This window comes from Rhizobium sp. RU33A (assembly GCF_900156055.1).
Lineage (GTDB): Bacteria > Pseudomonadota > Alphaproteobacteria > Rhizobiales > Rhizobiaceae > Allorhizobium.
In genome coordinates this window covers 228,754-451,233 of the sequence record NZ_FTMQ01000001.1, presented here as the reverse complement: position 1 = coordinate 451,233, position 222,480 = coordinate 228,754, and the positions used below count along the sequence as shown (strand labels likewise).

Below are 222,480 nucleotides of genomic sequence, written 5' to 3'. Positions count from 1 at the left end.
GCAGACACTTTATATAACGCCCTGCGGCATAGGCGGTGCCTACAACTTTCCCTATGCCGTCTTCGTGGAAGTCTATGGCACCGTATCGACACTGCCTTTCCCGACGATGCAGGAGGGCGCACCGAGCGCCGTCACCGGCGCCTTCAATCTGAGTTATGATTACGAGGCGAAGACCTTCTCCGCCTTCTTCAATGGACGCGGCGTGGGCGATTGCGGAACCTACAACGAATGGAAGTTCGCAAAAGGCGCAATGGGCCCGCAACTCGTGCTCGTCGAGGAGGCGTTCAGGGACTGCCCGGCCGAGATCGACGAAAACGAGGCCGTTGATCCTGCAATCTGGCCGAAGTCCTGGCCTCTCCGATAATCGGAAAGCAAACAGGGCGGCTGCGGAATTTTTCCGCCGCCGCCGAAATGCGTCTTGAAATCAGCGGGCAATCCCTGTATCAGCCCCTCACCAAACGCGACGGGGTTTTTCCCGCTCCAGCGCTGGCCGCTTTAGCTCAGGTGGTAGAGCACATCATTCGTAATGATGGGGTCGCAGGTTCGAGTCCTGCAAGCGGCACCATTTACCGAAATATTCTAAGGCCCTTCCCTTCCCCGCAGAGACATTCTGTGCCATGAGCGCCGTCGGGCGCGAGTGCCGTAAGCTTTAGTACGGGCTCGGGCGGGTTGATTGACGTCTCTCCTGCTGCAGCGCGATTACGCTGCCGTCCACTTTGCCCAATTCCATCGACCCGAAACGGCAAAAGGGCCCCGTCTTGCGAGGCCCTTCCGTCAATTCAATTGGTGATCGTCCGCTCAGATCCAGTAGGGCGGAACGCCATAGTAGTCATAGACCGAGCGACCGTTGTTGCGATACCACTCATCGCTATCGTCGCGAGCGCGCGGCGCTCCCTCGACTTGTTCCTTGGTCAGGTCGATGCGATAGCCATCAAGGCTTTCATCATAAGTCAGCTTTTCCCAGGGCAGCGGATAGTAGTCGTCGCCGATACCCCAGAAGCCGCCAAAGCCCAGAACGGCATAGGCGACACGCCCCCCCTTCTTTTCGAGAATGACGCGCTGGATGGAGCCGATGCGGTCGCCATCGCGGCCATAGACCGCTGTGCCTTCGACCTTGTCGCTGGCGATCAGGCTCGGGGTGTCCTTGACGTAAGGATCCTGGCCGGCGGCGGTGTTACGGTTTTCCTGCAACATGGGAAGTCCTCCTTCTTGGTTGTGCATGAAGACCTAACGGACGCCCCAGCGCATGGTTCCCCACAAACGACTTACAAAGCCGAGCAAGGCAATGTTGACGTTTACGTCAAGGTTATATAGCCTTCATACACTTGCACTGCCGGTGTGAAAGCATAAGCTTTCGGGACCTGAGGAGGAGCCAGTCCCGAAAGGGCGTGCCGGCAGACCAATGATTTTCGGGAGGATGACATGACGGAAACTCTGAGCCGCCTCAGCGGCCGCGCCGCGGAAAAAATCTGGGTCAACTCCTATCCGGCATCGGTTCCGGCCGAGATCGCACCGCATGCGCATCCCTCGCTCGGGGCGCTTTTCGAAGCGAGTTGTGCGAAATTTGCCGACCGCCTCGCCTTTTCCAGCATGGGCCGCGGCATGACCTTCCGCGAACTGGAACAGCAGTCCCGCAAGGTCGGCGCCTGGCTGCAGTCGAAGGGCCTCGTCAAGGGCGACCGTGTTGCCGTCATGACGCCGAACATCCTGCAGAATCCGGTCACCGTCTACGGCATCTTGCGCGCCGGTATGACGGTCGTGAACGTCAATCCGCTCTATACCCCGCGCGAACTCGAGCACCAGCTCAAGGATTCCGGCGCCAAGGCGATCGTCGTGCTGGAGAACTTCGCCCATACGGTCGAGCAGGTCGTGGCGCGTACCGACGTCAAGCATGTCGTGGTCTGCACCATGGGCGACATGCTCGGCCTCAAAGGCCACATCGTCAACCTCGTCGTTCGCAAGGTGAAGAAGCTTGTGCCGGCCTGGTCGATCCCGGGTCACAAAGGCTTCAAGGCCATGCTGGCCGAAGGCGAAAAGCTCACATTGAAGCCAGTTGACGTGGTGTCCAGCGATGTCGCCTTTCTGCAGTATACGGGGGGTACCACGGGGGTTTCCAAGGGCGCGACGCTTACCCATGCTAACCTGCTCGCCAACAAACAACAGATCGCGCTCTGGCTGGAAGCCGCTTTTGCCGGGCAGAACCGCCCTGATGTGCTGAACTTCGTCTGTGCGCTGCCGCTCTACCATATCTTCGCGCTAACCGTGAATTCGCTGATGGGCGTGGCGCTCGGTGCGCACAACCTGCTGATCGCCAATCCGCGCGACATCCCGGCCTTCATCAAAGAGCTGCAGAGCTTCAAGGCACATGTCTTCCCGGGCCTCAACACGCTGTTCAACGCAATGATGAACAACCCCGAATTCAAGAAGATCGACTTCTCGTCGCTGATGCTTGTGCTCGGCGGCGGCATGGCGATCCAGCGGCCCGTGGCCGAGCGCTGGCTGGAGATGACCGGTCGTCCGATCACCGAGGGTTACGGTCTGTCCGAGACGTCGCCGGTTGCGACCGTCAACCGTCTCGACGCGCGAGAATTCTCCGGCATGATCGGCCTGCCGCTGCCTTCTACCGACATCGAGATTCGTGACGAGGACGGCGCCACGATGGCGATCGGCGAAGTCGGCGAAATCTGCATCCGCGGCCCGCAGGTCATGGCAGGCTATTGGCAGCGCCCGGAAGAGACCGCCAAGGTGATGAGCGATGACGGCTTCTTCCGCTCCGGCGACATGGGCCTGATGGACGAACGCGGCTACGTGAAGATCGTCGACCGCAAGAAGGACATGATCCTCGTCTCGGGCTTCAACGTCTATCCGAACGAGATCGAGGAAGTGGCCGTCATGCATGCTGGTGTGCTCGAATGCGCCGCCGTCGGCGTGCCGGACGAGCATTCGGGTGAGGCGGTGAAGCTCTTCGTGGTCAAGAAGGACGAGAACCTGACCATCGATGAGCTGAAGGCGCATTGCGCCGCCAATCTCACCAACTACAAGCGGCCGCGCTACATCGAATTCCGCACCGAACTGCCGAAAACCAATGTTGGCAAGATCCTGCGGCGCGAGTTGCGCGACGGAAAATAAATCGATTTAAATTTGGGGAGGCTTCGGCCTCCCCTTCGTCTTGATCCCGTCTCAACTCACTAATAAGGTCCCCGGCATCATCGTCGAACCAGGGACATTCCGATGCAATCCATCATCGACACGCTGACGAGCACGGTCGCCGCCACCCATGCCGAAGACCTGCGCGCCGCCTTTGCCGCCGATCCTGAGCGCTTCAGCCGGTTTTCCGCTTCGTTCGACGACCTCATGATGGATTACTCCAAATGCGCCGTAAACGACGAGGTGCTCGATCAGCTCGAGCAGCTGCTGGCGACTGCCGGGGTCGCCGAAAAGCGCGATCAGATGTTTTCGGGCGCGCCGATCAACTTCACCGAAGGCCGCGCCGTGCTGCACACCGCGCTGCGCAACCGCTCAAACCGCCCGGTGCTCGTCGATGGGCGCGATGTCATGCCTGACGTCAACGGCGTGCTCGACGCCATGGGCAAATTCGCCGAGGGAATCCGCTCTGGCGAGATGAAGGGTGCCACCGGCAAGGCGATCACTGACGTCGTCAATATCGGCATTGGCGGCTCAGATCTCGGGCCAGTCATGGCGACGCTTGCGCTCTCGCCCTTCCATGACGGCCCGCGCCTGCATTTCGTCTCCAACATCGACGGCGCCCATATCGCCGATACGCTGAAGACGCTTGCACCCGAGACCACGCTTTTCATCGTCGCCTCGAAGACCTTCACCACCATCGAGACGATGACCAACGCCCAGACGGCGCGCGCCTTCATTGCCGGTGCGCTCGGGGAAGCGGCCGTCGGCCACCATTTCTGCGCCGTCTCCACCGCGCTCGACAAGGTCGCCGCCTTCGGCATCGATCAATCCCGCGTCTTCGGCTTCTGGGACTGGGTCGGCGGGCGCTACTCGATCTGGTCGGCCATCGGCCTGCCGCTGATGATCGCGATCGGGCCTGACAATTTCGGCGACTTCCTCGCCGGCGGCCATGCCATGGACGAGCATTTCCGCAATGCGCCCTTCCGCCAGAACCTGCCGATGCTGCTCGGCGCACTCGGCGTCTATCACCGCAATGTTCTCGGCTACCAGACGCGCGCGATCCTACCCTATGACCAGCGCCTCGCGCGCTTCCCGGCCTATCTGCAGCAGCTCGACATGGAATCGAACGGCAAGAGTGTCACGATCGACGGCAAACCGGTCCAGGGTGCCTCCGGTCCCGTCGTCTGGGGCGAGCCCGGCACGAATGGTCAGCACGCTTTCTACCAGCTCATCCACCAGGGCACGAGCGTGATCCCGGCCGAGTTCCTGATTGCCGCCAACGGTTTCGAGCCGGAACTCCGCCACCAGCACGAACTCTTGATCGCCAATTGCCTGGCGCAGTCGGAAGCGTTGATGAAGGGCCGCACGCTTGCCGAAGCCAAAAGCCAGCTGACCGCCAAGGGCGTTGCCGACGAAGAAGCCGACTTCCTCGCCCCGCACCGCGTCTTCTCCGGCAATCGCCCGTCGATCACCTTCGTCTACGAGCAGCTGACCCCCTTCACGCTGGGCCGTCTGATCGCGCTCTACGAACACCGCGTCTTCGTCGAAGGCGTCGTCTTCCGCATCAATTCCTTCGACCAGTGGGGCGTGGAGCTTGGCAAGGAACTGGCGACGGGATTGTTGCCGGTGGTGCAGGGGAAGGTTGCGGCCACAGGGCACGATAGCTCGACGGTCGGGCTTGTCTCGGCGCTTTCGGAGCGGAAGCGGGGGTAAGTTGCGCGTAGGTGGCCACACTCAGTGCGCTCCGGAGCCTCCGCTGAAATGGCTTAGCTAACTTCGGTGTGACGACGTCACCTATTTCGGAGAAACGCGCACGGTATCGACAAAGATGCCCACGGCTGACCCTGTCCCTTTGATGAAGAGGGTGTCCCCTGGCTCAAGTGAAATGCGAAACCACTCAGGCAAGCCGCAAAGCGGGTTTCGACCGAACGGCATGCCACGCAAATAGACAGCGTATCTGCAGGCTTCATCTTGCTCAACTCGATCAACCTCGTATGTCCGCTCGGTCTGCCTGCCCATGGCAAACGTAATGGACATCGGCAGCAGCTGAGAAATTGATACGTATCCCGCTGCGAAACCGGCGAGCGGAACGAGCGCGAGGCTAATCTTTTTCCGTTTGTCCAAAGACAGGAAGAAACCCGGCCCCGCCAGCAAATCAGCGATGATCCGATGACGATTGGTAGTCGGCGGCGCATTTAGGAACCGCCGCACACTCGAGTAAGCCGCGCCGGCGCCGAGTGCTCCTAAAGCAACTGCGTACGGTCTGCTGCCGGTAACCCAATCTGGCGATGGTAAAAACTCGTGTCCAAACACCACACGATCTCATTCAGACATTGCCGCCGGACACTACAGGGCAGCCGACATGAGCACCAATAAACGCTACAAACTGGGTTACTGAGATTCGAAGAGCAGTAGTGCCTACCTCAGAACCCGATCTCAGCCGCCGTCGGCGGGTTAGCCCCTGCCCGCGACACGGTCACGGCTGCGGCCTTCGCTCCTACGGTCAGCGCCTCTCGCACCGCCTCTTCCGACAACGTCGCAACCTTCTCCTTGGTCAGCAGTCCCTGACGCTTGAGCGAAGCCAGAATGCCCGCGTCGAACGTATCGCCCGCGCCGACGGTGTCGACGACTTCGACCTTGTTCGAGGGCACCGAGACCTTGAAATTGGCGGTGTAAGCTGTCGCCCCTTCCGCGCCCTTGGTCAGCACCACGAGCTTGGCGCCGCGCGTCAGCCAATAGGCAGCGCGTTCGTCCTGGGTGCCTGGCAGATCGAACCAGTCGAGGTCTTCGTCAGAGAATTTCAGAATGTCGGACATATCGGCCATGCGGGCGATGCGGGCCTGGTGGGCGGCCTTGTCCTTGATGAAGCCGGGGCGGATGTTCGGGTCGAGCGAGATGACGCGGGTCTTGTGCTCGCGGGTCATCAGCGCCTCGTAGGTCGAGCCGCAGGGTTCCGGAATCAGGCTGATCGCGCCGAAATGCAGGGCCTCACAGCTGTCGTCGAGCACGGGCAGATCGGCTTCGGTGATCATCCGGCCGGCCGTGTTTTCGTCGTAGAAGGCATAGGATGCCTGGCCGTTCGTCAGCTTGACGAGCGCGATCGTGCAGGGACGCGAGAGCGTGGCGCAATAGCTGAAATCGACGCCGGAGGATTTCAGCGTGTCGCGCAGGATGTCGCCCAGCATGTCGTCCGACAGGCCTGTGAAGAAGCCCGTCTCGATGCCGAGGCGGCCGAGCGCAATTGCCGTGTTGAAGATCGCACCGCCAGCATAGGGCGAAAAGGCCCGCTCGCCGAGCGTGGTTTCGCGGGGCAACATGTCGATCAGCGCTTCGCCGCAACACAGGATCATCTCGACCTCCCAAGGTATCAGTTTCAATCGATTTAAACCAATTCGCCTCTTATTTCCAGAGCGACTGCGAGCATTTGCTCAGGCGAGCGACGAAATCCCACCATTTCGCCCTGACCATTCGAGCGGGGCATCGAGGAAGGCCTCGACTTCCGACAGCGTCTTCTCGTCGAACAGTTTCTGGTCGCGGGCAACGGCCAGGACATTGCGCCAGGTGGCGATGTAGTGGAGCTTCACCTTGCCATCATGGAAGCGTTGCTGAGCTTCGGGGAAGATGCCGTAGAAGAAGAGCGCGATGCCGTGATCGACCACGCCGCCGGCTGCCCTGATGGCATCAATGAACTTGAACATGCTGCCGCCGGCCGTCGTCAGATCCTCGATGACGAGGACGCGCGATCCTTCCGGCATGTTGCCCTCAATCTGGGCGTTGCGGCCATGGCCCTTCGGGGCCTTGCGCACATAGATCATCGGCAGACCGAGGCGATCGGCGAGAAGTGCTGCGAAGGGAATACCCGCCGTCTCGCCACCCGCGATGCAGTCGAACTGCTCGAAGCCGGCATTGCGCATGAGCGTCGCTGCGGCAAAATCCATGACGGTGGAGCGCACGCGCGGATAGGAGAGGAGCTTGCGGCAATCGATATAGACAGGGCTCTTCATGCCGGACGAGAGCTTGTAGGGCTCGGCCGCATTGAAATGCACCGCCTTGATCTCCCAGAGCATCTTCGCCACGAGTTCGGCCATCACGGCGGGGTCGGTGAAGGGGGTCTGGATCATCGGGCGCTCCTGTCTTTCTGGTTTCTTCGGCAATAGCAGCAAGCCGGGCGACCCGCCAGATGGGCGTGGCATGGAACAATCAGCCTCGACAGATCTTTACGGCTCACCATCCACGAAGGACAAATCTCCATGGACAACATGCTCGTCATTCAGCCGCTCATCGCTCTCATCGCCGGCATTCTCATTCTCATCATGCCGCGCCTTTTGAACTATGTGGTCGCGATCTATCTCATCGTCATCGGCGTGCTTGGCCTCTGGCCGCAGCTCGGCTCGCTCGGAACCTGACGCAGGCTGTTTCAGCCCCTCCACGCCTTCAAAGAAATGCCTCGCGTTATCAGCGAGGCATTTTTCCGTTCAGGCGACATTCCAGTGCAGCGGGAATTTCGGATTGAAGACCGTCACCGGCCCGGCGCCTGTGAAGATCTTGCCCGGGAATTCGACCGGCTCCTCGCGCTTGACTAGCGTGATCGTCTCCTCGTTGACTGGCAGGCCGTACCAGGCCGGGCCGTTCAGCGAGGTGAAGGCCTCGAGCCTATCGAGCGCATTCTCCTGTTCGAAGACATGGGCGAGGCAGCTCATGGTGTTGATCGAGGTATAGATGCCGGCGCAGCCGCAGGCGCATTCCTTCAGCGGGTCGACATGCGGCGCGCTATCAGTACCGAGGAAGAACCTGGCATCGCCGGAGACGGCGGCCTTGCGCAGCGCTTGGCGATGGTTCTCGCGCTTGGCGACCGGCAGGCAGTAATAATGTGGCTGGATGCCGCCGACGAGAATGTCGTTGCGGTTGATGATCAGGTGATGCGTGGTGATCGAGCCGCCCAGATTGCGATCGGCCGATCGGATATACTCGATGCCGTCTTCAGTGGTCACGTGCTCCATCGTGACCTTCAGTTCCGGCAGGCGCTTGCGCAGCGGATCGAGAACCGTGTCGATAAAGACCTTTTCGCGGTCGAAGATGTCGACTTCGGGCGTCGTCACCTCGCCATGGACGCAGAGCGGCAGCCCGACCTTGGCCATGCGCTCCAGAACGGGCATGGCCTTTTCCATGTCGCGCACGCCACCATGGGAATTGGTCGTTGCACCGGCAGGATAGAGCTTCACCGCCGTGATCAGGCCGGAGCGTTTGCCCTCTTCCACGTCATCGGGATCGGTATGCTCTGTGAGATAGAGCGTCATCAACGGCTCGAAGCGGTCGCCTTGCGGCACCGCCTTCAGGATCCGCTCCCGATAGGCTCGCGCGTCATCGGTCGTCACCACCGGCGGCACGAGGTTCGGCATGATGATCGCACGGGCGAAGTGGCGGCTGGTGTCGCCGATCACGCCTTCCAGCATCGCACCATCGCGCAGATGCAGGTGCCAGTCGTCGGGGCGGCGGATGGTGAGGGATGACATGGGGCGAGCCTCCGGCTTGACGAGAACTCGCCGCCCTTAGCATGTCCATCCCGCCGGATCAAAGGATCAGGCGACCCGTTCGTTCGCTGACACGATCGTCTTTTCTGCTTCCTCCATCTGCTCGCGGCGATCCTGCTCCATGATCGCCTGGATCCGCGGAAGCGCCCGCTCGAAGGCGGCCACACAATCCGGATCGAACTGGGTGCCAGCGCGGCCGAGGATATGCTCGACCGTGCGCTCGAAGCTCCAGGCCGGCTTGTAGGGGCGTTCCGTCGTCAAAGCGTCGAAGTTGTCGGCAACGCAAACGATGCGCCCGGAGATCGGGATTGCGGTCCCCACGAGACGGTTCGGATAGCCCTGTCCGTCCCAGCGCTCATGGTGGCTGGCGGCAATCTCAGAGGCCAGTTGCAGAAGCGAGGAACGGGAGCGCCCGAGAATGTCGCTACCGATCTCCGCATGCGACTGCATCTGGCGATATTCGGCTTCCGTCAGGCGGCCCTGTTTCAAAAGAACCGTGTCGGGCATCGCGACCTTGCCGATGTCGTGCATGGGAGCCGCCAGCCGGATGTCGTGGCAGACATGGCTCGGCAGACCCAGCTCGATCGCGATCGCTTCCGAATAGGCAGCGACGCGCAGTGTGTGGCGGGCCGTCTCCGGGTCCTTGTACTCGGCAGCGAGCGTCAGGCGATGGATGATCTCCTGCTCGCGTTCGCGCAGTTCGCCCACGGCACGTTCGACCTCACGGCGAAGCCACTCGGCCTGGTCGGCCAGCTGGCGACGGGCACGGGAAAGGCTGACGATATTCTGCACACGCGCCTGAAACTCGACCGGGTTCACCGGCTTGGTCAGGAAATCGATCGCACCGGCATTGAGAGCCGCCATGCGGGTCGTCATGTCCTTGTCGGCGGTGACGAAGATCACCGGGACGTTGGCATATTTCTCGAAACGGACGATCTCCGTATAGAGCTCCACCCCGTTATACACCGGCATCTGGTAATCGATGATGGCAATGTCGAAATCGAGCTCCGGCAGGGCTGACAGCACGGAATCGGGGCTCGCAAAAGGCAAGGCTTCGCAGTGATCGAGCTTACCGACGAGCTTCGTCAGGAGCTTCAGATTGGTGCTGTTGTCGTCCACCAACAAAATACGCATGAACGCCTCCGTGCTTCTCAGGCAACCAGTTTGAATTTCAGAGCGAGAATTTCCTCGCCCAGCATTTCGATATCCGCGGCAGCCGGTCTCTGGCTGCGCAGCGCGTGGGCCTTTACGGCCAGATCATTCAAGCCGACATTCGAGGCTGCGCCCTTGATGGTGTGCAGGACACGGTCGATTTTCTCAGGGTCGTTGCGGCGAAGGGCCTCGTTCAGCTCATCGAGCAGACTGGACGCATCGTCGAAGAAGGATTCCACCAGTTCCTGGAACACCTCTTCGCCCAGGGCATCCACCAGTTCGGCGTGACGCGCTTCGTCCAGTCCCTCGATGCCGAGGGCGGGCATGGCCTGAAGCGGGATATCCGCAAGATCGAGCTCAGGCAATTCAAGCTTCTGGGGGGCCGTCGTCGTGGCCGCTGCCGCCGCGCTTTCGCGTGCGGAAGACGTGGCATGGGCAATCATTTTCTTCAATCTCTCAAGTGTCACTGGCTTGGATTCAAATCCCTGCATGCCCGCATCAAGGCAACGGCGTCGATCGTCGTCAGATGCGTTGGCAGTCATGGCAATGATCGGCACATCGGCAGAGGGACCACGCTCGGCAATGATGCGCTTCGTCGCCTCGATGCCGTCCATCACAGGCATCTGCATGTCCATGAGGATCAAATCGAAGCGCTTCTCGCGAGAAATGGACACGGCTTCCGCACCGTCATTGGCAATCTCGACATCCTGGCCCAGGCGCGCCAGGAAACGAGTGGCGACAATCTGGTTCACCTTGTTGTCTTCGACCAACAGGATGCGGCATCGCGGCAACGTCTCTTCGACGACAACCTGAGCGGCGAGACCGTTCGCTTCTTCGCGGGTGACCGGGACAACGCCCAATTCGAACCAGAAGATCGAGCCGACACCGACCGTGCTGCTCATGCCAAGCTCACCACCGAGCTTTTCGACGATCTGCTTGCAGATGGTGAGGCCGAGACCGGTGCCGCCATAGCGACGGCTGATCGAGGCATCGACCTGAGAAAAGGGCTTGAAGAGCTTGTCGAGCCCCGCCTCGTCGATGCCGATGCCCGTATCTTCCACCTCGAAGCGGATCATCAGCTTGCCTTCGCGGTAGAAGTCGCGCAGACGCAGCGTCACCGTACCGTGATGGGTAAACTTGACGGCATTCGACAGCAGATTGAGCAGAACCTGACGCAGGCGGGTCGGGTCGGTCTTGACGAAGAGTGCCTGGAGGGAATCCGGCAGGTCGAGGATCACAGTATTCTCGTGATCATCGGCGCGGCCGCGGATGATGCTGACCGTGCTTTCAGCAAGCGCGCAGACGTCGAAGGCACGCTCCTCCAGCTCCAGCTTGCCGTGCTCGATCTTGGAGAAGTCGAGGATCTCGTTGATGATCTCGAGCAATGCCTCGCCAGACGAGCGGATAGTTTTGACGCTCTGGATCGTGTCGTCGGGCAGTTCCGATAGCTCGAGCAGTTCCGACATGCCGAGGATCGCGTTCAGCGGCGTCCGGATCTCGTGGCCCATGGTGGCCATGAATTGCGACTTCGCGCGGTTGCCGGCATCAGCCGCTTCGTAGGCCTCGCTCAACTGGCTCGCCATGACCTGCAATTCGTGGCTCGACTGACGGACCGAGCGAAGCTGTCGATTGAGCGTGACGACGAGGAAGACGACCGACACCATCAGCAGGGTCAGCATGACGGTGGAGGTTCGCTCCAGGTTGAGGATCGTTGACCGGCTATCGGCCCGCTCATGGCTGACACGGGTGTTGGTATAGAGCAGGAAATCCTCTGCCACGCGCCCCATGGACACCAGCTCTGTGTCGAGCTCTTTCAACTGCTGGGAACTTGGCACTGTCCCGGCCGCGTAGTCATCGAAGATCGGCTGGACTTTGCGGACACCTTCCGTCACGGCGGCGATGTAGCCGCGAATAAGCTCGTCGCCGGAGAAATAGGTCCCGAACTTCGCCTGATCGAGGATCGAGACGCGGGAATAGAGGATGTCGTAGCGCAGGGACAGATCGTTGAGCAGTTGCGGATCCTGTGGATCGGCTTTCGCGCTGCTCAGGCTATGACTGAACTGTCGTACTTCGCGGTCCAGTTGATAGACCGACCAGAGCGAATTTTCGCGGACGCCATCCTCCATGATCCGGTACTGGCGCGCGATATCGACAAATAGAACTAGAAGCACAATCAAAAGCACCGCAGACACGGTCTGCAGGACGAAGGCAACGGTGCCTCCGCCTGCAAATTTCCGTGCTTTGGCGCCTGTCAATGTCACTGGCCGACCTCGATTTCCTTGATCTGCCAGACAGACCGCGAGAAGTACTTCTCGTTGAACAGGTCTGCATTCAGATCGAATGGATAGACCAGCATCAGCGGGCCCTTGTCGCGGATCGACATCGGCTTGCCATCAATCTTGGTGGCGAGGATCGTGTCGAGCTTGGCGTCTTCGGCCGGCACATCGGCGGCGTAGTCGTTCAAGGCGCGGACCTTCAGACTCGTGCCGGTCGCACCGACGGCCGCGAGAATCTCGCGCAGGAGCGGACCTTCGAAGGTGACCCTGCCTGTCGTCCAGGGCGTTTCCATCTCGCCCTTGCGGCCTTTCAGCTTTTCCAGCATCGCCATGTCGAACTGAGCGACGTCACCGGAATTGGTGTTAGAGATCTTGCCTGTCACCGTCAGTACGACCGGACCGCTCGGCGCTTCCAGCGCCAGGGCGGCCGTCGCAGAGAGACCAATCGCAAGGATCGCAGTGGTAATGCTCTTCATGGTGCAACTCCTTCCGATCAGGCCGAACGCAGTTCAGGATGCACGGCGCCCGCGCCGAGATGATCCGAAAGCAGCTTCCGGAAGGCGACCGCTTCAACCGGCTTGTGCAGGAAGTCCGTGATACCCGCGGCCCTTGCTTCCTCGCGCAGACGCGGCTCGTCGTCCGCCGTCACCATCACCACAGGAACATCACGGTAACGGTCCATCAGGCGTACGGCCTTGACGAACTGAAGCCCGGACATGCCCGGCAGCAGGTGGTCGACAATCAGCATTTCGAAATTCTCGGCATGACACAGCATCAGAGCCGTGTTGCCGTCGCCAGCAACCTTGATCTCCTCAACGGTGACCTTTCTTGCGAGATGCTTGATGATCATCGCATTGGTCGGATTGTCTTCGACGATTAGTATGGCCATTTCCAAACCCCCATGAACACGCCCAGCCCGGGCTCCGTCAGCCTTCCAGGCCGGACGGGAACTGCGTTAACCTTTCATGGAGGAGTTGTATCAGGGGGAGGCTGAAATTCGCTGAACCAAACCGGTACAATTTTACCGATGGCACATTTAATTAGAACTTAAGAATTTTCGTAGGCTCGACTATGCCCTGAGACGAGCGAGTTCAGAACGTATCGAAGGTGAAATCGGCCGCCGCGCTGCGCTCGATGACGAGCCTGCCATTGGGCAAATCATTACCTTCCACTTTCGCTTCGATCTGTGCCGCTGTGAGACCATAGTGGGTCCAGCGTGCCACGAGCCTACGCTCGAGTTCGTCGATCGACGGCGCGACCATGACGGTGAGGTCGAAGAGATCCGCCAGGCTCGCCCAACGTCCCTGCTCGAGCAACAGATAATTGCCCTCGGCAATAACGATGCGATCTTCCGCATCAATGCATCGGGCGGCGGCGATGGCGAGTTCGCGATCACGATCAAAGACGGGCGTGAAGACTTCGCCGCCTGCCTTGACGGCCCTCAGGAGATCGCCAAGCCCCCTGATGTCAAAGGTATGCGGAGCGCCCTTGCGGGCAAGATCGCCGCGCTTTTCAAGGATTGCATTGTCGAGGTGGAAGCCATCCATCGGCAGGACCGCGCTGCGGTGGCCCCTTTCAACGAGTATCTTGTGCAGGCGATCTGCCAGCGTCGACTTTCCCGCACCAGGCGGTCCAGCCACGCCGACGAGCAGGCGGACGCCATCCTGCGCCCGCCGCTCGATCTCGGCGATCAGATCATCCAGCACCGGCGTCATGCGGCGCGCTCAACCTCTGGGGCCGGACGGGCGCCGGTCATGAAGGCAACGGCATCCGACATGGTGTAGTCCTTCGGATTGATGACGCAGAGACGCTTTCCGAGCCGGTGAACGTGGATGCGATCGGCCACCTCGAAGACATGTGGCATGTTGTGGCTAATCAGCACGATCGGCAGGCCGCGCGAGCGGACGTCGAGGATCAGTTCGAGCACCTTGCGGCTTTCCTTGACCCCGAGTGCGGCCGTCGGCTCATCGAGGATGATAACCTTCGATCCAAAAGCTGCAGCACGTGCCACCGCGACGCCCTGGCGCTGGCCGCCCGAGAGCGTCTCCACCGCCTGGTTGATGTTCTGGATGGTCATCAGGCCGAGTTCGGAGAGCTTGTCGCGGGCGATCTTCTCCATCGCCGGACGATCCAGCTTGCGAAACAGGCTGCCCATGACGCCCGGCTTGCGCAGTTCGCGCCCGAGGAACATGTTGTCGGCGATCGACAGCGCCGGCGACAGAGCGAGGTTCTGGTAGACGGTCTCGATGCCGGCCTTGCGCGCCTCGATCGGCGTGCGGAATTGCACTGGCTTGCCATCCAAACGGATTTCGCCCTCGTCCGGCACTACAGCGCCGGAAATCGCCTTGATCAGCGAAGACTTGCCGGCCCCGTTGTCGCCGATGACGGCGAGGATTTCGCCTGGATAGAGATCGAAGTCTGCCTGATCGAGGGCGGTGACACGGCCGTAACGCTTGACCAGGCCACGGGCTGTGAGAATGGGTTCCTGGGTCATCAGCCTGCTACCTTTCTGATCCACTGGTCGATTGCCACGGCGGCGATGATGAGAACGCCGATCAAGAGATAGGTCCATTGCGGGTCCGTGCCGATCAGACGCAGGCCGAGCTGGAAGACACCGACGATCAGCGCGCCGAAGATCATACCAAGGATCGAGCCACGCCCGCCAAAGAGCGAGATGCCGCCGATCACCACCGCCGTGATGGACTCGATGTTGGCGAACTGTCCGGCGGTCGGGGAAACCGAGCCGATGCGGCCGATCAGGGCCCAGCCGGCGAGTGCACAGATAAGGCCAGACAGCGTGTAGACGGAGATCAGCATGCGCTTGACATTCACACCTGCGAGTTCCGCCGCATCCGGATCGTCGCCGACCGCATAGACATGGCGGCCCCAGGCGGTGTGGTTCAGCACATACCAGAGGAGCGCAACGAGGAGCACCATGGCGACAACGCCATAGGTCAGCACCGCGCCGCCCATGCGGATGTTCTCGCCAAAGAACTTGAGAATCGGCGCATTGGCGTCGATGTCCTGACTGCGGATCGTCTCGTTGGCGGAATAGAGGAAGTTGGTAGCAAGCACGATCTGCCACATGCCGAGCGTCACGATGAAGGGCGGCAGCTTCATGCGCGCCACGAGCACGCCATTGATGAAGCCACAGAATGCGCCGACGCCGAGACCGCAGATCACGGCAAGCTCGGGAGGAAGGCCGTAGCGGAAGGCGAACTGGCCCATAACCACCGAGGAGAGCACCATGATGGCGCCGACCGAGAGATCGATGCCCTTCGTCAGGATGACCAGCGTCTGGGCTGCTCCGACGATGCCGACGATGGCGACCTGCTGGAGAATGAGGGTCAGCGTGAAGGCGGAGAAGAACTTGCCGCCGAGAATGAGGCCAAAGACGGCGATCGACAGCACAAGCACGATCAGCGCTACGGCTGCCGGGCTCGAATGCAGAAAATGCTGGAAGCGCTCGAGGGCGCTCTTCTCATGACGGTCGAACGAGGCGACTTCGGTCGAACTTGACGACAGGACCTTCTCAAATTCTTGCGTGGTCCGCGTCTCGGGATTGGCCGGCTGCATGGGTCATCCTCCCTGCCGTTGGTCTCAGTATTATACATGAAGGATACGCCCGGCCTGCCGCCGCGCAAAGGCCGGGCGTTGCGCCTAGCGGCGGGAGACGAACTCCCGCCGACGTTTCAGTTCAGGCGCGGGAGTTTAGATCAGCCCCAGCACTTCTCGGTGCCGACCTTGGTGTCGATCGACTCGACACCAGCTGCCGGCTTGTCGGTGACGAGAGCGACGCCCGTGTCGAAGAAGTTCTTGCCTTCGGAGGCAGCCGGCTTTTCACCGGTGTCGGCGAACTTCTTGATCGCTTCGATGCCGAGCGATGCCATCAGCAGCGGATACTGCTGCGAGGTGGCACCGATGACGCCTTCGGCCACGTTCTTGACGCCCGGGCAACCGCCGTCGACCGACACGATCAGAACGTCACCTTCCTTGCCGACGGCCTTCAGCGCTTCATATGCGCCGGCAGCTGCCGGTTCGTTGATGGTGTGAACGACGTTGATGGACGGATCCTTCTGGAGAAGGTTTTCCATCGCGGTGCGACCGCCTTCTTCATTGCCGTTGGTGATGTCATGGCCAACGATGCGCGGATCGGTTTCGTCGCCGATCTTGTTGATGTCGACGGTGTCGATGCCGAAGCCCTTCATGAAGCCCTGGTTACGCAGGACGTCGACCGACGGCTGCGAGGGGGTGAGGTTCAGGAAAGCGATCTTGGCGTCCTTGGCAGCGTCGCCGAGGGTTGCTGCAGCCCACTTGCCGATGAGTTCGCCGGCGAGAAGGTTGTCGGTCGCGAAGGTCATGTCGGCGGAGTCGATCGGCTCCAGCGGCGTGTCGAGGGCGATGACGAGGAGACCCGCGTCACGAGCCTTCTGGACGGCCGGAACGATGCCCTGCGTGTCGGATGCGGTGAGCAGGATGCCCTTTGCGCCATCGGCAATGCAGGTTTCGATGGCGGCAACCTGGCTTTCCGAATCGCCGTCAATCTTGCCGGCATAGGACTTCAGGGTCACGCCGAGTTCAGCAGCCTTGGCGGTCGCGCCTTCCTTCATCTTGACGAAGAAGGGGTTGGTGTCGGTCTTGGTGATGAGGCAGGCGGAAACGTCGGCGGCCTGTACCGGGGCGGCGAAAACAACGCCGAGGGCCAGGGTCGACAGGGCAGCAGTGATCAGAGACTTTTTCATATTGGTATCCTCCCGAATGGTGGCGGCCAGCTCCTCCGGCCGCAATGCTTCGGCACGGATCGCCCTTGGCAATCCGATCGGGCGCCATCAGGCACCCACTCCTCCACAACCCCATTTAGAACATCAGAACATTTCGGCTGTCAATAAATAAATCCAGTTGAATTATTAAATCGGTGTGACATTCTGCGGGGGCTTTCGTAAATGGAAGCGGTCGGGAGGAGCGACCTCAAGTGTCACATGATGATCATGCACGACTGGCGGAACCGGCGCCCAGGGTGAGCGCCGGCGGCGGCTCTAACCAGGTTCGTGTGCGCGCCTACAACGAGCGGCTGGTGCTATCGCTGGTGCGGCAGAATCCAGGCTGCTCGAAGGCAGATATCGCACGCCTTACCGGTCTTTCCGCCCAGACTGTCTCGGTCATCATGCGCTCGCTCGAAAGCGACGAGTTGCTGATGCGCGGCGAACCGATCCGCGGCCGCGTTGGCCAGCCCTCCGTCCCGATGTTCATCAATCCGGAAGCGGTCTTTTCCTTCGGCGTGAAAATCGGCCGCCGCAGCGCAGATCTCGTGCTGATGGATTTCGCCGGCAAGATCAGCAAGCAGCGGCATCGGACCTACCGCTACCCGCACCCCGACCATCTCTTGCCCTTCATTTGCGACGGCATCGCCGCCATGGAAGCTGAAATGGACGAGAACACGCGGGCACGCATCGCCGGAATCGGCATTGCCGCCCCCTTCGAGCTCTGGAACTGGGCGGAGGAAGTCGGCGCGCCCGAGGGTGCCATGGATATCTGGCGGCATGTCGACCTTCAGGTCGAGGTGCAAACACGGATGTCGCATCCCGTTTACCTGCGCAACGACGCGACCAGCGCCTGCGGTGCGGAACTCGTCTTCGGCGCCGGCCAGCGCTATCCCGACTTCGTCTACTTCTACATCGGCTCCTTCATCGGCGGCGGTATCGTCGTCAATTCCGCGCTCTTTGTCGGCCGCACCGGGACTGCGGGCGCGATCGGGCCCCTCCCCGTGCGCGACAAGCACGGCGAGACACGCCAGCTTCTCGACATCGCCTCGATCTTCGTGCTCGAGAACCTATTGCGCGAGCGTGGGCTCGATCCGCAACCGCTCTGGTATGCAGCGGAAGAATGGATCGACTTCGGCGAACCGCTGGAGATCTGGATCCAGGATACGGCTGCGGCGCTGGCTCAGGCCGTGGTCGCCGCTGCATCGATCATCGACTTTGCCGCCGCCATCATCGACGGCGGCTTCCCCGCCTGGGTGCGCCATCGCCTGGTGAACGCCACCATTGAGGCGATGAACCGTCTCGACCTCCAGGGCGTGGTCATTCCCGACATCGTCGAGGGCGAGGTCGGCGACCAGGCCCGGGCCATCGGCGGTGCCAGCCTTCCGATCTTCGACCGTTACCTTATCGATCAAACCGTACTGTTCAAGGATACCACCCATGCTGAAGGGCATTGATCCCCTCCTGAGTCCCGAACTCCTCGCCACCCTGCGCGCCATGGGCCATGGCGACGAGATCGCCATCGTCGACGGCAACTACCCGGCGCTCGAACATGCAAGGCGCCTCGTGCGTCTGGATGGACATGCGCTGGTCCCGGTCTTGAACGCCATCCTCAGCGTGATGCCGGTCGACGATTTCGTGCCGGAGGCGATCTTTCGGTCTGTCGTCGGGGGCAAGCCGGATCAGGTCGATCCGGTGCATCAGGAAATCATCGATTGCTGCGTCCGCCACGAGCCGAAGGTACCGGTGACCAAGCTGATCGGCGCTGACTTCTACAACCGGGTCAAGGCCGCCCATACGGTCGTGCAGACCGGTGAGCCGCGCCTCTACGCCAATGTCATCCTGCGCAAGGGCGTCATCTACCCATAAGGCTTAGCCTTCGAGGGCGCGCGAGATCCGTCGGGACAGTTCCACTGGGTTCTTCAGAACGATGGCACGGCTGGTGCGCTCGACCAACTGCTCGCGCGCCAGTCTCGACATTTCACGCGACACCGTTTCGCGGCTCGCGCCGATATGTTCGGCCAATTCCGCATGCACCAGCGGCGGCGAAATGATGCGTTCGCGACCACCGTCGTTGCGCACGCGCGAAAGCCTGAGCAGCGTGTTGTAAAGGCGGTGCTTGGTGTCGAGGAAGGACAGCTCGGACAAACGGTCGTTCATCGCCCGGATACGCTTCGACAGAAGCTGCAGCAGCGCCAGCGCGACGTCCGATCTCTGCCGCAGAATGTCGAGAAAGACGATGCAGGGAATCACGGTCACCGTTGCGTCGCTGACGGCCATCAGGCTTGCGGAACGGGCCATGTCATCGATGGCGGACTGTTCGCCGAGGATGTCGCCGCGCTTGAAGCTGCCGAGAATAGCCTCCTTACCGACGGAGAAGCGCAGCACGGCGCGGATCTCGCCCGTCTGGACGATGAAGACGTCCTTGGACACATCTTCGAAGTCGACCAGACTTTCGCCGGCACTCAGCGTGCGCGAATGGCAGCGCAAAAGCCATTCGCGGTCCTCTTCCGGCGTGAGACCAGAAAAAATGGCACATCCGCGCAGTGTCGGAAGCGTGGTTGCCGGAAGCGGCAGGGCGGAGCCTGTCGTAGCGTTTGCTTTCATTTACGGATTACTTGTCGCGTTCATGACGTTGGAGCTTACTTATTCGCCGGCATTGATGCTTAGCAAGATGCCGGAAACCAAGACCCTTACAATTCGGCTACCGTATAGCATCGAATTTCATTCAATTTGAAACAATGCAGAGACCGGTGCCCAAGAGTCAACCGATGGAACCCGATGACGGCCCCCAGACGTCGGTGAGGGCAAAGCCCCGCTCGAAGGGATCGAAGGGATCGAGCGCCACCTGATGCAGCCCGAAAGTGAAGCCGCGACCGCTGATCGTCGGGATCACGGCGGGACGCCCTGCCACCTCCGACAGGGCCGAGAATCCGACCTCGAATTCGGAGCCGATGATCGACCGAGACAGCATCACGTCGCCAACCTTCGCCTTGCCACGCGCATGGAGCGTCGCGAGATTGGCCGAATTGCCGGTGCCACACGGCGAGCGATCGACGCGCCCCGGCCACATCGTGGTGCAGGTGCGGATTGCACCGTCAGGATCGACGTCACGGAACATGACATAGGCCACGCCCGAGATCGCCGGGATCTCGGGATGGACCACCGGGATCTTCCGGTTGATCTCTTCTTTCAGGATCATGCCAGCGTCCACCAGAGCGCGGGCATTGCCCTTCTCGATGGTGAGACCGACCTGACCGACATCGACGAGCGCGTAAAAGATGCCGCCATAGCTCAGATCGAAGGTGATACGGCCCCATCGTGCGGTGTCGAGCGCCACATCCAGCTCGTGCACGAAGGACGGCACCATGGTGAGCTTGACGCGCTCGCAGCGCCCGTCGCGGCAGGTAGCCGTCGCCTTGACGAGGCCGGCTGCCGTTTCCAGCATGACGATCGTCTCGGGCTCCTGCATTTCGACCATGCCGCTTTCGAGCAGAGCCGTCGTCACGCAGATCGAATTCGATCCCGAACTCGCATGGGCCTGGTCCGGCTGCAGGATGACGAAGGCGGCGTCGGCCGCGGGGTTCTTGGGCGGCAGCAGCAGGTTGACGGAACCGATCGGCGCGCCGCGCGGCTCAAGCACCAGCATGCGCCGCAGCGCCTCGCCCTTGGGATCGGTGTTGAGCCACAGCAATTGCTCGGCCACGGTATCACCCGGGATCTTCGGCACGCCGCCGACGGCGACCTTGCCGATTTCACCCTCGGCGTGAACGTCGAGCAATTGAAGAGTGCGCTTCCATCTCATGTCATTCCCCCATGACGGTCGACCAGCCCGTCGCGAAAACGGGCCCCTGCCCTTCAAGAGCACAAGCTTATGCGACATCTCAAGGGGATACATCACAGGTGGCGACCTGCAACGTTGCCGGCGCCCTGTTAAATCAGGGGAACGAGATATCCAAGTGCTTTTATTGCGTGTTTGTAAAAGCAGCTTTGGCGATCACCCGCGATTAAGCCGCACGGAGCTTCACGGGAATGATCTTGCCCTTGGTCAGCTTACGCCGACGACCATGCAATCATGAAAAGGAGAGGAAATGGCGCACCCGAAGAGATTCGAACTCCTGACCCCCAGATTCGTAGTCTGGTGCTCTATCCAGCTGAGCTACGGGTGCGTGCCAGCCGACTGTCCGTCGGCGTTGGCGATCCTCTAAAGCGGGATGATCCGGAATGCAAGCGCCCTTTTCGAAAAAAGAGTCATTTTCCTGTCACGTGGCTCGCCGGACGGCCTCAGGCGCGGGCGCGCCAATCGTCGAGAGCCACTGGCCTGTCTGGGATTTCGACGCGGAACATAGTGCCGGGACCCGGTTTTTCCACAAGCGCGATCGTTCCACCATGGGCGATCACAAGCTCGCGGGCAATCGCCAGGCCGAGGCCCGTGCCGCCGGACCGTGCCGAACCACGGAAGGCAGTAAACAGATTCTCCCGCGCCTTGCGCGGCATGCCGGGGCCAGTGTCGTCGATGACGATGGCTACGACAGAACCGGTTCGCTGGGCGGATACGGTGATGCGCCGGACATGCTCGGGATCGTCGGGCGTGAACGTGGCCAGCGCCTGGATGGCGTTGCGGCAGATGTTGTGAATGACGCGAAAGAGTTGCTCGCTATCAGCGTCCACCTCGATGTCAGGACCGATCGTGTCAACGAATTCGATACCCGCCTCGTGGCTCAGATGCAGGAGATCCCGAACCTCCTGACAGACTTCCGACAAGAGGAAGCGGCGACGGCGCGGTTCGGCTTCCGAGGTCTGGCCATAGGAGAGAACTTCGCTGGTATAGCCGACGGCGCGATCTATGGTCCGCAAGAGCTTGGGGGCGAAGCTCTTCACCAGGGGATCATCGACATCGACCAGACGGTCGGACATCAGCTGAGCCGAAGCCAGGATGTTGCGCATGTCGTGATTGATCTTGGAGACGGCGAGACCAAGGTCAGCGAGCGTCTTCTGTTGGCGCAGCGTCTTCTGCAACTGGTCCTGCATCCGTGAAAGGTGACGCCCCGCAACCGCGATCTCGTCATTTCCGACGGTCGGTGGCAACACGCGGGTGGGATCTTCAGGATTTTCCGCGAACACCTGCATGCTGCGGGCCAGACGCCTCACCGGCATGATCATCACGCGATTGATCGCCAGGAACATCAGCACTGCAGCAATAACGGAAATAATCAAGGAGATGAAGAGGATGTTGCGGGCATAGCCGAGCATGGCCTTGCGCAGCGGCGCTTCGTCCATGACGATCTCGACCATGACGTCACTGCCCTCCGCGATGGGGCCGTAGACGCGCAAAAGGCGGTCACCGCCGAAGAACAGTGTGTAGAAGGCGTCGCGGATCGATCCGAGCTCAGAGTAATCCGAGAGGTCGAAGGCAGCGTCCACTTCGCTTGGCATCTCGGTCACGGCAAGCAAGCGTGAGGTGCCGTCCTTGCGAAGCACGATGGCCTTCGTACCCGTGGTCGTCAGTGTATCTTCCTGAACACCACGGGGCAGTTCGAGCGGCTGGAGTCCATCGATCACCACTCCGGCGGCAGCCGCCGTGTTAAGCCGGTCCTGCAGCCAGCGCTGGCGCATCGTGGCAACGGACGGTGCAAAGATCAGGATTTCAGCCAGCATGACGAAGGCGATTGTCAGCCACAGGAGCTTGCCGGATAGTCCCCTGATGCGGGACGGCATGGCATACCCCCCGGAGAGGTCGGCCTGCAGATGATTGTCCTGCCGGTCGAGCATCGGCCCTCATTCCTTGACGTCCCGGCCTGCCCCAATTATGGCGCCTTCCGGCACGACTTCACGTCAGTGTGAAGCTGTCTTCTCATGCGTATCACGCGAAAGCCGCGAAGGAACATGAAAGTTTGGTCATGTTCTCGGCATACTCACCAGTATTAACGATGGAGCCGGCGTGGCGGATGTGTGGCGAGACGCGGTTTTTCGCCTTTATTCACCAGATAGAGGCCAAAAAGCCGCCTGATTGACTCCTGTGCGCCCTGACACTATAAGCCGCGCACGTTCGGATACATGCGCCCGGCGGCGCTCACCCGTGCGACGAACCAAAACGCTGTTGCAATTTGCACATCCAAGAAGGGCCGCACACCGCGGTATTAAATAAATGTCGAAGCGTACTTTCCAACCTTCCAAGCTTGTTCGCAAGCGCCGCCACGGTTTCCGTGCGCGTATGGCCACCAAGGGCGGCCGTCAGGTCCTCAACGCACGCCGCGGTCGCGGTCGCGCGAAGCTCTCGGCCTAAGGCCGGATGAGCCCGACGAGACTGACGGGCCCATGACGTCCACGGACTCCAAGACATCTGTTGGCCGGCTCAAGAGCCGGCCTCAGTTTCTCGCCGTCAGGCACGGCGAAGCGCGCAAGGGCCGCACCTTCCTTCTGGAGGTTCTCGACCGCAAGGATGACGCGCCGCCCCGCGTGGGCTTCACAGTCACCAAGAAACACGGCAATGCAGTGGAACGTAACCGCATGCGGCGCAGGCTGAAAGAAGCCGTGCGACTGAATGCGGCGTTTGCAATGCAGCCGGGACACGACTATGTCATTGTCGCCCGGCGCGAGGTACTCGATGTGCCTTTCGATCAATTGTCTCGGCAATTGGTCCTGCGCATCGAAAACCGCCAGACGAATAACTCCCGGTCGAACAAGACCGCTCCCAGGAAAGAGTGATGCAGAACAACCGCAACTATTTCATCGCGATTGCCTTATCGGTGGTGATCGTCCTCGCCTGGCAGTTCTTCTACATGAACCCGCGTATCGAGGCTCAGCGTCAGGCTCAGGAGGCGCAGATCGCCCAGCAGCAGGCGCAGCAGGCCGAGCAGCAGGCGACAAGCCCTGCAGCCACGGTTGACGGCAGCTTGCCAGCGGGTGCGGCCGCCAATCCGGAAGCAAGCCGCGATGCCGCCGTGGCCCGGACGGCCCGCGTCGAGATCGACACCCAGGATCTCGTCGGCTCCATCAATCTGACCGGTGCCCGCTTCGACGACCTGAAGCTGCGACAGTACCGCGAGACCGTCGATCCGACGAGCCCGATCGTTACCCTGTTCAATCCGGCCGAAACCCGGGACGGCTATTTTGCCGAACTCGGCTTTATCTCTGGCGAAAATGCCGGTTCCGTTCCGGGCCCCAACACCGTTTGGACGGCACCCGAAGGCGCAAAGCTGACCGAGGCGACACCTCTTACGCTGAGCTTCACCAATGAAGCCGGCCTGACCTTTACCCGCACGATCGCCGTCGACGAACATTACATGTTCACCATCGAAGATCAGATCGTCAACAATGGCGCGGCCTCCGCAAGCCTTGCACCCTATGGCCGCGTGACCCGCTACAACAAGCCGTCCACGCCTTCGATCTTCGTTCTGCATGAAGGTTTCCTCGGCGTTCTCGGCGCCGAAGGCAGCCTTGCCGAGCACGACTACTCGGATGTCGAGGAAGAGGCGATCACCAACGCGAAGGCCACCGGTGGCTGGCTCGGCATCACTGACAAGTACTGGGCCACGTCGCTCATTCCGCAGCAGACCCTGCCCTACGAATCGCGTTTCTCCTACTTCACCGACGGCCAGACCCGTTTCCAGGCCGATTACAAGAACGATGCCGTCAGCATTCCGGCTGGCCAGAGCACCTCGGTCAAGACCCTCTTGTTTGCCGGTGCCAAGCAGGTTCCGGTCATCGACAGCTACCAGGAAAGCCTTGGCATTCCGAAGTTCGATCTGATGATCGACTGGGGCTGGTTCTACTTCATCACCAAGCCAATGTTCCACCTGATGGACTACTTCTTCCATCTCGTCGGCAATTTCGGCGTGGCCATCCTGCTCACCACCATCGTCGTCAAGCTGTTGTTCTTCCCGCTCGCCAACAAGCAGTACGCCTCCATGGCCAACATGAAGCGTGTGCAGCCGAAGCTCGAAGAACTGAAGACAAAGTATGCCGACGACCGCATGGGCCTGCAGCAGGCGATGATGGCGCTCTACAAGGAAGAGAAGATCAATCCGGTGGCCGGCTGCTGGCCGGTACTCCTGCAGATCCCGGTCTTCTTCGCGCTCTACAAGGTCATCTACGTCACGATCGAAATGCGCCACGCGCCGTTCTTCGGCTGGATCCAGGATCTCTCCGCTCCCGATCCGACGAGCTTGTTCAACCTGTTCGGTCTGCTTCCCTTCTCGCCGCCGCTCTTCCTGATGATCGGCGTCTGGCCGCTCATCATGGGCGTGACCATGTGGGTCCAGATGCGCATGAACCCGACGCCGCCGGATCCGACCCAGGCGATGCTGTTCAACTGGATGCCCGTTGTCTTCACCTTCATGCTCGGCACGTTCCCCGCCGGCCTGGTGATCTACTGGGCGTGGAACAACACGCTGTCGATCCTGCAGCAGGCCTTGATCATGAAGCGCCACGGCGTGGAGATCGAGCTGTTCAAGAACATCGCCAACATGTTCCGGCGTAAACCGGCCCAGACCAAGTGATACGCAAAGCCCCGGCCATGCCGGGGCTTTTTCTATGGTGATCGAGATTCAGGCCCATGGCAGACATATCCTCCTCCACACAGCGCTCCTGGCTTGGTATTGCTCTCGTTGCCGGCTCGGCAGTCGCCTGGAGCTATGGCGGAGCGATCCAGCGCTTCATCGGCGTCGCCGATGGCTGGACGATCGTGTTCTGGCGCTGCCTGTTTGCCGGGCTCTTTCTCCTCGCCTTCATGCTGATCCGTGACCGGATCGATGGCACGATCCGCCTGTTCCGCGCCATGGGCTGGCCGGGCTTCTGCATAGCCGTGGGTTTTGCCCTTGTCTCGACCTTCTTCGTGCTCGCCGTCACCATGACACCGGTGGCCAATGTCGTGCTGTTCATGGCATCCATCCCGCTCTTTGCAGCCCTTCTCGCGCGCGTCGTGCTCGGCGAACCGATTACGCCGGTCACCTGGGGTGCTATCGCAGCGGTCATCCTCGGCGTCGGCATCATGGTCTCGGCATCGATCGGTGACGGGGGCTCGATCCTCGGGCTGACGCTGGCCGCGGCGATCCCGGCGATCTTCGCCTGCATGACGGTGGTAACCCGCCGCTATCCCGGCATCCGCATGACGCCGGCTGCCTGTGGCGGATCCTTCATCGCATCCGCGATTGCCGCCACCCAGGCCGGTGCCTTTGCCGTCGGCTTCCACGATCTCACTTTGCTCTTCTGCTTCGGCGCCCTCAATCTCGGGCTCGGCATGGCGCTCTACGTCACCGGTGCCCGAATGATCCCCTCGGCACTCGCGGCGTTGCTGGGTACCGCCGAGATGATCCTTGCGCCGGTCTGGATGGTCCTTCTGCACAACGAGGTCCCGTCGGGGCGCACGATCATCGGAGGCGCGCTCGTCATGGCCGCCCTGTTTACCTATCTGATCAGCCATGCGCGGCAGGCCTCGCGTCCGGTCCCGACCGCTGCGGCTTGACTTTCCGGGCCAAAACCCGGATCTGTCCCGCTGACGAAAGGCCAGCCCATGACCGAGATACACGACAAACCCGACCAGCCGCTTTTCGGCCGCCCCTGGATCTTCATCCGCGGCGTGCCGTCGATGGAATTCCTGCCGCCGGAAGGCCCACTCGAAGTGGCCTTTGCCGGGCGCTCGAATGTCGGCAAGTCGTCGCTGATCAATGCGCTCGTCGGCCAGAAGGGTCTGGCGCGCACGTCGAACACGCCCGGTCGCACGCAGGAGCTCAACTACTTCGTGCCCGACGGCTATTCCGGCGGCGCCGGAGACCTGCCGCCGATGGCACTCGTCGACATGCCCGGCTACGGCTATGCCCAGGCGCCGAAGGAACACGTGGATGCCTGGACGAAGCTGGTTTTCGATTATCTTCGGGGTCGCGCGACGCTGAAGCGCGTCTATGTGCTGATCGACAGCCGCCATGGCCTGAAGAAGAACGACGAGGAAGTGCTCGGCCTGCTCGACAAGGCCGCCGTCTCCTACCAGATCGTGCTCACCAAGACCGACAAGATCAAGGCTCCCGCCGTGCCGAAGCTGATCGCGGAGACACAGGAAAAGATCAAGAAGCGGCCTGCCGCTTTCCCGGGCGTGCTGTCGACATCCTCTGAAAAAGGTGATGGCCTCGACCAATTGCGCGGGGCAATCAGCGAGGCCATCGGTCGGAGCCTTTGACGCTCAGGCTCCGATTAGGTCGGCCCTGTCAGGCGGAGACCGGGCCGAACCGTATTTCTTACATCTTGGGCAGGATCACCGCGTCGACTACGTGAATGACGCCGTTAGACTGCTTCACGTCGGCAATGGTCACGGTCGAGACGCCACCGTTCTCGTCGGTCAGCGTCACCTTGCCATCAGCCGCCTTGCCCTTCAGCACGCAGCCGCCGACGGTCGCCACATCGGCTTCACCGCCATTGTCGGAGATCATCTTGACGAGGGCTTCCGCCATCACTTCCGACGCCACGACGTGGCAGGTCAGGACCTTGGTGAGCTGTTCCTTGTTTTCCGGCTTCAAGAGCGTGTCGACCGTGCCGGCCGGCAGCTTGGCAAAGGCATCGTTGGTCGGAGCGAAGACGGTGAACGGACCGGCGCCCGACAGGGTTTCAACGAGACCGGCTGCCTGGACGGCGGCAACAAGCGTCGTGTGATCCTTCGAGTTGACGGCGTTTTCGACGATGTTCTTGGTCTCGAGCATTTCACCACCGCCGACCATCGGATTGGCGGCATAGGCTGCGGCAGCGCCTGCCAGGATGGCTGCGGAGAATGCGAGCGGGCGAAGAGCGGTCTTGAACATTACGGTTTCCTCTTATCCTTGGTGTTCTCGATCGTGTCCCTGCGGGTTCGGGCGGGACATCGGGGCGTTCCTCAGCGGGAACACCACCAAGGACGGCGGCTCGTTCAGACAAGTTTCAGGCGGCTTGAAGAATTCGGCCGCCTGAAAACAAACCATTGAATTTGTGATGGAATTTCTTCGTCAGGGACGAACCTCGCCGAGCGCCACGACAGGCCCGGTGGCCTGTCCGGTCGGCGATCCGCCGAAAGGCTCGAGGCTGACGGCCAGCACGACACCTTCGGTCAGGCGTGCGCGCAGAGCCTCGGGAACATCGAGTTCGCCTTGCCCGGTCTGCGGCAATACTCCGAGCGAGATCGGCGCCTGTTCACCCTCGACGAGCCAGAGCTCGAGCGACTTCTCATCTGCGCCGCCACTGGCAACCGGTGTCACGGCGAGGCGGCCGGAGTTCCCGTCGTAGCGCGCATGCAGGGCAATCGCCTGGTTCTCGCCAGCAAGTTCGGCCGTCAGCGCGGCCTGCGGCTTTGGACGAATGCGTTCGGCATAGTCGAACCCGACGAAGAGGCCGAGCGCGGCTATCGATGCGAAGCTCAGTCCGCGCCACAGCACCAGCGAATTCCACAGGCTGCCTTTCACCGCCGCCACTGCGGCCGGCGATGCGAACAGACGATCCTCGATCTTCGAAAACAGCTGATCCGGCGGTGAGGCCTCGGCGTAATCGTCGTTGAACTGGGTGAGGTTCTCTTCCCAGCGCTTGACCATGGCGGCGAACTGCCGGTCGTGGCGCAGGCGTGCGTCCACCTTCTGGCGCTCAGTTCCGCTCAGGACACCGAGGACATATTCGCCCGCGAGAACTTCATCCCGCGACCGGTCTCTCTTGCTTTGGTCAGGCGTGCTCATCCATGCACTCTCTCAGTTTCAAAAGGCTGCGTCGCAGCCATGTGCGCATCGTGTTCAAGGGGACGGCGAAATGATCCGCCAGCTCCTGATAGGACAGTCCTTCCACATAGGCCTGGCGAACCGCCAGCGCCCGATCAGGATCCAATGCCTCCAGGCATGTGTCAATGCGGCCGCCTTCGGATCTGAGCACCGCATGCTGCTCCGGATCTGGTGCCAGATCCGCCAGATCGATCGCCGCCTCGATGTCTTCCCCCTGCGGTCGACGCGCCCGAAGACGATCAATGCAGTGGTAGCGGACGATGGCGCAGAGCCATGGATAGGCATTGTCGCCGTCGCCCGTATAGCTACCGGCCTTGTGCCAGATCTTGACGAACACATCCTGGAGCGCCTCTTCGGCCTCTCCCCTGTCTTTGAGCATACGGATGCAGATGGCGAAAAGTTTCGCCGAAATTCGACCATAGAGCAAGGAAAAGGCGCTCCGGTCCCGCAGGGCTACCCGGGCCAGCAATCCGCCGATGTCGTCGCGTTCCATGGAGCCCCCTCATCCAGTGGCCTTGATATAGCACGGCATCTTCGGTGGACAATGCGACGAGAAGAAGAAGCATGTCACGCGCCGCTTATATTGCGGGACGATTATTCCATCCCGGCTGCACATGCGCTAAAAGGCCGCCATCCAATGCGAGGTTTCCGATGACATCGACCGAAAGCGAAATGCAGGCCCGCCTTCTCGTCCAGGCGCTGCCCTTTATGCAGCGTTACGAGAACAAAACCATAGTGGTCAAATATGGCGGCCATGCCATGGGCAATCCCGAGCTCGGCAAGGCCTTCGCCGCCGATATCGCGCTTCTGAAGCAGTCCGGCGTCAACCCGATCGTCGTGCATGGCGGCGGTCCGCAGATCGGCGCGATGCTTGCCCGTATGGGGATCGAATCACGCTTCGAGAACGGTCTTCGCGTCACTGACCAGAAGACCGTCGAGATCGTCGAGATGGTGCTCGCCGGTTCGATCAATAAGGAAATCGTCGCGCTGATCAACCAGACTGGCGAATGGGCGATCGGTCTGTGCGGCAAAGACGGCAACATGGTCTTTGCTGAGAAGGCGCAGAAGAAGGTCCGTGATCCCGACAGCAATATCGAGCGCGTGCTCGATCTCGGCTTCGTCGGTGATGTCGTCGAAGTCGACCGGACACTGCTCGACCTGCTCGCCCGCTCCGAGATGATCCCGGTCATCGCACCTGTTGCTCCCGGCCGTGACGGCGCGACCTACAACATCAACGCCGATACCTTTGCCGGTGCCATTGCCGGCGCCCTCAATGCCTCGCGCCTGCTCTTCCTCACCGACGTGCCGGGCGTGCTCGACAAAGATGGCAAGTTGATCAAGGAATTGTCGGTCGCTGAAGCCCATGCGCTGATCAAGGACGGCACGATTTCCGGCGGCATGATCCCGAAGGTTGAGACCTGCATCGAAGCCATCCAGGCGGGCGTTCAGGGCGTCGTCATCCTCAACGGCAAGACCGCCCATTCTGTTCTGCTCGAACTCTTCACCGAGACGGGTGCCGGCACGCTTCTCGTTCCCTGAGACGCCGACATGTGAGCCTGCTGCCGGTCACTCGATCGGCAGCGGCCTTCCCAGCGTCTCGCTTGCCGGCGTCACCGTTCGCATCGACAGAACCGCGACCAGCACGATCGCATAGGCGACGAAGTTGTAGATCAGCCCGAGTGCCATGCCCTCGGTATAGACGTCTTTCCCGGTCATTCCTGCCGCGGCATTGCGCGCCAGATCGGAAAAGAAGATCTCGCTGACGATGGCGATGCCGAGCGCGCTTCCGACCTGCTGGATCGCTTGAAGCGCGCCCGATCCACCGCCCGCGTCCTGCGGCGGCACACCCGCCAGCACCAGCTGGAACATCGGCGCAATCGCGATCCCCATGCCAAGGCCACTTAGGAGGAACCAAGGCAGGAGCGCCATGCGGTCGATGCTGTCCCCTACAGTCTGGATCTCGCTCCGCAACAGTCCCATGCCGATCACCACCATGACGACACCGACAACCACACGGATGCGCGGCGCAATACTGCCGAGGCGGCCTGAAATCAACGAAGCGATGAAGATGCCGACGGAGAAGGGCACGGTGGTCATGCCCGACTGCAACGGAGTGAGGCCATAACCCTGCTGCAGGAACATCGCGAAGATCAGGAAGAATCCGGGAAGCGTCGAGAAGAAGGTCGCAGTCATCAGCGAGCCGATGACATAGTTGCGGTTTTTCATCAGCGCGACGGGCAGGAGTTCCGGTGCCTTCAAACGGTGCTGGCGACGTTCCCAGAGAGCGAAGGCGAGGCCGAAGGGTATGGCCAAGCCCAGCATGACGAAACACCAGACAGGCCAGCCGAAACCACGCCCCTCGATCAGCGGGAAGATCACGCAAAAGATTGTCGCGGCCGCAAGCAGGATACCGCCGAAATCGTTCTTCAGGCCAGGCTTCGGCGGAAGTGCCGGAATAAGCCGCCAGCCAAGCAGGATCGTCATGATGCCGACCGGGATATTGATGAGGAAGATCGGCCGCCAGCCGAGATCAAAGAGGTCGAGCGCAATCAGCCAGCCGCCCAGGATCGGACCGGATACGGCAGCCAGGCCAGCGCTCAGGCCGAAGAGCGAAAAGGCCGCCGCCCGCTCCTTCGGCGGAAACATCATCTGAGCGATGGCGAGCACTTGTGGCGTCATCACCGCAGCGCCCGCACCCTGCAGCAGGCGTGCGGCAACCAGCCAGCCGATGTCAGGCGCCAGGCCGCACAGCAGCGAGGCGATAGTGAAGGCCGCCACACCGACGAGAAAAACCTGCTTCTTACCCCGGACATCGCCGAGCCGGCCAAACGGCAAAAGCCCGAGCGCGAAGACGAGCACATAGCCGGCCACCACCCATTCGATCTGGCTCGAGGTCGCGCCAAGCTCCGACTGAAGGCTCGGCAGCGCGACATTGACGATGGTGACATCAAGCAGGTTCATGAAGTTCGCCAGCATCATGACCGCCAGAGCCGTCCAGCGCTTGGGGTATGGATGCGACGCGTCGGCGCTGATCGTTGGTGACGCGGGTGTCTTGGTGTGCACTTTTGTCTCCCCGCCCTCGGCGCGCTTGTGCCGTCCGGTGTATCGCGCAGCGGGATGGGTCGCAACTGGGCAAGGGTGTCCGTCATGGTGAGGTGGGCGTGCGGTCCCATCTCCCCCTAGGTGGGGTAGGCGAGCGTAAGCCGCCTAAACATCAGAAATCGTAAGTGAGTGGGTCCCTGATGTCGTGGCAACGGAACCGATCCCCTCACCAACAAAATCTGAGGTTTAGCCCTGATCGAGCTAAGCCCTCGATTTTGTAACCTCTCCCACAAGGGGAGAGGGGTGTCGCCGCCTCATACCAGCACCAACAACAGCACCCCGGCGACAATCAGCACGCATCCCGCAATCTCCAACCGGTTGATCCTCTCCTTGAAAAACAGTACCGACGACGCAAAGGTGAACAGCATCTCGACCTGGGCGAGCGCCTTGACAACCGCCACCTGCTGCAGCGTCATCGCCGTGAACCAGCCGAAGGAGGCCGTGGCGCCAACGAAGCCCACGAGGGCGCTAACTTTCCAGGCGGCCCGGACCCGTGAGAGTTCGGCGCGGTCGCGCCAGGCCATCCAGAGAAACATCGACAGCGTCTGGATGGTGATGACGACGCAGAGCGTGTAGCCCGCCTGCACCATAGCATCCGGTGCGGGCAGGCTCGGGGCAAGCGACAGTGAGGCGGTGCGATAGGCGGTCGCGGAGACGCCGAAGAAGAAACCGGAGGCGAGGCCGATCAGCGCGGTGCGACTGGTGACCGAGGTGACGATGCTCAAGGGTGTGAAGGTCGTGCGGGCCACCGAGATCAGCATGACGCCAAGGATGGAGACGAAGATGGCCGCTGCGGTGCCAAGGCCGATTGTCTCGCCGAAGAGGATCAGCGCCAGCAGTGCAGCCTGGGCCGGTTCAGTGCGCGAATAGGCGGTGCCGACGGCGAAGTTGCGGAAGGAGAAAAGGTGCACCAGCAGGAAAGTCGCCGTGATCTGCGCGAGCGCCCCGATGACCGCCCAGATCGCGAAGGTCGCACCTGGCACCGGCAGCGAACGGCCGAGGCCGAGATGCAGGATGGCGAGATAGAGGAAGGCGAAGGGCAGGCCGAAGCCGAAGCGGACGAAGGTTGCCCCCGTCGTGCCCATCCGGCCTTTCAGGTGTTTTTGCAGCGTAGAGCGCAGATTTTGCAGGAAGGCGCTGCCAACCGTGATGAGGGCCCAAAGTTCCATGGGAGAGCGTCCAGAAGAGCCGCAGCGCGGGGATGTCGGCTTGCGGCAGGAGATTGGAAAGAGTGGCGATTCGACCTGGGCTTATGCCTCAGGTCCTGCGGCTCACGCCTGACGCTGGCGAATCGTGCCTGAGCTCACCGGATGGAAGCGCGCAGGAAGGCGCTTGCGGTCCTGCAGGACCACGACCCGTTCCATCGCCGAAATCGACATCTTCTTTCCCATCTTTCCGAGATAACACTTCCCGAAGCGGCGACCAATGCTAATTAGAGGCAACGCGCCTGATGTCGTCAGGCCTTTCGCACTGCCCAAGAGGACATGATGAACACGCCAGCCAAGATCCCCTCGCCCGCCGATTTTTCCCATGTGCGCGACTGGGTCTTCGACCTCGACAACACGCTCTACCCGCATCACATCAACCTCTTCGCGCAGATCGACACGAACATGACGGGTTTCGTGGCCGAGCTCCTGCAGATGGAGCCGGCCGAGGCGAAACTGCTGCAGAAGCGCTACTACCATGAACACGGTACGACGCTTGCCGGGCTGATGCTGCATCACAAGGTCGATCCGAACGCCTTTCTCGAGAGGGCGCATGCGATCGATTACTCGGCGCTACTTCCCGACGAAGCTCTGGGAGAAGCGATCAAGCGGCTGCCGGGGCGAAAGTTCATTTTCACCAATGGCACAGTGGCGCATGCTGAGGATGCGGCCCGGGCGCTGGGCATCCTCGACCATTTTGACGACATCTTCGACATCGTCGCTGCAGACTATGTGCCGAAGCCGGCAGGTGCAACTTATGACAAGTTCGCCAGCCTCAACCGGATCGACACGAAACATGCCGCGATGTTCGAGGACCTGCCGCGCAATCTGATGGTGCCGAAGGCACTCGGCATGAAGACGGTGCTGCTCGTGCCCCGCAATCTCGACACCGCCATCCTTGAGACCTGGGAGCGGGTCGAGCATATCGATGCCGATATCGTCGACTACCTCACTGACGATCTCACGACCTTCCTGCAGCGGCTGCTCTCCGATGCAGCGTGAGCTCAAGCTTACGAAAGTTTCATGCAGCTTACCGAGAGTTAAGTAGGGCCTGAGCCTTGCCACCGCTACGGTTATCCCATCGAAGCAGACACTCGAAAGGATAACCGAATGAACGGCAAGACCCTGACGCTGGCCGCCGTGGCAGCCTCCCTCCTCATCGGCACCACCGCCGGCGGCGCCTTTGCGCAGGACCGCGGCGAGCGCCGTGGCGGCCCTGGTCGTGGCGGTCCGGAAGTGATGTTCGTGCAGATGCTGCAGCAGCACGACACCAACAAGGACGGCAAGATCAGCAAGGAAGAGGCAACGGCTGCGGGCACCGCAATGTTCACCGCCATCGATGCCGACAAGGACGGCGTGCTGACCCCTGGAGAGATGCGCCAGCACCGCGAAGCGATGCGCGAAGAGAACAAGGCAACCCGTGAGGCCATGCGCGCCGAGCGCCAGGCGGCACGCGAAGCAGCCAGAGCCGATGCGCCAACCCCGCCCCCAGGTGCCCCAGGTGATGCACCCCAGGAGCAGGCGATGAAGGGTGACGGTCCGCGTGGTGAGGGCAAGGGCCCGCACGGCAAGCGCCACGGCTGGCACAACGAACGTGCCGAGCGTGGCGAAGGGCGCGATCGCGGCATGGGCGGTCCCGGCCGGATGATGCGGGTGGCCGATACCGACGAGAACGGCCAGATCAGCCAGGCGGAAGCAACCGCCATGGCCGACCGGATGTTCACCCGGATGGACCGCAACAAGGACGGCTTCATCAGCGCCGACGACATGCCGAAGCGGCCGGTCATGATGCGCTGATCGGAAGATCAGCAGACTATTGGGAAAAGCGGGCGGCCCTTTACGGGGCCGCTTCGTCGTTCAGGTCGTAGAAATCAGCGATGATCTTCCAGGCATCTTCGGCCGTTTCGGCGAACTGGAAAAGCTTGAGATCGTCCGGTGCGATCGTGCCAAAGGCTGCGAGCGCCTCGAAATTGACGATGTCCTCCCAGAAGGCGCGGGAGAATAGGATCAGCGGGATCGGCGCCATGCGCTTGGTCTGGATCAGCGTGATCGTCTCGAAAAACTCGTCCAACGTGCCGAAGCCGCCTGGAAAGATGGTGATCGCCTTGGCGCGCATCAGGAAATGCATCTTGCGGATGGCGAAATAGTGGAAGTTGAAGCTGAGTTCGGGCGTGACATAGGGGTTCGGCGCCTGCTCGTGCGGCAGGACGATGTTGAGGCCGATCGAGGGCGCGCCGACCTCCTGAGCACCGCGATTGCCAGCTTCCATGACACCGGGTCCGCCGCCGGTCACGACCACATATTCCTGATAACCGCTGTGTTGCGCCTGCTGAGAGCAGAGCTGAGCAAACTTGCGGGCTTCCTCGTAGTAGATCGAGGCGTTCTCGAGGTTCTTCTTCTGGATATCGTTTTTTGCCGCCCAGGCAGCTTCGCCGGGCGCGGGGATGCGCGCGCCGCCGAACATGACGACCGTCGACTTGATGTTTCGTTCGGTGAGGATCATTTCCGTCTTCAGCAATTCGAGCTGCAGACGCACCGGTCGAAGCTCCTCGCGGCAGAGGAATTCGTCATCGACATAGGCCAGGGTGTAGGAAGAAGATGCCGACTGCGGCGTGCGCGGAATAACCTCAGCCGTCTGCTTGTCGGTCGAGCTATCCTTCAGCGGATCCCAGGATCCGTCCTTCCGCCTGTGCTTGCCGTTTTTCAACTGTGCCATGCCTCTTCCTTTCCAAAACGCAGAGCTCCTGCGGCTGTTTTCTTCCAGCCCTTTATGCGCTAGAGCTTTGCGCGAATTTTCGATCAGATCCTGATCGTTTCCATCCCCACCGTAGTCAACGAAGTTTAAGGAATTCAGATGAGCGCCTCCGATCTCACCCAGCTCGAACACGTCATCGAAGCGGCTTTCGACAACCGCGATACGGTTTCGACCACCACCACGGGCGAGATCCGCGATGCCGTCGAAACGGCGCTCAACCTCCTGGACAGCGGCAAGGTGCGCGTCGCAGCCCGCGGCGAAGACGGCAGCTGGACCGTGCATCAGTGGCTGAAGAAGGCCGTGCTCCTCTCCTTCCGCCTGAACGACATGGAAGTCGTCAAGGGCGGCCCAGGCGCCTCGACCTGGTGGGACAAGGTGCCGTCGAAGTTTGAGGGCTGGGGCGAAAACCAGTTCCGCGCCGCCGGCTTCCGCGCCGTACCCAATGCCGTCGTTCGCCGCTCGGCTTATGTTTCCAAGGGTGTCGTGCTGATGCCGTCCTTCGTCAATCTCGGCGCCTATGTCGGTGAAAACTCCATGGTCGACACCTGGGCGACCGTCGGCTCCTGCGCCCAGATCGGCGCCAATGTTCACCTTTCCGGCGGCGTCGGCATCGGCGGCGTGCTTGAGCCGCTGCAGGCGGGCCCGACGATTATCGAGGATAACTGCTTCATCGGCGCTCGCTCTGAGGTCGTCGAAGGCTGCATCATCCGCGAAGGCTCGGTGCTCGGCATGGGTGTTTACATTGGCAAGTCGACCAAGATCGTCGATCGTGCCACCGGCGAAGTGATGTATGGCGAAGTGCCGCCCTATTCCGTCGTCGTTGCCGGCTCGATGCCCTCGGGCAATGCCGTCATGGCCAACGGTCTACCGGCGCCGCATCTCTACTGCGCTGTCATAGTCAAGCGCGTCGACGAGAAGACTCGCTCGAAGACGGGCATCAACGAATTGCTGCGCGACTGAGCCCTGATGACTAAGCCGGGGCGTGAGACGACCGTCGGCTGGGCGCTCTTCCTTTGGGACGGGCGCATCGGCCGGCGTATCTTCATCCTCGGCACGCTGTTCTGGATGATGACAAACGCGGCTGTCATCGCGTTCGTGACGGGGTCGGACGATATTTCACCCGGCTCGTTTTCGCTCTTTCTGACGACTGCGAGCCTCTCGCTTCTGTCCCTTCTGATGCTCGGCACCAAGAGGCTGCACGACATCGGCATGCCGGGAATGGCATCCATCCTGCTGGTGTTGCCGGCGTTTTCGCTGATCCTTTTCTTGGTCCTCTGCGTCTGGCCACCAGCCGAAGACGACAACCGCTACTGCCCGGGAACCGACATGCGTTCGTCGTGAGCGGTGGGTGACAGGCCCCGGCGGATCGGCTAAGTCTGCCTCATCTTCTCAAGGCACCGACGGCCGGGCTGAACCGGACCGCGGTAAATCCCGTAAAAGTGTCCATGACCGCTAGCAATCCCGTCGACGTCCTCCAGGCCCTTATCCGCTGCCCCTCCGTCACGCCCGCCGAAGGCGGCGCGCTCGATGTGCTTGAAGGCCTGCTTTCGCCTCTCGGCTTCAAGGTCGATCGAATGGTCGCCAAGGACGAGGGCACGCCCGATATCGAGAACCTCTATGCCAGGGCCGGATCGGATGGCCCGAATCTGATGTTTGCCGGCCATAGCGATGTCGTGCCCGTCGGTGCGGAAAGCGACTGGAGCGCTGGCCCCTTCTCCGGCGATATCAGAGACGGAATGCTCTATGGTCGTGGCGCGGTCGACATGAAGGGCGGGATCGCCTGCTTCATCGCCGCCTATGCGCGGCTGGTCGAAGCCGGCAAGGCGCCTAAGGGTTCGGTCTCGCTGCTGATCACCGGCGACGAGGAAGGCCCTGCCGTCAACGGCACGGTGAAGTTGCTCGAATGGGCAGCGACACGCGGCGAGCGCTGGGATGCCTGCCTGGTCGGCGAGCCGACCAATCCCGATACACTCGGCGACATGATCAAGATCGGCCGGCGTGGTTCGGTCTCCGGGACCGTGACGGTCAAGGGTGTGCAGGGTCACGCTGCCTATCCGCATCTCGCCGACAATCCGGTGCGCGGCGCGTTGTCGCTGGCGAAAAGCCTGATGTTCCCGGCCTTCGATCAGGGCACGGAGAACTTTCAGCCGTCCAACCTCGAAGTGACCACGGTCGACGTCGGCAATGCGGCAACGAACGTCATTCCGGCTTCGGCGCGCTTCAAGTTCAACATCCGCTTCAACGATGTCTGGACCGCCGACAGCGTCAAGGCCGAGATCATCCGCCGTCTCGATGAGGCCGCTGTTGATCCAGAACTGCGGCCGGGTCGTGCAGCGATCGGCTATGATATCGTCTGGTCGGAGCGGCCAAGCCATGTGTTCCTGACGCGCAACAATGCGCTGATCGCCTCACTGTCGGGTGCGATCGAGACGGTGACGGGCAAGACGCCGAAGCTCTCGACGACCGGCGGCACATCGGATGCGCGGTTCATCAAGGATTATTGCCCGGTGGTCGAATTCGGCCTCGTCGGACAGACCATGCACATGGTCGACGAAAGGGTTGCTGTTTCGGATCTGGAAACGCTCACCGTTATCTACCAGACCTTCATCGAACAGTGGTTCGCCCATGCCGACGCTTAAAGAGGTCGAGTTCTATCTCAGGGGCCTCTGGCTGCTGTTCAAGCAGGATCCGTCAGGCTTTTCCTATCTCGACCTGACCGACCGGGGCGCGATGCGCTCTTTCTGGGCCGTGCTCTGGGCGCTGCCCGCGATCCTGATCTCGTTTGCCTGGTGGCGGCTGCTCTATCTCCAGGGCCTGCCGGAGGGGACGGAGACGGGCGCACTTTTCTTCTTCCGCCTCGCGCTGGTCGAAGCCTCGAACTGGCTCTTTCCGCTGATCCTGCTGGGGGTCCTCTCGTGGATTATCGGAATCGGTGAGAAGTTTGCGTCCATGGTGGTCGTGATCAACTGGCTTGCTCTGCCGGTCTCCTATTCCTACAGTTTGCTGGTCCTGGTGATGATGTTCCTGCCGGGCCTGGCAGGCCTCGTGGCGCTGTTGTGGTTTCTGCTGATGATCACCGTCATCGCGGCGCTCTTCCGCATCATACGCATGATCGTCGGCGACCAGTTGCTGATGGTCTCGACCATCGTTATGATCCTGCTCGTGCCCGCCATGATCATTGCCGAGGTGCTGGAACGCTATCTCGGTGTCTATCCGGGTTGAGCCTTGAGCCTCAGCCGCTGAACGGCTCGTCGCCGGGATAATCCACAGCCATGAAGAACAGTCCTTCCGGTGGCGCGACCGGCCCGCAGGCGGCGCGGTCACGGGCTTCGAGTGCAGCGCGCACATCGGCCGGTGTCATCTTGGCCTCGCCGGCAAGCTTCAGCGTGCCGGCGAAAGACCGGATCTGATTGTGCAGAAAGCTCTGGGCCGTGGCGCGGATCTCGATGAGATTGTCGGAGCGCGTGACATCCAGGCGGTCCAGCGTGCGGACTGGGCTCTTCGCCTGGCAATGGGCCGAGCGGAAGGTGGTGAAGTCGTGGTGACCGACAAGCTGCTGTGCCGCGGCATGCATGGCCTCGTGATCGAGCGGCTTCGGCACCCACCAGGCACGCTTGTCCTCCAGCGCTAAGCGCGCCGGGCGGGTGATGATGCGATAGAGGTAATGCCGGCGAAGTGCCGAGAAGCGGGCGTCGAACTCATCAGGCACGGCCTGCACGTCGATTACGGCGACCTGTTCCGACGCCATGGCCAGATGAGCGTTCAGCGCGTTGCGCAGTTTGTGCGGGACCCAGTCCCGCGTCAGATCGGCATGGATGACCTGGCCCATGGCGTGGACGCCGGAATCGGTGCGGCCCGCGCCACGGATGACAACCGTCTCGCTGGTCAGCGACAGGATCGCCTGTTCGAGAGCGGCCTGGATCGAATGGCCGTTGTCCTGGCGCTGCCAGCCGACATAGGCCGATCCATCATATTCGACAGTCATCCGGAAGCGCGGCATCAGGCGATCACCGTTCCCTTGGGAAGCGGCGTGCCGCGCAGGAAGTCCTCAGCGCCCAACGCCTTGCCGCCGGCCTTTTGCAGGCGGATCAGGCTGACGGCACCCGTACCGCAGGCGATTGTCAGGCGATCGTCGAGCGCTGTGCCGGGGGTCGCGATTGCGCCCTGCCCTTCCGCAAGGCTCGAGGCGAGGAGCTTGACGCGTTCGAGCTTGCCGTTGACCTCGATCTCGGTCCAGGCACCCGGGAAGGGCGAGAGGCCGCGAATATGGTTGTGGACCTCAGTTGCCGAACGGGAGAAGTCGACGCGGGTCTCGGCCTTGTCGATCTTTGCTGCGTAGAGCACACCGTCTTCGGCCTGAACGACCGTTTCCAGAGTGCCCGCTTCGAGCTTCGCCATTGCCTGGACCATGGCTTCGGCACCGGCCAAGCTGAGGGCATCGTGCAGTTCACCGGCGGTCATGTCGGGACCGATCGCGACCTTACGGGTGAGCGCCACAGGGCCTGTGTCGAGGCCCTTGTCCATTTTCATCACCATCATGCCGGTCTCGGCATCGCCGGCCATGATGGCCCGCTGGATGGGGGCAGCACCCCGCCAGCGGGGCAGAAGCGAGGCGTGGCCGTTATAGGCGCCGAGACGCGTGCCGTTCAGGATAGCTTCCGGCAGCAGCAAGCCATAGGCAACGACCACCGCGACGTCGGCCTCAAGAGCGACAAAGGCCTCGCGATCAGCGGGATCACGGAAATTCAGGGGATGACGGACCTCGATGCCGAGGTCTTCAGCGGCTTGATGAACGGGCGACTTCTGCAGATCGAGACCACGACGGCCACCGGGACGCGGCGGCTGCGAGTAGGCCATGACGATCTGGTGGCCCGCCGCATGCAGCGCTTTCAGGGTCGCGACGGAGAAATCCGGCGTGCCCATGAATATGATGCGAAGTGCCATCGTGTCTGCCTCGAGGCGGTTGGTGACGCCCGGGATCAGATCTTCTGACGGGCGGCCTTGGTGAACCTCTTGATGACCATCTCGCGCTTCAGGCGGGAGATATGGTCGATGAAAAGTACACCATTGAGATGGTCGATTTCATGCTGAAGGCAAGTGGCGAGCAGGCCGTCGGCTTCGGTCACTGTTTCCTTGCCGTCTCGACCGATCGACTTCACCGTGATCGAGGCCGGACGTTCAACCTCGGCGTAATAGTCCGGGATCGACAGGCAGCCTTCCTCGTAGACCGAGCGTTCGTCGGAGCTCGTGAGGATCTCCGGATTGATGTAGATGAGCGGCGCCGGCTCTTCGCCTTCCTTGGCGAGATCGATCACCAGCAAACGGCGCGGCACGCCGACCTGGATCGCGGCAAGGCCGATGCCCGGCGCTTCGTACATGGTTTCGAGCATGTCATCGATCAACTGCTCGAGCTCGGCATCGACGCGCTCGATGGGCGCGGATACCTGACGCAGCAGGGGATCGGGCAGGATGATGAGAGGCTTGATGGTCATGGCCTCCCTTAGCGCAACTTCCCCACGGAGGAAACGGAAAAAACGCTTCCGTTTCTCCGATTCTGAGCCGGATCAGGCGACCCGTCGTTCCATGATGCGACGCCCCTGCGGGGCTGCGTCGGCACGGGTGCGGATCTGAGACAACTGCTCGACGAGACCGGCGACCTCGGCCCGCAGGCGGCGCGTCTCGTCCGACGTGCGCTCGACCATGTCGCTGTTCTCGTGGGTGAGTAGGTCCATGTTGCGGGTCGCCTGGTTCACTTCATTGAGGCCGATCGCCTGGTCCTTGGCGGCGGTCGCAATGTCGGAGACGAAGGTGTCGATCGCATCGATGCGCGTGATGATGTCGGTCAGGGCTTCACCGGTGCCGGTGACAAGACCGACACCTTCCTTCACCTGGGCGGAGCTCTGGGAAATCAGCTGCTTGATTTCCTTCGCCGCATCGGCTGAGCGCTGGGCAAGCTGGCGGACTTCCTGGGCGACCACTGCAAAGCCCTTGCCGGCATCGCCCGCACGGGCTGCTTCGACGCCGGCGTTCAGCGCGAGTAGATTGGTCTGGAAGGCAATTTCATCGATCACGCCGATGATCTTGGAAATCTCGGTGGAGGACTTTTCGATCGCATCCATGGCGGAGACCGCTTTCGACACGACAGTGCCTGACGTCTTCGCCTGCTGCTGCGTATCGCGGACCTCCTGCGAGGCGCGCTCGGCATTGGCTGCCGTCTGACTGACGCTGACGGATAGCTGCTGCAAGGCGGTGGAGCTTTCCTGCACGCCGCTGGCCTGGCGGGTGGTGCGGCTTGCCAGTTCGCTGGAGGCGTGAGCGATCGCATCGGTTCCGCTCAGAATGCCTTCCGAGGCGCGGCGGATTGCAGCAAAGGAAACGTTCAGGCGATCGACCGTGTCGTTGTAGTGCCCTGCCATCTCCTTGAAGTTCTCAGGCAGGTCCGTGGTCATGCGAGCTTCGAAATCACCCTGGGCCAGCGATTCCAGGCCACGACGCAGATGCTCCATGGCGATCGCCTGATCGGCCTCGAAACGGGCACGCTCTTCCTCGAGCGCCCGGCGCCGGCTTTCCAGCTCTTCCAGGTAGACGGAAATCGAATAGTCCATGTCGAGCATGGCGGCCTTGACCACGGCGCGCATCTTTTCGGCGAGCGAGGCGGCATGCTGTTTGCCGAACGGGAAAGGCCAGTGCTTGATCAGGATGCCGGCCAGAAGTTCGCCGACCAGCATGGAATAGCCGCCGATATACCAGCGTGGCTCAAGCCCGATACGGGCATGAGCCTTGCCGACCGCCATGACCCCGCGCACGTAGTTTTCATCGAAGTTGCCACTGGCGACCTTGTCCCAATGGCCGATCTGGGCGCTCTTTGCGCCATTCATATGGGCGCCATCGCGGAAATGCGCGGCGGTCTTCCCGGTCTTTGAAACCTTGGCGTAAAACTTGTCGAGTGCTCCGCCCAAGACCTCCTTGATGGTAGGACGAAGCTCGGCGAGCGTGCTGCGCGTCTTCTGATCGATTTCCAGGAATTCAAGACGTTCGGTGAGGTCGTTCTGAGTGTTCGAGGTCATGACGTTATGAAGACTTTCGGTTTGGCTGGTATCTGTCAGAACTGCCACGCTTTGCTGAACAGTTCCTAAACGGTCGCGCGGTTTCCGCGCGACCGTAACGGGCAAAGGCCGACTTAAGAGGCCATGCGGTAGTTGCTGCCTGGGTTCGACGACTGCACGCGGCTTCCGCTTGTCTTGAAACCTTGCAGCGCCTGGACGAGGCGCCCGGCCTCTTCCATCAGCGTCGCAGTCTGGGCCGAGCTTTCCTCGACCATGGCGGCGTTGCGCTGGGTGATCTGGTCCATCGACTGCACTGACGTGTTGACCTCGCGAAGGCCGCCGGACTGGTCGGCTGCAGCAAGCGCGATCTTGCCGACGATGTCGTTGATCTCGCCGATGCGGACGATGATCTTGCCAAGCGCGTCGCCGGCATTGTTGACGAGGCCAACACCGGCTTCGACCTGTGTCGAGCTCTGCGAGATCAGGTTCTTGATCTCGCGGGCGGCGTTGGCGCAACGCTGCGCAAGCTCACGAACTTCCTGAGCAACAACCGCGAAGCCACGCCCGGCCTCACCCGCACGGGCAGCCTCGACGCCGGCGTTCAACGCAAGAAGGTTGGTCTGGAAGGCAATCTCGTCGATGACGCCGATGATCTTGGAGATCTCGTCGGAGGATTTCTCGATGGCCCCCATGGCGGTGACGGCGCGGGAGACAACTTCTTCGGAGACGCGGGCTTCCGTCAATGCTGCACCGACGACCGTGGCAGCCTCTTTCGCGCCATCGGCGGTCAGGGTGACATTCTGGGTCAGTTCGTGCAGCGCGGCGGTGCTTTCCTCGAGACCCGCCGCCTGCTGCTCGGTGCGCTGGGCGAGATCATCGGTGGCATCGGAAATCGCAGTCGTCGATTTGAAGATTTCGTCGGCAGAATGGCGCACGGTCGTGATCGTCGCGCGCAGGGCATCGACCGACGCATTATAGTCTTCGGCCATCTGCGCGAAATTGGCCGGCAGATCGTTCGGCAGGCGGGCTTCAAGATCGCCGGCAGACAGCTTGCCGAGTGCCCCGCGCAGGGCTGCGAGCGCCGTTGCCTGCTCGGCTTCAGCCTTCAGCCGGGCGTCTTCCGCGGCCTGACGCTGCTCGGCCAGGATCGCCAGATAGACGGAGATGGAATAGTCCATGTCGAGCAAGGCAGCCTTGACCACAACGGAGATCTCTTCAGCGAGCTGCTCGGAATTGCGCCGACCGAAACGGCTTGGCCAACGTTCGCGAACGACCGCATGCACGAGCTGTTCGAGAACGAGCGCATAACCGCCGATATACCAGCGTGGCTCGAGGCCAATGCGGGCATGGGCCTTGCCGACTTTGGTGACACCCTCGACATAGCTGTCCGTATAGTCTGCGGTGCCGACGATGCCCCAGTGTTCTTCCTGACGCTTCTTGGCACCCTTGATATGATCTTCGTTGCGGAAGAAAGCGGCGGTCTCTGGAACCTTGCGCACCTTGTCGTAGAAGATTTCGAGCGCACCGCCGATGTTCTTGCGGATCAGCGGTCCAAGCCGCTTCAGGGTTTCGCGCCCCTTGTTGTCAAGTCCCAAAAAGCGAAGGCGATTGTTAAGGTCGGAATTGTCGGATTGGGACATGGCTTACGCGTCTTTCTACAACCAAAATGAATATCAGCATGCACTGATGTATCTCTCTAAGGGAGCGCTAAAATGGTAAATCTTTGGTTGCCGCATACAGGCGGCTTTTCGCCAAACCTTCGGGTTTTCTCCTTACCGGGTCAGATACTTGCGTTTCGTCAAATTTGAGCGTCGGATTTTCTTGCAATTGGCAAATGACAAACCGGCTCGCCATCGCATGTTCTCTCTTTGATCCACATGACCTTGGCGAATCAGCTATGGTCGCCTGATGAACATTCAGGACATTCCGGCGGTGACCATCGGCTCAGTCACCCTTTCACCCGCGTTTCTCGTGGCGCTGGGCGCTGCCTTGTTGCTGCTGCTCGTTCTGACGCTTGTCATCGTCGCGATCCGCGCTTCGGCCGGGCGGGCACGATTGATGGAGGAGACTGCACGGCGGGACGAAGCTGCAGAAGCGCGACTTTCGGAACTGCTGAAGGCCCAGGCAGAGATGCAGGGACGGCTTGCAACCATGGCAGAGGTCTTCGGCAGCCGTCAGGCCGAGCTCAATCAGTCGATCAGCCAACGCCTTGACGGCATGACTCATCGGCTCGGGACGACGATCACCGAGCAGACAAAGTCGACACATGACAATCTGCGCACCCTGCAGGAGCGACTGGCGGTGATCGATGCCGCGCAAAACAACATCCAGTCGCTGGCCAAGGATGTCGTCGGCCTTCAGGCGATCCTGTCCAACAAGCAGACGCGCGGCGCCTTCGGCCAGTCGCGCATGGAGACGATCGTTGCCGACGGACTGCCGATGGGCGCCTATGCGTTCCAGACGACACTCTCCAACGGCTCGCGCCCCGACTGCACCATCCGGATGCCGAACAATTCGCCGCCACTGGTGGTGGATGCGAAGTTCCCGCTCGAAGCCTGGAACGTGATCCGGGAGACGGAAAATCCGGAACAGAAGAAGGCTGCCTCGCAGCAGTTCCGCCGGGATATGGAGGTGCATATCCGCGACATCTCGGAGAAGTACCTGATCCCCGGCGAGACCCAGGATATGGCCTTCCTGTTCGTGCCGTCGGAATCGATCTTCGCCGAGGTCCACGAAAACTTCGAAGGCATCGTGCAGAAGGCGCACCGGCAGAAAGTGGTGATCGTTTCGCCGTCGCTGCTGATGCTCTCGATCCAGGTGATCCAGGCGGTGCTGAAGGACCAGCGCATGCGCGAGCAGGCGCATCTGATCCAGGGCGAAGTCATCCGCCTAATGGAAGATCTTGGACGTCTTGATGATCGGACGCGAAAGCTTCAGAGCCACTTCCTCGCAGCCCAGAAGGATGTCGAGATGATCATCACATCCTCGGACAAGCTGGCAAAACGCGGCGCCAAGATCGAAGCCATGGAATTCGAAACACCCGGCGGACGAGAGGATGGCGACGAGGCGCCCAGTCGCGCCGTCGAGAGCCGCACGGGTCTCCTCAAGCTCAGGGTTGTTGACGAGGACTGAGACCCGGTCCAAAAGAGCGCGACAGCCTAGAGCATTCAGGGAGGCACCGCGCTCATGATCACCGTCTTCGGCTCCATCAACATGGACCTCGTTGCCACCACGCCCAGGCTGCCAAAGCCGGGTGAAACGGTCGCCGGGACGGGATTTGCAACGGCAGCGGGCGGCAAGGGTGCGAACCAGGCGCTGGCAGCCCGGCGCGCCGGGGCCGAGGTGCGCATGGTCGGCGCCGTTGGTCGCGACGAGTTCGCAGGCCCGGCGCTCGATCTTCTCGACAAGGCAGGTGCAAACCTTTCGGCCGTTGCCCGCGTCGACGGCCCGACCGGCACCGCGCTCATCCTGGTGGGTGGCGACGGCGAGAACATGATTGCTGTCGTGCCCGCCGCCAACGGCACCGTCAGCGCTGCGCAGGCCGAGAGCGCTGTAGAGGGTATGCAGAACGGCGATATCCTGATGGTGCAGCAGGAGGTGCCAGCGGGCTCCGTCGAGGCTGCGCTGACGAGCGCAAAAGCCCGGGGCGTCTGCACAGTGCTCAACATCGCCCCCCTCATCCCGGAGACAGAAGACCTGGCGGCGCTTGCCGATATCGTCATCGCCAACGAGACCGAGTTCGAACGACTGGTCGGCCGTGACAACCTGACAGCCGAAGAGCGGGAGCAGATCCTCCTCGACATGCATGGCAAGACCGGGCAGATCCTGATCGTGACCCTCGGTGCCGATGGCGTGATTGCTGCCGAAGGTGGTAATCTGCACCGGACCAAGGGCCTGAAGATCGTGCCGGTCGATACGGTCGGCGCTGGTGACACCTTCTGCGGCTATCTTGCCGCGAGCCTGGACGCAGGTCTTGCTTTCGGCGATGCGCTGCGCCGCGCAGCCGTGGCCGGATCGCTTGCCTGCCTCAAGGCCGGTGCCCAGCCGTCGATCCCCGTGGCCGCCGATGTGACGGCCTCGCTTTGATACTTAATCAGGCCGCTTAAGTCTGATTTATTGCCCGTTAAGCAATGGAACATAGCATCGGTCGTGATCAGGGTGCGCGAAAGCGCGCCCGGCCACGCCATGAGGGTGTGGAATGAATGTCCCTGCGTCCTGATCCTCAGTTTTCGAGGCTTCCATGTTCGCCTTCTTTACCCGTTCGATCGCCGCCAAGCTCCTGGTCGTCACCGGCGTCGCCATCGGACTTGTGCTTTTCCTTTCCAATCTCGTTCTGATTTCGCAGACCCGCGACCGTGTTCACGCGCTGACCATGGAACAGGCGGATGCAGAGGCGAAATCGATCGCCCGTGAAGTTGCCGGCGATATCGGCGAACTGGCGAGTGCGGCCCGCACAATGGCCGGCGTCATCGGCCGCGGCCATGAGGGACAATCCTTCGATCGCCAGGGCATCACGAACATCCTCAAGGCCAATCTCGAACAGAACCCGTTCGCTTTCGGAAGCTGGATGGCGGAAGCGCCCGGCGCCATTGACGGCCGCAAGGACGACGTCAAGGGACAGGCAAACCTGGGAGCCAATGACGACGGGATTTACACCCCCTACTGGTCCAAGGATCGCAATGGCGCGATCCAGTTCTCGACCTTCGCCGCCAAGTATGACGCCGAATGGTATGCGCTTGCGGCCAAGAGCGGCAAAGGCGCGATTACGGCTCCCTATCTGGCCGAAGGCACCGATGTGCCGACCACAATGAGTTCCATCGCCTATCCGGTGTTCTCCGGCGGCAAGATGATCGGCGTCAGCGGTGTCGACATCTCACTTCTGTCCCTGTCCGACAAGCTCAAGGCGCTCAAGCCTTTCGAGACCGGGCGCGTGCTGCTCGTGGCACAGGGCCAGCAATGGCTGGTGGCTCCGACGGACGAACTCTTGATGAAGCCGTATGAGGAAGCCGGCGCAGACGCGCTGAAGACGGCACTCTCAAGCGGTACCGGCAGCCTCGTTCCCAACCTTGCAGACGCCAATGGCGAAGGCTTCGACCGGCTGCTCTATCCCTTTGCCGTGCCGGGCGTGAACACCACATGGGCTGTTATCATCGATATCCCGCATGCGGCGATCAATGCACCGGTCGAGGCGCAGACGCTGATGATGATCGTCGGCGGCCTGATCGTGCTCGGCGCCGTCATGCTGGCGCTGTTTCTTGCAGTGCGCTCGATCGCTCAGCGCCCGTTGCATGGTCTCGTCGGCGACGTCGAGCGCATGACCAAGGGCGACTATGCCAGCGACGTCTCAAACCAGGATCGCCAGGATGAGATCGGTCTTGTCGCCAAGGCGCTCGACGGCTTCCGCCACAAGCTCGCCGAAAGCAACATGCTTGCTGCCGAAGCCGATGCGCAGCGCAAGGCCGCCGAAGGCGAGCGCCGTCGCAACGAAGACGAACGCAATCAATCCGCTTCGGTGCAACAGCATGTCGTGACCGCGCTCGGAAGCGGTCTCGCGCAGCTCTCCCAGGGCAATCTTACCTATCGGATCGCCGACGAATTCCCCGGCGAGTATGCCGCGCTGAAGCGCGACTTCAACGATGCCGTGACAAGCCTTGAACAGGCACTCGCCTCCGTGAACGGCAGCGTGGTCAACATCGCCGCCGGCACTAGCGAGATCTCCGAAAGCGCTGCAGACCTTTCCAAGCGAACCGAGCAGCAGGCGGCGAGCCTCGAAGAAACCGCGGCGGCTCTGAACGAGCTGACCGAACAGGTCAATTCGAGCGCAGACAATGCCGGGACGGCGGCAAACACTGTTTCGGTTGCCGTCAAGGATGCCGAAAAGTCCGGCGAGGTGGTGCAGAAGGCAGTCGCTTCGATGCATGGCATCGAGCAGTCGTCGCGGGAAATCTCCCGCATCATCGGGGTCATCGACGAGATTGCCTTCCAGACCAACCTGCTCGCGCTCAATGCGGGTGTGGAAGCGGCCCGCGCCGGGGAAGCCGGCAAGGGCTTTGCAGTCGTCGCGCAGGAAGTCCGTGAGCTCGCCCAGCGTTCGGCAACGGCCGCCAAGGAGATCAAGGCGCTGATCAATGCCTCGGCCGCCCAGGTCAAGGACGGCGTCGAGCTTGTCGGCGAAGCCGGTCAGACGCTCGAAAAGATCGCCCAGCAGGTCATGCAGATCAACGGGCTCATTCGCCAGATCTCCGCTTCGGCCAGTGAACAGGCCTCCGGCCTCAAGGAGGTGAATGCAGCCGTCAACCAGATGGACCAGGTGACCCAGCAGAACGCTGCGATGGTGGAAGAGACGACGGCGGCCAGCATGGCGCTGCGCAACGAGTCCGATACGCTGCGCGGCCTGGTGGCGAAGTTCCAGGTCACGGGTGCCGCCGCGCCCGTTGCGGCCCTGCGCGCTGCGGCAGAGACGATGCGAAGCCCCGCAACCTCAACGGCTGCAAGCCCCAGGGCACCGGTCTATACGCCGGCTCCTCGCAAGGTGGCCGCAGCAGGCGGCGCCGCTTCAAGCGCCGACAATTGGGAAGAGTTCTGAGGTTCAGAGCCCAAGCCCAAATCCAAATCCAAATCAAAGGGCGCTGCCGAGGCCGCGCCCTTTTTCATTCGCTCAAAGGCGGGCAAAGCGCTCGATCAACAGATCGAAGAAGCCGTCGGCATCGACGCTGCGCATGAAGGTCGCATTCGGGGTGCGGCCGGAGACGCGCCACCAGTCGACAACGGTCATGCCGACCGTCAGCTCGGACTGCAGCTCGATCTCGACGTTGCAGTGGCGACCAGAGAAAAGCTCGGGCTTCAAAAGGTAGGCGACAACGGTCGGATCATGCAGGGGGCCGCCGTCCGAGCCGTATTTCTCCTCGTCGAAGCGCTCGAAGAATTCCAACCACTCGACCATAACCTTAGCCGGCTTTGTCCCGAGCGCGGCCATGCGGGCAACGCGGGCCTTGGTGGTCATCAGCTGGTGGGTGACATCGAGCGGCATGACGGTGACCGGGATGCCTGAACCAAGGACGGCAGCCGCGGCATGCGGATCGACATAGATGTTGAATTCGGCGGCCGGCGTGATGTTGCCCCCCTCGGAGAAGCCACCGCCCATCATCACCAGCTCCTTGACGCGCGAGGCGATGTCCGGCGCCTTCTGAAGCGCAAGGCCGATGTTGGTCAGCGGGCCGAGCGTGCAGAGCGTAACGGTGCCCTCCGGCTCGTTGCGGACCGTCTCGATGATGAAGTCCACGGCGTGCTGGCTCTGCGCCGCCATGGTCGGCTCTGGCAAAACCGCGCCATCGAGACCTGTCTTGCCATGGACGTGTTCGGCTGTGACGAGCGGGCGTACCATGGGTCGATCAGCCCCTTCGAAGACGCGCCGGTCGGTCTCGCCGCAGAGCTCGCAGACGATGCGGGCATTGCGGCTCGTCATCGTGAGGGGCACGTTGCCGGCGACGGTGGTGATGCCGAGCAGGTCGAGTTCATCGGGGCTGGCAAAGGCGAGCATGAGGGCGGCTGCATCGTCCTGACCGGGGTCGGTATCGATGATGATCTTGCGGGGTTCTGTCATGGCGCAATCCTAAAGTCGAAAGGCCGAGGCTTGGAACGCGGGTTCGCTTTTGTCAAGCAAGACAGTGCTTGTCGTGGGCCGTGCGATTTCCCATATTTGGTAGACGACGACAGTCCTTCAGGACTGCACAAGGGAATGGAATGACGCGCAACAGACTGCCATCCGAAGCCTTCATCATCACCTTCGACACCGGGGACGGTAGTGCCTTTCGGCGCCCACGGGGTAGCGATGGCTACCCGCCCTACGACATCGAGCGGCTGGCGCCGCAGAAGGGCGTAGAACGGCTGCGCGTCACGCTCGCCGTGGCTGGTTTTGACGAAAACGAACTCGATGTCAGCGTGGAGGCCAAGCAGCTCGTGATCCGGGGCAAGCAGGCAGAACGCGAGGAGGCGGATTATCTCTTCCGCGGCATTGCTTCACGTCAGTTTCAGCGGGTCTTTGCTATTGAGGACGGTATGGAAGTGACCGGGGCCTCGCTGAGAAACGGCCTTCTGGCAATCGAGATCATCCAGCATGATCCCGTGCATCTGGTAAGGAAAATTAACATCTCCACCGCAGAATGAAGTTCGCGGCAATGTTCTGCCGCCTCTCCCTCATACGCGGAGGATCGGAATGTTACTCAAAGAAGCCTCATCCAGCCTGACGAAATCCGAACTGGCGCATCTCGGCGCCGGCGAAGTGGGCTATATCAGGAAGATGAAATCAGACGAAGTGTCCCGCTGCTTTCCGGAAGCCCCGGAAATCGATCCAACGCTGGATCTCTGGGCTTTGTTTGCCGCAGACGGCACGCCGATCCTGCTCACCGACAACAGGTCGAGCACCTTTTTCAAGGCTGCAGAAGACGACCTGAAGACTGTTTCGCTGCACTAACAGGTGCAGCGACCGTCCGTCTCGCCGAGATGCGAATCAGCGCTTGCGAAATGTGAGATAGGCCGATGACCGGCCTTCACGCCGGGCCTTGGCTTCGTAGCGCGTCCCCGGCCAGCCATCATAGGGCGTGAGCCAGTCGCTCGCATTGCGAGCTGTCCATTCGAACCCACCATGATCGCGGCAGTGCTGCAGCGTCCAGTTGACGTAAGTGTCGATGTCAGAGGCGAAGCAGAAAATGCCTTCCGGCTTCAGGACCTTGTGGAAGCGTTGTAGGTTCACCTGCGAGACGAAGCGACGCTTCCAATGCTTTTTCTTGGGCCAGGGATCGGCATAGAGGAGATCGATCTGATCGATCTGGCCTTCCGGCAGCCAGTCCAGCAATTGCGTGGCATCATCGTCGTAGACGCGAATGTTCTTCAGGCCCTCGGCCTCGACGACCGCGAGCAGTTTCGCCATGGAGTTGACGAAGGGCTCCACGCCGATGAAGCCGGTGGTCGGATTGGTCCGGGCACGGTGAACCAGATGCTCACCGCCCCCGAAGCCGATTTCGAGGCGGATCTTGTCAACAGGAAGAGGGAAGAGCGGCTTGAGGTCGGCCGGCACCTGCGATGCCAAGTCGACCTTCAGTTCCGGCAGGACGGTTTCCATGCGCTCGACCTGTTGCTCGCGCAACGGCTTGCCCTTGCGTCGACCGAAGAAAGCTTCGGTCGACCTCGTCCTGCGTTCCTGTTCCGTCATTCAGATCAAGCCTTGATCGCATCCTTGAGCGGCTTGACCAGATCCAGCTTCTCCCAGGAGAAGGAACCATCGCGGCCAGCCTTGCGGCCGAAATGGCCGTAGGCCGACGTCTTAGCATAGATCGGCTTGTTCAGGTCAAGATGGCGGCGAATGCCCGACGGGGACAAGTCCATGACCTTGCGGATGCCGGCTTCGACCTCGTCCTCGGTCACCGTGCCGGTGCCATGCAGGTCGACATAGATCGACAGCGGCTGGGCAATGCCGATGGCATAGGAGATCTGGATCGTGCAGCGCTCGGCGAGACCGGCAGCGACGACGTTCTTGGCGAGGTAGCGGGCGGCGTAAGCGGCCGAGCGGTCAACCTTGGTCGTGTCCTTGCCGGAGAAAGCGCCGCCGCCATGCGGCGCCGCACCGCCATAGGTGTCGACGATGATCTTGCGGCCGGTGAGGCCGGCGTCACCATCCGGGCCGCCGATGACAAACTTGCCGGTCGGGTTGATGTACCATGCGCAATCGTCGGCAATCTTCAATTCGCCCAGCGCTTCGCGGATGAAGGGCTCGACGACCTCGCGAACCTTCTTGGAGTCCCAGCTATCGTCTAGATGCTGGGTGGAGAGAACGATCGAGGTGGCTTCGGCCGGCTTGCCGTCGACGTAACGGACGGTGACCTGGCTCTTGGCGTCGGGGCCGAGCTTGCCGACATCGCCCTCGCCCTTCTTGCGAGCGGTGGAAAGCGTCTGAAGGATCTTGTGCGAATAGTAGATCGGGGCCGGCATCAGGTCCGGCGTTTCCTTGCAGGCGTAACCGAACATGATGCCCTGGTCGCCAGCGCCTTCGCTGTTGGAACTGTCGGCTGCCTTGTCGACGCCCTGTGCGATGTGCGCGGACTGCGAATGCAGGAGCACATCGATCTTGGCCGTCTTCCAGTGGAAACCGTCCTGCTCGTAGCCGATGTCGCGGATCGCCTTGCGGGCGGCGGATTTGAACTTGGCGGGGTTGATGACCTCGTTGCCATTCTTGTCGGTCTTCATCAGGCTCGGTGGAAGGCGGACTTCACCGGCGATGACGACGCGATTGGTGGTGGCAAGCGTTTCGCATGCGATGCGTACGGTCCAGGGGTCGACGCCAGTTTTGGCGGCTTCACGATAAACAAGGTCGACGATTTCGTCGGAGATTCGGTCACAAACCTTGTCCGGATGACCTTCGGATACGGACTCACTGGTAAAAAGATAATTCGCACGCATCGGGATTCCCCTCAAAGTATGGATGGCGGGCATCGTTACTCAGTTCGAAACCCGATGACAAGGACACAACCACATAAATATATCTTTATGTGAGTAAATTTTTCCTTCTGCGGACATAAAAAAAGCGGCCCTGCGGCCGCTCTCTTTGTCAGGCGTATATTCAGCTCACTCGCTGTCAGCTTCGGCCGCCAGCGCCTTGACCAGATCGACGATCTTGCGACGGACCTTGGCGTCGCCGATCTTCACGAAGGCGCGGTTGAGCTGCAGGCCTTCGGAGGACGACAGGAAGTCGACGACATAATTCGAGCTGGAGGCTTCCGCCATGCCAGAGTTCGACGGCTGATCGCCTGGCGCATCTTCAAAGAAGAAGGATACCGGCACAGTCAGAATGTTGGAAATGTTCTGAAGGCGGCTCGCACCAACGCGGTTGGTGCCCTTTTCATATTTCTGGATCTGCTGAAAGGTGATCCCGAGGCTTTCACCAAGCTTCTCCTGGCTCATGCCCAGCATCGTACGACGAAGGCGAATCCGGCTTCCGACATGGATGTCAATCGGGTTCGGCTTCTTCTTGTTCTCGATCATTAATGTCGTCCTGACAAAATTGTTGGCGTTGCGACCATAACCCCTTGCCCGCCACACCATAACGAGACGTTGTGCTCGCCATCGATGATCTTTCAGCATACTTGCAGATTATCGGTCTGAGCCACTATGCAATTTTAGGGGTTTTTGGTCAATTCGTCCGCCTAATAAAACCCAGACTAGAAATTACAGCCAAAAGGCTCATAGACACCAGCACCAACCAAAAGTTTAAATTGTGGTTGTGGGGACTTTCTTTCGGGACAGATTCTACACCGAAGGTTGCATCCAACGCTCCGACGGCATCAAGAGAAAGTCCCTCAATGACGCGTCCGTAGGGGTCAATCACGGCGGAAATGCCGTTATTGGCCACCCGGATCAACGGCACGCCAGTCTCTACGGCACGCAAGCGGGCCTGGAGAAAATGCTGGTATGGGCCCGGGGTTGCGCCGAACCAGGCGTCATTGGTGACGTTCAGGATGACACTGGCGCCAGCGAGATCAGGCGCAATTTCCGCCGGAAAGATCGCCTCATAGCAGATCAACGGATAGAGCCCGAGGCCTGAAGGAAGTTTCAAAGGCGTGCGGCTGGAGGCTGCGGTGAAGCCGCCGGGCAGGCTGATCAGCTCCTCGATCCCGAATTCCCGCAACAGGCTCTCATAGGGCACGTATTCTCCGAAGGGCGTCAGGTGAACCTTGTCGCTTGCGGCGAGGATCTGACCCTTGTCGTCGATCATGTAGACGGAATTATAGTAGAGCGGCATCTGGCCCGCGCCGCGCTCTTCGGCCCGGACGGCGCCGGTCAGCAGGATCTGTCCTCCCTCGAGCACATCGCCGATGCGCGTCAGAGCGTCGGGGTTTTCCGTCAGGATGAAGGGGACCGAGGTTTCCGGCCAAACGATCACATCCGGCCGGGGCTTGCCTTCCTCCGGTGCTGCAGCCGTCAGCGCCAAGTGCTTTTCGAAGATGCCGATGCGGTCGGTGTTCTCCATCTTTTGCGACTGATCGATCGATGGCTGCACGAGGCGGACAGTGAGCGTATTGTCCGTCGGAAACACCGGCGCGACATAAAGACGGTAGGCGCCATAACCCAGATGCGCGCTGAGAAGGCTCGCGGCCAGCAGCAAGCCGGGCCACGCCCCGCGACGCGTGCCGAGGAGTGCCGGAGTTGCAAAGACAAAGACGGCCAGCGGTGTAATGGCGAGGACGCCGAGCACATGGCTCGACTGCATCATCAAGGGGACGGGCATGGCGGCATAGCCGATCGCATTCCAGGGGAAACCGGTCGCGACGAAGCTGCGGAGCCACTCGGCAAAGCCGAAGGCGGCAGCAAGTGCTGCTATGCGGCCCATCCCATCCGACCAGACGAGACGTGCAAGCATCGTGGCCAGTCCATAGAAGATGGCGAGCACGGCGGGCAGGCCCAGAACCGCAAGCGGGATTGCCCAGGCGAATTCGTCCGCTTCCAGCAGCAGAGCGTTTCCGAGCCACCAGAGGCCACAGACAAAATACCCTAGACCAAAGAGCCAGCCCGTCCAGAAGGAGGACGAAAGCCCTGCCCTGCCCGTATCGGCATTGCCGGTCGCACCGTCCAGCAGCCAGACCAGCAGCGTGAAGGAAATGAACATCGATGCGAAGATGTCGAAGGGCGGCAGGGCGAGCGCCCCGATTGCACCTGCGAGCACCGCGAGCCCTGCCCGCCTGAGACCCCACATGAGCAGGATCCTCGCTGCCAAAGCCTGCATGTCCACCCCTTATGCCCCGAATCAGTCGTGGCCAGTCTCCCAAAAAACGCAGGCCATGTCGCGGTTTTCGGTGCCGAGGGTGGCGACCGTCAGACTGACGGTCGCTCGGCGCTTTCCATCTCGGCCAACGGGGCTTCCGGGGCAGGCTCGACGACGGGTGGTGTTTCGACCTTCGTTCCGCGCGGCTTGGCAGCCGCCCGTGTACGCGACTTCGCTGCAGTCTCACCCGATGGAGCAACGGTGGCCTTCGAGGCGTTTGCCTCGGCAGCCTCGTCCGCACGAGCTTCCACATCACCCTTGGCAGTTGACCGACGGCGTGCGCCGGCCCGCTTGCGGCCGATACGGACGCGCTTGATGCGGCGCGGATCCGCATCCAGGATATGGAATTCGAAGCCGGGCAGAGCCTGGACAACTTCGCCACGCGCCGGGATGCGTCCGAGCGCCGAGAAGATCAGACCACCCAGCGTGTCGACGTCTTCGATCCGGTCGGCAATGTCAAAATCCGGACCGATCGCTTCGGCGATCTCTTCCAGTTCGACGCGTGCGTCGGCGATAATGACATCGTCGGAGACGCGGCTGAACATGACTTCTTCGTCGTCATGTTCGTCGTCAATGTCGCCGATGACCATTTCGACGATGTCCTCGTGGCTGACGAGACCGTCGGTGCCACCATATTCGTCGATCACGAGCGCCATCTGGGTGCGTGCTGCCTGCATGCGGCTCATCAGGTCGGAGGCCAGCATCGAGGGCGGCACGAAAAGGATTGAGCGGATGATACCGGCTTCGGCGACCGTTTTGCTGAGATCGATGCGGGCCAGATCAAAGTCGATCTTCGGCTTGGCAGACTTCTCGACCTTTTCGGTCTTTTCAGCCTTCTCGCCACCGTTCGCTCCGTTGGCGGCCTTGGCCGTTACACGCCTGCGACTGCGGGCCTGCTTGGTGACGTAGGACAGCAGGTCACGGATGTGGACCATGCCGCGCGGATCGTCCAGCGTGTCGGCATAGACGGGCATACGCGAGCGTCCGGATACATCGAAGATGGTCATCAACTCGCCGATGGTCACGCTCTGGTCCACAGCTTCGATATCGACACGTGGGACCATGATGTCTTCAACGCGGACTTCGCGGAAGCGGAGAATGTTGTTGAGCATCGCCCGCTCTTCGGGCGTGAAGGCCTCTCCGAGGCTGGCATCGGCGCTCAGGGCGACCGTCAGGTCTTCGCGCAGGCTCGTGGAGGAGGACGGCTTCAGGATGCGGCCCAGTCGGGCCCAGAAGGAAGGATGTTGTCGGGCCGAGCTTTCCGCTCGCGTAGGACTACTGCCCTCGTCCGAAGACGATCCTTCGTTGCTTTCTTTGGCCTCGGGGGCCGTTCTTGTCGCAAAATCGGTCATTGTTCCAAACTATCAGATCGGGTCTTGTCCCGCATAGGGGTCAGATAGGCCAAGTTTCGCCAGAATGCGAGTCTCCAGCGATTCCATTTTCTCTGCATCATCATTTTCGATGTGGTCATAGCCGAACAGATGCAGAAATCCATGAACCATCAAATGGGTCAAATGATCCTCGAAACTCTTTTCGAGATCGACCGCCTCGCGCTCCACCGTCTCGCGGGCGATGATGATATCGCCGAGCATCGGCCCCGGCATCTTGCCGGGCGTCACCGGGAAGGCGGGGAAGGACAGGACGTTGGTCGGCTTGTCCTTGTCGCGCCATTCGGCGTTGATCTCGCGGATCATATCGTCGTCACCGAATACGAGAGAAACTTCGGTCGGTTGCTTCGGGAAGGGCTGGCTCTCGTTCGCTGCCATATAGCGTTCAGCTTCACCAAGAACGCGAAGGGCCAAAGCCTCCAACGCTGCCTCGTCTGCCCAACCGTCTGCCTCGACGGCGATCTGTATATCCAACTGGCTCATCGTTTTATCGCAGAGCGGGCCCTAGTGCTCGCTCTGCTCGCTCTCGTCCTGTACCTTGTACTTGGCGTCATAGGCCTGCACGATGCGGCCGACAAGCGGGTGACGCACGACATCCGTATCCTTGAAGCGGACGACCGACACGCCCTCCACGCCCTTCAGCACCTGCAAGGCCTCGACGAGCCCTGAGGTCACGCCGCGCGGCAGATCGACCTGGCTCGGGTCGCCGGTGATGATCATGCGGCCGTTCTCGCCGAGGCGGGTGAGGAACATCTTCATCTGCATCGAGGTGGTGTTCTGCGCCTCGTCGAGGATGATCGCGGCATTGGCGAGCGTCCGTCCGCGCATGAAGGCGAGAGGGGCAATTTCGATGACGCCTGCGGTGATGGCACGTTCGACCTTGTCGCCGGGGATCATATCGTAGAGCGCGTCATAGAGCGGGCGAAGATACGGATCGACCTTCTCCTTCATGTCACCGGGCAGAAAGCCCAGACGCTCACCGGCTTCGACGGCCGGGCGGGTCAGCACGATACGATCTACCACACCGCGCTCCAGCAACTGGGCCGCATGGGCAACGGCGAGATAGGTCTTACCCGTACCGGCCGGGCCGACACCGAAGACCATTTCCGACCGTTCGAGCGCGCGCATATAGGCGTCCTGGGTCGGGGTGCGGGCGGCAATCGTCTTTTTGCGCGTGGAGATCTGGGCCATAGAGAGCTTGGCCTTGCGCTCCATTGTCGGCAGAGACAGCTGATCGTCGGCGGCCACCGCCATGCGGATCGCACCTTCGACGTCAGAAGCGTCGACCGATCCGCCGCTCTGCAGGCGGGCGTAGAGGAAATCAAGCGCACGGCGGGCCTGGTTGGTGGCCTGCAACTCGCCCGTAATGGCGACAGAATTGCCACGCGCACGGGCTTCGATCTGAAGGCGCTGCTCGAGAAGTTTCAGATGCTGGTCGAATTGACCGAAGAGCTCGCTCGCAAGCCGGTTGTTCTCGAACGTCAAGATGAAGTGATTGGCGTCGGTCGCAGTTGTGCGGACATTGCGCGAGGGTGAGGAAACCACTTCTGTTGCGTTCAAGCGATCAGGCTCCTGTTGCGATCAGGTTCAGGCCCTCACTCTAACCCTCTGCCACCTCGGCAAACAAGCTGTTTGGGCCGGCTGCGGTGATTCGTACCTGTATAATGTCACCGATTTGCGATGACTTTGCATCAACATTCACAGACTGCAGCCAGGGCGAGCGTCCAATCAGCTGTCCCGGCATACGCCCCGGCTTCTCCAAGAGCAGATCGATGATCTTGCCAATCATCGACTGCATGAAGGCCTGCTGCTGCCCGAGCAACAGCGCCTGGAGCCGAGCCAGGCGTTCCGTCTTCACATCCTCGGCCACATGGTCGGGCAAATCGGCACCCGGTGTTCCTGGCCGTGTTGAATACTTAAACGAGTAAGCCTGCGCGTAGTTCACTTCGCGCACGAGATTCATCGTGTCTTCGAAATCCTCTTCCGTCTCGCCCGGGAAACCGACGATGAAATCGCCAGACAGCGCGATGTCTGGACGGACAGAGCGGATGCGCTCGATCAGCGCAAGGTATTCGGAGGCCTTGTGGCGGCGGTTCATGGCCTTCAGGATCCGGTCGGAGCCGGACTGCACCGGCAGATGCAGGTAAGGCATCAGCATGCGCAGGTCACGATGCGCCTCGATCAGACGGTCATCCATGTCGCGCGGGTGGCTGGTGGTGTAGCGCAAACGGGCGAGACCGGGGATTTCGGCAAGCTTGTAAAGGAGATCGCCGAGGCCGATCGCCCTGCCCTGTTCGTCCTCGGCATGCCAGGCGTTTACATTCTGGCCGAGCAAAGTCAGCTCGCGCACACCACTGTCGACCAGGCGACGGGCTTCCCCCAAAAGCTGGGAGAGCGGGCGGGAGACTTCCGACCCACGAGTGTAAGGCACCACGCAGAAGGTGCAGAACTTGTCGCAGCCTTCCTGCACCGTAAGAAAGGCGGTGACCGAGCGAGGCTTGCCGACAACCTTGGTCGGGTCCGGCAGATGCTCGAACTTGTCTTCCAGCGCATATTCGGTGTCGACCACGCGCTCACCGGCACGGGCCTTGTGCAGCGCCTGCGGCAGACGGTGATAGGTCTGCGGGCCAATCACGACATCAACGGCCGGCTCTCGACGGGAAATCTCCTCGCCTTCGGCCTGGGCCACACAGCCGGCGACGCCGATCATGAATTCCTTGCCTTCCGCCGCACGCACCTTTTTGTGCTCACGCAGGCGGCCGAGCGCCGAATAGACCTTTTCGGCGGCCTTTTCGCGGATGTGACAGGTGTTGAGCAGGACGAGATCGGCCTCTTCCATAACCTCGGTCGGGGCATAGCCATCCGCCGCCAGGGCATCGGCCATGCGGCCGCTGTCATAGACGTTCATCTGGCAGCCATAGGTCTTGATGAAGACCTTGCGCGTATTGGCGCCCGGCGCCGGGGTTTCGGAGAGGGTCGCGGTTTCCTGGGTCATGGCGCGCTATTTAGTGGTTTTCGGGCCGCGATTAAACCGAAAAATTGTCTGTAAGGCTCAGCGACCGTGACGGCCGCGCAGATGGGCGAGCAGCATCGAGCGCAACTGCTCCTCAATGCGGGTGGCAAGTGCCTTGCGGCTGTCGCCCTTTTTGAACTCCACCGTCTCGCCAAAGGTGACATCGACATCGATGGCCCCTGCACGCAGGACGCCGAGCAGATGCTCCACAAGGCCGATATCGCCGGGCCAACCAGCGATCGGACGGTGATAGCGGCCCATGGGCATGCCTTGGACGCGGGTATAGGCAATCGCGACCGGCTGGACATGCACCACCGCGTCGTCTTCGGGTGGCAGGGCGGCCGCGGCCGCCCCAAAGAGCGAGGACTTGATGCCCAGGATACGGTTGCCATCGGACGTCGTGCCTTCCGGGAAGAGCACGACGATTTCGCCATCGGCCATGCGGGCCGCGATCTCGTTGACCTGATCACCGGTTCGGCGCTTTTCTTCCCGCACGACGAAGATGGTTTTCTGCAACCTTGCCAGGAAGCCGAAGACGGGCCAGGAGGCAACCTCGGTCTTTGCGATGAAGGTGACATCGGCGAGTGAGCCGAGGACGAGAATATCTTTCCAGGAAGCGTGATTGGCGGCGATCATCAGGGGGCGGCGGGTGTCGAGCGCGCCGTGGCCATGGACGCGGATGCCGAGGAACCAGAGGGCCAGACGATGCCAGTGGCGCGGCAAACGCCGGCGGAGCGGCCAGTCGAAGCGCAGTGCCAAAAGCTGGACCGGGATCAGCAGGCCAGAGACCACGAGCAGTACGATCAGATAGAGCCCGACCCTCAGCCAGTTGATCACGCGGGCCTCACTGGCATGGCGGGCATCGGCTCACTTCTCGTCTTTCGACAACGGAATGCCGTAAAGCTCAAGGCGATGGCCGACGAGGCGGAAGCCGTGTTCGCGGGCAATGCGCTCCTGGAGCGCTTCGATTTCCGGAGAGTGGAATTCGACAACGGTGCCGGTCTTCAGGTCGATCAGGTGATCGTGGTGTTCTTCCGGCACGGTCTCGTAGCGCGAGCGTCCATCGCGGAAATCGTGCCGCTCGATGATGCCGGCGTCTTCGAAGAGCTTGACGGTGCGGTAGACCGTGGAGATCGAGATCTTGGCATCGACCTTCGACGAGCGGCGGTAAAGCTCCTCGACATCGGGATGATCGTCGGATTCTTCGAGGATGCGAGCAATGACGCGGCGCTGCTCGGTCATGCGCATACCCCGCTCGGCACACAGCGTTTCCAACGATTTCAGGGCGTCATTCATGGTGTCAGCATATCCGCAGAAGGTCGGTTCGTCCAACCGACCGGTTAGCGAAGATCGCGGCGCATGACAAGCGCGGAGGACCGGCGGCCGTTTTCATCGGTGTAATAGGCCGGACGCTCTCCGGCCTTCTCGAAGCCGAGCTTGCGGTAGAGCCCGAGGGCTGCGTGGTTGCCGTCATCGACCTCAAGGAACATGGATTCGCCGCCCCTCGCCTTCGCCTCGCGAAGCGCCGCCTGCATGAGGCGCCAGCCCAGGCCGAAGCGGGCGACCTTGTCGCCGACAGCAATCGTCAGGATTTCCGCTTCGCCGGCCACTTCGCGAGAGAGGACAAAGCCGGCCAACGGCGCCTTGAAGATCAGCGTATTGGTCTGCCAAGCAGCAAAGCCGAAGCTGTTGGGCTGGAGGAGCAGGCTGAGGAACTCGCCGTCGCCCCAGGCGCGGGGAAAGCGCTGGGCATGCAGCTCGGCCACTGCACGGCAGTGTTCGGAGATCATGGGCACGATTTCGAATTCAGGCTGGCGGTAGAACAGGTTGTCGCGCATGTCAGGCTCTCGATACGGCAAACCCGGTCTGCGGTTTCGCATCCGGTCCGCGCAGATAAAGCGGCTTCGGCTTGCCCTGAGCTTTCGCCATTCCTGAAATGCGCGCGACGATCTCGATCGGGTAGTGATCGGGGGCGGTTTCAACCTCACGGTCGGCAACAAGGGCAGCAGCCGAGCCGACAAGTGTTATGCCCGGGACTACGGCGCGGGCGAGATAGTCGTCGAGCTCCAGCAGCAGTGGCTCGCCCTGAGGCGCACTGTGTTCGAAGCTCTGGGCATAGACCTGATCGCGATGGGCGTTGATCGCGGCCAGCACGGGCTTTTCCGGTTCGGATGCGGTCTGCGCCAGCACTTCCAGTGTCGAGACACCAACGCATTCTACGCCGAGCGCAAGAGCCAGGCCACGGGCGGACGCGACACCGACACGGATACCGGTGAAGGAGCCCGGACCGACGGTCACGCCGATACGCTGCAAATCGGCGAGCGTGAGCTTCGCTTCGTCAAGCGCCACATCGATCATCGCCATCAGGCGTTCGGCATGGCCGCGACCGATGGTTTCGCTGACGCGACCGAGGATGGTGCCGGTGTCAGAATCAAAAACGGCGGCTGCGCAGTCCACACCCGCCGTGTCGATCGCAAGAACGATCATGTCGTCTCCAGTCCGGTCTAATCAGACCGCTTCGACTTCCTGCACTTCCGGAACGAAGTGGCGCAGAAGATTCTGGACGCCATGCTTCAGGGTCGCCGTCGAGGACGGGCAGCCGGCGCAGGAGCCCTTCATGTTGAGGAAGACCTTGCCGTCCTTGAAGCCGCGGAAGGTGATGTCACCGCCATCTTGGGCGACAGCAGGACGCACGCGGGTTTCGAGCAGTTCCTTGATGGTCGCGACGATTGTCTCGTCGCCGGCATCGAAGAATTCCTCATCGCTATCGGTCTGTGCTGAAGTCGACGCCGTGCCCATGACCGGGGCACCGCTCATGAAATGCTCCATGATCGTGCCGAGGATCGCCGGCTTCAGGTGATGCCATTCGGGGCCATCCTTGGAGACGGTGACAAAGTCGTAGCCAAAGAAGACGCCGGTAACGCCCGGGATCGCGAAGATGCGCGCAGCAAGCGGCGAGGCGCTGGCGCTGCCTTCGTCGCGGAATTCGGCAGTTCCCATCTCCATGACCACCTTGCCGGGCAAGAATTTCAGGGTCGCCGGGTTCGGCGTGGCTTCGGTCTGGATGAACATGTTGGCCTCCGTGCGGTGAGTGCACCGCTAAAGATTAGAATGCTTCAAAAATAGACCCTGCAGTCTCCATCTTCAAGACGTGATCGGCAGGATGCTCAAATTAGCAAAGCGCGTCGATTTCCTCATTGGTCAGCGTATCCGGCAGCACCGTGACCGGAATCGGGAAAGCAGCAGCTCGACCGGCGATCATCGAGACCAAAGGGCCCGGACCTTCCTTCGTCGACCCTGCGGCCAGAACGAGAATGGCGATGTCGCGGTCTTCCTCGATCAGACCATTGATCTCGGGATAGGCGCTTCCCTCACGGATGATCAGCTCCGGCTCGATACCGATGGTGTCGCGCACGGTCTGGGCAGCCTTTGCCATGATGGCTTCGGCCTCTTCGCGCGCTTCGGCCCGCATGATCTCCTCGACGCCCAGCCATTGCTGGAAGTCGCCTTCCGGGATTACGTAGATCAGCACCAGTCCGCCATTGGAATTCTTGGCGCGGCGGCCGGCATAGTGGACAGCACGCGAGCATTCCGGGGTGTTGTCAATCACCGCCATGAACTTGCGGCGGTGACCTTCAAGACGTGACAGACGCGTTGAAACCATAGAGAATCCCGCCGCCGGACCGATGACATGTGACGCGGGCGGGCTCCGGGCGGACCCGCCAGCGACCGAGACCTTATCGCACGAATCCGATGATGTCGCGGACTTCGTTCATGGTCTTTTCAGCGCGGGTGCGGGCACGCTCGCCGCCGTCCCGGAGGACCGCATCGATGTGACCGGGGTCTTCCATCAGGCGGCGCATCTCGGCATTGATCGGGCCAAGTGCTGCGACCGCCAGATCGATCAGTGCCGGCTTGAAGACGGAGAACTGCTGGCCGCCGAACTCAGAAAGAACATCCGCTTTGGAGCGGTCCGCGAGCGCTGCGAAGATGCCGACGAGGTTGTCGGCTTCCGGGCGACCCTTGAGGCCATCGACTTCGCTCGGCAGCGCGTCCGGATCGGTCTTGGCCTTGCGGATCTTCTTGGAGATCGCGTCCTGGTCGTCCATCAGGTTGATGCGCGAAAGGTCTGATGGATCCGACTTCGACATCTTCTTGGTGCCGTCCTTGAGGCTCATGACGCGGGGCGCCGGGCCATCGATCAACGGCTCTACCATCGGGAAATAGGCATGCACCGGCTCTTCGCCGACCTTGATGTCGATGCCGAGGCCCGTCGGCTTAATCTTGTCGTGGAAGTCCAGGTTGAACTTCATGGCGATGTCGCGGGCGAGCTCCAGATGCTGCTTCTGGTCTTCGCCAACGGGCACATGGGTCGCGCGGTAGACGAGGATGTCTGCGGCCATCAGGCTCGGATAGGCATAGAGGCCGAGCGAGGCCTGCTCGCGATCCTTGCCGGCCTTGTCCTTGAACTGGGTCATCCGGTTCATCCAGCCGATGCGGGCGACGCAGTTGAAGATCCAGGCGAGCTCCGCATGCTGCGGCACCTGGGACTGGTTGAAGACGATGTGCTTCTTCGGGTCGATGCCGGCGGCGAGGAAGGCGGCCGTGATCGAGCGGATCTGGGTCGCCATGTCCTCGTGGACGAGCTGGGCCGTCAGTGCGTGCAGGTCGACGACGCAGTAGATGCAGTCGTTGTTTTCCTGGAGCGCGACGAACTTTCTGATGGCACCGAGATAGTTTCCGAGATGGAGATTGCCGGTCGGCTGAACGCCGGAGAAAACCAGCGGCTTGAACTCAGTCATTGTAATCCTCAACAGGCTGGTGGAGGGCCCGATCATCTGATCGCGTCGGTCAGGGCTTATGCACGCCGGACCGGGCGCAATCAAGCGCTCACTTCGGCGGAGACCGCGGGTTCGGTGGACGCAGGCTCGATCAGGTCCCAGAGATTGCCGTAGATGTCCTGGAAGACTGCGACGGTTCCATAGACCTCATGGCGCGGCGCCTCCTGGAAGACGACACCCGCCTTCATGAAGCGCGCATGGTCGCGGGCGAAATCATCCGTTTTCAGAAAGAAGCCGACGCGGCCACCGGCCTGGTTGCCGATCGCGGCACGCTGGGCATCGTTCGACGCCTCGGCGAGGAGAAGCGAGGCGCCTTCGGAACCGATTGGACGGACCACCAGCCAGCGTTTGCCGTCGGGCATCTGGGTGTCCTCAAGGCACTCGAAGCCGAGAGCATCGCAATAGAAGGCCTTGGCCCGATCATAGGTGTCCACGACCAGACTGACGAGAAAGAGGCTGTTTCCGCTCATGAAATCGCACTTTCGGTTTGATGTGTGACGAAGACACCGTCGATGTCACGCATAGGGAAATTTCCTCCCAGAATCGAGGGGTTTAGGGAATGATTTCGCGACGCAAGGGAACCGTGATTCGCAGCCTCGCGACGCCTCAAAAAGCAGAAACCAGCAAAGTGCACCAAATTTGACACATTTCGGGGAATAAAAACCCGCCGAAAGCGATCTGGATCGCTCAAAAGAACAATTCCATTCCAGAAGGTCACTCATGCGCACTTTGTTTCGCGTCGCGCTCGGCTGCGTTCTTTCGCTCTGCCTCCTCACCCCCGTCGAGGCCGTGGAGAAGAAGAAGCGACACTTTTTCATGAAGCACGATACTGCTGTCGCCTACACGCTGCAGCGGGTCAGCGTCAAAGCCAACTGCTTTCCCGACGAATTGAAGGCGATCCTGGCCCACATCGCCAAGAAGACCGGCAAGAAGCCGGTTGTCACCTCAGGGCATCGCCCGCGCTCCGGCCGTTCCCAGCACAGCCACTGTTTTGCAGCGGACATTCGCGTCCCCGGCGTGCCCGAAAAGAGGATCGTAGCGGCCGCCCGCAGCGCGCCGGGCATCGGCGGCATCGGGCGTTACTGCAACGGCATCGTGCATGTCGATATCGGCCCGAAACGCACCTGGACTTACTGCTGATCCGGATCGGGTGCGGTCGTTGCGGCCTCGTCAGCGGTTTTCTTCCTGCGCTTGAGGCTGCGACGGACCAGGCGCCAATCCGCGCCGCCGATCAGGAAGGCGATGCCGAAGTAGACCGGCATGGCGATCGCGATCAGACCACCCAGCGCCAGCAGCTGGTCGAAGAGCGGGCTCGATGGAGCCAGCCAGGCAGCCCAACGATCGGAGAGGTAAACGAGCAGGCCAGCCATGATGGCGGAGGCGATGATCAGACGCAGGGTGCGCGTGAGCAGTGACCACTCGAAAACGAGGTGCCCCCTCCACAGCAGCACGGAGAACAGCAAAATGGTGTTGGTCCAGCCGGCGGCGGCCTCGGCCATCGCAATGCCGCTCTCCTCGAAGATCGGGAAGAGCGTGATGGCAAGCCCCGTGTTGAGCGCGACCGATACTATGGTGAAACGCATTGGCGTCTTGGTGTCTTCGCGGGCGTAATAACCCGGTTGGAGCGCCTTGATCAGCACGAAGCCAGGCAGTCCGATACCATAGATCGCGAGGATCGAGGCGACGACCGCGGTGTTCTGTTCGGAAAAGGCGCCGCGCTCGTAAAGCACCCGGATGATTTCGTCGGAGAGCACCCAGATTGCGGCAGCGGCCGGCAGCGTCAGGAGCAGCACGAACTCGATCGAGCGGTTCTGCAGCCCCTTCGCCTCGTTCATGTGACCGCCCTTCAACGCACGCGCGAGTTCCGGCAGGAGGACGACGCCGACGGCGACGCCCACCACGCCGAGCGGCAGCTGATAGATGCGGTCGGCATATTGCAGGGCGGAGATTGCCCCCTCTTTCGTCGAGGCAATCGCCTGGCCGATGAGCTGGTTGATCTGAGTGATGCCGCCGGTGATGGCGGCGGGCACGGCGAGCACCAGCAAGCGCTTGACGTTGGGGGTAAAACGCGGACGTTTGAAGCCGATGCGGATGCCGGCATGGCGCACGCCGAGATAGACAACGGCCATCTGCAACAGGCCTGCCCCCAGCACGGACCAGGACAGCGCCCAGGCGGTCGCGGCGGGATCAGCCCCCGTCCACAGCGCCCAGCCGAGCGCACCGATCATCAAGATATTGAGGAAGACCGGAGCGATGGCTGCGGCAAAGAAGTGGTGCAGCGAATTCAGCATGCCGCTCAGCATGGCCGTCAGCGACATGCACATCAGATAGGGGAACATGACGATCGCAAGGCGCACCGTCAGGTCGAACTTTTCCGGGTCGTCAGCAAAGCCCGGCGCGATGATCCACTGGACCAGCAACGGCATGGACAGCTGCATGCCGATGGTCAGGATCAACAGGACCGAAAAGAGAACTCCGAAAACCTCTTCGGAAAAGCGCTTGGCGCCATCAATGCCATTCGCCTCGATCTCCTTGGCGAAAAGCGGCACGAAGGCGGCATTGAAGGCCCCTTCGGCAAACAGACGGCGAAAGAGATTGGGGAAGCGGAAGGCAGCATAGAAGACGTCGGCGACCGGTCCGGTGCCGAGTGCCGCGGCCATCAGGGTTTCGCGCGCGAACCCGAAGATGCGGCTTCCGAGCGTCGCCCCACCGACCGTCATGAATTTCTTGACGAGGCTCATTCCTCAGGCCCGTGCCTTTTTTGGCGCCGGCGCTGCGCGGTGTGGCTGGGCGATGATGCCCGAGGGCATGTTGTCCTTGAGCTCGTCCGGCTGTTCGGTCATCACCGGCTTCAGACGATTGGCAATATTGGCCTGTCTGTTCTCATTGGTCACCTTCTGTCCGACGAGATCGGTGACATAAAAGGTATCGATGACCTTTTCCCCGAAGGTGGTGATCCGTGCCGAATGAATGTCCAGCGACAGGTCCGACAGGACTGCGGTAATTTCAGCGAGAAGACCGATGCGGTCGAGGCATTCCACCTCGATCACGGTGAACTTGTTGGACAGCGCATTGGAGATACGGACATCCGGCTGGACCGGAAAGGTCTTGTTGCGCTTCTTGCCCTTGGTGCGCGTGGCGATGACCTCTGGCAGGCGCTTACGGCCCGAGAGAACGTCCTCGATCATTTTGCCGATGGTGGCCGCGCGGCGGGTTTCGTCCTCGTCGATCGGGAATTCCCGATTGATCAGGATCGTATCGAGCGCGCGGCCATCCGAGGTCGTGAAGATCTGGGCATCGGCGATGTTGGCGCCGGCAGCCGCACAGGCGCCGGCGATGATCGACAGGAGACGTGGATGGTCAGGAGACAGCACCGTGATTTCGGTGATCGCATGGAACTGGTGAGTGCGCACCATTGTCGCCAGCGCCTGGCCTGACTTGTCGGTCTGGCGGATGAAATGGGCGTGACGGATCTGGTCTTCGAGATCGACCGAGAGCAGGTAGGGCTCGTAGTGCAGCTTGGTATAGGTGCGCTGATCCTTCTGGCTCCAACCTTCAAGCGCCTGGGTGAGCTGCTCGGCGGCATGCTTGGCCCGCTCCTTGCGCGAGACCTGGGAGAAGCCACCGGAGAGCAGGAGCTCGGTCTCGTAATAGAGCGTGCGCAGCAGCTGGCCCTTCCAGCCGTTCCAAACACCCGGGCCTACCGCACGGATGTCGCAGATGGTGAGCACCAGCAGCATCTTCAGCCGGTCGAGGGACTGCACCTTTTCAGCGAAGTCGGTGATCGTCTTGCGGTCATGCAGGTCACGCGTCTGGGCCACCATCGACATCAGCAGATGCTGGTCGATCAACCAGGCGACCATTTCGGTCTGCTTGGGCGAGAGACCGAGACGCGGGCAGAGCTTGCGGGCGACCTTGGCGCCGGCGACGGAGTGATCCTCCTGGCGGCCCTTGGCAATATCGTGCAGGAGGATCGCGACATAAAGCGTCTGGCGATCCTCGATTTCAGGCATGATCTTGTTGGCGAGCGGATGGATCTCCTCCGCCTTGCCCTTGTCGATCTCGGAGAGCACCTCGACCGTACGGATCAGATGCTCGTCGACGGTATAGTGATGATACATGTTGAACTGCATCATCGAGACGATCTTGCCGAATTCCGGCATGAAACGACCGAGCACGCCGGCCTCGTTCATGCGCCGAAGAATGAAACCCGGATCCTTGCGTGAGGTCAGGATCGAAAGAAACAGGCGGTTGGCCTCTTCGCTTTCGCGGAAATCATGGGTGATCAGCGACAGCGAGCGGGTGACGGCCTTCAAGGCATCGGGATGGAATTCGAGCCCGTTCAAATCCGCCACATGGAAGAGGCGCATGATCGACATCGGGTCCTTCTTGAAGACGCCGGGATCGGCAAGCGCAATGCGGCCGCGATCGTCGATGAATTCGCTGGCGCCGGGGATCTTGCGCGGGCGGTTTGCAAACCGGCCGATCATGCCACCGATACCGGGGGCGGCCTTGGCCTGCTGGTCCTCAAGTGCTGCTGCAAAGATGCGGGTAAGATCGCCGACGTCCTTTGCGACGAGGAAGTAATGCTTCATGAAGCGCTCGACGGCGGAAAGGCCCGGGCGGGCCTGGTAGCCGAGGCTTTTGGCGATTTCCGGCTGGATGTCGAAATAGAGCCGCTCTTCCGGCTTGCCCGTCAGATAATGCATATGGCAGCGGACGGCCCAGAGGAAATCGTCGGCCTTCTGGAAAAGGCGCCATTCGTGGCGCGACAGCACGCCGAGGCGCACTAGTTCCCCGGTATCGCGGACGTGGTAATTGTATTTGGCGATCCAGAAGAGGGTCTGCAGATCGCGCAAGCCCCCCTTGCCTTCCTTGACATTGGGCTCGACGAGGTAGCGGCTGTCGCCGGCCTTGCGGTGCCGCTCGTCGCGTTCGGCGAGCTTGGCGGCGATGAATTCGGGGGCGGTTCCGGTCGTCACTTCCTGATCGAAACGGCGCTGGAGTTCGCTGACCAGAGCCTCGTCGCCGCAGATATGGCGGGTTTCGAGGATCGCGGTCCGAATGGTCATGTCCGTGGTCGACAGGCGGATGCACTCCTCCACCGTGCGGGTGGCGTGGCCGACCTTGAAGCCGACATCCCACAACAGATAGAGGACGAACTCGACCGCCTTGTGCATGGCGGGACCAGCCTTTGGCGGCAGCAGGAAGAGCAGGTCGATATCGGAACCTGGCGCCAGGGTTCCGCGGCCGTAACCGCCGACGGCCGCAACGGCCAGACCGTTCGCGTCCTTCGGATAGACATGGGTGCGGGCGAAATCGAAGATGACAGAGATCAACTGGTCCTGGATCCAGGAAATCCGGTTGGCGCAGTTCATGCCGCTGCCATCTTCGAAAAGCTTCAGCCGCGCCTGTTCGCGGGCCTCAGCAGAGGCCTTCTTCAGGATCGGCAGGAGCTTCGAGCGGGTCTCCAGCATATTGCCGCAGCCAGCCTCCGCGATGGTCTTGCAGGACGCACGGAGCGCGTCGATGTCGAGGAGATCGTCGAATGCAAGCTCTGCTGTGGCCATGGGTGCGGCATCATCTCTTGGGACCGGGGAATCAACCGGATCTGTGGCGCTATAGCGCTTTTCGGGCGCGATTGACAGGCACTCTACCGGTCAAGGCTTGCCAAGTTGTTTCTTCAGATCATAGAGCGCATCGAGCGCCTGGCGAGGCGTGAGGTCGTCAAGATCGAGTGAGCGGAGAGCTTCCTCGACCTTGGAGGGGCCGGATTTCTGGATCTCCTCACGGCGCACGGCGACCTGGAAAAGCGGCAGGTCATCGATCAGCTGGGCGGCCGGGTTCTTTCGGTCGCTGTCTTCAAGGCGGGTCAGAACTTCCCGGGCGCGGGCAACGACGGCAGCCGGCAGGCCGGCCAGACGGGCGACCTGGATGCCATAGGAGCGATCGGCGGAACCGGGGCCGACCTCATGCAGGAAGATCACGTCGCCGTCCCATTCCTTGACGCGCATCGTGACGTTCGACATACGGGCAAGCTTTTCCGAGAGCGCCGTCAGCTCGTGGAAATGGGTGGCGAAAAGCGAGCGGCAGCGGTTTGCCTCATGCAGGTGCTCGACGGCGGCCCAGGCGATGGAAAGGCCGTCGAAGGTGGCCGTACCACGGCCAATTTCGTCCAAGATGACCAGCGAGCGGTCGGTCGCCTGGTTGAGGATGGCGGCGGTTTCGACCATCTCGACCATGAAGGTGGAGCGGCCGCGCGCCAGATCATCGGAGGCACCAACGCGGGAGAAGAGGCGATCGACGATCCCGATATGGGCGGCACCGGCGGGCACGAAGGAGCCCATCTGGGCGAGGATGGCGATCAGCGCGTTCTGGCGCAGGAAGGTCGATTTACCGCCCATATTGGGGCCGGTCAGCAGCCAGATGGCGCCGGGGCCTTTGGTATCATTGGGCGAGAGATCGCAATCATTGGCGATGAAGGGGCTGGCTGCCTGACGGCGCAGCGCCTGCTCGACGACCGGATGGCGGCCGGCGGTGATGGCAAACATTCTGGAATCATCGACCAGCGGGCGGCAGTAACCCTGCTCTTCGGCAAGCGCGGCAAGTCCGGCGGCGACGTCGATGACCGCAAGCGCGCGGGCAGCGGCCTTGATGGGTTCCGCGGCGGATACCACCTGGCTTACCATCTGATCGAAGGCGGCGAGTTCCAGCGACAGCGCCTGACCGGCGGCGTTGGCAATACGGCTTTCGAGATCGGCAAGCTCGGTCGTGGTGAAGCGCATGGCGTTTGCCATGGTCTGGCGATGGATGAAGCGGGCCTTGGCTTCGTCGCCCTCGGTCATCGGACCGGCATTGCCGGCGGTTACCTCGATAAAATAGCCGAGCACATTGTTGTGCTTGATCTTCAGCGACTTGATGCCGGTTTCCTCGGCATATTGCAGCTGCAGGCCGGCAATGACGCGGCGCGACTGGTCGCGCAGTGCGCGCAACTCGTCGAGTTCCTGGATCGCGCCATCGCGAAGGAAGCCACCATCGCGCTTCAGGAGCGGCAGTTCGTCGCCCAGCATCGAAGCGAGACTCGAGCCAAGATCTGCGGGCAAGGCTGCGAGGTCGGCAACGGCCTCGGACAGTTCCGTCGGCAGGTCGGACGGATCGAGCAGTCGGCCAACCTCGGCAGAGGCTGCGAGACCGGCGACGATGGCGCCGAGGTCACGCGGGCCACCGCGATCAAGCGCCAGACGGGAAAGCGCGCGCGGCATGTCTGGCACGCGCTTCAGGGCATCGCGCAGGCGGTCGACGAGGAGGCCATCGGCCAAAAGATGAGCAATCGAGTCCTGGCGATCGGCGATCGCTTCCGGGTCCGTCAGCGGCGACATCAGGCGCTCCGCCAACAGGCGGGCGCCGCCGCCGGTGACGGTGCGGTCGATGGCCTTGAGGAGCGAGCCGTTGCGCTCGCCAGACAGCGTCTTCACCAATTCGAGATTGGCGCGGGTAGCGGGGTCGATGAAGAGGGTCGAGGCGGCGTTCTGGCGTTCGGGCAGACCGAGCGGCGGTCGCTCGGAGATCTGGGTCTTCTCGACATAGGCGACGGCTGCAGCGGCAGCGGCAATCTCGGCGCGCGAGAATGCGCCAAAGCCATCGAGCGTTCCGACACCGAAGTAACGCGCGATGCGGCCTTCAGCACTTGCACTGTCGAAGAGCACGCCCGGCTGGGGCACGACGACGCGACCGAGCACGTCGAAAGCAGGCTTCAGCTCTTCGTCGTGGAACAGCGTGTCGGGCACGATCAACTCGCGCGGCTCGATGCGCAGGATGTCGGCGAGCAGGCGGGTCTCGGTCGTCTCGGCAAGACGGAATATGCCGGTGGAGATATCGATCCAAGCGAGTGCCAGCTGCGGGGCGGAGCCGCCCCGGATACGCGCGAGCGCCATCAGGTAATTCGATTCGAAGGGCGAGAGAAGCTTGTCCTCGGTGATCGTGCCCGGCGTGACGAGCCGCACGACATCGCGCTTCACGACGGATTTCGAGCCGCGCTTCTTCGCCTCTGCCGGATCCTCGATCTGCTCGCAGACCGCAACGCGGAAGCCGAGCGAAATCAGCTTCTGCAGGTAGTCATCCGCCGCATGAACGGGCACGCCGCACATGGGGATGTCCTGGCCGAGATGCTGGCCGCGCTTGGTGAGCGTGATGCCAAGCGCGCGCGACGCATCGACAGCATCTTCGAAGAAGAGCTCATAGAAATCGCCCATGCGATAGAAGAGCAGACTGCCGGGATTGGCGGCCTTGATCTCGATGAATTGCTCCATCATCGGAGTGGCCGTCGCGCGGCTCTCCTCCGAGGTCAGCTCGGCAACGTTCAGGACATCACTCGGGGTGGCTTGATATAGCGTCACGGGCTCAATGTTTTCTTGAAAAGGAAGTCGTGCAACACTAACGACTTAAGGCGAGGAAAAACAACCAGGATGGGCCGGCGATCGCCCGCTGCCCACAACAAGGTGAGGGGAAGCATGGCAAACGAGAAGACAACCGGCCGGACGAAAGTCTCGGTGACGGAACAGGAAGCGCTGGACTTTCACTCCCAGGGGCGACCAGGCAAGCTTGAGATCACCCCGACCAAGCCGATGGCAACGCAGCGCGACCTGTCGCTGGCCTATTCTCCCGGCGTTGCCGTTCCCGTAAAGGCCATCGCCGCCGATCCGGCCACAGCTTACGATTACACCACACGCGGCAACATGGTGGCCGTTATCTCGAATGGCACCGCGATCCTCGGCTTGGGCAATCTCGGGGCGCTCGCCTCCAAGCCTGTGATGGAAGGCAAGTCCGTTCTCTTCAAGCGTTTTGCCGATGTCGATTCGATCGATCTCGAGGTCGACACCGAGAATGTCGACGAGTTCATCAATTGCGTGCGTTATCTCGGCCCCTCCTTCGGCGGCATTAACCTCGAAGACATCAAGGCGCCCGACTGCTTCATCATCGAAAGCCGGCTGCGCGAGCTGATGGACATTCCGGTCTTTCACGACGACCAGCACGGCACGGCGATCATTGCGGCGGCCGGCCTGATCAATGCGTTGGAACTGACGGGTCGCGACTTCAAGACGACGAAGCTTGTGTGCAATGGCGCGGGGGCTGCTGCGATCGCCTGCATCGAGCTGATCAAGGCCATGGGCTTCAATGGCGAGAACATCATTCTCTGCGACACCAAGGGCGTGATCTATCAAGGCCGCACCGAGGGCATGAACCAGTGGAAGTCGGCGCATGCGGTGAAGACCGACCGGCGGTCGCTGAAGGAAGCCATGGTTGGCGCCGATGTGGTATTCGGCCTATCGCAGAAGGGTGCGCTGTCTTCCGACATGATCGCCTCGATGGCGGACAATCCGATCATCTTTGCCATGGCCAATCCGGACCCGGAAATCACGCCGGAGGAAGTGGCTGCTATCCGCGACGATGCGATCATGGCGACCGGACGTTCGGACTATCCGAACCAGGTGAACAATGTTCTGGGCTTTCCCTACATCTTCCGGGGTGCGCTCGATGTGCGCGCCAGCCAGATCAACGACGCTATGAAGATCGCCGCCGTCCGGGCGCTGGCCGATCTCGCGCGCGAGGATGTGCCTGACGATGTCGCAGCGGCCTATCAGGGCGAGCGTCCGCGCTTCGGGCCGCAATACATCATCCCCGTGCCCTTCGATCCGCGGCTGATCTCGGCCATTCCGGTTGCTGTCGCTCGGGCTGCGATGGAAAGTGGCGTAGCGCGCAAGGAAATCGAGGACCTCGGCGCCTATGCGCACGAGTTATCCGCGCGTCGCGATCCCATCGCGGCGGCCACACAGCGTATCTATGAGCATGTGCGCAGCCATCCCAAGCGCGTCGTCTTTGCCGAGGGCGAAGAGGAGCAGGTGATGCGCGCGGCGATCTCGTTTGCGAACCAGGGGCTCGGCACCGCCATCCTGCTCGGCCGCGACGAGCCACTGAAGGCGACCGCCGAACGGGCCGGTATCGACCTCGACCGCCCCGGTATCGAAGTTGTTAACGCACGCATGTCCACCCGTGTCGAGGCCTATACCGACTATCTCTATGCCCGCCTGCAGCGGAAGGGTTACCTGCACCGCGATGCGCAGCGGTTGATCAACACGGACCGCAATCATTTCGCCGCTTGCATGGTGGCGCTGGGCGATGCGGATGCCATGGTGACCGGCACGACGCGCAATTATTCGACGGCACTCGAGGACGTGCGCCGCTGCATCGACACGGCGCCAGGCCACCGGGTGATCGGGGTGTCGCTGGCGCTGGCGCGTGGGCGGACAATCGTGGTTGCGGATACCGCCGTGCATGACATGCCGACGGCAGACGAACTCGCGGACATCGCCGAAGAAGCAGCAGGCGTTGCGCTTCGGCTGGGGCTGGAGCCACGCGTGGCGCTGCTTGCCTATTCGACCTTCGGCCATCCAACCGGGGAACGCTCGGAGCGGGTGCGGGAGGCTGTGAAGATCCTCGACCGGCGGGGCGTCTCCTTCGAATATGACGGCGAGATGGGGGCGGATATCGCACTCAATAGCCACCGGATGGAGCAGTATCCGTTCTGCCGCCTTTCGGGCACGGCCAATGTGCTGGTCATGCCGGCGATCCATTCGGCGGCGATCTCGACCAAGATGCTGCAGGAACTGGGCGGGCTGACCGTCATGGGGCCGCTGCTCATTGGCCTCGAGAAGTCGGTGCAGATCGCGCAGATGGGCGCCAAGGATAGCGACATCGTCAATATGGCGGCGATCGCGGCCTATAACGCGGCGGTTTGATTAAGGCGCGAAGCCTCAAGCAAAAACCGGAGCGGCTTTTGCGAGCCGCTCCATGTCGTCCTCGATCTCGCGCTTCAGCCAGCGCTTGAACTTCTCCACCTTGTCGGAGCGCCTCGCATTTTCTGATGTCACGAAGTAGTGGCCGAAGCCGGTTTTGACCGCCGGCCCAAAGGGCGCGACGAGCTGACCGTGCTGCAGCTGATGCGACGCGATCGTCTGCCAGGCGAGCATCACCCCCTGCCCCGCTATGGTAGCGTCGAGGCAGAGAGAGGCTTCGCTGAAGGTGTGGCGCGCCTTGATCTCGGCGCCTTCGAGACCGACCGCCGAGAGCCAGACATCCCAGGTGAACATGGCTCGGCCGTCGATGACCTTTGGCAGGTCGAGAATATCGGCGGGTTCGCGCAGTTTTTCGGCCATGGCCGGCGTGCAGAGTGGGGCGACCCGTTGCTCCAGGATGAGTTCAGCCTTGAAGCCCGGCCAGTGACCGCGTCCGACACGAATTCTGAGATCGACATCCGTCTGGCTGGCATCGGTCAGGCGGTCGTTGGCGTCGATGCGCAGGCTGATCTGCGGGAAACGTTCGGAAAAGTCTGCAATTCGATGCACGAGCCAGCGGGCGGCGAAGACCGGGGCGACCGAAATGGTCAGCAGGCTGTCGTCGCTACGTCTGGCGAGGGCCACGGCGCCCGAGAGGTGGCGGAAGCCATCGGAGAGACGTGCCAGAAGATCGGTCGCCGTTTCGACCAGGACCATCCCCCGACTGGTACGCTCGAAGAGCGGGCGGCCGAGCTGCTGCTCGGTCTTGATCACCTGCTGGCTGACCGCCCCGATGGAGACGCCCAGCTCTTCCGCCGCCGCCTGGAGCGAGCCGAGGCGGGCGACGGCTTCGACGGCGCGCAGGCCGTTCAGATGTACCTGATTGAGGTTCTTCATATAGGAAAGCTATAGTCGGTAGGGGCAAAACTCAATTGAATTCTGCCGCCTGAAGGCCGATGCTGCAGCCTGTTTTGAAGGTTCACGCTTTCCTTCCAGTTTATCGAGGCAAAGCCATGTTCAAGTTTCTCTGGAGACGACGAGAATCCGTGACACCCGCTGCGCGGGACTGGCGGTATGATCCCATGGGGCATCCAGCCTTGCGCCAGATGAGCCTTCGGGAGCTTGCCGACCTGCCGATGGTGGCGGAAGTGCCGACGCGGATAGCAAGGTTGGAGGTCACGGATAACTGCCAGCGACGTGTCAGCCGGGTGCAATCAGGCGGATGCGCTATTTCGCGATGATCGGCAAGCACTGAAGACTTTGTGGTTCGGCTTCGCCGCCCCCTCATCCCCGGTTCAACGAGTCACCTAAGCGCTATGCGTCACCTTCTTCCCGATGGGGAGAAGAGGATCAACTGGCGCTGGCGAAGCGGCCGGCGTCGGCACCGTAGTAGTTGACGTAGCGGCCGGAGATGCTGGCGATGGGCAGGATGATCAGGACATCGGTCGTGTTGAAGGCCTGGTCGACCACCGCACCATTGCCGATCATGGCGCCAAGGCGAAGGTAGCCCTTGATCAGCGGCGGCATGGCGAAGAGCGCACGTCGGGCATTGACGGCTTCCGACGGCATCAGATCCATCTCGCGGTAGAGGTGGGGCAGCGCGTCAACCGCCCACTCACCCTTGGCGACGGCGTTCTGGTGCAGGAAGGAGAGCGCCAGCGCATGCTCCTCTGGCTGCGTTCCGGGGAAGGAGCCACAACCGAACATGGCGTCAACGCGGTGGTGGAGAGCGTAGGCCCAGCAGCCCTGCCAGAGCAGTTCAACCGTGCGCTTCGTGCGGTATTGCGGCAACACGCAGGAGCGACCGAGCTCCATGAAACGCTTGTCCGGATGGCGGGCAACGAGCGCGTTAACGCCGAATTCGGAGCCGGAATAGAAGCCGCCATGGGCGATCGCCACTTCATGGCGAAGGATACGATAGGTACCGACAATCTGGTCTTCGGCGTCGCCATCGATCGAACGGTCGAGGACCAGCAGATGATCGCAGAGTGCGTCCCAGCTATCGACTTCCCGGCCGCGGCGGGCATCTTCGATGCAGACCTGCGCCTTCATCTCCTCGACGAAGACGCGGTAGCGCACGGCCTGGGCAGCGTCGATTTCGCGTTCAGTGCGGGCAATGCGGGTTTCGAGATTGCCGATCCGCCCGAGGATGTCACGGGAGGCGAGCTGTCCGAGCGGCGCGGCCGTCGGATTTGCCAGGAGAAGGTCTCGTTCGATCAGTTCCACGCTCATCGGATCTATCCAGCGTTGAAGTCACGGGCCTTTAAACACGAGACTGCTACAGGAAAGTGACAAAACTTCGGAGGCTTCCGCCTCCGTCAAGCCTCCGGCGGCTTCGGCTTGCGATGCTGGATGATCTCGTCGATCACAATACAGATGGCGCCGATGGTGATGAAACTGTCGGCCAGATTGAAGACCGCGAAAGACCAGGTCTGGGTGTAGAAGAGAATGTAATCGACCACATAGCCATAGGTGAAGCGGTCGATGATGTTGCCGAGAGCACCGGCGATGATCATCGCAAAGCCGAGATGGGCGAAATGTTGTTCGGGGCCTGTCTTGCGCCAGAGCCACAAGACAAAACCGACAATGACCAGGCGCAGGCCGATGATGAACCAGCCGTCGAGATGCGACAGCATGGAGAAGGCGACGCCGAGATTATGGGTGCGGTAGAGCGCCCAGAACGGCAGAACCGGGATCAGCTCATGCATCGGCAGATAGATTTCCACCGCATATTTGATGGCCTGATCGAGGATCAGGGCGATGGCGATGAAGGTCAGGACCGGACCGGGCCGGTTGAAGGCGGCAAGCATTGTCACTTGGCTCCGTCGAGGGCGAGCAGATGGCGGCGGATCTCGAAGAGCATGACGCCGGTGGCCACCGCGAGATTGAGGCTGTCGGCCATGCCGACCTGGGGGATGCGGGCGAGCTTGTCGGCAGCGGTCGCGAGCTCATCCGGCAGGCCGGACTGCTCGTTGCCCATCATCAAGATGACCGGCTTCGATTTGTAATCAATGGTGCGGTAATCGACGGCGCCGGCCAGATGCGTGGCGACCAGGCGCGCATCCACGGATTTCTTCCACTTGAGGAAGTCAGCGGGCGTGGTTTTCACCAGCGGAAGGGCAAACATCGAGCCCATGGTGGCACGCACGGTTTCCATCGAGAAGGGATCGGTGCAATCACCGACGAGGATGACGCCCGAGGCACCAGCAGCATCGGCCGTGCGGATGATCGTGCCGAGATTGCCGGGATCGCGGACACGGTCGAGCGCGATCCAGGTTTCGGAACCCTTGGGCTGTATGTCCTTGAGCGGCGTCCAGCGCTGTTCAAAGACGGCGGCGACCATCTGCGGATTATCGCGCCGGGTGATGGAAGACATGACCTTTTCGCTGACTTCCAGCACGAGGCCACCTGCGGCGACAGTGCGGGCGGCGACCTTTTCGACCAGCGGCTTGCCCTTGCCGGCCTTGGCATAGACGAGCGTGCGGATGGTCCAGCCGCGATCAAGCGCGTCGATCACCAGCTTCAGACCTTCAGCAAGGAAAGTGCGGCTTTCGTCGCGGCTCTTTTTCTGGGAAAGCGCCTTGATGTCCTTGATGATGGGATTGGCGAGGCTGGTGACCTCCTTGACCTGGCCGACGCGGCGCGGGCCATCGTGGCGGAAATCATCGCTCATTTCGGCACCCAGCGGCTGAAGAGAGAAGTGGATAGCGCACGCCCCGGCGTCTTGCCGTCCAATCCGGCTTCGCGGATTACCAGTTCACCCGACTCGACCAGGCCGCCCTTGCCGCGCATGGTTTCCCGCATCAGCTCGTGGATCGAGTAGAAGCTGGCACGTATCGAATAGGCCGTCAGCACCAGGCCGACGGATTTGGGCGCGAGCAGTTCGCGGCAGATGTCGAGCATCAGCGGCAGATGGTCGAAGAGCTGCCAGACTTCGCCATTGGGACCACGGCCGAATTTCGGCGGGTCGGTGAGAATGATGTCGTAGCGATGGCCGCGACGCTCCTCGCGCAGGATGAACTTCATCGCGTCCTCGCAGATCCAGCGGATCGGTGCCTTGTCGAGGCGGCTCAGCGACTGGTTCTCACGCGCCCAGCCAATCGCCTTCTTCGAGGCATCGACATGGGTGACTTCGGCGCCGGCAGCGGCTGCCACCAGCGAGGCAACACCGGTATAGCCGAAAAGGTTCAGGACCTTCAGCGGCCGATCGGCAGCCTCGATCTTCTCTTTCATCCAGCTCCAGTGCGCGATCTGCTCGGGGAAGACGCCGACATGGCGGAAGGCGGTGAAACGGCCGTGGAAATCGACGCCGAGCAGGGAGAGCGGCCAGGTTTCGCCGAGCGCCTCGCGCTGGAAGCGCCAGCGGCCCATGCCATCTTCATCCGTATCGCCCGTAAACACGGCGTCGGCCTTGTCCCAGACATGGGTGGGTAAAGCCTTCGGCCACAGCGCCTGGGCTTCGGGGCGAACGATGCGATAGGGGCCATATTGCTCGAGCTTCACCCCATCGCCGCTGTCGATCAGGTGGAAATCACCGGCGCCTGAGGATTCTAGGATCAGCGGCACGCGCTCGGCCGGGCGATCACCGTTGCGGACCGTCAGCACGCGGGCGGGTTCAGCCGTCGTCTCGGGCGCTTGCGGCTGAGACGACGGCTTTCGTGCCTCGCCATCACGGCGCTGCGGGCGGGCCTGGCGCTCGTCCCTGCCCTTCGAAGGGTACGGCTTTGCAGATCCAGGCCGTGTGTCGCCACTGGCTTTCGCCTTCGCTCCCGGAAATGGCTTTGCGCCGGGGCGACGTTCCTTATTCTTCACGTCAATGATCCGTGGGTCGTGTTCGTTTGCGCCAGCCCATAGCATTGCCGGCCCGCTGCGGAAAGGAATTTTGCCGCGAGCACAAATGCCCTGATGTCACTTGGCGCCGAGTTGGGGCAGCGTCGAACCGGCAATCTGTTCGGCCCTTATCTTCTGGCGATCGGCCTCGGCATGCCATTGCTGCGCTTCACGCGACTGGGTGCGCGCCTTCTTGCGGTGTTTGCCCTGGGTGAACCAGGTCACCACAGAGCCAAGGAGCACACCCAGCATGACCGCAAGAATGAGGAAGACGAAGAAAGGCGCAGAAACAGACAGAGCCTGATCTGCCGGATTGAACGGGTTGAGCGCGAGACTGACGACGCCGCGATTTGCCACAGCCAGAACGATCAGCAGCACGCCGAGGGGCAGAAACACCACGAGGCTCACGACTTTCCGGATCATTTGGACAACTCCCTGTTCACTCCGAGGCGACTGCGGTCACCTCTTTGGGCTCAAGTTAAGGACAGGGGCGGAATTTTCAACGCGAACAGCGCTTATTCGTCGTCCTCGTCGCCCATGCCCGGGTTGAGGCGCTCGCGCAGTTCCTTGCCCGTCTTGAAGAACGGAACCCATTTCTCCTCGACAAACACGGTTTCGCCGGTTCGGGGATTGCGTCCCGAGCGCGAGGGACGGTTCTTGACGGAAAAGGCACCAAAGCCACGGAGCTCGACGCGATTGCCGGCGGCCAGCGCATCGGTGATCTCGTCCAGAACCGCATTTACGATATTCTCCACATCGCGATGATAAAGATGCGGATTGCGGGCCGCGACGATCTGCACCAATTCCGACTTTATCACGCGGACCCCCTGAATTTTCCAATGTGACGTTGAGCGGCAATAACGTTGCCAAAGCAAAAAAGCTCAGTCAAGGAACAACTTAACCATAAATTGCCGTCTTTGCGAGAGATATGACGAGCGTCACACGCTAATTCGTGATCGCGAGGGTCACATTTTCACCCTCCGCTTCCGGCATGGCTTGCCTGGCGCTTCTTGTAACGGTTCTGCCATAATCCATATTGGCAATGCCGAATGGACATGCGAAACGACGAGCGAGGCGGTTTGCTGACGGCTACCGCCACGATAAACGGATACTTGAGAATGCTGGAAGCGACACGTGAGGGACTGCCGCCGCTGGAGCGCCGATCCGAAGCCGATGCCTATCGGCGGGCGGCCAGCCATTCGCGTCGCGTCCGGCGCCTGCGCTTCCTTCTCCCTGTCGTTGCACTGGCCATCACGCTGGCATTCGTTGCTGTCTCCTTCGTGCGCAGCCTGATGCCTGACGAATTGCAGATCGAGTCCGCCAAGATCGAAGACGGCAAGGTCGTCATGGAGAAGCCGGCGATCGCTGGCCGCAACGAAGAGGGCGTGCGCTATTCGATGCGCGCCGAGCGAGCGCTGCAGGACATCAAGAATCCCAACATGATCGCGCTCGAGACGATTGCCGCGGCCGTGCCGGTCAACGACAAGATCATCGCCCGCGTCGTCGCCTCAAGCGGCATCTTCGACCGTGGCGCAAACACTCTCAACCTCGACAAGCCGTTCACCCTCAATCTCAGCAGCGGTATCGACGCCCAGTTCAATTCCGCCAATCTTGATATTGCCGGCGGGACGATGAAGACAAATGATCCTGTCGCCATCCAGACCAAAGGCGCGTCGATTGTTGCGAACTCGCTCGAGATGAAGGATAAGGGGCGAACCATGATCTTCGCGGGCAGTGTCAAGTTGAACATCGAGCCGTCCGCCATTCAAAGCAATCGGTCCACGGAAGCCGCCCAGCCATGATTCACAGCACCTTCGCCAAGTTTTCCTTTGCCGGCTTCCTTCTGGTTTCGGCAGGTATACTTGCCGGACCATCGGCGGCCCAGACGACGAACAGCCAGATGAACGGTCTGAAGCTGTCGAACGATCAACCTATTCAGATCGAAAGCGATCAGTTGGAGATCCGCGAGCAGGAAAAGAAGGCCTTCTTCACCGGCAATGTGAAGGTTGTGCAGGGCACGACGACGCTTCAGGCCGGGACCATGGTCGTTCACTATCGCGGCGAGGGCGAGACGGTGACCCAGGGCAATGCCGATATCGAGAAGATCGACGTTGCGGAGAAGGTATTCCTGTCATCCGGCACGCAGCAGGCGACGGCCGATACCGGGTATTTCGACATGGCGCAGCAGGTCTTCGTGCTCGAAGGCGAGCGCGTCGTGCTTTCGGAAGGACAGAACGTCTTTGTCGGCTGCAAGCTCACCGTCCAGATGAATTCCGGCCAGGCCAAGCTCGACAGCTGCGGCCGGCGCGTTCAAATTCAGCTCGACCCCAAGTCCCAGCAGAGCAACTGACGGGTCCGCGTGAACGTGCACATTCCATTTTTCTCCAAGAAGAAGCAGCCCCAGAAGGCCGCGAACCCCACCGGCCTGCCGGGCGACAAGGCGCGCTATGAAGGCACGCTGATCGCTCACGGACTGACGAAAACCTACAATTCGCGCCGCGTCGTCAACGGCGCCTCGCTGGTGGTCCGCCGCGGCGAGGCCGTCGGCCTGCTGGGTCCGAACGGTGCCGGCAAGACGACCTGCTTCTACATGATCACCGGCCTCGTGCCCGTCGATGCCGGCACGATCTCGATCAACGGCAACGATGTCACCTCCATGCCGATGTACCGGCGCGCCCGTCTCGGCGTCGGCTACCTGCCGCAGGAAGCGTCGATCTTTCGTGGCCTGACGGTGGAAGAGAACATTCGCGCGGTGCTTGAGGTCCACGTTTCCGACAAGCGCAAGCGCGAAGAGAAGCTCGACGAATTGCTTGCCGAATTCCACATCGAAAAGCTGCGGAAGTCGCCGGCTGTGGCGCTTTCCGGCGGCGAGCGCCGACGTCTGGAAATTGCCCGCGCGCTTGCGACCGATCCGACCTTCATGCTGCTGGACGAACCGTTTGCCGGCGTCGACCCGATCTCGGTCTCCGACATCCAGAATCTCGTGCGACATCTCACGGCACGCGGAATCGGTGTTCTCATCACCGACCACAATGTGCGTGAAACGCTCGGCCTGATCGACCGCGCCTATATCATCCATGCAGGTGAAGTGCTCACCCATGGCCGGGCCAACGACATCGTCAACAATGCCGATGTGCGTCGTCTCTATCTCGGCGAGCAGTTCAGCCTCTGACGTATCTTTGAAGAAAAGACCGCCTTGCCCCTCCCGTGGCTTGACCAAAACAAAATAAAAAGCAATTTTTGGGCCAAGTGGAATTTCCCGCCATAAATGGCGGGTTTGCGGGGGAATGTAGGGGAGTCGAACGTCCGCCATGGCCTTATCCGCCAATCTATTCCTGCGACAAAGCCAGTCTCTGGTGATGACTCCCCAGCTGATGCAGTCGATTCAGCTGTTGCAGATGACACACCTCGAGCTGATGCAGTTCATCGCGCAGGAAGTGGAGCGGAATCCGCTGCTCGAAATGGCGGCAGATGATGGTGATTTGGGCGGCGACCCGCCTGACAATGCCGACCGCCACACCAACACGGCGCTGGAAAACCAGGCCGCTTCCGACGAGGCCGGCGCTTCTCCATCGCTCGACAGTGATTGGTATGAGAATGGTGCGAGCGAGCGGCTGAACGACCGGCTCGACACGAATTACGATGCGGCCTTTGTGGACGAAGGCTCCGTACAGCGGGCCGATGCGCCAGAGCTGCTCGGACAATGGAAATCCATGCCCGGTCAGTCTGGCGACGGAAGCGAGGGCTACGACCTCGATGATTTCGTTGCCGGCCAGGTCAGCCTCAGGGACCACCTGAACCAGCAAGTCCCCTTCGCACTCTCTTCGGCCTCGGATCAGTTGCTCGCCTCCGTGCTGATCGATCATCTGGATGAAGCGGGCTATCTGCGCGCAGATCTGGAAGAGGTGGCGTCTCGCCTCGGTCTGAGCCATGCGGATGTAGAGGTGGTTCTTGCGACCCTGCAGACGCTGGAGCCTGCCGGGGTCTTTGCGCGAAGCCTCAGCGAATGCCTGGCGATCCAGCTGCGTCAACGTGATCGGTATGACCCGGCGATGGCGGGCCTTGTCAACAATCTCGAACTGCTTGCCAAGCGCGATTTCGCCACGCTGAAGAAGATCTGCGGCGTCGACGAGGAAGACCTCGTCGACATGCTGTCGGAGATCCGCAAGCTCAATCCAAAGCCAGGCAGCAGCTTCGAGCATGCCGTCAGCGAATCCGTGACGCCTGATATCGTCGTGCGTCCTGACGGGCTCGGAGGCTGGCAGGTCGAGCTCAATCCGGATGCGCTTCCGCGCGTGCTCGTGAACCACAGCTACATGGCCGCTGTCGGGCGCCCGAAGGCGCCCAGGGACGCTCCGGACCAGGCTTTCATGTCGGAATGCCTGCAGAACGCCAACTGGCTCACACGCAGCCTCGACCAGCGCGCCCGAACGATCACCAAGGTCGCAGCCGAGATCGTGCGCCAGCAGTCCGCCTTCCTCGACCACGGCGTCGATCACCTGCGGCCACTGAACCTGAAAACGGTCGCCGATGCCATCAAGATGCACGAATCGACCGTGAGCCGCGTGACGACGAACAAATACATGCTCACGCCCCGCGGGCTGTTCGAACTCAAATACTTCTTCAGCGTGTCGATCGCCTCGGCGGAAGGCGGCGACAGCCATTCGGCAGAGGCCGTGCGCCATCGGATCCGCGCCCTGATCGAAAAGGAAAGCCCCGAGACGGTGCTGTCCGACGACGACATCGTCGACCAGCTGAAATCATCAGGCGTCGAGCTCGCACGGCGCACCGTGGCCAAATATCGCGAGTCGATGAACATCCCTTCTTCCGTCCAGAGACGTCGCGAAAAGCGCGCCATGGCCAAGGTTTCAGCCGGCTGACGGCCCCCTTCCCGCCTGAAAGATTAACAGGAGATTGACTCTTTCCCCGTGGGCGGCTAGAAGCGCGCCGCAATCGACAGCGCACACTGTCAACCGAAGGAAGATCCTTCGACGACGCCCGACAAACGAAGGCACAGACTAACCTAACCGTTCGAAAAGCTTGGACGCGGCCGTCGCTTGGCGTAAAATGGATACGCAACCAATCATAAGAAGGGAAACTCCATGAGTGTGCGTGTATCCGGCAAGCAGATGGAAATCGGCGAAACGTTCCGGCAGCGGATCGAAGATCGAATCCAGGATGCGGTTACCAAATACTTCGACGGAGGGTATTCCGGGCAAGTGGTCGTCTCGAAGTCGCAGTCGCGCTTCGCTGCCGATTGCCTGGTGCATCTCGATACCGGCGCAAACCTGCATGCCGCAGGTGAGGCCAATGATCCGCAAGTGGCCTTTGACACCGCCTTCGAGCGCGTCGAGAAGCGCCTGCGTCGCTACAAGCGCAAGCTGAAGGATCATCACGCGGGAGAAGCACAGAACCCGTCGATCGAGGTAGCCTACACGGTTATGGATTCCGGCGACGAGGATCACGAGGAACTTCCCGAGGACTACGCGCCGACGATCGTTGCCGAGAGCACCAAGAAACTTCGGACCATGTCCGTCGCTTCCGCAGTTATGGCTCTCGATATGACTGACGACCCGGTTCTTCTGTTCAGAAACCCGGGAAGTGAACAATTGAATATCGTTTATCGTCGGAATGACGGTAATATCGGGTGGATCGATTCCGCCAACATCAAAGGCTGAAGATCGGCTTGGGCGGCTGCGCAAGGCAGCCGCCCGCTCCTCGATCCGAGGCATGAAGGACATTGATATGGCATTGGCAGATTTGCTGCAGCAGGATGCTGTCGTACCGGCTCTCCGGGTGAACTCCAAGAAGCAACTGCTTCAGGAACTTGCGGCCAAAGCCTCCAAGCTTACCGACATTCCGGAACGGGAAATCTTCGACGTGATCCTGCAGCGCGAGCGCCTCGGCTCGACTGGCGTGGGCAACGGCATCGCCATTCCGCATGGAAAGCTGAACAAGATCAACAAGATCACGGGTGTCTTCGCGAGACTCGAAACGCCGGTCGATTTTGAAGCGCTCGACGATCAACCGGTCGATCTGGTCTTCCTGCTGCTGGCGCCCGAAGGTGCGGGCGCAGATCATCTGAAGGCCCTGTCACGCATTGCGCGCGTGCTGCGCGATCAGGATCTGGTGGCAAAGCTGAGAGCGACCGAATCGGCGTCCGCGATCTACACCTTCCTCAACGAGGAACAGGCGTCAAACGCTGCCTGAACGACTTCCTTCAGGTCCAGACAGCAAAAAAGCGCCCGACTGGGGCGCTTTTTTCCATTCACGCGAGATCACGTCTGCTCACGCCTTGGCGGCATCCTCGGCTGCGGCTTCCGACTTCGGGCCGCCCTTGGCAACGCCGACCATGGCCGGGCGCAGCACACGCTCGCCGATGGCGTAACCGGCCTGAACGACCTGGACGACCGTGTTGTTGGGAACGTTCGGATTGGGCACCTCGAACATCGCCTGATGGAAGTTGGGATCGAACTTCTGGCCTTCCGCCTCGATCCTGCGCACGCCATGGCGCTCGAGCGTGGCCAGCATGCCGCGCTCGGTCATTTCGACGCCTTCGATCAGAGCTGTGAGGGTCGCATCTGCGGCGGCGCGAGCCTCTTCCGGCAGCGTCTCGATCGCGCGGCGCAGATTGTCGGAAACCGACAGCATGTCGCGGGCGAAACCGGTTACCGCATAGGACTTCGCATCCTTGATTTCGCGATCGGTGCGGCGGCGCAGATTGTCCATTTCAGCGGCCAGGCGCAGGAAACGATCGCGCAAATCGGCGTTTTCTGCCTTCAATGCGTCGATCGGATCATTCTCCTGCGCGGACCCGGCCTCGCTTTCGTTCGCAACCTGTCCTTCTTCGGTGGTCGCGGTTGCTTCTGCCTCGGTAGCTGCCGCGTCAGGTCCGTTCTTGTTGGTTTCTTCGGTCATGACGTTCTCCGGATGATGTCTCGTTTTCGAAGCTTAAAGCTTTCGAATGCGTGCCCGATATCAGGGTTTGACGAGAAAAAATCAAGGGTTTGTGGGGAAATTGGCTCATCGCGTGCCGCGCGAGAGCCTTGCCATTAGCTGAGCGGTGTAATCGACCATCGGCACGATGCGCGAATAGTTGAGACGGGTCGGACCGATCACGCCGACGGCGCCGACGATACGGTCTTCGCCATCACGATAGGGCGCGACGATCAACGAAGAACCGGAAAGCGAGAAAAGCTTGTTTTCCGATCCGATGAAGATCCGGACCCCCGGGCCGCTCTCGGCCAGATCGAGGATTTCGATCAGGCTCTCCTTGCGTTCCAGATCATCGAACAGCAGGCGCAGGCGATCGATGTCGTCCGACCCGGCCAGCCCCTCCAGGAGATTGGCCCTGCCCCGCACGATCAGCCGCGCCGGCTGCTTTTCCGCAACCTCGCCGGACCAGACGGCGAGGCCTCGCTCGACCAGATCCTGCGACAGGGTGTGGAGTTCTGTCGCTACCTGGGCCTTCAGGTTTTCCAACTGGCCACGCAGTTCGCGCAGCGTCTGACCGGTCAGGTTGGCGTTCAGAAAATTGGCCGCCTCGGTCAACTGCGAGGCCGTGACGCCTGCCGGCAGTTCGATGATACGGTTCTCGACCTGATTATGTTCTCCGACGAGAACGGCGAGCGCCTTGGTCGGTTCGAGCCGAATGAACTCGACGTGCTTGAGAATGGGATCATTCTTTGCCGAAATGACGAGGCCGGCGCCGCGCGACAGGCCGGACAGCATGCGGCTGGCCTCGGTCAGCATGGCCTCCATCGGCTGATCGGCACTGGAAGGCCTGATCTGACGCTCGATTTCGTCGCGCTCGCCTTCGGAAAGATCGCCGATCTGCATGAAGGCGTCGACGAAAAAGCGCAGGCCGGCCTGCGTGGGCAGGCGTCCGGCGCTGATATGCGGCGCGTAGATGAGACCGAGTTCTTCGAGATCGCTCATGACGTTGCGCACGGAGGCCGGCGACAGCGACATCGGCAACAGGCGCGAAAGATTGCGCGAACCGAGCGGATCGCCGCTGTCGAGATAGGTCTCGACGATACGACGAAAGACCTCCCTGGAGCGGTCGTCCAGAGAGGCGGACACGTCTGCGACGGTCGTCTTCGGTGATGCCATTATCGGAACGAACATGATCTCAAAGGTTTCATGCCATAAATATAATCACTGCTTACGGGATGACCAAGGGGTATTTCGCCGTGCGCAAGGCTCTCTGCGCTGCGGCATGGTTTTTCTTTGCAAATAAGCTGCTCGGTCCTTAGAAGGCAACTAACAACCCAGGAGATTGCAATGCGGCCATCCGGCAGAAAAACCGATCAAATGCGCAAGGTTTCGTTCGAGCGCAACTTTTCCAAGCATGCAGAAGGCTCCTGCCTGGTGAAGTTCGGCGACACGCATGTGCTGTGCACCGCGAGCCTGGAAGAGAAGACCCCGCCGTGGCTGCGCAATTCCGGCAAAGGCTGGGTGACGGCGGAATACGGCATGCTGCCGCGTGCCACCGGCGACCGCATGAAGCGCGAAGCCGCCTCGGGCAAGCAAAGCGGTCGCACCCAGGAAATCCAGCGTCTCATCGGCCGGTCGCTTCGGGCGATTGTCGATCTGGAGGCTCTCGGCGAACGCCAGATCTCGATCGACTGCGACGTTATCCAGGCGGATGGCGGCACGCGCACGGCGGCGATTACCGGCGCTTTCATTGCCCTTCATGACTGCCTGAAGTGGATGGAAGCCCGCAGCATGATCAAGGTCGAGAAGGTCCTCAAGGATCATATTGCGGCCGTTTCGTGCGGCATCTTCGCAAGCCAGCCTGTGATCGACCTCGACTATCTGGAAGACTCGGCTGCCGAAACGGACGCCAACTTCGTGATGACCGGCTCTGGCGGCATCGTCGAGATCCAGGGCACGGCAGAAGGCAAGCCGTTCAGCCAGGACGAGTTCCTGACGCTGCTTGGTCTGGCGCGGAACGGCATCGACGAACTGGTAGCGCTGCAGAAGCAGACAATCGCCTGAGAAGAAGGGCCGCATGATCGAAGGGATACTCGAAACCGCACTCTATGCGGACGATCTGGACAAGGCGGAGGCGTTTTATGACGGCGTCCTCGGTCTTGAAAAGATCCGCCGTGGCGGCAACCGGCATATCTTCTATCGGTGCGGGTCCGGCGTCCTTCTGATCTTCAATCCGGCAGAAACGGAGACACCCATCGCCGAGGACCCCCTCCCTGTCCCGACCCACGGGACGAGGGGCCCTGGCCATGTCTGTTTCATCGTCGGTCACGACGATCTCGATGCCATGCGCAGTCGGCTGAAGGAGGCCGGTATACCGGTCGAGTCCGAACTGACATGGCCGAACGGCGCATGCTCGATCTACTTCCGCGATCCGGCCGGAAACAGCCTGGAATGCGCAACCCGCACCCTTTGGACTTCTTGAACGGACCTATCGCATGCGCAAACTCGACACCCGCACCATCGTCGTTGCCAGCCACAATGCCGGCAAGATTGCCGAAATCGCCGACCTGATCGGCCCCTTCGGCTTTTCTGCCAAATCGGCCAAGGACCTGAATTTCGTCGAGCCAGATGAAACCGGCACGACCTTCGAGGGGAATGCCGCGATCAAGGCGCTCGCCTCTGCCAAGGCTTCCGGGCTGCCTGCGCTCTCCGACGACAGCGGCCTCGTCATCGATGCGCTCGACGGCGCTCCGGGCGTCTATACGGCCAACTGGGCCGAGCGCGAGGATGGCAGCCGCGACTTCCAGATGGCAATGGAGAAGGTCGAGAAGGCTCTCCAGGAGCGCGGCGCGACGGAAGCCACTCAGCGGACCTGCCGCTTCGTCAGCGTGCTCTGCCTCGCCTGGCCTGATGGCCATACCGAATTCTTCCGGGGCGAGGTTGAGGGTGTGGTTGCCTGGCCGCCGCGCGGCACCGCTGGTTTCGGCTATGACCCCGTCTTCCAGCCCGAGGGGCATCAGCGCACCTTCGGCGAGATGACTGCGGACGAGAAGCACGGCTGGAAGCCGGGTGATGCTGACGCTCTGTCGCATCGTGCCCGGGCCTTCAAGCTTTTCGTCGAAACCTGCCTGGAGGCATGACGCCTTGACCGAACGGTCCTTCACGCTCCTGCCCGACACTGGCGAGCCCGGTTTCGGGGTCTACGTGCATTGGCCCTTCTGCGCGGCCAAGTGTCCCTATTGTGACTTCAACAGCCATGTGCGGCACCAGCCGGTCGATCAGCCGCGCTTTGTCGCCGCCTTTCTCGCCGAGCTGAAGGCTGTGCGGGCCATGTCCGGGCCGAAGACCGTCACCAGTGTCTTCATGGGCGGCGGTACGCCATCGCTGATGGATCCGTCGACGGTCGGCGCGATCCTCGACGGTATCGCAGCCAACTGGCATATGCCCGACGGCATCGAGATCACCATGGAGGCCAACCCGTCCAGCGTCGAGGCGACCCGCTTCCACGGCTATCGGGCAGCGGGCGTCAATCGTGTTTCGCTCGGGGTGCAGGCGCTGAACGATCCGGATCTCAGGTTCCTCGGGCGACTGCATGATGTCGCCGATGCACTCAAGGCCATCCGACTGGCGCGCGAAATCTTCCCGCGCATGTCCTTCGACCTGATTTACGCCCGGCCCAACCAGACGGTGGAAGCCTGGGAGCGCGAGCTGAAGGAGGCGATGTCGTATGCCGTCGATCATCTCTCACTCTACCAGCTGACGATCGAAGAAGGCACAGCCTTCTATGGCCTGCACAAGGCGGGCAAGCTGATTGTCCCCGACGACGAGCATGCCGCCACACTCTACGAGGCGACGCAGGAGATCACCGCGCGTGAAGGACTGCCGGCCTATGAGGTTTCCAACCACGCCCGCCCGGGCGCGGAGAGCCGTCATAACCTGACCTACTGGCGCTACGGCGATTACGCCGGCATCGGTCCAGGCGCGCATGGGCGCCTGACCAAGGGGCGCACGAAGATTGCAACGGTCGCCGAGCGGCATCCGGAAACATGGCTTTCGGCCGTCGAGCAGAATGGTCACGGCATTATCGAACGCGAAGAGCTCGATCACGAGGCGCAGGCCGACGAGCTTCTGCTGATGGGCCTTCGGCTCCGCGAAGGCGTCGATCTCGCCCGCTGGCAGCAACTTTCCGGCCGCGACCCGGATCCGGACAAGGAGCAGTTTCTGCTGGAACAGGGCTTCATCGAGCGGCTCGGCAATTCGCGGCTTCGCTGCACGCCGCCGGGCATGCTGATCCTGGACGCCGTCGTCGCGGATCTCGCCTGCTGAGAATTTTCACTTCCTCAATTTAGCCGGCGACATTCAGTTTGATGTAGCCTGGTACAATGACAAAGCCCGCCGATTCATTATCGACGGGCTTTTCTATTTGGTTCGTCGGGAACTTTCTTACTCGTTGATCAGACGGCGCAGAAGCTCGATCTCCTGCGACAGCTTCTGATCATTAGAGATCAGATCCTCGATCTTGCGAACCGCATGCAACACTGTCGTATGGTCACGACCGCCGAAGCGACGGCCGATCTCCGGGAAAGAGCGCGGGGTCAGCGTCTTCGACAGATACATGGCGATCTGGCGCGGCTTGACGATGACGCGGGTGCGGCGGTTCGACACCAGTTCCTGGCGCGAGACGTTGTAGTGGCGGGCCACGACGCGCTGGATGTCCTCGATGCGCACGCGCTTCTGATCGCCGGCGCCGACGAGGTGAGCGAGCAGTTCGTCCACGCGCTCGATCGACAGGTTCGGCTCGAAGGAGCGGCGGAAGAGCAGTTGGTTGAAGGCGCCTTCGAGGTCGCGACCGCTGCTGGTGATGTTGCGGGCCACATGCTCCAGGATTTCGGCGGGGATGTCGATCGACGGATCGTCCTTGCGGGCGACGTCGAGGCGCGACTTCATCATGTCGAGGCGCATGTCGTAATCGGGCGCTTCCATCTCGATGGCAACACCACCCTGGAGGCGCGAGCGGACGCGCGGATCGAGCGATTCCAGTTCCCAAGGCGCACGGTCGGCGGCGACGACGACCTGCTTGGCGCTGTCGAGCAGCATGTTCAAGAGGTGGCAGAACTCGTGCTGGATCATCTTACCCTGCAGGAACTGCATGTCGTCGATGATCAGGAGGTCGATATTGCGCAGCGAGTCCTTCAGCGTCAGGGCATCATTGTCGCGGATCGCGGTTGCGAAGCGCCACATGAAGTATTCGGCCGTGAGATAGACGACACGCGGCTGGCGCGGGCTCTGGATCGCGGCATTGGCGATGGCCTGCAACAGATGCGTCTTGCCGAGGCCGACAGAGGAATGGATGAAGAGCGGGTTGAAGCGCACGGCGCCGGCACCGGCTTCTGCAATCGTCTTGGCAGCTGCGAGCGCCACGCGGTTCGAGGACCCTTCCACGAAACCATCGAAGGTGTAGCGGCTGTCGAGCGGCGAGCCGAACAGCGGGCCTGCCTGTGTGGCGCGTGTGTTCGACGGTGCATGGGTCTGGGCCGAGGCGATCTGGCCTACGGTCTGCGGTCCGGCCTTGCGCGGCGAAGCCGGCTGGCTGACGTCCGATCCGACCGAACGCTCCTCGACGACAGGGCCACGGGTGCTGCGGCTGGCGCTGCGCACCATGATTTCGACCTTCAGGATCGACGGATCTTCAGCCTGGAAGATCGACGTGATCAGGTCGAGGTATCGGTTGTTGATCCAAGACTTCAGAAATGTCGTCGGTACGGTCAGGCGTACCACACTTTTCGATGCGGAATGGAGCTTCAGGCGCCCAAACCAGCTCTGGTATACGTCCACACCGACCTGAGCTTTGAGCCGCTTGCTGAACCGGTCAAACAGAGCATCATGCTTCATCTCGGCATTGTCTCCTGCCCCTTCGGAGCATGCGGCGCCGAGCGCCGAATGTGCATTGTCCCCGTTCGCCAACGCACCGGCCGTCATAGAGTTCATATGCATTTTGCCGCCTTCCAAATTCATTCCAGGTGCCGGGCGTATCCTTGTCGCCCGACAGCCGCTTCATCTCTAATCGATCCCTTTGGGATCGACGGTCCCCGAACACATCGTGCCGACTTCAGCCAAAAGCCGGCTCGACGCGCCATCGCCCCCTCACGACAATGGCAGTGCCCATATGTGCGACATCCTCGTCATGCCGCGCATCCTTGTCCTTGTCGTGGCCACTGGCCACCATCAAGGCGCAAAACCGCCATCACGCGGAAACAGCTAAGTTTCCGATGCAACGTCGATCACTTTATGAGAAAACGGAATGGAAACACTCCGTCCCGGCAAGAGCGACCTGTCACGATGACACTGCTGTCGTCCGGACCGTCGTTTTCGGCCATTGGCTGGCCTCTTGCTGAGAAACATTAAGGCAGGATCAAAAGCCAAGATCAACACCGATTTTTAGGCTATCGGGCGCTTGGACCATTGACTCTTCGTACTTCATTTTCGCGTCACATTCGGGCGAAAAAGAATCGCTTTTGAATCAAGGAGATTCCCAAACAGGCACAAGATAGGGCGCTGGCAACGCGAAAAAATAAAATTTCTCTTGACTCATGAGGGGGCCAATCTGCCCCAGCGTGAAGGCAGCCCGCTCACAAGCACCTCCCAGAACCATATGAAATCATTACGCTTTTCATGTCATCGGACTGACAAGATGCAGTGCAGCAGAAAACTCTAAAACAACAATTTTTGATAACCGAGAGCAACAACGACAAAAAGCCCGGCGCAACGCCAGGCTCTTCGAAAAATGTCAGAAAGGTGTCTAAAATTAGACAGCCAGGGCCTTCACACGAGCGGCCAGACGCGAGATCTTCCGCGATGCGGTGTTGGCGTGAACCACACCCTTGGTGGCAGCGCGCTGAATCTCAGGCTGAGCTGCCTGCAGGGCGTCCTTGGCAACAGCTGCGTCGCCGGAAGCGATGGCTTCTTCGACCTTGCGGATGAAACCACGGACCCGCGAACGACGAGCCTTGTTGACTGCAGTACGGGCAGCGATCTTGCGGGTCGCCTTCTTCGCCGAAGTTGTGTTGGCCATGATGCCTCTCTCGAATTCAAACCAAAGCCCACCATCGCCGCGTCGGGTCGTTGCGACCTGCCATACCAGCACTTGGGGGGCTGTTTCATGGGAAAAGCGCATCGGCTTTCCCAACCGTGGGCGGGCATATAGCGGGAAAGCGCGAATGCGTCAACGCGGATTCTGCAGATAACGCGCCTTCCCTTGCGCTTATCTGTGCTTGAAGGCGGGCTTCCGCTTCTCGACGAAGGCCGCCATGCCCTCCTTCTGGTCCTCGGTCGCAAACAGCGAATGAAACAGCCGGCGTTCGAAGCGCAAGCCTTCGCCCAGTGTCTGCTCAAAGGCGCGGTTCACGGCCTCCTTGGCCATCATCACCGACGGGAGAGAGAAGGAGGCTATCTTGGCTGCCGCTTCCAGCGCCTCGTCCAGCAGCCGCTCGGGCTCGACAACGCGGGCGACGAGGCCGGCGCTTTCCGCTTCCGCAGCATCCATCATGCGGCCGGTCAGACAAAGGTCCATGGCCTTGGCCTTGCCGACGGCGCGGGTCAGGCGCTGCGAGCCGCCCATACCGGGAATGATGCCCAGGGTGATCTCGGGCTGGCCGAACTTTGCTGTCTTCGAGGCGATGATGAAGTCGCACATCATGGCGAGCTCACAGCCGCCGCCGAGTGCAAAACCGGAGACGGCGGCGATGAACGGCTTGCGGAAGCCGGCGATGTGATCCCATCCGCCGATGAAGTCACCGGTATAGGTGTCGACGAAACCAAGCGACTGCATTTCCTTGATGTCAGCACCGGCAGCGAAGGCCTTTTCCGAGCCCGTGAGCACCACGGCACCGACGGTCGCGTCGGCCTGCAGCTCGCCCAGGAGCTGGCTGAGCTCGCGCATGACCGTCGAGTTCAGGGCATTCAGCGCCTGGGGCCGGTTCAGCGTTACCAGCGCAACACGGTCGCGCCGTTCGATCAGCAGGGTTTCAAATGACATGGCTTCCTCCTCCACGACCCGAAGGCCTCATTTCTGGCAGGTGCGACAATAGAATGTCGAGCGGCCGGATTGAACTATCCTTTCGACGGTACCCCTGCAACCATCCGTGAGGCAGGGCTCGCCCTCCCGATCATAGGCGCGGAAGGAATGCTGGAAGTACCCCAAGGTACCATCCGTCTGGATATGGTCGCGCAGCGACGAACCACCTGCCTCGATCGCATCGGCAATGACCTCGCGGATCGACTGGGTGAGCAGTTCAAGTTCCGCCTTCGGTTTGCCCTTCGCTGTGACCAGGGTGGAGACCTTGCGGGTCGGCGACAGGTGCGATCGCCATAGCGCTTCACAGACATAGATGTTGCCGAGGCCGGCAATTACCTTCTGATCGAGCAGGGCGCTCTTCAGCGGCTGGCTGCGGCCTGCAAAACGGGTCGCCAGATAGTCCGGGGAGAGGATATTGCCGACCGGCTCGGGGCCGAGATCGCGGAACGCCGGATAGGTATCGAGTTCAGAACGCGCCATCAGTTCCATGAAGCCGAACCGACGCGGGTCATTATAGACGACGCGGACAGAGCCCTCCGGACGCTGCAGATGAAAGACGACGTGGTCGTGCTTCTCATCCTTTCTGCGCTCGTGGTGGAAGACGCCGGGCAGATTTGCCTCGGCGGCTGCTTCGATACGGAACGAGCCGGACATGCCGAGATGTGCGATGACGGTCAGATCGTCCTCAAGGTCGACGAGCAGGTATTTCGCCCGGCGGGACAGCGCGAGAATACGTCGACCTTCGACCCTTGCGGCAAAGTCGCGCGGGAGAGGAAAGCGCAGATCCGGCCTGCGCAGCTCCAGGCGCTGCAATGTGGCGCCTTCCATGGTCGGCGCCAGGCCGCGACGGACTGTCTCTACCTCTGGTAATTCCGGCATTTCGGCCCATCTTTCTGTTTCAAGCGCCTGTTTTACGGTCTATAGACCAGGCTTGGAGCGGGTGCACTGCGCAGATAGCGCTCGAAAGCCCTTTTCGCTATGGTCCGCCCGACCTGTCCGTACCGTGGAGTGAACCGATGACTGCAAGCCGCATTTCCGCCGATGGCGGCATGGAAACCTCCTACGGCTTCCGCCAGGTCGACGAGCAGGAAAAGCAGGGCCTGGTCAACGATGTCTTCCACAAGGTAGCCAAGCGCTACGACATCATGAACGACGTCATGTCAGCCGGCCTGCACCGCGTCTGGAAGGATGCGCTGGTGGCGGCTCTCAATCCACGCAAGGATCAGAACTACAAGGTGCTCGACGTCGCCGGCGGCACGGGCGACATCGCCTTCCGTATCGTCGAGGCCTCCAACCGGATGGCGCATGCGACCGTGCTCGACATCAACGGTTCCATGCTCGGCGTGGGTGCCGAGCGGGCCGAGAAGAAGGGGCTTTCCCCCAACCTCACCTTCGTCGAGGCCAATGCCGAAAGCCTGCCCTTCGAGGACAATAGCTTCGACGCCTATACGATCGCATTCGGCATCCGCAACGTGCCGCATATCGATGTGGCGCTGTCGGAGGCCTTCCGCGTTCTGAAGCGCGGCGGACGTCTGCTCGTGCTGGAATTTTCCGAAGTCGAACTGCCGCTGCTCGACAAGGTCTATGATGCCTGGTCTTTCAATGCGATCCCGCGCTTCGGCAAGATGATCACCGGCGATGCCGAACCCTACCAGTACCTGGTGGAATCGATCCGCAAGTTCCCGAACCAGCCGGACTTCGCCCGGATGATCGAGCGCGCCGGTTTCTCGAACGTTCGCTTCACCAACTATACCGGTGGCATCGCAGCCCTTCATTCCGGCTGGAAGATCTGATCCGGATGAGCACGATCGGTGCATATTTCCGCCTGGCGCGGGTCGGATGGGTCCTCGTGCGGGAAGGCGTCGTGGCGGCCCTGCCGTCGGAGGGGCTGCCTCCGCTCGTCGGCTTTGCCAAAGCGGCCGTCGCACCGCTTGCCCGCAGCCGGGTAAAATCCGTCGACCGAGCCGACCGGTTGGCCAACGCGGTTGCCCGCCTCGGTCCCTCCTATGTGAAGATCGGCCAGTTCCTTGCCACCCGTCCGGACGTCGTCGGCGCCGATTTCGCCGAGGATCTGGCAGGCCTGCAGGATCGGATGGCCTTCTTCCCCACCGAATCGGCGAGGACCACGATCCGGGACTCGCTCGGCCGCACGATCGAAGACCTCTATGTGCGCTTCGACGAGCCCATTGCTGCTGCGTCAATCGCGCAGGTTCACCCCGCCGAGGTAAACACACCAGAGGGACGCCGCAAGGTGGCCGTCAAGGTGATCCGGCCCGGCGTGCGCAAGCGTTTCGCCGCCGATCTCGAGGCCATGTATCTCGTCTCCCATTTGCAGGAGCGCTTCATCCCCAATTCGCGGCGTTTGCGCCCGGTCGAGGTGACGAAGACGCTCGAGCAGACCACCAAGGTCGAAATGGACCTGAGGCTCGAAGCGGCGGCGCTTTCGGAGATCGCCGAAAACACCAAGTCCGATCCGGGTTTCCGCGTGCCCCAGGTCGACTGGGAGCGCACGGGCCGCGATGTCGTCACCATGGAATGGATCGACGGCGTCAAGATGTCGGATGTCGAGGGTTTGAGGGCTGCCGGCCATGACCTCAATGCGCTCGCCGACACACTGATCCAGTCCTTCCTGCGCCATACGCTGCGCGACGGCTTCTTCCATGCCGACATGCATCCGGGCAATCTCTTTGTCGATCCCGCCGGCATGATCGTTGCCGTCGACATGGGCATTGCCGGGCGCCTTGGAAAGAAGGAACGGCGCTTCCTCGCCGAGATCCTCTACGGTTTCATCACGCGCGATTATATGCGCGTGGCCGAAGTGCATTTCGAAGCCGGCTATGTGCCGTCGCACCACAATGTCGCGAGCTTCGCCCAAGCGATCCGTGCGATCGGAGAGCCGATCCACGGGCAGCCGGCCGAGACCATTTCCATGGGCAAGCTGCTGACTTTGCTGTTCGAAGTCACCGAGATCTTCGACATGCAGACGCGCCCGGAACTGGTGATGCTGCAAAAGACGATGGTCGTCGTCGAGGGCGTCTCGCGCATTCTCAATCCTCGTTTCAACATGTGGAAAGCCGCGGAGCCGGTCGTTTCGCATTGGATCCGCGACAATCTGGGTCCGAAGCGCATTGCGACTGATATCAAGGATGGCGCCAAGGCGGCACTCAGGCTGGCCGAAGCGCTACCGGAAATCGCCACCAAGACCGAGAAGCTTCACGGAGAGATCGTGCGGATGAGCGAGGAAGGTCTGCGCTTCGATGCCGATACCGCCGAGCGCATCGGACGGGCAGAAGCGCGACATACGCGGTCTGGCCGGATCGCGCTCTGGGTGATCGCGGTTGCAGCGGTGGTTATCGCCTTACAGGTTTCCTGAGGTCCAAGAGCGACGAAAATAAACGCAGTTCCTCGATTTCTTGATGGAACAAAGCAGTCGATCATGCGTTTGAACTTGAAAACGCATCGTTTGTTCCGTCTGGAGTTCCATGACCGCCACCCAAACCGGCTTTGTTCGGTCCACGCTGCTCTTCCTCCTGATCGGCACCGCAATCCTCATCGGCATCATCGTCGCGACCTTTGGTCTCGTCGAGCGTACCCAGACGACCTTTGAATACATCCTGCAGGAGCGCAGCATCCGGCGCATGTCCGCCGACCTCATGCAGAAGCTGACCGACGCCGAGACGGGCCAGCGCGGCTTCGTCATCACCCGCAACGAGCTGTTCCTCCAGCCCTACGAGTCCTCCGTCGGCGAAATCCGCGAAGAGGTCGACAGGCTCGCGGCAGCGGTTGCCAATCGCCCGATCAAGGCAGCCCAGATGGAACGGTTGCGTGACCGGATCCGCGGTAAGCTTGCCGAGATGGGACAGGCCATCAATCTCGTGCGCAGCGGTGAGCAGGAACAGGCCGTTGAACTGATCCAGAGCGATGTCGGTCGTGAGCTTATGGACGACATCCGCTCCATGCTTGACCAGTTCAAGGAACTCTCGGACGCCAACGTTGAGCGCGGGACCGAGGCCCAGATCAGCGCGACCGAGCAACTTCAGTGGATTACGGTCGGCGGCGGCATCGCCATCATTGCCGTGATGGGTGGTGCGATCCTGGTCGTTGCCCAGCATGTGCGTGCGCTCGCGGCTTCCAGGCGCGAGGTGGAGGTCTTGAACCAGGGCCTCGAGGCCCGCGTGGCGGAGCGCACAGACGATCTCATGCAAGCAAACCAGGAAATCCAGCGCTTCGCTTACATCGTGACGCATGATCTAAGAGCGCCGCTCGTCAACATCATGGGCTTTACAGCCGAGCTCGATGCCTCTCTGAAATCCTTGCAGGCCTATGTCCTGAACGATGGCAAGCCGGTGTCCGAAGAGGAGATCCGCGAAGCCAGACTGGCTGCCTCGGAGGACCTGCCCGAAGCCATCGGCTTCATCCGCTCATCGACCAAGAAGATGGACGGACTGATCAACGCGATCCTGAAGATCTCGCGAGACGGGCGACGTCAGTTGAAGCCCGAAATCGTCGAACTGCAGCCCATGTTGGAGACCATTACCAACAGCGTCTATCACCAGATCAGCGAAAGCGACGGAAGCATCGATCTCGACATCAAGGCCACCTGCCTGAACACTGATCGATTGTCGGTCGAACAAATTCTCGGTAACCTTTTCGACAATGCTATCAAGTACAAGCATCCCCAACGGCCCCTGACCCTCGCCGTCCGAACCGCGCCCGAAGGGCGTCACATGGTAAGGATCGAGGTTGAGGACAACGGCCGTGGCATTGCAGAACAGGATCACGAACGCATTTTCGAACTCTTCCGCCGCTCCGGTCAGCAGGATCAATCGGGTGAAGGCATCGGCCTTGCCCATGTCCGCTCACTGGCACGGAACCTTGGAGGGGAGATCACCGTTCAATCCCGTTTAGGAGAAGGGTCAACCTTCGTACTGCGACTGCCATCTGATCTGTCACGCTTGGTACGGAGTTGATAATGAAAGCCGTGGGTAAAGAAGTCACCATTGTCATGGTCGAAGACGACGAGGGTCACGCCCGTCTGATCGAAAAGAATGTGCGTCGGGCCGGCGTGAACAACGAGATCGTGCCCTTCACCAACGGCACCGAAGCGCTCGACTACGTGCTGGGCAAGGATCGTAGCGGCAAGATTTCAGAAGACCGCTACCTGTTGATTCTGCTCGACCTCAATCTACCCGACATGTCGGGCACCGATATTCTCGACCAGATTAAATCCAATCCGCACACGCGACGGCTCCCGGTCGTCATCCTCACGACGACGGATGACGAACGCGAAATCCAGCGCTGCTACGATCTCGGGGCCAATGTCTATATTACCAAACCTGTCGATTACGACAATTTCGCCAACGCCATTCGCCAGCTCGGACTGTTCTTCTCCGTCATGCAAATCCCCTGATGGCGGTCAGGCGATGAGCTTCAGCGTTCTTTACATCGATGACGATGCTGCCATTGCCCGGCTGGTCCAGAAGCATATGGGCCGGCTCGGTCATGAGGTGTCGCATGCCGAGAACGCCGAAGACGCGCTCGAACTCCTGAAGACGACCGAGTTCGATGTTGTCGTGCTCGACCATTACCTGCGGCAGACAACCGGCCACGACGTGCTCGGTCGCATGCGCGAGGCCGAGATCGATGTGCCGGTGGTCTATGTCACCGGATCGAACGAGGCGCAGGTGGCGATCGAGGCGATCAAGGCGGGCGCTGCGGACTACGTCATCAAGACGGTCAGCGACGACTTCCTCTCGCTCTTGTCCAGCGCGATAGAGCAGACGATCGCCAACGCCCAGCTGCGTGCGGCGAAGGCCCGCGCCGATGAAGAGATCCGGCTCGGCAAGGAACGTGCCGAGGCCCTGCTGGCCGAGGTCAACCATCGCGTCGCCAACTCGCTGGCGCTGGTCGCCAGCCTGCTCAGACTGCAAATCTCTGCGGCCCGCAGCGACGAAGTGAAGGCGGAACTGGCCGAGACCCAAGCCCGTATCACAGCCATCGCCGGCATGCATCGCAGTCTCTACACCTCCGACGACGTCAGCCGGGTGGAGCTTGATCGTTACCTCAATCGCCTCACCGTCGAGCTCTACAATTCCTTGCACAGCGCCGAAAAGCCGGTGCGCCTGCTGCTCGATGCGGATCCCATCTCCCTCAGCGCCGACAAGGCAGTTTCGGTCGGCATGATCGTCACGGAACTCGTTACCAACGCCTTCAAATATGCCTATGCGCCGGGACAGTCCGGCGATATCCGGGTGTATCTGAAGATGCGGGGCGACGGCGAGGCGCTGCTTCGGGTCGAGGATGACGGCGTCGGAATCGATCCGCAGCGCGCGCCGAAGGGAACCGGTCTCGGGAGCCGCATTGTCAAATCCATGGCCTCCACGCTCGGAGACGGGCTACACTATCTCGAAGGCACGCATGGAACCGTCGCGGAAGTCCCGCTGAAGCTCGACAACGAAGCTTGAGGCACGCCGTTTACCAGTCCCAGTCTCGATGATTTGCCAGCGACCGGATTTGCGCTAGGGTCGCGGCCGCAGAGAAAGGGTTGCACTTCATGAGCTTGGCCGGAAAGCGGATTTTGCTTGTTATCGCGGGTGGCATCGCCGCCTACAAGAGCCTTGACCTCATCAGGAGGCTCAGGGAGCGCGGTGCGAGCGTGCGACCCATCATGACGCGTGGCGCCCAGGAATTCGTGACGCCGCTTGCTGTTGGCGCGCTCTCGGCTTCCCATGTCTATACCGAACTCTTCTCCCGCGAGGACGAGCAGGATGTCGGCCATATCCGGCTTGCGCGTGAATGCGATCTCGTGCTTGTCGCGCCCGCAACCGCCGACCTGATGGCGAAGATGGCCAACGGGCTTGCGGATGATCTGGCCTCCACCGTGCTTCTCGCAACCGACCGCCCGGTGCTCATCGCGCCTGCGATGAACCCGAAGATGTGGGCGCATCCGGCAACCCAGCGGAATTTTGCAGTGCTTCAGCGGGACGGCATCAAGGCCATCGGCCCGATGGAAGGCGAGATGGCCGAAAGCGGCGAGCGTGGACGCGGGCGGATGGCCGAGCCGATCGAGATTGCAGACCGCGTCGAAGACCTGCTCTCCGGGCCGAAACCGCTGGCCGGCATGACAGCCGTCGTGACCTCGGGCCCGACGCATGAGCCGATCGATCCCGTGCGCTACATCGCCAATCGCTCCTCCGGCAAGCAGGGCCACGCGATTGCGGCCGCCCTTGCCCGCCTCGGCGCCGAGGTTACGCTGGTTTCCGGACCCGTGACCATTGCCGATCCCTCCGGCGTTCGCACCCAGCATGTGGAGCGGGCGGAGGAGATGCGTGATGCCGTGCTCTCGGCACTTCCGGCCGACATCGCCGTGATGGTGGCCGCCGTCGCCGACTGGCGTGTTGCGTCCTCGGCCGGTCAGAAGATCAAGAAGCAGCCCGGCGAGGCGCCGCCGCCGCTCGAGCTTGCAGAAAACCCTGATATCCTGAAGACCGTCGGCCACCATGCCCAGCGTCCGCGCCTTGTTGTCGGCTTTGCGGCCGAGACACAGAATGTCGAGGAAAACGGCCGCTCCAAGCTTGAGCGCAAGGGTGCCGACCTGATCGTCGCCAATGATGTCTCGCCCGAGACCGGGATCATGGGGGGCGACCGCAACCGGGTGAAGCTGATCAGCCGCGACGGGGTCGAAGCCTGGCCTGATCTCTCGAAAGACGAAGTGGCCGAACGGCTGGCACTCTGGATCGCGACCCAGATCGGCGGGACAGGCGCATGAGCCTCTTTACGCGCGCCGGCTTCGAGGCCTTTGTCCAAGGGTTTGCCGGCACAACACAGGTCGACCAATGGGACAGCCGTGTTGCCAAGGTAGGCGACAAGGTCTTTTCCCTGCTGACCGATGGTGAACATCGATTAACCTTCAAGGTCAGCGAAGAAAGCTTCGAAATCCTGACGTCGCTCAAAGGCGTGTCGCAGGCGCCCTATTTCGCCAAGCGCAAATGGGTGAGCGTCGAACCGGACAGCGAGCTCGGCGAAGCCGACCTTATGGAATATCTCACCCGTTCCTATCGCACGGTCAGTGCGTCGCTGACCCGCAGGCTGCGCGCCGAACTCGGCATCGTCGAGTAAAGCTGTGATCAGACCGCAGCCATCGCCGGCTGACGGATCTGCTCGACCCGTGTGCGCTCAACCTCAGGCTTGAACTCGGCGGCATCCAGGCCGTTTTCGCTGAGGATCACGGCACTACCAGCGGGAATTTCCACCCAGGTATCCGTCTCATCGTTCAGCGGCTCCGACACGAGACAGAAGCTGCCCTTCGGCCCCATGGGCGCTGCAAACAACGTTGGAGCATATTCGTCCGTCGAGTAGCGCACGGCATAGAGCGTCTTGCCATCGGAAAAGGCAGCCGTCATGCGGATGCGTGCGGTGCCGGTCAGATGCAAGCTGATCTGCTCGACGAAGCCGACGGCCTCGCTCATGGCCGCGATAGGGCGCTCACGCAATCCGAACTGAAGGGCCAGCAGGAAGAGCAGTTCGCTGTCGGTCGTGCCAACACGGGCATGGAAATGCTCATCGTCCAGCATGCCTTCCATCGGCCGGCGGATGCGATCGAAATTGTCGATCTGGCCGTTGTGCATGAAGGACCAGTTCCCCTGGACGAAGGGATGGCAGTTGTCGCGGCGGGTGGCGCCATGGGTGGCAGCGCGGACATGCGCGAGAAACAGCGGCGAGCGGATCTGGCTTGCGAGGCTCTTCAGATTGCAGTCGGACCAGGCCGGCAGAACATCCCGGAAGCGGCCAGGCTCGGGGCGGTCACCATACCAGGCGAGACCGAAGCCATCGCCGTTGGTTGCGGTCTTGGCGCGGGTTGCGCAATGCGACTGCTCGATCAGGGAATGCGCGGGCGAGGTCACCAGCTCCTCAAGGAAGATAGGAACACCACGGTAAGCTGCCCAACGACACATATGAATTCTGCCCCAGGTCCATCGACCGACTGCGAATCCTTGGTAGTCTTCGCCCGATAGACTAATGATTTGCAAACATGGCTTCCTTCATGACAAATTTTTGTCGGGCAGTGCAACATTCTTCCTGCTGTCGACTGGCACAAATGTGAACACTGCGTTCTGCCCGGCGGGCCTGCGTGCCATGGTTCTCTCGCCTATATTGCTGCCCAAGCAACGAGCCCGTTTCCCCGAGGAGGTCCCCGAATGTCTATCCGCCCCGTCAAGCATGAGAGCCGCGCCACGCCGACCATGGAAGGCGCCGGCGTGAAGCTGCACCGTGTCTTCGGCTTCGGCGATCCTTCGATGACCGACCCCTTCCTGATGATGGACGACTTCCGCAACGACGAGCCGATGGACTACGTCCGCGGGTTCCCCTGGCATCCGCATCGCGGCATCGAGACGATCACCTATGTGCTGGCCGGCACCGTCGAGCATGGCGACAGCCTGGGCAATCAGGGCATGCTAGGCGCGGGCGACCTGCAATGGATGACGGCGGGCAGCGGGATCCTGCACCAGGAAATGCCGAAAGGCGATTTTGCCGGGCGCATGCACGGCTTCCAGCTCTGGGCCAACCTGCCCTCGTCGCTGAAGATGACCAAACCGCGCTATCAGGACATCAAATCACCCGAGATCCCCGTTGTCATCGATGATGACGGCACGTCGGTGCGCGTCATCTGTGGCGACTTCTGGGGCAAGAGCGGCCCGGTCGACGGCATCGCCGCCGAACCCGTCTATCTCGACATCTCGGTGCCACCGGGCAAGCGCAAGACATTCCCGGTCGACACCTATCGCTCGGCATTCGCCTATATCTTCGCTGGCTCCGGCTCGTTCCGGGATGCGTCCAAGCCCTTCGGCGTCAAGGTCGAGAAGGAGTATATGGGCGAAGAGCTGAACATCCGCGACCTTTCCGGCAACCGGACGCTTGTCGTTTTCGACACCGGTGACGAGATCACCGTACAGGCCGGCGAACAGGGCATCCGCTTCCTGCTGGTCACCGGCACGCCGATCAAGGAGCCAGTCGCCTGGCACGGTCCAATCGTGATGAACACCCGCGAAGAACTGATGCAGGCGATGAAAGAGTTGCAGAACGGAACCTTTATCAAGGCCGATCATTAACCCCACGCAGTCAAGTTCACTTCAACCCGGCGTCTCCAGCGCCGGGTTTTCTTTTTCCGGAGAGGAACATGCGCGTAACCGGGGCATGCCAATGCGGCGAAGTTCGCTATGAAGCCGAGGTCGATCCACAGGCCGTCGGCATATGCCATTGCACGGATTGCCAGCGGCTGACGGGCTCAGCTTATAGGGTCACAGTTGCTTCTCTTCCAGGTCGATTTCAGCTTCTTACCGGCGAGGCCAAGCGTTACCGGAAGATGGGCGACAGCGGCCGGCCAAGCGACCAATTCTTCTGCGGCAACTGCGGTTCGCCGATGTGGCGCGAAAGCGCCGACGGCGAGATCGGTTTGCGGCTCGGCTGCATCGACCAGCGCCGAGCACTCGCGCCGACACATCAGTCATTCGGCAAATCCGCCCTGCCCTTCGTCTTCGCCCTTCAGGAACGTCCGGAGGACGGGGACGACTAATCCTGCCAGAGCGCGTGGAAGTGATGCACCGGCCCGTGTCCTGAGCCAACCGACAGCTGGCCAGAACTCCTGACGGCCTCCGCCAGCCAGGCTTTGGCAACACGCACAGCCTCTTGTGGCTCAAGCCCCTTTGCCAATTCGGCAGCGAGCGCGCTCGACAGAGAACAGCCAGTGCCATGCGTATTGCGCGTTAGGATCCGTTCCGCCTCGAACCAGGTCACCTGACCATCCGCAACCAGCACATCCGGGCTTTCCGGGCCTGCCAGATGGCCACCCTTGAGCAACACTGCCCGGGGTCCGAGTGCTGTCAGCCTGATGGCCTGGGTTTCCATGATCCGCCGGTCCGAGGCTTCGGGATCACCGAGCAGGGCTGCCGCCTCCGGCAGGTTCGGCGTCAGGAGCGTGGCGGTCGGCAGGAGGTCAGACGTCAAGGCTTCGACGGCATCCGGATCGAGCAGGGAGGCACCGCCCTTGGCGATCATGACGGGATCGAGAACAACAGGAATGCCGCGATGAGGTTTCAATGCTTCGGCGACGGCCGAGGCAATGCCGGCATTGGCGATCATGCCGATCTTCACTGCATCAACCCTGACATCGGCAAAAACCATGCGGATCTGCTCGGCGACAAAACCGGGATCGAGCGGCACGACGGCCGAGACGCCCGTCGTGTTCTGCGCCGTCAGCGCCGTGATAACAGCCATTCCGTAGCAACCGCGGGCCGAAAAGGCCTTGAGATCGGCCTGGATGCCCGCCCCACCGGAAGGATCGGAGCCGGCGATGGTCAGCACGTTGCGGATGGTGGATGATCTCATGTCTGCGTCTCCCAAGGCAGCGGAGACGCAGCGGGCACAGCGCGGATACACCTGGCGCGACACCCGAGCGACTCCCTCCGCCAGCATGATCTGGTTCAGGTTCAAAGGGTGCTTCTCAGCCCGGCTTGCGCCAGACGCCCCTGTCTCTCAGGTGTCAGACTATGCGACAGCATCGTTCCTGTCACCTGGGTCTCTCGTCATTCCCATTCAGCGTTTGCAGCCGAGGACCATAGCCGCTAGGGAGGCCGGGATATCCAAACGACCAGAGGAGATTGCCTTGCATCACGCGCCTGACCGGCTTTTCGACCGTTCCTATGATGGCTTTCTCTTCGACATGGACGGAACGCTGCTCAATTCCATCGCCGCTGCCGAGCGCGTCTGGAGCCGCTGGGCCCTCAAGCATGGCCTCGACCTTGAGACCTTCCTGCCCACCATGCATGGGAAGCGCGGGATCGACACCATCAGCGCGCTGAACCTGCCCGGCATCGATGTGGTGAAGGAGGCGCTCGAGGTGGAGCGCGGCGAGATCGAGGATCTCGACGGCATCGTGCCGATCCCCGGCGCCATCGACTTTCTGAAAAGCCTGCCCGCCGAACGCTGGGCGATCGTGACCTCGGCTCCATCGGCCCTTGCCCGAGCCCGCATCGGGGCCGCCGGCCTGCCGCAGCCGCTGCAGATCGTGACGGCGGAAGACGTGAAGATCGGCAAGCCGGACCCGGCCGGTTACCGACTCGGTGCACAGCGGCTCGGTTTCGCTGCATCGCGCTGCCTGGTGTTCGAGGACGTCTTGGCCGGTGTCCGAGCCGGAGAAGCGGCAGGCGCCGATGTCGCCGTGATCACGGCGACGCACGCGCATCCGCTGGAGACGTCCCATCCGACGATTGCGAGCTATGAGACGCTGAGGGTGGAGTTCGACGCATCCCAGGGACTGCGGATCAAGGCGGCAGAATAAGCCGACCCGGCGGCGACGGCACGACCGTCACCGCCCTCGACCAAACTCACGCCGCCTTGGCGACGTGATACTCCTTGATGGCGACCATCTTGATCGCGGGGTAACGTTCGGACTCGTAGCGCAGCGAGAACTGGTCCTGCGCCATGAAGACTGGGTCGCCGTCGAGATCCCGGCAGATATCGCCACGGCGCTGGGTCATGAACTTTTCCAGATCGTCCTTGTTCTCGGCCGAGATCCAGCGGCAGACGGAGAAGCGCGACATTTCGAAGGACACCGGCAGGCCGTATTCGCCCTGCAGTCGCTCCTTGAGGACGTCGAGCTGCAGCGCACCGACGACGCCGACGATGGCCGGCGAGCCGTCTTCCGGCGAGAAGAGCTGCACCACGCCCTCTTCCGCCATCTGCTGCAGCGCTTCCTTCAGCTTCTTCGCCTTCATCGCATCTTCCAGCCGCACGCGGCGCAGGATTTCCGGCGAGAAGTTCGGCACGCCCTGGAATACGAGATTTTCGCCTTCCGTCAGCGTGTCGCCGATGCGGAGCGTGCCGTGGTTCGGGATACCGACGACATCACCGGCATAGGCCGTATCCGCCAGCTGGCGCTGGGAGGCGAAGAAGAACTGCGGCGCCGTCAGGCCCATCTGCTTGCCGGTGCGGGCGAGGCGCGCCTTCATGCCGCGCTCGAGCTTGCCGGAGCAGATACGGGCAAAGGCGATGCGGTCGCGGTGGTTCGGGTCCATGTTGGCCTGGATCTTGAAGACGAAGGCGGTCATCTTATCTTCGGCGGCATGCACGGTCCGGGTATCGGCCACCTGGTCGCGCGGCGGCGGCGCATAGGCACCCAGCGCATTGATCAGATCGCGGACACCGAAGTTGCGCAGTGCCGAGCCGAAGAAGACAGGCGTCATGTGGCCTTCGAGGAAGCTCTGGCGATCGAAGGGACGGCAGGCTTCGCGGGCAAGTTCGAGCTCGTCGATAAAAGTCTGGCGCTCGTTTTCGGGCAGGTTCTCCGCCACGCTCTGCGGACCGTTGACCTTGAGCGGCTCGACCTGGGCATCGCCGCCCCGATAGGTGTTGTTGGCCAGATTATAGGAGCCGCAAAAGGTCTTGGAACGGCCGACGGGCCAGGTGATCGGTGCCGTGTCCAGCGCCAGCTTCTCTTCGACCTCGTCGAGGATCTCGAAGGGGTCGCGGCTTTCGCGGTCCATCTTGTTGATGAAGGTGATGATCGGAATATCGCGCATGCGGCAGACCTCGAACAGCTTCAAGGTTCGCGGCTCGATGCCCTTGGCGGCGTCGATGACCATGACGGCCGCATCGACTGCCGTCAGCGTGCGATAGGTGTCGTCGGCGAAGTCTTCGTGTCCAGGCGTATCGAGAATGTTGAAGACATGGCCTTCATATTCGAAGGTCATGACCGACGTCACGACCGAAATGCCGCGCTCGCGCTCGATCTTCATCCAGTCCGACCGGGTCTGGATGCGATCCTTCTTCGCCTTGACTTCACCGGCAAGCTGGATGGCGCCACCGAACAGCAGCAGCTTTTCAGTCAGCGTCGTCTTACCCGCATCCGGGTGCGCGATAATAGCAAAGGTGCGGCGGCGGGAGACCGCCTCGGCGAGCGTTTCAGCCATATCTCAGGAGTCCTTCTGGTCGGGCGGTTATCTAGCGTTTCGACGGCCAATATGCAATTGAGCGCGACAAACAAAGGAATCTCGCCATGGCTGCCATCCGCTCCGACATCCTCGGCCCCGTGCTCAACCTCAAGCGCCTGCCGCATGGGCAAGGGCTTGATCTGCCCGCCTATGAAACGGCAGGGGCGGCTGGAATGGATCTGAGGGCAGCGGTGCCCAATGGGGAGCCACTAACGCTTGCGCCGGGCGCGCGAGCGCTGGTGCCGACCGGCTTCATCATGGAGATCCCTGAAGGCTTCGAAGCCCAGATTCGCCCACGCTCGGGTCTCGCCTTCAAGAACGGCGTGACATGTCTCAACACACCCGGCACCATCGACAGCGATTACCGCGGCGAGGTGAAGGTGCTGTTGATCAACCTCGGCCAGGAGAATTTCGTCATCACCCGCGGCATGCGCATGGCCCAGATGGTTATCGCACCGGTGACGCAGGTGCGCGTGACCGAAGTGACCGAGACGAGCGACACGGCGCGCGGTGCCGGCGGGTTCGGATCGACGGGGGTTTAAGAATCCAATGCTGGAAACGCTGACGCTCAGGGAAGGCTACTTCGAAGATCCGAACGCCTTCCGAGCGCTCGCGGACCTGCTGCAGGACGTGTTCGGCATCGATATCGGGCTGCAGGGCCGCTTCGGCGGGCCAGATCCGTCCTCGATGCCCTTTGGCTATTTCGACGGCACTGGCCGTTGCGTTGCCAATTTCTCGGTGTTTTCCATGCCCCTTGTCATCAACGGGCGCGTCGTCAAAGCGGCTGGGTTTCAATCGGGTGCCGTTCGCCCTGCGTTTCGCGGGCAAGGTATCTATCGCGATCTCATGCAGCGCGCCTTTGCCTGGGCCGACAAACAGGGCTTCGAGGCCGGCGTTCTTCTGACCGACAAGCCGGAACTCTATCACGACTATAGTTTTCGAGTTGTGCCGCAATTCAGCGTCTGCGGAGAGGTCACGCAAACAGTTCCTGCGGAGGCCGAGGCGCGGGAAATCGACTTGGAGGATATGGACGATGTTGCGCTTGTCTTGAGCATCCTCGCCGATCGGGAGCCTGTCTCTCGTCAGCTTTCCGTTGTGCGCCAGTCCGAAATGTTCCTGCTCAATGCCGCCCTCGATCCGGAGATCAGGCTGAGTGACTTGCCCGGCTTCGACGCGATCCTTGCCTGGAAGCTCCATGGCGGCACATTGCAGATGCTCGATATCGCCGCCCGCCAGATACCGTCGATGTCGGAGATCCGCAGCGCATTGAGTGTTCAGCACGACCGTATCGAGGTATTCTTCCCGACCGATCGTCTCGAATGGAGCGGGAACGCCAGAGTGTATGACGGATCCTGCGCCCTGATGGTCAGGGGGCTTCAGCCATCCGACATCCCGACGCCCAGCATGTTGTCGCCGATGGCTGATTTCTAGTGCGTTTCACAGGACCGGCGGCAGGCGCCGCTTGAGGGGCGTGGACTTGACCATCGCGGTATTGGTCTGCGCCTTCTCGGTGATCCGGTCGTGGACACGGTCGAGATCGGCCATGTTGCGCACGGCCACGCGGCAGACGAAGCAGTCGTCACCCGTGATCTTGTCACACTCTATGATCTCCGGCGTTTCCAGAACGATTTTCTCAACGATGTGCAGCATGCCCGGCAGCGGACGCACGCGCATGATGGCCTGCAACGGATAGCCGAGCGCTTCCAGAGACACGTCTGCGGCATAGCCCATGAGAACACCACGCTCCTCCAGGCGGCGCAGACGCTCGGAACAGGCGGGCGAGGACAGACCGGCGTGTGCTGCCAGCTCTTTCAGCGACAGCCGAGCGTCATGCGCAAGGGCGTCGACGATTTTGCGGTCAGCCGCATCCAGCACATGAGAAAAATAAGGATTCATCGCGGATATCTCACGCTTAATTCTGCCAAGACGAGACTACACCTAATTTCGGCAAAGGAAATCCCGATGTTGCGGGCATAGACTGCGGCAAACTCGGAGATCGACCATGAACCCTGTCACCAAGCGCGGAATTTTCGACATGACCCTCGCCATGGTCATGTCCGGCACGATCGGCTGGTTCGTGCTGCAATCGGGCCAAAGCCCCTACAACGTCGTCTTTTTCCGCTGCCTGATCGGCGCTCCGGTTCTCGCCTTGCTCTGCCTTCATCTGAAGGTCTTTTCCCGTTCAGGTCTCGATGCGAAGCGGATCCTGATCGCGGCCGGTGGCGGTGTGGCGCTGGTGATGAACTGGCTGCTGCTGTTTTCGGCCTATCCGCTGGCCTCGATCTCTGTGACCACGATCGTCTACAATTTTCAGCCCTTCATGCTCGTCGGCCTTGGAGCGCTGTTCCTCGGAGAGCGCGTGAGCGGCGCCAAACTCGGCTGGATGGGCCTCGCCTTTGCCGGAATGCTGGCGATGACAGTGAGCGGAACATCCCTCAGCGGTCATGCGGGCCAGGGATATCTCACAGGCATCCTGCTCGCGCTTGCGGCCGCCTTCTGCTATGCGGTGGCCGCCTTTGTTACCCGGCGCCTGCGCGGCACGTCACCCTATGTCATCGCCCTCATCCAGGTCCTGACCGGTATCGTCATCCTCGCGCCCTTCGCCGATTTCAATGCCCTGCCGAGCTCCCCGCAGAGCTGGGCGATGGTGGCGACCATCGGGGTTGTGCACACCGGGGTGATGTATGCCTTCCTCTATTCGGCGATCCAGAAGCTCCCGGTCATGCTGACGGGCACGCTCTCCTTCCTCTACCCTGTCGTCGCCATCCTGGTGGATATCCTGGCCTATGGCCATGTGTTGACACCCGGACAGGCGCTGGGCGGCGCGGCGATCCTGCTTGCCGCCGTGGGCACGACCCTCAACCTCACTCCACGACATCTTCTGCCCGGAACCCGAAAGGCCTGACATGATCACCTGCAGCCTGCGTTACGAGATCGATCCCTACAAGCTCAAGGAATTCGAGCATTATGCGGCCCTCTGGATCCCGCTGGTCAATCGGCTGGGCGGCACCCATCACGGCTATTTTCTGCCGCATGAAGGGGCCAACGACATCGCGCTTGCGCTGTTCAGCTTTCCATCGCTCGCGGCCTATGAGGTCTACCGCGCGGCGATGGCGGCAGATGCCGAGTGCCAGGCAGCATTCGCCTATGCCGAGGAGACCCGCTGCATCCTGCGTTATGAGCGCAGCTTCATGCGGCCAGTGTTCTGATCGTCAACGCTGCGCTTCCGTGACCATGCGGATGGCGAGAGCCGCGAGCACCGTGCCCATGAGCCAGCGCTGGACGACCATCCAGAGGGGGCGACCGGCCAGGAAGAGGGCGATGGAGCCGGCAGAGAGCGCGATCAAACCATTGACCGTGACGCTGATCACCACCTGGGTGAAGCCGAGCACCAGGGACTGCATCAACACGCTGCCACCAGCGGGATCGATAAATTGCGGCAGCAGCGAGATATAGAGCACGGCGACTTTCGGGTTCAGCAGGCTGGTGACGAAGCCCATCAGGAAGAGCTTTCGATTGCTATCTGCGGGCAGGTCGCGGACCTGGAAGGGCGAGCGGCCGCCGGGCTTCAGCGCCTGCCAGGCCAGCCAGGCCAGATAGAGAGCACCGGCAAATTTCAGCAGATCATAGGCGAAGGGGACGGCAAACAGCAGGACCGTGATCCCGAGCGCCGTCAGCAGCACATAAACGACGAAGCCGAGGGCCACTCCCGCCAGCGAAACGAGGCCCGCCATCGGCCCCTGGCAGATCGAGCGCGAGACGAGATAGATCATGTTCGGCCCCGGCGTGAGCACCATGCCAAGGCAGATCAGGGCAAAGGCAAGCAGCATGGCGACGCTGGGCACAGGGGCGTTCTCCGAAAGGTGCTACAGGATTATGCGTGTCCGCCAGCGACCGCAAACGAGATCGTGTCATCGAGACAAGTCCGCCGGAAACGCACGATCGCGACGACGGCGGACGTCATGGTACGGCCAAGCCAACGATGTCGCAGGCGACATCCAGCGCCAGGGTTTGTGCCGCGTGTCGCCGTGGATCTTGCGCAACGGCTGTGATCGAGGCGCTTTCCTATCCCTCTCAAATTCAATAGAACGGCTTGTGAGCGGAGGACCTCGATGACACTGACGACCATAATCGCCTATTGCGGCGCGCTGTTCATTGCTGCAGCCATCCCGGGACCCGGCATGACCGCCATCGTCGCGCGGGCGCTGGGGTCCGGATTTCGCCCGACCTTCTTCATGGGGCTCGGGCTCATCCTCGGCGATCTCGTCTATCTGACCGCCGTCATCCTCGGGCTCTCCGTCTTGGCGAAAACCTTCGTGACGCCCTTCCTGATCCTGAAATTCCTGGGTGCCGCCTACCTCGTCTATGTCGCCTGGAACCTATGGACAGCAGGTCTTTTGCCGCAGGACATCAAGGCGGAGCGCGCCATGCGCCCGTCCATGTCCTTCCTCTCAGGCCTTCTGGTGACGCTTGGCAATCCGAAGACCATGCTGTTTTACGTCGCGCTGGTGCCGACGCTGATCCCGCTCGAGGCGATCGGACTTGCCGACTACATCCTGCTCGTCGGCCTGACCTTTGTCGTGCTGATGGCGGTGCTTCTGCCCTATATCCTGCTCGCGGCCCAGGCGCGCGGGCTCATGAAGCGTCCGGAAGCGCTGAAAGTCCTGAACCGAAGTGCTGCCGGCATCCTTGCCGGCACCGCCGCCTATATCACGGCGCGGGCGGCCTGATCGGCACGCGGCATGAAACAAACAGGCGGCAGGCGCTTTTCTCACCAGGAGACGATTGCGACCGGACCCACGGAGCAGATTTTTCCACGGATCACGCTCGCCGCGGCATGGCTATGCTGGCAAGGACCGGTCGGCGGGCGTAAGCTCGCGCGAACCAAATCATAAGGGAGACACCGATGACTGAGCAGAAGAAACCCGGCCGCGGACGCGTCTATGGTTCGATCACCGAGACGATCGGCGACACCCCGATCGTCAGGCTCGACAAGCTGGCCAAGGAAAAGGGCGTGAAGGCGCATCTGCTCGCCAAGCTCGAATTCTTCAACCCGATCGCCTCCGTCAAGGATCGTATCGGCGTGGCCATGATCGAGAGCCTGGAAGCCCAGGGCAAAATCGTGCCCGGCAAGACGGTTCTCATCGAACCGACATCCGGCAATACCGGCATTGCGCTCGCCTTTGCAGCCGCAGCCAAGGGTTATCGCCTGATCCTAACCATGCCCGAGACCATGTCGATCGAACGCCGCAAGATGCTGGCCCTGCTCGGCGCCGAGCTCGTGCTGACCGAGGGCGCAAAGGGCATGAAGGGCGCCATTGCCAAGGCACAGGAACTGGCCGAGACGACGCCGGATGCGATCATCCCGCAGCAGTTCGAGAACCCCGCCAATCCGGAAATCCATCGCAAGACAACAGCCGAGGAAATCTGGAACGACACCGACGGCCAGATCGACTTCCTCGTCTCCGGCATCGGCACAGGCGGCACCATTACCGGCACCGGCCAGGTGCTGAAGAGCCGCAAGCCCGAGATCAAGATCGTCGCCGTCGAGCCGGCCGATAGCCCGGTCCTCTCCGGCGGCAATCCCGGCCCGCACAAGATCCAAGGGATCGGCGCTGGCTTTGCGCCGGCGATCCTGGATACCCATGTCTATGACGAGGTCATCACCGTGACCAATGACGAAGCCTTCGAACATGCGCGTCTCGTTGCCCGCCTTGAAGGCGTGCCGGTCGGCATCTCCTCAGGTGCTGCGCTGACGGCGGCGATCAAGCTTGGCCAGCGTGAAGAAAATGCCGGCAAGACGATTGTCGTCATCATTCCGTCCTTTGCCGAGCGCTATCTGTCGACCGCGCTCTTTGCCGGTCTCGGCGAGTAAGCCACCGAAGGGGCGCCGGGCAACCGCCGGCGCCTCCTCGCCCCTCGATTGCAGCCGTCCCATTCCCCGGCTAGAGTATCTCACGACAGGTCGACTGCAGTCCTCAAGGGGCCCTATGCGCGCATTACTTCATCGCCTGCCTGCGTTTGCCTCCGTTCAAGAGCGACTGTCGACGAGCAGCTTGATCGCGACCTATGTCGCGAGCCTCATCGTGTTCGCCATAGCACTGGCGATCCGCGCCTGGTTCGATCCCGTGCTGCCGGCGGGCTTCCCATTCCTCACCTTCTTTCCCGCCGTTATCATCTGCGGTTTTGTCTTCGGCGTCCGGCAGGGCCTCTTGGTTGCCGCACTCTCCGGTCTAGCTGCCTGGTACTTCTTCATCAGCCCGGGGCGTTTCGACTTTTCGCTCGGCACTCTGCTCGCCATGGGGCTCTACCTGTTCGTGGTCACCACCGACCTGACGCTGATCTACATGATGAAGCAAGCCTATCGTCAGGAGATCAGCACCCGCGAGGAGGTTCAGCGGCTGGCCGAACAGCAGGAGGTCATGGCCCAGGAACTGGACCATCGCCTCAAGAACATCTTCGCCACCATCAATGCGATCATCAGCCTTTCCCTCAAGAATGCCTCAAGCGCCGATGAGCTGGCCGCGCGGCTACGCGATCGGCTGACGGCGCTCGGCCGGTCCAACCTCCTGCTGCGGGGTCTTCGCGAGGGCGAGGACGCGTCGCTGCAAAGCGTCATTTTCCAGGCGCTTGAACCGTTTGCCATCGTCGGCACACCTCGCTTCACGGCACAGGGTCCGCGCGTCCCGATCGGCGGCCAGACCGTCGTCGTGCTCAGCCTGATCCTGCATGAGCTCGGCACCAATGCCGCAAAATACGGCGCCCTCAGCGTCGGCCATGGCCAGGTATCCCTGATCTGGGACATCGAGACCGCCCAAGACGGAACCGAGCAACTCGTCATGCGCTGGAGCGAAAGCGGCGGTCCGCCACCCCTTACGCCACAGCCGGGATCTGGCGGTTTCGGCTCCACCCTGATGAAACGCGTCATCGCTGGCGTGCGCGGCCATACGGAGATCGCCTATCCGGAGACCGGAGCCGAGGTGCGTCTCACGCTTCCTGTCGACATGCTTCGCCCGACGGCCGTGCCGGTCTGATCCACTCTTCCTCTTTCCGCCCGGTTCCTCCTATCCCTTCTTCCGATATGTCGCCGGTCACGCGGCCGCTGCCAGCCGTTCGGAGGCGATGCGGTACGAGATCGCCTCGGCCAGATGGATACGCCCCAGGGTTTCCACCCCATCGAGATCGGCAAGGGTCCGCGCCACCTTCAGCACACGGTGATAACCGCGCGCCGAAAAGCGGAATTTCTCTGCTGCATCACGCAAGAGCTGCAGCCCGGAGGCATCCGGTTCAGCCAGGGTCTCGATCAGCGCCGTCGAGCAACGGGCATTGGTGCTGAACGGCAGGCCCAAGCGCTCGAAACGATCCCGCTGACGGGCGCGGGCCGAGGCCACGCGCTTTGCGACCTCCGCACTGCTTTCTGCCGCGCGGGGCCGGATCAGATCCGAGGCCGAGACGGCGGGCACATCGATGCGGATGTCGATACGGTCCATCAGCGGCCCCGAGATCCGGCCTTGATATTCGGTCTGGCAGCGGATGCCGCGCGCGCAGACATGGCCAGGCTCGCCCGCCATGCCGCAACGGCAGGGGTTCATGGCCGCCACCAGCTGAAAGTCGGAGGGGTAGGAAACCCGGTGGTTGGCGCGGGCGATGATACATTCGCCGGTCTCGAGCGGCTGGCGGAGTGCATCGAGCACGGGCGGCGCGAATTCCGGCAGTTCGTCGAGGAAGAGAATGCCATGATGGGCAAGCGACGCCTCGCCAGGCTTGGCCTTCAACCCGCCGCCGACGAGAGCCGCCATGGTGGCGGAGTGATGCGGCGTGCGGAAGGGCCGGCGATCGGAGAGCTTGCCGCCCGAAAGCTGCCCCGCGATCGAATGGATCATAGAGACTTCGAGCAGTTCTGCCGCAGAGAGCGGCGGCAGGATCGACGGCAGGCGGGCGGCCAGCATTGACTTGCCCGAGCCGGGCGGGCCGACGAAAAGCAGATTATGTCCGCCGGCGGCTGCGACCTCCAGCGCCCGCTTGGCGCTTTCCTGGCCCTTGATGTCGGCAAGATCCGGCAGGTTGGCCACGGGTGCCCGGATCGAAGGTTCCGGCCGGGAAAGCACCTGCGTGCCCCTGAAGTGATTGGCAAGCGCGATCAGGCTGCGCGGGGCGAGGATATCGATCTCGCTGCCGGCCCAGGCGGCCTCGGCGCCGCTGTCAGCCGGGCAGATCAGCCCCTTGTCCATGGCGTTGGCGCTGATCGCGGCCGGCAAAGCCCCTGCGATCGACGCGATCGTGCCGTCAAGATTGAGTTCTCCGATCACCAGAAAGCCCTGCAGCGCATCACCCGGGATGGCGCCGAGCGCCGCCATCAAGCCGAGGGCGATCGGCAAATCAAAGTGAGAGCCCTCTTTCGGCAAATCAGCTGGCGCGAGATTAACCGTCACCCGCTTGGCGGGAAGCGCCAGACCCGAGGCATGCAAGGCCGCCTGCACCCGTTCGCGACTTTCGGCCACCGCCTTATCCGGCAGACCGACGATCTGCATACCCGTCTTGCCGGGCGCCACCATGACCTGAACTTCGACGGGCACGCCTTCGATGCCCTGGAATGCCACCGTACTGATACGCGCTACCATTGCCCGCCCTCGCCGATCGACCTGAGGCCACCAAAGCAACTTCATGTTGCGTGTGACGATGACAACAATCTCGCATAAGGCGCAATTGAACGCAAGAACATTTGAGGAACGAATGCAGCCTTGGGTCGCCATGGCGTTGTAACGGCTGCAGTGCCGGAACTCGATCGAACGTCAGCGCTGTTTTGGCGGGTTAGGCGCGCTTGCGCTCGATCGCGTCCCAGAGGAGTGCAGCGATATCCGCACCGCCGAACTTCTTGACCTCGCGAATGCCGGTCGGCGACGTCACATTGATTTCAGTCATGTAGTCGCCGATGACGTCGATGCCGACGAGCAGGAAGCCGCGCTCGCGCAGGGCCGGACCGATGCGTGCGCAGATTTCCCGCTCGCGCGCGGTCAGTTCGGTCGGTTCCGGTCTGCCACCAGCATGCATGTTGGAGCGGGCATCGTGTTCGGCAGGAACGCGATTGATCGCGCCGACGGGCTCACCATCGACGAGGATGATGCGCTTGTCGCCCTTGCGCACCGCCGGCAGGTAGCCTTGCGCGATGAAGGGTTCGCGGAACATCTGGCCAAACATTTCCATCAGCGAGGAGAAGTTGCGATCGTCGCGGGTCGAGTGGAAGACGCCGGCGCCGCCATTGCCGTAGAGCGGCTTCAGGATGATATCGCCCTGCTCTTCGCGGAACCGCGCGATCTCAGTGGGATCCTTGGTGATCAGGGTGGGCGGCATCAGGTCGGCGAATTCGGTGACGAAGATCTTCTCCGGCGAATTGCGCACCCAGGCCGGGTCGTTGACGACAAGCGTCTTCGGATGGATGCGCTCGAGCAGATGCGTCGAGGTGATGTAGGCCATGTCGAAAGGCGGGTCCTGACGCAGCAGGATGACATCCATGGTCGAGAGATCGACGCGTTCCGGCGCTCCGAGGGTGTAGTGGTTGCCCTTGACGTCGCGCAGCTCCATGGGCTCGACGGTTGCAAAGACCTTACCGTCGCGCATCGAGAGCCGGTCCGGCGTGTAGTGGAAGAGCTTATAGCCACGGTTCTGGGCCTCAATGCTCATGGCGAAGGTGCTATCGCCCGCGATGTTGATCGTGGATACGTGGTCCATCTGGACGGCGACGTTTGTGATATTGGCCATGAGCTATCCCTTGCGATTGCTCAGCAGATTTAGGCGGCGCGCCGCGCGAACGCAACGCCGCCGACCTTGAATTTTGCTGAAGCGACGGTGAGCCCGGAACGCTCAGGCGAAGACCCGCTCGGTCTCCTGCGCGATAGGCTGCTCGTCTTCAACTGTACGGCTCGCATCCAGCCGGCGTCCGCTATCAGCGGAGAAGACATGCAGCTTGGACGGGGAGATGCGCAGCGAAAGACGTTCGCTCAAGTCAACATGCGAGGCGACGACCGCTGTCATCGGCTGACCTGCGACCAGACCATGCACCAGACGCTGGGCGCCGAGTTCCTCGACATAGTCGATTGTCAGCGAAAACTGCGCATCGTTCTCATGGGTCAGAACGAGATCCTCGGCGCGCATTCCAAGGCGGACCGGACCGTCCGACCAAGCGCCGTCCACCGGGAGCGCGACATCCCCGAAGAGCAGCTGCCCACCTTCAATGCGGGCGTCCACGAGGTTCATGGCTGGCGAGCCGATGAAGCTTGCGACGAACGTGGAGGCAGGGCGGTTGTAGACTTCAAGCGGCGTGCCGATCTGCTCGATGCGACCGCCGTTGAGGACAACAAGCCGGTCGGCAAGCGTCATGGCTTCGAGCTGGTCGTGGGTGACGTAGATCGCTGTTGTCTTCAGCCGCTTCTGCAGCTTGCGGATTTCGCCGCGCATGGTGACACGCAGCTTGGCGTCGAGGTTCGACAGCGGCTCGTCAAAGAGGAAGACGGCGGGCTTCCGCACAATCGCGCGGCCCATGGCGACGCGCTGGCGCTGGCCGCCAGAGAGCGCACGCGGCTTGCGATCGAGATATTTTTCGATTTCCAGCATTTTGGCCGCTTCTGCCACGCGGGCGGCGATTTCCGTCTTCGGCGTGCCGCGGTTCTTCAGGCCATAGGCAAGATTGTCGTAGACGGTCATGTGCGGATAGAGCGCATAGTTCTGGAAGACCATGGCGATATCACGATCGGCAGGCTCGACCTCGTTGACCACGCGGTCGCCGATTGAGATCGTCCCTTGCGAGATTTCCTCCAGCCCGGCGACCATGCGCAGGAGCGTGGACTTGCCGCAGCCAGAGGGGCCGACGAGCACGATGAACTCGCCGTCCTCGATCTGGATATCGACGGTATCGACGGCCTTAGCGCCGCCCTTGTCGTAAATCTTGGAGACCTCGTTGATGTCGATGGACGCCATGGTCGGCACTCCCTTTACTTGTCGGTTTCGGTGAGGCCCTTGATGAACCAGCTCTGGAACACCACCACCACGATGACGGGGGGCAGGAGTGCGAGCACGGCCATGGCAAAGGCTTCGTTGTAATCGGGGATCTGCGAGCCGACCCAGACCTGCAGGATCTGCTTGATGCCACGCATCAGGGTGTAGAAGCCTTCATCTGTGGTCATCAGCATGGGCCAGAGATACTGGTTCCAGCCATAGACGAACATGATGATGAAGACGGCGGCGATCATGGTGCGCGACAGCGGCAGCAGGATATCGATGAAGAACTTGAAGGGGCCAGCGCCATCGATGCGGGCGGCCTCGAGCAGTTCGTCGGGCACGGACTTGAAGAACTGGCGGAAGAAGAAGGTGCCGGTCGCCGACGCCAGAAGCGGCAAGATCAGGCCCTGATAGCTGTTTAGGAGCGAGAGTTCGCTCATGACCTTGTAGGTCGGCATGATGCGCACTTCGAGCGGCAGGAGCAGCGTGGTGAAGATCAGCCAGAAGGCGAGGGTCGCAAAACGGAAGCGGAAATAGACGATGGCATAGGCCGCGAGCATCGAAAGCACGATCTTGCCGATGGCAAAACCGAGACCCAGGATCAGCGAGTTCATCGCCATGGTGAGACCGGTTACCTGGCCGGTGAAGCCGCCGGATTTGAACAGGACCTTGTTGTAGGTCTCAGTGAAATCGTCACCCACGGAGAGCATCAGGCCGTTCGTATGGATCTCGGCGGCCGAATGGGTTGAGGTGGTGAAGGCGACGACCAGGGGCCCGAGCATGAAGATGACGCCCGCGATCAGGATCAGATGGTCGAAGAATTTGGTGCGGTACATTGGCGCTCTCCTCAACCGTAATGGACGCGGCGTTCGATGAAGCGGAACTGGATCATGGTCAGCACAAGGACGACCAGCATCAGGATGACCGACTGGGCCGAAGACGAGCCGAGGTCATTTCCGCGGAAGCCATCAAGATAGACCTTGTAGACCAGCGTGATCGGGTTGTTCGCCGCCTTGTCCTTCACGATGACGTCGATGACGCCGAAGGTGTCGAAGAGCGAATAGGTCATGTTGATGACCAATAGGAAGAAGGCGGTCGGGGTGAGCAGCGGCAGGATGACCGTCCAGAAGCGGCGCGTGCCCGACTTGCAGTCGATGGCGGCCGCCTCGCGGATCGAGGCCGGGATGCCCTGGAGGCCTGAGAGGAAGAAGATAAAGTTGTAGGGGATCTGGTTCCAGACCGCGACCGCGACCATGGCGAAGGCCGTGTCGAAGTAATTGAGGCCGACCTTCATATCCCAGCCGAAGAAGGCGGCGAATTTGACGAATGGGCCAATATGCTGGTCGAACAGCATCATACCAATCAGGCCGGCAACCGGCGGGGCAATCGCATAGACGACGATCAGCAGCGTCTTATAGGCCGACTTGCCGCGGATCACCGCATCCGCCTTCAAGGCGAGCAGCATGCCGATCGACAAAGCGAGGAAGGTCACGATCAGGCTGAAGCCGATCGTGAAGCGGGCGATCCGCTGATATTCCGGCGAAGTGAGCGCATCCGTGTAGTTGTCGGCGCCGACGAAGGTCGAACCAAAGCCGAAGGGATCCTCGATATAGAAGGACGAGGTGATCGCCTGCATCGAGGGCCAATAGAAGAAAATGGAGATAATCGCGAACTGCGGCAGCAGGAACAGATATGGCAGATATCGCGAGTTGAACTGGACGCGCTTCATGGAGCCCTCTCAATGCAAGTCCCGGGGGCTTATCGCCCCCGGGTCCCAATCAAGTTTCAGAAATGATCAGCCAGCCGTCTTGGCGAAGCGGGCGAGAAGCTCGTCTGCTTCCTTCTTGATCGTTTCCATGGCGTCCTTTGCGGTCGTTTCACCAGCGAAGAGGCGGTTGTATTCGCGCTCCATCACGGCACGGATCTGCGGGTAGAAACCAAGGCGATAGCCCTTGTTCCACTCGGCGGTCGGCAGCTGCAGCTGCTGGATACCAACTTCGGCGGCCGGCTTTTCGTTGTAATAGCCTTCCGACTTCGACAGTTCGTAAGCGGCGTTGGTGATGGCGACGTAGCCGGTGGCCTGGTGGTAGAACTTCTGGACTTCGGTCGAGGTCAGGAAGTTGAAGAAGGAGGCCGAGCACTTGTTTTCTTCAGCCGACTTGCCAGCCATCGCGAAGAGGGCGGCGCCACCGATGAAGGAGTGGACGCCAGCACCTTCGATCGAGTCCCAGTAAGGCAGGAAGGTTGCCGAGAAGGGCATGGTCGCGGTCTTCTGCAGGCCGCCGAACGAACCCGACGAACCGATCCAGAGAGCAGCCTTGCCTTCTTCGAAGACCTTCTGGTTGTCGTTCCAGGCCGCACCGTAGTAGCCGAACAGGCCCTGATCGTACCAGGCCTTCAGCTTTTCAAACATCATGACGTGGTTTTCGTCGGTGACGTTGATCGTGGTGTCGGCGATGCTGTCATAGCCGTTGTTGTTCGACGCGAACTGGATGTTGTTGCGCGAGAAGAAGTTCTCGGTGAACTGCCAGGTCAGCTGAGCCTGTGCGAGCGGAATGTAGCCGGCTTCCTTCAGCTTCGGCGCGATCGCTTCAAACTCTTCCCAGGTCTTCGGGGCTTCGACGCCAGCCTTCTGCAGGGCTTCGTCGTTGATGTACATGATCGGTGCCGAGGTGTTGAACGGCATGCCGACGAACTTGCCTTCGCTATCGGCGTAGAAGTAGCGCACACCTTCGATAAAGGCTTCGCGGTTGAACTCGAAACCGTTCTCCTTCAGGAGGTCTTCGGCTGCAATGGTCGCGCCCTTGGCGTTGATGATGGTGGCGGCACCGGCATCGAAGACCTGCAGAATGTTCGGCTGCTCGCCCGAACGGAAGGCGGCGATGCCGGCCGACAAGGCCTCTTCATACGAGCCCTTGGAGACGGGCGTCAGAGCGCATTCGCTCTGGGCTTCGTTGAATTTCTGGGCGATCTCGTTGATGACCTCGCCGTTGCGGCCGCCCATGCCGTGCCACCAGGTGATATTGGTCGCGGCAAGCGTCGTCGATGCGGTCATGGTCAAGGCCAGAGCGGCCAGGGAAATCTTCTTGATCATGGGATAGATCCTCTCCACCGGTTGTTGCGGTGAGGGCTCACTTAGGGCCGCTCCATGACAGCGACTTGAAAGTTTTGTGTCAGGGCTGTCACAAAACGAAGGTTTCATTATCGATGGTTCGAAAGTGAAACGAAGCTAAAATGCGCCCTCGAAATGCACAGGCCAGCGCCACGGCTGCACGACTATGATATCATGGCGAAGTGACAGGCGTGTTGCATCGGATTGCCTGCGAAGCCAATGATCTGCGGCATTGGCGATGCGGCGCTCGGCCTCGTGGCCGACCGCATCGACGCCGGCGCGCAGGTCTTTTCGCGCTTTCACTTCGACAAAAATGACGAGATCGCCGCGACGGGCGATGATGTCCACTTCTCCGGCTTTTGTCTTGTAGCGGAGGGCCACGATCCGGTAGCCCTTGAGGAGGAGCGCGAGGGCGGCCCGGTATTCCGACCAGCGGCCCAGCCTCTCGGCGCGGATGCGTTTTCGATCCGCGCCTTTGGGCGTCATGCAGCCCCCTTGAGTTCCAGCAGCCGCTGGTAAAGCTCCTTGCGCGGCAGGCCGGTCAGCTTTGCGGCCTCGGTCGCGGCCTTGGCCGTCGGCATGGTGGTCGACAGCTCAGCGAGCAAGCTGTCGACATCAGCGGCGTCGGGCGCTGCATCGGGTGCCGGCGGGCCGATGACCAGCACGATCTCTCCCTTGACCGTCTTGTCGGCATAGGCCGCGGCCAGATCGCCGAGCGGACCTCGGCGGAATTCCTCGAACGTCTTGGTCAGTTCCCGACAGACAGAGGCCGGGCGCTCATTGCCGAGCTCCTCGGCAGCGGCGACTAGCGTATCGCCGATGCGATGCGGCGACTCGAAGAAGATGAGCGTTGCCGGCACCTTGGCGAGTTCGCGAAGTCGGTCCCGTTTCGCCTTTTCCTTGGTCGGCAGGAAACCGGCAAAAAGGAAAGCATCGTTCGGCAGGCCGGAGCCGACGAGGGCGGCGAGCGGTGCGGAGGCGCCTGGGATCGGTACGACGCGGTGGCCTGCCTCGATCGCCAGCTGACCTAGACGGTAGCCGGGGTCGGAGACGAGCGGCGTGCCGGCATCGGAGACGAGGGCCACGGACTTGCCGGCTTCGAGGGCCGCGAGCAGGCGGGCGCCCGCTTCGTCGGCATTGTATTCGTGATAGGCGTAAGGGCGGTTCTCGATGCCGTAGCGATCGAGCAGTACGCGGGTGACCCGCGTGTCCTCGCAAGCGAGCACGTCTGCACCGGCCAGCGTTTCAAGCGCGCGGATGGTGATGTCGCCAAGATTGCCGATCGGGGTCGCCACGAGATAGAGCGCTGGCTCCAGCGGCCGCGCCGCAATCGGCGTGTCGTTCAGGCGATAGCGCTTGGAAGTCTGCGCCGCGGCGGCATTCTTGTCTTCTGTTGTCATGGCGCCTTTATCCTCCAGCCCCATGCTCCCGGCAAGGGTGCCCGGCCCATAAACCATTCCGATAACCTTGGCGTGGGACGAACGTGGAAAACCTTGGAGCCTCTTGCTTTTCCCGCAGATTTGCTGCCATTTTGCCCGTCCACATCGTCCGGCCCGGGGACTGCCCGGCCCCTATCTTCCGATCCGGAACTCCGGATGACGACACGTCGAAAGCGGTAGCATCCCATGCGTATAACTCTTGAACGGTCCAATCTCCTCAAGTCCCTCAATCACGTGCATCGCGTGGTCGAGCGCCGCAACACGATCCCGATCCTGTCGAATGTGCTGCTGAAGGCCGAAGGTGCCGAACTGGACATGAAGGCGACAGACCTCGACCTCGAGATCACCGAGGGCACACCAGCCATGGTCGAACAGGCCGGCGCCACGACGGTCCCGGCACATCTGCTTTATGAGATAGTCCGCAAGCTGCCCGACGGTTCCGAGGTTCTGCTTGCCACGAACCCGGATGGCGGCACGATGACGGTCGCTTCCGGCCGCTCGAAGTTCTCGCTGCAGTGCCTTCCGCAGTCGGACTTCCCGGATCTCACCGCCGGCACCTTCACCCATTCGTTCAAGATGAAGGCAGCCGATTTCAAGATGCTGATCGATCGCACCCAGTTTGCGATCTCGACCGAAGAGACCCGCTATTACCTGAACGGCATCTTCCTGCACACGATCGAGGCAGGCGGCGCGTTGAAGCTGCGCGCTGTTGCCACCGACGGCCATCGTCTGGCGCGCGCCGATGTCGATGCCCCGTCGGGCTCGGAAGGCATGCCCGGCATCATCATTCCGCGCAAGACGGTCGGCGAACTGCAGAAGCTGATCGACAATCCGGAGCTGATCATCGGCATCGAGATCTCAGATTCCAAGATCCGCCTCTCCATAAGTTCGGTCGTTCTGACGTCCAAGCTGATCGACGGCACCTTCCCGGACTATCAGCGCGTTATCCCGCAGGCGAACGACAAGGAAATGCGCGTCGACTGCCAGACCTTCGCGCGTGCCGTCGACCGCGTCTCGACCATTTCGTCTGAACGCGGCCGCGCCGTGAAGCTGGCGCTCGCCGACGGCCAGCTGATGCTGACCGTCAACAACCCGGATTCGGGAAGTGCGACGGAAGAAGTCGCCGTCGGCTATGAAAGCGACGCGATGGAGATCGGCTTCAACGCCAAATATCTCCTCGACATCACCGCGCAGCTTTCCGGTGACGACGCAATATTCCTGCTCGCGGATGCCGGCTCTCCGACGCTCATTCGCGACACCGCCGGCGCCGACGCGCTCTATGTCCTGATGCCGATGCGCGTGTAACGCGCTGACAGTTCAGACAGGAATTCTGCCCACTTGCGTCATTCTTTCTTGCGTTTGCGACAACTTGGCCCAAAATTGTCGCAATCGGCTCGCAGCAATCGAGCAGCAACAAGAAGAGGGACGATCATGGCCATCCGACTGAAGGAACGGTTCGAGAAGAAATTCGACGAGGAAATCCGTTTCTTCAAGGGCATGATGCAGGGTCCCAAGACTGTCGGCGCGATCGTGCCGACGTCGTCCGTGACGGCAAAGCGCATGGCGAGCGTCATCGATGTGAAGTCGGGCCTTCCTGTCCTCGAGCTCGGCCCCGGCACGGGCGTGATCACCAAGCAGATCCTGGCGCGCGGCGTTCCCGCCGACAAGATCGTTTCCGTTGAGTATTCGGAAGACTTCTACCGCCGCCTGGTCGAGGACTATGCCGACGTCAACTTCATCCACGGCGACGCTTTCGACCTCGAAAACACCCTGGGTCGTTTTTCGGACCAGACCTTCGATTGCGTCATCTGCGCCGTTCCCATGCTGAGCTTCCCCATGGAGGCGCGAATCCGCCTGCTCGAAGACCTGCTGTCGCGCATTCCCGAAGGGCGCCCCGTGGTGCAGATTACCTACGGCCCGGTGTCGCCGATCATCGCCAAGCCCGATCGTTACCACATCCAGCATTTCGACTTCGTCGTGCGCAACATCCCGCCGGCCCAGCTCTGGATCTATCGCAAGGCCTGATACCAAGCGTCGGTTCCTATCATCAACACTTGTATGAGTGACCAGTTTTGCGGAGAACGGGGGATCGTCGATCCCCCTGCCCTTGTCATGCTTGCGATTTGACGCGCGGCATGCGAGTGGACGGATCATGGAGATCTGGCAGGAGTCTTTGTCTTGAGTGCACGTCACCGTCTCATCGTCGGACTGGATGTTCCGACCGTCCAGGATGCGGAGCGCGTCGTCTCGACACTCGGCGACAGCATCTCCTTCTACAAGATCGGCTATCAGCTCGCCTTTGCCGGCGGATTGGAATTTGCCCGCGATCTCGCGAAAGAGGGCAAGCAGGTCTTCCTCGACATGAAGCTGCTGGACATCGACAACACGGTCGCGTCCGCGGTCGAGAATATCGCGCGCATGGGCATGACCATGCTGACCTTGCATGCTTATCCGAAGGCCATGGCGGCTGCCGTCAAGGCCGCCGAAGGTTCAGGCCTCTGCCTGCTCGGCGTGACGGTACTGACGTCCATGGACGAACAGGACCTGACTGATGCCGGCTACGAATATGATCCGCATACGCTCGTACTGAAACGCGCCGAACAGGCCCGCATCGCCGGAATGGGCGGGATCGTCTGCTCGGCGGAAGAGGCATCGGCCGTGCGCCAGATCGTCGGACCGAAACTGGCGATCGTCACCCCCGGCATTCGCCCGGCAGGCGCCGACAAGGGCGACCAGAAGCGCGTGATGACGCCGTCTGATGCGATTGCCGCCGGTTCGAGCCATCTCGTCGTGGCGCGACCGATCGTCAAGGCCGAGGATCCAAAGGCGGCAGCGCTTGCGATCCTTGCCGAGATGGACGAGGCGATGGCCAAGCAGGCATAATCAAAGACAAACCGGGAGGACGTCATGGCCAAGGGATACTGGATCGCACGCGTCGATATCCGCGATGCGGAGCGCTACAAGGATTATGTCGCCGCCGCAAAGCCGGCCTTCGAGACCTACGGCGCCAAATTCCTCGCACGGGGCGGTGCCTATACCCTGCTCGAGGGCGATGGGCGGGCGCGCAACGTGGTGGTCGAATTCCCATCGCACCAGGCCGCGGTGGATTGCTACAATTCGCCGGAGTACCAGATCGCCGCCAAGATCCGCCAGGAAGTGGCGGACGGGGAAATTGTGGTTGTCGAGGGCATCTGAGCCCTTCCTCGCCTGCAGCAGAATGTCCGCGGGGTGCGGCTTCGACGGGCCTTTCCCCGGTCAGACGATTCGGTTAAGAGAGGCCAGACCGCGCATATCGTGTGCGCCCAGATAGTTCAGGGGAGCCGTCCATGACCTTGTCCAACCTTCCGCCGCTCGTCACCGTCTTCGGGGGCTCGGGCTTTGTGGGACGGCATGTGGTGCGCGCTCTTGCCAAGCGCGGCTATCGTATCCGGGTCGCCGTTCGCCGTCCGGATCTCGCAGGCTTCCTGCAGCCGCTCGGCAATGTCGGCCAGATCTCCTTCGTCCAGGCCAACCTGCGCTATCGCTCGTCGGTCGATGCCGCCGTTCAGGGCGCCGATCATGTCGTCAACTGTGTCGGCATCCTGTTCGAAAGCGGCCGCAACGGCTTCGACGCCGTGCAGGAGTTTGGCGCCCGCGCGGTGGCGGAAGCCGCCCGTTCGGCCGGCGCAACGCTGACCCATGTTTCGGCGATCGGTGCCGACGCCAAGTCCGACTCGGTTTATGCCGCCACCAAGGGTCGCGCGGAAGCTGCCGTCCAGTCGATCCTGCCCGACGCCACCATTCTGCGCCCCTCGATCGTCTTTGGCCCGGAAGACGGCTTCTTCAACAAGTTTGCGGCCATGGCCCGCCTGGCGCCGGCGCTGCCGCTCGTCGGCGGAGGCAAGACCAAGTTCCAGCCTGTTTATGTCGGTGACGTCGCCGAAGTCGTGGCGCGTGCCATCGACGGCTCGATCGCCCGGGGCAAGATCTACGAACTCGGCGGCCGCGATGTTGCGACCTTCAAGCAATGTCTCGAGATGATGCTGGAAATCGTCGGCCGCAAGCGTGCGCTGGTGACCCTGCCTTTCGGCATCGCGTCTCTGATCGGCAGCATCGCCTCTGCTGTGCCGCTGATCACGCCGCCGCTCACCAGCGACCAGGTCAAGCTGCTGAAGAAGGACAATGTCGTGTCGGCCGCCGCCAAGGCCGAGGGGCGCACGCTGGAAGGCCTTGGCATCGAGCCGGTGACCATGGCCGCAATCCTGCCGACCTATCTCGTGCAGTACCGCGTGCATGGCCAGTACACAGGGACCGGCAAGGCGGCTTAAAGCCACCTTTTCCTGCGCTTCCGACCGGCTGCAACCTGCACCAGCGTTGCACAAAAGACGCAGCTAAACAAAGACCTGCGTTAACTCAGGATAAAGCAAGTTCGCCTATTGATGGCGGTCGAGGCAATGCGTAAAGACTGGCCCCAGCGGCCGGACGGCAACGATTGCCGGCCCTCATTTTCAGTCAGTCTCAAGAGGCATTTCCATGGGCAAGCCTATCGCACTGTTCTTCGCATGTGCGGCACTGGTCATCATCGCCGGCTCCTTCGTCGCCCCGACCACGGTGGCGGCCCGCAAGGACAATTGCTCGCCTGCCTATGGCATCGACCCCTGCTCGACGGCCTCGATACCGTCGGCCAACTGATTTCTGCAAATAAAAAGGCTGCCCCTCGGACAGCCTTTTTTTCTTGTCTCGGCTCGGCCGGCTTCAGCCGACCATCAAGAGTCCGAGGATACCGAGCGTGCCGATGGCGATCCGCCACCAGGCGAAGGGCGCATAGCCCCGCTTCGAGATAAAGTTCAAAAGCCCCCGGACGACAAAAAGCGCCGATACGAAGGCTGCCACGAAGCCGATGCCGATGATCATGGTGTCATCGACGGTCAGCGCGTTGCGGTTCTTGTAGAGATCGAGCGTGAAGGCGCCGAGCATGGTCGGCATGGCGAGGAAGAAGGAAAATTCCGCCGCCGAACGCTTGTCGGCGCCGAGCAGCAAAGCACCGACGATCGTGGCGCCCGAGCGCGAAGTGCCAGGGATCATCGCCACGCATTGGCAGAACCCGATCTTCAAGGCGAGTGACAGCGGATATTCAGTGACGTCGTGATATCGGGGCTTCAGCGGCATGCGGTCGATCCAGAGCAGGACGAAGCCGCCGAGGATCAGCACCACGCAGATCAGCATCGGCGTCTCGAAGAGCACGGTCTTGATGAAGTCATGTGCGATAACACCGATCACGGCAGCAGGCAGGAAGCCCAGAAGGACCGCGCCGACGAAGCGGCGGCTCTCTGCGCTGGTCGGCAGCGACAGCGCGATCCCGAGCAGCTTGCCGAAGTAGACGCTGAGGATGGCAAGGATCGCACCCAGCTGGATCAACACCGCAAACGTGTTGCCCGGCGATTCGAAACCAAGGAAATGGCCTGCCAGCAACACATGCGCGGTGGAGGACACCGGCACGAATTCGGTCAGGCCTTCGATGACGCCCAACACGAGCGCGCTGATAATGGATTGATCTTCCATGAGGTCTCCTTCTAGGGGAAGGCAAAGTGATTTGCTTGTATTGCCGGGGCCGAAACCCTATAGCTTGGAAGCCGCGCTGATGACCAGCCGCTTCGACAGCCTGCGCTGCGGCCACTGAAAAATCCGAGAATCCGAGTTCCGATGCCGACCCTGTACCATCACACGATGTCCACCGCGTCCCGTTTCATTCGACTGGTGTTGTCCGAATACGGCTTCCAGACGGATCTGGTGGAGGAGCAGACCTGGGAGAAGCGCAAGGAATTCCTCGCCTTCAATCCCGCCGGTACGCTGCCCGTCTATGTCGACGACAACATGCGGGCACTCTGCGGTCCTACCATCATTTCGGAGTTCATCGACGAGACGCACGGCGTGTTGAAGCGCGACCGGCGGCTTTTCGCGGAAGACCCGTTCCAGCGCGCCGAGATCCGCCGCCTCACGGAATGGTTCCTGCAAAAGATGGAGCAGGATGTCACCAAGCCTCTGGTGCGCGAGCGGGTGCACAAGCTGATCATTCCCAATGGCCTCGGTGGCGGCGCTCCCGATTCCAAGGTTCTGCGTACGGCGCGCTCGAACATTCGCCATCACATGAAATACCTGACCTGGCTTTCCGGTTCGCGCCAGTGGCTCGCAGGTGACCGCATCAGCTACGCCGATCTCTCGGCGGCAGCGGCTGTTTCCGTGCTCGACTATCTCGGCGAGATCGACTGGAACGAATTCCCGGTCGCCAAGGAATGGTATCAGCGCATCAAGTCGCGGCCGTCCTTCCGCCCGCTGCTGACAGAGCGCGTTCGTGGTATCACGCCCGTATCGCATTACGCCGACCTCGACTTCTGACGGACGCGGCCATGGACGAGCCGCATCAAGACCCGAAAACCGTCAAGCGGCGCATAGATCTCACGCACTTCCTGCGCCAGGAGGCCGAAGCGCAAGGCTTCGATCTCTGTCGCATCACACTGCCGGATGCCATTCCTGAAGCACCCGCCCGGCTTGAGAGCTTCCTCGATGCCGGCCGCCACGGCACCATGGCCTGGATGGAGGAGACCAAGGATCGCCGCGCCGATCCACGCGTGCTCTGGTCCGAGGTCCGCTCCATCGTCATGTTCGGCATGAATTACGGGCCGGACGAAGATCCTCGGCATTTGCAGTCGCAGACCGACAAGGCGGCGATCTCCGTCTATGCGCGCAATCGTGACTATCACGACGTGATCAAGGGACGCCTCAAGGAAGTGGCGACGCGGTTTGCCGCTCGTGCCGGGGCCGACGTCAAGGTCTTCGTCGATACCGCGCCCGTCATGGAAAAGCCGCTAGCGGCGTCAGCCGGCCTTGGCTGGCAGGGCAAACACACCAATCTCGTCAGCCGCGACTTTGGCTCCTGGCTCTTCCTCGGCAGCCTGTTCACCACGGCTGAGCTTGAGATCGACGCACCCGAGCGTGACCATTGCGGCACCTGCCGGGCCTGTCTCGACGCCTGCCCGACGGATGCCTTCCCGGCCCCCTATCAGATCGATGCGCGGCGCTGCATTTCCTACCTGACGATCGAGCACAAGGGCACGATCGACCGGACGCTCCGCCCGGCCTTCGGAAATCGCATCTATGGCTGCGACGACTGTCTGGCGGCCTGCCCCTGGAACAAGTTTGCGGCCGCCGCCCGCGAGATGAAGCTCACCGCACGCGAAGACCTGAAGGCCCCCGACATCGCCTTCTTCCTGACGCTGGACGATCCGACCTTCCGCACCTATTTCAGCGGCTCGCCGGTCAAGCGGATCGGGCGGGACCGCTTTGTGCGCAATGTGCTGATTGCGGCCGGAAATTCCGGCTCTCTCGATCTGGCGCCGGCCTGTGAGAGGCTGCTGACGGACGGCTCGGCTGATGTGCGTGGCATGGCCGCCTGGGCGCTGTCCAGGCTTCTGCCGGCGGATCGTTTCACCGCTCTTCAGAGCGCGAATTTGATGACGGAAACGGACGAGCATGTCCGACAGGAATGGATGACGGAGAGCTGACGCATGCGCTTGATGATTTTTGGAGCCGGCTATTCGGGTAAGGCAATCGGCAAGTTGCTCGGCAGCGAGGGCGCCTCGGTCGCCGGGACCACACGGAGTGCAGAGAAGGGCACGGCGCTTGAGGACATGGGAATCCGGCCCTTCGTCTTCGACGGCACGAGCCTGTCGGAGCCCCTTCGTGCCGAACTCGCCGAGACCACGCATCTCGTCCAGTCGATCGCGCCTGGCAGCGAGGGCGACCCGTTGATCCGCCTGTGCGGACAGCCGGGCATCAAGGCGCTGATGCCGAAGCTCGAATGGATTGCCTATCTCTCGACGGTCGGTGTCTATGGCGATCACCACGGCGCCTGGGTCAACGAGGAGAGCGAGTTGAAGCCCGTATCGGTGCGCTCGGTCGAGCGCGTGGAGGCCGAACAGGCCTGGCAGGTGGTCGCGGCCCGGGACAACCTGCCGCTCGCGATCCTGCGGCTCTCCGGCATCTATGGTCCTGGCCGCAACACCTTCATGAACCTCACCAATGGCACTGCGCGCCGCCTCGTGAAGAAAGACCAGGTCTTCAACCGCATCCGGGTCGAGGACATCGCATCCGCTACGGCCTTTCTGGCCGGCCCCAAGACGGGCGGGATCTTCAACGTCACCGACGACATGCCCTCCCCGCCGCAGGACGTGGTAACCGAAGCCGCCCGCCTGATGGAGATGGATGCACCGCCCGAGCAGCCTTTCGAGACGGCGGAGCTGACCCCCATGGCGCGCTCCTTCTATGGCGAAAACAAGCGCGTTTCGAATGGCAAGATCAAGTCGCTCGGATTCAACTTTCAGTACCCGAATTACATGATGTCGCTGGACGATCTACTTGCCTCCGGCACATGGAACCAACGGGCCTGAAGGGCGTTTTACGGGGTCAAACTTTCCGCTCTCGGCGCCAGAATGCCCACCCAGGCGGGCGTCTGGCCCCGCCAGCACCACAATTTGGGCAGCGAATATGGCCTGCGAGCAAAATATTTCTTCGCTGATTCCGTGAATGCCTGGACTGGTGGAATCGTGGGTTTTTAATTCCATAAAGACTCCTGGAATCAAACGATTTTTCTTTAGAATTCATATTTCGTTAAGGTAAAGATCCGCCCTCCGATCATCACGAATGTTTCAGTCTGTAATTTTTCGTGATCGATTGTGGGCACGTTTTTGCCATTTTTGACTACGCTTAGCCGTCGGCACGCAACAAATTGCTCGTGTCAACGACTAGGGACGTAGATCTTGATCATCAACCGCCGCTCTGCTTTCGCCGCTGCAACTATTGCTGCACTCTTTGCTTTCGCACCTTCGAGTGCAAACGCAAAGTCGTCCTGCGGTGGCGCATCCTGGTATGCGCTGACATCGAAGACGGCTTCCGGCGAGCGCATGAACCCGACGAGACTGACGGCGGCCCACAAGACCCTGCCGTTCGGCACAAAGGTGAAGGTCACCAATGCACGAAGCGGCAAGAGCGTTGTCGTCCGCATCAACGATCGCGGTCCCTTCATCCGCGGTCGAGTGCTCGACCTCTCCAAGGCCGCGGCCCAGAACATCGGCATGATCCGCTCCGGCCATGCCAAGGTCTGCTACGAGATCATCAGCTAAGACATCCAAGTTCGGGAGCGGCGATTGGTCCGTCGGGTTTTAGGCGCTTGCTCTTGCCCCTGATCGCCGTTACCACGCTCTCTTCTTTCAGAGGAGAATGACCATGCGCTTGGGCGGCCGTCTTGCCGGTGCGATCGAAGTTTTGAGCGATATCGAAACCCGTCGCCGTCCCGTTGCCGATGCCCTCAAGGATTGGGGCCTTTCGCATCGTTTCGCCGGTTCCGGCGATCGGGCGGCGATCGGCAATATCGTCTATGATGCCCTGCGCATGAAGCTCTCCCATGCCTGGCTGATGGATGACGACAGTGCCTCCTCGCTCGGCTGGGCCGTTCTCCTGCGGCAATGGGGCATAAGCCTTGAGACGCTCCAGGCGGAACTCGAAGGCGATAACTTTGCGCCCGCGGCCCTCTCCGAAAGCCAGGTGCAGGCCTTTACCACCCGTGACCTTTCCGACGCCCCGCTGCATGTCCAGGGTGACATTCCCGATTGGGTACAGCCTTCGTTCGAAGAAGCCTTCGGCGACGATTGGCTGGCCGAAGCCAAGGCACTGGCCACCCGGCCGACGCTTGATCTGCGCGTCAACACGCTGAAGTCCAACAGGGACAAGGTGCTGAAGGCCCTCGATCGCTCCGGCGCCAAGGCGTCGCCGATCGCCCGTTTTGGCATGCGCGTGCCGGCCGGCGAAGGCCCGTCACGCCTTCCGAACGTTACGGCCGAACTGAGCTTCCAGAAGGGCTGGTTTGAGGTTCAGGACGAGGGCTCGCAGATCGTCGCCGATCTCGTGACGCCGCGCGAAGGCGACCAGGTTCTCGATTTCTGCGCCGGCGGTGGCGGCAAGACGCTCGCCATGGCGGCGGCCATGAACAACAAGGGTCAGGTCCACGCTTATGACGCTGACCGCAAGCGGCTGGCGCCGATCATCGAGCGGCTGAAGCGCGCCGGCACCCACAACGTCCAGGTCCACGACAGCACCAAGGGGCTGGCGAGCCTCAAAGAACGCTGCGACCAGGTACTGGTCGACGCGCCCTGCACCGGCACTGGCACCTGGCGCCGTCGTCCTGACACCAAGTGGCGGCTCACCGACCGTAACCTGCAAGAGCGTATTGCCCAGCAACAGGAAGCGCTCACCGAGGCTTCGACCTTCGTCAAGCAGAATGGCTCGCTGCTCTATGTCACCTGTTCGGTTCTGCCGGAGGAAAACGACCGACAGGTCCAGGCCTTCTGCGAGGCCAATCCGAGCTTCGAGATCGTCTCCGTGGTCGAAGACTGGACGCGTCTTTTCGGTGCTTCAGCGCCGAAGCCGCGATCGGCGGATGGCAAGACGGTGACGCTCAGCCCCGCCAGCATGGACACCGACGGCTTCTTCTTCTGTCGGATGCGCCGTCGCCCGACGTGACTTGATCATCGTCAATTCCAGCGATCAATTCTTATACTCGACTATTTGACACCAGTTTCTTTTTGCGCGAAGACATGGCCGTCCGTTCAATACGAGGCGTCCATCGGCGCCGAAGGGAGACACCATGATCCGGAAATCCGTCATCGGCGCGTCCGTCGCGCTGCTCGTCACATCGGCTGCGATTTTTGCCGGCCCTGCAGTGGCTGCGCCCGCGCCCAAGGACGTGCTGACGCACTATGCAGAGCTTGCCCATGCCAAGTTCGAGGACTCGCTCTCGACCGCCAAGGCGCTCGATGTGGCCATCGACGCGTTGATCGCGAAGCCCAGCGACGAGACGCTGAAGGCGGCCCGCGCAGCCTGGATTTCCGCCCGCGTGCCCTATCAGCAGACCGAGGTCTATCGCTTCGGCAACCCGATCGTGGACGATTGGGAAGGCAAGGTGAATGCCTGGCCGCTGGATGAAGGCCTGATCGATTACGTCGATGCCGGTTACGGCACCGAGAGTGACGGCAACGCACTTTACGTGGCCAACGTCATCGCCAGCCCGAAGATCAAGATCAATGGCGAAGAGGTCGATGCCTCCAAGATCACGCCGGAGTTTCTCGCCGAGACCCTGCATGAAGCCGGGGAAGTCGAGGCCAATGTCGCAACCGGCTATCACGCCATCGAATTCCTCCTCTGGGGTCAGGACCTGAATGGCACGGGCCCGGGTGCCGGCAACCGCCCCTTCACCGATTATGACACGGCCAATTGCACCAACGGCAATTGCGACCGCCGCGCCGCCTATCTGAAGTCTGCCTCGACGCTGCTGGTGCAGGATCTGGAAGAGATGGTCGTGGCCTGGGCGCCCGAAGGTGAAGCAACGAAGGCCGTTCTCGCCGATGAGCAGAAGGGCATTTCCGCGATCCTCACCGGCATGGGCTCGCTCTCTTACGGTGAACTCGCCGGCGAGCGCATGAAGCTCGGCGTACTCCTGCATGACCCGGAAGAGGAGCATGACTGCTTCTCCGACAACACGCACGCCTCGCATCTGAACGACGCGATCGGCATCGCATCTGCCTATACCGGCGAATACACCCGCGTCGATGGCACGAAGCTCACCGGCCCGTCGCTCTCGGAGCTGGTTGCCGCCAAGGATACCGCGCTCGATGCGGAAATGAAGGGCAAGCTTGAGAAGACGCTCGCTGCCATGAATGCCATGGCCGAGCGGGCAGAGACCAAGGAAGCCTATGACCAGATGATCGGCGAAGGCAATGCCGAGGGCAATGCAACCGTGCAAGCCGCCATTGATGGTTTGATCGACCAGACGCAGTCTATCCAGCGCGTCATTGCGTCGCTGGAGCTCGGCACGATCGAGCTTGAAGGCTCCGACAGCCTTGATAGTCCTGAGGCCGTCTTCCAGTAAGCAGCAAAGGCGGGTCGCCCCTTCCAAGGGAGCGGCCCGATCCCCATCATGAGAACTCGCAAGGCCACCCTCGCCGGCCTCGGCATGCTTTTGACGACGGGCGTCACGATCTCGCCCGTTGCCGCCGGAGAGGCTGCCGGACGAACCGATCTGACGCCGAAGGATATCTCCCGCGTCATCGCCGTCACGCGTCCGACGGAAGACTTCAGCAAGGCCGAGAGTTTTGAACTGATGCAGGGTGGCGCCGGCACATCTCCGCGCGGTGTGAGCGCGGATTCGTTTTCCGATTCCTCCGCCAATATCACCTTTGCCGAAGAGGAAGAGTTCAAGCTCGGCAATGCGCTGTTCCGCAAGCTCTGGGTCTCCTCCCCCTCGTCTACGCAGGCCTCGGACGGCCTCGGCCCTCTCTTCAACGCACGGGCCTGCCAGAGCTGCCATCTGAAGGATGGGCGCGGCCATCCGCCGGAAGGCGACCGCGACCACACCTCGATGTTCTTCCGCCTGGCGCGGCCGGCCGCCACGGCAGAGGAACAGGCAAGACTCGATCGGCTCGACATCGCCTCGCTTCCCGACCCCGTCTATGGCGGGCAGCTGCAGGATCAGGCGGTGCCCGGCATCTCCGCCGAGGGACGCATGGTAATCACCTACACCGAAGAGCCGGTGACGCTATCAGGCGGCGAGACGGTGATGCTGCGCCGCCCCAGCTATTCCGTCACCGACCTCAATTACGGTCCGCTTGATCCGACGACGACCCTTTCCCCGCGCATCGCCAATCCGATGATTGGGCTCGGCCTGATCGAGGCGATCCCCGAGGAAGACATCCGGGCACTCGCCGATCCCGACGACCTTGATGGCGACGGAATTTCCGGACGCGCGGCTCGCGCCCGCGACCACCGGACCGACGAAATAAAGCTCGGTCGTTTCGGCTGGAAGGCTCAGAACGCCTTGGTGCGCGACCAGAGCGCCAGCGCCTTTGTCGGCGATATCGGGATCTCAACGCCCGATGATCCCAGGCATTTCGGCGATTGCACGGACAAGCAGACCGCCTGCCTCGAAGCCGCGACAGGTGTCCAGCCTCGGCTGGGCGATACGGAAGGTCCTGATCCGGTGCTCGATCTCGTGACCTTCTATGCCAAGAACCTGGCCCTGCCGAAGCGGCGCAACGTGGACGATGCCCAGGTGCTGCGTGGCAAGGAGATCTTCTACGAGAGCGGCTGTATCGCCTGCCATCGGCCGAAATTCGTGACGAGCCGAAACGCCGAGAACAAGGCGCAGGCCTTTCAGCTGATCTGGCCCTATTCCGATTTCCTGCTGCATGACATGGGCGAGGGCCTCGCCGACAACCAGCCGGTCGGAGATGCGACGGGACGGGAATGGCGCACGCCGCCGCTCTGGGGTATCGGCCTCACGCAAGAGGTGAGCGGCCACAGTTTCTTCCTGCATGACGGGCGGGCGCGAAACCTCATCGAGGCCATTCTCTGGCATGGCGGCGAGGCTGAGGCCGCCCGTAATGCTTTTGCCGCGGCCAATACCGAGGAACGCAAGGCCTTGATCACGTTTCTGGAGTCTCTCTGATGCGGTTATTCACGCGCCTCGCTCTTCTCTCCACGATGTTGCTGCCACTGCCAGCCCTGGCGCAGGAATCGAACTCGACTGTCGGCGTGCTCGACGCCGCCAAGGTGCCGGGCGTGATGGCGCGGGCCGTCGACGGTTTCATCCGTCCGGGTTATCGCCATTTCACCGATCAGGCCACTGCCATGCAGGGCGCGATGCAGTCGCTGTGCAGTGCTCCGTCACCCCAGACGCCCGACGGCGCACACAAGGCCTTCGGCGACGTGGTCGAAGCTTGGTCGCGCATCGAGATCGTCCGCGTCGGACCAGCCATCGAAGACAACCGCTTCGAACGCATCCTGTTCTTCCCCGACCGCAAGGGTACCGGGTTGAAACAGGTGCAGGCAGCGCTCGCCAAGCTGGACCCGAGCGTCACTTCGGTCGAGACGTTAAAGGGCAAGAGCGTCGCCATGCAGGGGCTCGGCGCGCTGGAATTCGTGCTTTTCGGAACCGGCTCGGAGACGCTCACGACCACCGAAGGCCATTACCGCTGCCAGTATGGCACCGCGATTGCGGCCAATCTGCAGCGGCTTGGCGCGGAACTCTCCGCCGCCTGGGATGCGCCGGATGGTGTTGCGGCGGCCTGGAAGACGCCGGGACCCAATAACCCGCTCTACCGCGACGAGGCGGAGGCCGCCAAGGAACTGCTCGGCGTGCTCGTGCATGCTGCCGAGACGATTCGCGACCAGCGCATTGAGCAATTCTACAAGGGCGATCCGAAAAAGGCCCTGCCCCGCCAGGCGATCTACTGGCGTTCGGGCAATACTTTCCGCTCGATCACGGCCAATATCGAAGGCCTGCGCGACCTGCTCGACACCTCGGGCATGGTAGACCTGCTCGCGGAGGGCAATCGCTCGGTCGTCTCCTCGACAGATTTCGTTGCAAGGTCCCTCTCGCGCGTGTCGGCCGATATCAAGCCAGATGTCGCCGCCGTCATCGAGGATCCGGCCCAGATCGCCAAGCTCGACTTCCTGCTGCTCAACAGTCGCGACCTGATCCTCAGGCTCAACAACGATCTCGGTGGCGGCATCGGACTTGCCGCCGGCTTCTCCTTCTCCGACGGCGACTGAGATGATCGCCACGCCGCTCATTGATCGCCGTGCCTTCCTGCGCTCGGCTGGCCTCGCCTTTATGGCAAGTCTGGCGCCGCGTTCGGCCTTTGCGCTGGAGCGTGCGGATGCCGTCTATGCCAGTGGGCTGAAGCGCGCGGATGGCTCCTTTGCCATCGGCCTCGTCAGCGAGGCGGGCAGCCTGATCGACGAAATCGCGCTGCCCGGCCGTGTCCACGGGCTCTGCCACAGTGCTGCAAATGGGCTTTCGGTTGCCTTTGCCCGGCGGCCAGGGACCTTTGCCGTCATCTTTGATGCCAAGAAATCCGTTGAGCCGCGCATCATCGCGGCAACGGAGGGACGCCACTTTTTTGGCCATGGCGCCTTCTCGCCGGACGGTCGGCACTTCTATGCCAGCGAAAACGACTTCGACGCCAATGCCGGCGTGATCGGGATCTATGACTGCATCTCTGGCTTCGAACGCGTGGGTGAGGTGCCGGCCCATGGCATTGGCACGCATGACATCACCGTCACGGCAGATGGTCTCCTGGTCATCGCCAATGGCGGGATCGAAACGCATCCGGATTTCGGGCGCACCAAGCTCAATCTCGACCACATGGAGCCCTCGCTGGTTCTGACCGATGCCAAGACCGGGGTACTGATCGAGAAGCATGTCTTGCCGCCAGAACTGCGCCAGCTCTCCACCCGGCATCTCGATGTGGCGTCGGATGGCCGGATATGGTTCGCCTGCCAGTATGAGGGCCCACGCACGGATCGGCCGCCGCTGGTCGGGCATTTCGCTAAGGGCGTTCCCGTCTCCTATGTCCGGCTTCCCGACGAGACGACCGACCGGCTCGGCAATTATGTCGGCGCCATCGCCGTCAACCGGGCAGAAGGCCTCGTCGGCATCGCCTCGCCGAAGAACGGGCTCTGGGCGGTGCTGGATGGCAAGGACGGTCGCCTCCTGGCCGAAACGGTATTGACGGATGCGGCGGGCATTGCCCCCTCGCCCACAAGCTTCGCCGTCTCTTCCTATCGTGGCGATTTCCTCGACCGAAACACCGAGATTGCCTGGGACCAGCATATCATCCGCCTCTGAAGGCTGGCAGAACTAGCAGTGGAACACTAGATGACCTCCATGTCCAAGATCCTGAGCTACATCCTCTTCATCGGTTTCGTCGTCGGCGCGGGCCTTCTCGCTGGCCTTACCAATCCGCCGGGCGACTGGTTTCAGTCGCTCGAAAAACCGTTCTTCAACCCGCCCGCCTGGCTCTTCGGCCCGGTCTGGACGACGCTGTACGTGTTGATCGGCGTGGCTGGCGCCCGGATCTGGCAGCGCGCACCGAAATCGGCTGCCATGCAGCTCTGGTTCGCGCAGATGGCCTTCAACCTGATGTGGTCGCCCGCCTTCTTCGGTCTGCAGAACCCGGAACTGGGACTTGTCGTCATCGCCGGCATGCTGGTGACGATCATCGCCTTCATGATCAAGGCGAGGCCCATCGACCGGATCTCAACCCTGCTCTTCGTGCCCTATCTCGCCTGGGTCACGTTCGCCGGCATTCTCAATCTCAGCCTGGCCTGGCTGAACTGAATTTGCCGATCGCCGGCTTGCCTGCCTGGAACGACCGTGCCAATTTCGCCGCCGAAGGGGATAAGGCATGGTGGACTACGATCAGGAAGCCGTCGAGACACGGATCCGACAGAGTTTTGCGCGTCAGGGGGCAATGGAAACGCTTGGGGCGGAGCTTTCGCGCGTCAGCCCCGGCGTCGTCGAGATCGAACTCGAATATGACCGCAAGCTCACCCAGCAACACGGTTTTCTGCATGCAGGCGTGATCTCCGCCGCGCTCGACACCGCCTGCAGCTATGCGGCCTATACGGTGACAACGCCTGAGGTCTCGCTGCTCACCATCGAATTCAAGGTGAATCTGATGTCGCCCGGACGCGGCGAGCGTTTCCTGTTTCGCGGCGAAATCACTAAGCCCGGCTCCAACATCATCGTCGCCGACGGACGCGGTTATGCGCTGACCGATGGTCCGGCCAAGCTGATTGCCTCGATGACAAGCACGATGATGGTCATCCGCGGGCGGGAGGGGATTTCCGGATGACGTATGATATGAAGCCGATCGCCGGAAAGACCGTGCTCTTCGTCATGGCAGCCGATGCCGAATACGGCGTCTTCCTGCGCACCCGCATCTCGCCTTTGATGACCGGTGTCGGACCGGTGGAGGCAGCCGTCGTGCTGACGAAGGAACTCGCCCGCCTGTCGAGCCACGACGACCTGCCGAACCTCGTGGTCTCGCTGGGTTCAGCCGGATCGGCCACACTCGAACAGGCGGAAATCTATCAGGTCTCGGCCGTCTCTTACCGCGACATGGATGCCTCCGCCTTCGGTTTTGAGAAGGGCAAGACGCCGTTCCTCGATCTCCCCGTCTCCGTCGAACTGCCGCTGCGCATTCCCGGCATTCCGACAGCAACACTCTCGACCGGCGCGAATGTCGTCTCTGGTGCCGCCTATCAGTCGATCGACGCAGAGATGGTCGACATGGAGACCTTTGCCATCCTGCGCGCCTGCCAGAGCTTCGGCATTCCGCTGATCGGGCTGCGCGGCATTTCCGACGGCCGCCACGACGTCAACCACATCGACGACTGGACGCAATATCTGCATGTCATCGACAAGAAGCTGGCGCTTGCCGTCGACGGCTTGCAGACGGCGTTGGAAGACGGCGTCTTCTGGTTCTGAGCGGCTGCACAAAAATTCGAGATTCTCTGGGCGATCTGCCATTGAAACAGGGCGCCTTTTTCTTTAAAGGCTCGCCATGACCCAGACAGCACATCCCGACAGTGTTCTCATCGTCGATTTCGGCAGCCAGGTAACGCAGCTGATCGCCCGCCGCGTTCGTGAATCCGGCGTCTATTGCGAAATCGTCCCCTTCCAGTCCGCCGAAGAAGGCTTCCACCGGTTGAAGCCCAAGGCGATCATCCTGTCGGGAAGCCCCGCTTCCACGCTCGATGAGGGAAGCCCCCGCGCGCCGCAGGTGCTGTTCGACAGCGGTCTTCCAATCTTCGGCATCTGCTATGGCCAGCAGACCATGTGCGCCCAGCTCGGCGGCAAGGTCGAAGGCGGCCATCACCGCGAATTCGGCCGCGCTTTCCTCGAGGTCGAACAGGATTGCGACCTGTTCAGCGGCCTCTGGTCGGTCGGTTCCCGCCACCAGGTGTGGATGTCCCATGGCGACCGCGTCACCGCGATCCCGCCGGGCTTCAAGGTGCTCGCCACCTCGTCCAACGCGCCGTTTGCCTTCATCGCCGACGAGGCACGCAAGTATTACGCCGTGCAGTTCCATCCGGAAGTCGTTCACACCCCCGATGGCGCGAAGCTCATCCAGAACTTCGTGCAGAACATCGCCGGCGTGAAGGGCGACTGGACCATGCATGCCTATCGCCAGAAGGCGGTGGAGCAGATCCGCGCCCAGGTCGGCGACAAGCGCGTCATCTGCGCTCTCTCGGGCGGCGTCGACTCGTCCGTCGCAGCGCTGCTGATCCACGAGGCGGTCGGCGATCAGCTGACCTGCATCCTCGTCGACCACGGCCTGATGCGCAAGAACGAGGCAGCCGACGTCGTTGCCATGTTCAAGGAGCACTACAACCTGCACCTCATCCATGTGGATGCCGTCGACAAGTTCGTCGGCGAGCTGGAAGGTGTTTCCGACCCGGAAACCAAGCGCAAGATTATCGGCCGCCTGTTCATCGAGACCTTCGACGAAGAGGCGAAGAAGCTCGGCGGCGCGGATTTCCTCGGCCAGGGCACGCTCTATCCCGACGTGATCGAAAGCGTTTCCTTCACCGGCGGCCCGTCTGTGACGATCAAGAGCCACCACAATGTCGGCGGTCTGCCCGAGCGCATGAAGATGCAGCTCGTCGAACCCTTGCGCGAACTCTTCAAGGACGAAGTGCGCGTGCTCGGCAAGGAGCTCGGCCTGCCGGATAGCTTCATCGGCCGCCACCCCTTCCCGGGTCCGGGCCTTGCCATCCGCTGCCCGGGCGGTGTGACCCGCGAAAAGCTCGACATCCTGCGCGAAGCCGATGCCATCTATCTCGACGAGATCCGCAAGGCCGGGCTCTACGACGCGATCTGGCAGGCCTTTGCCGTGCTCCTGCCGGTCCAGACCGTCGGCGTCATGGGCGATGGCCGCACCTACGAGTTCGTCTGTGCGCTGCGCGCCGTCACCTCGGTCGACGGCATGACCGCCGACTTTTACCACTACGACATGGAATTCCTCGGACGGGCTGCCACCCGCATCATCAACGAGGTCCGCGGCATCAACCGCGTCGTCTACGACGTGACGTCCAAGCCGCCGGGCACGATCGAGTGGGAGTGAGGCAAGCGCCTCATCCCAAGACTCCGTTTTTATTGGCCTAGTCTGGTCCACGCATCATACAGTTTTTCAACAGCGGTAGCGATTTCTACCGCTGTTGAAGACAATGTTCGGAGGCCGCTGAACAGAGTCCCGATCACGGTGGCACTAGGCTGTTTTGCCGAGGCTTGTTGAGCTATTGCGTCAATCACCTCAACGATCTGTCGCTTAGCGTCGTCATCAACTGACGCTTCCTGCAAGACTGCGTCAGTTAAATCCTTCAACCGCGCACCGAACTCTTCCGCGTCAGTGCCTACGGACATCGTAATCGCAGCGTCGATTTTAGCCAAATTGCCTGTGTTGATAACACCGACATTTGAGTTCGTGACATGTATATTGTTATAGGTTCGGAAGCTGGACGTAGCCTTAGCGATATCAGCCACAGGTATTCTCCCTACTGTTCCACCGAGTGGCATGACAGCATCCATGTCATCCATCGCTTGATTGAGCATCGCCGCAGATTTCAGCCAATTTCGAAAACTTATGTCTTCCACGATAGCGTAACAACTGAGGCATAGAGGGATGCCGGGGCTCTGATCCCCAACCGTATAAAGTGCCAAGCGAGAGCAGTTTGAGCATTTCATGGGTTGCATCCTAACCTGGACAATTCAACCGACGCAACGATTGAATTAGACAGAAGCATTTGGTGTCAGTTGGAAGCGATTGCAGCAACTATCCCAGTCATTTATTTGCGACACGGAACACTCGTGCGCAACTGCTTGGAATTCTTAAGGCGACTTGCTATTCGTCGAATAGCGTTTTCAAGGATCTAAGCTATGACCACCATCTACGGCATCAAGAACTGCGACACGATGAAGAAGGCGCGCACCTGGCTCGAGACCCAAGGCGTGGCGCATGACTTCCACGACTACAAGGCCAAGGGCATCGATGCGGCAACCCTCGACGGCTGGATCGGCAAGGTCGGTTGGGAGGTGCTGCTCAACAAGGCCGGCACCACCTTCAAGAAGCTCGATGACGCGCAGAAGGAAGGGCTCAATGCCGCAATGGCCAAGGCGCTGATGCTGGAGCAACCGTCGATGATCAAGCGTCCGGTGCTCGATGTGGATGGCCAGCTTGTCGTCGGCTTCAAGCCCGAGATCTATCAGCAGACCTTCAAGGCCTGATCCCATGGCGAAGACCACGCGCGCCACGCAGTTTCTCGACAAGGCCGGCGTCGCCTATACCACAGCGACGTATGACTACGACCCGAATGCCGAGCGCATCGGGCTGCAGGCGGCAGAGGCGATCGGCGAGCATCCGTCGCGGGTGCTGAAAACGCTGATGGCAGAGCTCGACGGCAAGCCGATCTGCGTCGTCGTGCCCTCCGACAAGGAGGTCTCGATGAAGAAGCTGGCGAGCGCCTTCGGCGGCAAATCTGCGGCGATGATGAAGCCGGCCAATGCCGAGAAGCTCACCGGCTTCGTCGTCGGCGGCATCAGCCCCTTCGGCCAGAAAAAGCAGGTGCCGACAGCCATCGAGATCTCAGCTATGGATGAGGCACTCGTCTACATGAATGGCGGTCAGCGCGGGTTGCAGGTGCGGCTCTCGCCGCAGGATGCGCTTGAGGCGCTTGGCGCGATTGCGGCACCGCTCACCGCCTGACCTGACCCATGGTTTCCGCCCATGGTCTGGACTTCGCCATCTTTCCCCTTAAGTCTGGCCCAACAGTCAAAACAGGAATGCCCCATGACCCTTCCCGATCTCTCCGGTTCCATCGATCCTGTAAAACTCGACAAACTCGCCGAGGTGGCGATCAAGGTCGGGCTGCAGCTGCAGAAGGGCCAGGACCTGGTGCTGACGGCCCCGCTGGTCGCCGTGCCGCTGGTGCGGCTGATCACGGCACATGCTTACCAAGCTGGAGCCTCGACGGTCACCACCTTCTATTCGGACGAGGAGACGACGCTGGCGCGGTATCGCCATGGTCATGACGAAAGCTTCGACCGCGCGCCGAACTGGCTCTTTGACGGCATGGCCAAGGCCTATGAGAACGGGGCCGCGCGCCTGGCGATCGCCGGCGACAATCCGCTGCTGCTGGCGCAGGAGGACCCTGCCAAGGTCGGGCGCGCCAACAAGGCGACCTCGATCGCCTACAAGCCGGCGCTGGAGCATATCTCCAATTTCGACATCAACTGGAATATCTGCTCCTATCCGAACCCGTCCTGGGCGAAGGTCGTCTTCCCTGACATGCCGATCGAAGAGGCCGTACGCAAGCTGGCCGATGCCATCTTCGCCGCGTCCCGCGTCGACCGTGACGATCCGATCTCCGCCTGGGCCGATCACAATGCGGAACTCAAGAAGCGCTCGACCTGGCTAAACGGCGAGCGTTTTGCAGCCCTGCGTTTCACCGGCCCCGGCACCGATCTGACGGTTGGCCTCGCAGACGGCCACGAATGGCATGGCGGCGCGTCAACGGCGAAGAACGGCGTGACCTGCAATCCGAACATTCCGACGGAAGAGGTCTTCACCACGCCGCATGCGTTGAAGGTGGAGGGTCATGTCTCCTCGACGAAGCCGCTCAGCCATCAGGGCACGCTGATTGACGACATCCAGGTGCGTTTCGAAGGCGGACGCATCGTCGAGGCAAAAGCGTCGAAGGGCGAGGCCGTGCTCAACAAGGTGCTCGACACCGACGAGGGTGCGCGGCGCCTCGGCGAAGTGGCGCTCGTGCCGCATTCCTCGCCTATTTCCGCTTCAGGCGTCCTGTTCTACAACACGCTGTTCGATGAGAATGCCTCTTGCCATATCGCGCTCGGCCAGTGCTATTCGAAGTGCTTCCTTGATGGCGCCTCGCTCAGCCAGGACCAGATCAAGGCGCAGGGCGGCAATTCCTCGCTGATCCACATCGACTGGATGATCGGCTCGGGCCAGGTGGATATCGACGGCATTCGCGCCGACGGCTCGAAGGTACCCGTCATGCGTCAAGGCGAATGGGCTTAAGACCTCTGCCTCAGAGGTCGAGATCGACAAAGAGTGCCGCATGATCGGAGGCCGCATCCTGCGGCCTCTTCAGCTCCTCATAGGTGTCCCAGCGCTTCGGCCTCGACCCCGGCCACATGCCGGTGCGGATCACCCCGCCCTTTTCCACCTTTGCGAAAAGCTTCGGCGACAGCAGCATGTAATCGATCTTGTTGCCCGGGTTCGATAGGCCGTAGGTGCCTTCAAATCCTCCGTTATCGAACGCGGGATGATTGAAGGCATCGATCATACCGCCATGCTGCACAAGAGGGCTCAAGGGATCGCTGTCGGGCGTATCATTGAGGTCACCGATCACGGCGGCATGATCCCAACCTTCGGCGAGGCGCTCCTTGACGATCTCGGCGACACGCGAGGCCTGGGCCTTGCGGCGGCGGTCGGACTCGGCTTTGCCGCCGAAACCCTTGCTCTTGAAGTGGTTGACCATCACCAGCAGCCTGTTGCCGCTTGCGGTCGTCACCTCGAATTCCGGGCAGTCGCGGGAGAAGGTGATGCGGTCGCTGCCATCGGGCAGCCGGTCGTCCACATGGCTGCGCATCCGGCCGATCGGGAATAGCGGACCGGACATCAGGCCGACATCGATGCCGCGCTCGTCATTGCCATCGATCAGCATCACATGGCGAAACGGCATGCCCCCGACCGAGGCGAGGATCTCGTCGCTGAAGGCCTTGAGCACGGGCCGGCTTTCCGCCTCGACCACGCCCAGCACGTCCGCCTTCAGGTCGCGGATCACGCGTGCCGTGTTGCGCATCGCATGCTCGTTGATGGGTTCATCGCGCAGTTCAAGAGAGCCGACCCAATCGGCACGACCAGATGCGGTGATCTCGATACCGCCCGTCTTCGGCCGCTTTAGCAGGCCGCCACGATTGCGGCGCAGGATGACGAAGGGTCCGGTGTCGCTCTTTTCCATTCCGAGCTCGACAATCAGATCCGCCATCTTCCCGCGGTCAGCCGGCATGTAGTTGACCTTGCCGAGCAAGGCGTTCAATGCCGCGAATTTCTCGAGAACAGGGCGCCCCTCCTCCCAGGTCTCCAGGTTCATCGCCTTGGCGCGATCGAACAGGTTCTCGACGTTGTAGACTGCAAGGCGCATCACTCCCTCCCAGGCTCTCGATCTGGGAGGGACTCATATCAGACATTTGTGATGCGCGCAGTCTAATGCCACTCATCGATAGTAGACGATCTTGCCGCCATTGAGGGCAGTCTGGACCCACAAGACGTTGTGCGCGGCAATGCCACGGACCTCGAGCGCGGCAGACAGGCTCGGGTCTTCCGTTACGGCCGCCTGGGCAAGCCGCATGCTGTTGCCGGTGGGGTAGGTGACCTGTATCGGATAGGAATGACGGTCGAAACCGCCGCGATCGACGCGGATGGCGGTGACATTGCCATTATACTGCTTGCCGAAGAGGATTTCGCGGGGCGTCCAGCCGCTGGCCTCGACATAGGTCGCGGCACCTGCTGGAAGGGCGGCGAAGGTTGCCGCAGCAAGGGCTGCGGCGACGATAAGTTTCTTCATGGTGATCATTCTCCTTTTCGCCAGATGCTTGGGAGCACATCCGGCTTCGTCTGCGCATGTGGCGATCGAGAGAATGGTTTTCCAGTATAATCACATCAGCTTGATCGGTTGTGCGCAACCGATCGCGGTGACGGAGTGTTCACGTCCGACCGATCCGGGCCACCACAACGCAGCCCGACGACGGATTGTGACGGCAATCAGCCCTGGCGGGCCTTGCGGGCGGCGTAGCGACGGTCGCGCTCGGCCTTGCGGGCGGCTTCGTCTTCGACAACGCGACTGATGCGCGATGCTTCCGCGTGTTCGCGGGCGTCCTTTTCGGCATTTGCCGCAGCGATCGCTGCTTCTTCGCGTTCGCGTGCTTCCTGCTCGGCCCGGACCTTTTCCTCGGCCTTCAGGCGGTCGCGTTCGGCATGGCGCTTGACGCGCTCTTCGGCACGGGCAGCGCGCTCCGCCATACGTGCTTCGCGCTCTGGATCGGCAGCGGCATGAGCGGCCTTGTAAGCCTGAAGCAGTGCTGCCTTGGCGTCGGTTGCGGTGGTGCGGCGCTCGGCGAGGCCATGGTCTCTCGTAAATTTCATTGGGGCTCCGATCTCTTGGAACTGGGATTAGGTACGGGCGCGTTTGGCGACGAGGGCCGCCGTTGCGCTTTCGCGCGCTTCGCGTTCGCGTGTCAGACGGGCTTCGCGCAGACGCAGCGTCTTCTCGTCGCGGGCTGAGGTGATTGCATCCTGCTCGTCGATCGCGCGACCGCGGGCCAGAAACTGAGACTGCGTCTTCGCAAAGGCGAGTTCGGCTGTCTGGCGCGACTTGGTGAGTTGCTCGGTCATGTCATCTCCTTTCAGGAGGCTTGCCCATGTCGGGCAATAAAAAAAGGCCAGGCAAACCGCCTGACCTTCCGTGGGATCGTGCCTTCGACAGTGCCAGTACATCCGTGGTCAAAGGAAAGCGGATCCCGGATCTATCAGGCTGCCTGCAGGTTGCAGGCCGACATCTTGCCCGACTTGTTGTCGCGCTCCATGTCGTAAGCCAGCTTCTGGCCTTCAACGATTTCGCGCATGCCGGAGCGTTCAACTGCCGAGATGTGAACGAATGCGTCAGGGCCGCCGTTGTCAGGCTGAATGAAGCCGAAGCCCTTGGTGGAATTAAACCATTTTACTGTGCCAGTGGTCATGATGAACCCTTTCATAGCGTAGAGAGTGCCCCAGCGCGGATGCGCTGTGGAGGTAACGATTTTTGAAAGGAAGGTTCGACAGGGCGCAAATGATGCGCGGTAACCAAAGCTCAGCAAGCAAATATCGATGACCATTAGATAGACGCGTTTCTAATGAATGTCAACCATCGGTTTCCATTCCATCTCAAATCTCAATCAAAAGTGTAATTTGCGCGAATGCAACCGTATCCCGTTTTCTGGATCAAATGCTCGCGAAAGCGGCCCTGAGTTTCACCAGGAAGCGCTTGCGCTTTTCATCCGTCGCGCGGTCCATGTCGTGCAACGCCAGCATGCGGAAATCGACGGACTTGGCGCAGAAGGCGGCCACGCCACGCTTCATGATCCGCCTGACCGGGTTGCCCATGTAGAGATGCACGACCCACCACGGAGAACCGGTCGAGGTCACGACCCAGAAGCTGCGGATATGGGTCATCAGCGGCACAATGCGTCCGCCGGCCTTGTCATGCTCGAAGGCAACGCCCGGCACGAAGATGCGGTCGATGAAGCCCTTCATGATGGCCGGCAGATTGAACCACCATTGCGGAAAGACGAGCACGAGACCATCGGCTGCCTTCAGTCGCTCGACAATGCCTGAGACGTCTTCCGACGGTTGATAGCCCGGCTCCATGTAGCCGGCACGCTCGGCAGCCGAGAGGCGCGGGTCGAAATCCTCAGCGTAGAGGTCGAGCAGATCGACTGCATGCCCCTGTCCTTCCAGCGTTTCGACCACCGTTCTCGCTGCAGATGCGGCAAAGCTTTGCGGCAGCGGATGAGCGAGCACGACCAGAAAGCGGCGTGACATCAGAACAGGCTCCCCTGCCCGGCCGGAGGCTCGCTCTTGCGCGCCGGCCTGGACACAGCGGCTGCGCGGGCAGGCTGCGGAGCCGACGGCTCCGGCGGGGATACACCTTCGCCGGCGACGGCACCTACGCGGCCATCGGCGAATTCGATCGCGATCGCCTGGCCATGCGACAGTCTGTCGGCGCGCGAAACCGGGCGATCATTCTCGTCGCGGATCACGGCATAACCGCGCGCCAGTACGTTCTTGTAGGAGAGTGACTGCAGCACGCGGTCCTGCGACACCAGTGACTGTCGGGCACGGCGCAGGTCGTTCATCACGGCGCTGTCGGCACGGCGACCGAGACTTTCCAGCCTGTCCTTCGAGCGCTCCGTCATCGCCTTCAGCCGCGCCGGGACTGCCGTCAACGTTGCATCGAAGCGTCCAAGGCGGGCCTTGTTGCGCTCGATCAGCCGCTCGATGACCCGTTCGGCGCGCACGGCATTTTCCGTGAGTTTCTGCTTACGCTCCACCAGTCGGCGCGCCAGCATGTCGGGCGACAGTTTCGCCGCCGCGCGCTCGAAGCTGCGGCGCTTGTTCATTGTGTTTAGTTCGAGGCTTCGCCCGAGACCTGCAGCCGCCTCGTCAAAGCGACGACGCGGCAAGGCCAGCAACTGGTCCAGCGAAGGCAGTGCCCGCACCAGGCTGCGCAGGTTCTGGCGGCGATTGTCCATCTGGCGGTTCATCGCACCGGAGAGCCGGGCAGACAGCGTGGCCACCTGCGCCTCAAGATCCGCCTTCACGGGCACGGCCATTTCCGCCGCGCCCGTTGGGGTCGGTGCGCGGACGTCTGCCGCATAGTCGATCAGCGTCCAGTCGGTCTCGTGGCCGACGGCCGAGATCAGTGGAATGCTGCTCGCAGCCGCCGCGCGGACCACGGCCTCGTCGTTGAAACTCCAGAGGTCCTCGAGGCTGCCGCCGCCGCGCGCCACGATCAGCACGTCCGGTCGCGGCATCGGACCGCCATGCTCCAACGCGTTGAAACCCTGGATCGCGTTTGCCACCTCGTCGCCGGAGCCTTCGCCCTGCACCTTGACCGGCCAGACCAGCACATGCACGGGGAAGCGGTCGGAGATGCGGTGCAGGATATCGCGTATGACAGCACCGGTCGGCGAAGTCACGACGCCTATCACCTTCGGTAGAAAGGGCAGGAGCTGCTTGCGAGCGGGGTCGAACAGGCCCTCGGCCGTAAAGCGGCGCTTACGCTCCTCGATCAGGGCCATCAGGGCGCCTGCACCGGCCGGCTCCATCTGCTCGATGACGATCTGGTATTTCGACGAACCCGGAAAGGTCGTTACCTTGCCGGTGGCGATCACCTCCATCCCCTCTTCAGGGCGATATTTCAGCTTGGAAAAGGAGCCTTTCCAAATCACCGCATCAATGCGCGCCTTGTCGTCCTTCAGGCTGAAATAGGCATGGCCCGAGGAATGCGGTCCGCGATAACCGGAGATTTCGCCGCGTACCCGCACATGGTCGAAGGATGTTTCGATGGTGCGCTTGATCGAGCCCGAAAGCTCCGAAACGGAAAATTCGGTGAGGTTCGTCGGCGAATCGTTGTCGAAGAAATTGCTCATGCCCCTTCCCTAGCGGAAAACGGGGCCAAGATCAGCCAAAAGCACCCGTCATCAAACGCTTTCCGCTCACGGCAGGTCCACCCTGTAAATCTGCATCCCGGAGGCGCCTTCGATGGGCACGGGCCTGAGATAGTCGGGCACCTCCCCCTTCATCATGCCGGCATAGAGCCCGTCGACTTTCGTCGACGCAATGTTTTGTGTAGGCGTGAGGTCGGGGCAGAAGACGAGGATCGTCGCCCCGGCGCCGCGCAGGAAGGCGGCGGCCTCCTCCGGCTCGGCCAGCCCCACATGCAGTTCCGTCAGCATGCCACCCTGATTTCGGTGATAGGGACCGGACAGGACGCGGTGGCGGGTGAAACGCAGGATTTCCGGGCCCATATCCACAGCCGCGACCACCACGCCGTCCGGCAGGCCGTTCAGGGCCGCAAATCCTGCCGGCGCGTCACAGGCCGGCTTGGTCCCGGCCATGGCGGCCGGTGTCTGGGCAAGCCCCTTCATCCGGTTGGTCACACCCGCCGTTCCCTCGACGAAGAGCACGCCGAACAGCGCCCAGGCGCTCGGCACGGACAGGAAGGCGGCGAGCGCAAAAAGCAGGCCCGTGCCAAGCTGCTGCGGCTCCTCGCGCGCCTTGCGCCTCAGTTCGCCGATTAAAAGCGCCAGGGGCGGGATGGCGAGCAAATTGGCGAAAATCGCCCCGCGCACCTGGATCAGCGCGATGACAAAACACACCGCGATCAGACCGAGCATGATCGCGTGAGGGCGTACCCGGTCACCATTGACGAGGCGAAACAGGCAGACGCCGATTGCGAAGAAACCGACGGCGTAGAAGCCCCCGAAGGCGGCAGGGTCCTTGGCGAGCTGATCGAGGAAGGACTGGGCCTCGATGACGCCGGAAAGCCAGAGCGTGTGCAGCAGTGGATCGAGTTCGTTCAGCGGGTTCTGCAGGCATCGCGGCGCGATGGCCAGGGTGCCGGCCAGCACCAGAGCGCCGGTCACGCCGATCGCCGCAATCCGCAATCGACGGTCGCCCATGCCCGGAAGCTGTGTGGCAACGAAGAGGGACGCCGCTCCGATGCCGATCACGGCATAGAAGCCGACCGAAAGGCTGTCGCAGGTCACCACCGCATACTGGACCGATGGCACGGTGGCGAAGAACATGGCAGACAGGCTGACGAGAAGCGTCAGGGAGAAGGCGCGCGCGGCCCTCGCATAAACCTCACCCTCGAGCGCCCATAGGATGCCGACGGTGGCACAGACGGTCGCCACCAAGGGCGTGGTCTCGGCGCCGATGGCGATCGCGAGTGCAGCAGCCAGGCCAGCAAGCGCATGGCCAACGAGCCCACGCGCCGGATCGACCAGCCCCGCAGCCATGGTCGCGACCAGAACCAGCTGGACATTGTGATGGTCGATCGAGCCCGGCAGGAAGCGGTTTCCGGTGACCAGGAAGACCGTCGTCAGCATCAGTGCCAGATGCATGGTCACATCATCGCCCATGCGGCGGGCGGCAACGGCGACCGCCGCCATCAGCGGCAGAATGAGCAGGAAAGGCCAGACGATCAGCGCCAGCGCCTCGGCCTGTTGCATCGGCACCAGTTGGGCGAACAGGCGGATCAGCAGCGCGATCGGCAGATCGATCAGGCGGGACCAATGCATCAGCGTGCCGCCATCAAGCCCCAGACGATACTGCGTCAGGTCGAACCAAGACTGCCCGGCAAGCAGATCACGCACCTGCACGAGACGCAGGACATCGTCGTTGTCGGCTCCGACATAGTCGCTTGCGGCCGGCAGGTTAAGCGCAGCCAGCACCGCCATGGTCACGATGCCGTAAACCAGCGTCCAGAGAAGGAGCGGGCGCGGCGCCCGGGCTCTCGACGCGCCAGGCAGTGTGATGTCGGCCATGCTTCGTCAAACCTCCAAGTCCACCTCCGTCGTTTCCTTGCAAAGAAACGACCGGCAGACCGTATTTCAAAGACTGCTCTTCTCCGAAACCTAGCCTTAACCTTCTCAAGAAATAGTAAAACCAATGGTGGCCGAAGGCTGCCCGAACCCCAGCGCTTTGAGCAGGTCCCGATGAGCCACCCGGCCGCCTCTTCCCTCGACATCGCCGTTCTCCTGCCCTGCTACAACGAGGCGGCAACGATCGGCCAGGTGGTGAGCGATTTCCGCGCGGCCCTGCCCGAGGCGAAGATCTATGTCTATGATAACAACTCGACCGACGGCACAGCTCTGAAGGCGATGCTTGCGGGCGCCACCGTCGTGCGCGAACGCCGACAGGGCAAGGGCCACGTCGTGCGCCGCATGTTTTGCGACATCGATGCCGATATCTACATCATGGCCGATGGCGACGGGACTTATGGCCCTGCCGATGCGGAGGAACTGATCCGCACGCTGATAACCGAACGCGCCGACATGGTGGTCGGCACCCGTCGCGGGGTGCATGACGATGCCGGTCGCAACGGCCATGCCTTCGGCAACCGCCTCTTCAACCAGCTTTATCGCGTGTTGTTCGGCAACGACTTTACCGACATTTTGTCCGGCTACCGCGCCTTTTCGCGCCGCTATGTGAAAAGCTTCCCTGCCGTTTCCGTCGGCTTCGAAATCGAGACGGAGATGTCCGTGCATGCCTCGCGACTGAAGCTTCCGGTCTGCGAGATCGAACTCGATTACGGCCGCCGTCCGGAAGGCTCGCATTCGAAGCTCTCGACCTTCAAGGACGGCTTCAAGATCCTCTGGATGTTCGCCATGCTGATGAAGGAAACGCGGCCTTTCGCCTTTTTCGGTCTCATCGCGGCCGGCCTGATGGGCGTCAGCCTCGCTGCCATGGCGCCCGTTCTCTACGAATTCTTCACCACCGGGCTCGTCTCGCGCATGCCGACCTGGATCGGGGCCACGGCGCTGATGATGATGTCCTTCCTGTCGTTCACGGCAGCGCTCATTCTCGATTCGCTTGCCCGTTCGCGAGCCGAGCAGCTGAGGATCCACTACCTGACGCTGCCGGCGCTTGTCCCTCCGACTTCCGCCAAGGAGCCGGCAACGGAGGTTGGTAAACCGCGGCGTGAACGGTCGTCGAAGGCTTCGACAAAGGACGCATCGCGCGCGGCATGACCAAGTTCTTGCGCTTCGCCATCGTCGGCGCCACCGGCTTCCTTGTGGATGCCGGTGTGCTCTGGCTGCTGCTGAGTTTTACGCCAATCGGCCCTCTCGCGGGCCGGATCGTGGCGATTGCCGTTGCCATGGCCACTACATGGCTCATGAACCGCCACTTCACCTTCGGCGCATCGAAGCGCTCAATGGTCAGCGAAGGCTTTCGCTACGGCTTCATCGGCATCGTCACATCGCTGATCAATTACGGCGTCTACGCCCTGCTCCTGATCAGCGCACCGCTGCTCAGCCCTTATGCCGCGCTGGTCTTTGCCTCCATCGCGGCGATGCTGTTCAGCTTCTTCGGCTATTCGCGCTACGTCTTCCGACGCTGACGGGTAAGCGGTTGATTACACCGCTTCCCAACCGTCCTTTTCCGCTGCGCGATAGATCGCATCGATCAGCTTCTGGTTTGCCTTGGAGCTTTCCAGCGCAACGACCTCGCCCTTGGTGCCGGCAACCGCACGGGCAAAGGCTTCCGCTTCCAGCTTGTATTGGCGGCTGTCGGGGAAGCGGAAGATCTGCGAGACGTTGTGGCTGCGATTGGTGAGTTCGACTTCTTCGGCACCCCAGCGATCGGCGTTGAAAGGTGACTTCACCTCGATGAAACCGTCCGTGCCGTGGAAGACCATCAGCTGGCGGTTGGCCATCTGGGTCGAGACATAGAAGTTCAGTTCGAAATCGGCAAAGTCAGCCTTCACGCTCGCATAGATATCCGTGCCGAAATCCGGATCGCGCTCGATGGTCGACTGGACGCGGACCGGCTCCTTGCCCGTGACGAAACGGGTGGTGATAGCAGGATAGACGCCGATATCCGGGAGCGCGCCACCGCCGAGTTCCGGGATGTTGCGCATGTTGTCAGGGTCGCGATTGAAATAGGTGAACGAGCCTTGGACCATCTTCAGCGTGCCGATGGCACCTTCGGCAAGCAATTCGCGGACCTTCAGCCAGACCGGTGCGTAAGTCACCATATAGGCTTCCGTGATCAGCACCTTGTTGCGCTCGCGGGCTGCGATGATCTCGTCGATTTCCGACGCCTTCAGCGCGATCGGCTTTTCGCAGAGCACATGCTTGCCGGCATCTGCTGCCTTGATCGCCCATTCCACATGCTGCGAGGTCGGCAGGGGAATATAGACGGCGTCGATGAGGTCGGAGGCGAGCATTTCCTCGTAGGAGCCAAAGGCATGCTGCACCGAGAAGCGATCGGCCATCTCGCGCGCCCGGCTCAGATCGCGGCTGGCGATTGCCGTCACCACGGCATTCTCGGCATCCTGGATCGCCGGCACGACAAGCTCGCGACCGATTTTGGCCGTCGACAGAATTCCAAAACGCAGCATCTTTATTCCTCCTCAAAATGTCGCGGCGGACATTAGGCGAAGCTCCGGCAGGGCGCAACGGGTTGTCAGACAATGAGCTTGCGCGGAGAAGAAGATACCTGGCCGAAAATGTCCGCTCTTCGTCCGGCAGGCGTATGGTGACTATGGATCAGGGATCTATGCTAGTCTTCATCGCAAAGACAGGAGACGAATATGTCCGCCCAAGACACTGTGCTCATCGTGGTCGACGTCCAGGAGAGCTTTCGCCAGGCGCCCTATTGGGACGCATCGGAACTCCCCGCTTACCTTTCGCGGCAGCAAGCGCTGATCGATGGCGCAAAGGCTGCCGGCATGCCGATCGTGCAGATCTTCCACGTCGACACCGACGAAGCCTTCCGGCTGGAAAGCGGACTTGTCCGCACGCTCGACGAGATCACAATTACGCCGGACGTGACCTTCCACAAGGGCGTGCATTCGGCCCTGGTCGACACTGGTCTCGAAGCCTGGCTGCGCGAAAAGGGCATCTCCCGCGTCATCGTCTCGGGCATCCGCACCGAGCAGTGCTGCGAGACCACCACGCGCCATGCATCCGATCTCGGCTTCGCGGTCGACTTCGTCACCGAGGCGACGCTTACCTTCCCGATGACGCATGCCTCCGGCCGGGTCTTTACCGCAGACGACATCCGCGTCAGGACGGAGCTGGTGCTCGCCGACCGCTTTGCCCGGATCGTGACCGTCGAGCAGGCGCTTGCGCCGCTCTCCGCCGCCGCCTGAAATTGCCCATCATGGACGTGATCCCGGTCTTCATCCTCGTTCCGCCCGACACGCTGCTGATCGACATCGCCGGTCCGCTGGAGGTGCTACGTTATGCGAACCAGGAACAGGACCGGGTCCGTTTCGACTATCGCTACATCTCGGCCCAATCGCGGCAGCAGACCTCGATCGGGCTCATGCTCGACGGTCTCGAACCCCTGCCCGAGACGCTGCCTGACAATGCGATCCTGATGATTTCCGGCAGCCTCACCGTCGGCACCGAAGAGATCGCCCGCGAGGCCGAACTGAAGACGCTGACGCGCTGGCTCGCCCGCACGGTCAGGAAGGACACGCGGCTCGTCACCATCTGCTCGGGCGCGCTGCTGGCTGCGGCAGCCGGGCTGATGGAGGGCTATCAATGCACCACGCACGCAGAATGCCTCGACGAACTCCGGACACTCGCCCCAACGGCGAGTGTTCTGGAGAACCGGCTCTATGTGGAAGATGGCAACCGCTTTTCGAGCGCCGGCATCTCGACCGGCATTGACCTCATGCTGCATCTCGTCAGCCGCTTCGCCTCGCCGCAGGCAGCACTGTCTGCCGCGCGCAAGATGGTCATCTATCTCCGTCGCAGCGGCCAGGATCCTCAGCTTTCGCCCTGGCTTTCCGGCCGCAACCATATCCATCCCGCCATCCACCGCGCCCAGGATGCGATCATGGCGGATCCGGCGCGCGACTGGTCGCTTCCCGGGCTCGCCGAGATCGCGCATTTGAGCGAACGGCATCTGTCCCGCCTCTTCCGCGAGCATGTCGGTCAGTCGGTCGTCGATTACGTCAACCTGATGCGGGTGACGCTCGCCCAGGAGCTGCTCAAGCAATCGAGGCTCGACATGGAGAATCTTGCTTTGCGCGCCGGGTTTGCCTCCTCGCGCCACATGCGGCGGATCTTCGTCCAGCATCATGGCGTTCCGCCCAGTCACTTTCGCCGGGCTGCCGAATGAGGAGCCCTAGACCGCAAAAGAGAGACTGCGGGACTGGACGGCCGCCGGTTTCGATCCATATCGAGTGCGGTTTCCGGCGTCGGGACAGCGGCACTGCAGGTTCGATCAATGCTTCTGAATGGTCTCTTCGACCGACGCTTGCTAACCTCCCCTTTCCATCGCTCCCTTGACCCTTCCCGAGGCTTTCCATGCAGAAACGTGCTCTTGGCCGCACCGGCCTTTCGATCGCTCCCGTCGTGCTCGGCGGCAATGTCTTCGGCTGGACCGCCGACGAGAAGACGTCGTTTGCCATTCTCGACCGCTTCTTCGAGGCCGGCTTCAACACGATCGATACCGCCGACATGTATTCGCTCTGGGCCGACGGCAATGTCGGTGGCGAGAGCGAGACTATCATCGGCAACTGGCTGAAGCGCGGTGGTGTAAAGCGCGACGATGCCGTTATCGTCACCAAGGTCGGGGCCGATCTCGGGGGCAAGAAGCGAGGCCTCAGCGCCCGCCGCATTGCAGAGGCGGTCGAGGATTCGCTGCGCCGTCTGCAGACCGACTATATCGATCTGTATCTCGCCCATTGGCCGGATGCGGAAACGGATGACGAGGAGAGCCTTGCCGCCTTCGCCAAGCTGAAGGATGCCGGCAAGGTGCGTGCGATCGGCTGCTCCAATCTCGACGCCGAACAGCTTCAGGCGACCTTTGACGCGGCAGCTAAGGCCGGCGTCGGCCGCTACGACGTCATCCAGCCGGAATACAATCTCTACACACGCTCGAAATTCGAGGGTGAACTCGCAGAACTCTGCCAGCGCGAGGAGATCGGTGTCATCACCTATTATGCGCTGGCCTCCGGTTTCCTCACCGGCAAGTATCGCAGAGCTGCCGATACCGAGGGCAAGGCACGCGGCGAGGACATGGAGCCCTATCTCAACGCGCGTGGCTTCGATATATTGGGCGCTCTCGACCAGGTCGCGGCCGAAACCGGCACCAGCCCCGCGACCGTTGCGATCGCCTGGATCGCCGCGCAGCCCGGCATCACCGCGCCGATTGCGTCTGCCACCAGCCTGCGCCAGCTTGAAAGCCTGATCACGGCCGGAAAACTGGAGCTGACGAGCGCGCAGATGAAACAACTCAACCAAGCCGGAGCATGATCATGAAGACCCGCAAACTCGGCACCCTTACCACATCGACCATCGGCCTCGGCTGCATGGGCATGAGCCATGGCTATGGCACCAATATCGACGAGGCGGCGGCGCAACGACTTTTCGACCACGCCGTGGAACGCGGTGTCACCTTCTTCGACACGGCAGAGGTCTATGGACCCTTCACCAACGAGGAACTGGTCGGCAAGGGACTGAAGCGGCATCGCGAGCACGTGGTGATCGCCACCAAATTCGGCTTCACGATCGGCGACGAGGCAAAGGCTGCGCGTCCCTCCGGCCTTGATAGCCGGCCGGAGCATGTTCGCGCCGTCGCCGAGGCGTCGCTGAAGCGGCTCGGCGTCGAGGTCATCGACCTCTTCTACCAGCACCGCGTCGACCCCGATGTCGCGATCGAGGAGACGGTCGGCGCCATGGCAGACCTCGTCAAAGAAGGCAAGGTCAAGGCGCTGGGCTTGTCCGAAGCAAGTGCGGCGACGCTGCGGCGCGCCCACGCTGTGCATCCGATCTCAGCCATTCAGAGCGAGTATTCGCTCTGGACCCGCGACCCCGAAACCAACGGCGTGCTCGACACCTGCCGCGAACTCGGCATCGGCTTCGTGCCGTTTTCGCCGCTCGGTCGCGGCATGCTGACCGGCGCCCTGAAGGATTTGTCCAAACTCGGCGAAAACGACTTCCGCCGTGGCCTGCCACGCTTCGACCAGGAGAATTTCGACGCCAACCTTGCGCTGGTTACCGCGCTCGAAACCATGGCGGCGGACAAGGGCGTGAAGCCCGGCCAGCTGGCGCTTGCCTGGGTACTCGCCCAAGGCGATTTCATCGTGCCGATCCCCGGCACGACCAAGATCGCCAATCTCGACAGCAACATCGATGCGACCGGGATCACGCTCTCGGCCGACGAGCTCGCCACGCTGTCTTCCGTCGTATCGCCGGACAAGGTGGCTGGCGCACGCTATGGCGAGGCCATGGCCAAGATGGCAGGGCGCTAAAAGTCTCCCTCAAGCGAAGCGCCGGCTACCCGCCACGCAGAGCACCACGAGCAGGGCTGTCACCAGCATGGGAAGGCTCACCTTCTCATGCAACAGCCCTGCGGCGAGCACGAAACCGAGAAAGGGTTGCAGCAGCTGCAGCTGCCCGACCGAGGCAATGCCGCCCAGCGCCAGACCGCGATACCAGAAGATGAAGCCGATCATCATGCTGAACAGCGAGACGTAAGCCAGAGCCAGCCAGCCGGATGCCGAGACACGGCCAAGATCTTCCGGGAGGGCCCAGAACGCCAACGGCAGCATCACCGGCAGCGACAGCACCAGCGCCCAGCTGATCACCTGCCAGCCGCCGAGCCGACGCGACAGCCGCGCGCCTTCGGCATAACCGAGGCCGCAAACGATCACCGCCCCGATCATCAGCACTGCGCCTTGCACCGCCATGTCCGCCGTCGCCGAGAGCGCAAAGCCGGCCACGAGCGCCGCTCCCGTGACGGAAAACATCCAGAAAACAGCAGAGGGGCGTTCCCCCGCCCGCAAGACGCCGAACAGCGCCGTGCAGAGCGGCAGCAGGCCTATGAAGACGATCGACTGGGCGGAATTGATGCTTTGCAGCGCGAAAGCCGTCAGCAGCGGGAAGCCGACCACGACGCCAAGCGAGACGATGGCCAGTGGCAACAGATCGCCGCGCAGGGGGCGCTTCTCCCGCATCGCGATCAGCAGGGCCGCTCCCAGAAGTGCGGCGATCACAGCCCGCGCCGAAGTCAGGAACAGCGGGGCGAAATCGGCAAGCCCCACCCGCGTTGCCGGCAGTGAGCCGCTGAAGATCAGCACGCCGATGAAACCACTCGCCCAGGCCTTCCACGAAGTCGTCATTTTCGTCTCCATTCGTCTTGCCTCCCCTATCGCGCGGAGGGGCTGGCGCAGCCAGATATGGATCGATACAATCTAGTCAAACTGTATTGATGACAAAGGCCATACAGATGAACGAGCGCGTTCAACCATTGGAGCCATTAGCGTCACGCACGGCCCATGTCATGGCCGTTATTCGAGGCCGCATCGGTTCGGGTCAGCTCGGACCAAACGACCGTCTGCCCTCGATCCGGCGGCTGGCTGCGGAGCTTTCGGTATCGCCCTCGACCGTGGTCGAAGCCTATGACCGGCTCTCTGCCGAAGGCTTGATCCGTGCTCGCCCCGGCTCCGGCTTCTTCGTCACCGAGGCCGGTCGCACGCCAGCACCCCTTGTCCGGCTTGAGCCGCCAAGGCCCCCTGAGGTCGATCCCTTCTGGGTGGCGCGGCAGGCGCTCGATGCCGATCCCGGGACGTCGAAGCCCGGCTGCGGCTGGCTTCCGCCGGACTGGATGCCGACCGCGCTTTTGCATGCCGGCATGCGAAACGTGCTGCGCCAGGCGACCAGCCTCATGACGGATTACGGACCCTCGCGCGGCAGCGCTGGCCTCCGGCGGTTCGTCGAGACGCGACTGCGTCAGCAGTCGATTCCGCTTTCCGAGGACCAGGTGCTGCTTGCAGGCTCTGCCACCCAGGCGCTCGATCTGGTCTGCCGGCTGCTTTTGCGCCCCGGCGACCGGGTGATCGTCGACGATCCCTGCTACTTCAATTTCCAGACGCTGCTGCGCGCCCACCAGGCCATCGCCATCCCCGTACCCTATACGGAAAACGGTCCCGACATCGCCGCCTTCGAGGCCGCCGTCGCCCGCGAGGCGCCGCGGCTTTATCTCACCAATTCCGGTCTGCACAATCCGACCGGGGCAACGCTCTCGCCGCAGATTGCCTTCCAGCTACTCGGCATCATCGCCCGTTCGGATATGCTGGTCGTTGAAGACGATATCTTCTCCGACTTCGAACCCGAACCTGCGATGACACTTGCGACGCTCGACGGGCTTTCCCGTGTCATCCGCATCGGCAGCTTCTCTAAGACCATCTCTGCTTCGCTGCGCACCGGCTTCATCGCCGCCGATCCCGAGCGCATCCGCTTGCTCACCGACCTGCAGGTCGCGATCCAGTTCGGCGGTCCAAGCCAGGTGGCGACCGAAGCGATCCACGGCGTGCTCGCAAGCGGCGGCTATCGCAAACATCTCGACCAATTGCATCGCCGCCTCGATACGGAACGGCGCGCGGTCGCAACCCGGCTCGGTGAGCTCGACATTCACCCCTTCCTCATGCCGCGCGGCGGGCCCTATCTCTGGTGCCGGATGCCTGAAGGGGTCAGTTCCACCGCGCTCGCCCAGGCGGCCCTGGCCCAGGGCGTGGTGCTGGCACCCGGCAATGTCTTCAGCCCCTCGCTCTCTGCCGACGACTTCATGCGCTTCAACGTCGCGCATATGGGCGATGCGCGCCCGTTTCGGGTTCTGGAACGGGCATTGAAGACGTTGGCAAACCCGTGAAGTCAGGATCTTGACGCTGGCCGCGCAATAACCTGAGTTTTTCTATCTTGTTTGCAAATGTGTTTGGCAGTAGGTGGCTGCCATCGTGTTTTGCAGGATCCTCCCATGACCAAATTCTCTTCCGCCCTTCTTGCCGCCGGCGTCGCCGCTTTCGGTTTTCTGGCGACGTCCGCCTCGGCGGCAACGCAATATCCGCTGACGATCCAGAATTGTGACGTCGACGTCACCTTCGCCAAGGCTCCGGAACGGGCCGTCGGTCTCGGCCAGAACAGCGCGGAAATCCTTCTGCTGCTCGGCCTCGAAGACAAGATGGCCGGCACGGCCTTCTGGCCGAGCAAGGTGCTGCCGGAACTGGCCGAGGCGAATGCCAAGGTAAAACTGCTCACCGTGGAATTCCCGACCTTTGAAGCCATCCTTTCGGAAAACCCGGATTTCGTTGCCGCTGCCCTGCCGAGCCTGATTGGACCGGACAGCAAAGTCGCCAAGCGCGAAGACTTCACCAAGCTCGAGATCCCCACCTATCTTTCGCCGAGCACCTGCCTGGAGAAAAAGGACGATACCGATCTCTATGGCGCCCGCGACAAGCTGTGGAGCATGGACAGCCTCTACCAGGAGATCGACGAACTCTCGCAGATCTTTGACGTTGCCGATCGCGGCCAGGCGTTGATCGCCGATTTCAAGGCCCGCGAGGCGGCTCTTCGCGCCTCCGTGTCGGCCTCGGACCAGAAGCTTTCCTATGTCTTCTGGTTCTCAAGCCAGTCGCCGTCTGCCGATGCCTATCTCGGCGGCAAGAACGGTGCATCCGGCTATATCGCCGACGTGCTTGGCGGCGTGAACGCGATCGACACGGAAGCCGAGTGGCCGGCGCTCGGCTGGGAGAGCATCATCGCCTCCAACCCCTCCGTTATCGTCGTCGCCAGCCTCGACCGCAACCGCTGGGAACTCGACAAGCCGGAAGCCAAGATCGCCTTCCTGACATCTGATCCGGCGACCAGCCAGATGCCGGCCGTCAAGAACAACGCCATCGTCGTCATGGACGGCCAGGCCATGAACCCGACGATCCGCACCATCTACGGCGCCGAACAGGTTGCCGAGCAGCTGAAGGCACGCGGTCTGATCAAGTGAGACAGTCGGCAGGTTCAGCGCAGATGGTTCGCGTATCAGCGCTGGTCGCGCTGGCGCTGACTGCCGTCGTCTTCGTGGTGGCTCTGAGTGTCGGGATCGGTGATCTGCCGATCCCGATCAGCACCACCTTCCTTGCGATCTCCAACAAGCTCGGCTGGACGACAGCCGAGCTCAATCGCATCCATGAAGCCGTGATCTGGGACTACCGGCTGAGCCGGGCGCTCGTCGCTGCCTTCTGCGGTGCGGGGCTTGCGATCTCGGGCGCCATCATGCAGTCGCTGCTGCGCAATCCGCTGGCCGAGCCCTATGTGCTTGGCATCTCGGCGGGCGCCTCCACCGGGGCGGTCGGCATCGTGATCCTCGGCTTCGGCTCGGGTGCCGTGTCGCTCTCAGCCGGCGCTTTCGCCGGCGCCTTCGCCGCCTTCCTCTTCGTCGCGCTCCTCTCCAACGGCACGCGGGGCGGGGCCGACCGCACCATTCTGGCCGGCATTGCTGCATCCCAGCTCTTCAACGCCGCCACCTCCTATATCGTCACCACTGCCGGCAATGCCCAGCAGGCGCGTGATGTGATGTTCTGGCTGCTCGGCAGCTTCGGCGGCGTGCGCTGGCCGGAGTTCATGCTGGTCTCCGTGGTCGTCGGGTTTGGCCTGATCGCCTGCCTCGCCTATTCCCGCATCCTCGACGCCTTCGCCTTCGGCGACGAGGCCGCCGCAGCACTCGGCGTCAATGTCGGCCGCGCCCGGCTCGCGCTCTTCTGTCTCACCGCCATGCTGACGGCGACGATCGTCAGCATGGTCGGCTCGATCGGCTTTGTAGGCCTCGTCATCCCGCATGCTGCGCGCTTCCTCGTTGGGCCGCTCCACATCCGCCTGCTTCCGGCCTGCGCCATCGGCGGAGCCATCTTCATGGTGCTTGCCGATATCGCCTCCCGGATCCTGGTGCCGCAGCAGGTGCTACCGATCGGCGTCGTGACCGCGCTCGTCGGCGTGCCCGTCTTCTCGATCATCCTCTATCGTTTCCAGCGTCCGACATGAGCATCACGGCCGACACCATCACCTGGAAGATCGGGTCGAAGACCATTCTCGACCGGGTGAGCTTTGCCGCACGCCCCGGCGAGACGCTTGGCCTGCTCGGCCCCAACGGCTCCGGCAAGACCTCGCTGCTGCGGCTGCTCGCAGGCTTGAAGCGTCCCCATTCGGGCAGCATCAGCCTCGAGGGACACGATATCCAGTCGATCGCCCGCAAGACGATGGCGCAGCGGGTGGCCTTCGTTGAACAGCATGCGACGACCAATGCCAATCTGAAGGTTGTCGATGTCGTCAAGCTCGGCCGCTTTCCGCATCGCTCGATGTTTTCCGCCTGGACTGCGGAAGACCAGACAGCCGTCGAGCAGGCACTCGATCGCGCCGGCATGGTCGCAAAGCGGGACCATACCTGGCAGAGCCTGTCCGGCGGCGAGCGGCAGCGGGCGCATATTGCGCGTGCCCTGGCACAAGCCCCTAAGGAAATCATCCTCGACGAGCCGACCAACCATCTCGACGTGCAGCATCAGATCGCGCTTCTGTCGCTGATCTCGGATCTGCCGGTCACCAGCGTGATCGCCCTGCACGATCTCAATCACGCTGCGATGTTCTGCGACCGACTCATGGTGTTGAAGGAAGGCCGTGTCGTCGCCTGCGGTACGCCGGAGGAGGTGCTCACCAAGCATCTGCTGCGCGAGGTTTTCTCGATCGATGCCCATGTTGAGCCCTCGGCGCATCATGGCCGGCCGCTGATCCAATTCTCGCGGACGATCCGCTAGGTCGACATGATTGCCGGGCAGTCCCGGCCCGGACGAGCCGCTGATGCGGCTCAGAAATCGATCACCCCGCTCAGCGGCTGACCACCCGGCGATAGGCCGACGGCGTTGTACCGGTGACGGCCTTGAACATCCGCGTCAGATGGCTCTGGCTGCTGAAACCGCAGGCCGAGGCGATCTGGGCGATCGGTTCATTACCGGCCAGCATACGCCTTGCGCGATCGATACGGCGGTTGAGGATGAAGTCATGCGGGGTGACGCCGCAGCTTGCCCGAAACATCCGCTGCAGATGGAATTCGCTCAAATCCGCCAGCTTCGCCAGATCTTTCAGCGTGATCGCCTGGTCGAGGCTCGCCTCGATATGCTCGACGAGGCGCCGCCGCAGGACAGGCGCCAGACCGCCACGCAGTACCGGACGGCGCTCGCCGCCATAACGAGGGTCGGCAAAGAGCTGCCCGACGGCCAAGACTATCGCCTGTTCGGCCATCAGCCTGTTGCCGCCCTGCGTGGCAGCGGCCAGGTGCACCAGGGCCTCCGCCAGTCTTGGCGCCTCGTCGAAGGTCGCTTCCGGCAGAAGCATCAGCCGGGCATCGCGGTCGAAGGTTTCGGAAAAGAGCCGGCGCAGCTCGTCGTCGGCGACATAGAGATGCACGAATTCGAAATTGTCGGTGATCTCCCACTCCGACGATGCCCCCTGCGGCATGATGCAGAGCGCACCCGGCCAGCCGGCGATGCTGCCGGCATCGATCCTTCGCGTGCCGTCGCCGCCGCGCAGGTAACAGCTGAAGGTATGCCCGTCCGTCCGCTCGTAGCGCATGCGATCATGGCTGTTGCGCCAGATCGCACTTGCCCTGCCCTCGCCGAGGTCGAGCGTTTCCCCACGCTCGGCACGGGACGAGGCGGACAGGGAGCCGAAGACGGTGGCGGTGTGCAGCATGGATGGTCCTTGAAAGATCGTCTGCATTCTAGCGCGCTTGATGCGCCGCGCCATCACCAATCAGACCAGCGTGGCCGCCTCAGCGCAGTTCACCGCAAGATCATGCAAGAACATGGGCCATCTGCGGCGCTACCTGCCTTTCGAAAGCGAGGCGCATCCCATGACCAATCTTCTTCTCTTCTCGTCGACCGTGCTGATCTGGGGCACGACCTGGATCGCGATCGCGCTGCAGATCGGGCCAGTGCCCGTGTTGGTGTCGGTCTTCTATCGCTTTGCGCTCGCGGCTCTCGTGCTGGTCAGCGTGCTGGCCCTCACAGGTCGCCTCAAGGTGCCGACGCTGAAGCAGCAGCCCTTCATCCTGGTTCAGGCGCTGTCGCTGTTCTGCTGCAACTTCCTCTGCTTCTATCATGCCGCAAGCTATGTGCCCTCCGGCCTCATCTCCGTCGTCTTCTCGCTTGCCACGGTCTACAACGCCGTCAATGCCCGCATCTTCTTCGGCGATGTGATCAAGCCGCGCACGCTGTTAGCCGCGGGCCTAGGCGCCACCGGGCTTGCGCTGCTCTTTGGCCCCGAGATCTTCATTGCCGTCAATCCGGACAGCTGGAAAGGCATCGGCCTCTCTGCCCTCGGAACGCTCTTCTTTTCCTTCGGCAACATGGCGTCCCGCCGCAACAGCGCTGAAGGTATCGCGCCTGTCACCGCCAATGCCTGGGGCATGAGCTACGGCTCAATCGCGCTTCTCGCCCTGATCGGCATCACCGGAACGCCCATCGTGCTGCCGCCGGACCAGACCTATCTCGCCGCCCTCGTCTATCTCTCCGTCATCGGCTCGGTGGTCGGCTTCACCACCTATCTGATGCTGGTCTCGCGCATCGGCTCGCAAAAGGCGGCCTATGCCACGGTGCTTTTCCCGGTCGTCGCGCTGACGCTGTCGAGCCTTTACGAGGACTATCACTTCACCCCGCTCGCGATGGTGGGGCTCGTGCTGACGCTCGCCGGCAACGCCGTCATGTTCGCCCGGCTGCCGCGACGGCAGGCCGTTACCGGCGGCAAGCCGGCGGATCTCAAGGCCTGATCACGGATCCTGCCGCTGCGACGGATGGCGCGGACGATTTCCCGCGTCAGCGAAGACTTTCTGCGCTATGAGAAGCGTCACCGTCTGATCTCAACGCTGAAAGTGCCCATGGCTTTACGTCTCACCCCGGTGATCCACCCTTGACCGGCCTCAACGATACCGCCGCGCTCGCGCGGCTCGGCTTCAACGCCTTCTTCGCTGAGCAGGTGACGGCTGATGAGGCCGAGCTCCTGGTGCGTCGCATCTCCTCGGTGCATCGCGACCGCCTGGAGGCGATCGATGCGACGGGGCCGGTGGAGATCGAGCTTCCGCCGAACAGCAATACCGCCGATTTTGCCGTGGGCGACTGGGTTCTTGCCGCACCATATACCGGGCTCTTCGTGCGCCGCCTGGATCGCCAGACCGTGCTGCAACGGCGAACCGAAGGCGCCTTCGGCCAGCAGCTCGCCGCCGCCAATGTCGATACGCTGTTCATCGTCACCTCCTGCAATGCCGATTTCAACGCCGCCCGGCTCGAACGTTACCTGGTTATGGCCAATGAAGCGGGCACGCGCCCTGTCATCGTGCTCACCAAGGCCGATACGGTCGACAATGCCTCCGTCTACGCAGACGAGGCACAAGGCCTGCAGCGCGATCTGCCTGTCGTCATCGTCAACGCCCGCTCGTCTGAAGCCATCGATCCCCTGATGCCCTGGTGCGGCCCCGGCCAGACGGTGGCACTCGTCGGCTCTTCCGGCGTCGGCAAGTCGACGCTGGTGAATACGCTCGCCGGCCACGGCGCCGAAACGGCGCAGAAGACCGGCGCGATCCGCGAACATGATGCCAAGGGGCGGCACACGACGACGGCCCGGTCCCTGCATGCGATCGCCAGCGGCGGCTGGGTGATCGATACGCCCGGCATTCGCACGCTCTATGTCAGCGACATCACCGACGGTATCGACACGCTGTTTGCCGAAATCACCGAGCTTGTGCCGCATTGCAAGTTTCGCGATTGCAGCCATTCGCACGAGAAGGGTTGCGCCGTGCAAGCGGCGATCAAGGAGGGCACGCTCGAGCCTGCCCGCCTCGACCGCTGGCGACAATTGCAGGCAGAGAACCGCGACCGCACGCCCGTTTATTCCGGGCCGAAGGGCAACAAGACGCTGCGCAAGAAGAAGTATTGAGCTTTCGATCGCCAATCCCTACATAGGGTTCATAGGCGACGCCCTTCGCACGCGTCGCATCCGCTCGCCATCGACGAGCTTTTCTTCCCCGTTTAGCGCGACATTCCAGGCTCCGGCATCCTGCCGGCGCATTTCCAGAATTGGAGACCAGCATGGCAGACGAAAACACCAAGGGCTATGAGCCCATTCCCTTTGCCAAGAAGCATCGCATCTCGGTCGAAGATGCCAAGGCGATCCTTGCCAAGCACGGCGACGACCGCAAGTCGGCCGACAAGGAAGGCCGTCGCGTCAGCCTCTAAGGCCTGATGACGAAGCCCGACCTTCCTGACGGTCCATGACCATCGGGTACACATCAAAGAGCCCTTTCCCTGACATGCAGGGAAAGGGCTTTTTCTTTGTCTCATCGCAAGCGGACCAGGTCCGCTCGCCAGTAAGATCAGGCGCGCAGCGTTCCGCCCGTCGACTTTTCGACATTGCCGACGATCTTCTTCGTCAGCGCATCGAAATCCTCGTCGGTCAGGGTCTTGTCGGTCGGCTGGATCAGAACCTCGATGGCCACCGACTTCCGGCCCTCGCCGACGGAAGCACCCTCGAAGATATCGAAGACATTGACGCCAGAGATCAGCTTGCGATCGGCGCTTGTCGCCGCCTTGATGATCGCGCCGGCTTCAACCGCCTTTTCGACCACGAAGGCGAAGTCGCGCTTCACCATCTGGAAGGCAGAGAGTTCCAGCGCCGGCTTGGTGCGGGTCGCCTTCTTCTTGGGCTCCGGCAGAGCATCGACATAGATCTCGAAGCCGCAGAGCGTGCCGGACACGTCCAGCGCTTCCAACGTCTTCGGGTGGAATTCACCGAAGGTACCGAGGATAACCTTGGGGCCGGCCTTGATCGTGCCCGAACGGCCGGGGTGATACCATTCTGGGCCACCCTGCTCGATCTGGACATTGCCCGTGGGAATGCCGCAGGCTTCAAGTACGGCCAGCGCATCGGCCTTGGCGTCGAAGACATCAACCGGCTTGCCGCCGCCCTTGGCCTGGTTCGACCACATGCGACCGGAACCTGCAATCGAGGCCGTGCCGCGGCGTACGCCACCGGCGACGCGACGCTGGGTTTCGGGCGCATCGCCCTCATAGGTGCCGGAAACTTCGAAGATCGCCACATCGCCAAAACCACGGTCGGCATTGCGCTGTGCAGCCGTCAGCAGACCCGGCAGCAGCGAGGGGCGCATGTCCGACATGTCGGCGGCGATCGGATTGACCAGCTTCAGCTTGTCGCTGCCGCCGCCGAAGAGTTTGGCGTGTTCGGCCGAAATGAAGGACCAAGTCACGGCTTCCAGCATGCCGCGCGAGGCAAGCGCCCGACGGGCAGACCGCGTGCGGATCTGCAACGTGGTCAGGATCTTGGCATTGACCGAACCGGTCGGCGGCAGAGGCTCCGGTTTGATGTTATCGACGCCATGCATGCGCATGACCTCTTCCACCAGATCCGCCTTGCCATCGACGTCAGGACGCCAGGACGGTAAGGAAACCTTGGCTGAGGTCTCGTCGCCGGACAGGATCTCGAAGCCGAGGGCGGTCAGGATCTGGCGCGACTCGTCGTTGGAGACGGTGAGACCGGTCAGGCGCTTCACTTCCGCATAAGGGAAGTCGACAACCTTCTTCTCATGGCCCTTGTAGCCCTCGACCTTCTTTTCGGCCGCGACACCCCCGCACATTTCGAGCACCAGCTCAGTGGTGCGCTCAAGGCCGGGCACCATGTATTCAGGATCGACGCCACGCTCGAAGCGGTAACGTGCGTCCGTAATGATGCCATGGGCACGGCCGGTCTTGGCAATGTTGATCGGATCCCACAGGGCCGACTCGATCAGCACATTGACGGTGTTCTCATCACAGCCCGAATGCTCGCCACCCATAATGCCGCCGATGGATTCCGGACCGTTGTCATCGGCGATGACAACGTTGTTCGGATTGAGCTTGTAGGTGCGGGTATCGAGCGCGAGGATTTCCTCGCCCTCCTTGGCCCGGCGTACGGTGAGCGCGCCCTTGACCTTGTCAGCGTCGAAGACATGCATCGGACGGCCCTGGTCGAAAGTCATGTAGTTGGTGACGTCGACGAGCGCCGAGATCGGGCGAAGTCCGATCGCGAGCAGGCGCTGCTGCATCCATTTCGGGCTCGGGCCGTTCTTCACGCCGCGCACCAGGCGATAGGCAAAGCCCGGGCAGAGATGATCTTCAAGCTCGAGCTTGACCTCGACCGGCGTCTCACCCTCGACCTTGAAGGCGGGCGCCTTCGGGGCCTTGAGCTTGCCCAAACCGGAGGCTGCGAGATCGCGGGCGATGCCGAAGACCGAGGTGCAGTCCGGACGGTTCGGCGTCAGGTTGATCTCGATGACCGGATCGTCGAGACCGGCATAAGACGCGAAGGAGGTGCCAACCGGCGCATCCTCGGGCAGATCGATGATGCCATTGTGGTCGTCGGAGATATTAAGCTCCTTTTCGGAGCACATCATGCCATGGCTTTCGACGCCACGGATCTTGCCGACGGCGAGCGTCACATCGATGCCCGGCACATAGGTACCCGGACGCGCGAGTGCACCAATCATGCCGGCGCGGGCATTTGGTGCACCACAGACGATCTGCACCGGCTTGCCGTCACCGGCATCGACCGAGAGCACCTTAAGACGATCGGCCTCGGGATGCTTTTCCGCCGTCAGGATCTTGGCGATGACGAAGGGCTTGTAGGCCGCCTTGTCATCGACATCCTCGACCTCAAGCCCGATCGCGGTCAGCCGCTCGCAGATCTCGTCGAGCGAGGCCTCGGTTTCCAGGTGATCCTTCAGCCAGGAGAGTGTGAATTTCATTGTCTCGTTCCCATCTGCATCTTGCCCGAAGCGTCTAGCGGTTGCGCGCCGGACGCCTGTTTGCCGAGGAGCATGCTGACCACCGTCACATCGAGATCGATATCGGGCCAGTGGATGCTCGACGGCATGAATTCCACGTTGTTCCGCTCCACCGGCATCGCCTCCTGAAGGGGCGGGTACCACCAGACCGGGACGCTGACGATACGACCGTCCGTCAGTTCCACATGCAGCAAGTCGTCATCGCACAGCAGATCGACCGGCCGCATGTTATCGAGATGTTCAATCACGTCGCATTGCTTTCATTCACAAGGATGGGGCAGCCTCCAACTGCCCCTCCATCTGGCCGTCGTGGCGGCCGGTTGTTCGCAGATCAGGTGCTCAAGCCGCCAAACAGCGTCGGTACATCCAGCGGGCGGAAGCCGTAATGGCTCATCCAACGGACATCGGCGTTGAAGAAGTCGCGCAGGTCCGGCATGCCGTATTTCAGCATGGCGATGCGGTCGAGGCCCATGCCCCAGGCGAAGCCCTGATACTCGTCGGGATCAAGGCCACCCGCGCGCAGCACGTTCGGGTGAACCATGCCGCAGCCGAGGATTTCCATCCAGTCCTTGCCCTCGCCGAACTTGACGATCGGGCCCGAGGAACGGTCGCACTGAATGTCGACCTCGAAGCTCGGCTCGGTGAAGGGGAAGAAGGACGGGCGGAAGCGCATGGTGACGCTGTCGACCTCGAAGAAAGCCTTGCAGAACTCTTCCAGGATCCAGCGCATGTTCGCGACATTGGCCGTCTTGTCGATGACAAGGCCTTCGACCTGGTGGAACATCGGCGAATGCGTCGCATCCGAGTCCTGGCGATAGGTCTTGCCCGGAATGACGATGCGGATCGGCGGCTTCTGCGCTTCCATGGTGCGGATCTGCACCGGGGAGGTGTGCGTGCGCAGCACCTTGCGCTCACCGTTCTCATCCGGTGAGAGGAAGAAGGTGTCGTGCATCTCGCGGGCCGGGTGACCTTCGGGGAAGTTCAGCGCCGTGAAGTTGTAGTAGTCGGTCTCGATATCGGGACCTTCGGCGATCGAGAAGCCCATGTCGGCGAAGATCGCGGTGATCTCGTCGACGATCTGGCTGATGGGGTGAATCCGACCCCGCTCGGCCGGCGAGGAGCGGACGGGAAGCGAGACATCGAGCGTCTCTGCCTTCAGGCGGGCGTTGATCGCCGCATCCTTCAGCGCTGCCTTGCGGGTGATGATTTCCTCGGTGATCTCGTTCTTCAGGGCGTTAATCGCGGCACCCCGCGTCTGGCGCTCTTCGGGGCTCATCGTGCCCAGCGTCTTCAGGAGCTCCGAAACGGACCCCTTCTTGCCCATGGCCGCCACGCGAATAGCCTCGATCGCCGGTTCGTCCGCGGCGGCGGCGATGTCGGCGAGTAGCTGCGTCTTCAAACTGTCGAGATCGGACATATTTCCGTTTCCTGCCCTTAATGTCGTGCCATGAATACCGTCACAGCCTAACGGTCAAAGAAAAACCCGCGCCAGCCGTACCAGCGCGGGTTTCCCAATACTTGAATTTCAGTCGGGAAGCGCTGGCTTACTTGACCGCGCTTTCAAACTCGTTGGCCGTGCCTGCGTCCTTGAGGTAGGCAAGAGCCTTCTTCGAGGCTTCTACGAGCTTCGCGAAAGCAGCTGGCTCATGGATGGCGAGGTCGGAGAGGACCTTGCGGTCGACTTCGATGCCAGCCTTGTTCAGACCGTCGATGAAGCGGCCGTAGGTCAGGCCGAATTCGCGGACGGCAGCGTTGATACGCTGGATCCACAGAGCGCGGAAGTTGCGCTTGTTGTTCTTGCGGTCGCGGTAAGCAAACTGCTTCGAACGATCAACGGCAGCCTTGGCGGCCCGGATCGTGTTCTTGCGGCGGCCGTAGAAGCCCTTGGCCTGCTTGAATACCTTGTTGTGCTTGGCGCGGGAAGTTACGCCACGTTTTACGCGTGCCATGTCATGATCTCCTTAATTGTCCAACAGCGAGCGGGTCTCAGAGACCGTTCGGCAGGTAGTTCTTGATAACCTTCTTGCCGTCAGGTTCAGCCAGAACCATCGTGCCGCGGGCATCGCGAATGAACTTGTTGGAACGCTTGATCATGCCGTGGCGCTTGCCAGCAGCGGCGGCGAGAACCTTGCCGGTCGCCGTGATCTTGAACCGCTTTTTGGCAGCAGATTTCGTCTTCATCTTGGGCATTTTGCTACTCCATTGTTCTTGTATCGAAACAGGCTGACGAATGCCCGTTTTCAAGCATAAAGAACGGCCACGGCATGCCCTGCCGGACCGTTCGGACGCGCGCTTATAACCGTAGACCTGGAAAAGCGCAACGGGTGGCGGCCGGAATCTTCGTCTACAGGCCTGCCGGTAACAGCAAGCTCACCCTGAGGCCACCCGTTCCACCACGCGAAAAGGCGATCGCACCGCCATAGGCGCTGAGAATATCCGAGGTGATCGCCAACCCGAGCCCCGTGCCCTCGCCCTCGACCAGATGCACGCCACGGGCGGCGATCTCCGGAAGGGCCGCCTCGGCGACACCCGGACCGTCATCCTCAACGTCGAGCCGGATGTATTTGCCGTCGCGCTCGGCGACCACAACGATCTCGGTCCTGGCAAAGTGTGTGGCGTTGTCGAGCACGTTACCGAGAGCCTCTGCCAAGTCGGCCGGATCCATGTCGACGGTCAGCTGATCATCGACACCGACCTTCCAGGCGACATCACGCACGGCCGTGACGGGGGCCAGAACCGAGATGAGCTTTCCGGTGAGCGACGCCAGGCCCGTTTGCGCCATCTGCTCGACGCCGAGCCTTGCAGATTGCAGTTGCCTGTCGGAGCGCTGCCGGATCAGATCGACCTGCTGGCGGATCATGCTGCGCTCTCGATCGGGCAGATTGTCTGCGAGCTGCAAGAGAACCGTGAGCGGCGTCTTGAGGCCATGGGCAAGGTCGCTTGCTCTCGCACGGGCGCGTTCGACGGCCGTTTCCCTCTCCTTCAGGAGACCGTTGAGCTCCGTGACCAGCGGACGAAGTTCGGTAGGCCCGGCATCGGGCAATTGGTCGGTCCGTCCGAAGCGCACGAGGGAGAGCCCCTTCTGCAGCCGCGACAGGGGTGCAAGACCAATGCCGATTTGCAGGAAGGCCGCGGCGAGCAGGACCGCAGCCGTCAACACCAGCATGATTGTCATGGCGCCATGGAATTCAGAGATGGCATCATCGATCATCTTGCGGTCGAAACCGGCAAGCAGCATCAGGGGGCGGTTGCCCTCCGGCGTTTCAAGCTCAACCTCGCGCAGCTGGACCAGAAGCGGCGCGCCATCCGGCCCCTCCCCCTGCTGGAAACCGTATGTGCCGTCGATCAGGGCCTCCGGCAGAAGCTCGACATCCCAGAGCGAGCGCGAACGGAAGACCTGGCCGCTTCCGGCGATCACTTCCCAGTAGAGGCCACTACCCGGCAACTCGAAGCGCGGATCGCTTGGTTCGTCTGTCATGCGCGCGATGCCGCCGGGAAATTCGACGCCGGCCGCCAGCTGATCGATAATCGCCGACATGTCGGCGCGATAGCGGTCGGCGACATAGTTGGAGAAGATCCGGCTCAGACCTGAGGCGACGAGGAGCAGAACGAAGGCAATCGCAAGAACGGCGCCGATGAAGAGACGCAGGCGCAGCGACTGGGTCATGCCTCCTCGCCTGAGAGCGTGTAGCCGAAACCCCGGCGGGTCGCGATCGCAGACGGATGGGTCTTGCGGCGGATGCGCGCGATCATTGCCTCAACGGCATTCTTCGCCTGCTCGTCGTCCCGCCCCTGAACCTGGCGAGCAATCTCGATCGGATCGAAGACCTTGTGCGGCTCGGCGATCAGCATGGAAAGCAGCCGGTATTCGAGCGGCGTAAGCTCAATCGGCCGGCTCTCGAAGGTCACGCGACGGGAGGTATCGTCGAGCACGAAACCTCCGGCTGATGCAGTCGCCTTTGCGCGGCCATGAACCCTTCTCAACAGAGCTTTCAGACGAGCGATGAGTTCCTCGCTACGGAATGGCTTGGGGAGATAGTCGTCAGCGCCAGCATCGAAGCCGTCGACCCGTTCCATCCAGGAGCCGCGTGCGGTCAGGACCAGGATCGGAACCTCGACACCGGCTCCGCGCCATCGCTTGAGGATGGACAGACCATCCATGCCGGGCAGACCAAGATCGAGGATGATCGCCTGATAGTCGCCCGTTTCGCCCTCGGCCCAGACATCGGGTCCATTGTTGAAATGCTCGATGATGAAGCCCTCCGCCTCCAACTTCGAGCGTGTATGGTCCGCAATGGTCTGGTCGTCCTCCGCGAGCAGAATGCGCATGTGTCACCATCCAAAGATATTGAGTTTGCGGCCGGTCGCCGCCTCGAACTTGAGTGTTCTGACACTCGAACCGCTCTGCACCTTCAGTGTGTAGAAGGGCTTTCGCGCCTGCATGTCGAGATCGACGGCGATCACCCGTCCACCGCCCTGCTCGTCGACCCGCTTCAGAATTTCGCGCAGCGGCAGGATTTCTCCACGCTTGACGGCTTCGCGCGCCTCTTTCTGGTCGCGCTCGCGCCTGGAGCTACCGGATCGGTCGTCGTCATCGTCATCGTCATTGTCCTTGTCGTCCTCTTCAGAGCCACGTCCCGAGCCGCTGCGGTCCTCCTGGCCACCCTTGTCGTCGTCCTTATCGTCGTCCTTGCCGCTGTCATCATCATCGTCGTCATCGTCGGAATCGGATCCTCCGCCGCTGCCGCTTCCGCTACTGTCGCCGCCGCGATCACCGCCGCCATCGCTACCACCATCATCCCCTCCGTCCTTTGCCCATGCCGATGACGTCGGGATGGCGCAGGCCAAGCCGATGCTCAGAAGGGCAAAAATGAAAAGACGACGATCCATACAGGCTCTGTTCGGGTTTTCCGGAGAGTAGCGCGGGCCAAGACTTGCGCCAACAGGAGAAAAGCTATCCCCGCCCGGTGGGGGCCGGGCGGGGCGAAACGGTGAGAGGGTGCCCGCGGCGGCTCGGGCTTCACCGCTTCGAACTGATCAGATTGCGGGGACCACGGTCACGCCAGACAGCGTGCCGCGTGGGGCCCGAAGCTTGATTTCCGTGTTGCCATGCTCCTCTTCGACCTCGAAGCGCAAACGCTTGCCATTCTGATCGACGGGTATCATGGAGCCGCTGAGCAGGCCCTGCAGCTGGGTGTTGTTGACGATCAGGCGGATCTCGTCGCGATCGCGATTGCCGCTCCGGCGGCTGCCGTCGTCGGCGCTGTCATCAAAACGATCATCGCTGTCGTCGTAGCCATCATCGTCATCGTCATCGCCGCTACGGTTGCGATCGCGGTCGCGGTCCCGATCACGGTCGCGGCCCGAGCTGTCGTCAGAGCTGTCGTCGTTGTCATCGGAACTGTCGCGGCCACTATCGTCCCTGCCGCTATCACCGCGGCCGCTGTCGTCGCTACCACTGTCATCGCTACCGCCACCGCTGTCATCACTGCCGCCATCATCATCACCGCCACGCGCTTCGGCCTGGCTGACGACGAGGGAGGCGAGGGGCGAGGGCGCGAACGAGGCGATCGCAGGGATCAGGGTGAGTGCGGCCAGTGTGGTCGTCGAGACCAGCAAGGTCCGGCGCAAAAAGCGGGTCATCGGGAATTCCTCCAGGTTTGCAATCGCTTTCGATGGAGGGAGCATGCATCAACTCTCCTGACAGAGCGGCCGCTGTGACGATCAGCGTTCTGTCAGACAAGGAACCGGCAAAAACCACGCATGAAAAAAGCCGCCCCGTAAGGCGGCTTCATCAGGTCCTGCCATGTGGCAGCACTCAACGCGGCGAGAGCACCATCATCATCTGGCGGCCTTCGAGCTTCGGCTCGGCTTCCACCTTGGCGATCGTGGCGGTGTCTTCCTTGACCTGAAGCAAAAGCTTCATGCCAAGTTCCTGGTGGGCCATTTCGCGGCCACGGAATTTCAGGGTCACCTTGACCTTGTCGCCCTCTTCGAAGAAGCGGTTCATCGCCTTCATCTTCACCTCATAGTCGTGGGTGTCGATGTTCGGGCGCATCTTGATTTCTTTGACCTCGACGATCTTCTGCTTCTTGCGCGCTTCGGCCGCCTTCTTCTGGTTGGCGTATTTCAGCTTGCCCAGGTCGAGGATCTTGCAGACCGGAGGCTCGGCATTCGGCGAAATCTCGACCAGATCCAGTCCGGCCTCTTCAGCCATGCGCAACGCCTGATCCGTCGCGATGACTCCGAGGTTCTCGCCCTCTTCGTTGATCAGCTGGACTTTCGGAATGCGGATTTCACGGTTGGAGCGCGGCCCGTCCTTTACGGGGGCATCGGTCTTGAACGGTCTGCGAATGGTCGTATTCTCCTCAAAACATTTCGGAATGTCGCAGCGTAAACCCGCGCGCATCCGCGTCAAAGGGCTATGTGATATCTGCGACGGCAGTGTCAATAGCATGCTTGCGAAAGAAAATCACCTGTTGTCGCGCACTTCCTGGATGTGTTTTACAGCATTCGACAAAAGGAGCACGCGATGACCGACACAGCCAACATCCTCAGACAGACGACACTGACCGTCGGTTCCGGCGATGCAGCCCGCGACATTGCGGTCATCACCCGCATCGGAACCGGCCCGGAACGGCCGGCCCTGGTCTGGCTCGGCGGCTACCGCTCCGATATGGCCGGCACCAAGGCAATCGAGATGGACGCTCTCGCCCGAGATCAGGGGCTCACCGCCATCCGCTTCGACTATTCCGGCCACGGGGTATCCGGCGGCGATTTCCGCTTGGGAACCATTTCGCGCTGGACCGAGGAAGCGCTTGCCGTTCTTGCTTCGTCGGGCGTGAAGAAGGCCGTGCTGATCGGCTCCTCCATGGGCGGATGGATTGCACTTCGCGTCATCCAGGAGGCCAGGCGCCTTGGCCTGCCCTTCTCGATCGACGGCCTCGTGCTGATTGCGCCGGCACCCGACTTCACAGCGGAACTCATCGAGCCCGGCCTGACTGCGGCAGAGCGGCAATCCCTGGCCGAGCGCGGCTATTTTGAAGAACCATCCGAGTATAGTTCGGAGCCCAACATCTTTACCCGCGCCCTGATGGATGACGGAGCCCAGAACCGGGTGCTGATCGGGCTTATCGAGACCGGTTGCCCGGTCCATATCCTGCAGGGTATGAAGGACCCGGATGTGCCATATCAGCACGCCCTGAAGCTGATGGAATTCCTGCCGCTCGACGACGTGGTGCTGACGCTGATTCGCGATGGCGACCATCGGCTTTCCCGCCCAGAAGACATCGCCAAGATGAAATCGGCGATACTTTCAATGATCTGAGTATTTCGATCCCTTTATTTTTTCTCGATCTTGGGAACCGATTCTCATTTCGGCCGTTCGAACTGTCGCATTTTAACCATACCGGATGAATTGCGCGGGAGAGAGCCTCCCGCGCCGTTGACTCACGTCCTTTCGCAATCTTAACCTTTTGTTAAGGATACAGGGGACGTGTTCATGACGAACGGCTCGCGCGCCATCAAGGCGCTGATCATTGCAGTTGCGGTGCTCGCACCTGCCCATGCGGGTCTTTCGGCACCGCAGACATTGCGATCGATGATCACCGGCGCCGTGACATCCCAGCCCATTGGCCATTACGAATTCTGCAAGGCCCTGCCCGATGAATGCAGCATCCGGACCCGCCCTTCGGTGCCACCTAAGGTCACCGATCACGGCTGGAGCGTCATCCGCGACATCAATGCCAGCGTCAATCACGCCATTGTCCCCATGACGGATATGGAGATCTACGGCCGCGAGGAAGTCTGGGCCTATCCGGTCGATCTCGGCGATTGCGAGGATTTCGTGCTGTTGAAGCGCAAGAAGCTGATGGAAGCCGGCTTCAATGCAGCCGATCTCCTGATCACCGTTGTGCGCAAACCGGATGGCGAAGGCCATGCGGTGCTGACGGTTCGCACCCAGTCCGGTGACTTCGTGCTCGACAACCTCAACGACGACGTCAAGCTCTGGACCGAGACCCGCTATGCCTTCCTCAAGCGCCAGTCCTCGACCGACACCGGCCGCTGGGTCACCATCGAGAACGGCACCTCCGACGTTCTGGTCGGCGCGCTGCAGTAAAATCGGTCAGCTTCGTCTCTCGCGCGTCAGCGCGAGGGTCGCGATCACGGCAAGGCAGGCCATGCCGGCCAATGCTGCCAGCGCGACACTGGTGCTCACCGTCTCGTTCAGCCAGATCACCGACACAGGCGCAATCGCCGAAGCGATGATGCGGGCCGATGCCAGTGTGCCCATGGTCCGCCCATAGCCCGCAGCGCCGAAGTAGTGCAGCGGCAGGACGCCGCGGACGATCGAGGTGAGCCCCTGCCCTACCCCGTAGAAGATCGCAAAGGCGATGGCGAAGGCCGCCATCGGCTGGAGCAGTGCGCCCGCAAGGATCGCAAGGCTCAGCGCCATGGCCAATGCCGCAATAATCGCGGTCAGCGGCGGCGAGAAGAGGTTGCGCCTGACATATTCGATCAGTCTGGCAGCCACCTGGCTTGGACCGATCAGACTGCCGGCAAGCGTTGCCATTGCCGTGGCATAGCCGAGGTCGCGCATCAGCACGAGAAGCGTCGCCCCCACCGCCGACATGACGAAACCTCCGGCGGCAAAGGCCGTCGCCATGAGGATCATCCGGCGTTTGCGCTCGCCGTCGAGAACAGGCTCACCGATCGATTGCTCTTCACGGACGGTCGACTCCGGCTCGATCATCCGTGCCCTTGGCAGGGCCAGATGGATCGGCAGCGCGATCAGGAGGTTCATCGCGGCCATCACCAGGTAGATGTCGCGCCAGGTCATGACGGTGAGCAGCCATTGCAGGAGCGGCCAGAAAACGGTGGAGGCAAAGCCCGCGATCAGCGTCACCAGCGTGATATGTGCGCGCGCCTCGCGGCCATGGCTCTGAGCGAGTGCTGCAAAGCCCGCATCGTATTGTACCGCAAGCGCGATGAATTCGGCGACGAGCGTGATCGCCGCAAACTGCCAGGCGTTCTGCATCACCGAAAACAGCGCGAGCGAAAGTGCTGCTGCGACGGAACCGAGACAAAGGATGAGGCGTGCACCGTATCGATCGACCAAGCGCCCGAGCACGGGGGCTGCCACCGCGCCTGCAAGCAATCCGAAAGAGAAGACGCCGAAGACGAAGCTCTGGCCCCAGCCGAATTCGCGCGCGATTTCAGGCGCCAGCACGGAGAAGGAATAATAGAGCGTGCCGTAACCGATGGTCATGGTAACGCCCAGACCAATGGTGGCGGGAGAGGCTTTCATGGGTGCGCCATACTGCGATTCGATGATCGTCAGATGACAGCGCCGGACGAGCCTCCGTCAAGCCTCGCCCTTGCCGCCTACCCCTGACCGATCAGCACCCCGGCCGCCAGCACCAGCGAGCCGCCGAGCACCACCTGCATGGCGGCGCGCCAGAACGGCGTTTCCATGTAGCGGTTCTGGATGAAGGCGATCGCCCAGAGCTCGAAGAAGACGATGACGATGGCGGTGATCGTCGCGGTCCAGAAATGCGGGATGAGATAGGGCAATGCGTGGCCGAGCCCGCCGAGCGTCGTCATGATGCCGGAGGCGAGGCCACGCTTGAGCGGCGAGCCGCGGCCCGAGAGCTTGCCGTCGTCGTGGGCGGCTTCGGTGAAGCCCATCGAAATGCCCGCACCGACCGAGGCAGACAGGCCGATCAGGAAGGTCGACCAGGTGTCGCCGGTCGCAAAGGCGGCCGCAAAGATCGGCGCCAGCGTCGAGACCGAGCCGTCCATCAGGCCTGCGAGGCCGGGCTGTACATAGGTCAGAATGAACTGGCGCTTCTTCGTTTCATCTTCCGTCTCGCGTGCATCCTCCGGCAGATGCCGGTCGCCGAGCATGGTCGCGATTTCTTCATGGCCCTGTTCGGCCATGGCGAGATCGCCGAGCAGCTTCCGGATGCCGGCGTCGGAAGTGTGCTGGGCGGCCTCGTGATAGAAGCGATAGGCCCCCTCTTCCATCTGCATGGCCTCTTCGCGGACCTGGTCCAGCGTCAGGTTCTTCCTGAGCCAGTCCGGTTTACGATCATAGAAGCCGCGCACATGTTCGCGCCGGATCAGCGGGATGCGCTCGCCGAAACGGTCCCGATGCATCTCGATCAGCATGTTGCGGTGGGTATGCTCGACCTCGGCCATGTCCTCGAAAACCTTGGCAGATTGCGGATAGGCCGCTCGCAACTGGTCGGCGTAAGCCAGGTAGATGCGGGCGTCGTCCTCTTCGGAGGAAATGGCAAGCGCTAGGATCTCCTGTTCGGAGAGTGTGTCGAAGGGGCGCTTGCCGCCCCGGAATGAAATGCTGAACATAACGACCACCAACCAAATTAGAATAATTCTAAACTTAGGGCAGATTTCGACTTGTATCAAGATGCCGCATGGACCATTTGCATGACGAGGTGCATCAGCCTCGCGACAGACATCAGCAACGAGAGACACCATGAACACGGATCTCAACGGCCGTGCCGCACACCGCGCCGAGATTACCGCCCGCGCCGAAGCCCAGATGGCGGCGATGGGTGTCGATGCGGCCTTCATCGAGCAACTGGTGGAAACCTTCTACGGCCATATTCGCCAGCATCCGGATCTCGGTCCTGTCTTTGAAGGGCGACTTGCCGGACGCTGGCCGGACCATATGGTCAAGATGAAGGCCTTCTGGAGCTCCGTCGCCTTCAAGACAGGCGCCTATGGCGGCAAGCCGGTGATGGCTCACCAGAATGTCGACGGCATGGCGGAACACCTTTTCCTACAATGGCTGCAGCTCTTCTCCGACACCCTCGTCGAAATCGGTGCCTCGGAAGAAGCCCATGGCTGGTTCATGGCCAGCGCCGAGCGGATCGCCAAGAGCCTGGTGCTGTCCCTCTTCTACAATCCAGCCTTCGACGACCCGCGGATGCGCAACCCGTCCTGACAGTTCCTTGCGCGGAACACTATCCCCACGAAAGAAAACGCAAATTTGGTCGGGTTGCCGGACAATTTCCTGAGCTTTTGATCTTGCACTGACCGTCATGCCCGACTAGACCCACCGCGGGAGCTGGAGGAGTGCGTATTATCAGAGGCAAGAGATCATGAACCGCCGTCAATTTTTCAAGCAGGCCAGTGTCGCCGGCATCGGTGCCGCCGCGCTTGCCGCCCCCGCGATTGCCCAGGAAAATCCGAAGATCACCTGGCGCCTCGCCTCGTCCTTCCCGAAGAGCCTCGACATCATCTTCGGGGCCGCCACCGACATCGCCGAGAGCGTCTCGAAGGCCACCGACGGACAGTTCGAAATCCAGGTCTTCGCTGCCGGCGAGATCGTGCCGCCGCTTCAGGTTGCCGATGCCGTCACCGCCGACACGGTCGAGATGGGCCACACCTGCTGCTACTATTACATCGGCAAGGATCCGGCCTTTGCGCTCGGCACGGCGATCCCCTTCGGTCTCAATGCCCGAATGACCAATTCGTGGTTCACCGCCGGCGGCGGCAACGAGCTGCTCAACGAGTTCCTCGCAAGCCACAAGATCTATGCGCTGCCGGCCGGCAATACCGGCGCCCAGATGGGCGGCTGGTACCGCAAGGAAATCAAGACGATCGACGACCTTAAGGGTCTGAAGATGCGGATCGCGGGCCTTGCCGGCGAGATCATGGCCAAGGTCGGCGTCACGCCGCAGCAGATCGCCGGCTCGGACGTCTATCCGGCGCTCGAAAAGGGCACGATCGACGCCACCGAATTCGTCGGTCCCTATGACGATCTGAAGCTCGGCTTCTACAAGGTCGCGCCTTACTACTACTACCCGGCCTGGTGGGAAGGCGGCCCGACCGTGCATGCCTTCTTCAACCTCGACAAGTTCAATGGACTGCCGGAAAACTACAAGCGCATCCTGACGGACGCCTGCGCTGCGGCCAATGCCCGGATGCTCGCCCGCTACGACGCCTCGAACGCAGCAGCCCTTCGCGAACTCGTCGCCGGCGGCGCACAGCTGCGCGCCTTCTCGTCGGATATCCTCGACACCTGCCACAAGGCGGCGAAGGAAACCTATACGGATCTCTCGGCAAAGAATGAGTGGTTCAAGAAGCTCTTCGACAGCCAGCAGGCCTTCAAGCAGGACGCCTATCTCTGGGCTCAGATCGCCGAATACAGCTTCGATACCTACCAGATGATCCAGCAGCGCCAGGGCACGCTCTGATCAAGGCATCATCGTTCGACAACGACAAACCCGGCTTCCAGGCCGGGTTTGTCTGCTTTTGCCGCAGGGTGGCATCATGCCCTTCAAAAGGCAGGACAAAACGACTAAGCTCGCGGCAGAACGGAACAGGAGCCGCAACGGCTCCAACTGCATGAAGCGGGAGACAGTGCACTGTCGGTCATTGTCAGGGTCTTGATCGGCAAGCTTTCCCTGTCGGGCGTCGTTCTCGCGATCGCCTTCTTCTGTGCATCGCTCACACCCAGCCTCATGCCGCGCGAAGCCCTGGTGCAGGGCTCGCTGTCCGGCATCGCGTCAGCTGTAGGCTATTTCTTCGGCGTTCTCTTGAGCTGTGTCTGGCGGCTTTTCGAGTTGCCCGAACCCCGGCTGCGTCGGGACAAGGCGCTTTTCTGGATAGCGGCATTTGGTGTGTCCGCAATGGCCGTGGCGCTCTGGCGCTCCGCGGTCTGGCAGGAATCAGCGCGCGCGCTCTGGCAGATGGCCCCTCTCGACGTGTCATATCTCGAGGCGGTGCTGGTGGCGGCAGCCCTATTCCTTGGCCTGCTATGGATCGCCCGTCTTTTCATGATGCTGTTCAGGAGGCTGGCGGCACGCATGGCCACCATTTTCCCGGCACGCTTCGCCACCGCGATCGGTTTCGTCATCGCCGCCTTCATCTTCTGGTCGATCGGCGAAAACGTGGTTCTTCGCGGCGCAATCCGGCTTGCCGATTCCTCCTTCCAGCAATTGGACGATCTGATGGAGGACGAATTCGCCGCGCCGACGTCCTCGGCAAAGACCGGCGGACCGGGTTCGCGTCTCGAGTGGCATGGTCTGGGCCGCCAGGGTCGTCATTACATCGCGTCCGGCCCAACGCGCGACGATATCGAGCAATTCTGGGGAGAGCCGGCGCTGGAGCCGATCCGCGTCTATGCGGGCCTCAACAATGGAGAAAACATCGAGACGCGCGTCGCACGCGCGCTCGAGGAACTGATCCGGCAGGGCGGTTTCGAACGCTCGACGCTGGTGATCAAGGCCCCGACCGGCACCGGCTGGATCGACCCTGCGGCGGCAGACACGCTCGATTTTCTGCTCCGCGGCGATGTCGCAAGCGTCGCCCTGCAATACTCCTATCTGACCAGTTGGCTCTCGCTGTTGGTCGAGCCGGAATATGGCTCGGAGTCGGCCAAGGCGTTGTTTCGCGCCGTCTATCGTCACTGGAAGCAGTTGCCGCCCAATGAACGTCCCCGGCTGGTGCTCTATGGCTTGAGCCTCGGAGCGCTCAACTCGCAGAGCTCCGTCGACCTTCTCGAAATCGTCGCCGATCCCTTCTATGGCGCATTGTGGGTCGGGCCGCCGTTTCAGAGCAGGATGTGGAGCGAACTCACCGCGGGACGGGAAGCGGGCTCGCCTGCCTGGCTGCCCCGCTACGGCGACGGCTCGATCGTGCGCTTCACCAATCAGCAGTCCGACCTCAATTCACCCTATGCCGAATGGGGGGCACTGCGGATCGTCTACCTGCAATATGCCAGCGACGCCGTGGTGTTTTTCGACCCCCGTTCGGCCTATCGGTCTCCCGCCTGGCTCTCGGGCACACGGGGGCCGGATGTCTCTCCCGAACTCACCTGGTATCCCGTGCTCACCATGCTGCAACTCCTGTTCGACATGATGATCGCGACGACGAGCCCGGTCGGCTACGGGCATGTCTATGCGCCGCAGCATCATATCGATCCCTGGATCGCCGTGACCGGGATTGAAATCGACCCGGCCGACGTGGCGCGGCTGAAACGCCACTTCACCGAAGTCGCCAAGACCTATTGAGGCGCCTTCAGCCCTCAAGCCCTTTGAGCACATTGGCGACGTTGAGGCCGATTTCCGGCACGCCGTAGCCGCCTTCCATGAGGGTCAGGACGGGCACGCCGCTCGCCGCAATCATCTCGCCCATCTTGATGTAATCAGGGCTCTTCAGCTTGAAGAAGCTGATCGGGTCCTTCTCGAAGGTGTCGACGCCGAGCGAAACGACGATCGCTTCCGCGCCATAGGCCTTGATCTTCTTCAGACTGTCTTCGAGGGCTGCGGACCAGATCTCGAAGGGCGTACCTGATGGCATCGGATAGTTGGCGTTCAGTCCCTCGCCGTCGCCCTCACCGGTTTCGTCGGCATAACCGAGGAAGAAGGGGAAGGCGTCTTCCGGCTCGCCATGCAGCGAGGCAAAGAAGATGTCGCCGCGGCGATAGGTGATGTCCTGCGTACCATTGCCATGGTGGAAGTCGACGTCGAGGATCGCGACTTTCTTGGCGCCGTGGTCGATCAACCGCTGGGCGGCGACCGCAGCGTTGTTGATGAAGCAATAGCCGCCGAAGAGATCGATGCCGGCATGGTGGCCCGGCGGGCGGCAGAGCGAGAAGGCGAAGCGGTTGCCTTCGTTCAGCCAGTCGGCGCCCGACAGGGCCACGTCCATCGAAGCGATGGCCGCCTCATAGGTGCCCTTCGAAATCGAGGTTTCCGCCGAATTCGTATAGTAGCCGACGGCACCATCGATGTTCTTCGGCACGCGACCGGTCTGGCTGCGGCGGCAGGGGAAGGAGGTGGCGATCGCTTCGCCCTCGAAGCCATGCGCCTGCCAGCGGTCCCAGCAGGTGCGCAGGAATTCGAGATAGCCGGCGTCATGTACCTTGAGCGCGGTCTCCAGTCCGTGTTCGGCCGGCGCGCGTACATCGGTGAAGCCCGCCTCCTTGACGCCCGAAAGCACCCATTCAGCACGGAACGGCCCCTCGAAGGGCTTGACCAGCAAGCCGCCATGCAGCTCGGTCTTGGCATCTCGCAGCTTGTGCTTTTCGGAATAGAATACGCGCATGTCGGTTGTTTTCCCTCTGGTGTTTTGGAGAGAAAATTAGCCTCGTCACGGCCTCAGCCACAAGTGCAAAGGGGGCGATTTTCCTGGTCAATCGACCAAAAAAATCGCCCCCGCCCCTCGGCCCCCGCCGATCCGATGTTACTCGGTCAGGTTAATCTGCTCGGTCTCGCCACCGGTGCAGGTATAGCAGCAGTTCTCGCAATTCTCGGCATTGTCAGGACCGACGCCCCAATAGCTCTGCTTGTCGCCCGAAATCCAGGCGCCGTAGCAGATCGTCTCGCCTTCTTCGCAAGAGAGAGGGATCTCCTTGGTCTCGCCGTCATCGAGATAAAAGACCTGGTTGTCGCCAGGCCAGATATGGTCGCGATCCTGGCTGTAGAGTTCGACCTCGACGGCATTCGGATGATCGTTGCGCATGAAGAAGGTCACGTCCGCGGCCAGTGCGGGCGCCGCCACGGCGACAGCCAGCGCCAAACCCATCCCTCTCAAAGTTGCTTTTGCAACCATCTGAAGTCCACCCCCCGGAAATATGGAAACGGATGGACGATAAGCAGATGCGTTGACCGCTGAAAAGGGCGAAGCTCAGACGTTTTTTGGGCTCAATCACAAGAATGTGACGGAGATGCTATCAGGCCACAGTTTTCCAGAAGATCACCGTGTCGCAGTAGCGCCCATCCGGAAACAGCGCGTAGTTCGGAATGATGCCTGAACGCTGCCAGCCGAGCTCTTCATAGAGCGCCTCGGCAAGCTCGCCTGCTGCCGTGTCGAGCACCAGCAACGTGCGTCCAGCATGCGCGGCCCCCTGTTCGGCGGCCGCCATCAGCGCCTTCGACAGGCCAAGACCACGGGCATCGCGATGGACGAGCAGCTTCATCAGGTCCCCGCGGTGCGGCTGGTTGGGCTTCGAGGCAAAGCCGACCTGAACCGTGCCGACCAGACGATCGCCGAGAAAGGCGCCGTAGAGCAGGACTTCGCCGCGCCCGACCGCCTCGGCCACGCCTTGCCAGAAGATTTCACCATCAGCGGGCGCAAACGGCGACATGAAGCCGAGCGAGGCGCCACCTTCGACGCAATCGGAAAGCGTCTCGCAGAGGTCGGGCAAGGCGCCAAGCGTATCGTCTTTGGAAAGCGGGCGGATGTCGGGCGTGGGCATGGGGTCAAGTCCTATCGTCGGATGTGGGAGATGGTCAGGGGCCGAGGGAAATCACCACGGCATAGCGGGCGGGTTTGTCGGTCGGGTTCTTGTAGCCGTGCACGTCGCCGACGTTCATGAACAGGCAGTCGCCCGCCTCCAGACGATGCACTGTGTCGCCAACCAAGAGTTCGATCACGCCCTCAAAGACCCAGACATGCTGGGTCTGGCTGCGGCCTGTCGGGCGCCCGGGAAAGCGCACCTCGGCACCGGCCGGAAACTCGACCTCAACGATATCGGTGCCGCTGCCTGTGCCCTGAGGCGAGACGGCACGGCGCAGATAGCCGCTTTCCGGATCGCGCCAGACCGGCTGATCGACCCGTCGAGCAAGCGGCGACGGCTCGGTTTCAGCGCTGGCAAAGAAGACAGACAGCGAAACACCGAGCGCCGAGCAGAGCCGCGCCAGAAGCGCTGCCGTCGGGCTTGCCTCTGATCGCTCGATGCGCGAGATCATTGCACGGCTGACACCTGAAAGGTCCGCCAACTGGTCGAGTGTCAGCCCCCGCTCGACGCGCAGGCGCTTCAGCCTTTCGGCGACATGTTTCTCGAATTGATCCTCTGATTCCATTATCTGAGAATTTCACGCGCAGATATTGGAGTCAAGCTTTCATGCCCGCCCTCTTCCGTTGCGCCTGCCGGTCGGCGTAAAAGAGGCGGTCGGCACCCGCCGGCGAGACCGCAGGATATCCCGATGCAGCAGCACACTCCCGAGATCGGCCCGGCCATCAAGCGCGAGCGCAAGGCGCGCAAGCTGACGCTCGAACAGCTCGGCACGCTGTCCGGCGTCTCCAAGTCGATGCTGAGCCAGATCGAGCGTGGCGAGGCCAATCCAACCTTCGCCGTGCTCTGGAGCCTCACCCAGGCGATGGAGATCGAGCTCTCCGACCTGATCGGCAACGGCACCTCGGTCGCCGGGCGGGAGGAGATCGAGGTGACCTCGGTCATGCATACGCCCGTCATCCGCAGCGCCGACGGCTCCTGCCGGCTGAAGATCCTGAGCTCGCCCCGGCTCGCCGGCCAGACCGAATGGTACGAGCTCGAAATGGATCCCGGCGGCGCACTTGTCAGCCAGCCACATTCGATCGGCGCCTTCGAACATTTCACCGCCTTCACAGACGGTTTCGAGATTTCGAGCGGCGGCAGCAAGACGCAGATTCGATCAGGCGAAACCGCCCGTTACCGGTCCGATGTTCCGCATGCGATCCGCAATGGCGGAACGGATATCGGCAAGGGCCTGCTGGTCGTGCTACACAGATAGGCGAAAAGGCAATTCCAAAATATCGATTGCCGCAGGGCAAAATTCCGATATGCTGGAATTATTCAGCATCGAGGGATTTCCCATGCAGACCGGCTTTCTCGACCACATCACCGAAACACTTAAGGGCATCGAAGCCGACGGGCTTCTGAAGCGCGAGCGCGAGATCGTCAGCCCGCAATCGGGCCGCATCCAGGTGCGCGACGCCAGGGGCACGCGCGAGATGATCAATCTCTGCGCCAACAATTATCTCGGCCTCGCCAACCATCCCGAGATCGAACAGGCCGCGAAAGCCGCGATCGACAGCCACGGCTTCGGCATGGCCTCGGTGCGCTTCATCTGCGGCGCGCAGGACATTCACCGTCAGCTCGAACAGGCAATCGCGCGTTATCTCGACAAGGATGATGCGATCCTGTTTGCCGCCTGTTTCGACGCCAATGGCGGCATCTTCGAGACCCTGCTCGGCCCCGAAGACGCAATCATATCCGACAGCCTCAACCACGCCTCGATCATCGACGGCGTACGCCTCTCCAAGGCGAAGCGCTACCGCTATGCGAACTCGGACATGGACGGGCTGGAAGACGAGTTGAAGAAGGCGATTGCCGAGGGCACGCGCTTCCGGCTGATCGTCACCGACGGTGTCTTCTCGATGGACGGCTATGTCGCCAAACTTCCGGAGATCTGCGCGCTCGCCGAGAAATACGGCGCCATGGTGATGATCGACGAATGCCATGCCACCGGCCATCTGGGCGCAAAGGGCAAGGGCACGCCGACACTGACCGGTGTGGGCACCCGCGTCGACATCATCACCGGCACCTTCGGCAAGACGCTGGGTGGCGCCATGGGCGGCTTCATCGCCGGCCCAAAAGCCGCGATCGATCTCTTACGCCAGCGTGCGCGGCCCTACCTCTTCTCAAACAGCCTGGCGCCTGCCGTTGCTGCCGGCTCGCTCAAGGCGATCGAGGTCGCTGAAGGTGCAGACGACCTGCGCGCCAAGCTTTCCGGCCATACCAAGCGTTTCCGCCAGGGCCTGACCGAGGCCGGCTTCGAGCTGCTTCCCGGCGAGACGCCGATCATCCCGGTCATGACGCATGACGCGGTGCTGGCCCAGAAGCTCGCCGCCGAGCTCGATGCGCGCGGCGTCTATGTCGCCGGCTTCTTCTTCCCTGTCGTGCCCAAGGGCCAGGCTCGCATCCGCACCCAGATGTCGGCAGCGCTTTCCGAGGCCGATATCGACACCGCCATCGCCGCATTCATCGATGCCGGCAAGACCATCGGGATGATCTGACCATGAAAGCGCTTTCCAAGCAGAAACCCGAGGTCGGCATCTGGATGATCGACGCGCCGGTCCCGGAAATCGGTCCGGACGACGTGCTGGTGAAGATCAACAAGACCGGCATCTGCGGCACGGATGTCCACATCTACAAATGGGACGAGTGGGCGCAGAAGACGATCCCCGTGCCGATGATCACAGGCCATGAATATGCCGGCGAGATCGTCGCCGTCGGCGCCAATGTCCGCAATCTCACAATCGGCCAGCGTGTCTCCGGCGAGGGCCATCTCGTCGGCATGAACAGCCGCGCCTCACGCGCCGGCAAGTATCATCTCGACCCCGAAACCCGAGGCATTGGCGTCAACGTGCAGGGCACCTTTGCCGAATTCGCCAAGATCCCGGCCTTCAACATCATCCCGCTGCCCGACACCATTGACGACGAGATCGGCGCGATCCTCGATCCGCTCGGCAATGCCGTGCACACGGCGCTCGCCTTCGACCTCGTCGGCGAGGACGTGATCATCACCGGCGCCGGCCCGATCGGCATCATGGGGGCAGCCATCGCCCGGCATGTCGGCGCGCGTCATGTCGTCATCACCGACGTCAATCCGGAGCGGCTGGCGCTTGCGGCCGAAGTCGCCGATGTACATCCGGTCAACGTCGCGAACGAAGACCTGCGCGATGTCATGGCGAAGCTGAAGATGAAGGAAGGCTTCGATGTCGGCCTCGAGATGAGCGGCTCGCCGGCCGCCCTCGACCAGATGATCGACCATCTCGTCATGGGCGGCCGCATCGCGCTGCTCGGCGTTCCTGCCCGGCCCTTTCATTTCGACCTCTCCAAGGTCGTCTTCCGCATGGTGACGCTGAAGGGCATCTATGGCCGCGAGATGTTCGACACCTGGCACAAGATGCTCGCCATGCTCGAAAGCGGCCTCGACATCCGCAAGGTCATCACCCACCGGATGAAGGTGGACGACTACGCCGAAGCCTTCGAACTCGCCACCGCCGGCAAGGCAAGCAAGATCGTGCTCGACTGGACCTGACGGCTCCACCGGAAAGCGCGGTCACAGATTTTCTGGAACATAGAGCGACTATCCCGCGTATGGTGATCAGTTGAAACTAGGGGATCACCATGCGCAAAATCGGTCGAGTGCGAGAAGTCTGGCGCTATCCGGTTAGTTCTCTCGGCGGAGAAGCGCTCACCTCGATCACCGTCTCGCCTGAAGGCATCGAGGGTGACCGGCGGTTCGCGTTCTTCGATCCGGAAACAGGCCTTGCCGCCGCGCCCGAGAAGGAAACGCGCTGGCGTCCTGCCCTCTTCATTACCGCCTCGCAACCAGCAACGGGGCTACCTGTCCTGCACTTCGCCGACGGCGCCGAACATGCACTCGATGACGGCGCGTTGCCGGACCGTCTGGCAGAGCATTTCGGCTTCCCGGTCGCCATCGGGCTCGTCGGGTCAGGCGATTACCGCTTCCCCGTCGTCTCCAACCGCTACGCACCGGCGCCGCTTCACCTCGTGACCACGGCCTCGATGCACGCGCTCGCATCGGTCACGGACCTCCCGCCGATCGATGCGAGACGCTTCCGCCCCTCGGTGTTGATCGAGACGGAAGACGATGAAGGCTTCATCGAAAACGACTGGGTGGGCCACATCGTCAGGATCGGCGAAGCGGAGATCCGTGTCACCGAAGCCTCCCGCCGCTGCGGCATGACGCTGGTCGCTCAACCGGGCATGGCGGAAGAGCCCGACGTCCTGCGCGGCATCATGCGCCACAACAAGCGCAATCTCGGCGTCTACGCCAAGCCGGCCGCATCCGTTACGCTGTCCGTCGGCGACCCGGTCTATGCCGAGATCTGAAACACCGGCGTCTCAACCTCCACCATGTCACTCAGGATCGCCCGGCCGACCGTCTCGCCGATATCCCGTGCGCTGGTGATACCCTGCACGAAGGGCTCCTTGTGCAGAAGGAAGGCCACCGCTGCGCAATAGAGCGTGCCTGCCGACATCAAACCGAGGCGCGGGCGATAGAATTCATCGACGTCGATGCCGCCGGTGCGAACCATGTCGGGATCCCGGTCGAGCGATCGGATAGCCTCGACCTTCGGCGTCGCGGCTTCGCGGACGCCACCCTGATCGACAAGCGTCGGAAAGGGCAGATCGGTCGCCGACAGCGTCTCCTGGCCGGTCGCATCGACAAAGGCCCCGAAGGTATGCGTGGTTCCGCCGACGACGATCTCGGCGCCGCGCTCCAGGCCATCCTCGGCCGTGCGGATCTCGTAATCCTCGCCGAGTTTCAGGATCGACAACTTCCCGGCGCGGGCAAGCGCCAGAAGCCGGCGGATCGACATCAGCGGCACCGTTGCATAGTCGTCGATGAAGATGCCCTTGAAGTGGCGATGGAAGCGCTTCAGATCGTTCTGATCGAGATGCGGGATGACCTTTGCCACGATCTCGTGGGTGATCAGGATCGCATAGCGCCACGGCACGGTATAGCGCTTCTGCCTGTTCTCTTCGGCCTCGGCCAGGTTTTTCGCCGCCCAGACGAAAGGATCGCTTTCGCTGCGATCGGCATAATAGGCGGCGGCGAAGGTCTCGACCGTCAGCTGCGACAGCCCGATCCGGGCGGCATAGTCCGGATCACGCGCGACGATTTCGCCGCGAAAGAGCTCGAAGACTTCGTTGAGCAGATCGTGCCGGCCCGTGGCAATCAGGGCATCGATCGCCTCTTCGGTGCAGACCAGGGGCGTGACATAGGGGAGCGGACAATAGAAATCGGCCTCCGGCAGGATGCCCTTGCGCGACATAAGCGTGGCGGAGAACCCTTCGGTATCGGCAGCCGGCTGATATTGCAGGTCGCCAGTGGCATCGGCGTAGAACATGCCGTGTGCCGTCGCGACCGTCATCAGTGCATCGATGCCGCTCAGAGACGTGCCGAGAATGCCGACCGCCTCGTTGCGGATTGATGTCAAAACCGTCGCCGGCCAGGGCGAAACGAAGTAGCCGGGCCGGATCTCCGTACTGTCGGGCCAGTTGTGGCCGGTCGCCATGACGACATGGTCGTAAGCCGCGTCGTTTTCGCCGTCGACATGGCTGACGCGAAGGCGGATCGCATCGGCCTGGATCTCGATGTCGATCACCTTGTGGCGGGCAAGCACGATGATCTCGTGACCACGCTCGGCCGCAATTGCCCGCATCCGCTCGAACTGCGCCTGCATGTAGTCGCCGAGCACGAGACGCGGATAAAACTCCCGCTCATCGACCGCCTCGCGCCGGATGCCGTGGCGCATCAGCGTATCGTCATCCTGTCGCCGTAGCCACTCGACCAGGGTCTCCGTAAACGCCGGAAACTCGATGCTCGGAATGTTGGAGAGCATGGCGGGATCATTCATGTCGGGATGGTAGGGCGTGCCCTTTCCCGGCTCGCCCTCTGCCTCGTAGAGCGTGATGGACAAGGGAACGGTGGAACCGATCAGTTGTTTGAACGTGTAGAGGCCGGTGGGACCGGTGCCGATGATCGCAATTCTCGGAAACATGTATGGACTCGCTGCCGGCGAGGGATCTCGCGCGGGTGTCTGTCAATGCATGTGAGGGACGGATGTTCCCTTGCCTGGCTCTTGTCGTCTGCGGCGAAGCGGCCCGGAACAAATGCCGCCCGTCGCGCCTTTCTCCGGCACCCCAACCCAAGAGGAGCATGACCAATGATTTCTGCAGATCAGATCCGCGAACACATGGAAGTTCTCGCCCAGGACGGCGCCCATGTCGGCACCGTTGACCATATGGATGGCGCAAGCCGCATCAAGCTGACCAAGAACGATTCCGCTGATGGCCAGCATCATTACATCCCGCTCGACTGGGTCGATCATGTCGATCAGCACGTTCATCTGTCGAAGGACGGCGACACCGTGAAGCGTGACTGGTCGGTTAACTGATTCCTATCGGTTCCCCATGAGGAGGCCGCGGCAATGCCGCGGCCTTTTTCGTTTCGGTCAGATGCCAGGATCAATCGTCATCGTCGGACGAGTTGGACGACGAATTCGAGGACGAATTCGAGGACGAGTTCGACGAAGAGTTGGAAGACGAGTTCGAAGACGAATTCGAGCTGGAATTGTTCGACGAGTTGGAGCTGCTGTTCGAGGATGAGTTCGAGCTTGAATTGCTCGAGGAGTTCGACGAGCTGTTGGAATTGCTGTTCGAGTCGCTGTTACTGTTGCTGTTCGAGCTCGAGCCACGTCGATCGTCGTTGCGATTGCCGGAGCGTGCATAGGAGCGGCCCTCACCCGTCGAGCGGTCGAGGAAGCGGGTCAGCGGATCGTCGGCAAGAGCGGGGGCCGGCGCAGTGGTGCCGATGGCGAGCACAGAGCTCAGGATGGCGATGAATTTCTTCATGGTCAGTCTCCTTGGTTTCTTTCATCGCAGCACGTCGGCTGCAGGGGAGAAACGGGCGGCCCTCAGGTTTATTCCAAGAAAAATCGTTTATTTTCAGATATTTATTTCCATTTTCAAGTAGAAACGTAGACGCCACCCGAAACGCCGTTCCGGGTGGTCGAAAGCAGGATGATGCGTGAAGATGTCAGCGCTGGGCGCGGGCGAACTTCCGGTACCAGCCTTCAGAAGCGAGCGTCTTGCGGAAAATCGACTTTCGGGTCACCTGCTCCGATTCAGTCTCGCTGCGGATGTCTCCTTCAAGGTCGGAAGTCTCCCGCCGAAAAGGAATGACCTGAACGATTGGGGTCCCACGTTCCAACACATGCAGGCCATCCGGCCCCGTTGCGAAGAAGGGAAAGTGGATCTCCGACTGATAGGTGTCGGTATCGACGACGCCTGCCACCACCTCGAACACCCCGTTGGGACGGTTGAGCGGCGAGACAAAAAGACAGCTCCAGCCGGGCGGCGTGCGAATGGTCCAGTAGTTGTGAAACTTGCAGGGCGGCATCGGATCACGCGGATTGCCGGCCACCTGGTGGGTAGCATGATTGCTGACAAGCGTGCGGTCGAAATCCCAGCCGCAATTCACCGTGCGGCCTCCATCGGAAATTTCCATGCGCACGGTTGCCGGCAGCCCGATCACCCAGCCCGCCATCATCGCATCGAGAAACGGCATGCAGCGCTTGACCGTCAGGCCGCTGTCTGTCGGAGAAACCTTGGCCTCGGTCACTGCCGGCAGCTTGCGGAACCATTCGGGCAAGACTGTCTTTGCCCGCACCGGCGGGGTGATCACACCTTCGTCCTCGGGCCGGCAGGTGAAGGTGATGCGTGGGGTGGGGCGTTTCAGCAGCGAGAGCTTCATCGGCGTTCTCCAGATCCTGGTCTGCTCTGGAGAACGGATGCGGCGGGAGGTTATTCCCGGTCCGCAGAATTTTTTTGTTTCAGCGGCTGCGCAGAGCCTCGATGTCGGCTGTCTCTTCCTCAGGCGACAATGGCGCACCGGCGCCGATGCCGGAGAGGAAGGCATCCAGCGTGTCCGTGGTAGAGGCCGGTACATAACCTTCGGCCACCGGGTTGGTAAGCGCAAACCGCGTCTGCCAGCCCGCCGATCCATGGCAGGCCACCGCCGTGGTCACAGCATCCGCGGCCTTGCGCTCATATTCGCGGCAGAGATGCCCTTCGGCATCGCGAAAGCTCGCGATCATGTGCAGGCTTTCGGCCTCAGAGAGCGCGCGATCCCCACCGGAGGGCAGGGTTTCCAGCGCATCGTTGAGTGCCAGGTTTGCGCCATCAGGCGCGACGCCGGTGGATTGGCCGAGAAGGAATCCGCCAAGGCCCACCACGACCCCGACGAAGGAGGCGGCAAGGGCCATGCCCCAGGGCGACGAGATCGCGGAGCCGGAGGAGCGAGCGGCAGACGTTGAAGACGCACGCGGCCAGAGCGGCACGACAGTCTCAGTTGTTTGCGGTGTGGCGGCTTGTGGCGCGGCGCCTTGCGTCTGCCGGGCTGTCGCGACCGCAGCCACGAGTGAGGCCTGAAGTGCTGCCGGCACCGCTTCGTCGATCAACGGCTTCATCGTCGTCGCAAGCTCGTCTCTCGTGTCCATGAACACGGCGAGGCGCTCGGCAAGACCCTCGTCTTCGGCGAGAGCCTTCTCGATCTCTTCCTGCTCTTCAGGAGCGAGCTCACCATCGGCAAAGGCCATCAGCATTTCGTCGGGAATCGCGCGTGTCATGGAGTGTCCGCCTTTCTCATGGCGAAGAACGTCTGGCTTCGGGATTTATTCCCGTCAATTCGGAAAGTGCCTTTCGGCCACGGGCGAGCCTGCTCATGACCGTTCCGACAGGCACCTCCAGAATGTCGGCCGCATCGCGGTAGCTCATGTCCTCGATGCAGACCAGGACAAGAACTTCGCGCTGTTCGGGCGGCAATCGCTGCAGGGCGACTTCAACCCTTTCGAGCGCCAGCCTCGCCTCGCTCTGCGCTTCGCCTGACGCCACGGAGAGGTCATGCATCTCGTCGATATCAACGGCGGGGCCCGCTGTCTTTTGCCGGCGCAACTGGTCGAGCCAGAGATTGCGCAGGATCCGAAACACCCAGGCGTCGAAGCGTGTCTGCGGGTCGAAGCTCGCGGCTGCCGCAAGCGCGCGCTCGCAGGTCTGCTGCACCAGATCGTCGGCGACATCGCGTGCACGGCAGAGCGAGATTGCAAAACGCCTGAGGTTCGGCAGGAAGGAGACGAGGCGCTCTCCGACGATATCGACAGGCTCAACCATAAAAACTTTCCGTCTCTCCGGAATAAACCAGCGGCTCGCACGTATAACCTGACATCACACTCGTCGACGGGTCTCGAAGGCCCGAGGCCGGCCAGGGAGAGATGGAACATGGATCGGGTCTTTGCAAGGTTGCTCGGCGGATTGCTGGGTCTCGCGGTACTCCTGCCCCCGCCCGTTTCGCTGCCCTTCGCCCCCACGCACCACCTCGTCACGCTCGCGCATGCCGATGACGACGATGACGGCGGTGGGGACGACGATGATGACGACGGCGGCGGCAGCGGCGGGGGTGGGCGCAGCGACCGTGGCGGCTCCGGTGGATCGGGCGATCGGACGCCATCCCGTCAATCCGGCTTCACGCTCTTCCCATTCCTGCAATCGCCACGTCCGGCACCCGTTCGTCGGGCAGCCCCCACGATTCCCGACCGCGTGCCGAACGAGATCATAGCATCCGGGCTTTCGGAGGCGGACATCACACAGTTGACCGAAGAAGGCTATGCCATCGCCGAGCGCCAGAGCCTCGGCTTGGTGACCACCGGGCAGGCGACCGAGATCGTGCGTCTCGTCGTGCCGCGCGGCACCGGGCTGGAGGCGGCGCGCGAGAGGGTCACATCCCTTGCCCCGGTCGCTCAAGTCGATTTCAATCACTATTACCGGCCCGAGCAGACGGAAACCGCCCCCGATTGCGGCGGCCAGACCTGCGCCCTCGTGCGCGAGATCATCGGCTGGCCCATCGATCCCGCAGGACTCGTGCAGCGCTGCGGAAGCCTGCCGACGATCGGCCTGATCGATACGGCCATCAACCCGGATCACCCGTCCCTCGGCGATGCGCGGCTCGAGGTTATCCGGATCACCGACGATGCCCTGCCGCAATCCGGGCGCCAGCATGGAACAGCAGTCGTGGCTCTCCTCGTCGGTGCTGCTGGCAGCCGGGCACCGGGCCTTCTGCCCTCGTCCGAGGTGATTGCCGTCGATGCTTTCCGTCGACTCAACGGATCGGCCGATGTCGCCTCGACCTTCGACCTGGTTAGGGCGCTCGATGGGCTGGCGCGTCGCAATGTGCGGGTGATCAATCTCAGCCTTGCCGGTCCGGACAATGCGCTGCTGAAGACAACCGTGGAGGCCATGATCGCGCGCGGCGCGATCCTCGTCGCGGCCGTCGGCAATGCCGGTCCACGAGCGAAACCGCTTTATCCCGCCGGCTATGATGGCGTCATCGCCGTTACCGCCGTCGACCGGGGCCGCAATGCCTATCGGCGCGCCAATCGAGGGGAGCATGTCGATATCGCAGCCCCCGGCGTCAATGTCTGGACAGCCGCCTCGGTCAGCGGCGCCCGGCCGAAGAGCGGCACGTCCTTTGCCGCTCCTTTCGTCAGTGCCGCTGCGGCCGTCCTGCTGGCGGCGCGACCGGATCTCACGCCGGCCGAGATGGCCGAGGCCCTGTCGCTTTTGGCGCAGGATATCGGCGCGCCCGGCAAGGATCAGATCTTCGGCTGGGGCCTGCTCGATGCCCGGCGTCTGTGTACGGCCGGGCCCTCACCTCAGCCCTGACTGCGCAGCTGCGGCGACCGTTCAGCCGCCGACCTGGGCGATCCAGTCGGGCAGGCTGTAATAGTTGGAGATCCGGGCGACCTTGCCGTCGCGGATTTCGAAGAAGGCGCCGGCCGGCAGACGGTAGGTCTGGCCATTGGCTTCCGGCAGGCCCTCATCGGTTGAAAGATAGGTGCCGTTGACGATGAATTCGGCCGCACCCCGCGTGCCGTCCTCGTTGACCATCACCACCATGTCGGTGAGCTCTTCCTTGTAGCAGCGGTTCATGTGGTCCATGAACTTCGAGAATGCTTCCTTCCCCGTCTGGCGGGCACCCTGGTTGATGTCGTGTGCGACATCATCGGTCAGGAGTGCCAGAAAACGATCCATGTCGCCGGCATTGAAGGCGTCGTAATAGGCGCGGATGGTGGTGGCGGCGGTCATCGGTCACTCCTCGTCGTGTAATTGCTTTCTCGGGTCGTGGGAGATGGGTATAACCACTCCGCAACGGACTGAAAACACTCTATGACGCTTACGATCCAATCCTTTTCCGGCAGCGACGCGACGCCCTTCTTCGGCGACCTCGCGCGGCTCCGATCCACCGTCTTCCGGGCCTTTCCCTATCTCTACGAGGGAAATCCCGATTACGAGCAGACCTATCTGTCGACCTACGCCAAGTCCGAAGGCTCGGTCTTTGTGCTGGCGATCGATGGGGATCAGGTGGTGGGAGTTGCCACGGGAACGCCGATGGCGGGCGAAACCGAGGAGGTCAAACGCCCTTTCCTTGAGGCCGGTCTTGACCCCGAGCAATTCTTCTATTTCGGCGAAAGCGTGCTTCTGCCTCAGTATCGCGGCCAGGGCATCGGCGTAAAATTCTTCGAGGGCCGCGAGCAGCAAGCGAAAAAGCTCGAGCTGCGTTACGCCACCTTCTGCGCCGTCGAGCGCCCCCTCGACCACCCGCGCCGCCCGGCAGATTACCAGCCGCTCGACGCCTTCTGGGCCAAGCGCGGCTACACCCATCACCCCGAGCTTCGGACTACCTTCACCTGGCGCGACCTCGACGACACCGTCGAGAGCCCGAAGCCGCTTTCCTTCTGGATCCGGGATCTCAAAGCATGACAGCCTTTACCCTTGCCGCCTGCCAGTACAAGATCGAGTTGATCGAGACCTGGGAAGATTACGTCCTCCACCTGACGAGCCTGGTGCATCAGGCCGTCGAGCGTGGCGCGAAACTCGTGCTCCTGCCGGAATATGCCGGCCTGGTGCTCGCCGGCCAGCTTGATCCAGAAACCCGCTCCGACTTGCACGGTTCGATCGCTGGCATCCAGCCGCTGATCCAGGCCTGGGTCGAGCTTTGCGAGGAACTCGCCCGAACCCATCAGATCGTCTTGCAGCCGGGCTCCGCACCTGTGCTCGATCCCGACGGCCAATACCGCAACCGCGCCTTCCTTTTCGGCCCGGAGGGCCTGATCGGTCATCAGGACAAGATCATCATGACCCGTTTCGAGCGCGAGCAATGGGGCATCGCCGCCGGACGCGACGGGCTGACAGCCTTCGAAACCCCGCTCGGCAAGCTCGGCATCCTCATCTGCTACGACAACGAATTCCCGATGCTGGCGCACACCCTCGCCGAACAGGATGTAGACCTCATCCTCGCTCCCTCCTGCACGGACACACTCGCCGGCGCCTATCGGGTGCGCATCGGCGCCCAGGCCCGGGCGCTTGAAAACCAGATCGCCGTCCTCTCGTCACCCACCGCTGGCACCGCCCCCTGGTCTCCCGCGCTCGACGAAAACCGGGGACGCGCCGCGCTTTACGTGCCCTCCGACTACGGCATGCCGCCCAACGGAATCTACGCCGAAAGCGAGGCGGACGAGGTCGAGGAAAGTCACTGGCTGATCACGGAGATCGACCTAGAGGCGGTCCGGCGGCTCAGAACCGAAGGTCAGGTCGCCACCCGCCGGGACTGGCCAGAGCAGTTCGGGGTGTGATCCGACCGAGCGGTGGTTCTGGCGAAGGACCTGCAGATAAGCTATGATCCCCACCTAACCAGTGGAACAGCGCCATGTCTTCCCGCACCACAATGACAATTGAGATCCGCCAGGATGTGAAAGATCAGCTTGATGCGCTGGCATCGGGCGCGGAGCAGAGCAGCCAGCACTTGGCAGAAGCCGCGGTCACGGCCTTTGTCGAGCAGGAACTTGCCTTGCGACAGTCCATCGAAAAAGGCCTCGTCGAGGGTCGGGCCGGTGACCTAGTCCCGCATGCCGAGGTCATTGCTGAAATGCGTGCGATGATCGATGCCGCGCGCCGCAAACGGGCTTCGCGGGGATGACGCGCCCGGTCGTCTGGGCGACCAAAGCCACCCGTGACACGCTCGAGATCCTTCGCCATATTGCGGAAGACCACCCTGATGTCGCGGAGCGGATCGTCGACATCATCGAGGCCGCGGGCCACCGTCTCGGTGACATCCCGACCGGCCGCCCCGGACGCATCGCGGGCACTTTCGAAAGATCCCTGCCTCCCCTTCCGTGGATCCTCTGCTACGCCGTCGACGACATTCCGGGCGTGCAGCGTATTCTGATCCTCAGGGTCATTCACACTGCCCGCGATTGGCCGAAAGGGAACTGGCCACGAGAGGATTGACGCGCGAAACTAGGCGCTAAGCGCCCCCTCAGGACGCCGCCAACACCTCCCGCCGCCGCTCCAGAAACCGCCGCTCCGCCTCCCCGGGCGAGAGGACCAAGGCGCGGTCATAGGCCTGTAGGGCCTCGGCAACCCTCCCCTGCCGCGCCAACAGATCCGCCCGTGCGGCATGAAAGGGCAGAAATTCCGAGAGCGCATCGGCATCCAACCCATCCAGCTCGGCCAGCGCCTCTTCCGCGTCCTTCACTTCCGCCAGCGCCACAGCCCGGTTGATGCGGATGATGGCGTCGTCACGCAGCTCGACAAGAATATCATAAGCTGCCAGCACGGCCTTCCAGGGCGGCGGATCGGCGAGGCTCTTCCTGCCGCACCAGAGCGCGTGGATCATCATCTGTAAAATGCGCGGCCCGGGCCCTGAGATCCCAAGTGCCCGACCGCAGTATCGGCGTGCTTCTTCGATCAGTGGGCGAGACCAAAGGGCTGGGTCCTGCTCGGCAAGCGGCACCATCACGCCCTCCGCATCCAACCTTGCGGGCCGCCTGGCCTCGGCAAAGCGGATCGTCGCAGCAAGTGCAAGAACCTCCGCTTCTTGTGGCAACATCTCAGTCAGCAGCGCCGTCACTTCCAGCATTTCGCTGGCAAAGCCCGCATGACGGCTGGACCCCGCCGCGTCCTCATGCGCCTTGGCATAGGCCACCTCCAGCGTCGACAAGACCGCCGCCAGCCGCTCGGCCCAGTGCTCAGGCCCCGGCACCTCGAAACTCACGCCGGCCTCGGCGATCTTGCGCTTGGCGCGGACCAGCCGCTGCGCGAGTGTCGTTTCGGAAACGAGAAAAGCCCGCGCCACCTCCTCGGTTGAGAGGCCACAGACCATTTTCAGCGTCAGCGCCGCCCGGCTGTCGGCGGCGACGGCCGGATGGCAGCAGACGAAAATCAGCTTTAGCCGCTCGTCGGGAATGACGGCGTCGTCGCTCGTCAGCCGATCCTCGACCGTCGGCTCGGGATCCGGCTCGTCCGGCCGGTTGTCCGCCCGTGTCCGCCTGCGCCTCAGGATATCGAGTGCGGCGCGCTCGGCGACCCGGTAGAGCCAGGCGGCCGGATCGCGCGGCAGGTTTTGTCCCTCCTCACCCCAGACCTTTACCGCCTTGAGACAGCTCTCGGCAAAGGCTTCTTCCGCGAGATCCAGATCGCGGTAACGGGCGGCGAGTGCTGCGCGAATGCGCCCGCCCGCCGCCCGGAAGGTCTCGTCGAGGACCGCTGTCCGCATCGTCTCAACGCTTCGGCGCCAAGCCCGGCGGCATCGGCAAGAGCGGCCGGACCTCGATCGCGCCATCCTTGCCGAGCGGCACCTTTCTGGCGATCGCAATCGCCTGATCGAGGTCCTCGGCTTCCACGAGATAAAAGCCGCCCAGCTGTTCGCGCGTTTCGGCAAAGGGACCGTCATGGATGGTCTGCTTGCCACCCGTGGTGCGCACCGTGGTGGCAGCCTCCGTGCCCTTCAGCCCGGCGCCCGCGTGCATTTTCTCGCCCAGCTCGTGGCTGAAGGCGAAATGGCGCGGACCGAGATCGGCCATGATCGGGCCCATCTTGTCCGGCCCGCCAAAGATTTCTTCGTTTTCGTAGATCAGCAGCAGGTATTGCATCGGTTTTGCCCCTCCTTGGGCCCTTGCGGCATCGTCGATCGATCCCGTCGATGAAGAGACGCGGCTCGGATATCGGATTCGACAACGACCAAAAGATTTTTTTGGGCCCAACCCACTATCGACGACAGGCCCGCCTCTGACAACGGCCGGCATCAGGCGGCAAGCGGCCTGCCTGCGACGTCAAAACCGCCGTGATCGCCTGCAAAACCCGATCTTTCCGCTTTGCGATACAAGGCCTCGCTGCTATATGCGCGAGCCATGAGCACCGATCGCACGCCCCTGAGCCATATCCGCAACTTCTCCATCGTCGCCCATATCGACCATGGCAAATCGACGCTGGCCGACCGCCTGATCCAGTCGACCGGCGGCCTCGCCGATCGCGAGATGTCGGAGCAGGTCCTCGACAACATGGAGATCGAGAAGGAACGCGGGATCACCATCAAGGCCCAGACAGTGCGGTTGCACTACAAGGCCAACAATGGCGAGACCTATGTGCTGAACCTGATCGACACGCCCGGCCACGTCGACTTCGCCTATGAAGTCTCGCGGTCGCTCTCGGCCTGCGAAGGTTCGCTGCTCGTCGTCGACGCGTCCCAGGGCGTCGAAGCCCAGACGTTGGCGAACGTTTATCAGGCGATCGACAACAATCATGAGCTGGTGACGGTCCTCAACAAGGTGGATCTGCCGGCCGCCGAACCCGAGCGCATCAAGGAACAGATCGAGGAGGTCATCGGCATCGATGCGTCCGAGGCCGTCCTGATCTCAGCCAAGACCGGTCTCGGCATCCCAGACGTGCTCGAAGCCATCGTCCACAAGCTGCCGGCGCCGAAGAGCGAAGGCGGCGACAAGGCGCCCTTGAAGGCGCTGCTCGTCGACAGCTGGTACGACACCTATCTCGGCGTCATGGTTCTCGTGCGCGTGCTCGACGGCGTGCTGACCAAGGGCCAGACCATCCGCATGATGGGCACGGACGCGAAATATGCGGTCGAGCGCGTTGGCGTGCTGACCCCGAAGATGGTGGCCGTGGACTCTCTCGGCCCGGGCGAAATCGGCTTCTTTACCGGTTCGATCAAGGAAGTGGCCGACACCCGCGTCGGCGATACCATCACCGAAGACAAGCGCCCGACCGCCAACATGCTGCCGGGCTTCAAGCCGGCCCAGCCTGTCGTGTTCTGCGGTCTCTTCCCGGTCGATGCCGCCGATTTCGAGGATCTCCGCGCCGCCATGGGCAAGCTGCGCCTGAACGACGCCTCCTTCTCCTTCGAAATGGAATCGTCTGCCGCACTCGGCTTCGGCTTCCGCTGCGGCTTCCTCGGCCTCCTGCATCTCGAAATCATCCAGGAGCGCCTTGAGCGCGAATTCGATCTCGACCTGATCGCAACCGCCCCGTCCGTCGTCTACAAGCTGTTCATGACCGACGGCACGGAGCGCGAGCTGCACAACCCGGCCGACATGCCCGACGTGGTCAAGATCTCGGAAATCCACGAGCCGTGGATCAAGGCGACGATCCTGACGCCCGACGACTATCTCGGCGGCATCCTGAAGCTTTGCCAGGACCGTCGCGGCGTGCAGACCGAACTCACCTATGTCGGCAAGCGAGCGATGATCACCTATGAGCTGCCGCTCAACGAAGTGGTCTTCGATTTCTACGACCGCCTGAAGTCGATCTCCAAGGGCTACGCCTCCTTCGACTATCATCTCGACGGCCATCGCGAGGGCAACCTCGTCAAGATGTCGATCCTCGTCAATGGCGAGCCGGTCGATGCCCTCTCGATGATGGTGCACCGCATGGCAGCCGAAAAGCGCGGCCGCGACATGTGCGAAAAGCTCAAGGACCTGATCCCCAAGCACATGTTCAAGATCCCGATCCAGGCCGCCATCGGCGGCAATGTGATCGCGCGTGAAACCATCTCGGCGCTGCGCAAGGACGTGACCGCCAAGTGCTACGGCGGCGACGCTTCGCGCAAGCGCAAGCTCCTCGACAAGCAGAAGGCCGGCAAGAAGCGCATGCGCCAGTTCGGCAAGGTCGAGATCCCGCAGGAAGCGTTTATCGCAGCGCTGAAGATGAGCGACGAGTGAGGTTTGGAGGGAGCCTTTTCCAAGGCTCCCACTCGCCGTTTCCGCTTCATGACCCTGCCGCCCGCGCAGCCTCTGCCGCGATCGGCAAGGTCGGCCGCGGCGCTCCGGCGATCAGGACCGCAAGGTCTGTCGTGCGGGCCTCTAGAAACCCTGCCGCCGCCGTGGAATAGATCGACATCAGCATCGGCGGCTGGAATGGCTTGAGGGGGGCTGCGGCCAGTGACGCCCGTGTTTCTTCGAGGTTCGCTGGACGATAGGGAACGCTAAGTTTTTCCGCCAGATCGGCAACACTCCAGGCTTCTGCTCCCGACAGTTCGTAGATCATGCCCGCATGGGCGCGCGGGTCCTTGAGAACCGTCACGGCCGCATCGGCCAGATCCTGCCTTGCCACAGGCGATAGCGGCGCGGTGCCGAAGGGTGCCCGGATCACGCCATCAAGCGGAGCGGCAAGTGCCCCGATCAACTCGGCATAGAGACCATTGCGCAGGACCGTCCAGGCAAGGCGGCTGTCCTTCAGCCGCTTCTCGGTCCATCGATGGGCAAGCGAGAAAGCAAGATGGTCACCCGTTCCGCTCAGGCTCGTATAGACGACATGGCGGACGCCCGAGCGGATCGCAGCCGCGATCACCGCATCATGGCGGCGGATGACGACATCATCTTCCGCGTAACCGGCAGAGATCATCATCAGCGTTTCGACATCGCTGAAGTCGAGCGTTTCGGGATCGTCGAAATCGATCCGGCGTCGACCTGTATCCGTCTCCTCTGCCAGACGGCTGCCAATGCAGATGTCGAGACCGGCGTCTTTGGTACCTTGCGCGGTAAGCTTGGAGAGTTGGCCGGAGCCTCCAGTGAGCAGTATCATGGGTTGCGTCCTTTTCGTTGCGGGCGCATCTATTTATTGCGCCCTCAGGAACGACGTAAGGAGGCACATCGATGTTCGCCGCAACCCAGCCCGGGATCGAGACGCTCGAACCCTGCGGCACACCGGAACACGAAGATTGCGGTCTTCGCCTCACGCTTGATCGCCTCGGAGAGAAATGGACCGTCATGGCGATTGCCGAGCTCTCGGCCGGTCCGCGCCGCTACCGGGAGATCGAGCGCGCGCTGTCGGGCGTCACCCAGCGCATGCTGACGCTGACACTGCGCCGTCTCGAGCGGGACGGACTGGTCGACCGTCATGTCGAACCCACCAACCCTCCTTCGGTCACTTATTCTCTGACGCCCCGGGGCTTGGGCTTTTCGGCCATCACGGCCGGGCTGGTCGAATGGTCGCGGGAACACAAGGAGGCGATCCTTTCATCGCGGGAAGCCTATGACGGGCGAGGCAAGGGCTGATCGGCCCATTCTCAGCAAGCTGGAGCCGTGCTATTCTCCGTCCAGCGCCGGAGACCATCCCATGTCGATCGAAGCCCGCAAAGCCCATGACCTGACCGTCAGTGAAGCCCTTGTGACCGAGGCTGAAACCCTCGGTCTCGATGTCGCGGGTGCGGCTGAACAGGGCATTGCCCGCGCCATCAAGGCCGAGAAAGAACGGCGCTGGAAAATAGAGAACGCCGAGGCGATCCAGGCGGATAACGACTATGTCGCCAAGCACGGCCTGCCCCTCGCCAAATACCGGCAGTTCTGACCATGGCGCGATTTCGGATCCATCGCCTGAAATCGGAAGAGCAATTGGTCGTGGACCTCCAGTCCGACTTTCTCCATGACCTTCCCACGAGGGTCGTCGCACCATTGCAGCCGGTCGAAACGGTCACCTGGGTGATCGCACGCCTGACGCCTCGCTTCGAGGTCGGCGGCAAAACCTATGTCATGGCGACCCACCGTCTCGCGGCTCTTCCACTCTCTGAGATCGGCCCCTCGATCGACAATCTCTCCACCCGCGCCGACGAGATCAGCGCTGCCACGGATTTCCTCTTCCAGGGCTTTTAAGTGCTTCTTGCCCGCCTGCCGCAGTCGCGCTAGCATTCGAATGCAATCATAAGCCGATGGGCAAAGGGGAGACGGGCATGCACAAGTTCAAGATCGTCAAGACCGAGAAGGGCGAGTTCCGCGTCCAGTTCGTCTATAATGCCGAGATCATGGTCTGGTCGGAAAACTACGCCTCCAAGGCGAGCGCGAAGAACTGCGTCGAGTCGCTGAAGAAGAACGCGCCGGCAGCCCCCGTCGTCGACCTTACCAAGCAGGAAACCGGCAGCGGCTATCGCTTCGAAATCGACGAGGCCAAAAACGGCGAAACCTTCGTCCGTTTCCGCGCCGCCAATGGCGAAATCATGGTGCGCTCGGAAACCTACAAGTCGAAGTCCAGCGCCAAGAACTGCATCGAGTCGATCCAGAAGCGCGTGGCGGAGGCTGCGGTGGAGGAGGCGGAGTGAGGCCTCGGCTCTATCCGTCGAACTGAGGCGCCGGCGGGTTTCTACCTCTCCCCTGTGTGGGAGAGGTTACAAAATCGAAGGCTTAGCCCGATCAGGGCTAAACTTCAGATTTTGTTGGTGGGGGATCGGTGGTGCGGGCACGACATAACCGCCCCCCCTCTCTGGCGATTTCTGATGTTTAGGCGGCTTGCGCTCGCCTAATTCATCGAAATCGCTTTCTCCCCCACCAAGAGGGAGATGGGTGTCGCGCGAGCCCCTCATCCTGAGGTGCCCGACTGCGTCGGGCCTCGAAGGACGAGGCCACAACGGGATCCGGTGCTTGGATCCTTCGAGGCCCTCGCTTTGCGAGGGCACCTCAGGATGAGGGATATCCGTCAAGCCGCGAACTCGCGTCATCTCCCGAAAAAAGGGGGATGACTTTCGCGAATCCCTCAGCAAAATCAACAAAACCAAGATTTTTCATCCCCGCCCATTTCCACGCCCTTACCCTAATCCCGTCCCGCCCTCGGATACACCTGACGATGCGATGTCAGGCGAGGCGGGGCCGGCGCCGGGGTGGCGTGCTCTCGCAGGCACAAATCCCCGGCCCGCTGCAACGGTCTCCCTCCGGACGAGGGGGTGGAAGTGACGGTGGACAGCCGGATGCTGGACGCCTGCAACCCCCGATCGGAAGGACGTGCCTCAGAGGCACACAGACAAGGCGCCAATGCTGTCACGAACATCCAGGCAGCGGGGCGAATAAAACGGCGGGGATGCAGGCCGAGGTCGATGACCAAAGCTTCATCCCCCGGGCGAGGGTCCCGGTCGGAATGGTGCACCATCCGGCGGGAACCTCCCGGGCCACCGGCCAGGCTCTGGCAGACATTCCCTCTGGAGGACTCTGTCAAAGCCGGACCCTACGCCCGGTCATCCTCGACCCTCGGGTCAAGCCCGAGGATGACGAGGACCGTCGCCGCCTTGCCAGAGAGACGCATGCAGCGGGAATAGACGCCGAACGAGGCGCCGGAAGGAGCCACATAAAACTACTTAGACAGGTTGCTTCTGGCGCCTCGTCCGAGACAAGTTTCAGCCTATCCGGAGGGAGCGATCCCGACCGGCGGCGAAGCTTGGGGTTTTTGACAGTTAAGTCCTGAAGGGTGGGAGCGCGGGCCGCAAGCGCAAAGCCCATCTCCCCCTTGGTGGGGGAGACTTCGGAGCGGTGGCCGAAGGCCAGAAATCGATCCAGTGAATCGATTTCAGCGAACGGAGGCCTGAGCGCGACGCCGCGCGAAGGCTGAGAGATGAATTAGACGAGCGCAAGCCGCCTAAACATCAGAAATCGCAAGTGAGGGGGTCCGTTCTCCGTGCCACTATCACTGATCCCCTCACCAACAAAATCTGAGGTTTAGCCCTGATCGGGCTAAGCCCTCGATTTTGTAACCTCTCCCACAAGGGGAGAGGAGAGCTTCACAGCCCCTCGCCCGGCTTCCACAGTCTTGGCCCCGTGCCACGCCCAACGAGGTAAAAACCGTCAGCCGCCACCGTCTGCCAATCCCCAACCTCGCCATCCGGCCAAAGCACGCGGATCTCGGTTTCCGCCAATCCGCCCAACCCAAAATGATGCCAGCCGGTCTTGCCGCTGACATGGCCGCCGCCGATGGTGAGCTCTCGGCGCTGCACGACATCGCCGGTCTTCACCTCGATCCAGGCGCCGACCGCGTCGCGGTTCGGACCGTCCTGGCGCAGCGCCAGTTGCAGGAAGCGGCCAGCGCCTTCCGTCGTATTGCGCCAGATCTCCACCGGAGACCCCTGGTTGACGACCAGGAGATCAACCAATCCATCGAGGTTGAAGTCTGCCAGCGCCCCGCCCCGGCCCTTGGCCATCGAGGCGATACCGGCCTTGTCGCCCATTTCGGTGAACTTGCCGTCCTCGCCCTGGATGAGCAGATTGTTGGGGTCCTTTTCAGCGAAATCGGGCATCTCGGCGACATTGCCCTTGGCGACGAAAAGGTCGGTGCGGCCGTCATTGTTGACGTCCTCGAATTCCGTATGCCAGGCGGTCGAGGGGCGGATCTCGCCGCCGGTATAGGGCCGGTGAGCAGTGGCACCCTTCGCAAACGCAACGTCGTTGTAGGACGGCTTTGGCTTACCATCGGCGGGGATTTCGCCAAGCTTCTGCAGCTTGTTGTCGGCCATGCTGGTCAGGAAATATTCCGGATAGCCGTCGAAATCGATATCGTGGCTGGCGATGCCCATGCCCCAGATGCGCAGGTATTTCCAACCTTCCGCCTGGCTATAAAGCTCCGGCGCCTTGCCCGGCTCCAGCTTCCACATCTGCTCCTGGCCGCCCTTGTAATACTCGCGGTCGTTGGAGACGCGAAGCGAAGGCGTGCCGGAGCGGTTCCAGTCGGTGAAGAGGATCGACAGAGGGCAAAAGGAGGGGGTGAGCGCGAGCGGCGGGGCTAAGCGACGCTCCGTCGTCGATGCCGGGCGATGCAGCCAGTTGTCGGTACATGAGCCCCAGGGCTCGAAGTCCTCGAAGCGGTCGATGTAATTGCCGACGGCGAGCGTTGGCCAGGTATTGCCGCGCTCCCAGGTGGCGGAAAAGGCGGTCGACCAGGCGTCGCCACCGTCAAATCCCCAGGCCTCGTTGGCGCGTTCGAAACGGCACTCGCCCAAGCCGCGCATGACGACATTCTCGCCGGAGCGCAACAGCACGACGTCCTGCAGCCCGTCGCCATCGACATCCAGCGGATAGGCGCCGATCACCTTGTCGAGTTCGAGGCCGGACACCTGTTCGTCGAACTTGAGAGCGCCGCCGGCCTCGCTTCGGTTGAGGTAAAATTTCGCCTTGTCCTCGCCGCCCGCAAGCACGAGATCGGGGAAGCCGTCGGCATTGCAGTCGAAGCTGCCGGCACCGCCGCCAACCATATATTCCCAATCGCCCCGGTAGGTGCTGACGATACCGCTGGAGGCGGTTTCGTCGGTGAAGCGGGGAACGAGGGGAGCGCCATTTGCGAGCGCAGGCGCGGCCTCAGGCAGCGACAGCAGCAGGGCAAGGCCCGCGAGCCGAACCGGAAGGCGGAGGTCCTTGCGACCGGTCATCCGCGCGTCCTCAGGGCAACCGTCTTTTCGCCGATGCAGCGGCCCTGATCGAGGCCGCGATCGATGGCTGCGCGGAAATGGATGCCGCCATAGAGGCGGGAGACGCCAGCTTCTTCCGCGGCATCCCAGAAGCTCTTGAAGCTCCGGTTCGGCAGCTTGTCCTTTTCATGCGTGTTGTCGGTAAAGGCGAAGTTTTCGCCGAAAAAGGCGGTCAATACGGTCGCTGCCGCACCCGACTGGGTGGAATGGCCGGAGGGATATTCCGGGAAGGGCGGCGTGATCAGGATCGGCTCCCATTTGGGATCGATGACCCGCTTGATATAGGTGACCGGGCGGAGCAGGTCGTATTCGAATTTCGAATGCCAGCAGCCGATGAAGGCGTCGGCGAGCGTGATACCAAGGCGGGCGAGCAGGTCTGCATGTTCGGCGGCGCCTGCCTTGCGCTCGTCGAGGATCTTCAGGCCGATGACGATCCAGTGGCCGGGCGGGGTCGGCGAAAGCATCGGATCATCCGACCAGAAGCGTGCGATGGCGCGCTGTTCCGGCGTCAGGTTCTTGACGGTCTCGTAGACTTCGAGCGCTTCCTGATAGAAATCCGAGCCCTTTTCCTCGCTATAGGCGGGCGGTGCTGGCAGGGGGCAACCATTGCCCGTCTGCATCGCGAAGGGCCGGTTCTCGCCCCATTTGGGCAGGAGAGGCAGCTGCTGCTGGTTGATCAGGCTTGTTGGAACCCAGTTCGATGGTCCCTTGTTGAGCGTGAACTCCAGCGGGAAGCCCATGTTCTCAACCTTGGCGCCGCCATCGCCCTCAGACCAGCTCAGGATGTGGGCGGTGACGCTTTCGCCATAGGCCTGGCTTCGGGCGACGAGATCGGGGGCGAGACCGGCCGAGACCTCGTTGGCGAGCTTTTCCGTCATGCGCTTCATGGCGCGCTGGCCGGTCGGGCCGGTATTGCCGAAGAGCTGGCGAGCGGCGGAAGAGAGTGCGGCCTGCATAACGACGGCTTCGTCATAGCTTGCACCCGCTTCACGCTGCGGCACTGGCGTGAGGCCATTCAGCTGGCCGGACAACGAGGTCAGCGTCCGATCCCCGGAGGCGAGCCCCTCGTAGGCGGTGACGCCGAGATAGGCGAAGGCGCGGCTTGCGACGGGTGGCGAATAGGTTGGCGTGTGCCGCACCAGCTCGAGCACGAGGCGGTACCAGTCGCGCATGACCTTGTCGGCTCCGACAGAGCTTGCCTGGGCCGGCTGCACGGCCAGCACCATAATGATGAAGCAGAGCGCCAGGAGGCGCGTCCCCACTGCCTTCATGTCCCCCTCCCACAGGTTTCAGAAGCGATCTCAATCGATTGAATGTCGATTAAGCACGGGGGCGGACGGCTCGCAAGAGGGCGGCGGGTGACGGGCGATCAAATCCAGCCGATGGCGCGGCCGGCCAGGCTGATGGCGAAGACGACGAGGAAGCTTGCGGCGACGCGACCAAAGAGCAGCGGATTGGTGGTGGCGACACGCCGCAGGATGGCGGCCCCGGCGCTCAACCAGCAGGTGGCGACGAGCACTACCATGAGCGCGAAGAGCGCCAGGTAGGGAAGCGGTACGACAAGCGTTTCAGGTGCTGTGAAGGAGGCGGGTGGAATGAGCGCGAGGCCGATGATCAGGGCCTTGGGGTTCAGCACCGTCGTGCCGTAGACGGTCGCGGCGTTCACCGCACCGGGCTCGGTGGCCGAGGGCGGACGGATCCAGAGCCGAGCGGCAAGCAGCAGGACCCAGAGCGTCGAGGCGAGCTTGATGACCAGCGAGGCGGTGGGTTGGTCGGCGAGCAGCGGGGCAGCCAGGAAGACCAGTGGAACGATGGTGGTGAGATAGCCCGCGAGCTCGGCGCCGATCAGCGGCAGGGATGCCCTGAGCCCACGCGCTGCGCCCGAGACCGCCAGCAGGGTATTCGTCGGCCCCGGCGTCAGGAGAAGGAGGAGAACGGCAAGGGCAAAAGCGGACAGGGACATCAGGGCACTCCGTAACTTTCGTGCCGGAGATAACAGGTCGGCCAGGGCCGCTGCTTGATTTCGGTCAACCCCGTCGCCCGAGGCGGAAAGTTGCGGCCGGTCGCTCAGGACGGCCGGATCTGGCGGACCCAGGCACGGGCGAGGGTCAGGCCAGCTTCGTCGGAGAGGTGCCCGTCCGTCGGCTCGATTTCGGGATGGCGGGCAAGCCAGCCGGGCTCCTTGCGCTCGATCACCTCGGGGAAATGCGTCATCCAGTTGCGCACGACGTCTCGATTGGCCTCGAAATGGAACTGGAAGCCGTAGGCGGCGCGGCCGATGCGGAAGGCCTGGTGGCGGGCGGCTTCGTTTTCCGCGAGGTGAGAGGCGCCTTGCGGCAGCGTGAAGGTGTCGTCGTGCCATTGAAAGGACAGGAAACGATCGGGAAGGACCGACAGCACCGGATCCTGTCTGCCGGCTTCGGTGCGGCCGATGCTGCGCCAGCCGAATTCGGGGGCGGCACCAATCAGGTTATCGCCGCCATAGGCGCGGGCGAGGAGCTGGCTGCCAAGGCAGATGCCAAGTACGGCCTTGTCGCTGTCGCCGAAGCAGCGCATCAAGCTTGCAAGCGCCGGCAGATAGGGATGCTTTTCGTCGTCGCGGGCATTTTGCTCACCGCCGAAGACAACGAGGGCGTCATGCGCGTCAAATTCCGGGAGAGGTTCACCCGCAAAGGCGCGGATCGTGACGATCTCTGCTCCGGCTTCGGCCAGGGCGATGCCGACCTGACCGGCTTCGGTGATTTTGGTATTCTCGACGATGGCAACGCGCATGGGGGAATCGGATCTCGTGAGCGGATGCATCAGAGAAAGCATGCGCCTGCGATCACGGCAAGACGGGAGGGCGCCGCTTGAAGCCCCCTCCCCCCGAGCTTCAGAAGGTTTTCTTCAGGCGCGCATCAACCGACTGGCTGTTGCCGCCACGAATGACGAAGAAGAAGGTCATCGCCGCCCAGAGCAGAGACTTTTCAGCACCCGAGAAGCCCTGATCGAGCTGCACCCAATGGAAATAGACGGTGACGAGGAGCACGATGGTCGCAGCGAAGGCGGCTGGTCGCGTCAGAAGACCGATCGCAAGCAGGATGCCGCCGAAGAATTCGGTGATCGCCAGAAGCGGCGACCAGATGACGCCGGGATAGAAGCCGAGGCCTTCGACCATCTGGACGGCGCCGAAGGGATCGACGATCTTGCCGGCGCCATGGATGACCAGGAAACCGCCGGCCACCAGACGCAGCAGGGTTTCGACCCCGTCGTGACCGGAGCGATAGACGGGGGCAAGGGCAGGAACGAAAAGACGGTTCGGTTCAATGGACATGAACAAACTCCAAAATGACAATAACCTGCGCCTCATGGCCGAAGCTTCGCTGCGTGGCAATTGGACGCATTAAGAAAAGTTGATCGGACGGGTTAACTTATCCGTGAAGAAGGACAATGATGATGGCCAAACCCCGGATTTCAATCACCTATTGCACCCAGTGCAACTGGCTTCTGCGCTCCGGCTGGATGGCGCAGGAACTGCTGCATACCTTTGCCGACGATCTGGGCGAAGTGGCACTGATCCCGGGCACGGGCGGGATTTTCGAGATCAAGCTGAACGACGCGCTGATTTGGGAACGCAAGCGTGATGGCGGTTTTCCGGGCTCGAAGGAGCTGAAGCAGAAGGTGCGGGACGCCATCGATCCCGAGCGTGATCTCGGCCATGTCGACCGGGTGAGTGATAACGAAGGGCTCGACAGCTGAGATGGAAAAGGCGGCCGGGGCCGCCTTTATAACTCTGGTCGCTCAGTTGAAGGGTGACCGGCAGACCTTGTAGTAGCCACTCGTTGAGAGGAACTCGTTGGTACGGGGATCGTAGGACCGATAGCGGTTCAGGCACCAGTCGACATGCCGCTCCCAGCCTCGGCCCGGCGGGCGGTAACCCGGATCCTCATAAACCGGCGGGCGCGGACGATAGCCAGGCTCTACATAGACGGGCGGACGTGGGCGCGGACGATAGACCGGCGGCTCGTCATAGACGGACGGCGGATAATATTCCGGTGGCAAGGGACGTGGACGGCGCGGCGGCGGGCGGTCCCAGGTTTCGTAGCAACCGGAGAAGTCGCAGACGAGATCGATCTCTTCGACATCGGAGCCCGGCTGCGAAATCAATGGCATCGGCTTCGTCATCGCAGCCTCCGCCACGGAGGTGAAAAGCTGGGCACCGGCGAGCGCCAAAGCCACAAAAGCGGATCGAATCGTCATGTAGTCATCCCGTCGTTCATCCCGGCGGCGGGTGAACCGCCTCGCCGACCGAGAGATAGAGCGTTTCGATCACGGCTTTTTCACGACAGCGTTATCCGTGGCAGACTGTGCAAAAGGCCTGTGTCCCAACGCATCTGCGAATCCGCTTCCGGCATTCTGGCAGACGCCTTCATCGCCCCGACATGAAAACTTCAAAAAGCCGGTTGACAGGTCGGAGCAGTCCCTTTACACGGCTCCTCGTCGCCCAGATGGCGGAATTGGTAGACGCGCCAGCTTCAGGTGCTGGTACTCGAAAGGGTGTGGAGGTTCGAGTCCTCTTCTGGGCACCAAATTCCGATTTGAGATCAGCAGTTTATGCGATCGTCAAACACTTTAAAAAGCCCGGCTTGCCGGGCTTTTTTCTTGTCTAAAATTGAGTTTCCGGTGCTGTCGCAGTGCCGTTTTTAGCACGATTTCCCAAGCGTTTCCGAGCCCCGCAAGACCGCCACAAGGACAGACCATGGACGAGACCGTCGCCATCGAAAGCCGCAGCGAATTCGCCCTCTGGGCGATCGAACGTGCCAAGGAAATCGTGGCCCAGGAGGGCACGGCGCTGGCGCTTGCGGCACGCGACATGGACGAGGAAGGTTTGCGCGAGGCCGGCCACAAGCTCGGCGGCGCGATCAGCGAAGCGCTGATCGAAGTGTTCGACGGATTGCTCGGCCAGGACGATCACGGCTGATCGCCCCGGAGCGGGATATCAGTCGATAACCCTGGGATTGACGCCGGGATACCACATGCGGCCGGACCGCGGCGGCTCGGTGCCTTCATAGACAATGCCGTTCTTTTCGCAGCGGTAGACCGTGTAGGGCAGGCTGTCGCGCAGATCACGGCGACCGAAGTGATGGCGGTTGGGGACAACCGTCCGCGTTTCACAGCTGACGTTTTCACCGAACTGGTTGACAGGATCCTGCGGCTTGACACCCGGTAGGTCCTTGAAGCTCTCCTGACCGGCTTTGCCCCAGGCGATGCCTTCGGAGGCTGAGGCGGGGGCGATAGCTGCGAAGACGGCCAGCGACGCCAGTACCAGAGCAGTGCTGATTTTCGTGGACGTGTTGTTCTCTTGGCGGGCCAGCAGCATGGGCAATCTTCTCGTCAGCTCTAATGACGCCGATATAAACACTCGACGCGGCGGCACCAAGACCGGGATCATCACGTTTCGGCGACGGGGCGGCGGTAGCCGGTCGGGGTGCCATAGAGCCAGCCGATGCGTTCGATGGCGGCCTTAAGCGTCTCGCGGGCCACGGACATGGTGTTGCCGTTGGCGTGGATCATGGTCGTTTCGTCTTCCATGATCGCCACATGGCCCTTCCAGAAGACGAGGTCGCCGCGCCTGAGCTCGGCACGCTCCACGGGCATGCCGAGGCCCGATGCCTGCATGTCGCTGTCGCGCGGGGCTTTCTGCCCTGCCATGCGCATGGCGAGCTGCACGAGGCCCGAGCAATCAATGCCGAAGCCGGACTTGCCGCCCCAGAGATAGGGGGTTTCGAGGAACAGCGCTGCAACGGCCACGTAATCCGGTGCAGGTGGTTCGGCGATCGGGCGAAGGTGGCGGGAAACAAGGGCTCCGCCATCCGACAGCATGAGATAGCGGGTGCCGCGGGTTTCCGCCTCGCGCACGATCGTTAGCCGGCTTCCCATCGACAAGGCCATTCGCGTCGGGAAGCGCAGATCGGGACCAGAATAGACAAAGGTGCGTGGCACAGTGACGATATGGGTTGTCGCCGCAGCAGTGCCGAGCGCCTCTTCCGGCAGGTAGCCGACATAACCATCGTCCACCGCCTTCACCCAGGCCCAGCCCCCCTGACGCTCGAAAACACGGACTTCTTCACCCATCAGAAGTTCGGTATCGATTCCCATGGAAAGATCGGGTTTCGGGCGAAGCGGCACGACCGGCTGGGTGATCATCGCCGGTTCCGGGGTGACAAACCTGTCCGCTTTGACTTGCCCCTTCAGGGCGATATCGGCGAGATCGGGCCGGAAGGCGTTGAGGCGCCGGTCGAGCATAATCAAGTCTCCGTCAGCCGAGCGAGCGGCCCCGGGCGATGATGTTATCGCCGAATTTTTCGAGAAAAAGCGCACCGCCGACGGTGCGCTTGACGATGACGCTGCGGCGGTCGAACTCGTCCCTGATACGGTCAACGAGGCCCAGCTCCCCGAGCGTATCGAGCGCGCGGGTGATGACGGGCTTGGTGACATTGAGGGTTGCGGCGAGGCCGCGCACCGTATGGGGCGGCGGCACAAGATAAATCTCGAGCAGTACGGCGAGCTGACGCATAGTGAGGTCGTGGCCGTCTTTCTGGACCTGATCCAGGGTCACCCTGTGCCACAAGCAAAGCGCCTGGGTTGCCGTCATTTCGAGGCCCATGGCCCCTCCCCCTCGTTCCGATCCGGGCCAGCAGCCCCTCGCGAGTATCATTCCGGCAAAGGAACGATCTGGCAAGGGGCTGGTGGATTTAGGCTTAGTCGGCGCCGGACTGCAGGTAGCGGTAAAGGGCGCGGATCGCCTGGGCCTCGCCGCCGACAGGCGAATGGGCGCGCTCCGTCGGAGACCAGCCGAAAATGTCGAAATGCGCCCAGCGGCGGCCCGGCGAGACGAAGCGCTTGAGGAAGAGGGCAGCCGTGATGGCACCCGCCATTCCGCCCGAGGGGGCATTCGTCACGTCGGCGATCTGAGCCTTCAACATGCGCTCATACCCCTTGTAAAGCGGCATGCGCCAGAGGGGATCGTCGACCGCGAGGCTGGCATCGGCGATCTGGTCGGCGAGCTCCTCGTCGTCGGTGAAGAAGGGCGGAAGGTCGGGCCCGAGGGCCACGCGTGCGGCGCCGGTGAGGGTCGCCATATCGATCAGCAGATCCGGCTCCTCGGCGTCGGCATAGCTAAGCGCATCCGCGAGGATCAGGCGTCCTTCGGCATCGGTGTTGTCGATCTGGACGGTCAGACCCTTGCGGCTCTTGTAGACGTCACCCGGGCGGAAGGCATTGCCGGCGATGGCGTTCTCGACGGCTGGGATGACGACATGGAGATCAACCTTGAGCTTTGCATCCATGATCATCAGCGCGAGGCCCAGCACATTGGCGGCGCCGCCCATGTCCTTCTTCATCAAGAGCATCGAGGAAGCCGGCTTGATGTCGAGGCCGCCGGTGTCGAAGCTGACGCCCTTGCCGACGAGGGTGACCTTACGATGGCCCTTCTTGCCCCAGCGCATCTCGATCAAGCGCGGGGCGACCGTGGAGGCGCGGCCAACGGCATGGACGAGGGGAAAGTTCTTCTCGACGAGTTCGTCGCCGGTGATGACAGAGACCTCGGCCTTGTAGTGTTCGGCCAGGCGACGGACGGCGGCTTCAATATCGGCCGGGCTCATGTCGTTGGCCGGGGTGTTGATCAAGTCACGGGCGAGATAGACGCCCGCCAACTGGCGCTTGATGTCGGCCGCATCGGCATCCTGCGGGATCAGGAGACGCGGCTCGGTGACCCGCTCGGAGCGATAGCGGTCGAAGCTGTAGGCGCCGAGGCCATAGCCGAGCAGCAGGCGGTTGGCGGTGAGCGGGGCGGTTTCGATGTGCCAGTCGCCGGCCGGCAGCGCGCGGGCGAGCTTGCCGGTCAGATAGGGATTTTCAGAAGGGTTGGCGCCGAGCCCGAACAGCGCGCCGCCCACATGGCCGTCGGCGGTTGGGATCAGTAGCACCGAGCCGGCCTCGGCCTTGAAGCCAGCTTTCTTCGCCCAGTCGAGGGCGAGCGGTTCCAGCGTGCCGGTCTCGACATGGGCCGGGGTGACGGCGAAGACCGGGAGCGTCTTGCCGCCCTTGGTGCTGAAGGGGGACGGTCTTTCGATATACTGGAACGGGGCCATGACGAGACGCTTTCTGGAGATTCGGCTGAAGAATCGGTGGGGCTCGATTAACACTCCGTTAGGGTTAACAGATTATTGCTTGAGTGGAGGTTGCGCCGCCCGGACGAGGCGCGGCGGCGGGGACTAGCTAACTCGGGACGATCACCATGCGCATGCGAATTCCAGGCTCGGCAAACCATCTGCGGATCGTGGCCATGACAGGTCTGGTGATGGCGGCGATGACGCTCACCGGCTGCGGCTCGGCGAAGAAGGAGCTGACGACGGGCTCGATCCCCAAGGCAAGCCAGCAACTCGATTCGCTCAGCGGTCCGCAACTGAGCCGCGCCGTGGAAGGCATCGGCCAGGCCTATGACCGCAACCCGAAGGACCGGAATATCGGTCTCTCCTATGCCAATGGACTGATGATGACGGGCCGCAACACGCAGGCGCTTGCCGTCATGCAGCAGGTGGCGATTGCCCATCCGAACGATCGCGAGGTACTCTCCTCGCTCGGCAAGGCGCAGGCGGCGGCGGGACAACTGGAAAAAGCGCTCGGCACCATTCAGCGGGCGCAGACACCGGACCGACCCGACTGGCGCCTTTATTCGGCGGAAGGGGCCGTGCTCGACCAGCTCGGCCGCTCCAGCGAGGCGCGCTCGCGTTACCGCATGGCGCTGCAGATGCAGCCGAACGATCCAAGCGTATTGTCGAACATGGGCATGTCCTTCGTGCTTTCGGGCGACCTGAAGACGGCCGAGGACTATCTGCGCCAGGCGTCGCAGCAACCCCGTGCCGACAGCCGGGTTCGCCAGAACCTCGCGCTGGTGGTCGGCCTGCAGGGCCGGTTCCAGGAGGCAGAACAGCTGGCGGCCCAGGAACTCGATCCGCAGCAGGCGGCGGCCAATTTGCAATATCTGCGCGGCATGCTCGCCCAGCAGAATTCCTGGAAGCAGCTTTCCAGCCAGGACATGCCGAAAAAGAAGAGCTGAGCCTTCAGTCCGGAAAGACGAGGCTTGACCGGCCGCTGGTGAGATCGCGCACCAGCCGGATCGCCTGCTCCTCATCGCCCTGCCTCAACGTCACCGCGAGATCGACGCCCTCTGCCGTGAAGATTTCGACGAAGGTGAGATGCGGAATTGCGGCGAGCCGCGACTTCACGAGAGCGAGGTCCGAGAAGCTCACCGATGATTCGCCCGTTACCATCGGGATGATCTCCTGCTTGTCGGCGGCTCGGAGCATCTGGGCTGCCGTTCCTCCATAGGCACGCATCAAACCGCCACTGCCGAGCAGGATGCCGCCAAAGAAGCGGGTCACGACCACGACGACACCATCGAGTTCCTGGCCATCGATGGCCTGGAGGATCGGCTTGCCGGCTGTGCCCGAAGGCTCGCCGTCGTCGGAGAAACGATAGGCCTGACCGATGCGCCAGGCCCAGCAATTGTGATTGGCCGCGGGATCTGAGACCGATGCGAGGAAGGCTTTCGCTTCCTCTTCGCTGGCAATCGGTGCTGCCTGGCCGATGAAGCGGCTCTTCTTGATGTCTTGAACGAACTCAACCGGCGCGACAAGGGTGAACGGCATGGCGTGCTGCCTCAGCCGTCTGCTTCGTGGGCGACAAGCCACTCGGCAAGTGCCGCGATCACGGAGAGGCGCAAAGCCGCTTTCATGGCGAGCGCGCGGGTGAGCGAGGCGTCGCGGCTGGAGAAGCCGAGTTCGGCCATGACACCGGAGGGCGAGAGTTTTCGAGCGCGCATGACCGCCTCGACACGCTCGATTGTCGATGGCAGCAGATACCGGCCATTGGCGATGAGGGCTGCGGCATCTTCAGGAATCGGTTCGGCACCGGAGGAGTCGGGGGTGGCCGATGCGCGGGCCCGCAACTCTGCCGAGACCAGATCCAGAAAGGCCTGGCGATCCTCGGGCCCTGCTGATGTCCAAGCCTTCAGGAGCTTCTTCAGGGGACTGGGCTTCTCTTTCTTCGACATGATCGGCTTTCTGTTCGTCCCCGTCCATAGCCCGAGTGGAGACATGGTGCGAGAAAAAAACTTGGGGGCCAGCATCTTCCGGCGAGGGGCGAAATTCGGCTTTGGCAACAGCGGTATCGGGGGCGAAAGGGCCTAGTAAGAACCCTTCGTGCATTAGATATTTCTGCCGGACGGAAAGCGGTCGTTAACCTTTATTTTCTACTCAGATAGCTCAGTTTTCGCGTTCTTGTATCCCGCCAGCGTTCAGGTTTCCGATGCACCCTCCCCGTTCAAATTCCGCGTATCAGGTCAATCAATTAGGGGACAACAAGGGTGAAGGTGCCGATCAGTCGGCCGCCGACCAGATCGAGGGGCGTGAGGAAACGCCGGTCTGGCAGAAGGCCTTCGTTCTGGGCCCCAATGTGCGGTTCACCCGTACGCCCGACCGCGCGCCGGGCAAGGCCGAGCCGACGCCTGCGCCCGCTCCCCAGCCGAGCACGCAGTCTGCACGGACAGCCGCTCCACAGCCGGCAATGCCGCAGGCGCCGACTCGACAGGCCTATCAGCCCGCACGCCAGCCGATGGCCACTGCCCCGGCAAAGCCCGCCTCGTCAGCGACGAGCAGCGTACCCTATGCCGGCCTGCCGCGCACCGGCGCGCCAGCTCCCGCGCCTAAGCCGGAAGTGCCGCGCATGCCTGCTTCCGTGACCTTGCCGCAGCCGCCGGATGCAGTGGGCGCGCGCGCGCTCACCTACAAGCTTCGCCGGGAACTCGCCCGCCAGCAGGCCGAACAGGCCGCCTGGGAAGCATCGATGGCGGATGGCGCATCGCCGCAGGAGATCGGCCCGGCTCCCCAACCTGTGCAGCCAGCCCCCCTGGTACAAGGCATGCGGACCGTTCTCGCAAGCACTCAGGCCGCGACCGTCGGGACAAATGTTCGACCGACGACCGAGGCTCATGTGCCGCCGCACCTGCAGCGGTCGCTCGCCCAACAGTCAGAAGCCCTACGGCTTGCTGCCCAGCAGGCGGCGCCCGCGGCGCGTCCGCCGATGGTGCGCAATGCATTTCTGCGGACACCGCCAGCAGCGGCGGCACCTGTGCCGGTTGCGGCGCCCGTTGTTGCTCCGCCAGCCGTGCAGCCTCTTGTCACGGCTTCGGCCGTCACGGCGTCCGTTACATCAGGCTTTGCCGCGTGGACGCAGATGACCAATCCGTCGCCAACCGTTCCAGCGGTACCGGCTGCCGTTGCGCCGGCGGTGGCGCAAGCCGGGTCGGAGACCGCGCGTCTGCCGATCGCATCGCTGCTCTCGGACCACATCTTCTTCGAAGCGATGATCGCACCGGTGGATGCACCATCGGAGATCGAAATGGCGCGGCCCCCGATTGCGCGACCTGTTTCACAGGCTCGCCAGCCGGCGGCTCCGCAAAGGGCTCAGCATACCGCACCGCAGCCGGTTCGCAGCATTCCTGCGCCAGCACCTCAGGCCGTTTCTCCAGTCCGCGCCGAAATCGTGCGCTATCGCCCAGAAGGGGTTTCCGCCGTACAGCCGGTGACTGTTGCGGCGCGCAAGCCCGTGTTCGACGCAACCCCGGGCTCGGTCGTCGCGCTGTATCGGGAAGTCGCTTATCGGGATGTGTCAGCGCCGTCCTACGCGTT

Annotated in this window: 234 protein-coding genes, 3 tRNA genes, 1 pseudogene and 1 riboswitch (2 of these 239 cut by a window edge); of the genes and pseudogenes, 114 read left to right on the top strand and 124 right to left on the bottom strand. The window is 62.0% G+C overall.

Annotated features, from left to right (window positions below):
• Positions 1–364: the final stretch of a DUF1176 domain-containing protein gene (locus BW978_RS02270; RefSeq protein ID WP_076391829.1), read on the top strand. The gene continues 698 nt to the left of window position 1, outside the view; 364 of the gene's 1,062 nt are visible here — the last part of the coding sequence; its start codon lies off the left edge, out of view; its stop codon occupies positions 362–364.
• A 125-nt stretch (positions 365–489) separates the two neighbouring features.
• Positions 490–565 (top strand) — tRNA-Thr (locus BW978_RS02265).
• Positions 566–798: 233 nt separating this feature from the next.
• Here the strand turns inward: BW978_RS02265 and BW978_RS02260 are convergent.
• Entirely contained in the window at positions 799–1,194 is a 396-nt protein-coding gene (locus tag BW978_RS02260; RefSeq protein WP_076391827.1) for a PRC-barrel domain-containing protein, read from the bottom strand.
• Positions 1,195–1,422: 228 nt separating this feature from the next.
• On the opposite strand from BW978_RS02260, the gene BW978_RS02255 reads away from it, so the two are divergent.
• Both BW978_RS02255 and pgi read left to right on the top strand, forming a co-directional pair.
• Positions 1,423–3,129, top strand: coding sequence for a long-chain fatty acid--CoA ligase (locus BW978_RS02255; protein ID WP_076391825.1), 1,707 nt, complete (start codon positions 1,423–1,425; stop codon positions 3,127–3,129).
• Positions 3,130–3,231: 102 nt separating this feature from the next.
• Positions 3,232–4,860, top strand: coding sequence for a glucose-6-phosphate isomerase (pgi, locus tag BW978_RS02250; protein ID WP_076391823.1), 1,629 nt, complete (start codon positions 3,232–3,234; stop codon positions 4,858–4,860).
• 81 nt (positions 4,861–4,941) lie between these two features.
• Here the strand turns inward: pgi and BW978_RS02245 are convergent, their stop codons facing one another.
• The 3 genes from BW978_RS02245 to BW978_RS02235 all read right to left on the bottom strand — a co-directional run bounded on the left by BW978_RS02245 (position 4,942) and on the right by BW978_RS02235 (position 7,268).
• Positions 4,942–5,460, bottom strand: coding sequence for a hypothetical protein (locus tag BW978_RS02245; RefSeq protein WP_139330273.1), 519 nt, complete (start codon positions 5,458–5,460; stop codon positions 4,942–4,944).
• Positions 5,461–5,570: 110 nt separating this feature from the next.
• Positions 5,571–6,497 (bottom strand): carbohydrate kinase family protein, encoded by a 927-nt coding sequence (locus BW978_RS02240; protein ID WP_076391819.1) that lies wholly within the window; start codon positions 6,495–6,497, stop codon positions 5,571–5,573.
• A 78-nt stretch (positions 6,498–6,575) separates the two neighbouring features.
• On the bottom strand, positions 6,576–7,268 hold the full coding sequence (locus BW978_RS02235) for an orotate phosphoribosyltransferase (RefSeq protein ID WP_076391817.1): 693 nt from the start codon (positions 7,266–7,268) through the stop codon (positions 6,576–6,578).
• Positions 7,269–7,397: 129 nt separating this feature from the next.
• On the opposite strand from BW978_RS02235, the gene BW978_RS02230 reads away from it, so the two are divergent.
• On the top strand, positions 7,398–7,553 hold the full coding sequence (locus BW978_RS02230) for a DUF3096 domain-containing protein (protein WP_069042418.1): 156 nt from the start codon (positions 7,398–7,400) through the stop codon (positions 7,551–7,553).
• Positions 7,554–7,622: 69 nt separating this feature from the next.
• Here BW978_RS02230 and pyrC read toward each other — a convergent pair whose 3' ends face one another.
• The 9 genes from pyrC to BW978_RS02185 form a co-directional block, all read right to left on the bottom strand.
• A complete protein-coding gene (gene pyrC, locus BW978_RS02225) occupies positions 7,623–8,660 on the bottom strand; it encodes a dihydroorotase (protein WP_076391815.1) in 1,038 nt (345 codons plus the stop codon).
• Positions 8,661–8,726: 66 nt separating this feature from the next.
• Positions 8,727–9,812, bottom strand: coding sequence for a response regulator (locus BW978_RS02220; protein ID WP_054149095.1), 1,086 nt, complete (start codon positions 9,810–9,812; stop codon positions 8,727–8,729).
• Positions 9,813–9,829: 17 nt separating this feature from the next.
• A complete protein-coding gene (locus BW978_RS02215; RefSeq protein ID WP_244551866.1) occupies positions 9,830–12,091 on the bottom strand; it encodes an ATP-binding protein in 2,262 nt (753 codons plus the stop codon).
• On the bottom strand, positions 12,088–12,582 hold the full coding sequence (locus BW978_RS02210) for a putative pterin-binding protein (protein ID WP_076391811.1): 495 nt from the start codon (positions 12,580–12,582) through the stop codon (positions 12,088–12,090). Before BW978_RS02210 ends, BW978_RS02215 begins: the two co-directional genes overlap by 4 nt.
• Before the next feature lie 17 nt (positions 12,583–12,599).
• Positions 12,600–12,995, bottom strand: coding sequence for a response regulator (locus BW978_RS02205; RefSeq protein WP_076391809.1), 396 nt, complete (start codon positions 12,993–12,995; stop codon positions 12,600–12,602).
• Positions 12,996–13,197: 202 nt separating this feature from the next.
• Positions 13,198–13,821, bottom strand: coding sequence for a nucleoside/nucleotide kinase family protein (locus tag BW978_RS02200; protein ID WP_076391807.1), 624 nt, complete (start codon positions 13,819–13,821; stop codon positions 13,198–13,200).
• Entirely contained in the window at positions 13,818–14,600 is a 783-nt protein-coding gene (locus BW978_RS02195; RefSeq protein WP_076391805.1) for an ATP-binding cassette domain-containing protein, read from the bottom strand. Before BW978_RS02195 ends, BW978_RS02200 begins: the two co-directional genes overlap by 4 nt.
• Entirely contained in the window at positions 14,600–15,682 is a 1,083-nt protein-coding gene (locus tag BW978_RS02190; protein ID WP_076391803.1) for an ABC transporter permease, read from the bottom strand. The genes BW978_RS02195 and BW978_RS02190 overlap by 1 nt, the downstream gene beginning before the upstream one ends.
• A 140-nt stretch (positions 15,683–15,822) precedes the next feature.
• On the bottom strand, positions 15,823–16,848 hold the full coding sequence (locus BW978_RS02185; protein ID WP_076391801.1) for a sugar ABC transporter substrate-binding protein: 1,026 nt from the start codon (positions 16,846–16,848) through the stop codon (positions 15,823–15,825).
• Between the two features lie 230 nt (positions 16,849–17,078).
• On the opposite strand from BW978_RS02185, the gene BW978_RS02180 reads away from it, so the two are divergent.
• Entirely contained in the window at positions 17,079–18,323 is a 1,245-nt protein-coding gene (locus BW978_RS02180) for an ROK family transcriptional regulator (RefSeq protein ID WP_076391799.1), read from the top strand.
• Complete coding sequence (locus BW978_RS02175; protein WP_076391797.1) at positions 18,307–18,735, top strand: RbsD/FucU family protein; 429 nt, start codon at positions 18,307–18,309, stop codon at positions 18,733–18,735. The genes BW978_RS02180 and BW978_RS02175 overlap by 17 nt, the downstream gene beginning before the upstream one ends.
• Before the next feature lie 3 nt (positions 18,736–18,738).
• On the opposite strand, the gene BW978_RS02170 is transcribed toward BW978_RS02175, so the two are convergent.
• The 4 genes from BW978_RS02170 to BW978_RS02155 all read right to left on the bottom strand — a co-directional run bounded on the left by BW978_RS02170 (position 18,739) and on the right by BW978_RS02155 (position 22,584).
• The gene (locus tag BW978_RS02170; RefSeq protein WP_076391795.1) at positions 18,739–19,473 is read right to left on the bottom strand and encodes a Crp/Fnr family transcriptional regulator; all 735 of its coding nucleotides are present in this window, start codon (positions 19,471–19,473) and stop codon (positions 18,739–18,741) included.
• Positions 19,474–19,630: 157 nt separating this feature from the next.
• Complete coding sequence (locus BW978_RS02165) at positions 19,631–20,671, bottom strand: 4-hydroxyproline epimerase (protein ID WP_076391793.1); 1,041 nt, start codon at positions 20,669–20,671, stop codon at positions 19,631–19,633.
• Positions 20,672–20,958: 287 nt separating this feature from the next.
• Positions 20,959–21,035, bottom strand: a tRNA-Arg gene (locus tag BW978_RS02160).
• A 115-nt stretch (positions 21,036–21,150) separates the two neighbouring features.
• On the bottom strand, positions 21,151–22,584 hold the full coding sequence (locus BW978_RS02155) for a sensor histidine kinase (RefSeq protein WP_244551897.1): 1,434 nt from the start codon (positions 22,582–22,584) through the stop codon (positions 21,151–21,153).
• A 430-nt stretch (positions 22,585–23,014) separates the two neighbouring features.
• Here BW978_RS02155 and rpmH point away from each other — a divergent pair, with 430 nt between their 5' ends.
• The 5 genes from rpmH to yihA are packed head-to-tail and all read left to right on the top strand — an operon-like array spanning position 23,015 to position 27,040.
• Positions 23,015–23,152, top strand: coding sequence for a 50S ribosomal protein L34 (rpmH, locus tag BW978_RS02150; protein WP_054156232.1), 138 nt, complete (start codon positions 23,015–23,017; stop codon positions 23,150–23,152).
• A 32-nt stretch (positions 23,153–23,184) separates the two neighbouring features.
• A complete protein-coding gene (rnpA, locus tag BW978_RS02145; RefSeq protein WP_076391789.1) occupies positions 23,185–23,574 on the top strand; it encodes a ribonuclease P protein component in 390 nt (129 codons plus the stop codon).
• The gene (yidC, locus tag BW978_RS02140; protein ID WP_076391787.1) at positions 23,571–25,367 is read left to right on the top strand and encodes a membrane protein insertase YidC; all 1,797 of its coding nucleotides are present in this window, start codon (positions 23,571–23,573) and stop codon (positions 25,365–25,367) included. Before rnpA ends, yidC begins: the two co-directional genes overlap by 4 nt.
• A gap of 56 nt (positions 25,368–25,423) precedes the next feature.
• Complete coding sequence (locus BW978_RS02135) at positions 25,424–26,332, top strand: DMT family transporter (RefSeq protein ID WP_076391785.1); 909 nt, start codon at positions 25,424–25,426, stop codon at positions 26,330–26,332.
• A gap of 48 nt (positions 26,333–26,380) precedes the next feature.
• The gene (gene yihA, locus BW978_RS02130; protein WP_076391783.1) at positions 26,381–27,040 is read left to right on the top strand and encodes a ribosome biogenesis GTP-binding protein YihA/YsxC; all 660 of its coding nucleotides are present in this window, start codon (positions 26,381–26,383) and stop codon (positions 27,038–27,040) included.
• A gap of 58 nt (positions 27,041–27,098) precedes the next feature.
• Here the strand turns inward: yihA and BW978_RS02125 are convergent, their stop codons facing one another.
• The 3 genes from BW978_RS02125 to BW978_RS02115 form a co-directional block, all read right to left on the bottom strand.
• A complete protein-coding gene (locus BW978_RS02125; protein ID WP_076391781.1) occupies positions 27,099–27,656 on the bottom strand; it encodes a fasciclin domain-containing protein in 558 nt (185 codons plus the stop codon).
• A gap of 180 nt (positions 27,657–27,836) precedes the next feature.
• Positions 27,837–28,553, bottom strand: coding sequence for an anti-sigma factor (locus BW978_RS02120; protein ID WP_076391779.1), 717 nt, complete (start codon positions 28,551–28,553; stop codon positions 27,837–27,839).
• The gene (locus BW978_RS02115) at positions 28,540–29,085 is read right to left on the bottom strand and encodes a sigma-70 family RNA polymerase sigma factor (protein ID WP_076391777.1); all 546 of its coding nucleotides are present in this window, start codon (positions 29,083–29,085) and stop codon (positions 28,540–28,542) included. The genes BW978_RS02120 and BW978_RS02115 overlap by 14 nt, the downstream gene beginning before the upstream one ends.
• Before the next feature lie 158 nt (positions 29,086–29,243).
• On the opposite strand from BW978_RS02115, the gene argB reads away from it, so the two are divergent.
• Positions 29,244–30,131, top strand: coding sequence for an acetylglutamate kinase (gene argB, locus BW978_RS02110; RefSeq protein WP_054149112.1), 888 nt, complete (start codon positions 29,244–29,246; stop codon positions 30,129–30,131).
• 27 nt (positions 30,132–30,158) lie between these two features.
• Here the strand turns inward: argB and BW978_RS02105 are convergent, their stop codons facing one another.
• Both BW978_RS02105 and BW978_RS02100 read right to left on the bottom strand, forming a co-directional pair.
• The gene (locus BW978_RS02105; RefSeq protein ID WP_076391775.1) at positions 30,159–31,655 is read right to left on the bottom strand and encodes an MFS transporter; all 1,497 of its coding nucleotides are present in this window, start codon (positions 31,653–31,655) and stop codon (positions 30,159–30,161) included.
• Between the two features lie 293 nt (positions 31,656–31,948).
• A complete protein-coding gene (locus BW978_RS02100) occupies positions 31,949–32,863 on the bottom strand; it encodes an EamA family transporter (RefSeq protein ID WP_076391773.1) in 915 nt (304 codons plus the stop codon).
• Between the two features lie 318 nt (positions 32,864–33,181).
• Here BW978_RS02100 and BW978_RS02095 point away from each other — a divergent pair, with 318 nt between their 5' ends.
• The gene (locus BW978_RS02095) at positions 33,182–33,901 is read left to right on the top strand and encodes a pyrimidine 5'-nucleotidase (protein ID WP_076391771.1); all 720 of its coding nucleotides are present in this window, start codon (positions 33,182–33,184) and stop codon (positions 33,899–33,901) included.
• Between the two features lie 108 nt (positions 33,902–34,009).
• Positions 34,010–34,696, top strand: a complete 687-nt coding sequence (locus tag BW978_RS02090) for an EF-hand domain-containing protein (RefSeq protein ID WP_076391769.1) — start codon at positions 34,010–34,012, stop codon at positions 34,694–34,696.
• A gap of 40 nt (positions 34,697–34,736) precedes the next feature.
• Here BW978_RS02090 and BW978_RS02085 read toward each other — a convergent pair whose 3' ends face one another.
• Positions 34,737–35,615, bottom strand: a complete 879-nt coding sequence (locus BW978_RS02085; protein WP_076391767.1) for an LOG family protein — start codon at positions 35,613–35,615, stop codon at positions 34,737–34,739.
• Positions 35,616–35,753: 138 nt separating this feature from the next.
• Here BW978_RS02085 and dapD point away from each other — a divergent pair, with 138 nt between their 5' ends.
• The 4 genes from dapD (at position 35,754) to BW978_RS02065 (ending at position 38,876) form a co-directional block, all read left to right on the top strand.
• Entirely contained in the window at positions 35,754–36,614 is an 861-nt protein-coding gene (gene dapD / locus BW978_RS02080) for a 2,3,4,5-tetrahydropyridine-2,6-dicarboxylate N-succinyltransferase (RefSeq protein ID WP_076391765.1), read from the top strand.
• A gap of 6 nt (positions 36,615–36,620) precedes the next feature.
• The gene (locus BW978_RS02075; protein ID WP_076391763.1) at positions 36,621–36,995 is read left to right on the top strand and encodes a DUF805 domain-containing protein; all 375 of its coding nucleotides are present in this window, start codon (positions 36,621–36,623) and stop codon (positions 36,993–36,995) included.
• Between the two features lie 104 nt (positions 36,996–37,099).
• Complete coding sequence (dapE, locus tag BW978_RS02070; RefSeq protein ID WP_076391761.1) at positions 37,100–38,293, top strand: succinyl-diaminopimelate desuccinylase; 1,194 nt, start codon at positions 37,100–37,102, stop codon at positions 38,291–38,293.
• Complete coding sequence (locus tag BW978_RS02065) at positions 38,280–38,876, top strand: hypothetical protein (RefSeq protein ID WP_076391759.1); 597 nt, start codon at positions 38,280–38,282, stop codon at positions 38,874–38,876. The genes dapE and BW978_RS02065 overlap by 14 nt, the downstream gene beginning before the upstream one ends.
• 10 nt (positions 38,877–38,886) lie before the next feature.
• On the opposite strand, the gene truA is transcribed toward BW978_RS02065, so the two are convergent.
• The 5 genes from truA to BW978_RS02040 all read right to left on the bottom strand — a co-directional run bounded on the left by truA (position 38,887) and on the right by BW978_RS02040 (position 44,340).
• Positions 38,887–39,654, bottom strand: a complete 768-nt coding sequence (gene truA, locus BW978_RS02060) for a tRNA pseudouridine(38-40) synthase TruA (RefSeq protein WP_076391757.1) — start codon at positions 39,652–39,654, stop codon at positions 38,887–38,889.
• Positions 39,654–40,598, bottom strand: coding sequence for a methionyl-tRNA formyltransferase (fmt, locus tag BW978_RS02055; RefSeq protein ID WP_076391755.1), 945 nt, complete (start codon positions 40,596–40,598; stop codon positions 39,654–39,656). The genes truA and fmt overlap by 1 nt, the downstream gene beginning before the upstream one ends.
• 35 nt (positions 40,599–40,633) lie before the next feature.
• Positions 40,634–41,146: a peptide deformylase gene (gene def / locus BW978_RS02050; protein WP_076391753.1), complete on the bottom strand. Its 513-nt coding sequence runs from the start codon at positions 41,144–41,146 to the stop codon at positions 40,634–40,636.
• A 72-nt stretch (positions 41,147–41,218) separates the two neighbouring features.
• Positions 41,219–42,721: a globin-coupled sensor protein gene (locus BW978_RS02045; protein ID WP_076391751.1), complete on the bottom strand. Its 1,503-nt coding sequence runs from the start codon at positions 42,719–42,721 to the stop codon at positions 41,219–41,221.
• Between the two features lie 113 nt (positions 42,722–42,834).
• Entirely contained in the window at positions 42,835–44,340 is a 1,506-nt protein-coding gene (locus BW978_RS02040) for a globin-coupled sensor protein (protein WP_076391749.1), read from the bottom strand.
• A 268-nt stretch (positions 44,341–44,608) separates the two neighbouring features.
• Between BW978_RS02040 and BW978_RS02035 the strand changes: the two genes are divergently transcribed.
• From BW978_RS02035 to BW978_RS02025, 3 genes are all read left to right on the top strand, one after another.
• On the top strand, positions 44,609–45,832 hold the full coding sequence (locus BW978_RS02035; protein WP_076391747.1) for a DNA recombination protein RmuC: 1,224 nt from the start codon (positions 44,609–44,611) through the stop codon (positions 45,830–45,832).
• Positions 45,833–45,886: 54 nt separating this feature from the next.
• On the top strand, positions 45,887–46,786 hold the full coding sequence (locus BW978_RS02030; protein WP_076391745.1) for a ribokinase: 900 nt from the start codon (positions 45,887–45,889) through the stop codon (positions 46,784–46,786).
• Between the two features lie 154 nt (positions 46,787–46,940).
• Complete coding sequence (locus BW978_RS02025; protein ID WP_076391743.1) at positions 46,941–49,286, top strand: methyl-accepting chemotaxis protein; 2,346 nt, start codon at positions 46,941–46,943, stop codon at positions 49,284–49,286.
• Positions 49,287–49,358: 72 nt separating this feature from the next.
• Here the strand turns inward: BW978_RS02025 and BW978_RS02020 are convergent, their stop codons facing one another.
• Entirely contained in the window at positions 49,359–50,303 is a 945-nt protein-coding gene (locus tag BW978_RS02020; protein ID WP_076391741.1) for a nucleoside hydrolase, read from the bottom strand.
• A gap of 140 nt (positions 50,304–50,443) precedes the next feature.
• Between BW978_RS02020 and BW978_RS02015 the strand changes: the two genes are divergently transcribed.
• Both BW978_RS02015 and BW978_RS02010 read left to right on the top strand, forming a co-directional pair.
• The gene (locus BW978_RS02015; RefSeq protein ID WP_076391739.1) at positions 50,444–50,866 is read left to right on the top strand and encodes an Hsp20 family protein; all 423 of its coding nucleotides are present in this window, start codon (positions 50,444–50,446) and stop codon (positions 50,864–50,866) included.
• A 49-nt stretch (positions 50,867–50,915) separates the two neighbouring features.
• Positions 50,916–51,173, top strand: a complete 258-nt coding sequence (locus BW978_RS02010) for a BQ00720 family protein (protein WP_076391737.1) — start codon at positions 50,916–50,918, stop codon at positions 51,171–51,173.
• 36 nt (positions 51,174–51,209) lie between these two features.
• Here BW978_RS02010 and trmB read toward each other — a convergent pair whose 3' ends face one another.
• The 16 genes from trmB to BW978_RS01930 form a co-directional block, all read right to left on the bottom strand.
• The gene (trmB, locus tag BW978_RS02005; protein WP_076391734.1) at positions 51,210–51,911 is read right to left on the bottom strand and encodes a tRNA (guanosine(46)-N7)-methyltransferase TrmB; all 702 of its coding nucleotides are present in this window, start codon (positions 51,909–51,911) and stop codon (positions 51,210–51,212) included.
• A 5-nt stretch (positions 51,912–51,916) separates the two neighbouring features.
• A complete protein-coding gene (gene metK / locus BW978_RS02000) occupies positions 51,917–53,155 on the bottom strand; it encodes a methionine adenosyltransferase (RefSeq protein WP_076391732.1) in 1,239 nt (412 codons plus the stop codon).
• Between the two features lie 165 nt (positions 53,156–53,320).
• Positions 53,321–53,737, bottom strand: coding sequence for a helix-turn-helix domain-containing protein (locus BW978_RS01995; RefSeq protein WP_006728024.1), 417 nt, complete (start codon positions 53,735–53,737; stop codon positions 53,321–53,323).
• A gap of 148 nt (positions 53,738–53,885) precedes the next feature.
• A complete protein-coding gene (lnt, locus tag BW978_RS01990; protein WP_076391730.1) occupies positions 53,886–55,475 on the bottom strand; it encodes an apolipoprotein N-acyltransferase in 1,590 nt (529 codons plus the stop codon).
• Positions 55,476–55,564: 89 nt separating this feature from the next.
• Entirely contained in the window at positions 55,565–56,866 is a 1,302-nt protein-coding gene (locus tag BW978_RS01985) for a hemolysin family protein (protein ID WP_244551865.1), read from the bottom strand.
• A 12-nt stretch (positions 56,867–56,878) separates the two neighbouring features.
• Positions 56,879–57,385 carry an rRNA maturation RNase YbeY gene (gene ybeY, locus BW978_RS01980; RefSeq protein WP_076391728.1) on the bottom strand — a complete coding sequence of 169 codons (507 nt, stop codon included), beginning with the start codon at positions 57,383–57,385 and terminating at the stop codon, positions 56,879–56,881.
• A 21-nt stretch (positions 57,386–57,406) separates the two neighbouring features.
• Positions 57,407–58,462, bottom strand: coding sequence for a PhoH family protein (locus BW978_RS01975; protein WP_076391726.1), 1,056 nt, complete (start codon positions 58,460–58,462; stop codon positions 57,407–57,409).
• A gap of 40 nt (positions 58,463–58,502) precedes the next feature.
• Entirely contained in the window at positions 58,503–59,897 is a 1,395-nt protein-coding gene (gene miaB / locus BW978_RS01970; protein WP_076391724.1) for a tRNA (N6-isopentenyl adenosine(37)-C2)-methylthiotransferase MiaB, read from the bottom strand.
• A gap of 57 nt (positions 59,898–59,954) precedes the next feature.
• On the bottom strand, positions 59,955–60,752 hold the full coding sequence (locus BW978_RS01965) for a lyso-ornithine lipid O-acyltransferase (RefSeq protein WP_139330269.1): 798 nt from the start codon (positions 60,750–60,752) through the stop codon (positions 59,955–59,957).
• A gap of 30 nt (positions 60,753–60,782) precedes the next feature.
• On the bottom strand, positions 60,783–61,211 hold the full coding sequence (locus BW978_RS01960; protein ID WP_076393124.1) for a Fur family transcriptional regulator: 429 nt from the start codon (positions 61,209–61,211) through the stop codon (positions 60,783–60,785).
• Positions 61,212–61,255: 44 nt separating this feature from the next.
• Positions 61,256–61,753, bottom strand: coding sequence for a GNAT family N-acetyltransferase (locus BW978_RS01955; protein WP_076391722.1), 498 nt, complete (start codon positions 61,751–61,753; stop codon positions 61,256–61,258).
• A gap of 1 nt (position 61,754) precedes the next feature.
• A complete protein-coding gene (tsaB, locus tag BW978_RS01950; protein WP_076391720.1) occupies positions 61,755–62,402 on the bottom strand; it encodes a tRNA (adenosine(37)-N6)-threonylcarbamoyltransferase complex dimerization subunit type 1 TsaB in 648 nt (215 codons plus the stop codon).
• A gap of 21 nt (positions 62,403–62,423) precedes the next feature.
• Entirely contained in the window at positions 62,424–62,987 is a 564-nt protein-coding gene (locus tag BW978_RS01945) for a NifU family protein (RefSeq protein ID WP_076391718.1), read from the bottom strand.
• Positions 62,988–63,087: 100 nt separating this feature from the next.
• The gene (locus BW978_RS01940) at positions 63,088–63,579 is read right to left on the bottom strand and encodes a universal stress protein (RefSeq protein ID WP_076391716.1); all 492 of its coding nucleotides are present in this window, start codon (positions 63,577–63,579) and stop codon (positions 63,088–63,090) included.
• A 73-nt stretch (positions 63,580–63,652) separates the two neighbouring features.
• Positions 63,653–64,717: a tryptophan--tRNA ligase gene (gene trpS / locus BW978_RS01935; protein ID WP_054149144.1), complete on the bottom strand. Its 1,065-nt coding sequence runs from the start codon at positions 64,715–64,717 to the stop codon at positions 63,653–63,655.
• 80 nt (positions 64,718–64,797) lie between these two features.
• Entirely contained in the window at positions 64,798–65,226 is a 429-nt protein-coding gene (locus BW978_RS01930) for a VOC family protein (RefSeq protein WP_076391714.1), read from the bottom strand.
• Between the two features lie 250 nt (positions 65,227–65,476).
• Between BW978_RS01930 and BW978_RS01925 the strand changes: the two genes are divergently transcribed.
• Positions 65,477–65,896 carry a YcbK family protein gene (locus tag BW978_RS01925; protein WP_076391712.1) on the top strand — a complete coding sequence of 140 codons (420 nt, stop codon included), beginning with the start codon at positions 65,477–65,479 and terminating at the stop codon, positions 65,894–65,896.
• Here BW978_RS01925 and murJ read toward each other — a convergent pair.
• The 3 genes from murJ to mutS form a co-directional block, all read right to left on the bottom strand.
• Positions 65,887–67,497 (bottom strand): murein biosynthesis integral membrane protein MurJ, encoded by a 1,611-nt coding sequence (murJ, locus tag BW978_RS01920; protein ID WP_076391710.1) that lies wholly within the window; start codon positions 67,495–67,497, stop codon positions 65,887–65,889. The genes BW978_RS01925 and murJ overlap by 10 nt on opposite strands.
• A 3-nt stretch (positions 67,498–67,500) precedes the next feature.
• Positions 67,501–70,326: a [protein-PII] uridylyltransferase gene (locus tag BW978_RS01915; RefSeq protein WP_076391708.1), complete on the bottom strand. Its 2,826-nt coding sequence runs from the start codon at positions 70,324–70,326 to the stop codon at positions 67,501–67,503.
• A gap of 90 nt (positions 70,327–70,416) precedes the next feature.
• Positions 70,417–73,068, bottom strand: a complete 2,652-nt coding sequence (gene mutS, locus BW978_RS01910) for a DNA mismatch repair protein MutS (RefSeq protein WP_244551896.1) — start codon at positions 73,066–73,068, stop codon at positions 70,417–70,419.
• A gap of 198 nt (positions 73,069–73,266) precedes the next feature.
• Between mutS and BW978_RS01905 the strand changes: the two genes are divergently transcribed.
• Entirely contained in the window at positions 73,267–75,552 is a 2,286-nt protein-coding gene (locus BW978_RS01905) for an NADP-dependent malic enzyme (RefSeq protein ID WP_076391704.1), read from the top strand.
• 15 nt (positions 75,553–75,567) lie between these two features.
• Here the strand turns inward: BW978_RS01905 and BW978_RS01900 are convergent, their stop codons facing one another.
• The 7 genes from BW978_RS01900 to BW978_RS01870 all read right to left on the bottom strand — a co-directional run bounded on the left by BW978_RS01900 (position 75,568) and on the right by BW978_RS01870 (position 81,236).
• Positions 75,568–76,485 (bottom strand): LysR substrate-binding domain-containing protein, encoded by a 918-nt coding sequence (locus BW978_RS01900; RefSeq protein WP_076391702.1) that lies wholly within the window; start codon positions 76,483–76,485, stop codon positions 75,568–75,570.
• 453 nt (positions 76,486–76,938) lie between these two features.
• On the bottom strand, positions 76,939–77,820 hold the full coding sequence (locus BW978_RS01895) for a l-ornithine N(alpha)-acyltransferase (protein WP_076391700.1): 882 nt from the start codon (positions 77,818–77,820) through the stop codon (positions 76,939–76,941).
• Positions 77,821–77,906: 86 nt separating this feature from the next.
• A complete protein-coding gene (gene lspA, locus BW978_RS01890; RefSeq protein WP_076391698.1) occupies positions 77,907–78,398 on the bottom strand; it encodes a signal peptidase II in 492 nt (163 codons plus the stop codon).
• Between the two features lie 2 nt (positions 78,399–78,400).
• A complete protein-coding gene (locus BW978_RS01885; protein WP_076391696.1) occupies positions 78,401–79,261 on the bottom strand; it encodes a TrmH family RNA methyltransferase in 861 nt (286 codons plus the stop codon).
• Positions 79,258–80,400, bottom strand: a complete 1,143-nt coding sequence (locus tag BW978_RS01880; protein ID WP_139330265.1) for a class I SAM-dependent methyltransferase — start codon at positions 80,398–80,400, stop codon at positions 79,258–79,260. Before BW978_RS01880 ends, BW978_RS01885 begins: the two co-directional genes overlap by 4 nt.
• Before the next feature lie 96 nt (positions 80,401–80,496).
• Positions 80,497–80,841 carry a LapA family protein gene (locus tag BW978_RS01875; RefSeq protein WP_076391692.1) on the bottom strand — a complete coding sequence of 115 codons (345 nt, stop codon included), beginning with the start codon at positions 80,839–80,841 and terminating at the stop codon, positions 80,497–80,499.
• A 92-nt stretch (positions 80,842–80,933) separates the two neighbouring features.
• Complete coding sequence (locus BW978_RS01870) at positions 80,934–81,236, bottom strand: integration host factor subunit beta (RefSeq protein WP_054149157.1); 303 nt, start codon at positions 81,234–81,236, stop codon at positions 80,934–80,936.
• A gap of 300 nt (positions 81,237–81,536) precedes the next feature.
• On the opposite strand from BW978_RS01870, the gene lptC reads away from it, so the two are divergent.
• The 6 genes from lptC (at position 81,537) to ptsN (ending at position 86,628) form a co-directional block, all read left to right on the top strand.
• A complete protein-coding gene (gene lptC, locus BW978_RS01865; RefSeq protein ID WP_076391690.1) occupies positions 81,537–82,220 on the top strand; it encodes an LPS export ABC transporter periplasmic protein LptC in 684 nt (227 codons plus the stop codon).
• Positions 82,217–82,768, top strand: a complete 552-nt coding sequence (locus BW978_RS01860) for an LptA/OstA family protein (protein WP_076391688.1) — start codon at positions 82,217–82,219, stop codon at positions 82,766–82,768. Before lptC ends, BW978_RS01860 begins: the two co-directional genes overlap by 4 nt.
• A 75-nt stretch (positions 82,769–82,843) precedes the next feature.
• Complete coding sequence (gene lptB, locus BW978_RS01855) at positions 82,844–83,590, top strand: LPS export ABC transporter ATP-binding protein (protein WP_076393122.1); 747 nt, start codon at positions 82,844–82,846, stop codon at positions 83,588–83,590.
• A gap of 139 nt (positions 83,591–83,729) precedes the next feature.
• Positions 83,730–85,298 (top strand): RNA polymerase factor sigma-54, encoded by a 1,569-nt coding sequence (rpoN, locus tag BW978_RS01850; protein ID WP_076391686.1) that lies wholly within the window; start codon positions 83,730–83,732, stop codon positions 85,296–85,298.
• Positions 85,299–85,520: 222 nt separating this feature from the next.
• Positions 85,521–86,096 carry a ribosome hibernation-promoting factor, HPF/YfiA family gene (gene raiA, locus BW978_RS01845; RefSeq protein WP_076391684.1) on the top strand — a complete coding sequence of 192 codons (576 nt, stop codon included), beginning with the start codon at positions 85,521–85,523 and terminating at the stop codon, positions 86,094–86,096.
• Positions 86,097–86,163: 67 nt separating this feature from the next.
• On the top strand, positions 86,164–86,628 hold the full coding sequence (gene ptsN / locus BW978_RS01840; RefSeq protein ID WP_076391682.1) for a PTS IIA-like nitrogen regulatory protein PtsN: 465 nt from the start codon (positions 86,164–86,166) through the stop codon (positions 86,626–86,628).
• Between the two features lie 78 nt (positions 86,629–86,706).
• Here ptsN and grpE read toward each other — a convergent pair whose 3' ends face one another.
• Both grpE and hrcA read right to left on the bottom strand, forming a co-directional pair.
• Positions 86,707–87,336: a nucleotide exchange factor GrpE gene (gene grpE, locus BW978_RS01835; protein ID WP_076391680.1), complete on the bottom strand. Its 630-nt coding sequence runs from the start codon at positions 87,334–87,336 to the stop codon at positions 86,707–86,709.
• Between the two features lie 105 nt (positions 87,337–87,441).
• The gene (gene hrcA, locus BW978_RS01830) at positions 87,442–88,530 is read right to left on the bottom strand and encodes a heat-inducible transcriptional repressor HrcA (protein ID WP_076393120.1); all 1,089 of its coding nucleotides are present in this window, start codon (positions 88,528–88,530) and stop codon (positions 87,442–87,444) included.
• 171 nt (positions 88,531–88,701) lie between these two features.
• Between hrcA and rph the strand changes: the two genes are divergently transcribed.
• From rph to hemW, 4 genes are read left to right on the top strand one after another with little or no spacing between them, the layout of a single operon-like run.
• Positions 88,702–89,418 carry a ribonuclease PH gene (gene rph / locus BW978_RS01825; RefSeq protein ID WP_054151197.1) on the top strand — a complete coding sequence of 239 codons (717 nt, stop codon included), beginning with the start codon at positions 88,702–88,704 and terminating at the stop codon, positions 89,416–89,418.
• A gap of 13 nt (positions 89,419–89,431) precedes the next feature.
• A complete protein-coding gene (locus tag BW978_RS01820) occupies positions 89,432–89,836 on the top strand; it encodes a VOC family protein (protein ID WP_076391678.1) in 405 nt (134 codons plus the stop codon).
• 13 nt (positions 89,837–89,849) lie between these two features.
• Positions 89,850–90,494 carry an RdgB/HAM1 family non-canonical purine NTP pyrophosphatase gene (rdgB, locus tag BW978_RS01815; RefSeq protein ID WP_076391676.1) on the top strand — a complete coding sequence of 215 codons (645 nt, stop codon included), beginning with the start codon at positions 89,850–89,852 and terminating at the stop codon, positions 90,492–90,494.
• A 4-nt stretch (positions 90,495–90,498) separates the two neighbouring features.
• Positions 90,499–91,680, top strand: a complete 1,182-nt coding sequence (hemW, locus tag BW978_RS01810) for a radical SAM family heme chaperone HemW (protein ID WP_076391674.1) — start codon at positions 90,499–90,501, stop codon at positions 91,678–91,680.
• Between the two features lie 117 nt (positions 91,681–91,797).
• Here the strand turns inward: hemW and dnaA are convergent, their stop codons facing one another.
• The 4 genes from dnaA to mutM form a co-directional block, all read right to left on the bottom strand.
• Positions 91,798–93,348, bottom strand: coding sequence for a chromosomal replication initiator protein DnaA (gene dnaA / locus BW978_RS01805; RefSeq protein ID WP_076393118.1), 1,551 nt, complete (start codon positions 93,346–93,348; stop codon positions 91,798–91,800).
• A gap of 811 nt (positions 93,349–94,159) precedes the next feature.
• Positions 94,160–94,426: a 30S ribosomal protein S20 gene (rpsT, locus tag BW978_RS01800; RefSeq protein WP_006724980.1), complete on the bottom strand. Its 267-nt coding sequence runs from the start codon at positions 94,424–94,426 to the stop codon at positions 94,160–94,162.
• A 189-nt stretch (positions 94,427–94,615) separates the two neighbouring features.
• Positions 94,616–95,389, bottom strand: coding sequence for an enoyl-CoA hydratase (locus tag BW978_RS01795; RefSeq protein WP_076391672.1), 774 nt, complete (start codon positions 95,387–95,389; stop codon positions 94,616–94,618).
• 27 nt (positions 95,390–95,416) lie between these two features.
• Entirely contained in the window at positions 95,417–96,307 is an 891-nt protein-coding gene (gene mutM, locus BW978_RS01790; RefSeq protein WP_076391670.1) for a bifunctional DNA-formamidopyrimidine glycosylase/DNA-(apurinic or apyrimidinic site) lyase, read from the bottom strand.
• 137 nt (positions 96,308–96,444) lie between these two features.
• Between mutM and ubiE the strand changes: the two genes are divergently transcribed.
• The 7 genes from ubiE (at position 96,445) to BW978_RS01755 (ending at position 103,546) form a co-directional block, all read left to right on the top strand.
• Positions 96,445–97,221 (top strand): bifunctional demethylmenaquinone methyltransferase/2-methoxy-6-polyprenyl-1,4-benzoquinol methylase UbiE, encoded by a 777-nt coding sequence (gene ubiE, locus BW978_RS01785; RefSeq protein WP_076391668.1) that lies wholly within the window; start codon positions 96,445–96,447, stop codon positions 97,219–97,221.
• Between the two features lie 5 nt (positions 97,222–97,226).
• Positions 97,227–98,801 (top strand): 2-polyprenylphenol 6-hydroxylase, encoded by a 1,575-nt coding sequence (ubiB, locus tag BW978_RS01780; RefSeq protein ID WP_076391666.1) that lies wholly within the window; start codon positions 97,227–97,229, stop codon positions 98,799–98,801.
• 109 nt (positions 98,802–98,910) lie between these two features.
• Entirely contained in the window at positions 98,911–100,398 is a 1,488-nt protein-coding gene (locus tag BW978_RS01775) for a sensor histidine kinase (protein ID WP_076391664.1), read from the top strand.
• Between the two features lie 2 nt (positions 100,399–100,400).
• Positions 100,401–100,838 (top strand): response regulator, encoded by a 438-nt coding sequence (locus tag BW978_RS01770; protein ID WP_054151206.1) that lies wholly within the window; start codon positions 100,401–100,403, stop codon positions 100,836–100,838.
• A 13-nt stretch (positions 100,839–100,851) separates the two neighbouring features.
• Entirely contained in the window at positions 100,852–101,892 is a 1,041-nt protein-coding gene (locus tag BW978_RS01765) for a response regulator (RefSeq protein WP_076391662.1), read from the top strand.
• 89 nt (positions 101,893–101,981) lie between these two features.
• On the top strand, positions 101,982–103,196 hold the full coding sequence (coaBC, locus tag BW978_RS01760; RefSeq protein WP_076391660.1) for a bifunctional phosphopantothenoylcysteine decarboxylase/phosphopantothenate--cysteine ligase CoaBC: 1,215 nt from the start codon (positions 101,982–101,984) through the stop codon (positions 103,194–103,196).
• Positions 103,193–103,546, top strand: coding sequence for an MmcQ/YjbR family DNA-binding protein (locus tag BW978_RS01755; RefSeq protein ID WP_076391658.1), 354 nt, complete (start codon positions 103,193–103,195; stop codon positions 103,544–103,546). Before coaBC ends, BW978_RS01755 begins: the two co-directional genes overlap by 4 nt.
• Positions 103,547–103,554: 8 nt before the next feature.
• Here BW978_RS01755 and BW978_RS01750 read toward each other — a convergent pair whose 3' ends face one another.
• On the bottom strand, positions 103,555–104,382 hold the full coding sequence (locus BW978_RS01750) for a class II glutamine amidotransferase (RefSeq protein WP_076391656.1): 828 nt from the start codon (positions 104,380–104,382) through the stop codon (positions 103,555–103,557).
• 243 nt (positions 104,383–104,625) lie between these two features.
• Between BW978_RS01750 and BW978_RS01745 the strand changes: the two genes are divergently transcribed.
• Positions 104,626–105,537: a pirin family protein gene (locus BW978_RS01745; RefSeq protein ID WP_076391654.1), complete on the top strand. Its 912-nt coding sequence runs from the start codon at positions 104,626–104,628 to the stop codon at positions 105,535–105,537.
• Between the two features lie 68 nt (positions 105,538–105,605).
• Positions 105,606–106,001: a GFA family protein gene (locus BW978_RS01740; RefSeq protein ID WP_076391652.1), complete on the top strand. Its 396-nt coding sequence runs from the start codon at positions 105,606–105,608 to the stop codon at positions 105,999–106,001.
• Here the strand turns inward: BW978_RS01740 and thiD are convergent.
• On the bottom strand, positions 105,998–106,813 hold the full coding sequence (thiD, locus tag BW978_RS01735) for a bifunctional hydroxymethylpyrimidine kinase/phosphomethylpyrimidine kinase (RefSeq protein ID WP_076391650.1): 816 nt from the start codon (positions 106,811–106,813) through the stop codon (positions 105,998–106,000). The two genes, BW978_RS01740 and thiD, sit on opposite strands and share 4 nt — an antisense overlap.
• Before the next feature lie 55 nt (positions 106,814–106,868).
• Positions 106,869–106,965: riboswitch (TPP riboswitch) on the bottom strand.
• A 125-nt stretch (positions 106,966–107,090) separates the two neighbouring features.
• Here thiD and BW978_RS01730 point away from each other — a divergent pair.
• Positions 107,091–107,765 carry an HAD-IA family hydrolase gene (locus BW978_RS01730; RefSeq protein WP_139330261.1) on the top strand — a complete coding sequence of 225 codons (675 nt, stop codon included), beginning with the start codon at positions 107,091–107,093 and terminating at the stop codon, positions 107,763–107,765.
• Between the two features lie 46 nt (positions 107,766–107,811).
• On the opposite strand, the gene BW978_RS01725 is transcribed toward BW978_RS01730, so the two are convergent.
• Positions 107,812–109,395, bottom strand: coding sequence for a peptide chain release factor 3 (locus BW978_RS01725; protein WP_054151212.1), 1,584 nt, complete (start codon positions 109,393–109,395; stop codon positions 107,812–107,814).
• A gap of 86 nt (positions 109,396–109,481) precedes the next feature.
• On the opposite strand from BW978_RS01725, the gene dut reads away from it, so the two are divergent.
• Positions 109,482–109,958 carry a dUTP diphosphatase gene (gene dut, locus BW978_RS01720; protein WP_076391648.1) on the top strand — a complete coding sequence of 159 codons (477 nt, stop codon included), beginning with the start codon at positions 109,482–109,484 and terminating at the stop codon, positions 109,956–109,958.
• Positions 109,959–109,965: 7 nt separating this feature from the next.
• Entirely contained in the window at positions 109,966–110,847 is an 882-nt protein-coding gene (locus BW978_RS01715; RefSeq protein WP_076391646.1) for a GNAT family N-acetyltransferase, read from the top strand.
• A gap of 6 nt (positions 110,848–110,853) precedes the next feature.
• On the opposite strand, the gene BW978_RS01710 is transcribed toward BW978_RS01715, so the two are convergent.
• Positions 110,854–111,291: an Lrp/AsnC family transcriptional regulator gene (locus tag BW978_RS01710; protein WP_076393114.1), complete on the bottom strand. Its 438-nt coding sequence runs from the start codon at positions 111,289–111,291 to the stop codon at positions 110,854–110,856.
• A 127-nt stretch (positions 111,292–111,418) separates the two neighbouring features.
• On the opposite strand from BW978_RS01710, the gene BW978_RS01705 reads away from it, so the two are divergent.
• On the top strand, positions 111,419–112,321 hold the full coding sequence (locus BW978_RS01705; protein WP_076391644.1) for a DMT family transporter: 903 nt from the start codon (positions 111,419–111,421) through the stop codon (positions 112,319–112,321).
• A 1-nt stretch (position 112,322) separates the two neighbouring features.
• Entirely contained in the window at positions 112,323–112,625 is a 303-nt protein-coding gene (locus BW978_RS01700; RefSeq protein ID WP_076391642.1) for an NIPSNAP family protein, read from the top strand.
• A gap of 3 nt (positions 112,626–112,628) precedes the next feature.
• On the opposite strand, the gene BW978_RS01695 is transcribed toward BW978_RS01700, so the two are convergent.
• The gene (locus BW978_RS01695; RefSeq protein WP_210216971.1) at positions 112,629–113,261 is read right to left on the bottom strand and encodes a LysE family translocator; all 633 of its coding nucleotides are present in this window, start codon (positions 113,259–113,261) and stop codon (positions 112,629–112,631) included.
• Positions 113,262–113,528: 267 nt separating this feature from the next.
• Between BW978_RS01695 and BW978_RS01690 the strand changes: the two genes are divergently transcribed.
• The 3 genes from BW978_RS01690 to BW978_RS01680 all read left to right on the top strand — a co-directional run bounded on the left by BW978_RS01690 (position 113,529) and on the right by BW978_RS01680 (position 116,450).
• Positions 113,529–114,146, top strand: a complete 618-nt coding sequence (locus tag BW978_RS01690) for a LysE family translocator (RefSeq protein ID WP_076391638.1) — start codon at positions 113,529–113,531, stop codon at positions 114,144–114,146.
• Between the two features lie 176 nt (positions 114,147–114,322).
• Positions 114,323–115,291, top strand: coding sequence for a cysteine synthase A (gene cysK / locus BW978_RS01685; protein ID WP_076391636.1), 969 nt, complete (start codon positions 114,323–114,325; stop codon positions 115,289–115,291).
• Positions 115,292–115,406: 115 nt separating this feature from the next.
• Entirely contained in the window at positions 115,407–116,450 is a 1,044-nt protein-coding gene (locus BW978_RS01680; RefSeq protein WP_076391634.1) for an HWE histidine kinase domain-containing protein, read from the top strand.
• Positions 116,451–116,507: 57 nt separating this feature from the next.
• Here BW978_RS01680 and BW978_RS01675 read toward each other — a convergent pair whose 3' ends face one another.
• The 8 genes from BW978_RS01675 to rsmI all read right to left on the bottom strand — a co-directional run bounded on the left by BW978_RS01675 (position 116,508) and on the right by rsmI (position 124,923).
• Positions 116,508–118,037 carry a YifB family Mg chelatase-like AAA ATPase gene (locus tag BW978_RS01675; protein WP_076391632.1) on the bottom strand — a complete coding sequence of 510 codons (1,530 nt, stop codon included), beginning with the start codon at positions 118,035–118,037 and terminating at the stop codon, positions 116,508–116,510.
• A 190-nt stretch (positions 118,038–118,227) separates the two neighbouring features.
• Positions 118,228–119,175, bottom strand: a complete 948-nt coding sequence (gene gshB / locus BW978_RS01670; RefSeq protein WP_076391630.1) for a glutathione synthase — start codon at positions 119,173–119,175, stop codon at positions 118,228–118,230.
• Positions 119,176–119,277: 102 nt separating this feature from the next.
• Positions 119,278–120,390, bottom strand: coding sequence for a sn-glycerol-3-phosphate import ATP-binding protein UgpC (locus tag BW978_RS01665; protein ID WP_076391628.1), 1,113 nt, complete (start codon positions 120,388–120,390; stop codon positions 119,278–119,280).
• Positions 120,391–120,404: 14 nt separating this feature from the next.
• Positions 120,405–121,247 carry a sn-glycerol-3-phosphate ABC transporter permease UgpE gene (gene ugpE, locus BW978_RS01660; protein ID WP_076391626.1) on the bottom strand — a complete coding sequence of 281 codons (843 nt, stop codon included), beginning with the start codon at positions 121,245–121,247 and terminating at the stop codon, positions 120,405–120,407.
• Positions 121,248–121,258: 11 nt separating this feature from the next.
• Positions 121,259–122,140 carry an ABC transporter permease subunit gene (locus BW978_RS01655; RefSeq protein WP_076391624.1) on the bottom strand — a complete coding sequence of 294 codons (882 nt, stop codon included), beginning with the start codon at positions 122,138–122,140 and terminating at the stop codon, positions 121,259–121,261.
• Between the two features lie 66 nt (positions 122,141–122,206).
• Positions 122,207–123,505, bottom strand: coding sequence for an extracellular solute-binding protein (locus tag BW978_RS01650; RefSeq protein ID WP_076391622.1), 1,299 nt, complete (start codon positions 123,503–123,505; stop codon positions 122,207–122,209).
• Positions 123,506–123,640: 135 nt separating this feature from the next.
• Complete coding sequence (locus BW978_RS01645) at positions 123,641–124,009, bottom strand: YraN family protein (protein ID WP_076391620.1); 369 nt, start codon at positions 124,007–124,009, stop codon at positions 123,641–123,643.
• On the bottom strand, positions 124,006–124,923 hold the full coding sequence (gene rsmI / locus BW978_RS01640) for a 16S rRNA (cytidine(1402)-2'-O)-methyltransferase (RefSeq protein ID WP_076391618.1): 918 nt from the start codon (positions 124,921–124,923) through the stop codon (positions 124,006–124,008). The genes BW978_RS01645 and rsmI overlap by 4 nt, the downstream gene beginning before the upstream one ends.
• A gap of 225 nt (positions 124,924–125,148) precedes the next feature.
• Between rsmI and dnaN the strand changes: the two genes are divergently transcribed.
• From dnaN to BW978_RS23480, 6 genes are all read left to right on the top strand, one after another.
• A complete protein-coding gene (gene dnaN / locus BW978_RS01635; RefSeq protein ID WP_076391616.1) occupies positions 125,149–126,267 on the top strand; it encodes a DNA polymerase III subunit beta in 1,119 nt (372 codons plus the stop codon).
• Positions 126,268–126,393: 126 nt separating this feature from the next.
• Positions 126,394–126,987, top strand: a complete 594-nt coding sequence (pmtA, locus tag BW978_RS01630; protein WP_076391614.1) for a phospholipid N-methyltransferase PmtA — start codon at positions 126,394–126,396, stop codon at positions 126,985–126,987.
• Between the two features lie 153 nt (positions 126,988–127,140).
• A complete protein-coding gene (gene pyrF, locus BW978_RS01625) occupies positions 127,141–127,845 on the top strand; it encodes an orotidine-5'-phosphate decarboxylase (protein WP_076391612.1) in 705 nt (234 codons plus the stop codon).
• A 24-nt stretch (positions 127,846–127,869) separates the two neighbouring features.
• Positions 127,870–128,157: a DUF1330 domain-containing protein gene (locus BW978_RS01620; protein WP_076391610.1), complete on the top strand. Its 288-nt coding sequence runs from the start codon at positions 127,870–127,872 to the stop codon at positions 128,155–128,157.
• 131 nt (positions 128,158–128,288) lie between these two features.
• Entirely contained in the window at positions 128,289–129,269 is a 981-nt protein-coding gene (locus tag BW978_RS01615; RefSeq protein ID WP_076391608.1) for a complex I NDUFA9 subunit family protein, read from the top strand.
• A 205-nt stretch (positions 129,270–129,474) separates the two neighbouring features.
• Positions 129,475–129,633, top strand: a complete 159-nt coding sequence (locus tag BW978_RS23480) for a hypothetical protein (protein ID WP_175616835.1) — start codon at positions 129,475–129,477, stop codon at positions 129,631–129,633.
• 63 nt (positions 129,634–129,696) lie between these two features.
• Here the strand turns inward: BW978_RS23480 and BW978_RS01610 are convergent, their stop codons facing one another.
• A complete protein-coding gene (locus BW978_RS01610; RefSeq protein ID WP_076391606.1) occupies positions 129,697–130,503 on the bottom strand; it encodes an undecaprenyl-diphosphate phosphatase in 807 nt (268 codons plus the stop codon).
• A gap of 141 nt (positions 130,504–130,644) precedes the next feature.
• Between BW978_RS01610 and BW978_RS01605 the strand changes: the two genes are divergently transcribed.
• The 13 genes from BW978_RS01605 to guaA all read left to right on the top strand — a co-directional run bounded on the left by BW978_RS01605 (position 130,645) and on the right by guaA (position 143,963).
• Complete coding sequence (locus BW978_RS01605; RefSeq protein WP_054151235.1) at positions 130,645–131,337, top strand: glutathione S-transferase family protein; 693 nt, start codon at positions 130,645–130,647, stop codon at positions 131,335–131,337.
• Positions 131,338–131,348: 11 nt separating this feature from the next.
• Positions 131,349–132,503: a tRNA epoxyqueuosine(34) reductase QueG gene (gene queG, locus BW978_RS01600; protein ID WP_076391604.1), complete on the top strand. Its 1,155-nt coding sequence runs from the start codon at positions 131,349–131,351 to the stop codon at positions 132,501–132,503.
• 3 nt (positions 132,504–132,506) lie between these two features.
• Positions 132,507–133,388, top strand: coding sequence for an SDR family oxidoreductase (locus BW978_RS01595; RefSeq protein ID WP_076391602.1), 882 nt, complete (start codon positions 132,507–132,509; stop codon positions 133,386–133,388).
• A gap of 369 nt (positions 133,389–133,757) precedes the next feature.
• A complete protein-coding gene (locus BW978_RS01590; RefSeq protein WP_139330259.1) occupies positions 133,758–134,120 on the top strand; it encodes a septal ring lytic transglycosylase RlpA family protein in 363 nt (120 codons plus the stop codon).
• Positions 134,121–134,223: 103 nt separating this feature from the next.
• Positions 134,224–135,516, top strand: coding sequence for an RsmB/NOP family class I SAM-dependent RNA methyltransferase (locus tag BW978_RS01585; RefSeq protein WP_076391600.1), 1,293 nt, complete (start codon positions 134,224–134,226; stop codon positions 135,514–135,516).
• Between the two features lie 124 nt (positions 135,517–135,640).
• The gene (locus BW978_RS01580) at positions 135,641–136,921 is read left to right on the top strand and encodes an imelysin family protein (protein WP_076391598.1); all 1,281 of its coding nucleotides are present in this window, start codon (positions 135,641–135,643) and stop codon (positions 136,919–136,921) included.
• Positions 136,922–137,005: 84 nt separating this feature from the next.
• A complete protein-coding gene (locus BW978_RS01575) occupies positions 137,006–138,496 on the top strand; it encodes a di-heme oxidoreductase family protein (protein ID WP_244551895.1) in 1,491 nt (496 codons plus the stop codon).
• Positions 138,496–139,602, top strand: a complete 1,107-nt coding sequence (locus BW978_RS01570) for an imelysin family protein (protein WP_076391594.1) — start codon at positions 138,496–138,498, stop codon at positions 139,600–139,602. The genes BW978_RS01575 and BW978_RS01570 overlap by 1 nt, the downstream gene beginning before the upstream one ends.
• Before the next feature lies 1 nt (position 139,603).
• Positions 139,604–140,680: a DUF1513 domain-containing protein gene (locus BW978_RS01565; RefSeq protein ID WP_076391592.1), complete on the top strand. Its 1,077-nt coding sequence runs from the start codon at positions 139,604–139,606 to the stop codon at positions 140,678–140,680.
• 30 nt (positions 140,681–140,710) lie between these two features.
• Positions 140,711–141,172, top strand: a complete 462-nt coding sequence (locus BW978_RS01560; protein ID WP_083697464.1) for a TspO/MBR family protein — start codon at positions 140,711–140,713, stop codon at positions 141,170–141,172.
• Positions 141,173–141,239: 67 nt separating this feature from the next.
• On the top strand, positions 141,240–141,689 hold the full coding sequence (locus BW978_RS01555) for a PaaI family thioesterase (protein WP_076391590.1): 450 nt from the start codon (positions 141,240–141,242) through the stop codon (positions 141,687–141,689).
• Positions 141,686–142,324, top strand: a complete 639-nt coding sequence (locus BW978_RS01550; protein WP_076391588.1) for a 5'-methylthioadenosine/S-adenosylhomocysteine nucleosidase — start codon at positions 141,686–141,688, stop codon at positions 142,322–142,324. The genes BW978_RS01555 and BW978_RS01550 overlap by 4 nt, the downstream gene beginning before the upstream one ends.
• A gap of 76 nt (positions 142,325–142,400) precedes the next feature.
• The gene (guaA, locus tag BW978_RS01545) at positions 142,401–143,963 is read left to right on the top strand and encodes a glutamine-hydrolyzing GMP synthase (protein WP_076391586.1); all 1,563 of its coding nucleotides are present in this window, start codon (positions 142,401–142,403) and stop codon (positions 143,961–143,963) included.
• A 29-nt stretch (positions 143,964–143,992) separates the two neighbouring features.
• Here the strand turns inward: guaA and BW978_RS01540 are convergent, their stop codons facing one another.
• Positions 143,993–144,583 (bottom strand): hypothetical protein, encoded by a 591-nt coding sequence (locus BW978_RS01540; RefSeq protein ID WP_139330257.1) that lies wholly within the window; start codon positions 144,581–144,583, stop codon positions 143,993–143,995.
• Between the two features lie 192 nt (positions 144,584–144,775).
• Between BW978_RS01540 and BW978_RS01535 the strand changes: the two genes are divergently transcribed.
• The 3 genes from BW978_RS01535 to BW978_RS01525 all read left to right on the top strand — a co-directional run bounded on the left by BW978_RS01535 (position 144,776) and on the right by BW978_RS01525 (position 146,936).
• Positions 144,776–145,123, top strand: a complete 348-nt coding sequence (locus BW978_RS01535) for an ArsC family reductase (RefSeq protein ID WP_076391582.1) — start codon at positions 144,776–144,778, stop codon at positions 145,121–145,123.
• Positions 145,124–145,127: 4 nt separating this feature from the next.
• Positions 145,128–145,601 carry a Cys-tRNA(Pro) deacylase gene (gene ybaK / locus BW978_RS01530; protein ID WP_076391580.1) on the top strand — a complete coding sequence of 158 codons (474 nt, stop codon included), beginning with the start codon at positions 145,128–145,130 and terminating at the stop codon, positions 145,599–145,601.
• Positions 145,602–145,685: 84 nt separating this feature from the next.
• Complete coding sequence (locus BW978_RS01525) at positions 145,686–146,936, top strand: aminopeptidase (RefSeq protein ID WP_076391578.1); 1,251 nt, start codon at positions 145,686–145,688, stop codon at positions 146,934–146,936.
• A gap of 10 nt (positions 146,937–146,946) precedes the next feature.
• Here BW978_RS01525 and BW978_RS01520 read toward each other — a convergent pair whose 3' ends face one another.
• The 8 genes from BW978_RS01520 to BW978_RS01485 all read right to left on the bottom strand — a co-directional run bounded on the left by BW978_RS01520 (position 146,947) and on the right by BW978_RS01485 (position 154,009).
• The gene (locus BW978_RS01520; protein ID WP_076391576.1) at positions 146,947–148,065 is read right to left on the bottom strand and encodes an endonuclease/exonuclease/phosphatase family protein; all 1,119 of its coding nucleotides are present in this window, start codon (positions 148,063–148,065) and stop codon (positions 146,947–146,949) included.
• Positions 148,066–148,137: 72 nt separating this feature from the next.
• Entirely contained in the window at positions 148,138–148,488 is a 351-nt protein-coding gene (locus tag BW978_RS01515) for a hypothetical protein (RefSeq protein ID WP_139330255.1), read from the bottom strand.
• 197 nt (positions 148,489–148,685) lie between these two features.
• On the bottom strand, positions 148,686–149,066 hold the full coding sequence (locus tag BW978_RS01510; protein WP_076391572.1) for a DUF6481 family protein: 381 nt from the start codon (positions 149,064–149,066) through the stop codon (positions 148,686–148,688).
• Positions 149,067–149,093: 27 nt separating this feature from the next.
• Positions 149,094–149,315 carry a hypothetical protein gene (locus BW978_RS01505; RefSeq protein WP_054151255.1) on the bottom strand — a complete coding sequence of 74 codons (222 nt, stop codon included), beginning with the start codon at positions 149,313–149,315 and terminating at the stop codon, positions 149,094–149,096.
• A gap of 134 nt (positions 149,316–149,449) precedes the next feature.
• Positions 149,450–149,659 (bottom strand): cold-shock protein, encoded by a 210-nt coding sequence (locus BW978_RS01500; protein ID WP_006725042.1) that lies wholly within the window; start codon positions 149,657–149,659, stop codon positions 149,450–149,452.
• 241 nt (positions 149,660–149,900) lie between these two features.
• Positions 149,901–150,500 (bottom strand): NAD(P)H-dependent oxidoreductase, encoded by a 600-nt coding sequence (locus BW978_RS01495; protein WP_076391570.1) that lies wholly within the window; start codon positions 150,498–150,500, stop codon positions 149,901–149,903.
• A complete protein-coding gene (xseA, locus tag BW978_RS01490) occupies positions 150,500–152,110 on the bottom strand; it encodes an exodeoxyribonuclease VII large subunit (RefSeq protein WP_076391568.1) in 1,611 nt (536 codons plus the stop codon). Before xseA ends, BW978_RS01495 begins: the two co-directional genes overlap by 1 nt.
• Before the next feature lie 66 nt (positions 152,111–152,176).
• The gene (locus BW978_RS01485; protein ID WP_076391566.1) at positions 152,177–154,009 is read right to left on the bottom strand and encodes a hypothetical protein; all 1,833 of its coding nucleotides are present in this window, start codon (positions 154,007–154,009) and stop codon (positions 152,177–152,179) included.
• Between the two features lie 171 nt (positions 154,010–154,180).
• Between BW978_RS01485 and BW978_RS01480 the strand changes: the two genes are divergently transcribed.
• Both BW978_RS01480 and BW978_RS01475 read left to right on the top strand, forming a co-directional pair.
• On the top strand, positions 154,181–155,215 hold the full coding sequence (locus BW978_RS01480) for a glycosyltransferase (RefSeq protein WP_076391564.1): 1,035 nt from the start codon (positions 154,181–154,183) through the stop codon (positions 155,213–155,215).
• Positions 155,212–155,586: a GtrA family protein gene (locus BW978_RS01475; protein ID WP_076391562.1), complete on the top strand. Its 375-nt coding sequence runs from the start codon at positions 155,212–155,214 to the stop codon at positions 155,584–155,586. Before BW978_RS01480 ends, BW978_RS01475 begins: the two co-directional genes overlap by 4 nt.
• Positions 155,587–155,601: 15 nt before the next feature.
• On the opposite strand, the gene BW978_RS01470 is transcribed toward BW978_RS01475, so the two are convergent.
• Positions 155,602–156,588, bottom strand: coding sequence for a Gfo/Idh/MocA family protein (locus tag BW978_RS01470; protein WP_076391560.1), 987 nt, complete (start codon positions 156,586–156,588; stop codon positions 155,602–155,604).
• 192 nt (positions 156,589–156,780) lie between these two features.
• Between BW978_RS01470 and BW978_RS01465 the strand changes: the two genes are divergently transcribed.
• The 4 genes from BW978_RS01465 to BW978_RS01450 all read left to right on the top strand — a co-directional run bounded on the left by BW978_RS01465 (position 156,781) and on the right by BW978_RS01450 (position 160,458).
• Positions 156,781–157,341 carry a cysteine hydrolase family protein gene (locus BW978_RS01465; RefSeq protein ID WP_076391558.1) on the top strand — a complete coding sequence of 187 codons (561 nt, stop codon included), beginning with the start codon at positions 156,781–156,783 and terminating at the stop codon, positions 157,339–157,341.
• An 11-nt stretch (positions 157,342–157,352) separates the two neighbouring features.
• Positions 157,353–158,321 carry a GlxA family transcriptional regulator gene (locus tag BW978_RS01460; RefSeq protein WP_076391556.1) on the top strand — a complete coding sequence of 323 codons (969 nt, stop codon included), beginning with the start codon at positions 157,353–157,355 and terminating at the stop codon, positions 158,319–158,321.
• 188 nt (positions 158,322–158,509) lie between these two features.
• The gene (locus tag BW978_RS01455) at positions 158,510–159,460 is read left to right on the top strand and encodes an aldo/keto reductase (RefSeq protein WP_076391554.1); all 951 of its coding nucleotides are present in this window, start codon (positions 158,510–158,512) and stop codon (positions 159,458–159,460) included.
• Between the two features lie 2 nt (positions 159,461–159,462).
• Positions 159,463–160,458, top strand: coding sequence for an aldo/keto reductase (locus tag BW978_RS01450; RefSeq protein WP_076393108.1), 996 nt, complete (start codon positions 159,463–159,465; stop codon positions 160,456–160,458).
• 9 nt (positions 160,459–160,467) lie between these two features.
• Here the strand turns inward: BW978_RS01450 and BW978_RS01445 are convergent, their stop codons facing one another.
• Positions 160,468–161,328, bottom strand: a complete 861-nt coding sequence (locus BW978_RS01445; protein WP_076393106.1) for a DMT family transporter — start codon at positions 161,326–161,328, stop codon at positions 160,468–160,470.
• A gap of 107 nt (positions 161,329–161,435) precedes the next feature.
• Here BW978_RS01445 and BW978_RS01440 point away from each other — a divergent pair, with 107 nt between their 5' ends.
• From BW978_RS01440 to BW978_RS01425, 4 genes are all read left to right on the top strand, one after another.
• Positions 161,436–162,857, top strand: coding sequence for an aminotransferase-like domain-containing protein (locus BW978_RS01440; RefSeq protein WP_076393104.1), 1,422 nt, complete (start codon positions 161,436–161,438; stop codon positions 162,855–162,857).
• Positions 162,858–162,962: 105 nt separating this feature from the next.
• Positions 162,963–163,982, top strand: coding sequence for an ABC transporter substrate-binding protein (locus BW978_RS01435; RefSeq protein ID WP_076391552.1), 1,020 nt, complete (start codon positions 162,963–162,965; stop codon positions 163,980–163,982).
• A gap of 23 nt (positions 163,983–164,005) precedes the next feature.
• A complete protein-coding gene (locus tag BW978_RS01430) occupies positions 164,006–165,016 on the top strand; it encodes a FecCD family ABC transporter permease (RefSeq protein ID WP_076391550.1) in 1,011 nt (336 codons plus the stop codon).
• The gene (locus BW978_RS01425) at positions 165,013–165,783 is read left to right on the top strand and encodes an ABC transporter ATP-binding protein (RefSeq protein WP_076391548.1); all 771 of its coding nucleotides are present in this window, start codon (positions 165,013–165,015) and stop codon (positions 165,781–165,783) included. The genes BW978_RS01430 and BW978_RS01425 overlap by 4 nt, the downstream gene beginning before the upstream one ends.
• A gap of 70 nt (positions 165,784–165,853) precedes the next feature.
• On the opposite strand, the gene BW978_RS01420 is transcribed toward BW978_RS01425, so the two are convergent.
• Positions 165,854–166,597 (bottom strand): helix-turn-helix domain-containing protein, encoded by a 744-nt coding sequence (locus BW978_RS01420; protein WP_076393102.1) that lies wholly within the window; start codon positions 166,595–166,597, stop codon positions 165,854–165,856.
• Between the two features lie 280 nt (positions 166,598–166,877).
• On the opposite strand from BW978_RS01420, the gene BW978_RS01415 reads away from it, so the two are divergent.
• From BW978_RS01415 to BW978_RS23475, 3 genes are all read left to right on the top strand, one after another.
• Entirely contained in the window at positions 166,878–167,792 is a 915-nt protein-coding gene (locus BW978_RS01415; protein ID WP_076393100.1) for a DMT family transporter, read from the top strand.
• 140 nt (positions 167,793–167,932) lie between these two features.
• The gene (rsgA, locus tag BW978_RS01410; protein WP_076391547.1) at positions 167,933–168,955 is read left to right on the top strand and encodes a ribosome small subunit-dependent GTPase A; all 1,023 of its coding nucleotides are present in this window, start codon (positions 167,933–167,935) and stop codon (positions 168,953–168,955) included.
• A 152-nt stretch (positions 168,956–169,107) separates the two neighbouring features.
• On the top strand, positions 169,108–169,254 hold the full coding sequence (locus BW978_RS23475; protein ID WP_175616834.1) for a hypothetical protein: 147 nt from the start codon (positions 169,108–169,110) through the stop codon (positions 169,252–169,254).
• A 137-nt stretch (positions 169,255–169,391) separates the two neighbouring features.
• On the opposite strand, the gene pheT is transcribed toward BW978_RS23475, so the two are convergent.
• From pheT to infC, 10 genes are all read right to left on the bottom strand, one after another.
• Positions 169,392–171,815, bottom strand: coding sequence for a phenylalanine--tRNA ligase subunit beta (gene pheT / locus BW978_RS01405; protein ID WP_076391545.1), 2,424 nt, complete (start codon positions 171,813–171,815; stop codon positions 169,392–169,394).
• Positions 171,812–172,102 (bottom strand): DUF2442 domain-containing protein, encoded by a 291-nt coding sequence (locus BW978_RS01400; RefSeq protein WP_083697462.1) that lies wholly within the window; start codon positions 172,100–172,102, stop codon positions 171,812–171,814. The genes pheT and BW978_RS01400 overlap by 4 nt, the downstream gene beginning before the upstream one ends.
• An 83-nt stretch (positions 172,103–172,185) precedes the next feature.
• The gene (gene pheS / locus BW978_RS01395) at positions 172,186–173,271 is read right to left on the bottom strand and encodes a phenylalanine--tRNA ligase subunit alpha (protein ID WP_076391543.1); all 1,086 of its coding nucleotides are present in this window, start codon (positions 173,269–173,271) and stop codon (positions 172,186–172,188) included.
• Positions 173,272–173,398: 127 nt separating this feature from the next.
• The gene (gene rplT, locus BW978_RS01390) at positions 173,399–173,803 is read right to left on the bottom strand and encodes a 50S ribosomal protein L20 (RefSeq protein ID WP_006725066.1); all 405 of its coding nucleotides are present in this window, start codon (positions 173,801–173,803) and stop codon (positions 173,399–173,401) included.
• A 37-nt stretch (positions 173,804–173,840) separates the two neighbouring features.
• Positions 173,841–174,044 carry a 50S ribosomal protein L35 gene (rpmI, locus tag BW978_RS01385; protein ID WP_054151415.1) on the bottom strand — a complete coding sequence of 68 codons (204 nt, stop codon included), beginning with the start codon at positions 174,042–174,044 and terminating at the stop codon, positions 173,841–173,843.
• 154 nt (positions 174,045–174,198) lie between these two features.
• Positions 174,199–175,521, bottom strand: coding sequence for a sensor histidine kinase (locus BW978_RS01380; protein ID WP_076391541.1), 1,323 nt, complete (start codon positions 175,519–175,521; stop codon positions 174,199–174,201).
• On the bottom strand, positions 175,518–176,183 hold the full coding sequence (locus BW978_RS01375) for a response regulator transcription factor (RefSeq protein ID WP_054151413.1): 666 nt from the start codon (positions 176,181–176,183) through the stop codon (positions 175,518–175,520). Before BW978_RS01375 ends, BW978_RS01380 begins: the two co-directional genes overlap by 4 nt.
• Positions 176,184–176,186: 3 nt before the next feature.
• The gene (locus BW978_RS01370; protein ID WP_076391539.1) at positions 176,187–176,744 is read right to left on the bottom strand and encodes a PepSY domain-containing protein; all 558 of its coding nucleotides are present in this window, start codon (positions 176,742–176,744) and stop codon (positions 176,187–176,189) included.
• 147 nt (positions 176,745–176,891) lie between these two features.
• The gene (locus BW978_RS01365) at positions 176,892–177,497 is read right to left on the bottom strand and encodes a hypothetical protein (RefSeq protein WP_244551864.1); all 606 of its coding nucleotides are present in this window, start codon (positions 177,495–177,497) and stop codon (positions 176,892–176,894) included.
• A 175-nt stretch (positions 177,498–177,672) separates the two neighbouring features.
• Positions 177,673–178,209: a translation initiation factor IF-3 gene (infC, locus tag BW978_RS01360; protein ID WP_040299623.1), complete on the bottom strand. Its 537-nt coding sequence runs from the start codon at positions 178,207–178,209 to the stop codon at positions 177,673–177,675.
• A 177-nt stretch (positions 178,210–178,386) separates the two neighbouring features.
• On the opposite strand from infC, the gene BW978_RS01355 reads away from it, so the two are divergent.
• Positions 178,387–179,181: an alpha/beta hydrolase gene (locus BW978_RS01355; protein WP_076391535.1), complete on the top strand. Its 795-nt coding sequence runs from the start codon at positions 178,387–178,389 to the stop codon at positions 179,179–179,181.
• A 174-nt stretch (positions 179,182–179,355) separates the two neighbouring features.
• Positions 179,356–179,973 (top strand): transglutaminase-like cysteine peptidase, encoded by a 618-nt coding sequence (locus tag BW978_RS01350; RefSeq protein WP_076391533.1) that lies wholly within the window; start codon positions 179,356–179,358, stop codon positions 179,971–179,973.
• Between the two features lie 6 nt (positions 179,974–179,979).
• Here BW978_RS01350 and BW978_RS01345 read toward each other — a convergent pair whose 3' ends face one another.
• Both BW978_RS01345 and mbfA read right to left on the bottom strand, forming a co-directional pair.
• Positions 179,980–181,161: an MFS transporter gene (locus tag BW978_RS01345; protein ID WP_083697461.1), complete on the bottom strand. Its 1,182-nt coding sequence runs from the start codon at positions 181,159–181,161 to the stop codon at positions 179,980–179,982.
• Between the two features lie 77 nt (positions 181,162–181,238).
• Complete coding sequence (gene mbfA, locus BW978_RS01340; protein WP_076391529.1) at positions 181,239–182,222, bottom strand: iron exporter MbfA; 984 nt, start codon at positions 182,220–182,222, stop codon at positions 181,239–181,241.
• Positions 182,223–182,352: 130 nt separating this feature from the next.
• Between mbfA and BW978_RS01335 the strand changes: the two genes are divergently transcribed.
• From BW978_RS01335 to BW978_RS01325, 3 genes are all read left to right on the top strand, one after another.
• Positions 182,353–182,823 carry a group III truncated hemoglobin gene (locus BW978_RS01335; protein WP_076391527.1) on the top strand — a complete coding sequence of 157 codons (471 nt, stop codon included), beginning with the start codon at positions 182,353–182,355 and terminating at the stop codon, positions 182,821–182,823.
• A gap of 157 nt (positions 182,824–182,980) precedes the next feature.
• Positions 182,981–184,078: a TRAP transporter substrate-binding protein gene (locus BW978_RS01330; protein WP_076391525.1), complete on the top strand. Its 1,098-nt coding sequence runs from the start codon at positions 182,981–182,983 to the stop codon at positions 184,076–184,078.
• 192 nt (positions 184,079–184,270) lie between these two features.
• A complete protein-coding gene (locus BW978_RS01325) occupies positions 184,271–185,896 on the top strand; it encodes an alpha/beta hydrolase (RefSeq protein ID WP_244551863.1) in 1,626 nt (541 codons plus the stop codon).
• 7 nt (positions 185,897–185,903) lie between these two features.
• Here the strand turns inward: BW978_RS01325 and BW978_RS01320 are convergent, their stop codons facing one another.
• The 4 genes from BW978_RS01320 to BW978_RS01305 all read right to left on the bottom strand — a co-directional run bounded on the left by BW978_RS01320 (position 185,904) and on the right by BW978_RS01305 (position 188,695).
• Positions 185,904–186,932, bottom strand: coding sequence for a histone deacetylase family protein (locus BW978_RS01320; protein WP_076391521.1), 1,029 nt, complete (start codon positions 186,930–186,932; stop codon positions 185,904–185,906).
• 138 nt (positions 186,933–187,070) lie between these two features.
• The gene (locus BW978_RS01315; RefSeq protein WP_076391519.1) at positions 187,071–187,412 is read right to left on the bottom strand and encodes a hypothetical protein; all 342 of its coding nucleotides are present in this window, start codon (positions 187,410–187,412) and stop codon (positions 187,071–187,073) included.
• Between the two features lie 148 nt (positions 187,413–187,560).
• Positions 187,561–188,085 (bottom strand): GNAT family N-acetyltransferase, encoded by a 525-nt coding sequence (locus tag BW978_RS01310; protein ID WP_076391517.1) that lies wholly within the window; start codon positions 188,083–188,085, stop codon positions 187,561–187,563.
• A gap of 34 nt (positions 188,086–188,119) precedes the next feature.
• Positions 188,120–188,695 carry a helix-turn-helix domain-containing protein gene (locus tag BW978_RS01305; protein WP_175616851.1) on the bottom strand — a complete coding sequence of 192 codons (576 nt, stop codon included), beginning with the start codon at positions 188,693–188,695 and terminating at the stop codon, positions 188,120–188,122.
• 120 nt (positions 188,696–188,815) lie between these two features.
• On the opposite strand from BW978_RS01305, the gene BW978_RS01300 reads away from it, so the two are divergent.
• From BW978_RS01300 to BW978_RS01285, 4 genes are all read left to right on the top strand, one after another.
• A complete protein-coding gene (locus BW978_RS01300) occupies positions 188,816–189,382 on the top strand; it encodes an XRE family transcriptional regulator (RefSeq protein ID WP_076391513.1) in 567 nt (188 codons plus the stop codon).
• A gap of 82 nt (positions 189,383–189,464) precedes the next feature.
• Complete coding sequence (locus BW978_RS01295) at positions 189,465–190,667, top strand: glycine C-acetyltransferase (protein ID WP_076391510.1); 1,203 nt, start codon at positions 189,465–189,467, stop codon at positions 190,665–190,667.
• 2 nt (positions 190,668–190,669) lie between these two features.
• On the top strand, positions 190,670–191,695 hold the full coding sequence (gene tdh, locus BW978_RS01290; protein ID WP_175616833.1) for an L-threonine 3-dehydrogenase: 1,026 nt from the start codon (positions 190,670–190,672) through the stop codon (positions 191,693–191,695).
• Between the two features lie 89 nt (positions 191,696–191,784).
• The gene (locus BW978_RS01285; RefSeq protein WP_076391506.1) at positions 191,785–192,513 is read left to right on the top strand and encodes an MOSC domain-containing protein; all 729 of its coding nucleotides are present in this window, start codon (positions 191,785–191,787) and stop codon (positions 192,511–192,513) included.
• Here the strand turns inward: BW978_RS01285 and BW978_RS01280 are convergent.
• Positions 192,498–194,189, bottom strand: coding sequence for an FAD/NAD(P)-binding protein (locus BW978_RS01280; RefSeq protein WP_076391504.1), 1,692 nt, complete (start codon positions 194,187–194,189; stop codon positions 192,498–192,500). The genes BW978_RS01285 and BW978_RS01280 overlap by 16 nt on opposite strands.
• A 165-nt stretch (positions 194,190–194,354) precedes the next feature.
• On the opposite strand from BW978_RS01280, the gene BW978_RS01275 reads away from it, so the two are divergent.
• Positions 194,355–194,585, top strand: a complete 231-nt coding sequence (locus BW978_RS01275; protein ID WP_069042536.1) for a DUF2171 domain-containing protein — start codon at positions 194,355–194,357, stop codon at positions 194,583–194,585.
• A gap of 70 nt (positions 194,586–194,655) precedes the next feature.
• Here BW978_RS01275 and BW978_RS01270 read toward each other — a convergent pair whose 3' ends face one another.
• The 4 genes from BW978_RS01270 to BW978_RS01255 all read right to left on the bottom strand — a co-directional run bounded on the left by BW978_RS01270 (position 194,656) and on the right by BW978_RS01255 (position 197,358).
• On the bottom strand, positions 194,656–195,042 hold the full coding sequence (locus tag BW978_RS01270) for a hypothetical protein (RefSeq protein ID WP_076391502.1): 387 nt from the start codon (positions 195,040–195,042) through the stop codon (positions 194,656–194,658).
• Positions 195,043–195,226: 184 nt separating this feature from the next.
• Positions 195,227–195,943, bottom strand: coding sequence for a DUF6065 family protein (locus BW978_RS01265; RefSeq protein ID WP_076391500.1), 717 nt, complete (start codon positions 195,941–195,943; stop codon positions 195,227–195,229).
• A gap of 79 nt (positions 195,944–196,022) precedes the next feature.
• Complete coding sequence (locus tag BW978_RS01260; RefSeq protein ID WP_076391498.1) at positions 196,023–196,817, bottom strand: anti-sigma factor family protein; 795 nt, start codon at positions 196,815–196,817, stop codon at positions 196,023–196,025.
• A 16-nt stretch (positions 196,818–196,833) separates the two neighbouring features.
• Entirely contained in the window at positions 196,834–197,358 is a 525-nt protein-coding gene (locus BW978_RS01255) for an RNA polymerase sigma factor (protein ID WP_076391496.1), read from the bottom strand.
• Positions 197,359–197,466: 108 nt separating this feature from the next.
• Here BW978_RS01255 and BW978_RS01250 point away from each other — a divergent pair, with 108 nt between their 5' ends.
• The gene (locus tag BW978_RS01250) at positions 197,467–198,906 is read left to right on the top strand and encodes a S8 family serine peptidase (RefSeq protein WP_076391493.1); all 1,440 of its coding nucleotides are present in this window, start codon (positions 197,467–197,469) and stop codon (positions 198,904–198,906) included.
• Between the two features lie 21 nt (positions 198,907–198,927).
• On the opposite strand, the gene BW978_RS01245 is transcribed toward BW978_RS01250, so the two are convergent.
• Positions 198,928–199,329 carry a ketosteroid isomerase-related protein gene (locus BW978_RS01245; protein WP_076391491.1) on the bottom strand — a complete coding sequence of 134 codons (402 nt, stop codon included), beginning with the start codon at positions 199,327–199,329 and terminating at the stop codon, positions 198,928–198,930.
• 81 nt (positions 199,330–199,410) lie between these two features.
• Here BW978_RS01245 and BW978_RS01240 point away from each other — a divergent pair, with 81 nt between their 5' ends.
• The 4 genes from BW978_RS01240 (at position 199,411) to BW978_RS01225 (ending at position 201,531) form a co-directional block, all read left to right on the top strand.
• A complete protein-coding gene (locus BW978_RS01240; protein WP_076391489.1) occupies positions 199,411–200,004 on the top strand; it encodes a GNAT family N-acetyltransferase in 594 nt (197 codons plus the stop codon).
• Positions 200,001–200,876, top strand: coding sequence for a carbon-nitrogen hydrolase family protein (locus tag BW978_RS01235; RefSeq protein WP_076391487.1), 876 nt, complete (start codon positions 200,001–200,003; stop codon positions 200,874–200,876). Before BW978_RS01240 ends, BW978_RS01235 begins: the two co-directional genes overlap by 4 nt.
• A gap of 74 nt (positions 200,877–200,950) precedes the next feature.
• Positions 200,951–201,220, top strand: coding sequence for a CopG family ribbon-helix-helix protein (locus BW978_RS01230; protein ID WP_076391485.1), 270 nt, complete (start codon positions 200,951–200,953; stop codon positions 201,218–201,220).
• The gene (locus tag BW978_RS01225; protein ID WP_076391483.1) at positions 201,217–201,531 is read left to right on the top strand and encodes a type II toxin-antitoxin system RelE/ParE family toxin; all 315 of its coding nucleotides are present in this window, start codon (positions 201,217–201,219) and stop codon (positions 201,529–201,531) included. Before BW978_RS01230 ends, BW978_RS01225 begins: the two co-directional genes overlap by 4 nt.
• A gap of 28 nt (positions 201,532–201,559) precedes the next feature.
• Here BW978_RS01225 and BW978_RS01220 read toward each other — a convergent pair whose 3' ends face one another.
• Together BW978_RS01220 and BW978_RS01215 are read right to left on the bottom strand one after the other, a co-directional pair.
• Positions 201,560–202,798: an RNA polymerase sigma factor gene (locus BW978_RS01220; protein ID WP_076391481.1), complete on the bottom strand. Its 1,239-nt coding sequence runs from the start codon at positions 202,796–202,798 to the stop codon at positions 201,560–201,562.
• A gap of 4 nt (positions 202,799–202,802) precedes the next feature.
• Entirely contained in the window at positions 202,803–203,174 is a 372-nt protein-coding gene (locus BW978_RS01215; protein ID WP_076391479.1) for a YciI family protein, read from the bottom strand.
• A gap of 258 nt (positions 203,175–203,432) precedes the next feature.
• On the opposite strand from BW978_RS01215, the gene lepA reads away from it, so the two are divergent.
• The gene (lepA, locus tag BW978_RS01210; protein WP_076391477.1) at positions 203,433–205,253 is read left to right on the top strand and encodes a translation elongation factor 4; all 1,821 of its coding nucleotides are present in this window, start codon (positions 203,433–203,435) and stop codon (positions 205,251–205,253) included.
• A 46-nt stretch (positions 205,254–205,299) separates the two neighbouring features.
• Here lepA and BW978_RS01205 read toward each other — a convergent pair whose 3' ends face one another.
• Positions 205,300–206,115, bottom strand: coding sequence for an NAD(P)H-binding protein (locus BW978_RS01205; protein ID WP_076391475.1), 816 nt, complete (start codon positions 206,113–206,115; stop codon positions 205,300–205,302).
• A 71-nt stretch (positions 206,116–206,186) separates the two neighbouring features.
• Here BW978_RS01205 and BW978_RS01200 point away from each other — a divergent pair, with 71 nt between their 5' ends.
• The 5 genes and pseudogenes from BW978_RS01200 (at position 206,187) to BW978_RS23880 (ending at position 207,625) form a co-directional block, all read left to right on the top strand.
• Positions 206,187–206,588 carry a winged helix-turn-helix transcriptional regulator gene (locus BW978_RS01200; RefSeq protein WP_076391473.1) on the top strand — a complete coding sequence of 134 codons (402 nt, stop codon included), beginning with the start codon at positions 206,187–206,189 and terminating at the stop codon, positions 206,586–206,588.
• Positions 206,589–206,649: 61 nt separating this feature from the next.
• Entirely contained in the window at positions 206,650–206,880 is a 231-nt protein-coding gene (locus BW978_RS01195) for a type II toxin-antitoxin system CcdA family antitoxin (RefSeq protein WP_076391471.1), read from the top strand.
• Between the two features lie 2 nt (positions 206,881–206,882).
• Positions 206,883–207,182: a CcdB family protein gene (locus BW978_RS01190; RefSeq protein WP_076391469.1), complete on the top strand. Its 300-nt coding sequence runs from the start codon at positions 206,883–206,885 to the stop codon at positions 207,180–207,182.
• A gap of 77 nt (positions 207,183–207,259) precedes the next feature.
• Positions 207,260–207,430, top strand: a pseudogene (locus BW978_RS23725) (DUF1508 domain-containing protein); the annotation flags it as partial.
• Positions 207,431–207,463: 33 nt separating this feature from the next.
• Positions 207,464–207,625: a YegP family protein gene (locus BW978_RS23880; protein WP_280173590.1), complete on the top strand. Its 162-nt coding sequence runs from the start codon at positions 207,464–207,466 to the stop codon at positions 207,623–207,625.
• 1,446 nt (positions 207,626–209,071) lie between these two features.
• Here BW978_RS23880 and BW978_RS01180 read toward each other — a convergent pair.
• The 5 genes from BW978_RS01180 to BW978_RS01160 all read right to left on the bottom strand — a co-directional run bounded on the left by BW978_RS01180 (position 209,072) and on the right by BW978_RS01160 (position 214,061).
• Positions 209,072–210,709, bottom strand: a complete 1,638-nt coding sequence (locus tag BW978_RS01180) for a CRTAC1 family protein (protein WP_076391465.1) — start codon at positions 210,707–210,709, stop codon at positions 209,072–209,074.
• Positions 210,706–212,019 (bottom strand): vanadium-dependent haloperoxidase, encoded by a 1,314-nt coding sequence (locus BW978_RS01175; protein WP_076391463.1) that lies wholly within the window; start codon positions 212,017–212,019, stop codon positions 210,706–210,708. Before BW978_RS01175 ends, BW978_RS01180 begins: the two co-directional genes overlap by 4 nt.
• 98 nt (positions 212,020–212,117) lie before the next feature.
• Positions 212,118–212,711, bottom strand: coding sequence for a LysE family translocator (locus tag BW978_RS01170; RefSeq protein ID WP_076391461.1), 594 nt, complete (start codon positions 212,709–212,711; stop codon positions 212,118–212,120).
• 104 nt (positions 212,712–212,815) lie between these two features.
• The gene (locus BW978_RS01165) at positions 212,816–213,520 is read right to left on the bottom strand and encodes a type 1 glutamine amidotransferase (RefSeq protein ID WP_076393096.1); all 705 of its coding nucleotides are present in this window, start codon (positions 213,518–213,520) and stop codon (positions 212,816–212,818) included.
• A 100-nt stretch (positions 213,521–213,620) separates the two neighbouring features.
• Positions 213,621–214,061 carry a DoxX family protein gene (locus BW978_RS01160; protein WP_076391459.1) on the bottom strand — a complete coding sequence of 147 codons (441 nt, stop codon included), beginning with the start codon at positions 214,059–214,061 and terminating at the stop codon, positions 213,621–213,623.
• Positions 214,062–214,180: 119 nt separating this feature from the next.
• On the opposite strand from BW978_RS01160, the gene BW978_RS01155 reads away from it, so the two are divergent.
• Positions 214,181–214,486, top strand: coding sequence for an Rdx family protein (locus BW978_RS01155; RefSeq protein WP_076393094.1), 306 nt, complete (start codon positions 214,181–214,183; stop codon positions 214,484–214,486).
• Positions 214,487–214,528: 42 nt separating this feature from the next.
• On the opposite strand, the gene BW978_RS01150 is transcribed toward BW978_RS01155, so the two are convergent.
• Positions 214,529–214,987: a BA14K family protein gene (locus BW978_RS01150; RefSeq protein WP_076391457.1), complete on the bottom strand. Its 459-nt coding sequence runs from the start codon at positions 214,985–214,987 to the stop codon at positions 214,529–214,531.
• Between the two features lie 242 nt (positions 214,988–215,229).
• Here BW978_RS01150 and BW978_RS01145 point away from each other — a divergent pair.
• Together BW978_RS01145 and BW978_RS01140 are read left to right on the top strand one after the other, a co-directional pair.
• Positions 215,230–215,316 (top strand) — tRNA-Leu (locus tag BW978_RS01145).
• Between the two features lie 170 nt (positions 215,317–215,486).
• Entirely contained in the window at positions 215,487–215,708 is a 222-nt protein-coding gene (locus BW978_RS01140) for a hypothetical protein (RefSeq protein ID WP_076391455.1), read from the top strand.
• Between the two features lie 18 nt (positions 215,709–215,726).
• On the opposite strand, the gene BW978_RS01135 is transcribed toward BW978_RS01140, so the two are convergent.
• The 4 genes from BW978_RS01135 to BW978_RS01120 form a co-directional block, all read right to left on the bottom strand.
• Complete coding sequence (locus BW978_RS01135) at positions 215,727–216,107, bottom strand: hypothetical protein (RefSeq protein ID WP_076391453.1); 381 nt, start codon at positions 216,105–216,107, stop codon at positions 215,727–215,729.
• A 71-nt stretch (positions 216,108–216,178) separates the two neighbouring features.
• Positions 216,179–217,033, bottom strand: coding sequence for a C40 family peptidase (locus BW978_RS01130; protein ID WP_139330251.1), 855 nt, complete (start codon positions 217,031–217,033; stop codon positions 216,179–216,181).
• Positions 217,034–217,046: 13 nt separating this feature from the next.
• Positions 217,047–217,394, bottom strand: a complete 348-nt coding sequence (locus BW978_RS01125) for a MarR family transcriptional regulator (protein WP_076391449.1) — start codon at positions 217,392–217,394, stop codon at positions 217,047–217,049.
• Between the two features lie 94 nt (positions 217,395–217,488).
• Positions 217,489–218,880: a leucyl aminopeptidase family protein gene (locus BW978_RS01120; protein ID WP_076391447.1), complete on the bottom strand. Its 1,392-nt coding sequence runs from the start codon at positions 218,878–218,880 to the stop codon at positions 217,489–217,491.
• 194 nt (positions 218,881–219,074) lie between these two features.
• Between BW978_RS01120 and BW978_RS01115 the strand changes: the two genes are divergently transcribed.
• A complete protein-coding gene (locus BW978_RS01115) occupies positions 219,075–219,848 on the top strand; it encodes a tetratricopeptide repeat protein (protein WP_236759373.1) in 774 nt (257 codons plus the stop codon).
• Between the two features lie 4 nt (positions 219,849–219,852).
• Here BW978_RS01115 and BW978_RS01110 read toward each other — a convergent pair whose 3' ends face one another.
• Both BW978_RS01110 and BW978_RS01105 read right to left on the bottom strand, forming a co-directional pair.
• On the bottom strand, positions 219,853–220,440 hold the full coding sequence (locus BW978_RS01110) for an IMPACT family protein (RefSeq protein WP_076391445.1): 588 nt from the start codon (positions 220,438–220,440) through the stop codon (positions 219,853–219,855).
• Positions 220,441–220,451: 11 nt separating this feature from the next.
• On the bottom strand, positions 220,452–220,844 hold the full coding sequence (locus BW978_RS01105) for a hypothetical protein (RefSeq protein WP_076391443.1): 393 nt from the start codon (positions 220,842–220,844) through the stop codon (positions 220,452–220,454).
• A gap of 254 nt (positions 220,845–221,098) precedes the next feature.
• Between BW978_RS01105 and BW978_RS01100 the strand changes: the two genes are divergently transcribed.
• Positions 221,099–222,480, top strand: the 5' portion of a protein-coding gene (locus tag BW978_RS01100) for a DNA translocase FtsK (protein WP_076391441.1). It continues 1,702 nt past the right edge of the window; 1,382 of the gene's 3,084 nt are visible here — the first part of the coding sequence; its start codon is at positions 221,099–221,101; its stop codon lies beyond the right edge, outside the window.

Excerpts from the sequence above, each read along its gene's own strand:
- BW978_RS02260 (WP_076391827.1), bottom strand. The coding sequence starts at position 1,194 with ATGTTGCAGGAAAACCGTAACACCGCCGCCGGCCAGGATCCTTACGTC.
- BW978_RS02255 (WP_076391825.1), top strand. The coding sequence starts at position 1,423 with ATGACGGAAACTCTGAGCCGCCTCAGCGGCCGCGCCGCGGAAAAAATC.
- pgi (WP_076391823.1), top strand. The coding sequence starts at position 3,232 with ATGCAATCCATCATCGACACGCTGACGAGCACGGTCGCCGCCACCCAT.
- BW978_RS02240 (WP_076391819.1), bottom strand. The coding sequence starts at position 6,497 with ATGATCCTGTGTTGCGGCGAAGCGCTGATCGACATGTTGCCCCGCGAA.
- BW978_RS02235 (WP_076391817.1), bottom strand. The coding sequence starts at position 7,268 with ATGATCCAGACCCCCTTCACCGACCCCGCCGTGATGGCCGAACTCGTG.
- BW978_RS02230 (WP_069042418.1), top strand. The coding sequence starts at position 7,398 with ATGGACAACATGCTCGTCATTCAGCCGCTCATCGCTCTCATCGCCGGC.
- pyrC (WP_076391815.1), bottom strand. The coding sequence starts at position 8,660 with ATGTCATCCCTCACCATCCGCCGCCCCGACGACTGGCACCTGCATCTG.
- BW978_RS02220 (WP_054149095.1), bottom strand. The coding sequence starts at position 9,812 with ATGCGTATTTTGTTGGTGGACGACAACAGCACCAATCTGAAGCTCCTG.
- BW978_RS02210 (WP_076391811.1), bottom strand. The coding sequence starts at position 12,582 with ATGAAGAGCATTACCACTGCGATCCTTGCGATTGGTCTCTCTGCGACG.
- BW978_RS02205 (WP_076391809.1), bottom strand. The coding sequence starts at position 12,995 with ATGGCCATACTAATCGTCGAAGACAATCCGACCAATGCGATGATCATC.
- BW978_RS02200 (WP_076391807.1), bottom strand. The coding sequence starts at position 13,821 with ATGACGCCGGTGCTGGATGATCTGATCGCCGAGATCGAGCGGCGGGCG.
- BW978_RS02195 (WP_076391805.1), bottom strand. The coding sequence starts at position 14,600 with ATGACCCAGGAACCCATTCTCACAGCCCGTGGCCTGGTCAAGCGTTAC.
- BW978_RS02190 (WP_076391803.1), bottom strand. The coding sequence starts at position 15,682 with ATGCAGCCGGCCAATCCCGAGACGCGGACCACGCAAGAATTTGAGAAG.
- BW978_RS02185 (WP_076391801.1), bottom strand. The coding sequence starts at position 16,848 with ATGAAAAAGTCTCTGATCACTGCTGCCCTGTCGACCCTGGCCCTCGGC.
- BW978_RS02175 (WP_076391797.1), top strand. The coding sequence starts at position 18,307 with ATGCTGAAGGGCATTGATCCCCTCCTGAGTCCCGAACTCCTCGCCACC.
- BW978_RS02170 (WP_076391795.1), bottom strand. The coding sequence starts at position 19,473 with ATGAAAGCAAACGCTACGACAGGCTCCGCCCTGCCGCTTCCGGCAACC.
- BW978_RS02165 (WP_076391793.1), bottom strand. The coding sequence starts at position 20,671 with ATGAGATGGAAGCGCACTCTTCAATTGCTCGACGTTCACGCCGAGGGT.
- BW978_RS02155 (WP_244551897.1), bottom strand. The coding sequence starts at position 22,584 with ATGCCGTCCCGCATCAGGGGACTATCCGGCAAGCTCCTGTGGCTGACA.
- rpmH (WP_054156232.1), top strand. The coding sequence starts at position 23,015 with ATGTCGAAGCGTACTTTCCAACCTTCCAAGCTTGTTCGCAAGCGCCGC.
- rnpA (WP_076391789.1), top strand. The coding sequence starts at position 23,185 with ATGACGTCCACGGACTCCAAGACATCTGTTGGCCGGCTCAAGAGCCGG.
- BW978_RS02135 (WP_076391785.1), top strand. The coding sequence starts at position 25,424 with ATGGCAGACATATCCTCCTCCACACAGCGCTCCTGGCTTGGTATTGCT.
- yihA (WP_076391783.1), top strand. The coding sequence starts at position 26,381 with ATGACCGAGATACACGACAAACCCGACCAGCCGCTTTTCGGCCGCCCC.
- BW978_RS02125 (WP_076391781.1), bottom strand. The coding sequence starts at position 27,656 with ATGTTCAAGACCGCTCTTCGCCCGCTCGCATTCTCCGCAGCCATCCTG.
- BW978_RS02120 (WP_076391779.1), bottom strand. The coding sequence starts at position 28,553 with ATGAGCACGCCTGACCAAAGCAAGAGAGACCGGTCGCGGGATGAAGTT.
- BW978_RS02115 (WP_076391777.1), bottom strand. The coding sequence starts at position 29,085 with ATGGAACGCGACGACATCGGCGGATTGCTGGCCCGGGTAGCCCTGCGG.
- argB (WP_054149112.1), top strand. The coding sequence starts at position 29,244 with ATGACATCGACCGAAAGCGAAATGCAGGCCCGCCTTCTCGTCCAGGCG.
- BW978_RS02100 (WP_076391773.1), bottom strand. The coding sequence starts at position 32,863 with ATGGAACTTTGGGCCCTCATCACGGTTGGCAGCGCCTTCCTGCAAAAT.
- BW978_RS02095 (WP_076391771.1), top strand. The coding sequence starts at position 33,182 with ATGAACACGCCAGCCAAGATCCCCTCGCCCGCCGATTTTTCCCATGTG.
- BW978_RS02090 (WP_076391769.1), top strand. The coding sequence starts at position 34,010 with ATGAACGGCAAGACCCTGACGCTGGCCGCCGTGGCAGCCTCCCTCCTC.
- BW978_RS02085 (WP_076391767.1), bottom strand. The coding sequence starts at position 35,615 with ATGGCACAGTTGAAAAACGGCAAGCACAGGCGGAAGGACGGATCCTGG.
- dapD (WP_076391765.1), top strand. The coding sequence starts at position 35,754 with ATGAGCGCCTCCGATCTCACCCAGCTCGAACACGTCATCGAAGCGGCT.
- BW978_RS02075 (WP_076391763.1), top strand. The coding sequence starts at position 36,621 with ATGACTAAGCCGGGGCGTGAGACGACCGTCGGCTGGGCGCTCTTCCTT.
- dapE (WP_076391761.1), top strand. The coding sequence starts at position 37,100 with ATGACCGCTAGCAATCCCGTCGACGTCCTCCAGGCCCTTATCCGCTGC.
- BW978_RS02065 (WP_076391759.1), top strand. The coding sequence starts at position 38,280 with ATGCCGACGCTTAAAGAGGTCGAGTTCTATCTCAGGGGCCTCTGGCTG.
- truA (WP_076391757.1), bottom strand. The coding sequence starts at position 39,654 with ATGCCGCGCTTCCGGATGACTGTCGAATATGATGGATCGGCCTATGTC.
- fmt (WP_076391755.1), bottom strand. The coding sequence starts at position 40,598 with ATGGCACTTCGCATCATATTCATGGGCACGCCGGATTTCTCCGTCGCG.
- def (WP_076391753.1), bottom strand. The coding sequence starts at position 41,146 with ATGACCATCAAGCCTCTCATCATCCTGCCCGATCCCCTGCTGCGTCAG.
- BW978_RS02045 (WP_076391751.1), bottom strand. The coding sequence starts at position 42,721 with ATGACCTCGAACACTCAGAACGACCTCACCGAACGTCTTGAATTCCTG.
- BW978_RS02040 (WP_076391749.1), bottom strand. The coding sequence starts at position 44,340 with ATGTCCCAATCCGACAATTCCGACCTTAACAATCGCCTTCGCTTTTTG.
- BW978_RS02035 (WP_076391747.1), top strand. The coding sequence starts at position 44,609 with ATGAACATTCAGGACATTCCGGCGGTGACCATCGGCTCAGTCACCCTT.
- BW978_RS02030 (WP_076391745.1), top strand. The coding sequence starts at position 45,887 with ATGATCACCGTCTTCGGCTCCATCAACATGGACCTCGTTGCCACCACG.
- BW978_RS02025 (WP_076391743.1), top strand. The coding sequence starts at position 46,941 with ATGTTCGCCTTCTTTACCCGTTCGATCGCCGCCAAGCTCCTGGTCGTC.
- BW978_RS02020 (WP_076391741.1), bottom strand. The coding sequence starts at position 50,303 with ATGACAGAACCCCGCAAGATCATCATCGATACCGACCCCGGTCAGGAC.
- BW978_RS02015 (WP_076391739.1), top strand. The coding sequence starts at position 50,444 with ATGACGCGCAACAGACTGCCATCCGAAGCCTTCATCATCACCTTCGAC.
- BW978_RS02010 (WP_076391737.1), top strand. The coding sequence starts at position 50,916 with ATGTTACTCAAAGAAGCCTCATCCAGCCTGACGAAATCCGAACTGGCG.
- trmB (WP_076391734.1), bottom strand. The coding sequence starts at position 51,911 with ATGACGGAACAGGAACGCAGGACGAGGTCGACCGAAGCTTTCTTCGGT.
- metK (WP_076391732.1), bottom strand. The coding sequence starts at position 53,155 with ATGCGTGCGAATTATCTTTTTACCAGTGAGTCCGTATCCGAAGGTCAT.
- BW978_RS01995 (WP_006728024.1), bottom strand. The coding sequence starts at position 53,737 with ATGATCGAGAACAAGAAGAAGCCGAACCCGATTGACATCCATGTCGGA.
- lnt (WP_076391730.1), bottom strand. The coding sequence starts at position 55,475 with ATGCAGGCTTTGGCAGCGAGGATCCTGCTCATGTGGGGTCTCAGGCGG.
- BW978_RS01985 (WP_244551865.1), bottom strand. The coding sequence starts at position 56,866 with ATGACCGATTTTGCGACAAGAACGGCCCCCGAGGCCAAAGAAAGCAAC.
- ybeY (WP_076391728.1), bottom strand. The coding sequence starts at position 57,385 with ATGAGCCAGTTGGATATACAGATCGCCGTCGAGGCAGACGGTTGGGCA.
- miaB (WP_076391724.1), bottom strand. The coding sequence starts at position 59,897 with ATGACCCAGGAAACCGCGACCCTCTCCGAAACCCCGGCGCCGGGCGCC.
- BW978_RS01960 (WP_076393124.1), bottom strand. The coding sequence starts at position 61,211 with ATGAATGACGCCCTGAAATCGTTGGAAACGCTGTGTGCCGAGCGGGGT.
- BW978_RS01955 (WP_076391722.1), bottom strand. The coding sequence starts at position 61,753 with ATGCGCGACAACCTGTTCTACCGCCAGCCTGAATTCGAAATCGTGCCC.
- tsaB (WP_076391720.1), bottom strand. The coding sequence starts at position 62,402 with ATGATCGTTCTTGCGATCGACACGGCGGGTGTGGACTGCGCAGCCGCC.
- BW978_RS01945 (WP_076391718.1), bottom strand. The coding sequence starts at position 62,987 with ATGTTCATCCAGACCGAAGCCACGCCGAACCCGGCGACCCTGAAATTC.
- BW978_RS01940 (WP_076391716.1), bottom strand. The coding sequence starts at position 63,579 with ATGGTTTCAACGCGTCTGTCACGTCTTGAAGGTCACCGCCGCAAGTTC.
- trpS (WP_054149144.1), bottom strand. The coding sequence starts at position 64,717 with ATGACTGAGTTCAAGCCGCTGGTTTTCTCCGGCGTTCAGCCGACCGGC.
- BW978_RS01930 (WP_076391714.1), bottom strand. The coding sequence starts at position 65,226 with ATGAGCGGAAACAGCCTCTTTCTCGTCAGTCTGGTCGTGGACACCTAT.
- BW978_RS01925 (WP_076391712.1), top strand. The coding sequence starts at position 65,477 with ATGCGCACTTTGTTTCGCGTCGCGCTCGGCTGCGTTCTTTCGCTCTGC.
- murJ (WP_076391710.1), bottom strand. The coding sequence starts at position 67,497 with ATGAGCCTCGTCAAGAAATTCATGACGGTCGGTGGGGCGACGCTCGGA.
- BW978_RS01915 (WP_076391708.1), bottom strand. The coding sequence starts at position 70,326 with ATGGCCACAGCAGAGCTTGCATTCGACGATCTCCTCGACATCGACGCG.
- mutS (WP_244551896.1), bottom strand. The coding sequence starts at position 73,068 with ATGATGGAGCAATTCATCGAGATCAAGGCCGCCAATCCCGGCAGTCTG.
- BW978_RS01905 (WP_076391704.1), top strand. The coding sequence starts at position 73,267 with ATGGCAAACGAGAAGACAACCGGCCGGACGAAAGTCTCGGTGACGGAA.
- BW978_RS01900 (WP_076391702.1), bottom strand. The coding sequence starts at position 76,485 with ATGAAGAACCTCAATCAGGTACATCTGAACGGCCTGCGCGCCGTCGAA.
- BW978_RS01895 (WP_076391700.1), bottom strand. The coding sequence starts at position 77,820 with ATGAGCGTGGAACTGATCGAACGAGACCTTCTCCTGGCAAATCCGACG.
- lspA (WP_076391698.1), bottom strand. The coding sequence starts at position 78,398 with ATGCTTGCCGCCTTCAACCGGCCCGGTCCGGTCCTGACCTTCATCGCC.
- BW978_RS01885 (WP_076391696.1), bottom strand. The coding sequence starts at position 79,261 with ATGAGCGATGATTTCCGCCACGATGGCCCGCGCCGCGTCGGCCAGGTC.
- BW978_RS01875 (WP_076391692.1), bottom strand. The coding sequence starts at position 80,841 with ATGATCCGGAAAGTCGTGAGCCTCGTGGTGTTTCTGCCCCTCGGCGTG.
- lptC (WP_076391690.1), top strand. The coding sequence starts at position 81,537 with ATGCTGGAAGCGACACGTGAGGGACTGCCGCCGCTGGAGCGCCGATCC.
- BW978_RS01860 (WP_076391688.1), top strand. The coding sequence starts at position 82,217 with ATGATTCACAGCACCTTCGCCAAGTTTTCCTTTGCCGGCTTCCTTCTG.
- rpoN (WP_076391686.1), top strand. The coding sequence starts at position 83,730 with ATGGCCTTATCCGCCAATCTATTCCTGCGACAAAGCCAGTCTCTGGTG.
- raiA (WP_076391684.1), top strand. The coding sequence starts at position 85,521 with ATGAGTGTGCGTGTATCCGGCAAGCAGATGGAAATCGGCGAAACGTTC.
- ptsN (WP_076391682.1), top strand. The coding sequence starts at position 86,164 with ATGGCATTGGCAGATTTGCTGCAGCAGGATGCTGTCGTACCGGCTCTC.
- grpE (WP_076391680.1), bottom strand. The coding sequence starts at position 87,336 with ATGACCGAAGAAACCAACAAGAACGGACCTGACGCGGCAGCTACCGAG.
- hrcA (WP_076393120.1), bottom strand. The coding sequence starts at position 88,530 with ATGGCATCACCGAAGACGACCGTCGCAGACGTGTCCGCCTCTCTGGAC.
- rph (WP_054151197.1), top strand. The coding sequence starts at position 88,702 with ATGCGGCCATCCGGCAGAAAAACCGATCAAATGCGCAAGGTTTCGTTC.
- BW978_RS01820 (WP_076391678.1), top strand. The coding sequence starts at position 89,432 with ATGATCGAAGGGATACTCGAAACCGCACTCTATGCGGACGATCTGGAC.
- rdgB (WP_076391676.1), top strand. The coding sequence starts at position 89,850 with ATGCGCAAACTCGACACCCGCACCATCGTCGTTGCCAGCCACAATGCC.
- dnaA (WP_076393118.1), bottom strand. The coding sequence starts at position 93,348 with ATGCATATGAACTCTATGACGGCCGGTGCGTTGGCGAACGGGGACAAT.
- rpsT (WP_006724980.1), bottom strand. The coding sequence starts at position 94,426 with ATGGCCAACACAACTTCGGCGAAGAAGGCGACCCGCAAGATCGCTGCC.
- BW978_RS01795 (WP_076391672.1), bottom strand. The coding sequence starts at position 95,389 with ATGTCATTTGAAACCCTGCTGATCGAACGGCGCGACCGTGTTGCGCTG.
- mutM (WP_076391670.1), bottom strand. The coding sequence starts at position 96,307 with ATGCCGGAATTACCAGAGGTAGAGACAGTCCGTCGCGGCCTGGCGCCG.
- ubiE (WP_076391668.1), top strand. The coding sequence starts at position 96,445 with ATGACTGCAAGCCGCATTTCCGCCGATGGCGGCATGGAAACCTCCTAC.
- ubiB (WP_076391666.1), top strand. The coding sequence starts at position 97,227 with ATGAGCACGATCGGTGCATATTTCCGCCTGGCGCGGGTCGGATGGGTC.
- BW978_RS01775 (WP_076391664.1), top strand. The coding sequence starts at position 98,911 with ATGACCGCCACCCAAACCGGCTTTGTTCGGTCCACGCTGCTCTTCCTC.
- BW978_RS01770 (WP_054151206.1), top strand. The coding sequence starts at position 100,401 with ATGAAAGCCGTGGGTAAAGAAGTCACCATTGTCATGGTCGAAGACGAC.
- BW978_RS01765 (WP_076391662.1), top strand. The coding sequence starts at position 100,852 with ATGAGCTTCAGCGTTCTTTACATCGATGACGATGCTGCCATTGCCCGG.
- coaBC (WP_076391660.1), top strand. The coding sequence starts at position 101,982 with ATGAGCTTGGCCGGAAAGCGGATTTTGCTTGTTATCGCGGGTGGCATC.
- BW978_RS01755 (WP_076391658.1), top strand. The coding sequence starts at position 103,193 with ATGAGCCTCTTTACGCGCGCCGGCTTCGAGGCCTTTGTCCAAGGGTTT.
- BW978_RS01750 (WP_076391656.1), bottom strand. The coding sequence starts at position 104,382 with ATGTGTCGTTGGGCAGCTTACCGTGGTGTTCCTATCTTCCTTGAGGAG.
- BW978_RS01745 (WP_076391654.1), top strand. The coding sequence starts at position 104,626 with ATGTCTATCCGCCCCGTCAAGCATGAGAGCCGCGCCACGCCGACCATG.
- BW978_RS01740 (WP_076391652.1), top strand. The coding sequence starts at position 105,606 with ATGCGCGTAACCGGGGCATGCCAATGCGGCGAAGTTCGCTATGAAGCC.
- thiD (WP_076391650.1), bottom strand. The coding sequence starts at position 106,813 with ATGAGATCATCCACCATCCGCAACGTGCTGACCATCGCCGGCTCCGAT.
- BW978_RS01725 (WP_054151212.1), bottom strand. The coding sequence starts at position 109,395 with ATGGCTGAAACGCTCGCCGAGGCGGTCTCCCGCCGCCGCACCTTTGCT.
- dut (WP_076391648.1), top strand. The coding sequence starts at position 109,482 with ATGGCTGCCATCCGCTCCGACATCCTCGGCCCCGTGCTCAACCTCAAG.
- BW978_RS01715 (WP_076391646.1), top strand. The coding sequence starts at position 109,966 with ATGCTGGAAACGCTGACGCTCAGGGAAGGCTACTTCGAAGATCCGAAC.
- BW978_RS01705 (WP_076391644.1), top strand. The coding sequence starts at position 111,419 with ATGAACCCTGTCACCAAGCGCGGAATTTTCGACATGACCCTCGCCATG.
- BW978_RS01700 (WP_076391642.1), top strand. The coding sequence starts at position 112,323 with ATGATCACCTGCAGCCTGCGTTACGAGATCGATCCCTACAAGCTCAAG.
- BW978_RS01690 (WP_076391638.1), top strand. The coding sequence starts at position 113,529 with ATGACACTGACGACCATAATCGCCTATTGCGGCGCGCTGTTCATTGCT.
- cysK (WP_076391636.1), top strand. The coding sequence starts at position 114,323 with ATGACTGAGCAGAAGAAACCCGGCCGCGGACGCGTCTATGGTTCGATC.
- BW978_RS01680 (WP_076391634.1), top strand. The coding sequence starts at position 115,407 with ATGCGCGCATTACTTCATCGCCTGCCTGCGTTTGCCTCCGTTCAAGAG.
- BW978_RS01675 (WP_076391632.1), bottom strand. The coding sequence starts at position 118,037 with ATGGTAGCGCGTATCAGTACGGTGGCATTCCAGGGCATCGAAGGCGTG.
- gshB (WP_076391630.1), bottom strand. The coding sequence starts at position 119,175 with ATGGCCAATATCACAAACGTCGCCGTCCAGATGGACCACGTATCCACG.
- BW978_RS01665 (WP_076391628.1), bottom strand. The coding sequence starts at position 120,390 with ATGGCGTCCATCGACATCAACGAGGTCTCCAAGATTTACGACAAGGGC.
- ugpE (WP_076391626.1), bottom strand. The coding sequence starts at position 121,247 with ATGTACCGCACCAAATTCTTCGACCATCTGATCCTGATCGCGGGCGTC.
- BW978_RS01655 (WP_076391624.1), bottom strand. The coding sequence starts at position 122,140 with ATGAAGCGCGTCCAGTTCAACTCGCGATATCTGCCATATCTGTTCCTG.
- BW978_RS01650 (WP_076391622.1), bottom strand. The coding sequence starts at position 123,505 with ATGATCAAGAAGATTTCCCTGGCCGCTCTGGCCTTGACCATGACCGCA.
- BW978_RS01645 (WP_076391620.1), bottom strand. The coding sequence starts at position 124,009 with ATGACGCCCAAAGGCGCGGATCGAAAACGCATCCGCGCCGAGAGGCTG.
- rsmI (WP_076391618.1), bottom strand. The coding sequence starts at position 124,923 with ATGACAACAGAAGACAAGAATGCCGCCGCGGCGCAGACTTCCAAGCGC.
- dnaN (WP_076391616.1), top strand. The coding sequence starts at position 125,149 with ATGCGTATAACTCTTGAACGGTCCAATCTCCTCAAGTCCCTCAATCAC.
- pmtA (WP_076391614.1), top strand. The coding sequence starts at position 126,394 with ATGGCCATCCGACTGAAGGAACGGTTCGAGAAGAAATTCGACGAGGAA.
- BW978_RS01620 (WP_076391610.1), top strand. The coding sequence starts at position 127,870 with ATGGCCAAGGGATACTGGATCGCACGCGTCGATATCCGCGATGCGGAG.
- BW978_RS01615 (WP_076391608.1), top strand. The coding sequence starts at position 128,289 with ATGACCTTGTCCAACCTTCCGCCGCTCGTCACCGTCTTCGGGGGCTCG.
- BW978_RS23480 (WP_175616835.1), top strand. The coding sequence starts at position 129,475 with ATGGGCAAGCCTATCGCACTGTTCTTCGCATGTGCGGCACTGGTCATC.
- BW978_RS01610 (WP_076391606.1), bottom strand. The coding sequence starts at position 130,503 with ATGGAAGATCAATCCATTATCAGCGCGCTCGTGTTGGGCGTCATCGAA.
- BW978_RS01605 (WP_054151235.1), top strand. The coding sequence starts at position 130,645 with ATGCCGACCCTGTACCATCACACGATGTCCACCGCGTCCCGTTTCATT.
- queG (WP_076391604.1), top strand. The coding sequence starts at position 131,349 with ATGGACGAGCCGCATCAAGACCCGAAAACCGTCAAGCGGCGCATAGAT.
- BW978_RS01595 (WP_076391602.1), top strand. The coding sequence starts at position 132,507 with ATGCGCTTGATGATTTTTGGAGCCGGCTATTCGGGTAAGGCAATCGGC.
- BW978_RS01585 (WP_076391600.1), top strand. The coding sequence starts at position 134,224 with ATGCGCTTGGGCGGCCGTCTTGCCGGTGCGATCGAAGTTTTGAGCGAT.
- BW978_RS01580 (WP_076391598.1), top strand. The coding sequence starts at position 135,641 with ATGATCCGGAAATCCGTCATCGGCGCGTCCGTCGCGCTGCTCGTCACA.
- BW978_RS01575 (WP_244551895.1), top strand. The coding sequence starts at position 137,006 with ATGCTTTTGACGACGGGCGTCACGATCTCGCCCGTTGCCGCCGGAGAG.
- BW978_RS01570 (WP_076391594.1), top strand. The coding sequence starts at position 138,496 with ATGCGGTTATTCACGCGCCTCGCTCTTCTCTCCACGATGTTGCTGCCA.
- BW978_RS01565 (WP_076391592.1), top strand. The coding sequence starts at position 139,604 with ATGATCGCCACGCCGCTCATTGATCGCCGTGCCTTCCTGCGCTCGGCT.
- BW978_RS01560 (WP_083697464.1), top strand. The coding sequence starts at position 140,711 with ATGACCTCCATGTCCAAGATCCTGAGCTACATCCTCTTCATCGGTTTC.
- BW978_RS01555 (WP_076391590.1), top strand. The coding sequence starts at position 141,240 with ATGGTGGACTACGATCAGGAAGCCGTCGAGACACGGATCCGACAGAGT.
- BW978_RS01550 (WP_076391588.1), top strand. The coding sequence starts at position 141,686 with ATGACGTATGATATGAAGCCGATCGCCGGAAAGACCGTGCTCTTCGTC.
- guaA (WP_076391586.1), top strand. The coding sequence starts at position 142,401 with ATGACCCAGACAGCACATCCCGACAGTGTTCTCATCGTCGATTTCGGC.
- BW978_RS01540 (WP_139330257.1), bottom strand. The coding sequence starts at position 144,583 with ATGAAATGCTCAAACTGCTCTCGCTTGGCACTTTATACGGTTGGGGAT.
- BW978_RS01535 (WP_076391582.1), top strand. The coding sequence starts at position 144,776 with ATGACCACCATCTACGGCATCAAGAACTGCGACACGATGAAGAAGGCG.
- ybaK (WP_076391580.1), top strand. The coding sequence starts at position 145,128 with ATGGCGAAGACCACGCGCGCCACGCAGTTTCTCGACAAGGCCGGCGTC.
- BW978_RS01525 (WP_076391578.1), top strand. The coding sequence starts at position 145,686 with ATGACCCTTCCCGATCTCTCCGGTTCCATCGATCCTGTAAAACTCGAC.
- BW978_RS01520 (WP_076391576.1), bottom strand. The coding sequence starts at position 148,065 with ATGCGCCTTGCAGTCTACAACGTCGAGAACCTGTTCGATCGCGCCAAG.
- BW978_RS01515 (WP_139330255.1), bottom strand. The coding sequence starts at position 148,488 with ATGAAGAAACTTATCGTCGCCGCAGCCCTTGCTGCGGCAACCTTCGCC.
- BW978_RS01510 (WP_076391572.1), bottom strand. The coding sequence starts at position 149,066 with ATGAAATTTACGAGAGACCATGGCCTCGCCGAGCGCCGCACCACCGCA.
- BW978_RS01505 (WP_054151255.1), bottom strand. The coding sequence starts at position 149,315 with ATGACCGAGCAACTCACCAAGTCGCGCCAGACAGCCGAACTCGCCTTT.
- BW978_RS01500 (WP_006725042.1), bottom strand. The coding sequence starts at position 149,659 with ATGACCACTGGCACAGTAAAATGGTTTAATTCCACCAAGGGCTTCGGC.
- BW978_RS01495 (WP_076391570.1), bottom strand. The coding sequence starts at position 150,500 with ATGTCACGCCGCTTTCTGGTCGTGCTCGCTCATCCGCTGCCGCAAAGC.
- xseA (WP_076391568.1), bottom strand. The coding sequence starts at position 152,110 with ATGAGCAATTTCTTCGACAACGATTCGCCGACGAACCTCACCGAATTT.
- BW978_RS01485 (WP_076391566.1), bottom strand. The coding sequence starts at position 154,009 with ATGGCCGACATCACACTGCCTGGCGCGTCGAGAGCCCGGGCGCCGCGC.
- BW978_RS01480 (WP_076391564.1), top strand. The coding sequence starts at position 154,181 with ATGAGCCACCCGGCCGCCTCTTCCCTCGACATCGCCGTTCTCCTGCCC.
- BW978_RS01475 (WP_076391562.1), top strand. The coding sequence starts at position 155,212 with ATGACCAAGTTCTTGCGCTTCGCCATCGTCGGCGCCACCGGCTTCCTT.
- BW978_RS01470 (WP_076391560.1), bottom strand. The coding sequence starts at position 156,588 with ATGCTGCGTTTTGGAATTCTGTCGACGGCCAAAATCGGTCGCGAGCTT.
- BW978_RS01465 (WP_076391558.1), top strand. The coding sequence starts at position 156,781 with ATGTCCGCCCAAGACACTGTGCTCATCGTGGTCGACGTCCAGGAGAGC.
- BW978_RS01460 (WP_076391556.1), top strand. The coding sequence starts at position 157,353 with ATGGACGTGATCCCGGTCTTCATCCTCGTTCCGCCCGACACGCTGCTG.
- BW978_RS01455 (WP_076391554.1), top strand. The coding sequence starts at position 158,510 with ATGCAGAAACGTGCTCTTGGCCGCACCGGCCTTTCGATCGCTCCCGTC.
- BW978_RS01450 (WP_076393108.1), top strand. The coding sequence starts at position 159,463 with ATGAAGACCCGCAAACTCGGCACCCTTACCACATCGACCATCGGCCTC.
- BW978_RS01445 (WP_076393106.1), bottom strand. The coding sequence starts at position 161,328 with ATGACGACTTCGTGGAAGGCCTGGGCGAGTGGTTTCATCGGCGTGCTG.
- BW978_RS01440 (WP_076393104.1), top strand. The coding sequence starts at position 161,436 with ATGAACGAGCGCGTTCAACCATTGGAGCCATTAGCGTCACGCACGGCC.
- BW978_RS01435 (WP_076391552.1), top strand. The coding sequence starts at position 162,963 with ATGACCAAATTCTCTTCCGCCCTTCTTGCCGCCGGCGTCGCCGCTTTC.
- BW978_RS01430 (WP_076391550.1), top strand. The coding sequence starts at position 164,006 with ATGGTTCGCGTATCAGCGCTGGTCGCGCTGGCGCTGACTGCCGTCGTC.
- BW978_RS01425 (WP_076391548.1), top strand. The coding sequence starts at position 165,013 with ATGAGCATCACGGCCGACACCATCACCTGGAAGATCGGGTCGAAGACC.
- BW978_RS01420 (WP_076393102.1), bottom strand. The coding sequence starts at position 166,597 with ATGCGCTACGAGCGGACGGACGGGCATACCTTCAGCTGTTACCTGCGC.
- BW978_RS01415 (WP_076393100.1), top strand. The coding sequence starts at position 166,878 with ATGACCAATCTTCTTCTCTTCTCGTCGACCGTGCTGATCTGGGGCACG.
- BW978_RS23475 (WP_175616834.1), top strand. The coding sequence starts at position 169,108 with ATGGCAGACGAAAACACCAAGGGCTATGAGCCCATTCCCTTTGCCAAG.
- pheT (WP_076391545.1), bottom strand. The coding sequence starts at position 171,815 with ATGAAATTCACACTCTCCTGGCTGAAGGATCACCTGGAAACCGAGGCC.
- pheS (WP_076391543.1), bottom strand. The coding sequence starts at position 173,271 with ATGTCCGATCTCGACAGTTTGAAGACGCAGCTACTCGCCGACATCGCC.
- rplT (WP_006725066.1), bottom strand. The coding sequence starts at position 173,803 with ATGGCACGCGTAAAACGTGGCGTAACTTCCCGCGCCAAGCACAACAAG.
- rpmI (WP_054151415.1), bottom strand. The coding sequence starts at position 174,044 with ATGCCCAAGATGAAGACGAAATCTGCTGCCAAAAAGCGGTTCAAGATC.
- BW978_RS01380 (WP_076391541.1), bottom strand. The coding sequence starts at position 175,521 with ATGACCCAGTCGCTGCGCCTGCGTCTCTTCATCGGCGCCGTTCTTGCG.
- BW978_RS01375 (WP_054151413.1), bottom strand. The coding sequence starts at position 176,183 with ATGCGCATTCTGCTCGCGGAGGACGACCAGACCATTGCGGACCATACA.
- BW978_RS01370 (WP_076391539.1), bottom strand. The coding sequence starts at position 176,744 with ATGGATCGTCGTCTTTTCATTTTTGCCCTTCTGAGCATCGGCTTGGCC.
- BW978_RS01365 (WP_244551864.1), bottom strand. The coding sequence starts at position 177,497 with ATGACCCGCTTTTTGCGCCGGACCTTGCTGGTCTCGACGACCACACTG.
- BW978_RS01355 (WP_076391535.1), top strand. The coding sequence starts at position 178,387 with ATGACCGACACAGCCAACATCCTCAGACAGACGACACTGACCGTCGGT.
- BW978_RS01350 (WP_076391533.1), top strand. The coding sequence starts at position 179,356 with ATGACGAACGGCTCGCGCGCCATCAAGGCGCTGATCATTGCAGTTGCG.
- BW978_RS01345 (WP_083697461.1), bottom strand. The coding sequence starts at position 181,161 with ATGAAAGCCTCTCCCGCCACCATTGGTCTGGGCGTTACCATGACCATC.
- mbfA (WP_076391529.1), bottom strand. The coding sequence starts at position 182,222 with ATGTTCAGCATTTCATTCCGGGGCGGCAAGCGCCCCTTCGACACACTC.
- BW978_RS01335 (WP_076391527.1), top strand. The coding sequence starts at position 182,353 with ATGAACACGGATCTCAACGGCCGTGCCGCACACCGCGCCGAGATTACC.
- BW978_RS01330 (WP_076391525.1), top strand. The coding sequence starts at position 182,981 with ATGAACCGCCGTCAATTTTTCAAGCAGGCCAGTGTCGCCGGCATCGGT.
- BW978_RS01320 (WP_076391521.1), bottom strand. The coding sequence starts at position 186,932 with ATGCGCGTATTCTATTCCGAAAAGCACAAGCTGCGAGATGCCAAGACC.
- BW978_RS01315 (WP_076391519.1), bottom strand. The coding sequence starts at position 187,412 with ATGGGTTTGGCGCTGGCTGTCGCCGTGGCGGCGCCCGCACTGGCCGCG.
- BW978_RS01310 (WP_076391517.1), bottom strand. The coding sequence starts at position 188,085 with ATGCCCACGCCCGACATCCGCCCGCTTTCCAAAGACGATACGCTTGGC.
- BW978_RS01300 (WP_076391513.1), top strand. The coding sequence starts at position 188,816 with ATGCAGCAGCACACTCCCGAGATCGGCCCGGCCATCAAGCGCGAGCGC.
- BW978_RS01295 (WP_076391510.1), top strand. The coding sequence starts at position 189,465 with ATGCAGACCGGCTTTCTCGACCACATCACCGAAACACTTAAGGGCATC.
- tdh (WP_175616833.1), top strand. The coding sequence starts at position 190,670 with ATGAAAGCGCTTTCCAAGCAGAAACCCGAGGTCGGCATCTGGATGATC.
- BW978_RS01285 (WP_076391506.1), top strand. The coding sequence starts at position 191,785 with ATGCGCAAAATCGGTCGAGTGCGAGAAGTCTGGCGCTATCCGGTTAGT.
- BW978_RS01280 (WP_076391504.1), bottom strand. The coding sequence starts at position 194,189 with ATGTTTCCGAGAATTGCGATCATCGGCACCGGTCCCACCGGCCTCTAC.
- BW978_RS01275 (WP_069042536.1), top strand. The coding sequence starts at position 194,355 with ATGATTTCTGCAGATCAGATCCGCGAACACATGGAAGTTCTCGCCCAG.
- BW978_RS01270 (WP_076391502.1), bottom strand. The coding sequence starts at position 195,042 with ATGAAGAAATTCATCGCCATCCTGAGCTCTGTGCTCGCCATCGGCACC.
- BW978_RS01265 (WP_076391500.1), bottom strand. The coding sequence starts at position 195,943 with ATGAAGCTCTCGCTGCTGAAACGCCCCACCCCACGCATCACCTTCACC.
- BW978_RS01260 (WP_076391498.1), bottom strand. The coding sequence starts at position 196,817 with ATGACACGCGCGATTCCCGACGAAATGCTGATGGCCTTTGCCGATGGT.
- BW978_RS01255 (WP_076391496.1), bottom strand. The coding sequence starts at position 197,358 with ATGGTTGAGCCTGTCGATATCGTCGGAGAGCGCCTCGTCTCCTTCCTG.
- BW978_RS01250 (WP_076391493.1), top strand. The coding sequence starts at position 197,467 with ATGGATCGGGTCTTTGCAAGGTTGCTCGGCGGATTGCTGGGTCTCGCG.
- BW978_RS01245 (WP_076391491.1), bottom strand. The coding sequence starts at position 199,329 with ATGACCGCCGCCACCACCATCCGCGCCTATTACGACGCCTTCAATGCC.
- BW978_RS01240 (WP_076391489.1), top strand. The coding sequence starts at position 199,411 with ATGACGCTTACGATCCAATCCTTTTCCGGCAGCGACGCGACGCCCTTC.
- BW978_RS01235 (WP_076391487.1), top strand. The coding sequence starts at position 200,001 with ATGACAGCCTTTACCCTTGCCGCCTGCCAGTACAAGATCGAGTTGATC.
- BW978_RS01230 (WP_076391485.1), top strand. The coding sequence starts at position 200,951 with ATGTCTTCCCGCACCACAATGACAATTGAGATCCGCCAGGATGTGAAA.
- BW978_RS01225 (WP_076391483.1), top strand. The coding sequence starts at position 201,217 with ATGACGCGCCCGGTCGTCTGGGCGACCAAAGCCACCCGTGACACGCTC.
- BW978_RS01220 (WP_076391481.1), bottom strand. The coding sequence starts at position 202,798 with ATGCGGACAGCGGTCCTCGACGAGACCTTCCGGGCGGCGGGCGGGCGC.
- BW978_RS01215 (WP_076391479.1), bottom strand. The coding sequence starts at position 203,174 with ATGCAATACCTGCTGCTGATCTACGAAAACGAAGAAATCTTTGGCGGG.
- lepA (WP_076391477.1), top strand. The coding sequence starts at position 203,433 with ATGAGCACCGATCGCACGCCCCTGAGCCATATCCGCAACTTCTCCATC.
- BW978_RS01205 (WP_076391475.1), bottom strand. The coding sequence starts at position 206,115 with ATGATACTGCTCACTGGAGGCTCCGGCCAACTCTCCAAGCTTACCGCG.
- BW978_RS01200 (WP_076391473.1), top strand. The coding sequence starts at position 206,187 with ATGTTCGCCGCAACCCAGCCCGGGATCGAGACGCTCGAACCCTGCGGC.
- BW978_RS01195 (WP_076391471.1), top strand. The coding sequence starts at position 206,650 with ATGTCGATCGAAGCCCGCAAAGCCCATGACCTGACCGTCAGTGAAGCC.
- BW978_RS01190 (WP_076391469.1), top strand. The coding sequence starts at position 206,883 with ATGGCGCGATTTCGGATCCATCGCCTGAAATCGGAAGAGCAATTGGTC.
- BW978_RS01180 (WP_076391465.1), bottom strand. The coding sequence starts at position 210,709 with ATGACCGGTCGCAAGGACCTCCGCCTTCCGGTTCGGCTCGCGGGCCTT.
- BW978_RS01175 (WP_076391463.1), bottom strand. The coding sequence starts at position 212,019 with ATGAAGGCAGTGGGGACGCGCCTCCTGGCGCTCTGCTTCATCATTATG.
- BW978_RS01170 (WP_076391461.1), bottom strand. The coding sequence starts at position 212,711 with ATGTCCCTGTCCGCTTTTGCCCTTGCCGTTCTCCTCCTTCTCCTGACG.
- BW978_RS01165 (WP_076393096.1), bottom strand. The coding sequence starts at position 213,520 with ATGCGCGTTGCCATCGTCGAGAATACCAAAATCACCGAAGCCGGTCAG.
- BW978_RS01160 (WP_076391459.1), bottom strand. The coding sequence starts at position 214,061 with ATGTCCATTGAACCGAACCGTCTTTTCGTTCCTGCCCTTGCCCCCGTC.
- BW978_RS01155 (WP_076393094.1), top strand. The coding sequence starts at position 214,181 with ATGATGGCCAAACCCCGGATTTCAATCACCTATTGCACCCAGTGCAAC.
- BW978_RS01150 (WP_076391457.1), bottom strand. The coding sequence starts at position 214,987 with ATGACGATTCGATCCGCTTTTGTGGCTTTGGCGCTCGCCGGTGCCCAG.
- BW978_RS01140 (WP_076391455.1), top strand. The coding sequence starts at position 215,487 with ATGGACGAGACCGTCGCCATCGAAAGCCGCAGCGAATTCGCCCTCTGG.
- BW978_RS01135 (WP_076391453.1), bottom strand. The coding sequence starts at position 216,107 with ATGCTGCTGGCCCGCCAAGAGAACAACACGTCCACGAAAATCAGCACT.
- BW978_RS01130 (WP_139330251.1), bottom strand. The coding sequence starts at position 217,033 with ATGCTCGACCGGCGCCTCAACGCCTTCCGGCCCGATCTCGCCGATATC.
- BW978_RS01125 (WP_076391449.1), bottom strand. The coding sequence starts at position 217,394 with ATGGGCCTCGAAATGACGGCAACCCAGGCGCTTTGCTTGTGGCACAGG.
- BW978_RS01120 (WP_076391447.1), bottom strand. The coding sequence starts at position 218,880 with ATGGCCCCGTTCCAGTATATCGAAAGACCGTCCCCCTTCAGCACCAAG.
- BW978_RS01115 (WP_236759373.1), top strand. The coding sequence starts at position 219,075 with ATGACAGGTCTGGTGATGGCGGCGATGACGCTCACCGGCTGCGGCTCG.
- BW978_RS01110 (WP_076391445.1), bottom strand. The coding sequence starts at position 220,440 with ATGCCGTTCACCCTTGTCGCGCCGGTTGAGTTCGTTCAAGACATCAAG.
- BW978_RS01105 (WP_076391443.1), bottom strand. The coding sequence starts at position 220,844 with ATGTCGAAGAAAGAGAAGCCCAGTCCCCTGAAGAAGCTCCTGAAGGCT.